The organism is Paenibacillus sp. J31R122, from assembly GCF_056269185.1.
Genome location: NZ_JBWDNM010000010.1, coordinates 1 through 230,686, shown reverse-complemented (window position 1 = coordinate 230,686; position 230,686 = coordinate 1). Strand labels below are relative to the sequence as shown.

Below are 230,686 nucleotides of genomic sequence, written 5' to 3'. Positions count from 1 at the left end.
TTGACATTACGTCAACAGGCTCTACAGAATGGATTGGCAACAGAAGAAGAGCTGAGGCTGAATCAGACACCAATCTTTTAAATCAGAAATTGACCGTACACCTGCCGTCATACATCATTTCTTTGATAATAATTATAGAGCAGGGGCTCGATTCCTAAGTGGAATCGAGCCCCTTTTTTAAATTATAAGAATGTATAAGTTTCACACTTATAATGATGCTTATAATTCACCGTAAACGATTGTCCGCCAGAGGACGGCGAATAGCCGTTTTTACTTGATCAAATATATGAGTTGTTGATTATTTAGCTACTGTTTCTAATGCGACTTCGATCATGTCATTGAAGGTGGTTTGTCTCTCTTGTGCAGTAGTTTGTTCTCCTGTGAGAATATGATCACTTACCGTTAGGAGACTGAGGCCTTTTACGCCGAATTTAATCGTTAAATAATAAAGTGCGGCTGTTTCCATTTCTACTGCCAATACGCCATGTCGGCCAAGCTTTGTAACTGCATCTTTATCTTCTGTGTAGAAAACATCAGAAGAAAGTACGTTCCCTACGCGAAGGTTAAGGCCTTTGCCCTCCCCAATTTCATAAGCAGTTTTAATTAAATCAAAGCTCCCAATCTGAGGAAAGTCATATCCAGGGAATTGGTTGCGAATGATAGCCGAATCCGTAGCCGCTGCTTGAGCAATAAGAACATCGCGGAGATTAACATCATGTTGAATGGCGCCGCATGTTCCGATCCGAACGAGATTTTTTGCACCATAATCGTTGATCAATTCATGAATATATATGGATGCAGAAGGCATACCCATTCCTGTACCTTGAATCGATACTCGGTTTCCTTTATAAGTTCCTGTAAAGCCTAACATGCCACGTACATTGTTGTAACAGACGACATCTTCGAGGAAGGTCTCCGCAATATACTTTGCACGCAGCGGATCACCGGGTAATAAGACGGATTCTGCAATTTCGCCAATCTTTGCTTCAATATGAAAACTCATGTGAATTCCCTCCAATGTTTCTTAACATGTATTAGAAAATGGTTTACCCGAGAATCATAGCACGATATATATCCTCATTATGTTAAAGGGATTACTTTGCTTTTGTGAACTGGTTCACAAAATAACTGTTAGCACAGTAACGGAAATAAAACGCTGTCATTTGTAATATTAGACGCACGGAACAGTTAAATGTTATGCCACTTACGAAGTGTAGGTAACTCTTCCGTTTCATTACAGATCGATTCTAACTTTTCCTTATCAAGGAGGTATAAGTACTTATCACGAATGTCGATCAGTCCTTCGGCTTGAAAATCACCTAACGTTTTGGAAATGGATTCTCGAGTGACTCCGAGCATGTTGGCGAATAACGATTGATTAACTTTTAAGTCGATTTTGTATGCGCTATCACCGTCGGTTCCAAAGTTGTAATAGAGATCCATAATAAGATTAACCACTTTTCCACGTACGTCATGAAAGGTCAGATAGCGAATCATGCGATTGAGCATTCGAGTTCGCTTCACAAGAATTTTGTAAGCGTTTCGCAGGATGGAAGGATATTTATCCACAAGCTGGAGGAAATCTCGTTTTGACATCAGCCAAACGTTAACGTCTTCTATGGCTTCAATGGATGAAATCCGATGATTGTCGCTGGACAAGGCTTCTACTTCTCCCATGATATCGCCGGCACTAGTAATACTTAAAACAACTTCTTTCCCTTCATACATGCGATAAACCTTGATCATACCTGAGCGAATAAGATAAACCTCGTCACTTTGGTCATTTTCAAACATCAGAACATGATTCTTTTTGAATCGTCGTTCCTTGAGTAATGGAGTTATATGTTGTAATTCATCCTTAGGAATGTCTGAGAAAATCGAGATGTCTGAGATGTTGTCAATCATAAGTATATGTCCTTTCAAATTTCAATATTTTTTACAGAAAATTTTTTGGTTACAAAACCAAATATCGGGGAAAGCTTTTTAGAATTGTTAGTGGGTCAAACAAGCGGCAAGGAACATAAAATTAGGGGGAATTGACAATGAAAAGATCAATGAAAGCATTATTGCCTTTAATACTGATTTTTACTCTAGTCCTAACAGCATGCGGTCAAAGTGGCAACAACACAACAACGAAACCGCCTAGTGGAACGGGCAACAATGGCACTTTTAAAAAGCTGAAAGTCGGAATGGTAACTGACCTTGGCAGTATAAATGATAAATCCTTTAACCAAAGTGCATGGGAAGCCTTGCAAAAATTGAAGAAAGACTATGGTTTTGAAGTGAAATACCTAGAACCAAAAACAGATGGAGACGTTGTTCCTAGCCTGAATCAATTTGTCAAAGCAAACTATGATTTAACGTGGGCAACTGCTTTTACATTAGCTGATGCAATAACACAGTTATCCAAAGAAAACCCAGATAAGATGTTTGGAATTGTTGATTCAGATCTCGTGTTGCCGAATGTTGCGGCGATATCATTCAAGGAGCAAGAAGGTGCATTCCTTGTAGGTGTTATCGCAGGTTTAACGACGAAAACGAATAAAATCGGCTTTGTAGGCGGCATGGAAATTCCAGTTATTAAACGTTTTGAGGCTGGCTTCCGTGAAGGGATAAAAGCTGTAAATCCAGATGCTAAATTAATTGTTAATTATACAGGGCTTTTCAACCGTGTTGATATGGGGAAATCTGCGGCCTCTACAATCTATAACGATGGTGCAGATATCATATTCCATGCTGCAGGTTTAACAGGTAATGGTGTATTTAATGAAGCGAAGGAACGTAACAGCAAGGGTGGAAAAGTGTGGGTCATTGGTGTGGATAAAGATCAATCATTAACCTTCGGTAATGATGTTACGTTAACATCCATGATTAAAAAAGTAGATGAAGCAGTTTACCAAGCGTCAAAAAAATTAGCTGAAGGTGATTTCCCAGCGGGCAAAGTGACGTTAATGGGTCTTAAAGAAAAAGGTGTCGATATTGCACCAAATTCAAATGTTAATGTAGCGCCTGAGGTTCTTGCCAAGGTTGAAGAATATCGCACGAAAATAATAAATGGTGACATTGTCGTGCCGGAAAAATAATGCGAGTTTGTCCCCTCTCCAGTCACTGAATTTGATAGGGGAGGGGACAGAAATTTTGGGAGGGTCTTATATGACTAAGGCAGATGTCGTGTTAGAGCTGAAAGGGATAACCAAAAGATTCCCCGGTGTAGTCGCCAACGATTCGATTAGCTTGCAATTAAAACGTGGAGAAATTCATGCTTTGCTCGGAGAGAATGGATCGGGAAAGTCCACCTTGATGAGTATCGTATTCGGGCTATATCAACCAGACGAAGGTGAAATTCATGTAAATGGAAAGCAAGAGCTGATGGATAGTCCTAACAAGGCGATTGAGCTTGGAATTGGGATGGTGCATCAGCATTTTAAATTGGTAGAGCCCTTTACTGTAACGGAAAATATCATTCTCGGCATGGAGCCCAAAAAGGGTATGAAGATTGATATCAAAGGAGCAAGTAAAAAAGTGAAGGAGCTATCTGAGCGTTATAAGCTGGATGTGGAGCCAATGGCAACAATCGAATCGATCAGTGTAGGGATGCAGCAGCGGGTAGAAATTATAAAAACACTTTATCGTGGAGCAGACATTCTAATCTTTGATGAACCGACTGCTGTTTTAACGCCACAAGAGATCAATGAATTGCTGGCCATTATGAAGCGTCTTGTTGCTGAAGGCAAGTCCATTATTATCATTACTCATAAGCTAAAGGAAATTATGGAAATAGCGGATACGTGCACCATTATTCGGCGCGGTAAGAGGATTGAAAGTGTGGAAGTGGCTAAGACCGATGCACAGCAATTAGCAGAAAAAATGGTAGGGAAAGCTGTTAACTTTAAAACTGAAAAAAGAGCGGCTAATCCGAAAGAAGCGTTGTTAGAAGTAAAAGAATTAGTGGTTGAAGGTGCAAATGGCAAGAATGCGGTCAATAAGCTCAACTTCTCTGTACGAGCGGGTGAGATTGTCGGTATCGCAGGTGTAGATGGTAATGGCCAGTCAGAGCTAATTGAAGCCTTAACTGGTATGCGAAACATTCGTTCAGGTGAAATTTTGTTGCAGGGTAAAAGTATAGCCAATCGTACACCGCGTACCATTTCTGAAGCTGGAATGTCACATATTCCACAGGATCGTCATAAATATGGACTCGTTCTGGACTTTACTGTCAGTGAAAATATAATTTTACAAACCTACTATCAACCTGAAATGAGCAAACATGGTTTCATCAATCGGAAGATGATGGATGATATGGCAACGCGTTTAGTGGAAGAATTTGATATACGTACACCGGGCATTGATACATTGGTTCGCTCAATGTCAGGAGGAAACCAACAAAAGATTATTATCGCGCGAGAAATCGATAAAAATCCACAGGTGATGATTGCCGCTCAACCTACACGAGGGCTGGACGTAGGTGCGATTGAATTTGTGCATCAGCAATTAATCGCAGAACGTGATCAAGGCAAGGCTGTCCTATTGGTTTCGTTTGAGTTGGATGAAATCCTCAATGTTGCTGACCGTATTCTGGTCCTATTTGGTGGACAAATTGTCGGTGAAACAACGCCTGAAACAACGAATGATCAGGAATTGGGAATGATGATGGCAGGTAAGCATGGAGGAGAAGGCACCCATGAATAAAATAATGAGTATTTTCAAACGCGAATCTGCACTTATCCCTCTTGTTGCCATTATTATGGGTCTGTTATTAGGCGCCATTATTATGTGGATCGGCGGATACGATCCAGTGCTGGCCTATAAATCGCTAATCACGAAAATATTCGGGAGTCGATACGATTTTGGAGAAGCATTACGTACTATTGTTCCGCTTATTATGAGCGGCTTGGCCGTAGCGATCGCTTTTCGAGCCGGGATGTTTAATATTGGCGTAGACGGCCAGATTATCATGGGATCATTGGGTGCATTACTAGTAGGCACACAGCTTAGTCTGCCTCCGTTGCTGCATGCGCTTTTCGCTATTATATTTGGTGCCCTGCTTGGCGGGATATGGGGAGCGCTTGTGGGTTATATTAAGGCGAAACGCGGTATTAATGAAGTTATTACTAGCATCATGCTTAATTTTATAGCGCTTTATTTAGCTAATTACATGATTAGGACGTTTATGCCGCAAGCGGGTACACAACGATCTGCTCTGATTCATGAATCTGCAAGTATTCAGATTAACTGGCTCTCTGAGCTGATGGACGGCGCACGTATACACTGGGGATTCCTGATTGCGATCCTTGCGGTTGTTTTTTACCACATCTATTTAACCAAGACCAAATGGGGTTATGAGCTACGTGCGGTTGGGCTTAATCCTAATGCTGCTCAATACGCAGGAATGAAGGTTGCGAATGTTATGGTTCGTACGATGTTTATTTCAGGCGTGTTTGGCGGTCTGATTGGTACCTTTGAAGTGTTAGGTGTGTTTAAGTATGTTGCTATCAACTCGGTTTCATCTGGTCTCGGTTTTGATGGAATAGCGGTAGCTTTGCTTGGCGGCAATAGCGCTATTGGCGTATTCCTCTCAGCAACCCTGATTGGGGGACTGACTTACGGTTCGCAAGGAATGAGCTTTGGTGCGAACGTGCCAGGCGAAATCATTCGGATGATTATTGCCTTTATTATCTTTTTTGTTGCTGCACCAGGCATTGTTAAGCTGATTTTCCGAACATTTAAACTAAAATCAAAGAAGAAGGTGTGACAGATGGAGGTAATTGGCAATTTACTTAATGGGACGCTCGTATTCTCTACTGCCCTTATCTTTGCTGCACTCGGTGGACTAATTTCAGAACGCTCGGGAGTCATTAATATTGGACTGGAAGGGTTTATGATATCGGGGGCTTTCTTCTCTGCAATAACGACTCATTATGCAGAAACAGCGGGCTTTGGCGGTTTCTCTCCATGGCTCGGCTTACTCGGAGCCTTCCTATTTACAGCTATTTTTTCTAGCATTCATGCGATCGCCTCTATTACGTTTAAAGCGAATCAGGTTGTGAGCGGGGTTGTCATCAATATTCTCGCAGCAAGCTCAACGTTCTTTTTCGTAAAATTACTTTTTGACGGCTCAGCAGAAACACCGCTTATAACAACGGTATTTCATAAGGTGACGATTCCGTATTTAAGCGATATTCCGTTTATCGGAAATGTGTTCTTTCATGCATATCCAACTACGTATATTGCCTTTGCGTTAGTCATCGTCCTATTTTTTTATTTATTTAAGACCTCAGGCGGACTCAGACTGCGCGCCGTTGGCGAACATCCAAGTGCCGCAGATACGGTGGGGATAAAAGTAAATCGCACGCGCTACATCGCCGTTATTCTGAGTGGATCGCTTGCAGCACTTGGCGGAGCAACGATTGTACTTACCTCAAACAGTAACTTTGCTTTTAATACCATTTCAGGACAAGGTTATATTGCGCTTGCAGCTGTTATTTTCGGGAAATGGAATCCAATAGGAGTGCTGCTTGCTTCATTATTCTTCGGCTTAGCCCAGGCAGTAAAGGATCAATTACAAATCTTTGAGTTTGCCGCAAGCATTCCAAATGAGTTCTTCTATATGTTACCATATGTATTAACATTATTCGTATTAATAGGAGCAGTAGGGAAAGCTCGTTCACCCAAAGCATTAGGAGAACCTTATGATGTTGGGAAACGATAAGAGGTGGTTATTAATTGGAAAGACGATTGCAGAAACTGTTCCATATTGAAAAAGAAAATTCGACGATACGTACAGAGCTAGTTGCGGGAACCACTTCTTTTATGACGGTTGCCTATATCATTGCGGTAAACGGAGCCATCTTACATCTAGCCGGCATGCCATATGAAGCAGCAACGATTGTCACGGTAATTTGCTCTTTTATCGGTTGTATGTTGATGGCACTTTGGGCGAATTCACCATTAATTCTCGTCCCCGGTATGGGGGACAATGCATTTTTTGTATTTACTTTGGTATTCTCGTTAGGACTTACGTGGCAGCAAGCACTTGCAGCCGTATTTTTAGCAGGTGTCGTATTTATGTTAACTGCGATAACCAAAGGGGCCGACTATTTATCACGATCGATCCCCAAGTCTATGATTAATGCAATGACCGCTGGAATTGGTCTATTTATTGCTTTTCTAGGTTTAAAGAATGGGGGGGTCATCGTTGCTAGCGAAGGCACCTTCGTTACTTTGGCGAAGCTTAGCGACCCTTATGCGTTAACAACTATACTGACTTTATTGATTGCGATACCGCTTTTCATGCGAAATGTAAAAGGGAGCTTCTTAATTGCAATTATCGCAGGAACAGGTATTGGTGCGCTGCTGGGTATTGTCGATTTTTCAACTTTAGGTGATTTTAGTATTTCTTTTAATGGGTACGGAGAGTTATTTTTTGCTTTGGATTTTAGCGGAATAGGTACGCTTAATTTTTGGACGGCTGTTTTTTCTTTATCAATGGTCATTATTTTTCAGAATATGGGGGCGCAGCTTGGGATGCTCCCGGACAAAGCGAAGTTTCGGAAGTCCTTTCAGGCTAACTCTGTTTCGGTTATAAGTGCTGGGCTTTTGGGCTGCAGTCCGATGACGACAGCAGCCGAGGCCGCAACAGGTATTGCTTCGGGAGGGAGAACGGGGCTAACCTCTTTTACAACGGGACTTCTGTTTATTCCCGCATTGTTTCTCATTCCCCTTTTCAAGATAATACCGAGTAGTGCGATTGCTCCTGTGCTCATCATTGTTGGCTGTCTCATGTTTCAAAGCATCAAGGACATTTCGCTCAATGATTTTACAGAAGCTTTTCCAGCTTACCTGATGATGGCGATTATGCCGCTATCCTTTAGTATCGCGAATGGGATTGCATTTGGTTTCATTGCTTACCCGATTCTGAAGCTGGTTACGGGCCGGAGGAAAGAAGTATCTATAACGATGTACGTCATCGCATTTTTCTTCTTGCTTTATTTTATATTGGGTTCGATTTAAGCGGAGGGAGGGGACCGAGCGAGTGCCTCCTATACGGACAAATAAAGGTCTGAGAGCCTCAAATGAGAAATCCCAGACCTTCAATTTACTAGCAGTTAGCCTCTGCTATACTCTTATCGCTGTAATCGTAACTTATTTCTTCAACACTGTATATCGCGATAAAGAGTTGGTTCGATTACTCCTGGGGACGAGTGCCAGGCTCCAAGCCTGTAGAAGTCGCTGTCTTGATCAGCCGGACCGTTACGTCACTATGTAGTCGAATTTGGCAAGATAGCCGGATAGCGGCGTCCTCGATTCCTTTGTTACGGAGGACTGTCGCTTCTGCCTCTTCCATCTCGCCCATATTCCCAGAAAGTACTTCTACGGCGCATGTCGTGCACCTGGCATTCCCACCGCATCGGTGCAGGATGTCGATCCCGCTATCCTCTAACGCAAGCACAAGTTTCGTACCTTCAACTGCCTGAAAGGCGTCTCTTCCTTCTACTTGAACCGTCGGCATTGGCCATTCCTCCTCGGATTGTTCATCCTCATATTTTCGTACCCATTTATATTAAACCATTACCTTAGTGAGTAAGTCCATGGTGTAGCTGCAAACCACAGAGTTGAAGAACGAACGGTCAGGATATCACTATGAAAGAACGGAACGATTAAATGTTTGCTTTTCAAATGAATTAGAGTTATTATAGACTCATATAGTCTTTAATGGAGGTTCATAATGAAATATTCTCAAGCGACCGACTATGCGCTTCATGCAATGCTTTATCTGGTAACGTCAGCGGCTGATAAGCCTGTTGGTGTGCATTTACTGGCTGAGAAGTTGGGCGTTTCGCAGACCTATCTGTCCAAGTTGATGACCAAGCTGGTCAAGGCTGGATTAATTCAATCCGCTTCAGGAGCAAACGGTGGATATCGCCTCAGACATAAGCAGGAAGACATCTCTATTCTCGATATCATCCATGCGATCGAAGGGACGGCCTCCTTGTTCGAATGCAGTCTTAATCACGGGGACGAATGTCTGATCCAGCAGGTTGTGCTAGAGGCCGAACGCCAGATGGAGCAGCATCTGGAGAGCAAGAAAATAGTGGATTTGGCGAAGCTATTTAAGACGGAGTAGGGATCCGTCGTTTTTTTTCAACTTAATTATAGATAAAAAGAGTCTATTATATCTATGATAAGATAATTGAATTGCGAAAGGGAGAATGAAGATGACTCACGATTGTATTATTATAGGCGGAGGACCGTCTGGTCTAAATGGTGCTCTTATGTTAGGCAGGGCAAGAAAAAGCGTGATCGTTATTGATGAAGGTCGTCCACGTAACGGGGTTACTCGCGAGACGCACGGTTTTCTTACGAGGGATGGTATCAGTCCAAGCGAGTTTCGGCGAATCGCGAAGGAACAGATTCACGCTTATCCATCCGTCGATTTTGCCTCGGATACAGTTGTATCGATTGCAGGAACCGATGGCCATTTTCAAATAACGACCGCTCAAGGTACGATCTATTGGAGCAAGAAGGTGCTCTTTGCAGTAGGAAAGAAAGACCTTCCGCTTGATATTAACGGTTTGGCGGATGCGTATGGTAAAAGCGCCTTTGTATGCCCTTATTGCGATGGCTGGGAATTGCGAGACCAGCCGATTGTCTTAATTGCCAAGGGAGCAAAGGCGATGCATTTGGCCAAGATGATATCCGGATGGACGAAACATTTTACAATCTGTACCGATGGACCTGATGAAATGACGCGTATTGAAAGAGAAGAGCTTCATCAACATAACGTTCCTGTATTTGACTCGCCGATCCGCTCTATCGAATCAACCGATGGAATGGTACGGCATGTTGAACTGGAGGACGGTACAACAATTCCATGTACGGGGATCTTCTTTGGACCGAAGCTTGTGACCGGATCAGACCTTCCTCGAGCATTAGGTTGTGAGATTACGGAAGCCGGAACGGTCATCGTTGATAATTATGGTAAAACGAGTGTTCCGGGTGTTTATTGTGCAGGAGATGCAGCAACGGAACAGTATCAAGCCATTACAGCCGCTTCTTTAGGCGCTTTGGCTGGTATGGGCATAAACAATGAACTACTGATGGAGGATTGGAATCAGCGCCGCGATAAATAGCCAGAAAGCAATTCAGTCCCAATTACTGGGACTGAATCGCTGTTATTTATCTACTCTTTGGAAAAAGCTGATTCGTCTTTAATTTCCTCTTGAAAACCTTGTATACTTTCTTTGCGGCGTACATTTTTTTCTTCAATTTGGTTACGTTCCGTGCTGCTGATTTCGGATGAAAATTCATTTAAATAATCTTCTGCTTCGTTCAGGTTTTCCTTTGTATTTTGGATGCTTTGCTGTAAATGCTCTACATTATCTGCCCGATTATCCGGTTTTGCCATTCGTTTATCGCCTCCTGGTAATTGAAGCGCTCATTGGAGCACTAACAATTAGTTTAGACGTTATCGGATAATTTTATGTATTAAAAAATGCTTTGAACATTATCCAGATGAAAGAAGGAAGGAGAATGAAAATGTGGAGCAGTGTTTTTGAACAGGAGTGGGTAAAGCAGCCTTTAGCAGATTAGGAGGAATTGAATACATGGCAAGCCTATTCGTAGAATTGTTTGGTTATGCTAACAAAGGTGACTGGCAGTCTTGATAAATCCCCAGGCCAAAGCTAATAAGATCATCGCAGAGATGATTAAATATGATGTGCTATCGTATACTGAAGCAAATGAAAGGTGGAGATGGGTTGAAGATTGTCGTATTGGATGGATATACATTAAATCCTGGAGATCTCAGCTGGGAACAGTTGAAGAAGTTAGGTGAACTAACCGTTTATGAGCGGACACCAAAAGATAAAATCTTAGAGCGAGCTCAAGGCGCGCAGGTTTTAATGACTAACAAAACACCCTTGAATGCAGAAACACTTAACCAACTGCCAGATTTGAATTATATTGGTGTACTTGCTACAGGACATGATGTGGTTGACACAAAATCAGCGGCTGAGAAAGGAATTATCGTTACGAACATTCCAGCCTATGGTACAGATTCTGTAGCACAGTTTACAATCGCGTTAATGATGGAGCTTTGTCACCACATTGGTCATCACGAGCAATCCGTTCGTCAGGGTGATTGGTCAAATAATAAAGATTGGTGTTATTGGAACAATCCTTTAATAGAGCTGTCGGGCAAAACATTTGGTGTGGTTGGAGCAGGACGAATTGGCCTGCAAGCGGCACGCATTGCGAGTGCACTCGGTATGAATGTATTGGCCTTGAGTCGTTCTGGTCATCATAAAACCGACATTCCCAATTTGAAATGGGTGGAGATGGATGAACTGCTTCAATACTCTGATGTGATCAGCCTCCACTGTCCGCTTACGACAGATAATGAAGGGTTTATCAATAAAGATACCTTGTCTAAAATGAAGCGAACCGCTTTTCTCATTAATACAGCGCGTGGAAAACTTGTGAATGAAGAGCATTTAGCTTATGCGCTCAATAATGATTGGATAGCCGGGGCAGCTTTAGATGTGTTGTCTTCAGAGCCGCCTTCTGAGGATAATCCTCTGCTTAAAGCCAAGCATTGCATCATTACACCGCATATAGCCTGGGCAACCAAAGAAGCCAGAGGGCGCTTGATGGATACGGCAGTAAATAATCTGGTTCAATTTATGGAAGGTAAGCCTATAAACGTGGTGCGTACCCGGTAATCCTTATTACACCAAAGTAATGACTACATTTCCCTTTTTATGGCCTTGATCGACATACCGGTGTGCTTCGACCATCTGATTCAGCGGATAGCAACGATCAATAACAGATTTCAACCGACCCGTCTCAATAAGCTCTTTGAGGAAAACTAGTTCTTCTGTGCGTGGGACTGCTGTTCCACCGATGACTTTCTTGTCTGTTGTCATCGAATACCACAGACTTTTAATTTCTGACCCCACCAAGCCCGTATGAAGATAATATCCTTTTTTCTTCAGCGAGCTTTTACATTGTGATAACGTAGTTTTGCCTACCGCGTCAAAAATAATATCGTAGATCTGTCCAGTATTGTTAAAATCCACTTTGGTGTAGTCTATCAACTTATCAGCTCCCAGAGATTTCACCATATCAAAATTCGTAGCACTGCATACCCCGGTCACTTCCGCCCCAAAGTACTTGGCAAGCTGTATCGCAAAAGTACCTACCGATCCAGAAGCGCCAATGATGAGCACTTTTTGTCCGGGCTGGGTGTTGCCCTTTTTGAGGAAAAACAGGGCGGTATTTGCTCCAATAGAAAGAGTGGCAGCTTCCTCATAGGTCATATTGTTCGGTTTTATTACTACTGCCCCGTCTTCGGGCAGACATTTATACTCGGCGTGAGCGCCAAAATTCTGCCCGAAGGTCGATGCAAAAACCTGGTCCCCTGCCTTGAACCTTTTTACATCTTTGCCGACTGCTTCAACTTCACCGGCTAGTTCCATTCCGAATATCGGATTTCGTGGTTTTCTGAAACCTAAAGCGATTCGACCAGGGAGCCAAAACATGGGCGGGACTGTAAAACTTCGCATTCTACAGTCCCCGACGTTTACGGTTGTCGCATACACTTTTACCAATATTTCATTGTCTTTGGGCTTAGGTTTCTCGAACTCTTTGAGCTGAAGAACCTCCGGAGATCCGTATTTTATTGCGGCAATTGCTCTCATTATAGGATCCTCCTTAATTTAGATGTGTTGCTATTCACTCTTTTTGATTATCCCCATAAGAGAATACCTCTTCCAATGGTAAGTTGAAGACGATAGCAATACGAAAAGCCAATTCCAGAGAAGGGGAGTATTTTTCTTTTTCAATAGCAACGATTGTTTGCCTTGTCACCCCCACTTTTTCAGCTAATTGTTGTTGGGTCATTTCATTATGGTTAAAACGTAAGTTTCGAATATTGTTGTTAATAAGAGATTTGCCCATTTTAAACTCCTTTCCGATAAAGATAGAGCTGTGTGACATTACCAGCCAACTCCGACACAAATCCTGAGACGAAAAGTATAATGAACATCACGGAGGGCTGCATATCAATAACCAGGGCTCCCATCGCTAGAACAAAGCCAAAAATAAATACATAATGAGAATTCCTTGTGGCTTTCAATTCAATTAACTTGTCTAGTTCATCAGAAAATGCAGGATCTTTTTCATTAGTTGCTATGGTATTGATGATACTGAAAACAATATGAATGATGATTTTTGCTACAATCGACACCGGGATTAAAATTAAGATGACGCTCCCCCAAAAGCTGAAGGTATCTGTCTGGTCCAGACTCGCTTCTTCATACCTTTGAAGCACATACAAACAATAGAAAGTAAAAATCAGTACGGTGCCAATTAAAGATACGATATTCTTTTTTTCTTGAAAGGACATATTTTTCTCCCCCTGTATGGTAATTTATACATCAAGTAAAGTATTATGAACATAATGTAACTTATACTATACATTAAGTCAATAATACTTTACACAATTGGGCGAAAAATTTCGAGCCTCCATGCATACTTTTCTGGATATTTTAAGAAACTATGGTGTAGTCAACATTATCTAATCGAGAGGGAGGTAAGAAACACACTTGGCTAAGCATACAGATACAAGTTGGAAGCAGGATCATCCAAGTACTTTGTTAAGCTACTCTGTCCAAAAGGCAAATCACGCGGTGAAGCAAGCGATGTCACACCCAGAGGAGCAAACGGTTGATCAAGCTTACGATTCAATTTCTCATGCAGAAAATGCGCTATCTAATGCAGAGCAACATCAAGAGCAAATGGTCGCCGTCCAGCAAAGTAAAGAGCAGTTAGAGCTGTCAAAACAGCAATTGCACGAAGCACAAGAAATTGTAGAAGATCGGTAATATAAGACAATAACCTCCTTACGTTTTACAAAACGAAGGAGGTTATTTTATTTCAGGGATTTTGCCATAATCAAGCATTAAGAATCGAACACGACGCAACAAAAACCACAGGACACGTCCGGCAAACCCAGACGTGTCCTGCGGCTACTGTCGTTTTTCTTTAGTTTTTGCTTGCTACCTTCGTGAAAAGGGAGAGAGCGTAAAGGGCGGCAACACCGACGACGATATATATGATTCGTGATCCAACTTCTTCCGTTCCCCCGAAAATTTCATTGACGACGTCGTACTTGAACAATCCCACTGATAGCCAGTTTAAGCCTCCGATGATGATAAGAATAAGACTGATAACGTTAAGTACTTTCATTTTGCAACAGCCTCCTTAAAGGGGTTTCCTGACTTTTTTGTGCAACTGTCAAATGGAGGTATGCTGATTCTTGGTTGTTTACTATAGGTGTATGAGTAGCGGTCGCAGGTTATGCCATACAAGCCGTATCTTTCGCGTACACGGATTGCGCAATTTTTACAGTTCTTTTAGACAAATAAAGCGTCAAAGATGGTGGCAACGAGATGGTTCAAATATAATATTTATAAAATCAGGAAATCCACGAGGACAAGCTATGGATCAATTAGTGAAAAATTTGATTCTAAACCTGTCGCGGATTAGAGGCAACTTAATTGTGCACAAATAGTTGCGATACAACGCTGCAGCTGCTTTATACTTCGATTGAGAGGAGGGAATCAGATGGATTGGCTTGCGAGGATGAATCGGGCAATGGATTATATCGAAATGAATTTATCTGGAGAGATCGAACTAGCTGAAGCTTCCCGTAAGGCTTGCTGTTCGTCTTACCAGTTCCAAAGAATGTTTTCATTCATTACGAATGTGTCGCTTGCGGAGTATATTCGGCGTAGACGGCTTACACTTGCCGCACTTGAATTGCAAAATAACGATGCTACAAAAGTTATCGATATTGCCCTTAAATACGGCTACGAATCGCCTGTTTCTTTCGCGAGAGCTTTTCAATTGCTGCATGGCGTCACTCCGGCTATGGCCCGACAAGATGGGACCGCACTCAAAGCTTATCCTCGTCTTTCCTTCCTTATCGCAATTAAAGGAGTGGAAGCGATGAATTACCGCATCGAAACAAAGGAAGCTTTCCAAGTATTCGGCATCGAAAGAGTGTTTCACATAAACGGAGACGGTGAAGCACCACCGCATACGCCGGCACAATTGTGGCAGCAATGCCACGCCAACGGCGAAGTTGAGAGACTTGCTGCCAATGCGGGCGACTTGCCTTCTTTTATGAGCCAGGATTTATTTAAAGTACATGCGGTTTGCAGCTATAGAAAAACCGGAGAGGAAACCTTTCCGTATATGCTGTGTGCATTTAAGAGTGAATCGAGTAAAACAAACGGATATTCTACTATAACGATTCCCGCTCATACTTGGGCAATATTCTCCTCAGACCTATTCACATGGGATAAATTTGATGATACCATCGAGACGTTATACCGGCGATTTTTCTCAGAATGGCTGCCAACGGCGGGATATGAGCAGGTCGATGGAATGGATTTTGAAATCTACGGCGGTACAGGCGAACTTAGCTACGTTGAACTATGGTTTGCCGTAAGGAAAATTTCTTAATTAGTTCCGATTGCTGGACCGATTGGAGTTCTGACAGCAGGAATCCAGTGACAATTAGGGAAGAGTAAGAGCCGAATAGGGCAACAGCATATAAGATTTGGATACATCACCACAAGAGTTATACATCTTGAGTGATGTATTTTTTATACTCCGAACCAACACGAGGTCAACACTCACTTTCATGAAGTATTGTGAATATATTCACAAAGTGTTCACCTTCTAGCGCGAACTTTGTGATTATAATCACAATGTCCGTTCGTTTTACGTTTTATAATAAAGACATCAAATACAACAAGTTTATCAGCAGCCAGAAACTAAACGAGGACGGTGATCCCGATGAATATATTACGATCTCAAATGTCGGCGAGGCTGCAGCTAATCTAACAACAGTCAATGTTTTATCATCCAAAGTATTCAAAACTAAAAATGAAGATTAGGAGTGAGTATCATGTTAAAATTTTGGAGAGAAAATAAAATCGCTGGTATATTAGTCACTATCGTCCGTATTGTAGCTGGGTATGCATGGTTAACCGCTGGATGGCATAAGCTTACGGGAGCAAAGGCTTTCGACGCAACGGGCTTCCTCACTGCAGCTGTTAACAACCCGATAATGGATAAAGCTACAGGCGAGGCGGTTTACCCAACCTACACTGCTTTTCTAGAAAACTTTGCACTGCCGAACATTAAGATCATCAACTTCGCCATTCCTTGGGGAGAATTTCTTGTAGGACTTGGACTCATCCTTGGTACATTGACTGTCACTGCCGCTTTCTTCGGAGTCTTAATGAACTTCATGTTTATGTTCGCTGGTACTGTAAGCACGAACCCTTGGCTTCTGCTTCTTGGAATGATTGTCATCTTAGCCGGTGCTAATGCAGGCCGCTTCGGACTAGACCGTTTCGTCCTTCCGCTTCTGCATAAAGGACTCGATCGTATCTTCCGCCGTAAGCCGAAAAATCCGACAACGGATGCGGGATTGTTAATTAAATAACCTTTTATTATGAATGCCCCTTAAATTGAACCCCAATAGAGCCAGCCCACATAGGGCTGGCTCTATTGCTAGCTAGGCAAAGTATAACGTGAGAAACTTCACCGTCGTTGCATTTACTAAGCGTACATGGACGTTGAAGCAGTTCTAAAAGCTAGAAAGATATGACGCCCCCGTCATTAGGAATAATAGCTGTATTCTCCAGTCCCTGACATGTTTATTTTTTTTATTACCGATTTGAATAACTAAAGTCTTCCAAGTAAGTATAACTGTATAATAGACATAGCAACATCTCGATCGTCCGTTTCTCTGTTATGCTCAATCTGGTAAATTATAGGTAGGGCCTATTAGAATATCTTAGAAGAAGATGAGTGGGAGAGGGATACTTCTTGGCAAATCATTCACCAAAATTCCAAATGAAAAAGAGCCATATAATATTATTACTAGGGTTGTTATTAGTCATCTTATCCGGTTCGCGCATTTTGTGGATGGAATTGTTTCATAACCAAAAACAGGTGTCGATTAAAAATGGGCAACTCGATTTACGCGATTGGAAAGCAGAAGATGGCGACGTTCTCTTACTTGATGGGGAATGGGAGTTTTATCCCTCCCAGTGGTTGATAGATGGTAGCAGGCAACAAGTATTAGGCCAGAGTAAGCCAGGGCTTATTCAGGTTCCGGGAAGATGGAATGAAACTTTGCATGCCGAAAAGTCAACTCCTTACGGATTTGCATCTTATCGTTTGCGTCTTTATGTAGATCCAGAAAAGGACTTTAATTATAGTATTCGTGTACCCAGCGTGCGCACTTCGTCAGAATTATATGTAAATGGCCGATTGTTTGCTAAATCCGGACGGGTGGCTAAAACAGAGGATGAATATATTGCGAAGAACCTGCCTTATTCTACCACCTTTACGGCAGATGAAAACGGCGTAATCGAACTAGTGATTCAGGCGGCAAATTATGTGGATAGTCGAAGCAGCGGTATTGTTCGATCCGTTAAATTTGGTTCAGAAGAAGCAATTGCAAAGGAAATGAAAGCCTCCGTTTCTATGCAGCTTCTGGCAGCCATTATATTTTTTATGCATTCTGTCTATGCACTTATTTTGTTTTTACTAGGAAATAAGGAAAAGAAGCTGCTTTATTTTTCTTTGCTGACATTAAGCATAACACTTACTAATGTATTAAGTAATGATGAGAAGCTATTCCATCAATTATTTTACATCGGCATTGATTGGGATTTTCGGCTATCTAATGTTGCTCTCGTTATTGGAGCCTATGCTTTGCTCAAGTGTACGAATCATCACGAACTCCCTTATTGGAGGAGAATTTATCCTGTATATACTGTAATGAATTTAGGGACTGTCGGCATCACGTTGTTTTTAGACCCCTATCAGGTAGTTATGCTCTTCCCGGTTTATATTCTATTGGTTGGTATTGCCGCAGTGATCACGTTGATTGCGATCTTTAAAAAAGTAACCAAGGATATAAAGAGCAATCTATTACTACTTTTTTCTTTTCTTGCGTTGATTCATCATTTTCTTTGGTTGTTGTTATGGCGGGAAAGCGGTTTGAGTCTTGTCTATTATCCGTTTGATCTGATTATTGCGATGGCTTGTTTAGCCTCTGTATGGTTTAAAGATTATTTTATCATGCATGCGAGCACGAAAGAGCTTGCGGCAACATTGCAAAGAATGAATGACCATAAAGATCAGTTTCTGGCAAACACTTCACATGAATTTAAAAATCCGCTTCATAGCATTCTTAACCTGTCACAATCCGTTTTAAAACGGGAAGGGCATTTGTTGCAGGAAAGAAGTATTAAGGAGATTGAAAATGTTTTATCTGTAGGACGACGAATGACATTGCTATTAAACGATTTAATTGATGTGATGAGCTTACGGGAAGGCAGTCCGCGTTTACAAAAAAGAGTCATATTTATTCAGCCGATTGTGACCGGAGTACTTGATATGCTGCAATTAAACGCAGATGTTAAGTCTGTAAAAATTGCTAATCAAATTCCTGAAGTTTTTCCTCCAGTAAATGCGGATGAGAACCGGGTTATTCAAATTGTTTTCAATTTACTTCATAATGCTGTGAAATATACGAATGATGGGGTCATTTCGATTCAAGCTTTTGTAAAGGATGGACGAGCCTATATCGTTATTGCTGATACCGGGATCGGAATGGATGAGAACATGCTTAAGCGCCTATTCCGTCCATACGAGCAAGCCAGCACGAGTGAGACCATGATTGAAGGTGGCTTTGGGTTAGGTTTGAGTATAAGCAAGCAGCTGGCTGAGCTTCATGGAGGTACGTTAGTTGTGTCCTCTATATTAGGAGAGGGCTCAAAATTCACATTTTCATTAAAGCTAGCAGGCTTGGAAGCGGAGGAAGAGAATGATGTGACGAACTCATTTGAACCATTACCATTACCATCCATGCCGATTCAAGAAATAGCCTCCTCAGTCTATATGGAAAAAGTGAAAATTCCGCCAGCTACGAATCAAACAACTTTAATAGAAATGAATCGTGAACGTCCGATTCTATTAGTTGTTGATGATGATCCTGTCAACCTTCAAGTACTTGAAGCCATATTACCACCAGACGAATATGATTTAACGATGGTAACGAGCGGTAAAGAGGCATTGGCTGTACTGGACACTAAGGAATGGGATCTGGTCATCTCTGATATTATGATGCCACAGATGTCCGGTTATGAGCTGACACGAATGATTCGTGAGCGATTTACACTCACCGATCTCCCTGTTCTGCTCCTTACCGCAAGAAGTCAACCGAAGGATATTCAGAGTGGTTTTTTGGCGGGAGCAAACGATTATGTGACGAAGCCGGTGGAAGCCATAGAAATAAAATCGCGGATCGAGGCACTAACAACAATCAAACAAGTCGTTCGTGAACAATTGCTATTAGAAGCTGCATGGCTCCAAGCGCAAATTCAGCCTCATTTTTTATTTAATGCATTAAATTCTGTAATAGCTTTAAGTGACATTAATTTGGATAAGATGGGTAATTTACTCCATGAGCTCAGCAATTTTTTGAGGAATAAATTTAAATTCCAAAATCCGGATGGATTTGTTCCCATTGAAGAGGAGCTAAGTCTAGTGCGCTCTTATCTATACATTGAGAAGGTTCGGTTTGAAGAAAGGCTACAGGTGATTTGGGAGATAGATGACTGCGAGGATATAAAAGTCCCATTTCTTACGATCCAGCCTCTCGTTGAAAATGCGATAAGACATGGCATAATGAAGCGCAATCGTGGCGGGAAGATTCTTATTCGGATTTCTGTCCATGAAACGCATGCAGAGATAACAGTTGAAGACGATGGGATTGGAATGGACAAAGTTCAATTACAAAGAATACTAGAAAGAAAAGCGGATAGCAGGTCAGGTGTCGGATTGATCAATACGGATCAGCGATTAAAACGGCACTTTGGAACAGGACTTCATATCGAAAGTACGTTAGGTACAGGGACAAAGGTCACTTTCCATGTACGTAAACAGGTTGAATAACAGGAATTTAGCTATGTAAAACTAGAATTCAAGAGGTCCCTGCCTGTGTCCATAGTGTATGGAAGGGAGTGACAACACTTGATGTATCTATACCGTATCATAAGTAGGGCGAAAATAGGTCACATAGTTGATGAAATCTTTAGACGAGGAAATTCTGATGTACTAAAGGTTATCAGGTTACCCTATCTGCACTGAAAATTATGAATAGAGCTGAGTTCATACCAAATATTTGACAGACCGGCCATCCTTTACAGAATGGCCTATATCTGCTGTTACAGACAGCGCGGGTACGATTAAGGCGCTGTTATCGAAAAGCGGTCGAGCGGCGTACTCGCAACTTCAGTCTTCTAAGAGACTGGGAGATTGTCGTCCCTTCTGTCGCTCCGGTAGCAGAAGCCCAATCAGCACTCCCGCGCAGGCAGGAATCAGCCAGCCCAATCCGATATTATACAAAGGTAAGTACTGGTTAAAGTAGTCGTGGAGCTGCTCTACAGCGAGCGGAGTATCTTCAAGGCCGTCGACCAGGCTGACGAGAAAAGTCAGCAGCAGGCTAACCCTGTATACGGCGCGTTTACCTTTAAACAAATTATGCAAGAATGTCAATAAGATGAGCACGATCGCCAGAGGGTATAATATCGTCAGAACAGGCACGGAAAAATGGATTAATTGATCTAGACCGATATTGGCCAGCAAGGCGCTGACAGCACTCAAGACGATGCAGATACTCTTATACGACATGCCTGGAATGATCTTGTGAAAATAACTGCTGCAAGCGGTGGTCAGGCCTATACTTGTGGTCAGACAGGCAAGCAGCACAGTGATGCCGAGTATAAATCCTCCGAACGTGCCGAAATAATGGCTGGTCACCAAGTTCAACACTTCACCGCCATTGGCCAGAATACCGAAGGCGGATACGCTGATTGCTCCGATATAAGTCAGGGATGTGTAAATAACAGCGAGCATTGCAGCTGCAATCAAGGCCGCCTGGAAGCAGATGATCAGAATGCTTTTACGTTCGGTGACCCCTTTCGCTCGAATAGCGTTTATGACGATAATGCCGAATACGAATGCCGCGAGCGCATCCATAGTCAAATACCCCTCTTGGAATCCGTTAAAGAAGGCTTGAGAGGCATAACCGGATTTCGGTTCTTGAGGCTCGCCTAGCGGATTAGTAACGGATGTTATGGCTAACAATGCGATGCAGGCGATTAATAGGGGTGTCAGTATTTTTCCTACAATATCAACCATTCTTGCCGGGTTAATGGAAAGGAGCAAGGTCACCCCGAAAAATAATACAGTGAAGATCACCAATCCTAACGGACCATGCTCCGTTCCGATATAGGGCTTAATGCCGATTTCGTACGAAACGCTGCCGGTTCTCGGCATGGCAAACAGCGGCCCGATCGTTAAGTAAAGCAATGTTGTGTAGCCGAAGGCAAACCAAGGATGCACGCGACTGGTCAATGCGAGCAAATTTTTAGAGCCGGAAAATCCGAGAGCCAACGTTCCAAGCAAGGGCAGGCCGACGCCCGTGATCAGGAAGCCCAGACTGGCTTGCCAATACTGATCACCTGCATTTTGACCCATCATCGCCGGGAATACCAGATTTCCCGCTCCGAAGAACAAGGCGAACAGCATGAAACCGATTGTCAAAGTGTTACTAAAAGGAATGCGTTGCATAAGATGTCTCTCCTGTATAGAAAAATATATTTTAATTTACATATTTTAACAACCAGACTGAAAGTTGATGTGTCGGAGGCATGCACCTCAATATTGTATTTGTTCCATATAAATCTACATGATTCGACATAGAATGACAACACCTAATGACATTGAAGTAATTGCCTTTGAAGCTTTTTGCTCTCGGTATCGTTTTGGCAGACATTGAGTAGATCGCCAAGCGTGACCATTTCTTTGCGAATCTGCATCTCCTCGGGAATCAGCCCGGCATTTTTGTGTAGCTTGAAGCCGACCCGAAGTTCCTCAGGGACATTCTCTAGATCATCAAGCCAACATTCTTGTCCTGAATTAAATCGCGCCGAAGCGGGAAGGGATGAAATTTTGTGCTTCCGGGCAAGTTAGAGAAAAACATTGAGGGGAGTGCTGTATGATGGCAAGAAGAAGGAGAAAATATGTGGTGCCAGGGGTCGAACAGGGGATGCAAGTTTTCAAAGCTGATGTAATGAAACGTGAAGGATATGCCGTGAATCCGAATCAACCAGACGACGTAAAATATGAAGTGGCGAAGGAGCTTGGTGTTCCTCTGCTCCCAGGAAACAATGGTCAACTGACAACGGAATCAGTAGGTCAAGTCGGTGGCAAAATTGGCGGTTCCATGATTAGGGAAATGATCCGTCTCGCTCAGGAGCAAATAGCGAACAGGGAATAATCCTGAAGTCTTCTGAGATTGTGGGTGAAAATCGTTGAGCATTGACTTAAAATGACATCCTGTAGTTTTAATGACGTTAACTTGGGGCTGTCCCAAAAGTCATAAAAACGACTAAGGGACAGTGGAAAAAAAAGAGCCTGGGATTGTACCAGGCAGATGGAAGTTGCAACAAAAGCGTCAGTTGCGCCCAAAGCGGCAAAGCGGTACTTTCGCTTTTTTCGCTATTCTTGGTCTGTGATGTTTCCCTGCCCTGTTGGGAGGAAGGGGTCATTGTACTGAGTGTAGAAAGGCTCCTCTAGCTTCCGCGTCCAAGTTAGTGCACTTTGGACTTCTCCTCCATGAGAGAGGGGGCATCTCCTAATGTCTCGTCTTCCCAAACAAACTCCGCTGTCTGTTGTTGTTCGTCGATGGCTAGAAAAAGGTCAGTTCCATCAACGTAGGGGTTCGGTCCTATTTGTGAGTCGGATGTCCGCAAGACGACTCTGATTTGATGTGTTGGAACATGTTCCTGGACAGCATACGGCAGGCTTTCTTCGGCAATTGGTTTTGCGGTTACGAGCATGATCCAAACATTCGTCCCAATGCGATTGGTAGTAATATTTTCGTTCTGCTCAAACGCCTCTCTCAGCTTCTGAAGAATCAATTCGTTTGCCATCAGTTTCTTTCCGTCTGTTCTGTCAGCCATTGTTCCACCTCCTCGTCGTGCGCTCCGGCCTGGGTGAAGAACGTTATAAGGTAGTCGTTATCGTACAGAATCGCAATTTTGAATGCTTTAACTCCTTCGCTCGCGTCGAGCAGTTCGACGTACTCGGGGAAGCTGCCTAGCAGTCCGCAACTTTCGCGGTTGAGCCCGATGTTTCCGAGGTCACGGACGTTGTCTCCCGATTCAAGAATGACGATGTAGCCGTGATGCTTCAAAGTGAATTCACTTTCTGTTTCGGTATTCAACTCATCTTTTAGCTGGTGGAAATACCCCTCAACCCGATCTAGAAGTGTAGAAAGGAGTACTCTAGCATGACGTAAAAGATCAATATCTTGCTGTGTGGTAATAATCCTCATTTAACATCCCTCCCAAAATGAAAATGCCCCCTTAGAGAAGGGGGCTAATGTTGAATCACAAATATGATATATGTCTGAAACGGCTTTTGAAGCGGTAGTTAGTTGTAATTTTGTTCTTTACAATCGACCTGCTCGTTAGGTAAAATATTTCCAATATTAAAAGGCGATGATGAGGGCAGTAAATACATGAATTCTTTTACAGAGAGCTCCAGTAGCTGAAAAGGAGCAAAGCGTTCAGTATTGAAAAAAGCCTCTGAGCCGCACATTGGAACCACATGTTTTGTGGGGATGTTGTGACAGGAGCTCCTGTTACAGAGCTAGAGTATAAGCATTCTAAGGAGTGCCGTACTTGAAGAGGCTGATTGGGTGACCTATCGGTGAACCTGGGTGGTACCACGAGGAATTCAAATCTCGTCCCTGAGACTAACAGTCTTGGGGGTGGGATTTTTTTATTGCTAGGTGAATGCATGGTTAAATTCAGACTGAGGAGAGGTTCTATGGACAGAATAGAAATCGTAAGAAAATTTTATGATGAAACTGTAAACTACGAGTGGAATCGCCTTGACCGACACCAAGTTGAATTTGAGATTAGCAAACGCTTTATTACTCGGTATGTCAAACCGCATAACAAGGTACTGGACCTCGGAGGGGGACCGGGAAAATACTCTCTTTATCTTTCGAAAATGGGCTGCCAAGTGACCTTAGCTGATCTCTCTCAGAACAACGTAGACTTTGCTCTTAATAAGGCAGAGGAACTTGGGTTACCACTGGAAGCTTTGCGTGCCGATTGTAGGGATTTATCGGCATTTGAGGATGAATTGTATGATCATATCCTTTGCATGGGCCCTATGTATCATCTACAAGATGAAAGAGACAGGGTAATCACAGTTAATGAATGTTTGAAGAAGTTGAAGCCAAATGGCACGCTGTTTGTATCCTTTGTTTCTTCATACTCCTTCGTATGGGATTACCTTATCAGAGATCCAAAGTTTATATTGAATGAGGAGATGCGTTCCCAGATCAATTCAATCGCAGACGATGTGAGCTATGTTGGTCAGGGATTCTCTGAGGATTTCTTCATTAGCCCCAAAGATGTGCTTCCTTTTTTCCAATTATTCAGCTTGGAAAAGCTGCATCTGCTTAATTGCGAGAGCTTCCTATATTTACGAGAGGCTGAGCTGCTTAACCAGGACCCAAATGTCGTGTCGGCCTGGCTTGACGTAGCCGAGCAAGTATGTGAGCGTGAGGATTTCCTAAGTTTTGCGGAGCATCTCATGTACATTGGGCGTAAAGGGAAATAGCGATTCTGTCAGCAAGAAAAGGCCATTTTTGTGAATGGCCTTAAAACTTGCCGTTACAGACAGCGCGGAGAACCGTACCATAAGTGACGGCGAAAAACTTCTGACCCCTAAATTAGTTTAGGGGTAATTTTTATGACTAGATACGTCATTGAGAAGTTTTCTGTTGGATAGTCCGATTAAATTCCCGTATATATCATGAATGTTTTATTTTACAATAAGGAGTGCCATGTTAAGACGATGCATAAGCCCTGGTTGCCGCGTTCGCCGCTAATACCGGTTTTGCTTGCGGAATTCGGATGGGCTTACGCCCATCGCCTTGCGGAACACTCGACTGAGATAGAAGCCGTTCTCGTAGCCACATTTTCCCGCTATGACATCGAGCGTCCACTCCGTAATCAGCAACAGCCTGCATGCTTGCTTTACCCGAATCGACGTTAAGTATTGCAGTGGGTTGACGCTGTAAGCGTTTTTAAATCTTCGAATTAGCTGCACAGGCGTCATTCCGAACCGATGCGCGACATCCCGAACTTCGATCGCTTCATGCAAGTGATGATGGAAGAAGAGTGCGACATCGCGAATGAATCTGTCATTTTCCAATAAAGGATCCGCATCGACGGATTCCAGCGCCTGTTGCGCGATCATCAGCCATAAGTCCGCCAAATAGTGCTGCTTTAGCTTTTGATTATCGGAGCTGAAGGGCAACTGCTGATCCGCATGCCTTAAGCAACTGTAGTTTTCGGACAAGCGCCGGATTTGCGGCAGCCGTATTTTCCGATGCGCCAGAAGGGGCAGAAGCTGCTGCGGGTCACCGTCGGGGAAGATGAACGTAATAGAGTGGAAGCTTAAGGGCTCCAGAACGTTCCGATAAAAAGCAACCTGGGGCGGACATACGACCACGTCTCCGAACTCGGCCACTCCATAATCCTCTCCTATCTGGTATTCGAATCTCCCTTGCTCTACCGCAAAAAGGACCCATGTTACATAAGTATCCGTCTCTAATAGAAATTGATCTTTTTTAATCCAGTACACATGATATACGATTTCGGGCAAGCTTGTGGACATTTCGCTTCACCTCGTTCAGAAATGTGTAATTTTAGATATGAAAAAGAAATTCTATGAATTCAAATGTATAAAGAAAGAACGTAGTATGTAATTAAAGATATCATAGAATGCAAAGGAGTCAATGGAGGATGAGGAAGTCCGATACGAAAATGTTGGATACGGACATATTGATTGCCGGTGGAGGGATGACGGGGGTGGCTGCTGCATTAGCCGCGGCTCGCAACGGAGCCCGGGTGATTTTATGCCAGGATCGTTCCGTTCTTGGCGGAAACGCATCGTCGGAGATTCGCATGAATATATCCGGCGCATCCACAATCGGGAAGGAATTGGAGACGGAGCGCAGAGAAAGCGGGATTATTGAAGAAATCATGCTTGAATGCTCGGTTAGAAATCCGCAGCGAAGCGCGAGTATGTTGGATTTGATTTTATACGAAAAATGCCGCGCCGAACCGAATTTAACGTTGCTGCTGAACACGACGGTTATCAGAGCCGATATCGAGGGCGCCCATATTCGTTCCACTTATGCGGTAAGAGAAAGCACGGAGGAAAGCTTTACGATAAGGGCTGACATTTTCGCGGATTGTACGGGCGACGGCAGGCTGGGATTTGAAGCGGGGGCCGCTTTTACGACCGGCCGGGAAGCGATTGAGGAATATAACGAGTCCGGCGCCAATCTGAACAGGGACGCTTATCGTCTCGGGTCCTCCCTTTTGTTCACATCGAAGGACATGGGACGCCCGATGCCATTTACCCCGCCGAAATGGGTCCGCAAGTTTACGGAGGAAGATTTGAAGTTTAGAAACCACGACGCTTGGGAGTTCGGATATTGGTGGGTGGAATTCGGCGGCACGCTGGATACGATCAAGGATAACGAGCATATCCGCGACGAGCTGCTTGCGATTATGCTAGGGGTGTGGGATCATATCAAAAATAGCGGCAATCACCCCGATTCCGAAAATTGGGCGCTGGATTGGTTCGGCTTTCTTCCGGGCAAAAGAGAGTCCAGAAGATTTATCGGCCGCCATGTGCTGACCCAAAACGATATTCAACAGGCCGTCGACTTTAATGATGTAATCGCTTACGGCGGTTGGTCGATGGATACCCATCCACCCCAAGGAATCGATGCGAAGGACGAGGAGCCGTGCAATCAGCCGTTTACGCCTTATCTTTACGGCATTCCGCTGCGCTCGACGATTAGCAGGAACATTTCGAATTTGATGTTCGCCGGCCGCAATTTATCGGCTACCCATATCGCTTTCTCCAGCACCAGAGTAATGGCGACATGCGCGGTAATGGGAGAAGGGCTCGGAACGTTTGCGGCAATGGCGGTGAAGCGCAAGCTTCCGCTGGAACAAGCGTGGCTCGAAAGTGATATCGTGAAGGAAGCTCAGCAGCAATTGCTTCGGCAGGGAGTTTTCTTGCCCGGCTTCATGCTGGAAGGAAATCTTGCGAAGTTAGCCCGGATTACAGCTTCGTCCGAACAAGAGCAAGGAAAATGCGTCAATGTTGTGGACGGACATACTCGCGCGGTCCATGGGGCGAAGGGGGTACGTCCCGACTTGACGACAGCCAGCACGCATCGTTGGATGTCGGAGCCGGGAGACGGCAGTCCTTGGCTGGAGCTTCATTGGGAGGAGCCGGTAAGTGTTGCCCGGATTACAATCGTTCTGGATACCGGGCTTCACCGTTTATTGATGCTATGCCATTTGGACGTGATTCAGAAACATATGCAGTGGGGGCGGCCGCAAGTCGAAACGCTGAAGGAGTTTAAGCTGATCTCGCATGACGAACGAGGAAGGACGGAAATCGCACATATCAAGGACAATTACCAACGCATGATCCATCTGCCGGTAACGCTGAAAAATCTAAAGACGCTCCGTCTGGAGGCAATCTCTACGAACGGTTTGGACCATGCGCGAGTGGTTGAAATTGTTTGCGAATAAGGCCGCTTGCGGAAGCGTTCTCGGGAGGAGAATGGGATGAATAACGGCAAAGCCAGTCCTGTCTGGCTGTATATGAGAAAAAATAAGTGGCTGTATTTTTTGCTGATACCGGGGTTTGCATATCTGTTTATTTTTAAGTATATTCCGATGTTCGGCATCGTCATTGCGTTCCAGGACTTCAATTTGATGAAAGGCATATGGGGAAGCGATTGGGTCGGCTTTGAAAATTTCCGGTATCTTTTCCAATCGGACGATTTCTTCACGATTTTAAAAAATTCGTTAATCATCAGCTTCTATCAAGTCATATTCGGATTTCCGGCGCCGATCATTTTGGCTATTCTGCTGAACGAAATCAGAAATCTTCTTTTCAAGAAAGTCGCCCAAACGGTGCTGTATTTGCCCCACTTCATATCGTGGGTAGTCATATCCGGCATCATTATCAACATGTTATCCCCGTCGTCAGGCTGGGTCAACCGGCTGATCGTCGATTTCGGGGGAGAGCCGATTCATTTTCTGCTTAAGCCCGAATATTTCCGGACGATACTGGTTTCCGCGGAAATATGGAAGGAGCTCGGATGGGGAACGATTATATACCTGGCCGCACTTGTGGCTGTAGACCCGTCCCTTTATGAATCGGCAACGATCGACGGGGCTAACCGGCTGCAAAAAATATGGTATATTTCGCTTCCCGGTATAGCGACCACGATCGTCATTATTTTGGTCTTGCGGGTCGGACATATTTTGGATATCGGCTTCGAGCAAATATTTTTGTTATACAATCCGGCTACCTACAAAGTTGCGGATGTCTTCGAAACTTATACGTACCGGGTCGGTTTATTGGAAGGGCGGCTCTCCTTTACGGCTGCGGTCGGATTGTTCAAATCGGTAGTCGGACTGGTCATGATCGTGTTCGCCAACCGGATTGCGCGCCTATTCGGAAAATCATTGTGGTAGGAGGTGAAGATGAATATGAACAAGCGAATCGAGCTTTTTGACATCGCCATCTATATATTCGTGTCTTTGATTTGTGTGGTCATGCTGTATCCTCTTCTGAACGTCGCAGCGGTTTCGATCAGCTCGCACAACGCTTATTTGGAAAATCCGATGCGCATATGGCCCAGCCAAATATCGTTCGCCGCCTATAAGGATATTCTTTCGCATCCTGTTCTTGCAAGAAGCTATCTAAATACGCTCATTGTCACCGTAAGCGGCGTAGCATTAGGTATCTTTCTGTACATCATTACGGCGTATCCGCTCTCCAAAACGCATCTGAAAGGCAGAGCGATCCTCATCAATTTGGTCATCTTCACGATGCTGTTTAACGGCGGACTCATTCCGAATTTTTATTTGATCCGTTCACTCGGCATGCTGGACACGCTGGCCGCTCTCGTGTTTCCAGGGCTGTTCACCGCGTTCAGCTTAATACTAATGGTCAATTTTATGCAGAACATTCCGGAGGAGCTGGAGGAAGCCGCAAAAATGGACGGAGCCTCCGAGCCCTACATTTTGTTCAAAGTCGTCGTTCCGCTCTCCATGCCGATTATTGCCACATTGACGCTATTCGCGGCGGTAGGCTATTGGAACAGCTTTTTCTCGGCGATCATTTATATCCGAAGCGTGGAAAACTGGCCATTGATGCTGTTCTTGAGGGAGATTATAGAAGGCGCCAAAATGCTGCAGATTTCTGCGGGGGGCAACAGTGCCGAGATCGGCAATATGAACGTCATGCCGGAGACACTGAAATACGCGACTATCATGATCGTCATGCTTCCGATTTTGTCGGTGTACCCGTTTCTTCAACGGTTTTTCGTCAAAGGAATTATGCTGGGGTCCATAAAAGGATGACCTAAGGGATCTCTGTCATAGATAATAATTAAAAGGGAGGCTGAAACAAATGTTTAAAAAAGTACTGGCTGGGGTGGCGGCCGCCGCGCTGCTCGTCGGGGTTACCGCATGCGGAAGCGAGCCGAAAGAAGCAGGAGAATTGCAGCCATCGGCTGGGGAAACGGCTAAAACAAGCATTAAGATCATGGGCAATTTTGCTTCATCCAATTTGTCGGAAACGGACAAAGTGCTCATTCAATCCTTCGAGAAGGAAACGAATACGGAGATCATGTTCGATATACCCCCGTCGACCGGCTACGATGAGCGGCTTCAATTATCGCTGACGACAGGCGATTTTCCCGACGTCGTGTATTTTCCGGGTCCAAATGACAACGCTTTCTTAAAGGCAGTAAAGGACGGCGTCATCATTCCGATCGATGACTATCTGCAGAGCGCCGAGAATATTAAAAAATATTCGTACGACATATCCTGGGACGCCTTGCGGGTAAACAACGACGGCAAAATTTACGGCATTCCACGGACGACGGTTATGCGTTCCGACGGCTACTGGCTCAGAAAAGACTGGCTCGACAAATTGAATATAACGATTCCGGATAATAATGAAATTACGTTAGATCAGATGATCGATATTATGCGTAAATTTTCGAAGGAAGATCCCGACAACAACGGAAGGCACGATACGTACGGGTTCGGAACGGCCGCATCCGCCGATAAATCGATGAGGCCGATTTTCACTGACGAGCTCGGTATTTATGGCTGGCAGGAGTCCAGCGGGGGCGAATATAAATACATGAATCCCCAATATGATTTGAATTCCGATCAATATACGAAGGCTTTGGAGTTAACGTCCAAGCTATTCAAAGAAGGGCTTATCGATCCGGATTCGCCTTCGATCGACGCCAATACGGCTCTCGAGCGGTTTCAAAGCGGCAAAACGGGCGTATTGAACAGCTTTGCGGGTCATTACGAAACACACCTGACTGCCGGCAAAAAGATCAATCCGAATTTCGAGCTTGCCTATGTATTCGTTAAGAACGAGCAAGGCGAGATGAAAGGACTTGGGCTTGGAACGGGGATGTGGGGCTTCTGGGCGGTAACGCGCAATGCGAAGGATCCACAAAGAGTTGTTGACGTATTCGACTATATGCTTTCCGATAAAGGCTGGGATTCCATATATAACGGTATGGAAGGGCATGATTTCAAGGAGGAAAACAACAAGCGCACTTATGCGGATCCACCGCTGGAAACATTCGTCCGCAAAAATATGGTTCGCCGCGCCAATGATTATATGTTCTTCATTAATCCGGCTATGTCGGAGGAGCTGAAGCAGAAGCTCGTGCCGAATATCGAGAAGGCCGTAAAAAGAATCGTGTTGTCCAAGGACCGCGATTTCACGCCGCCGATTGCGAAGACGCCGCCTTACCTGGATTTCAATAAAAAGTTCAGCGAGGTTACGACAAAAATCACTATCGGTGACGCGGATCCATCCGAGTATACAAAGGTGCTGCAGGAATGGTATGCGAAATTCGGCGAAACGTATCTGAAGGAAATGAATGATTATATCGGTCAAATGGAAAGCAAGAAGTAATGTGGAAAGATTGTTAACACCCCTTTCCGGGGGTGAAACAATAAAACACATCGGCCATCAGGCCGGAGCCTCTCGGAATGATCGTTCCGAGAGGCTTAAAAAAAGGAGGATTCGATTTTGAGCTTGATGAAAGGAAAAAGGTTCGTTTTGCTGTTGATTTTTGTTTTGGCCGTAACTCCGCTGTTAATGGCGGCTGGGCAGGCGAGCGCCAATGAACAGGGCTTGGCGCAAGAGGCAGGAAAGAAGCATGGGCAAGACGGCGTAGAACAAGGCGTTGTGCTTGTGAGCGACGGCAACCCTTCGGCATCCGTTGTGACGACGGTATATGCTTCGGCAGTGGAGAAGAAGGCGGCAACTGAGCTGGTGAATTACATAAAAAGCATATCCGGGGCGGAGCTTCCCATTGTAACGAATGAGGGAGAAGCAACCGGAACGAAAATCTATATTGGAGGGGCGACACCCGATATCGACTTGAACGCCATCCGTCAAGGGGGAGACGATCCCGCATCTTTTCGTTTAGCGGCAGCGGCGGATTCCATCCGGTTGTATGGGCTCTCGGATCAAGGAACGCTATTTGCGGCCTTCGAGCTTCTTGAGCAAATTGGCGTACGCTGGTTCATGCCGGGCGACATTGGCACGGTAATCCCGTCGAAGAAAACGATAGCGCTTCCAATCCAGGATACGATTCAGCACCCGGGCTTTTCGACCAGGGCGATGCAAGCAACCGAAATGTATCAAAAACCTCCCGGACTTCCAAACGGAGTCAATTTGAATGAAGGCAAGCCTTGGGTTGAGCATATGAGACTGAATCAAAAGTATTATGGCACGCACGGCATTCCATGCGGCATCAGCTCGAAGGATCGGCCCGATTTGTATCTGCCAAACGAGAATGGAACGCCGACGAATCAATTTGACGTCACGAAGCCTGACGTTTTGGCCTGTGTCGTACAGAGCTCGATACAGAAATTGCAGAAAGATCCCAACCTGAAAGTACTGAGTATGGGGCCGAACGACGGTCTTGTTAAGGTGCTTCAGCCTAACCCTGACTGGGATGGGAATGACTTGGATGCCACGCACGACACCTTGTCGTTAACGGATCGGTACGTGAAATTTATCAATCTTGTATTGGAACAGCTTGAGCAGGCCGGATATCCGGATGTCAGCATCGCCTTTTACGCTTATGACACTTACTACCAGCCGCCGGTTCGGTGGACACCGCATCCTAGGCTCATTCCTGTCATCGCTTCGATTACGGTAGACCGTTACCATGCCATAGACAATCCTCTTTCTTGGGAGCGCGGTCACCTGAAAGATATGATCGACGGCTGGCGGAACCTTGGGGTAAAACCTCAGATTTACCAATATCTTTACAACCTTGCCGATCCGGGCCTTCCCTATTCGTTGGTCGACCAGGTATCCAGCGAGTTCAAGTATTACAAGCAGAACGGCATCACTGGCATTCGTGCCGAAAACTTGCCGGCTTGGGCTTATCATGGCCCAGGACTTTATCTGGCAGCCAAGATGATGTGGAATCCGGATCTGGATGTGGAGGCATTGCTGGACGATTACTATACGAACTTTTACGGTCCTGCGGCCAAACCGATGCGGGAGCATTTTGAAGCGTTAGAACAGGCTTTTGCCAATGCCGATTACTTTGTCGGAAACATCTATGATTTCCCTCATATTTTGACGGACAAGGTTCGAAAAGAATTGGAGAAAACGTTGAGCAAAGCCGAGAAGGAGGCGGAAAAGTCGAGCGATCCGGTTTACGGCAAACGTGTTGCGATGATGCGGGTTGCTTATGACTTCGGTGACAATTTCCTAGCCATGATGGATAACATCAATCGTTTGGAGTTTGTTAAGGCCAAAGAGCAGTTTGATCGGATCTATGCGCTCCGGAATGAAGCCGTACTCCATTCTCCTGTCATTTTAAATCCATGGGCATCATTTCTGTATACCGATATATTTTGGAAAAAGATGGTTACGGAAGGAGAGCAGCGCGTTACCGGAGGAAATCGGGTTGTCGCCCAAATGCCCGATGAATGGAATGTCATGCTGTTCCCGCACGACAACGGAGATCTGTTAGGTTTGTGGAAACCCGGCTTGGGAACGAAGTCGTGGATGAAGCTGAAGACTTATTCGGAGACATGGTCCAGCCAAGGACTTCGCTATTACAAAGGGCACGCATGGTATCGAACGGAGGTAAAGGTAGACAAGAAGTTTGACAACGGCAATCCGATCCGTCTTTGGTTCAGCAGCATCGATGATACAGCCAGAGTTTGGATGAACGGACAAGAACTGCCGTTAGTGAAGAAAGGCAGCGGCTTAACGTCGCCTTGGGAGTTTGATGCAACAAACGCAATCAAATTCGGACAATCTAATTTAATCGTTGTTGATGTAGGCAATGCCGTATTGGATGAGTTGGGCACAGGCGGTATTACGGGGCCGGCGATGCTTTGGGAGGTTGCGTCCAACTAATCTGCCGTTAGCCAGCAATAAAACCTAATACGAAAAGCCCGTCAAGGTAATTTCGTGCCATGACGGGCTTTTCATTGTATACCGGATTGGCGCTTTTTCACCTTTTTTGCCTTTTTTGGGCGTCAGAAGCTCTGCGGTCAGCCCGTTCACGCAGGGGAATTTTTTCATTTGTTTATCATAAACCAATACCGGTTACCCAGCTTATTCAAGCTTTTGGGGGACATCCATTTCCGTTTGCAATTTACTCGGATGAGCAGCCGGTCGGTTTTGTTATGTTGGCTTATGGAATCACCGGATATGAAGAACCGTCAATCGCAGATGACAACTATTGCATCATGCGACTGATGATTGACAAGCAATACCAGAACGATCAGGCTGGCAAGCAGCCGTTGAGCTGTGCCAAAACAAAAAAATCGGAGAAAAGTATTATATAAATGCACTTACCCCCTTGACCCTATCTTGGAAGGTTGAGGAGGTAAAGCAACTGTTTCTGGACAATCCGCATCTGGATTCACCCAAGCATCATACGAAATTGATTATTGTGATCAAAGCCTATTGCAAGAATGCGGAGCAGCAACAAGACATAGAGCATTTCCAGGAAATGTTTAACATGGCAGCGCAAACCGACACCGCAATCAAATGGGGAGATTTTAGGCTGCGAGACGTACTGCTGGAGAATATCGGACAGGCCTGTAGGGAACTCCGTCTTGTGGAAAAATGCAAGAAAGCGATCAAAAATAATTTGCTTAAGGGAGAATTAACCCTGTGGATGAATCAGTTGAAAAAAGAATAGCTGCGAAAAATTGATGTGAGGGTTACCCCTGATTATCGCAAAGATAACAAATAGACCAGATAAGCTTTTGACTAATCTGGTCTACTGTCGTTTACTGAAAATTAATTTTACTATAGCTTGACCACTGCTCTCTACGACGACGCCGGACGACTTTGTGCGGTATATCATTTTGACTTATTGAGTGGGCGCGAGCACCAAAGCTTTAATGATTTCTTCCTGGTTTTTGTCTTTTTTGTCTAAGAAATAGAAGAGGACGGTATAATAAATATCGTTCTGCTTCGATAGGTAAGAGGCTTGACTTCGCGGATCCTTCTTGTTGGTACTACTTGTCCATAAGGAATTGAACTATGATCAACGCTCGATAAGGGTATGTTGTTTGCCGAGCAGTATGGTAGGTTTGAATACATCGCCAGAAGAGTGATACATCTTGGGCGATGTATTTTCTTTGTTCCGAAGAAGCGCTTGAGACATTAAAGCATGCTCGTAACCAACCGAATAGACCTATTGAAGTTTTTGCAACTGAAGAAGCAAAAGGAAAAGTATTGGCCAATCGACTTCAAGAATAACAGTTCTCGATGGAAGAGATGGCCAAAATGCTGCAGCTTTCAGTGAATACAGTGAATACAGTGAAAACCATAAATCATATAGTTTTAAGACTCCGTTGCAAACAACTATCTACAACCTGCAAAAAACTACATTGCAGCCTCTACACAATCCAATCCATCCCTTGGTAAAAGAGGGAGCCTAAATCGCATAATTCAATAGAATCCGAGACCTTTTGTTCCCTTTTTCGTAGAAAAATATGACATTATCATTTTGGAACGAATGGAGGAGCTGCAATTGCGTCTGATCTTAGAGAATATCGTCAAGCGATTTGAGGATAAAGAGGTGCTTCAAGGAGCCGGGTTCGCCTTTGAGAAAGGGAAGATCTATGGGCTGCTAGGCCGCAACGGAGCAGGCAAAACGACGCTGTTCGACTGCCTGAGCGGAGAGAAGGGGATGGATGGCGGACAGGTGCTGCTGGAGGAGAATGGCAGCACGCGGAAGCTAAGTGAGCTGGATGTTGGGTATGTTTATTCACTGCCGATACTACCCGAGTTTCTGACGGGCTATGAGTTTGTTAAGTTTTTTATGGATATTAACAAGGGCAAGCTGCAAATGGAGCAGACGATTGACGATTATTTTGACATGATGAGCATGACAATGGAGGATCGCCACCGGCTGATTAAAGGTTACTCGCACGGAATGAAGAATAAGCTGCAGATGCTTCTATTTCTCATAACGAAGCCACCGGTCATTTTGCTCGATGAGCCGCTCACCTCCTTTGATGTCATTGTTGCTCTGGAGATGAAGAATATGCTGAGGGAAATGAAGCGTGACCATATTCTGATTTTTTCCACGCATATTCTACAATTGGCCTCCGATCTGTGTGATGAGCTGGTTGTATTGAACAAAGGGAAATTGTCTGCCGTGCCGTCAGAGCTGCTGCACAGCGCGGAATTCGAGCAATCTGTCATTAACCTGCTGAAGGATGAATCCCATGCTGAGAACGCTTAATACGCTGTTGGCTATTCGTACATCTATTACAGCAAACCTGCTTATTTTTTATATCCAGAAGCTTCCGCTGATCGGCAAGCTAGTAAGGAACAGCTTCTACGCCAATTTGGATCTCAAAAAGGCCGTTTCTGTCATTGCGCTGCTGATCACTCAGCTATGGGGATTGATGCTCCGATTTATTTATCTGGGGATACTTGTATACTTTCCTGTGGTCGGTTTAGGCGAGGGGTTGCCAGAGGAGGATCGGCTAAGGCAGTTTGTACATATTTTTTTCATGATCAGCTTTGTAGTGGCAGCCGTCAGCAGTGCTACTGTGCTTGAACCGAAGCGGGAGAAATACGTAGCTGTTAAGCTAATGAGAATGTCTCCGACAAGATATATGCAGGCTTCGCTTGGATATCGTTATGTGACTTTTTTGGTGTATCTGCTGCCCGCCATGTTGTTGTTCGGAACACTCCTCGGAGCCTCCATCATAGAAGCGGTTCTGCTAACGTTATTGATCACGCTGTGGCGAGTTCTGGCGGAATATGCGCATCTCAAGCTTTTTGAGAAAACCGGCATTGTGCTCATTAAACATACTGCCCTCGTCTACAGCATCATTTTCCTTGGATATGGCGGTGCGTATTTGCCGCTTCTGCTGGACAAGGTATTGCCAACTGAATCGTTTCTTTTGAGCTTGCCTGCCTGTATCGTTATTATGGCTGGAGGTCTGTTCGCAGCTATTCAGCTGGCCCGATATTCCGGTTACAGAGAAGCTGTTGATGCCGCAACCAAAAGAGATGATCCACTGCTGGATTTAGGTCGTATGGTGACGGATGCGCAGAAGAAGAGTGTCAAGTCGAAGGATAGCGACTATACCGAAAGCCTGAACGGGCAGGACAAGATTAAGTCAAAGGAAGGCTATGCTTATCTGAGCGCACTCTTCTTCCTCAGACATCGGAGCCTAATCAGCAGCCCTGTTAATAAGCGGTTAGCCATCATCGGCGCTTTCGGAGTGATGGGCGTGATCCTCGTGGCCCTATTCCGCGGGCAGCTGCAGGACTTGAGATGGAGCTTGGGAACGATCTTCCCTTTCTTGCTTATAATTATGTACTACATGTCCATAGGAGAGAATATATGCAAAGCAATGTTTTACAACTGCGATCTTAGTTTAATACGGTACGGCTTCTATCGGAGTGCGGCCTATGGTCATTTTCTGATCCGACTTGGAAAAGTGATGAGCTTGAACCTGCTGATTGCCGCCGCTCTTGGGGGGGCGCTGACAGCTATGACCGCAGCAGCGGGAGGGCAATGGCTGAACGGGGAGCTGCTCATGCTTTGGATCTGTGTTATTTCATTGTCCATTTTTTTCACTGTGCATCATTTGTTTATGTATTATATTTTTCAACCATATTCTACGGAGCTGAATATGAAAAACCCGCTGTACTTTATCGTGAACATGAGCGTGTCGTCCATGTGCGGAGTTAGCATTATTATGAGAGTACCGGCCATACCATTCACTGTTACTATATTTACGATGACGCTGATTTATCTGGCTGTTGCGCTTGTTCTTGTGCGCAAGTATGGGGCGAGAACATTTCGGGTGAAATAGACGTTATTATTATATTTAAGGAAAACAACCAACTAGAAGGCGGAGAATGAACTTATGTTCATTTTTCGCCTTTTTTTTATGTGCAATTAAGTGGATTTTTGAACGAATCAAGTGGGCGTTAATTAATCTATACATAGGTCAAACAGCATGCTATAGTCATTTTGAATTATTTGGTAAAATACCGAAATAAGTAGGTGATTAGCTCATGAAGAAACTGATTAAGTTTTTATTTCTTTAACTAGCAAAGAAATCGAAAATGAAGTTCGTTTTTTTCAACAACATCTAGAATTACTAAACAGATATAAAAACAATTTTTCTAATTATAAAAAAGAAGATTTACCTAATTTATTGTATTTTTGTGGCGAGGTAAAGCTTGGATCAACCAGGTATTTAAGGCTTCAAGAAGAATTAACAAAAATAAATTTGTGAAAACAAAAAGGGGGGCATGTATGACGAGGTTTATGATCGGACAATACGGTGGTTTTGACTACAACAAGTATATAAGAGATTTTAAAGATGATTTTTATGGAATTGAAGCTTGTTTGTTTGCTACTGAATCTGATGCTATTAACTTATTTCGAGAATCAAAGAAAAAAGGTTTCAAAATCGGTGTTCACTTTCCTCTGCGTTCGGGTATTACAAAGCTAAGAGATGCACTTTTTTTATCTCCAGACAACCTGATTAGAAAAACTGCGTATGAAGCTATACAGGCGGAATTAGATTATCTAACGAATTTTCAGCCCGAATATGTACTATTCCATTATCCAAAGCCAGTACTGCTGGATGACCGTGTAAACTGGGAGAGATGGAAGTTTGATGATGAGAGTGAGTATATCTATGAGAGTCAAATGTCGATTGAAGAACTGAAGGGAAAAAGCGAGTACCTTTTTCAGTGGCTATCGGTTCAAGCTAAACAGTATAAGTTTATCCCCGTGCTGGAATTTGACGCTTTAAACAGATATGTATATGAAACGGATTTTCTGGAGGATTTACTAAACAAATATCCGTTAATAAAACTATGCTTAGATACAGCTAGGCTACATACTCAAGATAGGATAGACCCTTATTTCGATTCCAAAATAGTTCTGAGAAAGTATGCGAAATTTGCTGAAACGGTTCATTTATCAAGTGTTCAATTAAATGATACGATTCAAAATAAACATTATCCTGTACTACCGGAGTTAAATCCGGATGAGGGATGGGCACCGATTGAACAATATTTAAAAATAATCGTCGAAGAAAATCAAGATGTGAAAATAATGTTTGAGCATCGTTCTGATCTTGTTAGTGATGAGGCGCTTGAAAGATGTTATACATGGGTTAACAGCGTGATGACTCAGGGTAGACCAGAGGATTTAGTGGAAAACAAATAGAGAAATCAACAAGCGAATATTTGAACAAATGCACAGGTATTCGTCGGAGAGATATAGTTTTGATTTGAATGTATTACGTCCAACCAAACACCACATAGAAAACGACATGTTAACCCAAGGCTGTATTTCATCCAAGCTAATCGTCCATTCCACCCTCAAATGCTGCTTAGCGTCATGTTAGATTGTATATTTTCCATTCAAATACAAAGAAATCGAAATATCGAACCATTTGATTGGACAAAATCCATTCTAAACATGCTTCCACCTAATTTATTTTAAATATTCCTTTACAGGAATATTCCTTATGTGGTATATTCAATTCATCAAAAGGGAATACAAGGAGGGAGGCGCTTCGGAGTCGAGTCGATAAAGCAAAGCTCGCATCGATAGAAGGGTGAATTAATTAAATAAAGCGAATGGATGATATTCTTATGAATGCTAACGTCATGAGTGCCTTAGCTGAGCCTAACCGCCTGCAGATCGTTGAACTATTGCGCGAGAGTCCTCTAACGGTTGGGGAAATCGCCGAAAGGCTCCAGCTGCGTCAACCTCAAGCGTCAAAGCATTTGCGCGTCCTTAGTGAGGCCGGCATTGTTGAGGTGCAGGCAGCTGCTAACCGGCGCATTTACAAGCTGCGTCCCGATCCGTTTAAGGAAATGGACGCTTGGCTGGAATCGTACCTGCGTATGTGGGAGGAACGATATGATCGCCTGGATGATTATTTGCAGAAGCTGCAAAGCAAGGAAACGGGAAAGCAAGAGTAACACCAGGCCGCGAATGGCTTGATGATGTAAACAAAAATGAGGAGGATGTATAATATGACAAACCCTAACCTGACTAACCAATTGGTATCCAAAGTTGAAGGTAGCACACTTGTATTGGAGCGTATTTTCCAAGCGCCACCCGAGCTTGTATTCAAGGCTTTTTCGGAGGCGGAGCATTTGAAGCATTGGTGGGGGCCGAAAGGTTGGACCCTTCCTGTATGCAATATCGATTTCCGTCCGGGCGGTACATGGCATTATTGCATGAAGTGCGAGGATAAGAACCAGGGCGATTTCTACGGCATGGAGTCGTGGGGCAAGGCGCTCTACCAGGAAATTACGGCGCCGAAGCAAATCGTCTATACGGATGGGTTCTCGGATGCGGAAGGCAATCTTGCGGAAAATATGCCGGAAGCGCTGGTCACACTCGATTTCGTCGAGCTGGAAGGTAAGACTAAGCTAGTTAACACCGCGAAATACGCATCACCAGAGGCGTTGCAAGCAGTGATCGATATGGGGATGATTGAAGGTATAACGCAAACGTTTGATAACTTGGATAACCATCTGGAGAATATTCAGAAGAGCAGCTAAGGAAGGTGCGAGTCTAAGTTATAGCTATCTAAAATGCGTAAGGGACAAATAGGACGATGCAGGGTGCTGCCGCTGCTTCGTCCTATTTCTATGTTGATCCGAGCGTATGCTCGTATGCTTTGCGGTTTATCTTACAGCCCTCTTCTTTCGAGCGGCTTCTGGTCTATTTTACATAAAGTAGGATTGTTCTTTACAACGAATTTAATCTTGTATTATGTTTATCGCTTTATTTATAAAAAAGGTCTAAATTTCATGAATTACAAACGGATATCTAGTTACAAAAGAGAAAGGATATGCTACAATCTGATCATATTTACATGTTCTTATTAGAGAACGAATGATCATTATATAAAGCGGGGCGAAATGTTGAGTGCAATTGCCGGTATCCTTGACCTGAACGATGATTATTCATCTGGGGAAACTATAGTGCATATGATGAAAGCCCTGCAGAAATATCCTGCAGATGATGTGAATATTTGGCGCAGTGATTGTCTGTCAATGGGCTGTCATGCGCAATGGGTTACACCGGAATCCATTAACGAGGGACTTCCCCGCTATGATGCAAACAGAGAGCTTGCCATTACTGCTGATGCCATAATCGACAATAGGAAGCAGCTATGTGATCAGTTGGAAATTGAATATAGTACAAGGAAAAATATTACGGACTCGGAACTTATTCTCGCGGCCTATATGAAGTGGGGGAGGAGTGCTCCGAAGTATTTAATAGGCGATTATGCCTTTGTTATCTGGGATGAACGCCGTCGTCAGCTCTTTGGTGCACGTGACTTGTTAGGCAGACGAACGTTGTATTATCATCATGCGTCGAGCACGTTCGCTTTCTGTACTGTTATTAATCCTCTGTTTGCAATACCCGGCATACATAAAGTGCTTAATGAATCATGGTTTGCCGAATTTTTGGCCATTCCTATGATGTTTGATACGATCGACGTTCACTCCACGGCTTATGGTGAAATTAAGCAGCTGCCGCCCGCCCATTCCTTTACAGTGGCAAAGGGAATCGTCACTATTGAGCAATACGATGAATTGGCAGCATCGTCCCCCAAGCTTAAGCTGAAGACGAATGGCGATTACGAGGATGCCTTTCGAGAGGTCTTTCAGGAGGCTGTTCACTCGAAGCTGCGAACGCATCGCGAGGTCGGTGTAAGATTAAGCGGTGGGCTGGATTCTGGCGCCGTTGCAAGCTTCGCAGCGAAACCTCTTCTACAGGAAGGCAAGGTGCTGCACGCATACAGCTACATCCCATCAGCAAATTTTGAAGATTGGACGCCGAGAAGACTAATAGCGAATGAAACTCCCTATATCCAGGCATCGGCCCGCCACATTGGCAATATTGAAGAAAACTATTTAGCTTTTGAAGGTCGTAATGCGATCAGTGAGATGGATACCATGCTGGAGCTGATGGAGGGGCCCTACAAGTTTTTCGAAAACTCATTTTGGTTGACGGGTATGCTGGAGCGGTCCCAAGAACAGAATGTAGGCGTTATGTTGAATGGGAGCCGAGGCAATTACACCATTTCATGGGGGGATCCTATTGATCATTACGCGCGGCTATTGCGTACTCTTCGTTGGACGAATGTTTATCATGAGTTAAATCACTATACACGGGTGATGAGGACGGGCAAATCTGTCGTTATCCCGATTATTGCCAAGCAAGCTTATGCCTATTTGATTAGATCGGCACTTGCCAAGAGGAAGTCTAATATCCCGCTGGTTATCCATCCCGATTTTGCTGCTAGAACGAAGGTTATAGAAAAGCTGATGTCTCATCATGTCGGACTCACGGACTACGCTCCGGATGAGGTCGCCGCAAGAAACAATCAGTTTCAACGCTTTTCGGTATCTAACCACATTGGTACGTCAACGACAAAGCTGTCATTGCCGTATTCAGTCAGTGAGCGTGATCCGACCAGTGATCCAAGAGTTGTTCGTTTCTGCTTATCTTTGCCACACGAGCAATATATCCAGAATGGAATCGACCGCTCCCTTATACGAAGATCGACGGAAGGTTACTTGCCCGATATGGTGAGGATGAATATTCATGCAAGGGGCGTACAGGGAGCGGATTGGATATATCGGATGCTGCCGGATTGGGGAGCGTTCAGGGATCAATTGCTCAAGCTTTGCCAGGATTCTACCGCCTCACATTACTTAAATGTTCCTCAAATCAAGCAATCACTTGAAAAGCTGGGGACGAAGCCGAAGCTGGAATATGCTTTTGATCTTGATGCAAGGTTATTGATGCGCAGCTTGATCGCCTATCGCTTTATACAGCAATGGTCTTAAACCGTTTTCTGTGAAAGGAGGTGATTCTATATGACAAAGCTCATGAAGCAGGATTGGCAGCAGCCAACGTTGGAAGTGCTATCGGTAACGATGACGATGGGTGGACCGAATTGGTGTAATCCCGACGCGAACAATGACGGACATAATAACTCGATCAAGTGTGACGCTGGTCTTGATCCATCTTAATCCGTTGTATTCCCTACAGCTATTAGGAAGTTAAGCCCGTATACTTGTTCCGAGTATAAGGGCTTTTTCGCGGATTGAGGCTTAAAATGTCGAATGAGGGTGATGCAGATTAAACGTATGCTGATGTCCAAGTCTCTTGACACGATGTATACCGCATTTGGACTAACCATTCAAAGTGAAATTGAGCTTCGTGAGCTGCACCGTACATCGGTACGACCCGAGACTGCAGATGTGACTATCCGTCAGGGAGATTTAATCAACGCGTGGAAGGAGCATGGAGCTCCAGCAGGTCATTATGGGTTTAACGATAGTGAGTTTTATCTCCATGTTCCAGATGCGGCAATATTTTGCGTTAGGGAAGGTAAGGAAATCATTATAAGCCCGCATCCTGTAGCGAATGAGAAGCTTATCCGACTTTATTTGCTCGGAACGTGTATGGGAGCGCTCTTGATGCAGCGAAGGATATTGCCCTTGCACGGCAGCGCAGTTGCAATCGACGGAAGAGCCTATGCTTTTGTAGGTGATTCCGGAGCAGGGAAATCAACGACCGCAGCCGCGTTTCTTGAATGTGGTTATCCGCTTCTAAGCGATGATGTCATAGCCTTATCTGGCAGCTTGGATCCTATGAACACACCGTTCATACACCCTGCATATCCGCAGCAGAAGCTTTGGCAAGAGAGTATGGATATGCTAGGCAAAGATTCATCAAACAGCCAAATCTTATATGACCAAAAATATGCGATACCCGTCCACGCTCAATTCTGCAGCCATCCGCTGCCGCTTGGCGGAGTGTTTGAGCTGGTCAAAAGCGAGCAAGCTGAGACGGTCCAGATTTCCGCATATGGCGTTCTTGAGAGTCTTTCAATGCTGATGAATAACACCTATCGTTCCTTTCTCATTCCATACTTCGGACTGACGCAGTGGCATTTCAGAGCAGCTGTTGACTTGGCTTTGAAAACAAAGGTATATCGGATAATCAGGCCAGCAGCAGGCTGCAGCATGAAGTCACTTACAGCGCTCATTGTGGAAGCGATCCAAGAGGAGCTTAGCGCCTATGGCTAATATGTTGATTTATATAAGAAAATTACATCATTACGCAGGCCTGAAGTTGTATGTGCCTCTAGTCGGCATGATGATCATTAGTATGATTGAAGGCATCGGTTTTTTCCTGCTGGCAGCCATGCTCGGTCTGATCGGCCTGTTTGATACCTCTTCGGGAGCCATCCCATTCCTTTCTACGATGCTTGAACCGTTAAAAAAATTTCCTTCTGAACATGCTTTTTCGATTACATTAGTTATCTTCCTTGTAATGTGGACCGGACAAGCTCTGCTATATAGATATTTGTCGGTCATGAATGAAAAAATAAGTCATGGGTTTGTTAAGTATTTGAGACTGGAAATTTATGAATCCATTATGCGGGCAAATTGGTCATTCTTTTTAAAAAAAAGAAGATCCGATCTCATCCACAATATGACCTCTGAGCTTCATCGTGTGAATTATGGGGTGTATGTTTTTCTTGGCCTGCTGCTGTTGGGGCTGTTCACATTGGTTCAAATATTTATTGCGTTATGGCTGTCGGTTGAACTGACCATAACCATATTGCTTTGCGGTATTGCTCTTGCTCTGTATTCCCGCAGGTTCTTGAAACAATCCCGTGCTTATGGTGATCAAGCTTCAGCATTGACGCAAGCCTATATGGCAGGTATGACAGACCATTTTAACGGTATCAAAGAAATCAAGAGCAATTTGATGGAGCAACAGCATGTGAGTTGGTTTCGCATACTGTGCGAGAAGATGGAGCGCAATTCCATTCAATTTATGAGATTGCAAAATCGTTCAACGTTTTACCACAAAATAGTATCCGGATTTTTAATTTCATTTTTTATGTATCTGTCTGTCGTTTTCTATCAAGTACAGGCCGAAAAGTTTGTTTTTATTATTGTGATCTTCTCCCGTCTGTGGCCGAGATTTGCTTCCATACAGAATCGTTGGGAGCAGCTTGCGCAATCACTTCCAGCCTTTAACAGCTTAATAGAGCTGGAAAAAGACTATAAGGCGGCTAAAGTAACGGAAATCCAGCTTGCCCCCCAAACAGAAAACATTTGCGTAGAGCAGGCTATTGAATATCGGAACGTATATTATCGTTATGATTCAGATCAGAAAGCCTATGCGCTGCACGATATTAGCTTAAGAATGCCGGCCAACAACATGACGGCTATAGTAGGGAAATCAGGCGCGGGCAAAAGTACACTAGTAGACCTGTTGATCGGACTTATCGAACCAGAGAAGGGCCAAGTGTTGATTGACGGGATGGCGCTAAGCGCAGATTTGGCGATGAGATTAAGAAGCTCCGTAGGTTATGTGCCTCAGGATCCATTCTTATTTCACTCCACGATTAAAGAAAATTTTTATGCGGCTGCCCCTAATGCAACGGATGATGAAATGTGGCAGGCGCTGCGATTCGCGGCATCTGACGAACTGATACGGCAACTGCCCGGGGGACTGGAGACGGTGATTGGTGAACGCGGCGTACGCTTGTCGGGGGGAGAACGTCAACGAATCGTATTGGCAAGAGCGATACTTCGGAAGCCGGCTATTCTTATTCTTGACGAAGCTACAAGTGCGCTTGACAGTGAGAATGAAGCGATTATTCAAGAATCGATCGAGCGACTGAGAGGAAGTATGACGATTATTGTTATCGCTCACCGATTGTCCACACTTCGCCATGCTGACCAGGTTATCGTGCTGGATAAGGGCAGACTAATTCAGCAGGGAGGCTTTAAGCAGCTATCCGCAGAGTTGGGCGGCTTGTTCGGTCAGTTACTGGAAATCCAGGAAGCAAAATAAGGAAGGAGCGAGCCTGAGATAAATAACTAATATTCGGATTAAAAATATGACCCACAAGAGGAGTACTTTTTTCAAAGCATCCTTCTTATGGGTCATTAATATTTATGAAGAAACGGATTGATCGCGCTTATCGCGATTGCGGAAATTCCACGGCGTTCCGAGGAAAGGCAGCGCCCATCGGTCTAACCCGTACCATCCTGCCACCTTCCAAGCGAGCACGAGCCAGGTCGCAAGAATGAACAACAAAGGGTTAGTACTCAATGTTCCTGCGAAGAGGAAGCTCGCATTCATAAATGCACCGAAAAAGGCTGCTATGCCCGTCAATAAGCCAAGAATTAGGCCGAGTCCCACGAGTACCTCACCGAATGCAACGAAGTATGAAAATAATTTCGCGTTAGGAAGCACCATATTTTCCAAAAATGAGGCGTACCATCCTGTTACATCCTTTCCATCCGCCGCTTTGCCTAGTGCCCCTTTAACGAACCCCGTCAGCCCCACTCCGGCATCGCTTCCAACCCACTTGTCGCTTGTAACCTTATGCCAACCCGCATTTAGCCAAGCATAGCCAAGATACAGTCGAATAATTAACCACAATAGACCCGATCTCGTGTTATTAAACAAGAAATTTGATACCGGGTTCTCTGGAACCATAATATTTTTGCCTCTTAATTCCTCTTTAATACTCAATAACATCATCTCCATTCGTTTTAGGTTATTTTTATTTTATCATATATCAAATATGGAAAATGTAAAGGTATTGTTTAGGTAAGTGTATATAAAAAAATGTAATTATATAAATAAAATAATTTAGTAATTAAATATTAATCGAAAATATACTATTGTTGTACATGCAAAGGAATAAAGATGCGTATATAATGCATATTTATAGTTTATTGTACAAATTGTTATGTGTGTGAAGATATTGGATTTCGTGTTGTTTTTTGAATATGAATGATAATTATTAAGACAGTCGTCAGACTGGCGAAGCCGTTGATAGAATGGTTATAGGTAAATATTATCGATGAAACGCATGCATAAATAGTAAAATCAAGGAAAATGGGATTTTTAATGGGGGGAAGAGGAATGTGCGATAACCTGACTTCATTGTTTGATAAGTATTACGAGGAGCATAATTTCGCTGGAGCGGGATTGATCAAAAGAAGTGATGAAATCCTATTCGCACGGGCGTATGGCTTGGCGCATAGAGGATTCAAAGTACCTAATCATATTAATACTATGTTTGATACAGCGTCTGTTACGAAGCTGTTTACAGCAGTAGCCATTTTACAGCTTGTTGATGAGGGTAAGATTAGGCTTGATGATCAGATAACAGATATCGTTGACTTATTTGGCACGAAGATTCCGACTGATGTTACAATAAGTCACTTGTTAACTCATACGTCTGGAATAGCTGATGATGCGGATGAGGAACTGGGTGAGAGTTACGAAGAGTTGTTTATAAGTAAGCCGAATTATTCCATAAGAAATTGTGGAGATTTTATTCCGCAATTTGCATATAAGGAACCGAAATTCAAGGCGGGAACAAATGTTAGCTACAATAACTGTGCATTTGTGCTGCTTGGACTTGCAATCGAAAAAGTAACGAATAAAAGCTATCGAGAATATGTGGTTGAAAACATATTTCGTCCTTGCGGGATGCTGAACACGTCATTTATCTCAAAAGATGAGGGAGACGCTCCAATAGCAGAAGGATATGCCGCCATTAATAACGAGAACAATAATAAAGTTGTATGGAAGAAGAATATTTATTCTTTTCCTCCAATAGGTACTTCTGATGGAGGAGCCTTTACAACGGTTGGTGATCTTGATTTATTTATGCGATCGCTGGTTAACGGTAGTCTGTTGTCCCGAGACATGACAAATGAAATGATGAAGCCTCATGCCACAATTGAACAGAATTTCGAATGGGGAAAAATTATAAACGGGTATGGATTTCATTTTATCTACAATAATGAGGGCAAACTTATTCGAATGTACAAAGAGGGTTCAAACCCAGGTGTAGCGGCAATGTTTGCCTACTATCCGGAGATAGATGCAACCAGTATCATATTGGCAAATCAAACATGTAATGTATGGGAGCTGCACTGGAAAGCTGAACAGCTGCTATTTTCTTCTAAATAGAGATCTTATGTGACCTGCGAACAACAGTTAACGGGTTACAACCAGCGAAGCTGCTGGATGACGTGATTGACGTCCTTGCTGACTACATTGATGCGGAGAATATAGGGGTACCATAGCTCCTCATCTCTTCAGATGAGGAGCTATTTGTTTTTTCATGATTCTTGTTCATGGATTCATTTTACTCATACTCCTCATTACTTAAGCAATGTAAGGGTCACCTCGATCGTATTATTTACAAATGACCGTTCTGGGCGGGATTTTAATATGACAGTCAATCCGATTAACGATACGATTAGCGCTTGCGATAAGGCCCTCGAGTTTGTGTCGCTCTCCAGCTCACCCGATTGTATGCCTCGTTCAATGGTTTCCTGAAAGATGACTGCTAGATACATTTGATGTTCCCTTGTCAAAATTTCGAATTTCTCATCATGCGGCGCAAGCTCGACCATGGTATTGATGCAGAAGCATCCCCGGCTACGACTTTCGGAATATTCCTCAGCAACCACATTTTCAAAGAAAGCGCGAAACGCTTCCCTTACAGATGAATTATTTTGAAGCTTGGTTCTTGTTTCAGAAGCACGGGACATCGTGTATTTGCGTAGTGCAGCTTCGAACAATTCTTTTTTGTCTCCAAAGGCTGAGTATATACTCGGTCGTTGAATGCCCATTCTGGAAGTTAAATCGCTTAATGAGGTAGCTTCATACCCCTTCTCCCAAAATAGCTGCATCGCTGCATCCAACACTTTTTCTTCGTCAAATTCGCGAATTCTTCCCATCCTTTATCCCTCTCATTCCTTCTGTTTCTTTCGTTGCTCTATAATTGCAACCGTCTGTAGTTGCCTTATTTTACGTACCAATCAGTATACTATAATTCTATAATGAGCCGTACACTTTGTCAATTTTGGGTTATCTTATCCTTGCAAGAAAAGTTTCGGAATGGAGTCATATCCAAATTTAATCATAAAATACCCGTTGACATCGTTCATTGCTATGGGATATATTAACGGGGTCATATAACGTACTGATCGGTACAATAAAATGCGGCGTATTTAAAATGATTGGAGGTAGGGTACGGGGAAATGGAAGAGGTTAAAGGAAAAGCAGCAGTCAAAGCCGATTTAAAGGCAAATTTGTCACGGGGGAAGCCTTACACATCACAGACCGTTCATAGTTCTTCCATGTCTCGCTATGTGACACTGTTGTTTGCGGCTGCTTGCGGGTTGTCTGTTGCCAACATCTACTTTGCGCAGCCGATACTGGATAATCTGTCGAGCGAGTTCACTATTGAGCATTCAACCATTGGTATTCTCATTACGATCACCCAGATCTTTTATGCAGTCGGGCTGTTGCTTCTGGTGCCGCTTGGAGATTTATTGAACCAGCGCCGACTGATTATCGGCCAAATGATAATGTCCATGACTGCTCTGGTTGTCGTTGGCACTGCCTCATCCACCACGATACTATTCGCAGGAATGGCTTTGGTGGGATTGCTTGCCGTTGTGACGCAAACTCTGGTGGCGTTCGCTGCAACAATGGCTGCCCCGGCTGAACGAGGACGTGTCGTTGGCATAGTAACAAGCGGCATTGTGATTGGCATCCTTCTTGCGCGAACCATTTCAGGAACTTTGACAGATCTTGCGGGATGGCGTTCTGTTTATCTGGTTTCTGCTGCGTTAATGCTTCTTATGGTATTTGCATTATATAGGGTGTTGCCAAATGTTGAGCGTGAGGTAAAGTCGCTATCCTATCCCGGGCTGCTTAGGTCGGTGCTTATGTTGCTCGTACAAGAACGGATATTACGCGTCCGCGCTATTTTGGCTATGCTGATTTTTACGGCTTTCAGCATTTTGTGGACACCATTAGTACTGCCGCTTAGCGCGCCGCCATTATCTCTTTCTCATACTGCAATTGGGGCGTTTGGTCTCGTGGGAGTTGTCGGAGCGTTGGCAGCAGCAAGGGCCGGCAAGCTAGCCGATCGAGGTTATGGACAGAGAACAACAGGCGTAGCTTTATTTTTATTATTGTTATCATGGCTGCCAATCAGCTATACAGAACGGTCGCTGATCGCATTGATCATTGGCGTTGTTCTTCTGGACTTGGCGGTGCAGGCTGTGCATGTCACGAATCAAAGTATGATCTTTGCATTGCGCCCGGAGGCGCGGAGCCGGATAGTCGCCGGGTACATGGTTTTTTATTCCATTGGAAGTGCGACCGGTTCTATTGCTTCAACCAACATCTATGCACACTACGGCTGGAACGGAGTATGCTTGCTCGGGGCCGCTGTGAGTGCTTTAGCTCTTTTGTTTTGGGGCATGACCAGACGCGCTGCGCCTGCTTCTTTAAAGTAAATCCGGAGTCCTGCGATAGATAAATTTTGCAGATTCCGCTCCTTGAATCTAAGCAGCGTTCAGGTGGATTGAGAAGAAATGAATAATCGTTCGAAATAAAAAATGATCCTATTAAGATAAAAAAAAGGGGAGATGGCCCGTGGAGATTGGAATTACTTCGTTTGTAGATACAAAGCCGGATGTTCACACTGGTGAAGTGATAAGTCACGCACAGCGATTGCGTGAGGTTGTGGAGGAAATTATATTAGCCGATCAGGTGGGGCTGGATGTGTTCGGCGTAGGCGAGCATCATCGGGAGGATTATGCGGCATCATCACCGGCAGTCGTGCTGTCTGCGGCTGCGACAGAGACGAAGCGCATACGGCTGACCAGCGCAGTAACCGTCCTTTCTTCAGTTGATCCAGTGCGCGTTTTTCAAGACTTTTCTACGCTGGATGGCCTCTCCAATGGACGTGCGGAGATTATGGCGGGTCGGGGTTCTTTTATCGAATCTTTCCCATTGTTCGGCTATGACTTGAATGATTATGATGAGCTGTTTGAAGAACATCTGGAATTGCTCCTTAAAATACGGGGGTCCGAAAAAGTCACCTGGAAGGGCGGGCATCGGCCGGCAATTAACGGCTTGGGCGTTTATCCACGCCCCGTACAGAATCCTCTGCCGGTATGGATTGGCAGCGGGGGCAATCAGAATTCAGCTATCCGTGCAGGTCTGCTCGGACTGCCGCTGATGCTGGCGATCATCGGCGGCAACCCGATGAATTTTGAACCGCTCGTCCAGCTTTATAAGAAAGCGGCGGCACATGCTGGCCATGATGAATCGACGCTCAAGGTTGGGTCGCATTCGATCGGATTTGTTGGAGAGAATACGGAGCTGGCGGCAGATACCTTCTTCCCGTCTACCCAAGCAGGCATGAATAAACTGGGCAAGGAGCGTGGCTGGGCGCATTATGACCGTGCCAGCTTCGATGCCGCACGCAGCTTTGAAGGCGCATTGTATGTTGGCGATCCGGATACGGTAGCCCAAAAGATCATTCATCTTCGCAAAAATGTAGGCGTTACGCGCTTTATGATGTATGTACCGTTAAGTACGATGCCGCATGACCAAGTGATGCGAGCTATTGAACTTCTGGGAACTGAGGTAGCTCCCCGCGTTAGGGAGGAAATAACGAAGTGGGAAGCTGAGACGGGTAGTGAATCATAAGCCAGCATGCGAGCCAAAGTTATGTGAATGCCATGGCGAGAGCGCTTAATCCATAAGGCGGGTTTAGAACGCAATGAAGATGACAATATGCCGAACGGCTAATCCGTTAATCGATGACAAAGTGTTACAAGTGTGGGTGATCCGCATGAACAGTACTTTTTTAACCAGTATACATGGGTGGGATATTGAATGGATATTGAATGGATAGGGGATCCATTCATCAGAGGGAGAAGAAGAACGTTGACTGTATTACGTACAATCAACATTGCATTCGAAATGGCGTGTTAATGCTTGGCTGTATTTCATCCAAGCTAATCGACCATTCCACGCTTAAATGCTACTTAGCGTCGTGTTAGATTGTATCTTTTCCAATTAAATGCCAAAGGAATGATAGAAGTAAGCTTTTGATTGTATGAACTACATTCTAAACAAGCTCTCGCCTAACTGACCGCCTTCATACGCAGATCTATTATGGGAAGAACTGTTGTAGATTTTTCATTGAGCAGCCACTTTCGGCCAGTTTGTTTGTAGGGGTACAAACAAACTGGCCGAAAGTGGCTGTTTTTATACCATTTAGTGGATATTCAACAGGAGTTTACTAATATACGAAGAATAAATAAAGTGAAATAAATAAAGTGAATGCAAAGCGTTCGGATAACATAAATACGATCGGTTACCGTGACGAATCTAACAAATATTTTTTTTACTCGTTATGTCGATTCAACAGTTTGCTATTCGTCGTCCATGTAGGGGCGAGATTACTGGCTGAGTAAAATGGGGAATTGAGTTTTCATAAAGAATCGAGGAGGAAAATTTATATGCGATTTATGATGATTGTCAAAGGTACTAAGGATTCCGAGGCGGGTATTATGCCCAGTCAGGAGCTTCTCGAAGCAATGTTGAGGTACAACGAAGAATTGGCTAAGGCTGGAGTGCTGCTCGCTGCTGATGGCCTGCACGCAAGCTCGAATGGAATTCGGATATCCTATCCGGAACCTGGTGGCAAACCAAAAGTAATCGATGGTCCATTCACTGAATCAAAAGAAATCATAGCTGGATATACGCTTATTGAGGTCAAATCCAAGGAAGAAGCAATCGAATGGGCGATGCGAATGCCGGATCCCCATGGTTATGGCGAAGGGCAAATCGAGCTACGCCAAGTGATGGACGCGTTAGATTTGACACAGAATCCGGAGACGTTAGCGATGGAAGCCGCGATTCGTGAGCAGATGGAGGGGTTTAAGAGGTCGTGAGCGATTCCACAGTTCAGCGGACAATCGATGCCATCTGGCGTATTGAATCGGCCAAGTTAATCGCCGGACTAGCACGGATGGTACGCGATGTCGGTCTTGCGGAAGATCTTGCACAGGATGCGCTTGTCATTGCATTGGAAAGGTGGCCGGATATCGGAATTCCGGATAACCCTGGCGCCTGGCTGATGACTGTGGCAAAACGCCGCGCGATCGATCTGATGCGCAGGAGCAAACTGCGCGACCAGAAGCATGAAGAGCTTGGACATGGCGGTGATTTGTACATCGAGCACGACATGGACATACCGATGGATGGTGAGGTCGGAGACGATCTCCTTCGATTAATCTTTACGACTTGCCATCCGGTCTTATCCCAAGAAGCGCGAGTAGCGTTGACACTGCGTCTGCTCGGGGGGCTCACGACCGATGAAATCGCACACGCTTTCCTCATCGCAGAATCGACCATCGCACAGCGTATCGTTCGGGCGAAGCGGACGCTAAGCGTCTCTAGGGCTGGCTTTGAGATTCCCGTAGGTGAAGAGCTTAAGGAGCGTATGGCAACGGTGCTCGAAGTTATCTATCTGATGTTCAATGAAGGGTATACGGCGACCTCCGGCGGCAATTGGATACGTCCGTTACTTTGTCAGGAAGCGCTTAGACTGGGGCGTGTTCTTGCAGAAATCGCGCCATTGGATTCAGAGGTTCATGGATTGGTTGCATTGATGGAAATCCAATCGTCACGGTTCAGAGCACGGGTAAATGCTGCGGGGGAACCGATACTTCTTATGGACCAAAACCGTGCGTTATGGGATCAACTTCTGGTCCGCCGGGGCTTGTCTGCTCTCGAGCGCGCCCGGAAGCTCGGACGCCCACTAGGTCCATATGCTCTTCAAGCCGCGATAACCGCATGCCATGCACAGGCTCGTATCGCAGCTGAGACCGACTGGGCACGTATTGCTGCTTTATATGAAGCTTTGTCGCGGGTAATGCCATCTCCTGTTGTGGAATTGAACCGCGCGGTGGCAATCGCTATGGCATTCGGTCCTGCTTTTGGTCTTCAAATTGTCGACGAGCTTGCCTCCGATCAGTCATTGAAGGAGTATCACCTGCTTCCAAGCGTACGAGGCGATCTTTTGGTTAAATTGGGCCGTATCGATGAAGCTCGTGGTGAGTTTGAACGCGCCGCGTCACTGACGCGCAATGAGCGGGAGCGCGAGCTTCTGTTAAAGCGCGCCGCTGAATGTGATTCAAGCGAGTCGGCTAATCATAAGGGCAAAAGGTAATGTGGAAACATTGGAAGAAGCAAATGGTTACGAGTTCATTCGCTTTTGTTTATGAAATTAATCGCTATGTCGATTATGATGTCTCCCGTTCGTTGTTTAAGCAGAGACGGACTCTGAAGGCCGATCTGCTCGACCAAATTGAAAAGCTGAAAAAAATTTAAATTTTTTTTTTGAATCTGTCGATTTTATCATTACCCGTTCGTCGTATTAGTAGAGACGGAAATTATTAAAAAACAAATGGAGAGGTTGATGAAAATGGGAGCACAGCTTACCCCTTATGTGATGTCGGAGGATGCAAGAGCGCAAGCGGAATTTTATAAGCAGGCATTGGGAGGAGAAATCCAATTCGTCACAACGTTCGGTCAGACACCAGGAACACCTGAGGCGGTCAAGGATAAAGTGATGCATATGGTACTGACAGTAGCCGGGGCCAATACGTTGTTTCTGTCCGATTCCTTCGAGCCGATATCTGGCAGCAGAAACATTAGTCTATCATTGACGTTCGACAGCGAGCCCGAAGCTCGAGAGGCCTACGCTAAACTCGGAGAGGGAGGGCAGAATAAATTTCCGTTCGCTCTTCAATCATGGGGAGCCTATTACGGTGAAATCGTGGATAAATTCGGCGTTACATGGCTGATAGTCAAACAATAAAAATGGCGCTTTATTTATATAAAAAGGAGAAATAAAACATGAGCCAAGAAGTAACGGATTTTATTGAAGCGATAAAAGAGCCTTGGCAAGGTGAGTTGTGCACTCGCCTTCGTGAGGTTGTCTACGGAGCAATTCCCGATGCTCAGGAGCGTATCCAATACAAGAAACCTCATTTTTTGAAAAAAGGAAAATATGCAGCCGTTATTTCGACGTCAAAAGACGCGGTAAGCTTTACGATTTTTAATGCGAGTGAGCTATCTCTTCCAGAGGGATTGTTTGACGGTCCTCCTGAAAGAAAGACACTCAAGCTGCGAAAAGATTATACCGTTGATTACGATCAATTATCGTCCCTAGTAAGCCAAGCAGCTTCGACATTATAATTGCATACTTAACTCGGGTGGCGACGATTAAGACAAAAATGTCCATTGTCTTCTGCACAGCGTTAGTTATAAAGGGAAGTCTTCATTGTTGGAGGCTTCTCTTTTTTTGTAATTATCATGAAACAGCCATAGAATGGTCACTTATTAACGTAGTTCATAAGACTATAGGAGCATTGACTCATTAAAAAGGAACGTGCTAACCTCTTATTATATGGAAATTTTGGAGGGATATCCTTGATCGAAATCTGCTTATCAGTTGGTTATGATGAATATGAAGATGGCGTAAGAATGTCTGATTTAATTGAGAAATTGGCGACGGGTCCAGATGCCGCGACGCTGTCTATTCTAACCATCGGTGAATGGGGTCAGGCCTATGAGAATTCGCCAGACAGTTTTTTAGAAACGCTGAACAGTCATAAGGATCATTTTCCTCAATTGACGAAGCTTTTTATCGGAGACATGAGCTCTGAAGAGTGCGAGGTTTCTTGGATTAATCAGACGAACCTTTCGTCTATACTAACCGCTTTTCCCAATTTAACATCGTTAACTATTAAAGGAAGTCAAGAATTAAGCTTGCAGCCGCTTGTGCATGAGAAGCTGCAGGAACTGGTTATTATTTGCGGAGGACTTCCTACTTCAGTGCTTGAGGAGATAAAAGAAGCCAAGCTGCCGGAGCTGCGTAGACTGGAGCTTTTTCTCGGAGTCGAAGATTACGGGTTTGATGGCGGCTTGGAAGATGTGCTCCCGCTGATTGAGCCTACTCTGTTCCCTAAGCTTACTTATTTGGGCCTAAAGGACAGTGAAATACAAGATGAGATTGCAGCTGCGATTGCAAATGCACCTATCATTGATCAATTAGAAGTACTCGATTTATCCTACGGTACGCTAACCGATGAGGGAGCTGAAGCTTTACTAGCTAGTGATCGTATCAAAAAGCTAAAGCATCTTAATTTAAGCTATCACTATATGTCTGATGAAATGGTAGGACGCTGGAAGAAGTCAGGCATCTCGGTTGATGTAACAGATCAACAGGAGACGGATGAGGATGATTGGCGTTATCCGTTCTTAACCGAGTAGTGCAGCAATGTCGAGAGGATAACGCAGCTGAGAGCCCATTTCTGCTGATTGGGAACCCAGGGAATAAGCGAACGAATGGTTTGCAGGCTGCCAGAAGTAAGCTAGGGCTTACTCCGGCAGCTTTTATTTCCTATGAGAGCTTGCTTTCAGGCTCCGTACTTTTCGTTGACGTACTGAAGTCGTTAGCAGGCCGCGGAACGATTATTATTCGTTTGGATGCACCTGGCGAGGATCCCATTGTTGAACGGGAGTTAATTGCTTGGGGAGCAGCTAACCGAGAGGGCAACGATGCTTATTGGTATGAAGGCACAGCAGCAGCTGATAGAGCCATTTTATCATCCATACCAGCAGAGGAAGCGCTCAAGCTTCCTTTGGAGCTGGGCAGAATCTACTACCCGGCGCAATGGTACCGTGGATATTGCAGATTTCTTGCCGCTCTTCAACATGCTGCTGATTTTTCGAATATTGAATTTCAGTGGGTGAACGAGCCTGCAGCGATTGCTGCGATGTTCGATAAACGAAGCTGTTGGCAGTTGATGTCGCGCCTAGGTGTCAGTCTGCCTGCGCTGCCAGCTCCGGCAGGTACTATAACCGATTATGATACGCTTCAAGCTGCAATTGCTTCCAGCGGTATGACGCGATTGTTCATTAAACTAGCCTGCGGCTCGGGAGCCTCAGGTGTAATTGCCTATCAGATTAACCCGAAAACGGGAGCCGAGCTCGCGATTACGACAATCGGCATAGAGGAAAGGGCGGGCGAGCTGATCTTCTACAATGCAGGACGAATGCGCCGCTACCGTGATTCAGCGGTTATAAGGCGCATAGTTGACTGGCTTTGCCAGGAAGGCGTACATATTGAACGCTGGATTGAGAAGGAAAACGTAGGCGGCAAGTCGTTTGACGTACGTCAGCTTATGGTAAACGGAAAGCCCTGCCACACGGTCCTGCGATTAAGCAGCACACCTATTACGAATTTGCATTTACGTAATGAACGTAAAATGAATGTTGATGAGCTGCTTGCAAGCGAGCTGAAGCAGTCGATAAACGTGACTGCGGCCGCAGCAATGTCGGCTTTCCCAGGAGCTTCAATAGCAGGGGTGGACGTACTCGTGCAGCGCGGGAGTGGAGCTACCTACGCGATTGATATTAATCCGTTTGGCGATCTGCTTTATGGCGTTGAGTTTGAAGGGATGAATACTTATGAATGGCAAATGGATCAGCTGCTGAGAAGGGAATAACCTATGCTAGATATGAATCAAATCGTTGGCTCGCATGACATTGTGATGATCACTTTGGATACGCTGCGGTACGATGTAGCGAAGCTGGAGGAAGAGAACTGTCCAAACCTTTGCGGAAGCGGGCCGTGGGAGAAGCGTCATACGCCAGGCAGCTTTACCTATGCGGCGCATCATGCTTTTTTTGGAGGCTTTCTGCCGACTCCTGCGGATACGGATAAAGCCTCTCACATAAGGCTGTTCCATACCAAGGATACAGGTCTCCGAACAAATCCAAATACATGGTTGTTCGATGCTCCTGATCTTGTGTCTGGGCTGCAGGGCGCTGGTTACCGGACGATCTGCATCGGCGGTGTTATTTTTTTTACGAAAAAAAATAAGCTCGCTAAGGTGCTTCCAGGTTTTTTTCAAGAAAGCTATTGGCGGATGACCTTTGGTGTGACCAATCCACGCTCAACTGAACATCAGGTTAATCATGCGTTGAAACTTCTGGAGAAGGCTGATCCTTCCGAGAGGTTATTTTTATTTATGAACGTTTCGGCCATTCACGGGCCAAATCACTATTTCATTCCTGGAGCAAGACAGGATTCTATAGAGACACAACGCGCGGCGCTTCGGTATGTGGATGAGCAGCTGGGTATTTTGTTCGATGCGCTGCGCAAGCGCGGCAAGACGCTTTGCCTCGTGTTCTCCGATCATGGCACGGCGTATGGCGAGGATGGGTATGAGGGACATCGATTGGCTCATGAAGTCGTATGGAATGTGCCATATCGTCAATTTATATTGTGAGTAGGAAGGGGTGAAGTATGCTTAAACCGACTTCGCAAATAGCTTCTCCTGAGGTTGAAGAACGGGAGCTGAGATGGATGCAAGCTCCGTATCGTTCGTACTTGTATTCCTATCCGCATAAGACCGCCTATCGGGATATCCAGCCCGCACAGTCGCTGAAGCAGCTGTGGGAGCAGGATCAAACGGATTATCATTTTTTGTACATGCACATTCCCTTTTGCGGTGCCCGCTGCGGCTTCTGTAATTTATTTACGCTGCCTGATCGAAGGACGGACGCTCATGAGCAATATGTCGATGCGCTTGAACGGCAGGCTAAGCAATGGGCGCCTTGGTTTAAAGACAAAACCTTCTCTCGCTTTGCAATAGGTGGGGGCACACCCACCCTGCTTGAAGCCAGTCAATTAAATCGTTTGTTTGATATTGCAGAAGGAGTTATGGGTTTAAACCCATCTCAGGCGTCTATATCGGTAGAAACCTCACCGGAAACGGTAACAGAGGCTCGCATGCGTATTCTTAAGGATCGCCAAGTAGACCGTGTAAGCATGGGTATTCAGAGTTTTATTGATGAAGAGGCTGCTGCAATATACCGACCACAAAATCCGCGAATAGCGGAAGAAGCGTTAGCAATCTTAAAGGAGTATTCGTTTCCTCTCTTGAACCTCGATTTAATCTATGGTTTGCCGGGACAAACCGAAGATACCTGGCTGTATTCCTTGGAGAGAGCGATCAGCTACGAGCCGGGTGAGATTTTCATTTACCCTTTATATACGCGTGAAAATACGATTTTGAAGCCGGAGCAGATGCGTCAGCAAGGAACAGATATTCGTTTGACGCTGTACCATATCGCGCGTGAACGGCTAGAAGCTGCAGGCTATGTACAATATTCAATGCGCAGGTTCGCGAAGGCGACTTCGGAAACGCATAAGCAAATACTGCCATTTAGCTGTCAAGAGGAAGGAATGGCAGGACTTGGCTGCGGTGCCCGTTCCTATACAAGAAGTTTTCATTATGCTTCGCGTTATGGAGTAAGCGTTGCTGCAACAAGAAGCATAATTGCGGACTACGTGGCAGCCGAGCGATATGATCAGGCGGATTATGGCTTTATTTTAAAAGAGGAAGAGCAGAAGCGCAGGTTTATATTAAAGGCTCTGCTGCATCGAGAAGGCTTGGAGCTTGCTGCTTATAAGCAGCGATTCGGAACCGATGCGATGCAGGAGTACTCGGATATTTACGAGCTGATCAGTATTGGCCTTGCAGTTGAGCAGAAGGGCATTTTACAGCTTACAACACTAGGTGTGGCCTATTCTGATGCAATCGGAGACGAGTTTATTTCGGATGAGGTACGGGAATTGATGGAAGGATATGTAATACGATGAATGCGGTGCTGTATTATCGTGGAAAACTGTCTTCTTGTAATTATGATTGCCCGTATTGCCCGTTCAGCAAAACTAAAGATAGCAAAGCAACACTTGAGAAGGACAAGGAGCAGCTCAGCACCTTTATGGAATGGATTCGCAGTCAGGAACAGGCTGGGCATCGGCTGTCCGTTTTTTTTAATCCATATGGTGAAGCACTCGTTCACCGCTGGTATCGGGAAGCAATGATTGAGCTGTCTCAGTTGTCGTTTATCGAGAAGGTAGCTGTTCAGACAAACCTGTCTTGCAAGCTTGACTGGACTGCGCAGTTGAATAAAGAGAAAGCGGCCTTCTGGGTCACCTATCATCCTGGTCAGACGAGTGATTCCAAATTTCTAAGTCAATGCATGAGCTTATATGAGCAGCGTATTCCGTTCAGCGTAGGCACAGTTGGTATAAGAAGTGCTTTCGCCGCAATCGAGCAAATGCGCAGCTTGCTTCCCGAGGACGTTTATTTATGGATTAATGCGTTTAAGGATCGAAGCTCATATTACACGACAGATGAAATAGAACATTTAACTTGTATTGATCCTCACTTTAAGCTGAATACCGTAGATTATGACAGTTTCGGAAGACGATGCTCTGCTGGCTCGAATGTTTTTTACGTACAGGGATCAGGTGTCGTCAAAAAGTGTTATAGCGATAGACGAGTCATCGGACACCTGTACCGGGATGGGTTGGAAGGCATATCCGCCGAACGTCCTTGTGGAATGAAGAAATGTGGCTGTTATATCGGGTATATTCATATGCCTGAGCTAGAAATGAAGAATATATATGGGGATGGACTATTGGAGCGGATACCTGAGCCCGTAAGGTTATCGATACATGAAATGAAATGATTAGGGAGCAACGAATAAGAATATAAATACAGAGCTCGGGAGGTTTTTAAACTCCGGTGCTCTGTATTTTTTATTTGCGGTCATAACTCTAAATGGAGAATTCACAAATATGTGTTTCTGTATCATCTGCCTTATGCGATAAGGAGCCGTAGTTTCAATTTTTGCAATTAAGTGAGTGCGAGAAAGGGTTAGCGGCGATTTAGTGTCAGGATTTGAACTTAATTGCTGGATTAGCTCGACCTGTGTCCTCTTTACGGGGAATTAGCTGCAAACTCTGAAACTAATTTGTCTCTATTTCCATAACGGCGCTCATTAGTTTCACAATGTGAATCTAATTTCACTTTGCCTCCTAGGCTGCCGGAGGAGTAGGTGATTTGAATGGATTTTGTACATTCTAACACCTGATATTCCATCGATTTATCCGTTTGAGTGGAAAAGGTCCAATCTAATGGGGAGTTAGAGGCTCTTTTTCTGCGGAAAGGATGATTTGGTTGGATGAAATACAGTCTGAATCAAAATATGTCGTTTTTAAAGTAAATTTGAATGGATGAAATACAGTCAAATGCGACTAATGAGTACGAGCTCTGCACTTTTATTTAAAAATATAAAAACAAATTTATTTAAATGACCACTTGAACCTGGAGTTACTCCATAGTTTATAATGAAGAACAATATGAAATAAACGCATAAAGAGCCAAGGATTAGAAGCTGCTTAAGAGAAGGGAATGATATTCTTGAGAAAAGTAGTAAGCTCCATTAGGGGACTCTTTCGGTTTACTGGCACGGGGCTGACTTTAGGGCAAAAATGGCGCTTGGCTCTTCCCGGACCGGTCCTCTCGGTTGGCGGCGTTCTAATCCACAATGTGTTTATCAAATATTACACGGACATGATTGGGCTCAGTCCGCAGTATGTTGGCTGGGTGTACATCATCTACAATATCTGGAATGCCATTAACGATCCGATGATCGGCGTTTGGATCGATAAAATGAGACATCGCCCAGCACGTGGAAAATATGTTTACATCATGCGCGTGACGGTACCTTTTATGATCATATCCTCCTTTCTTATGATGCTGTCTAGTCCGTCTTGGGATCAGTGGCAAATATTCCTTCTCTATACGATAGAGTTATTCATCTATGACACGGCAGCGACTGCTTATAGTGTTGCCTATACTTCCTATACATTGATCGCAGCACCCACCAAAGAAGAACGCATTGATGTCGGCATCATACAAAACTACGTTTCTCAAGCGATGTCTTTTCTAATCACCATGATTCCGACTTTGCTGTTAGTTGGCGATGGAAAGCGTGAAGTCATCATTCCAGTCTTCACAGGGGTCATTTTGTTGGAATCGATATTTTTCACCTTAGCTCTGAGGGGACTGAGGGATGATGAGAAAATGTATGAATCCCTCAATAACCAGCACATGGAAACGAAAGAAATTTGGAAGGAATCCTGGCAGATCATAAAATCTCGCCCTTTCATCACTTATATTTTATACTCCATCATCACGTTAGGTCCTATAGGGCTTTACTTTACACCTTACCTTTACTATATGGATGATGTGGTAAATGCAAAAGGTCTGACAGCTACGATTGTAGATGTGAGCACTCATGTAATCGCTCTCATGTTTTTGCCAGTCATGGGATATGTCGTTAAAAAATACGGTACGAAAACAAGTGTCTATTGGGGTACAATCCCTGCAGTTCTCGGTTTCGGGGGGATTTTCTTTGCCACTAATATTTGGACTGTAGCGGCTTCCTATATCATGATCGTCTTTACAGTGAACTATATTCGAACGGCGGCCTCGCCGATGGGCGCACTCATTATTGATGAGAACGAACGGACTACTGGTGTGCGAAAAACAGGACTTTTCAACGGTCTATTTTCATTATTTATCGTTGCCTTTTCCAGCTTGCAGACGGTCATCTTCATCAATGTTATAGGAGCATTTGGCTATGACGGTCTTGCAGAAGCTCAGTCTGAATCCGCTGTATTTGGAATTCGATTAGCCACAGGGCTAATCCCGCTGGCTGCTGTGTTTATCGGCATTATTCCAATGGCTTTCTATCCGTTCGACAAAAAGAAAGAAGCAGAAATCTCTGCATTCAGTAATCAAGCTAGAAGAGGAGGTGCGGAATAGGCAATATGACCATGTTAAAGCTGAGATTTACGATTGGCGAGGTATCAAATATTTTAGGTATCCCTATCGACACGCTACGTTACTACGACAAGATTGGCTTACTTTCTTCACATGAGCGGGACACAAACAAGTATCGCTATTATTTTCTAGAACAGTTCGACTCACTAATAACGATTAGAATGCTTAGAGCAATGGATGTTCCGATTGAGCGTATCCAAGCACTGCTCACTGATGACAGTCTGGATGATATGCGTGAGCTGCTCTCTAATAAGCAGAAGGATATTGACCGGCAGTTGACCTTTTTGAAGCACCTGTCACAGAAGGTGGATTTTCTAAAAAATCAGTTTCAACGTTTCGAGGATACGGATGTCATCGAGCTTGTGAAAAGCAATCCAAGCTGGGTGTTTCTTACCGATTCTATTATGGAAAGTGACGATAAGAAGCTCGGAAACAAGGTACAGCAGCAGGTAAGCCAAATTAGCGCTCATCAGGAATGGCTTGCTTTCTGCCATATTATCTCCATCGTGTCGATGGAGAACCTTATCACAGGCAATTACCACACCTATCTAAACAATGGTATTTTGTCCACCTTCCCAATGGATGAGAATCCAGGCGTATTCCAGAAACTAGGGCCAAGCTTTTGTGCGAGAAAATGTGCGGTCATTCGCAGGGAGGGTTATACCGAATTAGATGATCATTACGAACAGATGAAGGCATTCATTCATAAGCGGGGCTTGAAGATCGCAGGAAATTCTCTTGAGATCAATCTATATAATCAGTACAACAATCACTACATCGAAATCTATATTCCGGTATCCGAAAATTAGAAGGGTGGTATACAAATGAAAAAGTTATTAACGGATGGTCAGCGTATTATCAATGAAGACGGAGCTCAGGTTATTTTGAACGGCGTTAACTTAGTCTGCAAAGAAAAGGGGAAGGGCTATGTGGACCCATGTGACGAAGGCTTGTTTAAATGGTTTCACGATCAGGGCTACAATGTCGTCCGCTTGGGCTTGATATGGGATGGCGTGGAGCCGGAACCGGGTGTCTATGATAACGAATATCTTAGTAAAATCAAACAGCAAATCATCTGGGCTGAGCAAAATGAGATGTACGTTTTTCTAGATATGCATCAGGATTTGTATAGCTCACTTTATAGTAATGGCGCTCCTGAGTGGGCAACCTTCACGGATGGTCTCCCCCATGTGATCGGTCAAATTTGGAGTGACGCGTACCTAGAGAGTCCAGCACTGAATCGTGCGTTAGATCATTTCTGGGAAAACGCGCTAGCTGCTGATGGTATAGGCTTACAGGATCACTATGCGGCAATGTGGAAGCATGTAGCACAGTTTTTAAGCGGCTGTACCAATATTATTGGCTATGACATGATGAATGAACCGTACCCTGGATCAAGAGGGCAGGAGGTATTTGGCGCTATTATTGCAGCCTACGCTCAAACGGTCATGGGTACGACTGAAGTAGACATGGAACAGCTATCCGCACTCTGGTTTGATGATGAGAAAAAACAAGAGGTACTCGCTGGTATGGCGGATATGGCTATCTATCGCGAGTTGGTCGAAAGCGCGAAGGAGGCTTCACAAGTATTCGAGCGTGAGGTGCTTGCTCCCTTTTTCAATAAAATATCTTCAGCGATTCGTTCTGTTGACCCTGATGGTTTTCTTATGCTGGAAACAAGCTATTTCTCTAATATGGCGGTGGAGTCTGGCTTGGAGCTTGTAACGAACGATGAAGGGCAAGTTGTCCATCATCAGGTTTTTGCCCCTCATGGTTATGATTTGGTGGTCGATACGGATCATTATGAAATTTATAATCAGGATCGTGTAGATTTGATATTTGCTACTCACCGCAAAGTACAGGAGCGTTTGAACATTCCTGTTCTGGTTGGGGAGTGGGGAGCATTTACAAACAATCCTGCAACCCTTAAGCTGTCAAAAGCTATTATTTCTATTTTTGAACAGTATCTTTGGAGTAACACCTATTGGTGCTGGTACGAAGGCTATAAGGATATGCCATTTGTAAAAGCGCTGAATCGAGCCTACCCTCAAGTAACAGGGGGTGTGCTTTCCGGATATCGTTATGACTATGATACGGACATATTAAAAGTGGACTTCATTCCGTCCGGTGAAGAGACGTTGATCTACCATCCCCGCGCTGCCTTGCTCACCAAGGAGCACGTAGTTGTTTCTGGAGTGGATTTAAGTCAGGTCGAGCTTCGGCCTTACTCTAATTCGGAGGGTGGGATCGTAGCGATCATCTCCCCGAAAGGCGAGAATAGAATAACAGTTACGGTAGGAAAAACTTCCTTCGTGTAGAAGTTGGCAGTTAATAGCTCCGCGTTCAATATTCTCGCCAAAACAGTAAAAACCCGACCTCTCGAGGTCGGGTTTTTGATTGGAAGACCGTTGATTTATTTGCGCGAGCAAAAATGCCCTGCGTCAGCCTCTGGCGAAAAAAGACGCTTCATGTCCTATATTGTTTATAAGGGCTCCTCCTTTCCTGAGAAATCGACAAATTGTTCAGAAATTGTCTAGTTCTGTCCAATATCATTATCAAGATGCACAAATTTCCAATTTGATAGAAAAGTGATGCATTCATGCTTCATCTTTATCAATGAAATATGAAAAAAAGTTCTTCAAATGATGGAATCGAATGAATGGAGGTAATTATAAGATGAAGAAAAAAACAATCGCAATGCTTGTCGCTTTCCTGCTAATCTTTCAGTATGTGAACTATGCGGGGGTGCTTACGCAGGCTGATGCTAAGGGCACTAATGTAGACAAAGTTATTTTTACAGACATGATTCTCAAGACGGGAGAGGATGTTTCTGATACTGTCATTGCATCCGTATATGAAGGGGTAAGGAACAGCGTTCCAAATGGCCAGCCCCCCGTTGATGCAAATTATCGGGTAACCGCTGACAAAAACAGTCTTCTCTATCTTGAATACAAATGGAATTTGCCAGTAGACCATAAATTTAAGGCTGGGGATACATACGAGTTTCAACTCCCAAGCCAGTTGAAGTTAATTGAAACACTAACAGGGCCATTGGGTTCATTAGGCTCATTCACTGCCGCCCCTGATGGGAAGGTAGTCATGAAGTTTAACGAAGAGGTTGTTGATAACGTTGGTAACGGGATCGCTATCGCCGACGAAAAAATATATTTCTGGACCTATATCGATAACAGCTCAGGCAATCTCGGCTCAACAGTTGACATTGACTTTAATGTGAATGAATCATTCAACATCAAGCTTCAACCAAAGGTCGATAAAGCAATGACCAAGAAGGGTACGGCACAACCGCAAGAGCTTGATGCCAAAACGATCGATTGGGTTATCGATGTGAACAAAAAGCTGGAAACCATGACAGATGCAATAGTTACAGATGCCATCCCTGATGGGCTGGAGTATGTGACTGGCACTTTGGAAGTGAATAAGCTTGATATTAATGCAAGTGGCACTAGTATCACTGAAAAAGATCCGATTGCACTTGATGCTTCCAACCACACACTCCCTAGTGCTGGAAATAACAACACACTTGAAGTTAAGCTAGGCAGCATCGATTCGGCATATCGCATTAAATTTACAACAAAGATCAGCACTTCTACCGACCTGAATCTCAGTTTCCCGAATACAGCTGAATTAAAAGGCGCGGGGGTTGTCCTGCCAATTGCTCAATCTGCTTCCGACACGGTGCCGATTACTCAAAGCCCGATTTTGGGGAAAACGAGCTTCTATGATTCTAATACACAAGTAATTACTTGGACTATAAAATATAATTTCGGCAAAAAAGATATTGCCAGCCCTGCCCAAATCGTAGACCTTTTTGACAACAAACATATGCTAGTAGACCCTAATGCAATTAAGGTTTATTCAGTTGTTAATGGAAACAAAGGGCCTTTGTTAGCTGCATCCGAATACACGGTGTCTACAACTTTGCCTGGCGGGTTGCCTACAACCGATAAAAATGGATTCTCTTTATCATTCACAAATCCCGCTGGTATTAGTGAGCCTTATATTATCGAATACGATACAAAGCCTTCTCCTGGCTTCAATATCTACAACAATAATCACAGTATTACAAATGACGTTTATATTGGTAGTAAAAAAGAGGCTTCTGATTCCAAAACACTTAGTCAGCGCTTCTTCAGCAAAGGTCACGGTAACGTTAATTACGATAAGCGTACGGTTGATTGGACAATTGAATTAAACAGAGATAAATATGATATTAAAAATGCTTCCTTTGAAGATGTCTTTCCTGCGGGCTTGAAATTGAAAGTGGGTACTCTGCAAATTAAGCAAAACAATGTTTTAGTTACCAATCCAGCTTCATTACCTTATAGTCTGACTCATACGAATACTCCATCTTCAGAAGAAGACAATACCAAAGGATTTAAACTAAATCTTCCTGATGGACCTAATTCCTACACGGTTACCTATAGCACTTATTATGATTATCAGGATGGATCCTACACCACGAACAAAGGAAGCTATGAAAATAGAGGGATAATTAATTGGGATGATACTGTGGGGAACCCTACCCAAGATGAAGAATTTATCAGCGTATTCACACCTAATGATGAAACAGTGAATAATGGATTTAAAGATGGCAAATATGACCCTGTAACAAAGAAAATTACTTGGGGTATGGGTATCAATTACAATAGCAAAACAATTACAGGAGCTAAAGTAGTCGATGAGTTGACATCGGTGCAAAAACTGGTGCCTGGATCCGTCAAAGTGTACGAAATGACCGTTCAAGCTGGCGGTACGATATCAAAAGGCAATACCCCCGTTGACACGGCGGCGGGAATCTATACTGCCGTGGAAAGTGATGCTGGCAAGACTTTGACTGTTGAATTTAGTAAGGAAATTAAGCGTCCTTATTACATCGAGTTCGAAACAACGCTTGACGACGAGCTAATCAACGCATCAGAGCAAACGATTACCAATAATGCAGTGTTCACCGGAGTTGGTTACATGCCCGGTAAGACACTTACTGAAACCGTTACTATTCCCTCTGCCGGAAAATATGTGTCTAAGAGCGGCGTACAAGACGGAAGTGATCCATACAAGCTTCACTGGACCATTAATATTAATGAAGCCCAGTCAACGGTAAAAAAGGCCAAAATTATCGATACGCCGAGCAATACTCAAGTGCTGCTCGAAGATTCATTCAAGCTATATTCAACAAAGTTCTCTAATGGAACCATAGTAGAGGATGAGTTGTTGAGAAAGGGAGAACATTACACGTTAGTTTTCAACAAAAATGCGAGTCCTTCGACTTTTGAATTAGAATTTACGGATACGATTTCTAGACAGTACATTTTGAAATACGATTCTGTTATTGATGGCGAGCCCAACGACTCCGTACCGATTACCAACGAGGTAAAATTTCAAGGTGAGGGCGGTGTATCCGGATCGCTGAGTTCTCCGGTTAGTTTTAGCATTAAGCTGTCAGGCGGCGGTGGAAGCGGAAGTCCTTACAGAGGAAAGCTGAAGGTTATTAAGCAAGATGCAGACAATATTGCTGAGAAATTAGCAGGCGCTGTATTCAAATTAACAAGATTAGATGGTGTACAAGTTGGAAACGTGGAAACCACTACAGCAGGTGGTATAGCTGAGTTTAGCGACTTGCGTTATGGTAAATATATTTTAGTAGAAGAAACTGCTCCAACTGGTTACCACAAAGTGGGGGATGGGAAATATCCAGTAACCATTAACTCTAATGGAGAACTAATATATCCAGTTGGGAACACGAAGAAACTAATCGGAAGTCTGCAAGTGACTAAAATCGATTCAGTCGACCAGGCCATCAAACTTGTTGGAGCTGAGTTTGAACTACGCGACAGCTCGGGCACTTTGGTAGCTACTAAGAAAACCGGTGCGGATGGTATAGTCGTATTCGACAATTTGTTTCAGGGCGATGTTTATGAATTGAAAGAAGTGAAAGCTCCTTATGGTTACACCATCAATTCTGTTGCGATACCCGTTACAATCAATCCAAGTGCTGGAACGGTGAAAACAATTGATGTTGCAAATACGAAATCAACAGCAGCAGCAAAATTAGAGGTTATGAAGGTCGATGCAAACAACAATAACCTCAAACTTGAAAAGGCTGAATTTGAACTGTTCAACAGTTTAGGTAAATCAGTTGGCACGGCGACAACTAACTCAGATGGCGTAGCCACATTCGTTAATCTATTCGTAGGCGAAAGCTATACGTTGAAAGAAATAACAGCTCCGTATGGTTACAAGGTCATTGGCAATGGCGAGACTCCTATTACAATCAGTTCAAGTTCACACAAGCTGCAAATTGGCAACACTAAATTACCTGCAGCAGAATTGGTTGTTACGAAGGTTGATGCAATCAACGCTAATCTCAAGCTTGCAGGTGCCGTATTTGAACTGCGCAACCGCTTTGGTGAGTTAATTGATACTCAGACAACTGCTGGCGCCGAAGGCTTAGCCACCTTCAAAAATCTTTTCGAGGGTGAAAGCTATACTTTGAAAGAAGTGACACCCCCAGCTGGATATAAGCTGAGCGGTATTAGTGAGATAACTGTTGCAATTGATTCAAGCAGCAAATCAATATCTGTCACGAACAGCAAGCTATTGGGTGACCTAGAGATTACCAAGGTTGATGCGCGAGACTTTAACATCAAGTTGGCAGGTGCCGTATTTGAACTGTATAACAGTGCAAAAGTGAAAGTTGGCACTGAGACAACGGGTGCGGATGGTAAGGCTGTATTCCAAGGACTGCCTTATGATGATTACGTGTTGAAGGAAGTTAAGGCTCCTAATGGTTACTCGATCATTGGTAATGGTGAGAAGTCGGTTACCATTAATTCAAGCACAGCGACGGAACAAGTCGAGAATGTTCGAAATCCTGTAGGACCGTTCCCGACACCAACACCAACACCAACGCCGACTCCGACTCCGACACCGGATGTGGGTGAGCCGTCACCAACTGTTACACCAAATCCATCTACAAAGCCCGAACCGTCTTTAAAACCAACACCAACACCAGTCGTTACTCCTAAGCCAACACCTACGCCTGGCACAGCGTTGCCTGCAGAGAAGGAGAAAACACCGGAGGATACGCCTATCAAAGGTAAGGTTGATGTGCCTGAGAACGGTTCAGCTAAGCCTGGAGAACTTCCGAAAAACGGTGGAATTAAAGTTACAACTGATGGTAAATGGATATACTCACCTAAGCCGGGCTTTGTAGGCAAAGATAAGTTCTCCATTATCGTCAAAGACAAGGCTGGTAACGAAGAAGAGATTTACTTCGAAATCGATGTTGAGGAAATTCCGTTAGGAGGTGTCGAATCGACACCAGATGTAAATCAATTGCCGAAAACAGGAGAAAGCAGCTATCTTCCATTACAACTGCTTGGTGTTTTCCTGCTAATGAGCGGAATTGTTTTAAGGAAACAACGTACGTTATTCCGTAGAAAACAAAAATAAGCACCAAACGGAGCGCCAAAAAAGACGCCTATCCATTCGCTTTTTAAATGGAAGGGCGTCTTTTTCCTTAGGTATTGATAATCGACTTCCGATAGCTAGGCAATTAATTCAGCCTTCCGACCTCGTCTTGCCCTCACGGACAAACCGTAGCATAACAATAATATTATGGCAGCAGATACATACGGATAGTTAATATCAATATCAAATAATAAGCCTGCAACGATAGGTCCAGCTATATTGCCTAGACTTGTGAAAGCTGAGTTCAGGCCCGCGACATATCCTTGTTGATCTGGGGCCACTTTAGACATCTGAGTGCTAAGTGCCGGACGTAACACATCCATCGCTAAAAACACAATAAAAGTAACAACAACGATCAACCAATATTTGTGTACAAAAAGAGTTAAAAGTATAAATACAGCTGAAATAATCAAACTAAGTGAGATGACCTTCTTCTCTCCAAGACGGTTCAATATCCATCCGAATATAGTGGCTTGCACAACGGCACCGGATATGGATCCAAACGTGATAATATATGCAATATCCTTCGGTGTAAAACCGAATTTTTGATCGACAAACAAACCAAAAACGGTCTCGTAGTTCGCCAAACCGAAAGAAGAAACAAATACAATAATCAAGCTTAAAAAGTAAGGCTCCCGGTATGAATGAAGGAGCTGTACAGTAAGGCTCTGTCTCGCAACAGTCTTTGAAGCTGTACGCTTTTCTGCTGGCAGCGATTCAGGCAGTATCAATCCGGTGACTACAGCCGCTAACCCTCCGGCTATTGCAGCTGCGAAGAATGGAACGCGAATACCATATTCGGCTAATAATCCTCCGATTCCTGGACCAATTATGAATCCCGTTGTTATTGCTGCAGTAATGAACCCCATGCCTTTTGCTCTTTCTTCACTGGAGGTTATATCTGCTGTATAGGCCATAACAGCAGGCATGATGAGGGCAGCACCGATTCCCCCGAGAAATCTAGCTAAGAAAAGAAGATAAGTGGAGCTGGCAGCTCCAAAGAGTCCCTCTGAGAGTGCAAATATGATCATCCCTAAAACAATAATCTTTTTCCGTCCCAATGAATCAGACAGTCTTCCGGCTAAAGGTGAAAACATAAGCTGTGTTAATGAGAAAGCCGCAACAAGCATACCGACAGTACTTCCGCTAATATGAAGTTCCGCCATGTAAGTAGGCATAATTGGAATGACGAGACCTATTCCTGTAAAGACCAGAAATATGTTAAACATTAGGAGCAGCAGGGCGCCTCTATTTCTTAAAAGCAATGTCATAAAATAATCCTCCGAGTATTTCATTCTTTTTGATGTAATTGCTTTGGTTAGAGGAGAGCTTAAATCTTCAAAAACCTTATCAATTAATGTTCCCAGTAGTTGATTACCAACACATACTGAACGTTCATTCAGTATTCTAACACAGACAATAAATTCATTCAACAATCCGATGAGCTAGCTATTGTACAAAAAGATAAAGACTAATTAATTTTGTCCATTGATATGAAGAGGAAAATTATTTACTATTCTAGATGATAATGATAAGCATTATCATAAAAAGGGGAGCGAATGGGAGGAAGAATTAAATGGTACAAGTAAGGAAGCCAGTCATGCTTTTGGTAATTATCTTTATTATGGGGGCTTTATTGTTAGCATGCGGGAACAATACGAATATTTCGGATAATAAAACACAAGGAAATAGCGGTCAATCAACGGAGACACCGGCAACGTCTTCGCCTGAACCGGAGCAAACTGAAAAAAAGACGCGCTTATTTACAGACTGGACAGGACATGAGGTAGAGGTGCCAGTTCAACCACAACGGGTAATCTATCATGGTGAAGTAACAGGAGATGTGCTAGCTCTTGGTGTTACACCGGTTGGCGTCCTTAAGAATGAAAATGGAGGAACCTCCTATGATGATAAGCTAGTTAATTCAGAAGATGTCGGCTTTCCAATAAGCCTGGAGAAATCGTTGGCTCTTCAACCAGACCTTATTATTTTCTCTAATAATGATGCTGCTCAATACGAGCAACTTTCTAAAGTTGCACCGACGGTAACGTTCGACTCTTTTGCTACTATTGATGAGAGAATGCGCATCTTAGGGGATCTTTTAGGTAAGAAAAATGAGGCAGATGCTTGGTTAACCAAGCATAAATCTGAAGTGAAAGAAATGTGGACGATGCTGCACCAGAATGGGATGAAAGACAATGAGACAGCAACTGTGTTCACTGTATATCCTGGTAATCGATTATTTGTTATGGCAGGCGCAGGGCTCCCTCAATTCCTATACGATGAAAATGGCTTCAAGCCATTGGACAAAGTACAAGAGATGATTGACCAACAGATGGGGTTTGTAGAAATATCCGCTGAAGTGATGTCTGAATATGCGGGAGACCGTATATTTATCTTAAACCCGACAGATCCTGAGGCGCAGAAATCCTCGAATGAACTGATGGAAAGCAATGCATGGAAAAGCATCCCAGCTGTTAAAAATGGCTACGTATATAATTTTGATATTTTGAAGGCTGGAAGCGATGCCCTTGCTAGAGAATGGCTACTTAAGGAGCTTCCAAAAGCTCTGATTAAATAAACTTGTCGCAGTATATATTCTGCATCGAAAAAGAAGCTTTTCAACTACGGTTGATAAGCTTCTTTTTTTCGAATATACTAACGTAAATGATAATTGTTATCAATCGAGGAAAAGGGGGTTCGGCATGCACTTTCAATCCTTAAAATCGGTGCATCTGCGGTTTCTGTCCTTTCATTTAATAGATATAGAGTTAGTAACTTGTCTTACAGGAACTGTGCTGACGGAGGATATAACCGAAGCGTATACGCTGCTAATATGCAAAAGTGGTTCAGGCAAAATATATGATGATAATCAAACCTCGTTATTTTCCAGACATAGCGCTTTTCTTTTTAATCCTGGCGCTTTCTATCAATTCAAGAGTAGCGATGAGCAAACCTTTCAATTCTTCAAGATAAGATTCATCATTACTCATATCGGTGAATCAACGGCTCCAAGATCGTATAAGGAAAATTTATTTCCAGGTAGGAGTGAGCTGCGCGTCTATCCGTTGTCTCAATTAATAGATATGGCTGAGCAGCTCTACGAGAGCAGACAAGACCAAGAGGAAATGGAGTCATTTCAGCAAAATCTTCGGTTTTTGAAGATGATGGGTTTCGTGCTAGAGCAAAATATGTTATCCGAAAGCAAGCCGAGTTCGGTTCAATCTGTAGAACGTACGATTCAATATTTGCAGGATCACTATACAGATAAAATAACAGTTAAACTGCTATCGCAAATGGCAGGCCTCCCTAACGTGCAATACTCCGCCATTTTTAAGGAAGTAACAGGAAAGAAACCGCTTGATTACTTGACTGAGCTCCGAATTAAGCAATCCAAGGACTGGTTGCTTCAATCAAATGAATCTTTGCGACATATTGCAGAGAGGGTGGGCTTTACGGATGAATATTACTTCAACCGCAGGTTTCGGAAAACAACGGGCATGTCTCCAAGACAGTACGCCATAACGATGAGACGCCGAGTCAGTGTAAGGGACTGGGCTGGACATGAGGTTTCGATTCCAGCCAAACCTACACGAATTATCTTTTATGGAAATACGATAGAAGACCTACTGACGCTGGGCATCCAACCTATTGGAGGCGGCACCATATGGGGACAAGGACATCCGTTCAACACGGAACAAGCTACATCACTAAAGCCAGATTTGATTATCTTCGACAGGGAAGATGAACGGGAATATGAGCAAATTTCACAGATCGCTCCGACGCTTACCTATAACTCATTCGGATCGATCGAGCAAAGGCTGCTGACTCTGGGTGAATGGTTCGGCAAGGAGCTGGAAGCTAAGCACTGGCTTAACCACTACGCCAGCAACGCTGAATTAATGTGGAAACAGCTTGAGCCTCATATTAGACCAGGCGAGACTGCATCCGTATTCGTACATCATCGTGGAAAACGATTATTTGTTATGGGTAATATTGGATTAACGACTGTTCTCTATCACCCATACGGCTTTCGCCCAACGCCAAAAGTGGAGGAAGTGCTGAATGAGGAGCGGGCATACAAAGAAATTACGGTAGACACCCTTCAGGATTACGCTGGAGATCGCATATTTATGCTGCTTCCTAGCAGCTCTGAATCGAGAAAAGCGATGGAGGAGACCATTAGCAGCCCGTTGTGGCAATGCCTTCCCGCTGTGCGGAATGGGCTAGTCTATCTGGTAGATGAGGAAACATGGAACTGTTGCGACGCAAATACGATCAGTAAGCTATTGAGTATGCTGCCGAGACTGTTAAGACATACTTCTTAATTAAACATTGAAATAGTTTTGAGAAAAGCGACAGATGAACCTGTTGCTTTTTTTTGTACAAAATTATCTTATTTTTTGTCCATTGTGCTTTCAAGAGGCGCAAGACTACAATTGTATTGATAATTATTCTCATACATATAAGCGGTTTGGGAAATCAACGTGAGGAGGACAAAAATTGGCGGAAAAACTCGAACTATACGATGTGACGATTATTGGCGGAGGGCCTGCGGGGATGTATACCGCTTTCTATAGTGGAATGCGTGATTTGAAGACGAAGCTCATTGAAGCGAAAGATGAACTTGGCGGGCGCATGCTGATTTATCCAGAGAAAATGATCTGGGATGTCGGTGGTGTCCCTCCGATTTTGTGTGAAAAGCTGATCACTCAATTGGTGCAGCAGGCAAAAACGTTTGACCCGACCCTTGTATTCGGGCAGCATATTATCGGGCTTGAGAAGCAGGAGGATTCAACTTATATTCTGGAGGCGGCTAGTGGAGAGAAGCACTGGACGCGTACGGTAGTGCTGGCAATCGGGCGTGGCATTATGAAGATGGCAAAGCTGGAGCTGGAAGGGGCTGAGCGCTACGAGGTGTCCAACCTGCACTATACGGTACAAGAGCTGGAGCCTTTCAGAGGGAAGCGAGTGTTGATTTCTGGAGGCGGCAATTCCGCGGTGGACTGGGCAAATGAGCTGGAGCCCATTGCAAGCCAAGTCACCGTAGTGCACCGACGCAGCCAATTTGGCGGACATGAGAAAAATATAGCTCGAATGATGAACTCGTCCGTTAATGTTCTTACTCCTTATGAGGTAAGTCAGCTGCATAGCAGTAATGGAAAGACGATTGAGCGAGTAACACTCAGTCATATAGAGACAGGGGAATCCAGTCAAATTGAGTTTGACGAGGTATTTGTTAACCATGGTCTTATAGCGGATTTCAGTGGGATCAAGGATTGGGGATTAAATATGGATGACTGGAATATGTACGTTAGTCCCAAGCTTGAAACGAACCTGCCAGGCATATTTGGTGCAGGAGATTTTGTGTATTATGATAGCAAGGTGAATCTGATTGCTGGGGCGTTTACGGATGCATCGTTAGCTCTTAACAGTGCCAAGCTCTATTTAGACCCTGAGGCTCCTAAAGTGGCGTATGTCTCCTCCCATAATGATCGATTTAAGGAGAAGAACAGGGCGTTAGGTATTACGGAAGAATAAGAAGCACCAGCAAGTATGCCAATAAAATAATGATCTTGAAACAATATGATCATTATGTTCCAAATGAATGCTTAGAAGGAGAGGACTCTATGGTTCGTCATTTTTTCAGCTATTATCGTCCATATAAAGGATTGTTTCTGCTTGACTTTGGCTGTGCAATTATTGCCGGCTTGCTGGAACTGGCATTTCCGATGGCCATCAATGTGTTTATCGATGACCTGCTGCCAGGAAGTAAATGGGATCTTATCATCTGGGCCTCTATTGGTTTGATCGCTCTATATATGTTGAATACAGGACTGATGTATGTCGTCAATTACTGGGGGCATATGCTCGGCATTAATATTGAGACGGATATGAGACGTAAGCTGTTTGCGCATATTCAGAAGCTGTCATTCCGCTTCTTCGACAATACGAAGACCGGCCATCTAATCGGGCGGCTGACTAACGACATGAATATGATTGGGGAAATGGCACATCATGGCCCTGAGGATTTAATTATTGCTGTAATGACGCTGGCTGGTTCTTTCACACTTATGTTGTTTATTAACTGGAAACTCGCTGTTTTGACCTTTATCGTGGTACCAGTAATTATTTGGGTTGTTGTGCATTTCAACAAGAAGATGACGACAGCTATTCACCAATTGTACGACGACATCGGTGATTTTAATGCACGAATCGAAGACAATGTAGGTGGAATTCGCGTCGTCAAGGCGTTCTCCAACGAGGATCATGAGGAAGCACAATTTGCTGTTCATAACGGGCGTTTCCGTCAAACGAAACTTCGCTCGTACAAGCTGATTGCCGGAAATGGCTCAATCAGCTATATGATGATGCGATTTGTGACATTGTTTGTGATGGTGTGCGGGACATGGTATGTCATTCAAGACGAGCTTTCTTATGGACAGTTCGTTGGCTTCTTGCTGCTTACCAATGTGTTCTTCCGCCCAATCGAAAAAATCAACGCCATTGTGGAAAGTTACCCACAAGGGTTTGCAGGATTTAAGCGTTACGTGGAATTAATGGAAACGGAGCCAGATGTGGCTGATGCACCAAATGCAGGGGAGCTCAAAGCTTTTCAGAGAGAAATTCAATTTGACAATGTGTCTTTTAGCTATGAAACGGATCGGCAGGTGCTGCAGCAGGTAGATCTAATCATTCGCAAAGGAGAGACAGTTGCGTTTGTTGGACCATCTGGCGCAGGCAAGACGACGCTATGCAGTCTAGTGCCGCGCTTCTACGAAGTAGAGAGCGGTGCGATTCGAATCGATGGGGTAGATATTCGTGAGGTTACGCAAGAATCACTTCGCAGGCAGCTTGGTATTGTGCAGCAAGATGTGTTCTTGTTCGCTGGAACGATTCGAGAAAACATTCTGTACGGCAAGTTGGATGCAAATGAGGATGAAATATGGGAATCCGCACGGCGAGCGCGCCTAGATGAATATATCCGATCGCAAGAGAATGGGATGGATACTGTTATTGGGGAGAGAGGAGTGAAGCTCTCAGGCGGGCAGAAGCAGCGGCTCGCGATTGCGCGTATGTTCCTAAAAAACCCGCCCATCCTTATTCTCGATGAAGCAACATCGGCGCTGGATACGGAGACAGAGCTGGCTATCCAGCAATCACTGGCGGAGCTGTCGAAAGGACGGACGACGTTAGTCATCGCCCATCGTCTAGCTACAATTAAAGATGCGGATCGCATCGTGGTTGTAACCGAGCAAGGTATTTCGGAGCAGGGACATCATGAAGAATTGGTAACCGCAGGCGGTGCATACAGCCGTTTGTATCAAGCGCAATTTGGAACATAATGAACTTTTTTTGAATCGAGGGCAGTGCCTGTGATGCTACTAGTTTCTGATGATGTAACGCCAAAGCCGGCAGAAGAAACATTTGGCAAGATCAAATTAACGCTAACGAAAGTTGGTCGCCACACAAGTGTGCTGTGAGCCACCATCAACTGTTGAAAGTTGACCAATGTGCAGGGCGAGTGAGTGACTGTGGCAGCTTGGTATCCTCATCGCCCTTCGCTGAGTTGAGCTGGACTTGGGTGAGGAAAATACTTTCGGTGAGGTTGGCTCCCCTGAGGTCTGCGTCTCGGAAATCAGCCCCGATGAGATCAGCCACTCTCATGTCTGCTCCTCTGAGATCTGCGGCAATAAGGTAGGCTCCTCTTAAGTTGGCGTACCTGAGATCGGCTCCATGGAGATTGGCGCCGATAAGGTCAGCTCCTCGGCCAATTTTCTTCGGACGCTTCAGAGGGCCCTTATGCTTGCGCTGGGCTTCATCTCGCACGAGCTCACTAGTCTGTAAGAGCAGAGCATTGACCTCAGCACGATGTGCTGCCACATTCAGTTCCATTAGAGAGTCGGGACTGAGATCAGTTAGACGTTTCGTCTCATCGAGCGCAGAGTGGAGTGCGCCGTGAATCGAATGAGCCGATTGTAACGTTAGCGCTTCGGTTAGATACCAGAGCAGCTCTTGCAGCTGCCACATAATCGGGAATACCTCGTACATTTGCTTGGCGGAGTCTGGTGCTTGCCGCCAGTCACGTCCACCGAAGGTAACTTGGGAAACCTTTTGCCCTGCACCAAAGCAGTCATAGACTGTGCAGCCGCGAAAGCCCCGCTGCCTGAGGCTGGTGTGAACGCCGCAGCGGAAGTCCGGTTGCAGATTTTGGCAGGGCTGCCCGGCAGCTTTATCAATCGCGAAGTCTACTGAAGCTGCGAAGGGCAGCGCAACACAGCACAAACCGAAGCAGTTCTCACAGTCAGCTTGCAAGCTGAGGCGACTCTTATTGGAAATGGTTCCTGAATATTCGTGATTCTCAGACATGTCGAAATCTCCTTCTACTTCAATGTGTTCCTATAATTGTATGATCTAATTTTAATGCAAAGCTATGGCAGATAATAGATGTTTTTATTTTAATAATGATATTTGGGTTCAAAACTGAAATCAGCGGGGGACACTATCCAATTCAATTGCTGGTAAGAGAAAGTATAATAGCTGTAGTTGTATATCAACTATTACCAGCTGTATAATTGTGTGAAAACTAAAGGGGTTTGGATATGATTAAAGTTGCTTATTTAGGTCCCAAGGGAACATTTTCAGAAGAGGCGGCCCATCAATATTTTTCTGATCAAACCGAATGGCTTATGCATGAATCAATATTAGATGTATTGGAAGCTGTTCATAACGAAGATGTAGATAAATGTATCGTCCCCATTGAGAATTCGATTGCTGGGAACATTCATATGACTATTGACGGTTTATTGATGTACAATCTGCATATTGAAGCGGATCTAATCTTTACGGTGTCCCTTCATTTGATTGGAGATCCCGAAGCCGATATTAGCCAGATAACTACGGTTAGATCCATAAGTCCTGCAATCAATCAATGCAGAGAGTTTATCAAACGAAATCACTTTAAGACGGAATATGCAGATAGTACAGCGAAGGCCGCTCAATCCATTAAAGCTTCACATACGGTGGCTGCAATTGCTTCAAAAACGGTAGCAGAGCAATACAACCTGAAAGTGCTTGATAGTGAGATTCAAGACAATTCAGCTAATCACACCCGATTTATTGTTGTCAGCAAAAAAAATCCGTCGGGTAAAGAGCAAAAGAAGACAATGATGTTGATAACACCAAACAATGAATATCCTGGCGTGCTGTCGTCCATTCTAAATGTTTTTTCCGCGTTGGGCATCAACCTGACATGGATTGAATCACGACCGACTGGCAAGCAGCTAGGAACATATCGTTTTTTAATAGAAACAGAAATTGCGCAGGATGACCAACGCATGAATAAGGCTATGAAAATATTTGAAACGTTCGGACATCAGGTACATATTATTGGAAGTTATTCGACCACTATTCTTTAAATGGCGACTGAAACCAATTTAATAGGCAATCGTATTAGTCAGAGTATTGAATTGTTTATTTTATCATTTGGAGGCTGGTTACATGTTTAATCGTCTATTTGCTAGTATTGGAATTGGTTCGGCTAAGATTGATACCCTGCTTGAAAAAAATCGCTATATGCCAGGTGAAATAGTAAAAGGTATAGTTAAGGTGAAGGGTGGAAATGTTGAACAACGTATTGAGACGATAACATTGTCGGTCATGACCGAATATATTAGGGAAACTAATGATCACAAAGTGAAAAACCATAGTGAGATCGTCCGCTACCGGGTATCCGATCCATTTAGCTTGTCAGCTGGCGAGCTGAGAGAAGTACCCTTCTTGTTTCAGTTGCCCTATAAAACTCCTGTGACCGTTGGGCAAACTCCGGTGTGGGTGAAGACCGGTCTGGATATTAGTGGGGGAGTGGACTCAGGCGATAATGATCGTATTGAGATTGGCTTGACTCCGGGGATGGAAACGATATTTAATGCCATGAAAGTGTTAGGCTTCTTATTCCGCAAGGCAGAATGCGAGTACGCATCGCGACTCGGAGGTAACTTACCGTTCGTGCAGGAGTTCGAATTCGTACCTACTACACAATTCCGCGGGCATCTGGATGAGGTTGAAGTTATGTTCTTCCCTGCGGAGAATGAGCTGGAGATCGTTCTTCAAATTGACCGTAAGGCGCGGGGATTTAGCAGCATGTTTGCGGAAGCGATGAATTTGGATGAATCCTTCATCCGTGTCCGGTTCACTAATCAACAGCTCTCAGCGGGTTATAATGCCATAGCTAAGCAGTTATCCGATATCATCTCCCGACATATTTAGGTTAGAGAAGCTTTAGAAGCAGTCTATTCAATTGGAAAACAGAGCATGGGGTAAAATCTCCATTGCTCTGTTTTTTTATGTAAGCCAAAGTAGATGGTATGGGCAGGTTATCGCTCGGCCAGCTTCAGCAGCTCATCGACGACCAGGTCTGGTTGATAGCTGTGAATGTAATGAGAGCTGTCAGGTACGATGATTTGCTTTCCTGATACAGACCAAGAGGGAAAGGCTGCTTCGCTGTCCATCCATGCTTTATCATCACTAAGCTTGCCGAAATAGTCTGCAGTTAAGACGGTAAGCGGGATGTCGAGTGTCTTCTTGCTGTTGAGAATGACTTTGGCATTAGTCTGGCTTTGGCGGATTTCATCTGTCATATCTTTATTGCCCGTTTTTTGCAACACCGCTTTACGGTACAGATCCTTCAAATTATTGGGCAGTAGTTTCTGGCCGTTGCTTTGATCAGACATCCATTCGTCAAAACCGTTTATATGATATAGTGCCCTTACAACGCCCGTCGTCTTAAGCACTCGGTGAATAATCGGTATGAACGTAATAGGTTTATTCGATGCGTAATATTCAGGACTTCCGCCATCTATGAGCAGAATGCCCTTCACCTCATCGGGAAAACGCTGGGCATAACGAATCGTTTCCAGTGACCCGAGTGAATGGCCAACGAAGATATAAGGGGGGTTCTGCCCGGAGACACGTAACAGCTCGTGAATCTCATCTGTAATAGTGTCGATACTTCGATTCCTGCCGATCGTATCACTGTGCCCGTAACCAAATCGGTCATAAACTGCAACTTTCACATGCGGCTTTAACCCCTCATACAACGGATAAAAGTCAGCGTAGGGACTTGCGGTTCCCCAACCGGAAGCAAACACAACGGTCGTATCCCCCTCACCTTCGGTGTATAGATGCATTTTATGACCTGCTACATCAAACATGCTTCCAACTGGTAAATAAGATTTCGCATCCTGTTTAGAAGCATACCATTGATATATGATGCCAATGCTGATCAGCGGAATAAGAAAAGCTAGCAAATAAATGAAGATTCTGCGAATCGTTCTCCACATGTTCCTTAGTCTCCTTTTGTTGAACTGCTACCATTGAATTGAAGGCACTCTCTCCACTTTACAAAAATTGGTTTTAATTAAAAACAGACCAAAGACAGAGGAACTCCCCCGACTTTGGTCTAAAGTCAATCTGGTATATGATGGTGCAACGAACCTAAGTCCAAAGGCCATATGATATAGTTATAATATGGAACGAATATGTTTGATCGTGCAATTTTACATAGAATGGATGGGTGGAAATCTTGAAACAGAGCATATGCATATTGCTGGTCGAGGATGACCGATCGATTAGCGAGATGGTGGAAGCATATTTAACGGTTGAAGGCTTTCAAGTCGTGCATGCGGCAGATGGAGAAGAGGCATTGCGTTTATTTGGTTTGGATACATATGATTTGATATTGTTGGATGTCATCTAGCAGTATAATGTAATGCCACTATCGACAAAGCTAACGTCTTATTGATAGTGGTTTTTTTGATGCGTTCTTCATTTGAATGGATATTGTACATTCAAACAATCTATATTCCTTGTCTCAATGTGTTTGAATGGAAATTATACAATTAAAGAGGTAGTAAGAAGCTCTTTTTCTTCATAACAGGCGATTAGCCTGTATGAAATACACTCTAGGACGAATATAACGGTTTTGAAGTAGAGTTGATTGTATAAAATACAGTCAAATACGCCAAGTGAGAAGTAGAGAAGAATGCATTGGAGTAGAGTTGACTGTTCTTAGTATCTGTAAAGAAATAACAGCTTTAAAGGAGCTTAGTGAAGACTGAGGTCTGTTTAAAATCTTTCTATATTAAAATTAGTAATTGTGACATTTTTATACAGTTTATGCTATACTTTTTTTGGCCAGTAAATGGTAGAAAAAGATTTCTATTAAGCTGCTATTTCACTATGCTGGGTTATGATGATAATCGGTTTAAACCTAATGCAAAGATAACTCGTACTGAAAGTGCCGCGGCACTATTACGTTTGTGGAAAGTTCTGAATCCTTAGGGGTGAGAAAAGAACAATCGTTTCTCAATGGGATTATTTCGAAAACTAAGTTCGAAAGCGCCGTACAACTAGTGCGGCGCTTTTTTTTTCGAACGCCTAACATGGGCGCCGTAGAAGTATAAAAACAATGTGAAATGATAGGCCTGTAAACGATGATGACGGTGGGTATTGGCATTTAAAATAGAAAGTGGGATGGTGATGGTGTGAATCAATTAGATCAAGAAGTCCAAGAAATAAGGGTGCCCGTAAGTTCGGTACATTTGGTTGTCTGTTCACGAACTTACCGTGAAATTGGCTATTCACCAGATGCTGTATCGAATGGATGATTCCACTCTCTCTTCAGAGAAGTTGGCAAACATAACTTCTTACAGTCCTTTTCATTTTGATCGGATCTTTCGCTCAATTACTGGTATCCCCCCTCGCCTCTATTTATCAGCTCTTCGATTCCAATGGAGCAAAAGGCTGTTATTGAAGTCTACTTTATCTGCTACTGAAGTCGGTCAAACGGTTGGGTATAGCAGTTTTGGTACTTTTTCTTCTAAGTTTTCTACTTTTATAGGTCTATCGCCTCAACAGTTTAGAAATTTTATTGAGAGAAGGATGGTAGGTTTAAGTGAACTCAAGACCATCGGATTACCAGAGGTTAACAGGAGCCGCTCGAAAATTGTAATTAAAGGTTCAATCGAGGCTCCAAAAGAATTTCATGGGGTAATTTGTATAGGTTTGTTTACTAAGCCAATCCCTATGGGTAAGCCCGTTTCATGCACCATGGTCTTCGATCCAGGAAAGTACGCCATATCGAATGTTCCTGATGGCACCTATTACATAATGTCCATTGCATTTTCTTGGGATGATCCCCTTGATGAGTACTTACATCCGGAAAATTCATTGCGTGGCAAGGCAAGCGGCAAGATCATAGTGGCTGGAGGAAAAGCAAAAGGTGAATCCAATATAACCCTTCGTCCTCCAAAATTTTATGATCCGCCCATGTTAGTCTCCTTCCCCATTCTCGTCCAAGCCTTTCTTAATAAGCAGGAGGAATAAAAAAGAGCAAACTAGAAGAAGCAGCGTCTTCGGGTTTCAGCTATTCTTTTTGTAGAGTCATATCAGACTACTGTACTAATAGGAGTGAATATCATGTCACGTGTAATTCATTTTGAAATTGAGACTAGAGACCCTGAGAAGAAAATCTTATTTTACCAAGAAGTATTCGGATGGAGATTTGAAGAGATGATGGAAGGGTATTGGATGATTGTTACCGGATCAGATGAGGAGCAGGGTATTGACGGAGGGTTGATGAGAAGCTCAACAGAGGATGCGTTACGAACAGTTAATACAATCACCGTAGTGGATCTAGATGAATATTTGGGTAAAGTCGAACGGGCAGGTGGTAAAGTAACCTCTCCTAAAATGCAAATTCCCGAGGTTGGCGATTTTGCTTATTGTGAGGACTTCGAGGGCCTTGCTATCGGTGTGATTCAATTTTTTGATAAAATAGTTGAGTAGTCGGTGTATATACATGCAACGTGATTACAAGATCGCAACAAAGACGGCAGAGATGCTGTCTTTTTATTTTGATCCAAAAAAAGTAAATTCGTCCTTAGACGATCAGAAGGAATTTCACTATAAAAGGCGAATGTATATTCCCATGAAATTTGATTAGGGGAGGATGTTGAATTGACTAAAGTGTCTGGTATCATTCAAACGCGAATCGTCTGGAAAGAGGCCATGCAGGTGGTGGGGGAGAAAATACAATACACCTATTCTGCTGAAGTTCCCCCATCAGAGAATGAAATTTCTCTTCTTTGGTCACGTTTTACCAAAAGGTTCGGGGAGATCGACCACAATGTCGGCGGCGTATATGGACTAATGCTGGTCGGGGACGACTGCAAGCCGGGAGGTTCATTCGATTACATGGCGGCGGTCGGTGTTTCTCATGCGGAACAGGTGCCTGAAGGTATGACATCGGAAAGGTTTTCTAGTGGGCTGTACTGTGTTGTTACTCGTCAAGGTGTCATCGATGAGATCGGGGCAGCGTTCAATTATTATTTTCAAGAATGGCTCCCGCAATCCGATTATGAACATCGCAGCAGCGGCGTGGAGTTCGAATATTACGATGAACGTTATCACGGAAATGGCAATCCGGAATCGATAATGGAGCTTTGGTTTCCTATTCAACCTGCTCAAGCGATACCATTGGAAAATCGGGTAGGAAGCGTGTTTGTTCATGTGACGGATCTGCGCAGGGCTGCTGAATGGTACAGCCGTCTGCTGGGGCTTCCTGTGATTGAGGAACGTCTAAACGGTGGACCTGTGTATTGGTTCGAATTTCAAGGGACACATCTTATACTTGACTCTAACGAGGCAAACCAACAGAATCCTGAATGGCGCGAGTCGATGATGCCACGTATCATGTTTCCTGCACGCGATATCGATGAGGCATACCGTTATTTGAAAGAGAAGGCAGAACCATTTTCGGAGCCGGAGCGCCACGGTTCGATGGCCTATTTCAACTTCCGCGACATAGAAGACAACGCGCATATGGTTTGCTGGAGTGTTCAGCAGGATGTGGACTCTGAGCTTCATGGGCAAAGCCCCATCCATCCTCGAATCGGTGGCGTTTTCGTGGACGTAAAGGACATGCGGACGACTGTCGGCTGGTATACCAAGCTGCTAGGACTGCCACTTGATGAGGGGAATGCGGTGCGATCTGTCTATTCTGTTCCCGTAACCTATGGAGCAGCACTGCTGCTGGATCAAAACCGTTATTTAAACCAGGATCCGTTTACACAGCTGTTTTATTTCGAGACGGATGATTTCGAAGCAGCGCTTGCGTATGTTCGGAGCAACGGCTTTGAGCTCATGGACGAGCCGAATCACTTTCATGATTTATCCGAATTCGTACTGCTTGATCCGGACGGCAATCGAATTGTAGTTGCACAGATGAAGCGGCCATAAAGAAGGTGAATGGCAATGGGCGACGGAAGTGACAACGCTGTGGGTTGGGATGGAAGTGAGTTCATTTGAATCGCTGCCGGACGGACTTGAAACGATCATGATACCTCAGAAGAGATTCGCCAAAATATCGGTTAAAGGCAATCGCGATCTTATGAATGAAACGTATGGTTTTTTGTTTGATTGGTTTCGTACTGGATCATACGAGAGAGACGTGACTGAAGGTTCCTTTGGGTATGAAATGAATCGTCTCCATCCGATTAACCCTTTTGAAATTGCAGCGGATGAGATTGACTTCTTCGATTTTGATATTTTCGCGCCTATTAAAGAAGGGGATGGAATGTAGGGTAATCGATAATTATCGATTGATTCTATAACAATGAACGTATCCAATTAAAGCTAAACAAGCTGACGCCGTTAGAATACCGGCGTCAGCTTGCATATCATCATGCGATACGGGACTGCCCTTAAGTCGTAAATAATTAAATGATCCTTTCAGGCCCGAAAGATCAAGCTCTATTGCTTCGAGATACCCGTACATCATGAATGCAGCGCTTCTCAAACAGTTAAAAGAAGTAAGAGTCTTCTCAAGATGCTCAGAAACGTAGTATCTGAGCGCCGTCTGCCTAATGACTTTCCCTGTATTGGGTCGGATTCATCCCTTCATGAGCCATAAACTTTTTGTTGAAATAATTCGCATTGATATAACCCGACTCGATCGCGATACGTTTGATCGACCAATCTTTTTTCTCGATCAGCAATTGCTTCGCCAATTGTAATCTGCATAAGGTAACGAATTCCACCGGACTAAGCTGGGTCAATTTGCGAAACAGTCTGCAGAAGTAAAATTGGCTAATCTCCGCTTTCTCTGCCCATTCCTCAAGTATAAAAGGAAGATGCGCTTGTTTCTGAATTTGCGGAAGCAGCTTGAGCAGCCTGTCTGCTGCCTCTGTTCCTTTATTTATTGTTAACGGGATTGCATTGCTTACAAACTCAGCAATAATTCCATAGGTTAAACAAGACAATCGGCTGTAATGAAGAGCTTCATCTTTCTCAGCTTCCGTAAGCAGAACATGATAGAGCTGTTCAAATGAGCTCATATCTTTTAGCGTCCATATAGACGAGCGGTGAAAACCCCGATCAATCAGAAATTGCGTTAACTCAGGTCCTCCGTAAAAATGCACCCACCTCAATTCCCACGGTTCATCTTTGCTGCTATAGTACAATTGGCGTTGGTTCGGGAAATAAAGATAACAATCTCCTTTGACCAGCGTGTACTGACGGTCGCCAACATCCACGTATCCTTTCCCGTCAACAATGACATGAATGCTAAATGTATTCCACGATCCCTTGTCGCGTCCCACAAAATGATCCGGCCACTGACCATACCATCCTACAGACTCAGGTAAACAAAAAAAGGGGTGCTCAGAGAGAATCGGAACAAATACATTTCTAAACAACATCGGCGACACTCCTTTGTAGGCAATATAGTTCTATGATGAACAAGATAATACAATTTAACTTTATCTATTCTTCGAATATACTGACAATATAGTTCCAAGCCAATTCGAAAAGGAGGTAAATGATCCTTAGTTTGATGAGGATAACGTTGTTTTGACAGCGTTATCATTAATCTGCATGATATCACTTTTTGAGCATCTTGTCTTATGAATGACCAATTTAAATTAGGGGTGTTCCTATGAAAAAGTCAATATCCATTCTTCTGATCATGATGTTCTTAATCCTAACTGCTTGTTCCAATACAGATGACTCAAAGCAATCGTCCAGCAATACAAATGATAAATCGCAAACAGCTGAACCGGCGGCAGAAGCGAAAGCGGTTACACTTACAGTTATGCCAGTTTCGGTAGGAATTAACGAAGAAGATTTCAAACTGTTGTTCACAGACCCAGTCAAAGCGAAGTATCCGAACATTACCGTAGAATTGTTCAAAGGCCCGGAAGGAGCGACAATGGAAGAGCTGATCGCTGCGAAAAATACGCCAGACATGATGTTGATCTGGAACGGCGCCATGCCTTCTGTGAAGCGACATGAACTGTTCCAGGACATTACTCCTTATATTGAAAAAGAAGGCGTGGATATTAATCGTTTCGAACCGGTCGTTCTGGAAACGATTCGAAACGTAGCGGATAACGGCGAGTTATACGGACTGCCTTTTGCTATGCAGTTAAATGCGCTTTATTATAACAAAGAAATTTTCGATCAATTTGGCGTTCCTTATCCGACAGACGGTATGACGTGGGATCAAGTAACGGAGCTTGCCAAAAAAGTTACAGGGAAAATTGACGGTACGCAATATAGCGGTCTAAGTCCAGAGCATCTGGAGCGGTTATCATTTCCTCTCGGCATCGTTACGATTGATGAGAAGACGAATAAAGCCAGCATCAATAACGATCAATGGAAGCAAGTATTCCAAGCAGCGTACAATATTTACAAAATTCCGGGAAATGAGAAAGGTAATGAATGGGCATTCTTGAACAAAACAGGCGCGATGTTTGCTGGCTTTAATATATTCCCTAATTTAATGCAAATGTCAGCAGAAGGGTTTACGAACTGGGATGTTGTCCAATATCCAAGCTTTCCGGGGTATGAGAATACATACGGCATGGTTGACGCACACATTCTGACGATCAATAGTACGTCTAAGCATCCGGATGAAGCGATGAAAGCGATCAACGTTATCACATCTGATGAAGTTCAGAAGCTCAGCACATCGAAGACAATGCGCGTGACGACTCTGACAAGTCCGGAGGTCCAAAATGCTTTTGGCGCCGACAACCCTTATTTGGAAGGGAAAAATATCGCCGGCATCTTCAAAAGTAAACCTGCCCCAGCGCCTGTATTTTCTCCATTCAACGGAGACGGCATGGGAATAGCGAATAAAAAATTCGACGAATATTTGGCTGGAAAAGATCTGAACACGGCTTTGCGAGAAGCGGAAGAGGAAATTAATAAGGTGCTCTCTGAGAAGCAGCAATAAGGATAAGGGCTGTCCGGTAGGGCAGCCCTTGAAGTCCAAAAAATCACAAAAGACGTTCGCATTAAAAACCGAACGGGCGGCATACAACATGCAATCCAAAGCTGTGTCGGAGGTTATCATCATGCTGAATCAATTACTTGGCTTGCTATTCAGAAATCCGCTGTTGTTAATATACCCGATCGTATTGGATGGTCTTTCATTTATCGTGGGACTAATGATCGTGGGTTTTATCGGCACACCGTCATTATCCTATCGTCTTATTCTTGAGATGGGGCTTCCATCGATTAGTTATGTCAGCAATATCCCACAATTCGTTAACCAGCTGCAGTTTATGGGGGAGGCGGTTCCGATAAGTGCATGGATTGCTGTGTTGCTCATGCTGCTTGTCACGGTCTTTACTCAAGGTGGATATATTGCCTCCTTGCGAAATGCCGTCGAAGGGCAACCGATTTCATTACGACAATTTATAAGAGACGGGAAAAGTCACTGGGTCCGCTTCATCTTCATGTTTCTGATTTTCACGGCAGCAAAAACTGCTTTGACCACACTTCTGGTTGCGTTATTTAACGCCATTGGTTTATTCCTTTCCCTCGTTATAATTGTAATTCTTCGGATTAGGTATATTTATGTGGAATATTGTATCGTTATCGATCGATTGAATGTCGATGCAGCATTTCGACAAAGCCGTCGCTATGTTCAAGCTTCAAATTTCAAGACGTTTGGTCTCGTAGTTGTATTGTTCATTGCATCGGGTACGATTAGCCTATTGCTGCACTGGGTATGGAGTCCGGTTGCTGTCATGGCTGCTATACCGGTATGTGCAGTTGTCATTGGTGCAATACAACTGGCCTTCATGCAGCAGCTATGTCAAACCAAACAAACATTTTGATCATGACTATATAGGGGTATACAAAAAAGCGAGGGAGGAACATTCATTGTCGAGAATTTCTTTTAATCATGTTCATAAACGTTACGGGAAATTTAAAGAATATGCGGTAAAAGATTTTAACCTGGAAGTACAGGACCAGGAATTTCTCGTCTTTGTTGGTTCTTCAGGCTGTGGGAAGTCGACAACCTTGAGAATGCTTGCGGGATTAGAGGATATTTCGGAAGGCGAAATATATATCGGCGATACGATTGTAAACGATATGCCGCCCAAAGATCGCGACATTTCGATGGTTTTTCAGAACTATGCGCTTTATCCGAATATGTCTGTCTACGAGAATATTGCTTTTGGCTTACAGATGAGAAAGCTTCCTAAGCATGAAATTGATCTATCTGTAAAACGTGCTGCACGTGTGCTCGAAATTGAGAATTACCTGGATCGCAAGCCTCGAGAGTTGTCCGGCGGTCAGCGCCAGCGAGTTGCGCTTGGCAGGGCAATCGTCCGCACACCTCAGGCGTTTCTGATGGACGAGCCCCTCTCCAACCTGGATGCGAAGCTGCGCGTGCAGATGCGTTCGGAAATTATTAGACTTCATAAAAAAATCGGCGTAACGACGATTTATGTTACGCACGATCAGATTGAAGCGATGACGATGGGAGATCGTATTGTCGTGATGGAGAAAGGGATCGTACAGCAATTGGATACGCCCGAGAAAATATATAATCAACCAGCAAATCTGTTCGTTGCGAGTTTTATCGGCAACCCTCCGATGAACTTTGTTCATGGAAAATTGGAAGAGCACGACGGAGGACTAGAATTCCATACGAAGCGTTTCGCATTGAAGATAACTGAGAAACATGCTTATACATTAAGACGCCATAATTTGATCGATAGAGGGATCATATTGGGTGTCCGTCCGGAAAATATCAGCTTTGAAGAGATCATGTTGGAAGCGTCCCCCCATTCCATCATTATCGGGACGATGGAATTGAGTGAATTTGTAGGATCGGACCGCTATTATCACATGAATATTGGAATGGAGAAACATCTAATTGCCAGGGCACACCCCCGTTATCACTTTGATGACGGAATGAAAGCTTCCGTGTCCGTGGACATGAACAAGGCGTTGTTTTTCCATAAAGATACAGGGATTTTACTAACAGAGTAATGGAGGGGCTCGAGTGATGAAGATGGGATTTCGTACGTTTCAACGATTGTTACTCCTTATCTTAGCTGTTGCCCTAACAGGTGTTCCAGTGTTATCGGGTCAAGTGCAAGGTGAGCAAAATGCAGCCGATCAGGGCAGTGAAAATCGGGGCATTCAAGATGTTTCGACTCGCGAGCCCTATTACTATTCGATGGCGAACAAATGGGAGAATGACAATGCTCCGGCTGGAGCCCACGAAATCCAAATTGAAGCTAGATATTTCAGTGCGAAGTCGGATGATGCTGAAGTCTCTGTCGGCTCCTATCAAGGTGAAGATAACGTTCTTTTATGGTCTAAGCCAAAAGGTTGGGTGGAGTACGAAGTAAATGCAGAGAAAGAGGGTATTTATGAACTGGAAATCGACTATTTTCCATATATTTCAGCCGACGGGGGACACCGACAGTCGGTTATGATGAGTGTCCGGATCAATGGAGACTTCCCGTTCCGTGAAGCTCGTTCCATTGCTCTAGAAAGGCAGTTTGCTGAAGCGGGAGTGGAGAAATACGATGATACCGGCAATCAGCTACGCTCCTTGATCCGTGAGGAGACAAGCTGGAAAACGACTTCTTTTCGTGATTCGGAAGGAGCGTACAGCCAGCCATTGCTATGGCATTTGAATAAAGGGATGAATACGATTCGTATCGAAGCGGTTCGTGAGCCGGTCGCCGTGAAATCATTCCGTCTACAAGCTCCGAAAGCCTTGGATAGCTACGAAGATGTGAAAAAATTGTATCCTAACGTTTCTGCAAACGGAAACAAAAAAGTCGTTGCAATCGAGGGCGAGCAGTTCAGTTATAAAAACTCATCTTCCATTCAAACGCAATACGATCGCAGTCCGCTTACGAAGCCGGCATCGCTCGATCTGGTTCGTTACAACACGATTGGCGGCACGGGTTGGAATAAGGGCGGTCAAGCGATAACTTGGGAATTTGAAGCGCCGAAAGACGGCGTTTATCATTTGACTTTGCGTGCAAGACAAAACTTGCGAAAAAATATGTCCGTATTCCGTAATATTTATATCGATGGAAAAATTCCTTTTCAAGAAATGAAAAACGTTCAGTTTCCCTACAGCAGCGAATGGAAAGGAATGACACTGGAAAATCCGGAAGGGGAGCCTTATGAATTTTATTTCACGAAAGGAAAGCATTCGATCAAGTTGGAATCAACATATGAGCCTTACGTGCCGATTATCCTTCAAATCGACCAAACCTCCAAAGAGCTGCGCGATGTTGCCAGAGAGCTTCGCATAGCTACAGGAAACAGCAATGACCCATATCGGGTGTGGAACATCGATAAAGATATACCTGGAATGAAGGAAAGGCTAGACACACTGAAGACGCAATTTACTCAATTGACGGATCAAATGCTGGCTATTAATAAGGTAACCGACAATGTGTCGCAAGCATTTAAAACGAGCGCAAAGGATTTGGAAGAATTACTAAGAGACCCAAACGAAATTCCATATAGCCAATTGACGATTGGGACACTGCGAGAGAAGATCGAGACGCAGCGTAAAGATTTGATGGATACGCCGTTTCAGATCGATCGAATCTTTGTTTCGGAGCCGGAAGCGAAATTACCTAGAATGAAAGCTAACTTCTTCGAGAAATCGTGGAATATGACTAAATCGACATTGTATTCGTTTACAAATAAAAACCAGCTCAATAAGAATGCTGACGATGAGCTGAACATCTGGATGTTCAAAGGCCGAGACTACGTTGACGAGCTGCAGCAGTTGGCCAATGAGCGATTTACGCCGGAGCACGGCATTAAAGTTCGGATCAACTTGATTCAGTCTGCCGATTTGATTGTTCTTGGCAAGGCGGCGGGCATTTTGCCCGATATCGCGATTGGGGTTTCCAGCGGATCGATTTTTGATTATGCATTGCGGGACGCGATATACGATTTTAAGAAGTTCCCGGATTCAGAGCATCTCATCAATAAATTCCATCCGGGCATCATGCAGCCTTATCGCTATGACGGAGGAATTTACGGTATTCCGGAAACCAACAACTTTAATATCATGTTCTATCGAAAAGACATTTTGCAGCAGCTTGGTTTGACCGTTCCACAAACTTGGGATGATGTGTATAAGATGCTGCCAACACTGCTCCAGAACGAAGCCAACTTCTATGCGCCGCCGGACAACTACTCATTCTTATTCTTCCAGAAGGGTGTAGAGCTGTATACGAAGGATGGACTTTCGAGCGCATTAAACGAACCGCAAGCATTTGAAGCGTTCAAACAATGGACGGACTTGTACAATGTCTTCGGACTAGAGCGTCAAGTTAATAGTTTCTATCAACAATTCAGAGACGGTACGTTACCGATCGGGATCAGCGATTTCAACACCTATATGCAATTGCTTGTTGCGGCGCCAGAAATTATGAACGAGTGGGGAATTGCACCGATTCCCGGAACGAAACAATCGGACGGCACGATTGCCAAGTGGGCAGCAGGCGGAGCTCCAACGGCAAACGTTTTGTTTAACGACACACCCGAAGAAAAGCGTGAGCTCGCTTGGGAATTCATGAAATGGTATATGTCCGATGATATACAAACGGAATTTGGTTTAAACCTGGAGCAATATCGCGGGGAGTCGTTCCGTTGGAACTCGGCCAATGTTCAAGCATTCGCTAATATGCCGTGGAAGCAGGAAGATCTCGATGTCATTCTTGAACAATGGCAATGGATCAAAGAATATCCGAACGTTCTCGGCGGATATATGACCAATCGTGAGCTTGGATTTGCCTGGAACAAAGTAGCCATTGATCAGAAAAATCCTCGGATCGCTCTGGAACAGGCGATTAAAGAAATCAATCGTGAGATGAAACGCAAGCAGCAAGAATTTAATTATATCGATTCGCAAGGGAATGTGTTGAAAAAACTGGATATAGAAACAATTTCAGAACCTTGGAAAGGAGCAAAACTGAATGACAGATAATGCAACGATCCTTTCCGAGAAGTTGAGCGGTACTTCGGCAGTTGGAACGAAGCTGAGCATTTCGCGGCGAATCCAAGGTTTGATGAAAGAAATGTGGAAATACCGTCTCTCTTATGCGTTTATATTACCTTTTATGGCGATGTTCATCATCTTTATTATGATCCCAGTCGTGGCCGGTGTTCTGATTAGTTTCACCTATTTTAATGCTTTCGACTTCCCGACTTGGCGCGGCTGGCTTAACTATCAGAACCTATTCTCGCAAGATGTCGTATTTTTGCAGCATGTGCTGCCGAACTCGTTCAAATTTGCGGTTTTCGTAGGCCCTGTCGGCTACATACTTGCCTTCTTGCTTGCATGGCTAATATCGCAGTTGCCCAGTACGTTACGTACTTGGTATGCGCTTGCGATGTATGCTCCATCGTTGTCTGCCGGTGTTGCGATGACCGTCATATGGACGGTCATGTTTACAGGAGATCGCTCCGGTTATATTAACAGCTTTCTGATCAAGTGGGGCATTATCGATAATCCGGTCTATTTTTTGCTTGATAAAGAGTATTTGCTGAACATTATGATCGTCATCTCGATATGGTCTTCGATGGGGATTGGATTCCTGGCTATTTTAGCCGGTATTCTCAATGTCGACAAACAATTGTACGAAGCGGGTAAAATTGACGGGATATCAAGCCGTCTGCAGGAGGTATGGTATATCACGGTGCCGATGATGAAACCGCAGATGATGTTCGCGGCGATCATGGCGATCGTCCATACGATAAAGTCCGGCGGTATTGGAGTTCAATTGTCAGGCAGCAACCCGACACCGAATTATGCTGGCCAATTACTACTCGATCATATCGGCGACTATGGATTTATCCGGTTCGAGCTCGGTTATGCCAGTGCGATATCCATGTTCGTTCTTCTGTTGTGTTACGTGCTCAGTAAATTTTTTGGCTTTTTATTTGCGCCGAAGGAGGATGAATAATGCAGGAAAATCGCTTAATTGTGATGAAGCGAAGATTAACCATCAAGTGGGATGATTTCGTGCTAGCGATAAGATTGCTTGAGCGAGCACAGATCTGGATCGCCATTGTACTCTTGCCTCTTGCAGTATTCATGCTTCTTCCGCTCGTATACCTTTTCAACCATGCGTTCAAGCCGTTGCATGAGCTGTTTCTATTTCCGCCGACTTTTCTTGTCAGGGAGCCTACCAGCAGCAATTTTTCGGAATTGCTTGCCTTGTCTGAATCCACCATTGTCCCGGTATCCCGGTATATATTTAACAGCATTGTGGTAACATTTCTTTCTACCATAGCAATGGTTGTTACAGGTGCGATGTGCGCTTACCCGCTGTCCAAGCATCCGTTTCCAGGATCGAAAATCGTATTGGGTCTTATTATGCTGGCTTTGCTTTTTGCAACAGAGGCGGTTGCGATTCCTCGTTTTATCGTAATCCAAGGCCTGGGTATCATGAATACATACCTTGGCCACGTGCTGCCATTAGTTGCTTTGCCAGTCGGTGTGTTCCTGTTGAAACAGTTCATGGACCAGATTCCGAGCGATTTAATGGAAGCAGCCAAAATTGACGGCGCGCGAGAATTTACCATTTTTATACGTATCGTGATCCCGCTCGTCAATCCAGCAATTGCAACGATTTCCATTCTCGCTTTTCAATCCGCGTGGGGAAATACGGAGACATCAGCCTTGTTCATGCAGGAAGACGCAATGAAAACGCTACCTTTCTATATGGGCACATTAACATCCGGTCTTGCGAATTCTGTAGCCAGACAGGGAGCCGCTGCAGCTGGGGCATTGATCATGTTTATCCCACCTCTGGTAGTATTTATCATCTCTCAACGAAAAGTCATCGCGACGATGGCGCATTCGGGGATTAAATAAGCAGAAGAGAACGGAGGTAATGCCATGCTCAAGCATCTTGGAAAAGGGAAATATTCGCTTTTGCTCGTCTTTCTAATTTCTTTGATGGTATTCCCGATGGAAGCGATCGCCGATGTACCTTATCGGACGTTTACTAAAAACAGTTACGGACGTACGATATCGACACAACCCGCCTATACTCCGGCAGGTGTTCTGGCGCGTGAGATTCCAATCGTAAATGATAAGGGCGAGGTCGAGTATACAACGCTACAGCGGCCGCAGGATCTGTTTATTGCGCCTGGCGATGATATGTATATTGCCGATACGGACAACAATCGGATTGTTCATCTCAATGAGCAAGGTGAGCTCATTAAGATCATCACCGTGCCTGAAAGTCCACTGAAGCAGCCGCATGGCGTATTTGTTGCCGAGAACGGAGATATTTATATCGCCGATACGGGAAACAAGCGGGTTGTCCAATTGAACAGCCATGGCGAATGGATAAGAGAAATAGGCCGTCCGGAATCGCGGTATGTGAATGAAGCGTTTGTTTATGAGCCGACGAATATGGTTATCGACCAACGCGGATTTATATACGTCGTATCAAAAGGAAGCTTTAACGGCGTCATCCAGTTCAATCCAGAAGGCAAATTCGATAAGTTTTTCGGAACGAATAAAACGGAAGTCACTGCAATGGATATCATTCGCAGACAGTTTTATTCGAAGGAACAGTTAAGCCGGCAAGTTCGATTGCTGCCCGTTTCGATCCGCAACATCGATATCGATGCGCGAGGCTTCATTTATACGGTTTCCGGTTCCAAAACAGAGCAAATCAAAAAAATGAACATTCGCGGCGAAAATGTATGGAAAGATATCGAGTTCAACAAGAGAATGATATCCTTCGCCGACATGGAAAAAACGGATGACAAACTAGTTGCGGATATTACGGACGCTTCAGTAGACAGCAACGGCAACTTGACAATGCTTGATAAATCGCGAAACATCATTTCCCAATATGATATAAATGGAACGTTGCTGTTCTATTGGAGTGGACGGTCCGTCGTTGGAAAATCGCTTGTCGGATTAACGAGTGCTCCGGTTGCGGTAGAAAGCAATTCGAAAAGTCGTCTGTATATTTTGGACGAAGCGCTTAATCTCATCCAGGTGTATGAACCAACCGAGTTTGGTGCAGCAGTTCATGAAGCTTACAGGCTGATGCAGGAAGGGAAATATCCGGAAGCGGAGAAACATTGGGACAATGTGCTGAAGTTGAACGCGCACTTTTCCCCAGCCTATGAAGGACTCGCCCAGGCAGCATTTTTCCGCGGCGAATATGAGAGTTCGAGAGATGTGTTTAAGCTTGCAGGCAATGGTGGAGGATATTCCGATTCATTCTGGCAAATTCGTTTGCAGTGGTTCCAATCGAACTTCTCCACATTGGCTAACAGCGTGATTATCGCAGTTATCTTGTTATGGTTTTTCACTTACTTGAAGAAAAAATTCAAGTTCCGCGTCATCCCGGAAATGAGCAGGCTGAAAAGCCAGACATGGTACCAGCAGGCGAAGCATGTGTTTTATATTATGAAGCATCCGCTGGATGGCTTTAGCGATTTGCGTTTTTTGAATAAAGGCGGCTATATGAGCGCGTTCATTATTTTATTGTTAACAATCGGAACGATTCTTGTGAAGTCGTACTATACGAGCTTTACATTCAATCCGGTTCCGGTTTATGCCAAAAGTTCGACGTCTACGCTGACGATCTTCTTGGCATCATGGTTTTCTTGGGTCGTCTGCAATTATTTGATTGGTTCCATCCGGCAAGGAGAAGCAAGGTTTAAGGATGTATTCGTTGGAAGCTCATATTCGTTAGTCCCATTCGTATTGCTGGGGCTACCGCTGGCAGCTCTCTCGAATATATTTACGCTTAGCGAAGTGTCGATTTACAGCTCAGTCGGGACAGGAATGATGCTGTGGTGCGGACTATTATTTTTCTGGAATATCCAGGCGCTGCAAAACTATGGTGTCGGAGAAACGGTAGTCAACATTTTGCTTACGTTCTTAACGATGATTATCTTATGGGTCGTCATATTCATCTTGTTCGGATTGTTGTCTGAATTTTTCAGCTTTCTTTATACCATTTATCAGGAGGTGTCGATGTGATGCGCTTGTACCGCTCCGGTAAACTGCTAATAATCGCTGTGATTTGCATCATATCGGTGTCGATGCTCAGCAGCTTCATCTATGCAATGTCCGATTCTACGGATCGAACCGCAAAGGAAAAGTCTAGTGTTCGTATAGCCTCGGCTTCTAAGCCGAACGGAAGCTTACCGGACGAGACTCGGTTCCAGCCCATTGCCGAGAATAAAAAGTTGCAGCTTAAAGCTGACCCAGTCTCAGGGCACTTTACGGTAACAAGCAAACAAACAGGGGAAATATGGCGTTCCTTTCCGAATTCGAAAAATTGGCAGGATGAGCTGAATACCGATGCGTGGAAAGTTCATCTTGGCTCTCCTTTTATGTTCCGTTATTTGGAGTTCAATACACGCAAAGATTTGCTTATCGAATCGAACTTTAATGCGCAAGGAGGGACGGTCACAAGTTTTGAAAAAACGGATGGCGGTTTCAAAATCAGTTATGAGATGTCAGATATCGGCTTCATTATCCCGGTAGAAGTGAAGCTCGGCGAAGATTTCGTCGAAACGAAAATATTGGCGGAAGGTTTGGTCGATGAAAAGGTTTACCCGAAAGATATGAAGGATCCGAAGGCCAGACTGGCGTCCATTCGTTTATTCCCGTTTTTGGGCGCGCAGACGTCCGATGATGAGGACGGCTTCCTGTTCGTTCCGGACGGTCCGGGTGTGCTGCTCGACTTCAAAAAACATCGTATGGGTACGCAGAATCTATATTCGGAACGCATATACGGCGATGACTGGGCATACAGCAACCGCAACACGATGTCCGACCGCAATCCGGTATCATTGCCGGTTTTCGGGATGAAATCGAATAAACAAGCGGTACTCGGCGTCGTTGCAGAAGGCGAAGAGTATGCAAACATTGTTGCGGCGCCTTCAGGCTCTTTTAGCCAATACAACTGGGTGACACCCGAATACCAATATCGGTTTAAGTTTTTCCAGCCGACGGATACGAAAAGGCTTAACGGTTATTTGACTTATAGTCCGGATATTACGAAGTCGGATCGGGCGACTCGTTATTATTTCATCGATGAACAAAATAACCAAGAGATCAGTTACGTTACGCTCGCGGAACGCTATCGTACACATTTAATAGAGGAAATTGGGATGAAACCGCTAACGAATGCCAATTTGAAGCTCCAGCTCCATCTGCTTGGCGGCGATACGGAAGACGGATTTTTATGGGACTCTTACTTGCCGCTGACAACAACGGAAGAGGCCACCAAGATCGTAGAGGATTTACTCGCGGTTGGCGTGAAGGATATGGACATCTCTTATCTAGGGTGGCAAAACGACGGTTATAGCGAATACGGCGGCGCTTTCCCAGTTCCGAAAAAACTTGGCGGCAACGATGGGATGAAGAGGTTTGCCGAATATGCACAATCAAAAGGCCTATCGCTGTACCTTGACGCATCTTCCTATACCTTTAATAGCGGAAGCAAGGATGGATTCCGAAAAAAAAGGGACGGTCTTCGAGATCTGGGCTCCTCTATTATAGAGAGGAGAGGGACGGTTGTCAGTCCTCGATTTATGGAGAAAGTTTTTGTGGACGATTTGAAGGATGCGAAGTCGCTTGGGATCGATGGCTACCTCCTCGGTCAAGGAATCGGTAGTGTCTTAAATACGGATTATAACGAAAAATATTTGTCGACCAGAGAGCAATCCAAGCAAATTCAGGTCCGGTTGTTTGAGCAAACGAAAGAGGTGCTCGGCGATGTGCAAGTTGCAAGAGGCAACGCGTATACCATGCAATATACAAGTCATTTTCACAACCTGCCATCCACTTATTCTTATGATTTGTTTGTCGATCGAGTAGTCCCTTTTGCACAAATCGCGCTTCATGGCCTCACGACTTATTCGTTCGATTACGCGAACCTGAGCGATGACTACAGGGAGACATTCTTGAAAGGAATAGAATACGGCGCTGTCCCATCTTTCATCGTAACCCATGCTCAGTCCGAGCAATTGCTAAAATCGTTAAATTTACAACGATTTTACAGCACATATTATCGAGACTGGATTCAAGAGATTGAATCGCAATACAAGAAATTCGAAGAAGCGCTCGGCGATGTACAGGACAAGTTCATTACGGGGCATCGTGAATTGATGAGCGGGGTTTATGAAACGACATACAGCAACGGCAAACAAATTATTGTGAATTATAACAATAAGAAGGTTACTGTCGGCAGCCATGTTGTCGAGGCGAAAAATTACATTGTCAGCCAAGGAGGTTCGTAACATGGCAGGAAAACGGATAATTTCCGCCAGGACGTCCCGCAAGCTGGAAGGAACGCTCTTTATGGCGCCGTGGTTGATCGGATTTATTGCTTTTTTAGGATTTCCACTTTTCTTTTCGCTTTATATGAGCTTTCATCAAGTTAAAATTTTACCGAATAGATTCGTTTACGATTTTGTTGGCTTGAAATATTATCAGGAAATCTTATTCAACAGCTCGGCTTTATACGACCAATTGATTCCTTATTTCCAAGAAGTCGTTCTCATGGTGCCGGTTATCGTTATTTTTGCCTTAATGATCGCGATCATGCTGAATCAGAAGCTTCCAGGACGTTTTATATTCCGTGCGATTTTTTTCTTGCCGGTTATATTCTCTACGGGCGCCGTCTTAATGTCGTTTATGAATCAAGGCGAAGGCAGCCTCGGTTTCCTCGAACGATTTAATGTTGGTGGTTATATCGATATGTTCCTTGGGGATAATTCATGGGCAAAACCGGTGAAGCAAGTCATGAATCATTTTGTTCTGGTCTTATGGTATTCCGGGGTACAAATTTTATTGTTTATTGCCGGACTTCAGACGATTTCGACCTCTGCCTATGAATCTGCGCGCATTGATGGTGCAACGCCGTGGGAAGTCTTCTGGAAAATAACGCTTCCGGCGATGTCGCCATTTATTTTGCTGAATCTGATTTATACAGTAGTGGACATGTTTACATTCCCGTCCAACCCTGTTATTTCGCTAATCAGTACGGGCAATTACGGCTATAACAGTGCAATGGCATGGATTTATTTCTTGATTATTGTTGCATTCCTTGGATTCGTCATTTTGCTCTATGGCAGAATAAATCGGAAACATGCAAAAGCAGATCGAGGATAGGGGGGAGGAAGCGGATGATGAAGGCGAATTTATCGGCGCGAGTCAAACAAAATTGGACGACGAAACGCGGTCTGAGCAAGATTCGGTATACGCTGCTTGGCAGAGAATTCAATCAAGGTCTTATTTTTAAATTGGGATTGTGTGCCGTATTAATCATAACTTCTTACATTTATATGAACCCGATGATAAAAATGCTAGTGAAGATGGTTATGAGCATCAAAGATTTGATCGATCCGACTGTGACGTGGATTCCATCATCCATCTATTTAGGCCATGTTGTTGAAGCATGGAAGCTGCTTGATTATCCGAGATCGCTTGCCATCAGTTTATTTATCGCGGTAACGGCGGCAGTGCTGCATTGCATCGCGTGCGGGCTTGCGGGTTATGCACTTGCAAGACTTGACGTTCCGTTCAAAAAAACAGCTTTTTTCCTTGTCATATCAGCATTCATCATTCCACCGCAAGTCATCATTTTGCCGACAATTATGGTGTATACGGAGCTTGGATTGAACGGGCATCTGCTTACGTTGATCTTGCCTGCAGTGTTTGGTTTCGGGGTGAAGGGTGCATTATTTGTCATCATTTTCCGCCAGTTTTTCTTGACGCAGCCGAAGGCATTGGAAGAAGCGGCGCGTATTGACGGCGCTAATGCATTGAAGTTTTATGTAAGGGTTATGTTTCCTTTGGCCAAGCCGGCTATACTTGTCGTGTTTTTGTTTTCATTCGTATGGACGTGGAATGATACGTATTATCCGAGAATGTTCCTTGGAGCAAGCGATAATATGCCGCTGTCACTGAAAATCTCCCATATCGATCAAAACTTGACGGCGTTTATTGAAGCAGGAGGGTTTCCAGCATTTTTGGCTGAACCGATCAAGATGGGCGCAAGCTTCCTTGTTATTTTGCCGCCGCTGCTAATCTACTTGTTTGCGCAGCGTTATTTTGTTGAGAGTGTCGAGCGTACTGGTTTGGTTGAATAGGAACATATGAAACCGAGGCTTTCAAGAAGCCTCGGATCGGTTCACGCTTATGGTTTGTGCAATTGTCATCCGAGTATTTTGCGGTTAAGGGGGTGATTCGATATGTGAAAATAATTCGGTGTCGAGTGAAAAGGATCTGCAGGAGCTTTTTGCAGCCCAAAAAACTGACTGAATTATACTTTGCGCATAAGAGCTATAAAACTACATTTCACACCATTACAATAAGGCCAGAGCGTTATCAAGGAATTAGGAAATAAGTAAGTGGACCGAAACATTTGAATAGTGAGGGGATACATACTATGAAATCGGTAAAAATGCTTTCATTAATCCTAATCTTAATGTTACTTGTAGCAACGTTTTCGGCATGTTCAAGCAAAAGCTCCGATGGGGAACAATCAACTAATAAAGAGGGAAATTCTGCTGCTGCGACTGATACTCCGAAACAGGACGATCAAGACAAACCAGCGGTGACAGAACCGGAACCCAAGAAAAAAGATATTACTTTAAAATTTATGGCGCCTTGGGGCGGGGAGTTTGAAGCGCGGGTGAAGCCGTTTGTCGAAGAGAAGTTCCCTCACATCAAGATCGAACTCATCAGCAAATGGGTCGGCAAGCCAGAGTTAGAAGAAACGTTCGCCGCGAAGGAAAATCCGGATATTTTATTGACCACCGGCGGCTTTGAAGTTCTGAAGGAGATGGAATTGCTATATCCGCTGGATGATCTGGCGATTCAACATAACGTTGACTTATCGGCATTCCGGCCAGGAGTGCTCGAATCGATGCGGGTGCGAGATCCTGATGGCCAAAACCGTTTATTGGGATTCCCGATGGAAGATGTTCATGTAGCGCTCTTTTATAACAAATCGATTTTCGATCAATTTGGTGTTCCTTATCCTAAGGACGGAATTACCTGGGAAGAAGTTATTGATCTAACCAAGAAACTGACAGGAGAAAAAGATGGAGTCAAGTACCACGGATTAGCGAAAAATGGCTTATCGATGCCATTTATGGAGCTTTCGGTACTCGGCACGGATCCGCAGTCGGGTGAAGTGCTGTTCTCCAAAGAACCGAAGTTCAAGAAATATTTCGACCTGCTTGATAAGTTGCGTAGTATCCCCGGCAACTGGGATGTAGAGAAGGATGAAGACTTGTATTTCCAGAACCAAACAACCGCAATGGCAATTTTGTCCATTACGGGTTTATCCGGATTTCATGGTACCAAAGGGCTCAGCTTCGATATGGTAAAAGTTCCGGGTTGGGCCGACCAGCCGGATATTAATCCAAACTACGCGCCTCTTGCAGTGAGCGTTAATCCGAACAGCGAGCATCTGAATGAGGCGTTTGAAGTGATCGCATTCCTCGCCTCCAAAGAGCATCAAACAATGCTGCATCGTAATGGCTCGCCTTCTCCGCTTGGCGATCCGGACCTTGCTGTTCAGTTCGGCGAAATTCAAATGTCAGGCAGCAATAAGCAATACAATTTACAAGGCGTTTATTCAGGTACAAAAGCTGACCCAGTGTACTCCACGTTCGGTCCGGATGCCCTATACTACGGCGAGAACTATGTAGCCGAAAAGGCTGCCGAATTCATAACGTCCAAAGAAGATGTTGTTACGTTCTTAAGAAAAATGGACGAAGACTATACGATTAAAGTGAAAGAGAAGATGAATAAAAAATAACGTTGCAGAGCTCCTGGAACACCAGGAGCTCGCCTTTTGTCTGGCGATATAATGTTCGGCTCAGGCACAATAGTACAGGATCCAAAGAAGGTAACTACCTTACAATTTACAAAGAGAATTCAGAGATAAAGGAGAATACACACCATGAATACAGAGATAAAACAGTCGCATCGGGAGCGGCTTCTGATGGATTCCGGTTGGAAATTCGCATTGGGACACGCTTCGGACATCAAGCTCGACTTCGATTATTGGAAAGGCAAGCCGTTCGCCAAACAAGCCGAAGGGAGAGGTGCGATTCACTTCAAATTTGACGACAGCGATTGGAGAGAAATTTCTCTGCCGCATGATTGGGCGGTTGAGCTAGATTTTGAATATTCCACCGATAACGACATAGATTATCATGGTTACAAGCCGATCGGAAGACCGAACCCGGCGACATCGATCGGGTGGTACCGCAAGCGGTTTGAGGTAGCGAAGGAAGATGCGGGGAAAAGGTTATCCATTGAGTTCGACGGTATATTTCGCGACAGCATGATATGGTTGAACGGCTATTATTTGGGACGCCATGAAAGCGGATATACCGGCTTCCGTCGTGATATTACCGACTGCGTTAGGTTCGACGGGCCGAATGTGCTTGTGGTGCGGGCTGACGCAAGCCAAGTGGAGGGATGGTTTTACGAAGGGGCCGGCATTTACCGGCATGTCTGGCTGGTCAAAACCAACCCGATGCATGTAGCGCATTGGGGAACGTACATAGTTTCGGAAATTGGTGACGGATTTGCGGAGCTTTCGATTCAAACGACGGTTGTCAATGAAGAAGATCTTGCGAAAGCAGTCACGATCGAATCGGCAATTTATGATGCTGACGGCCGCCGGGTTGCGACCGTTCAGTCGGATCCAACTAAGGTAGGCTCATGGAAAGAGCACGAGTTCAATCAGTGTATTCGTTTGGAGCAGCCGCGGCTTTGGGATTTGGAGTCGCCCCATCTCTATCGTCTCGTTACGACCGTCAAGGACGGCGAAGCTGAAACGGACGTTTATGAAACATCATTTGGCATTCGCAGTATTCACTTCGATCCGGATCAAGGCTTTTTCCTGAACGGGCGGCATGTCCCGATCCGAGGTGTTTGCTGCCATCAGGATCATGCCGGAGTCGGAACGGCGCTGCCCGACCGTTTGCAATATTACAGGATCGAGAAGCTGAAGGAGCTCGGCGTTAATGCTTACCGGACATCACATCATCCGCCGACGCCGGAGCTGCTCGAAGCTTGCGACCGTCTTGGGATGCTGGTCATGGATGAACATCGGCAAGTAGGCTGCAGCGATGAAATTCTAGGTCAATTGCGCAGCTTGGTCAAACGTGACCGCAACCATCCTAGCATCATTCTTTGGTCGATTGGAAACGAAGAGGGCGGGATTCAGGATACGGAAGCTGGTGCCCGCACTGCAAGAACGATGAAACGGATCGTAAACGAGCTTGATCCGACACGTCTTGTCAGCTATGGCGGGAATAATGGCGGACAAAGTGCGGGGATTAACGGCGTTGTTGATGTTCGCGGCTGGAACTATTATAAAATCGGCGCCAATTTGGATGAATACCACAACGATCATCCACAGACGCCCATGATCGGCAGTGAAGAAGCGAGCACGCTGTGCACACGAGGCATCTACGAAAATGATGAAGAACGAGGATATGTCTCGTCTTATGACGAAAACTTCCCCGGCTGGGGATCCGGTGCCGAGGAATGGATGAAATATTATGCGGAGAGGCCGTATTTGGCCGGCGCTTTCGTATGGACAGGATTTGATTACAGGGGTGAGCCGCTTCCTTACCGTTGGCCGGCTATCAGCTCGCAATTCGGCATAATGGATACATGCGGTTTTCCGAAAGACAACTACTATTATTACCAGTCTTTGTGGACGGATCGGACGGTATTGCATTTATTCCCGCACTGGAACTGGCCGGGTAAGGAAGGGCAGGACATCGACGTGCGCTGCTTCAGCAATTGCGAGGAAGTTGAGCTGTTTCTAGGCGGCCGCAGCCTTGGAATGAAACAAATGCAACATCTCGGACATCTGAGCTGGAAGGTTCCCTATGAGCCTGGCGCTCTTGTTGCCAAAGGATACAAGAATGGACAAGAGATCGCGTGCGTTGCCAGAGAAACAACAGGCGTTCCCGCAGAGCTGCGGTTATTGCCAGATCGTTCTGCCATCGATGCCGACGGCGAAGATGTATCGAGCATTGCCGTACAAATTGTAGATTCTTTAGGCCGGGTCATCCCAACGGCTGACAATGAAGTTGTGTTCACCGTAACCGGGCCGGGTGTATTAATCGGTGTCGGCAATGGAAACCCGAGCAGCCATGAGCCGGATAAGTATATCGGTAGCGGCACGGTTTGGAAACGGAGAGCTTTTAACGGACTTTGCATGGTCATCGTCCAATCGACGAAACAAGCTGGAGAACTGTGCATTACGGCTGAGTCACCCGGATTAACTGCTGCCAAAGTTACGATTCGAACAGAGCCCAGCGTATTGCGCCCATCAGTGTAAGCATAGAAACAAAAAATGAAATGTTGCTGATGTTAAGGAGATGAAATGGCGATGTTGAGCATTACTGCAGGGAATTCCCTATTCCAATTAGATAATAAAGGTAAAATAATCAGTCTGACCGATACCGGTACCGGTAATCGATATGAATCTGCAAAATATATGATATCGCTGCTTCGGGTCGTTGTTGGCGGTCGAATTGAGATGCCGGAACAGGCCGATTATGAAGCGGGATCCGGCATAGTGACATTGAAATTTCCCCAAAGCGGGGCGACGGTGGAGATTTTGGCCGAAGAAAAAGGGCTTTATGCAACATTAGAGGTGAAATCCATCGATGGTGATGTAGATACCGTTATCTGGGGGCCTTACGTTACCACCGTAGCCGGTTCGATCGGGGAGTCGGTTGGAGTTGTTCATGATGGTTCATTTGCCCTCGGCTTGCAAGCGTTGAATATAAAAACCATTGGAGGATGGCCTCTCGAACTCGATAGGTTGGAATATGTTCAGCAAACGTTTTCGAATAGCGGGATGCCGGACCCTGACGGCACACAGCCTTCGGACAACAAATTCGAGTATGATGTTTGCGCGGCGTGGCCGACAAGTGAAGGAAGCATGCTGCAGGCGTATGCAAGGAATCGGTCAAATACGACCCGGCGCCCTGCGTGGAATTTACCGGAAGTTGATATTGCGCCGATCGCCGGCGATGACGCTCGAATTGTCGGGACAAAGATCGCCTTGTTCGGCTGCGCGGTTGATCAAGTTCTCCAAACGATAGAAGCGATCGAACTTGGTGAAGGGCTGCCGCATCCGATGATCGAAGGAGTTTGGGGGAAAACATCACCGGCGGCGAATCAATCTTATTTAATAACCGACTTTTCCGAAGCGACGATGGCGGATGCGGTGCGGTATACGACCATGGCTGGTTTGAACTATGTGTATCATCCCGATCCATTCGTACAATGGGGGCATTTTAAGTTAAAACCGAGCAGCTTCCCGAGTGGTGACAACGGATTGAAAGCATGCGTGGAGCTGGCAGAACGCGAAGGCGTGAAGGTCGGCGTACATACGCTCTCCAACTTTACTACGCTTAATGATCCCTATGTGACGCCATTGCCGGACGAGCGGCTGCAGTTCTCAGGATCGGCGCGAGCTGTCGGTACTGTCGGAACGGATGCGCAGGAGATCGAAGTAAGTGATCCACAACCGTTTATGGCCAATTTGTTCCGACGTTCGGCGAAAATGGGCAGTGAGTTGATCGAATACGACGCTGTGACCGAGAGCGCGCCTTGGAAGTTGCTGGGCGTACGGCGAGGTGTGAATGGTACGGCTGTCACTGAACATGAGGCTGGCGTGGAAATCGGCCGACTTTGGGATCACCCATACGACGTCTTTTTCCCGAATATCGAACTGCAGGATGAATATAGTATGCGGATCGCCGATTTGTTCAAGACGACTGGCTTGAAGCAGATTTCATTCGATGGCTTAGAGGGCTTATATGCAACTGGGCATGACGGATACGGCGTCAACCGTTTCGTCAAGAAGTGCTTCGATGGTTGGGGCGAGGAAGTAATTAACGATGCGAGCATCGTCGTTCCGAACTATTTGTGGCATGTGTTCACGCGCTTTAATTGGGGCGAACCTTGGGGCGCGGCAACGCGCGAAGGCCAGCTTGAATGGAGGCTAAGCAATCAGCGATATTTTGCTCGAAACTTTATACCACCGATGCTCGGATGGTTTCTGGTTCGATCCGCTTCCGATCGGTTCGAAGCGACGGCACCGGACGAAATCGAATGGGTTCTGTCGAAAGCGGCCGGATTCGGTGCTGGTTTCGCGCTGTCAGCCGATACGGCGGTGCTTCAGCGAAACGGAAATATCGACACGTTGTTTGCGTTGGTACGCGAATGGGAGAAGGGTCGACGGGCCGGGGCGTTTACGCCTGAGCAACGTAAGCGACTGCGCGAACCGAAGGGAGACTGGCACTTGGAACCGGTCGACGAAGGCCGTTGGAATCTGTACCCGGTACACTTCTCGAAGCCGCTTATCTGCAACCCTGCCGAGCTGCAGCCGGGCCAACCAGGGGGCGCCGACTGGGTTTATTTTAACCCGTATGGCGATCAGCCGTTAAAGTTTACTTTGCGCGTGATACCATCGTATGGAAACGAAGATGCATCAGTGAAACGGCCTACTTTGTACACCAGCGGGGTTTACATGACATTCGAAACGGAACTTAAACCGAATCAATATCTCGTGTGCGAAGGTGGAAGAACCGGTAAAATATACGATCAAAACTGGAATTTGCTGCAGACGGTGCAAGCGTCAGCGGATGCGCCGATCATTCGAAGCGGGGGGCAGCCCGTATCGTTCAGCTGTAAATTCGAAGGGGACCCGAAACCGTCTGTCAGCGTGAAAGTATACACGTGGGGCGAACCGGAGACGGTGGAAAAGATTAAGGGCGATTCGGTGGACGTTTGTTTGGTTGGAGAAGGTCTGTAAGAGAAGCTTCCAGTGGAGCTTAAACTTTTTTTCAAAGAGAGTGAGGTTGTTGACATAAAAAAAATATTGTATGTGTACGGAGGTCCTGAGTTTCACCCGACAAAAGCGGCTGGGGAACTACTCGGCAATTTGCTAGGTTCTAGGGAAGGTTTTTGTCTTGAGACCACTTCCGACCTCGACATGCTGGCTCGTCTGTCCGAAGGGGAATACGCCGCCGTTGTCGTTTACACGACCGGGTTTGCTGACGAGCTGACGCCGGAACGCGAGCGTGGGCTGCTTGATTTCATCGAGTGCGGCGGCGGATTTGTCGGCGTTCATTCCGCAGCGGACAGCTTCAGAGGCAGTCGCAGGTATATCGATATGCTGGGTTGCGAGTTTTTGACGCATCCTGACCATCACAGCTTTAAAGTAGAAATCGTGAACAGTGATTATACCATCACGACAAGGATGGAGTCGTTTACGATCACAGACGAAATGTATCATCTGCAAAGCTACGATCCATCCAAAGTAACGGTGCTTGCAGAAACGAACTGGCAGGGCAGGAAGCTGCCGCTCGCGTATACCAAATCATATGGTGAAGGCCGGGTCGCCTATTTGGCGAATGGCCATGATTTAAGAGCTTGGGGCCATCCTGAGTTTCAGAAAATGCTGCTGCGCGCAATCCGTTGGAGCGCCGGGGAAGAGAAACGGTCCGGAAAGGTCCGCTGCGGTTTGCTCGGGTTCGGTCCGTCGTTTAATATGGGCGCCGGGCATGCGAGCTGGATCAGTCAAACCGAAGGAATGGAAGTGGTTGCGGTTTGCGACGCTTCACCGGACCGAATAGCAGCAGCCAAGGAGCAGCTTCCTGGCTTGAAGGGGTATTTTACCGATCTCGATGATATGCTGGCTATGGATGAAGTAGATCTTGTCGTCAATATTTTGCCGCATTATCTGCACGCACCGCTGGCAATGAAATGTCTTGAAGCAGGTAAACATGTCGTATTGGAAAAGCCGTTTTGCCTGACGGTTGCCGAAGGAAAAGATTTGATTCAGAAGGCGCGGGAGCGTGGGGTCATGCTGTCCGTCTTTCATTGTCGGCGCTGGGACGATGACTATATGACGATTCGCGAGCTTCTGAACAAAAGATTAATCGGTGACGTGTTCCACATCGACTACTCGTCCGTTGGCTACCATCAGCCGGGCTTTAACTGGCGCTCTGACAAAGCCGTTAGCGGTGGTGTTATGTACGATTGGGGCGCGCATATTATTGACTGGATTCTGAATTTGATCCCATCCGAAATGACTCAGCTGATGGGGGATTTCCAGAAAAGAGTGTGGCATGCAGTAACTAACGAGGATCACGGTAAAATCAATGTCAAGTTCAAAAACGGAGTGACGGTCGACATCATGATGTCATCTATCGCAGCGGTCAAGCGTCCGAAATGGCAAATTCTCGGTACCCAAGGCAGCATCGAGATGAACTCGCAGGATGAGATTTATTTGACCAGTATGGTGAATGGCGTTCGCCAGTCCAGCAAGATTGAACGGATGTTCGGAACGGATTGGAAAAAATATTATTGGAATGTCGCTGACCATTTGTTGATGGGCGAGGAACTGATCGTAAAACCCGAACAAGCGCTGCGTGTCATCAGCATCTTGGAAGCCGCGTCGCAGAGCTCGGAGTTAGGCCGAAGCGTAACCCCTGAGGTGCTGTGATTGAGCTTACATGAGGCCACTGAAAAACTTAGGCTTTTAATTTTATGAAATACAGATAAACAGATAAAGGCGAATTTCCATTCTGATTTGAATGAGAATTCGCCTTTTTTTTTAGATTTTGGACTTATTCAGTGGCCTCCATCCTACACGGCCTCTTTGATATATCGTAAATTCAGTTAAGCATCTTCCCACTTCTGTTTGAAGAATAGTTGATATAGCTTTACAACTACGATTTTGATCATCATATACACGGGAATTATGATGATCACACCGATGATTCCAAACGCGTCATTACCGACCAAGACCAAAATAATGGTAGTAAGAGGGTGGATATCCAGCTGTTTTCCGAAAATATAAGGCGAGATAATATTATCTTGAATCTGTTGTGCCGCTAATATCACGACTAACGACCAAATGGCAACAGAAGGAGACACGATCAAGCCAATAATAACAATAGGTATGGCAGACAAAAAGGCACCAATAAAGGGGATGAAGTTCATAATTACGGCGAGCACTGTCAGTAAAAGAGCATAAGGAAGCCCTATAATAAGGAATCCGATATACATTAATACACCGAGTACAAGATTGACAACAACTCTCCCCACAATGAATCCACTGAGGGATACATCAATATCTTGCATGACCTTATTACCTTCTTCGCGGAATCTCTTAGGCATAAAACTAACAATTTTATTACCGAATTTGTCACCCTCTTTTAGCATGTAGAAAAGAAGGATTGGGAAGGTAAACAATATGAGCGCAAAATCCGAAACGAAAGAAAACACCCCTGTTAAATAAGAAGTCACAATTGAAAAGCCTTTGTTTAGATATTCAGTTATATGAGATAACGGATTCACATCCTCCGGGAGAATGCCTGACAGAAATCCGCTCTGCTCTAAATCCTGCAACTGCTTGTTCAACGTATTAAATAAACTAGGCGCATTATCTATTAAATTGAAGAACTGAGTACGTAAAGAAGGATAAACCCCAATTATAAAAAGGCTAAAGAGCAGAGCTATAACTAAATAAATAATTAGAATAGCTAAAGTTCGGTGTAATTTCAGCTTCACCATCCAGTTCACCAAAGGGCGTAATAGGTAATAGAAAAAAGAAGCTAGCATTAATGGAATCAAAATAATACTCAGCAGCGATAGGAATGGCTTAAAAATAAAATCAACAAGCGACCCCAAATAAATAATGCCCAATACTAAGACCACAGCGATACATAATTTGATAACTTTGTTTAATGAAATCAAGCAATTCACTCCAATTCAGATAAAAGATTGTTTCCTTACCTAAGCTATTGTCAGCAACCAGAAAGACATTAACAACCTCTCATAATAGTAGTTCCATACGTAAGCAGGCCCAACTTGTTGCATTTAAATTCATATGTACAGCATCGACATATTTATAGGGATTATTCGTTAGATAGGAGGATTAATGAGAAGATTCAACCTTACATGAAAGAGCAAAGGTCCGTCCCTTCATGAGCTCCTTAATTTTCTGAGCAGAGGCTGCCGATAGTGTTTCAAAACATACCGAACCAAATAATAGCTTGCAATAGAAGATAGAATGCTGTTCACCAAAGACCCTACCAAAAAGTGGGTACCGATATGGCCGAGGCGGCTAAAATGGTCTACCGTTTCAGAATAATCAAAGGCTGGAATAGGTACGTCAATCACTTCTTCCAGCTGGAAAGCAGGGGTTGTATATAAGCTGCTTAATATGAAACCAACCTTATAATTTAAAAAGAATAGAACGGGCCACATAAAAGATCCTATAGACCCCGAAATAATGGCTGCTGCAAGATTGCCGCGCAGTAATCTTGCAATACCTACGGATAGGAGTATCCCAATTCCGAATGTGGGAAACCAACAATGGAAAAAACCAGACATAAAGCCGACAGCGATACGGTGATCCGAATTTTTTATTCGCAATAGTCTTAGACAGTAGTACTTCATCCTTCTTATGAGTTTTATTTTCATTGTAGATTCCTCTGCTTGCAAGAGTTATTTATACTATAATATCAAATTTACACAGGTATATGTATGAAGTGCCGTCAATATTTCACAATTACACGCTCAGACTCGAACATTGTGAAGCCATCCTGCTATACATTTTATTATTTCTACTTTATAATAAAACCGTCCAGACGGTTTTTTAACGGGAGGTAGAAATGATGATAAAAAAAACGGATCTTCTTGCAGCTGCAGCAAGAGTTGTACAAAAAAAAGGTCTTAACAGTTTAACGCTCGAGGCAGTAGCTGCTGAGGCGGGAGTTAGCAAAGGCGGATTGCTGTATCATTTCAGCAATAAAGAAAATTTGATTAAAGGACTTAATGAACAAAATGTAAGTGAGTTTCAGAGCCTGGTTGATGAGGAATTTGAAAAGAACGGCAGTTATGTTCAGTCCTATGTAAGAGCGTCATTTAACCCAATTAACTATGCGGATGATATGAGTACAGATTTAAGCTTGTTGGCAGCAGTTGCTAACAACAAAGAGCTGTTACATATGTGGGAGCCAGAATATGTAAAGTTCAGACAGAAGACGAGTGAAGAAGCGATACCCTTTGAAAAGGGGATGATATTGCGTCTTGTATGTGATGGTCTATTATTTTCGAAAATGTTTAACTTAGACCCGTTAAGCAACGAGGAGCAAGCACGTGTTTTAACAGCTCTTTTGGAGTTGATTGAGGGGGAAAAGTGATGTTAATTGCGTATTCATTATTACTTTGTGCCATTATTTTAGAGGTATTCGGTTCTACAATGATGAAGCTATCTGATGGGTTTACGAAGATGCTCCCTACTACAGGAGTGATTGTAGGATATGGCGCGGCGTTCTATTTATTTTCTCTGGCGTTGAACGATCTGCCCTTAGGACTTTCTTATGCCACTTGGAGTGGGCTCGGCACTATATTTACAGTCTTGGTTGGTATGTATATTTTCAAAGAAAAAATAAATAAACAATTCATTATAGGCTTAGTGATATTAATTATAGGGATAGTTATGCTCAATCTTGAGAAATAGGCAGGGGATGAAGCTATGAAACGAGCCATGTTATATTTAAGCATAGCCATAATATTTGAATCATTTGGTACCACTATGCTGAAGTTATCTGAGGGATTTACAGTCGTTTGGGCAACTATTGGTGTTGTTCTTGGATTTCTAATCTCATTCACATGTTTAAGCTTTGCATTGAAGAAGATTGCGCTCTCAACTGCTTACGCTATTTGGTCGGGTGTCGGTACAGCTTTTACTGCATTAATTGGCGTTTTCATTTTTCAAGAGCATATGAGTTTAATGAAAGCCATTGCCCTCGTATTGATTATATTAGGGATTGTTATTATGAATAAATCCAAAAGTGAAGAAGGGTCAGCTGCTGCAGCAGCTAAGGGGTAAGTCTTAAAAAAAGCCGCCCATGACAGGGTAGCTTATATATATGATTTAAATCTACGAAAATACTAGTTCCCGTATTACTTCCGTGTTTTCAGTGCAGTGAATGGTTTGAATTCAGTTCGAATTTGGTCACATCCGTTGAGCAATTTTTGTTTGAGAGGATTGACCCATTCAGGAAGATGAGGTAAATCCATATTTTCCATACAGCGAAGCAGTCGAGCGAATGAATAAAGGTCGGCAAATCTCTGGAATCTAGGCATCATCTCCTTGAAGCTGCTATCCAGAGGTTTTACGGATGTATACCCGCTAATAAAATGATCGATATTACGTTTGGATTCTTTATCATTTTGTTTGATCAAATCAGCTAATGTCGATGTAATATCCATCATGAACCAGTGATACATAGAGTCATCAAAGTCGATGGCGCTAAACCGTGACTCCTCTTTTATATAAAAGACATTGTCTGTCTCAAAGTCATAATGTATAAGTCCGTAATTACCTTCATCTGCCGGGAGATGGGATAGCCAAATATTAATTCGTTCGTACTCTTTAATAGCCTCGTGCTCTTGCGGATGGTTTTTCAATACGGACAGAATAAAATCCAGCGCGTCAGCCCAGCTTTTTCGGGAGGTTGCATTAGGTGTATACGATTCGGATAAAAGATGTAGGTTTGCGAGCGATTGGCCCCATTCTACAAAATGATGGCTCGACATCTGCTCAAGGGAAATAGGCACGCCCTTCGCTTGTTCAAACACAACCCCGTAGTAACGTCCATTCTCAGTTGAAATCGTTTCAATCCAATTACCGTGAATAGAACGAACAGGTGCTACAGTAGCAAAACCTTTATCTGATAGGTACAGCATAAAATCAAGCTCAGACTGAATGTTCGCAATGGAGTTGTCTTCTTCGTGAATAAATCGCAAATAATGTGGTTTATTATTAACGTGAAAAACATAAATAAAATTATTGCTGGCTCTCCAAAAGGCTAACGTCTCGGCATCGTGATCCCAATACTTAATTAGCTTTTTGGCAGCAGAATTATTTTCCGTCCCCAAAACCATATTCCTCAAATACATCATTTCCTGTTTGCCTCCCGTAACCTAATGAGAGGTGTCTTTTTAATTACAAATAACGACCTCTCACAGGCTTCTTAGTGTTATTGTTCGTTTTCAAACATCATCACTCCTTTTGAAAGTATTGGGGATAAGCATATATATAAATGTTCTCATGGTATGCCTCATCCCGTTTAACATTATCTGAAATATATCCAATATTATCAAGATGCCAGTTCGGTTATAATTGTTTTATACATGGAATTTGAATTGGGGGATGAAATGAGTACATCTTTCGAAGTGTATCCTTCGTTATCGAGAGTCCCGACTTTGGTTGAAGTGCTAAAGGTTGCAAACGAGAAGCTAAATACATTTCTACAATCATTTGAAGTACAAGATATGCCATTAATCTCTGTTAGACTTGGCGAGAAGATTATTTCTCCAAGCGATTTAACAACTGAAAATATGATGTGGGATACCGATTATGCTTGGTTTTACATAGAAAAGAGTAATGGTGGAGGATCGGATGCCTATTTCCATAAAGTGGATGAATTTTCTTTAGATATTTGGGATGAGTATGTGGAAGATGGAGATACCTATGCCGAAGTGAGAGAATCTTTGTATGTTGGACACTATTGGTCTTTTCGAAGATCTTCGGGGCAACCGGCTATTATTAATTTAGCCTATGGTCTAATTGCTTCAGCGGTTGCAGAGCTTACGGAGGGTTATTTATTCTCGGACGATGGTGCTTGGCCTGGCAAGCCTATTCAATCAACTGATTTTGATGCTCAATACTTTAATCCGAGTCCTGCCCAATCGTATGCTGATGCGGTATGGTATGAGAGCTGTCTTGTTCAAATTATTAGTCTGTATAAGGGCAAAACATTTGAACCGAAGTACCAGCTTTTTGAGTCGAATGAATTAACTTGGAAGCAGCGTTTAGTGTTTTTTCCTTCTAATCGATTACTTAATGAAGGTCCAGAAGAAAACGATCGACTATTTATTATGTTTAGTATGTATGATAAGCTTCCTTATTTGTATATAGATCGTACTTTAATTTCGGCAAGTGAAGAGTCACTGGATAGATTGTTGAAGCTGATCGATATTAAACATAGTCCGAGTTTCTTTAGACATTCATTCGATAGAATTTTAGAGGTATATAGAGAAATAGATTTTGATCGTCGAGATATTTTATTTTGGGTCAACCCTTTGTTTATTGAAGACGGGGAGGGAATAAGGCAGAAGATTACGTAAAAGTATAATTTGTGAATGTGTTGCTGACAAGGTGCCTTTAACTGGACCAGTGGGGAACGGCGTTACGGCACCTTCTTTCTTTCAGATTTAATGATGAAAAGAATAAATGATCTAATTTCCAATTAGTTTCGATTCGACATCATTGACATCATTTATACAAATCTATCAATTGACAGTATATGATAATGATCATACAATAATTTTAAAACATAGTAATTAACTTGGTTTTATCAAAAACATACGCATTAACCCAGAGGAGAGTATACTATGGCAGTTCAAACGTTCAAAGCATCAGCACATTTACAAGATGGAGTTAAAGTTAAAGCTACTTCAAGACATTTTGAGCTAACTATTGACGAACCAAAGAGCTTAGGTGGAACGGACACGGGTATGAATCCAGTCGAAGCTCTGCTTGTCTCTTTAGGAGCTTGCCAGTCAATCGTTGCTAGAGTTTATGCCCCAAAGTTTAATGTTAAATTGGATGATTTCCAAGTCGATGTGGAAGGCGATCTTGACCTTGATGGGTTTTTCAACAAATCAGACGTTCGCCCAGGTTACTCCGAAATCCGCTATACGTTCCGAATTAAGACTGATTCGCCAAAAGAAAAGGTTGAGGAGCTTGTAAAGTTTTTGGAGAGCAAGTGCCCAGTTGGAGACTCACTCGCAAACGGAGTTAATCTTAAATTAGACAGTATCATTATCGAGAATTAAGCTAAGGCTCGAATACACACACAAATATTATTCAGACCATTGTGTTCAGCTAGAATTGCATAAGCACAGTTTTGGTGCTTACAGCTATTTATTGGACTAGTTTGAGGACTGTAAGCACGATTTTTGGCCCTACAGCTTGAATTTCGCCGGATTTGTGACGGGAATGGAGGTTTTAAGCACGTTTTTGGCGCTTAAAGCCTCTTTTTTGTTTAGTTTGAAGGCTGTAAACTCGATTTTCGGGTTTACAACCTTTTTTGCCTCACGGACAACCTCATGTTTATTAGAATGATTGTTCTTGCGAATAACGTCCCCAGTGGGGGCGGCTGCCATCGACATCGGATATGTCATAGTCCTCCGATAAGCCCCAAGAGGTGAAGCTCCGTCCTGACTTTGACATTATATCCGGATCAGCGGCAAGCGCGGCTAAACCGCGCCCAAGGAAGAACGGAGTCTCCGATTGAAGAAAATGGGGGTCCTTCTGGGCCGCATCTCGCCAATTATTTTCGGTGACACCGAAGTGATCCAGCATTTCTTCCGAACGCAGAAACCCAGGCGTTACGGATACTGCGGCTACGCCATGCGGACGAAGCTCTGCCGCCTGCGCCTCGGCTAGATGGATGACCGACACTTTTGCTAAGCTGTATGGGAGGTTGCCGCGATAGCGATAATCGTAACCGTCCGTGACCTCAATAATTAATCCCTTACCCCTTGCAACTAATAACGGTGCTCCATAGTAACTCGTAACCAAATGAGAATGAACAGCGCGCTGCTGCATGAGAAGCGCTTTTTCAAGAGAGCCCTCCCAGAAAGGAGTTCCCCACTCGGACAGTGATTCACCGCCCCACACGTCATTGACGAGAATATCCAATGCGCCATTCTGCTCTTCTTGAATTCTCTCGAATAATGCCTTTACTTCCTCTGGAATCGTATGGTCAACCCGCACAGCAATACCACGGCCTCCTTGTGCGGTAATGAGTTCAGCTGTCTCCTCAATCGTTTCCTTTCGTCCGATGTCCGATGGGTTGCCTCGTATGCTTCTTCCTGTGGCATATACCGTTGCTCCTGCCGCTCCCAGCGTCATTGCAATCGCTCGTCCTGCTCCACGAGTTGCCCCGGCTACTACTGCTACTTTTCCATCTAAGGGTTTCATATATACAATTCCTCCTCAGTTTCTACGTGTTCTTATATCATCAGTATAAACAGAATATGTGCCAAGTACTGTCACCTATCAAAAGGTATCGTTGGATTATTTTTTATTTTATGTAAAAACCGGGGCGTTAGCCAAATGCGCAAAAGCACTGCTATACGAGGATAACTAAGTCGATACACGTGAACTTGAATTGCGAAGCGCTATGTAATTTAGTGTATAGGATGTTTAAAAAAGCATTAGCAAACAAGCTGGTACCGGTGTTCATCCGGTATCAGCTTGTTTACTTTTTGTTATAGTCGAGGCTAATGACTCAAATCTTCGCCATAACCGTTCGCAAATATTCAGACGGAGACATGTCCGTGAACGATTTGAAGTGTCTAGAAAAGCTATGTACACTGCTGTAATGAAGCAGCTCTGCGATTTCTGTGAAGGTATGCCGCTGCTCTCGGATGTAGCGTTTAGCGAGCTGTATTTTTAAGTTGCGATAATATTTCATAATGCTGATGTCCTTGCTTTTTTTGAAAATGGTGAGCGCATGGCTTTTGCTTAAATTGAAAGATTTATATATTTGCTCGAGGCTAATATCTTCATAAATATGTTCTTCCATATAAGCGCACATGCGGCTAACTAGATCCTCTTCACTTCGCTGCTTGATGGAAGGTGACAATCGCTGCTCTCGTCTTAGCAGCTTGTCGCCGGCATTTCTTAAGTGAATCAACAGCATCTCCAAATATATTTTAATAAGCTGCTCGGAACCGATAGGGGCAGCTGGATTTCTATGAATGGCATGATTACGAGGATCGTCAAAGGGAGGATTAAAGGCGGCAAAGCCATTTTTCATAATTTGCGCCAATATTTCCTGCTGCTCAGCATCCAAGGTGAAAATTTTATTTTCGAAAAAGGACATTTCCCTCGAGTGACAAATGAACGACAAAATGATCACGTTCGGCGCGATTTTCTTATTGGCCCAGACGCCATGAAATTCGTTCGGTTTGTGAAAGATCATATCCCCTTGCTTAAGATGATAGCCTTCCGTATCTGCAAAAACCTCCAGCTCCCCTTTATCTACATAAACGAATTCCCAGAAGTCATGCTTCTCCCCTTCAAATGCGAAGTCTTTAGAAAATTCGAAATAATGGAAGGAGATCAGCTGCTTGATAGATAACGGTTCGTTAAGCCTCGTAGGGGCAAAGTAAGTATCCTTCATCGGCTATTGCCTCCTTTGAATCGATGTTCATGATGTTTGTTTCGGACTTATTGCTATTATTCAAGTTCTTTTTGCTAAAGATCAACAGAGAGTGAACGCTTACACTTATAGTAGCAGATTAGCAATAAAAAGGAATGGGTGAATTGTGATGAATGTACTAGCTGTAGGCTGTCATCCGGATGATCTAGAGATTGGCTGTGGAGGAACGTTGGCAAAGCTGGCTGCGCAAGGGCATCAGGTAACGATGGTTCATGTGGCCAATGGAGATAAAGGGCATAAGGTGATTCAGTCGGAACAATTGATACAAATTAGAAGACTTGAGGCTAAAAAAGCTGGACAACTGATTGGTGCGGAAGTTATTAGCTTGGACGTCCCCGATTTGACAGTGAAGTCGGATCAAGATGAGCTAATCAGTAAGCTTGTGAAAGTGATTCGCAGGGTCAAACCAGATTATATCATCACGCACCCGCCTGAGGATTATATGAAGGATCATATGGAAGTATCCCGTGCAGTATTTGATGCAAGCTTCGCGGCTACTGTACCCCATTATAACCATATTGAGGGTGAGGATGCTCACCATAAAGTGGCTCCTCTTTATTATATGGATACGTTGGCGGGAGTCAATTTTCTACCAACTGAGTATGTAGATATTAGTGATTATATCGAGACGAAAATTCAAATGAATGATTGTCATGAAAGCCAGATCAAATGGCTGTACGAGCATGATGGCATCGACTTTCTGGATTTTGTCAGAACGGTTTCCAAATTCCGCGGGCTGCAATGCGGCAAGGCCTATGCGGAAGGCTTTAAGCAAAGCCAAGCATGGCCGCGGTTAACGACGGAAAGATTACTGCCTTAGTTGCGTTGCTGGATTCGATAAATAGGTCAATTAAGAGTGAAGCAATCAATAGAATGGGAGAGTGGCAAGCGTGAATTTTGTGCAAACGGTGCAAGGATCCTTGTTGGAAAATTTCTACCCGGCCGGTTGGAATATGGAAGCGATCGATAAATGCTGCTCTAATCCTCCTGAGACGATCGGAGAGCGTCAGTCTTTCTGGAACGAGGAGTTTCAGCTGATTTCTTGTAATGAGGTTCAAGAGCTTGATGTGAAAATGGGACATGAGATTGCATGGCAAATTCGTCAGAGTAAGCTTGACGGACGTAAAGTGGCTTTTATACTGCCAGTTGGCCCAATGGGCATGTATAAGTGGGCAGTTTATTTTCTAAAGGAATGGAATATCGATTGCTCGCATGTATATGGCTTTAATATGGATGAATGGAGCGATGCAGAGGGACGTACTTTACCTTCTGACAATAAGGGCTCCTTCCAATACGCAATGGAGCAGGCTTTCTATGGTCCGCTTGGAGAGCTCACTGTACCTGTGAATCAGCGTCACTTTGCAACATTAGATTCATTGCCTACCTATGCGGATAAGATTGCGAATTTAAAAGCGGAAGGCGCGGAACTAATTACTGTATTCGGAATCGGTCGTATGATGCATATCGCGTTTTGGGAGCCGCATTTTGGAGCTGAGTTTAATAGTGATGAGGAATGGAGCAAGCAGACGCATCGAATCGGGGCGCAGCTTCATCCGTTAACGATTGAACAGAATGCAATTACGAGCTTCAAAAGCCGGACAACGCTGGTGCCATGTCGCGCGAATACGATAGGTCCGGGCTTGTTCCTGCAATCCGATAAAATCATTGGCGGTTGTGACGGAGCTTTAGGCCGTGGTATGCAGTGGCAAGGGCTTTCACTCTGGACAACTTTGCGTCATGGGCCGGATAGATGGCTCCCTTCAACCTATATGCCGACACTGCCAGGCAGGTTATTTTTCCTTGATGAATTGGCAGGCCCGCTGGAGGCGGATGTTAACTAAGGATTAAATTAGCCTAGTTAACTATTAATGATGGAATTTTAGTCAAAATAAAAGTTGTGAAATCTTAGAATAAAGTAAATTTTAAAGAAGCCTACTGAGCTAAGCAAAGCTGAGGGAAGGCTTCTTTCTTTTGTTCAATTTTTATAGTTAATTAAAGGCAAATTGTCGTATACTGTGGAAAAAAAGGAGGAGTGGTAGTCTTTGATGTGGATAAAACAGAGAATCAACAATATTCCTATTTTTCCAAAGCTGATTATTACTTTTTTAATCATAACTACACCATTGTTTACGTTAAGTATTGCATTGAATGAGCTGGGCAAGCAGGAGGTGAAAAGCCAAATATCCAACTCAATTACAACAAATAACCACTATTATTTCTTGTTGCTTGAGAAGGAATTAGAACGAATCATTCGAACGCAGCAGGAATTTATCAATGATGAGGATCTCAACCAATTGAGTAACGCAATTTCGATTATGTCCGATTACCAACGAGTGAAAGCATTAAATGATTTAAAAACTAAATTAACAACGTTGAAGGATTCTAGTATTTATATCAAAGACATTACTATTTATATTGATGCAATTGACGGAACCGTTTCAACCTCTAGTACAGAAGAAACCTCGAATACTAGAGAAGAGGCAGAGAAAATAGCCATGGCGACACTTGCGAGTGGAGTTCCGATAACATCCTGGCAAGATCGTCTCTATTTGAATTTAACGTATCCAAACAACTCTATGATTACCTCGAAATCACCACAGTTTATACAAAATATCGAATTATCTATGGATGCGCTTACAAGCGCTTTGAATGCATTCCCTCAAGAGGGAGGGGCCATATTGTTTAATGATAATTGGGTTATTTCCAATCATAAATATCCGGAGCCACTAGAGGCGATCAAACAAAAATTAAAGCAAGCCATGCAACAATCGACAGCGTTTACGAAGCAAATAGTCGTGGATAACGAGAAGTATATGGCCGTGTATGAAAAATCATCCTTTTTGGAAGTTTCACTCCTCTTCTATTTCCCTGAAAACGTTATTGTTGGTCAGTTGAAAACGTATGGAACCTGGTTCTGGCTAATCGTAGGCAGCTCTTTAATTATAGTTACCCTGTTTTCCTATGGCATTTATTTATTAATTCACCGGCCTCTGCAGCTCTTGATTAGAAGGTTCAGGAATGTGGAGGGGGGGAATTTTCAAACGACGACTCCTACGGCTCGGCAGGATGAATTCGGCAATATATTTAATCAGTTTGATCGAACGGTACAAAGCTTGCGGACATTAATAGATGAGCTATATGTGCAGAAAATCAGGCTGCAGCAATCGGAATTGAAACAGCTGCAAATGCAGATTACTCCTCATTTCCTGTATAACAGTTTTTTTATACTCCATCGGTTAATCAAAAATGATGAGAACGAAACGGCAGAGCTAGTATCCAAAAACCTGGGTGACTATTTTCACTATATTACTAGAAATGGCCTCGAGGAGGTTTCATTCGAGGATGAAGTGAATCATGCCCGATCTTATGTAGAAATTCAAAATATAAGGTTCTCGAATCGCATTGTAGTGACTTTCGATCCGCTTCCTGACTCCTTTCGGGGAGTTATGATTCCGCGCTTAATTTTACAGCCGCTGGTGGAGAATGCTTACGAGCATGGACTCGGTGATATGGTTACTGGAGGAACCTTGGCTATTACATTTGAAACTTCAGAAGATAGGCTGTATTTTTCGGTTGAGGATAACGGTATGGGATTGGATGAAGAGCAAATGTCTAGCATAATTCGAAAGATTACCTTCGAAGAAGAAGGAGAGACAACGGGACTTATTAATATTCATCGCCGCTTAAAGCTAAGATATGGCGAGCATGGCGGGCTTGAGGTAATGCCCGGCGGCAATGGGGGTTTACTGGTAAGGATTTATATTCCACATGACAAAGGAGAATGAATATGTATCGGGTACTTATCGTCGATGATGAGCCTATTATTGTGAATAGTATGTATCGATTGCTACAGGAGGCCGTTCACTTAGAACTTGAGGCCCATCGGGCTTATAACGTTTATGAAGCGCTGGATTGTATGCAGCAGGTTCGGATAGATGTAGTCATTTCAGATATTCGGATGCCTGGAATGAGCGGGATTGAGCTGCATAAGAAAATCGTTCAAAGCTGGCCGCGATGCAAGGTGATTTTCCTAACGGGATATAACGAAGCGGAATATGCACGACATGCTATTCGGACAGGCGGTGTAGTGGATTATGTGCTGAAAAACGAAGATGATCACGTTATTTTGGCGGCTGTAGAAAAAGCATTCGCAGAGCTCGATGAGGTTGAATACGGTGTGGATTATATGATGAATGCAAAGAAAAAGCTGCAATTGGCCATTCCTGCCTTGCAAAAAAATACACTGTTTGATTTGATGCGTAACCCCTCTTTATCAATGCAGGAAATAGAAGCTAGATTTGCCAAGTCTGAAATTCCATTAGCGGCGGGCGAGGGGGTATTTCTCGTTCTTGGCAGAGTTGATATATGGCCGATAGTTTTAAGTGATCTTGATCGTACACTGCTTATTTATGCCTGTCAGAATATTGCGGAGGAATATTTGGATCTTTCGGTTGAGCATGTATTCGTCGTATTTGATTCTAATAAATTTCTCTGGTTCATGCAGCCTAAAGAGCTTATGGCAGCAGATCCCTTGAATGAGGAACAGAAACAGAAGGCTTGGCAAAATTTGAAAACAAGAGTATATGGCATCATAGAGGCTGTTCAACAGACTTGCAGACAGCTGTTGAAGCTGCCGCTATCCTTTGTCATTGGGCGCGATGCTTATGAGTGGGAGAACGTAGGCGCACAATTTCACTATTTAAAGGCGTTGCTTGGAGATGGTTCACATAACAGACAGGAGCTGCTCATCCAGGACTCTGATCAGTTTGGACTTCATATGGATTCTAGTCGCAGTAATCCGTTCTCTGACTCCATGAATAATAAGAAGCAATTTGAATTACTGGAACAATACCTATCGAGCGGACAAGCAGAGCAGTTTAATAAGCTATACCATGAAATTATGAATGTGGATGATTTGCCCGGCTACAAGTACCAGCTGGAGCTATTTTATTCCGTTTCATTGAGCTTAATGTCTTACGCAATTCGAGCAGGACTATTCAATGAGCTGTCAGTAAAAATGGATCTTGGAAAAATGACACAGTATGATGCACACGAGTCATGGCCTGATGCGGTTACTTACTTAGCTAAGGTTGCTGATTACGTACTTGAGCAATATGAACCTGCTGCTGATGAGCAAGGTGAACGTTTGATTTTAGCCATACATCAATACACGCAAGCTCATCTCGGAGGAGATCTCTCACTGACGAAACTATCGACAGTAGTGCATCACAGTCCAACCTATTTATCCCGTCTATACAAACGAATGACAGGCACAATGCTCTCCGACTATATAACCAAAGAACGCATGAAAAAAGCGCAGCAGCAGCTAGCGGAGACTTCTATGAAAATAGGGGAGATTGCTACACATGTAGGGTATGAGGCTGCTCCACAGTTCAACCGTTCTTTTAAAAAAATGTTTAAATTGACGCCCCAAGAATACCGAGACCGGTTTCAAACCATGCAGGAGTAGAAGAAAGCAAGAGAAGTCAAGGAAAGCAAGATTGGCAAATAGCTTCGGCTTTTCAGTTCTTTTATGATAATACTGCAAGCACTAATTGATATAGGGGGACGAAATATGAAGGGGAAGGCCGTTAAAAGTATCCTGTTATCCGCATTGGTTTTTACGATGGTTTTTGTATCCGCCTGCAGCACTAAAAGTAATGAGGGGAAAGATCCGGAAGTATCCAGTACGCCAACGAGTGGTACGGAAACAAGCTCACCTGAGGAAACTGCTGTTAGCTATGACCCGCTCGGGAAGATTGATCCTCCAATTGAGGTGACAGCAGTGAGAACGCTGGACTCAACGACTAAATTTGCAGAAGGCGACTCGATTGATAAAAATGCCTGGAATCAACTCTACTTGGATGAGTTCGGCATTAAACTAAAGTATTTATGGGTTGCTGATCCAACTCAATATAATCAAAAATTCAATGTCACAATGGCTTCTGGAAAGCTTCCTGACATTATGCCGGTCGACGGTACTCAGTTTAACCAATTGGTTGAAGCGGATTCATTAGCTGATTTAACAGATGCATTGGAGAATTACGGCACACCTATAACGAAAGAACTATTGAAAAAAGATGGCGGTTTTGGTCTTGATTCTGCGACATTTGGCGGCAAGCTGCTTGGCATCCCTGTAAATCCTGGTGCGAATGATAATGCTCCGCTGCTCTGGGTACGTACGGATTGGTTAAAGAAGCTCAATTTGCCCGAACCAAAGACGATGGACGATGTATTTAAGATTGCGGAAGCGTTCGCAAAACAGGATCCAGACGGAAATAAGAAGGACGATACGTACGGTCTAGGTTTAGACAAACTTTTGTATGATGCCGTATTTGGACTATATGGCTTCTTTAATGGCTATCATGCTAATCCGCAAATATGGGTTGAGAATGAAGCGGGAGAATATGTATACGGAAGTATTCAACCGGAAATGAAAGTGGCGTTAGCCAAACTTCAGGAAATGTACAAAGCAGGTTGGATTGACCGTGAATTTGGCGTCAAAGATATAGAAAAATTAATTCAAGCAGGCAACGCCGGCAAACTCGGCATGTTTTATGGCGTTATGTATGCCAATAGTTACTTTACTGAGGGCAAGAAATTGGATACCGGGATGGACTGGATACCATTTGCGCTGCCGTCAATAGACGATCAACAGGCAAAACCACAATTGGTGTTCCCTATTGGTAAATATTATGCTGTGAGAAAAGGGATGGAGCATCCAGAAGCACTAATTAAGATGCTTAATGCATTCGGTAATGAATGGGATCGGACCAAATATCCGCTTACTGCGATCAATCAAGATGGTGACATCGCAAAGTGGGTTTATGCACTAGTTACAGGATCTGATCCAACTCAAAACCTGGATATGTATACAAGGGTTTCGAGTGCGATAGAGAAGAATGACGAAACCCTGTTGAACCCTAAAGCACCAGGACAGAAGATCTTCTGGGACAGCCTTAGAAAATGGGAAAAAGGCGATGCCGAAGGGTGGCTTTATGCCAGAATCTTTGATGCCCAAAAACTGTTACATGATTACCACACAAGCGATGGGTTTCTTATGACGAAATATATTGCTGGACCAACAGCTACGATGGTGGAAAAAGATGCGACGCTTAAAAAAATGGAATTGGAAACATTCACGAAAATTATTATGGGTGAATCATCCATTGATGCCTTTGACGAGTTCGTAACGAATTGGAAAAAGCTTGGCGGCGATGCCATTACTGCAGAAGTAGCCAAATGGAAGGCTAGTAAATAAAAACAAAAGCTGACCGGGGAAGCAGGTGCTCTGGTATTGCCAAGTGTGACCTGGTAACACCTTCTTTCCTGGAAGGTTATTAAGATGAGGAAGTGATTGGAATGTCCGTTATGACAGTTACAGGGAAGGTACGGGCGGACAGTTTAGGACTGGTGCTACCCCATGAGCACGCCTTTATTGATCTAAGAGATCTAGTGCCCGCTCCGCATACGATATCTGGCAAGGTGCTATCACAAGAGAAAGTAAGCTTGACCAATCTGGGTAAGCTCAATAGAAATCCTTATGCGGTTCTGGATAATGCGGTTTTGGATGATGAGAAAATAATGGAGTGGGAGCTTCATGAGTTTAAGAAAGCCGGCGGGAGGACATTTGTCGATCTCACCCTTCGTGATATTGGCAGGGACCCTGTCTTATTGGCTAGGTTATCAAGGGCGCTTGATATCAACATCATCGCGGGCTGCGGCTACTATATTAATGCCTCTCACCCACCCGATATGGACGATAAAACCATTGATGCCATTACGGAAGAGATACTCGGAGAAATTAAATACGGCATTGATGGTACCGAGATTAAAGCTGGTGTAATTGGTGAAATAGGGACAAGTGAAATCATTTATCCAAATGAAAGAAAGACGTTGATTGCAGCAGCAACAGCCCAGCAGGAAACGGGATTTGGTCTCCATGTGCATACTGATCTATGGGCAACTAATGGATACGAAGTCGTGAAGATACTGACAGAACACGGTGCCTCTGCAGAGAAAATATGTATCAACCACATTGATGTAGATTTGAAAATGGATTATATGAAGGATCTGCTGAATAAAGGTGTTTATATTGAATTCGACAACTTCGGAAAGGAGTTTTATGCAGACAGAAGGCACAAAAGCGTTCTGAAAGGACTTTTTGCCAGAGATATAGAGCGGGTTAGAGCAATCAAGGAATTGATTGATTGCGGCTTCCTCTCCAAAATATTGCTGTCCAATGATGTATGTCTGAAAACATGCATCCACCACTATGGAGGATGGGGATACGATCATGTTATTACAAATATTATCCCTATGATGCAAGACGAAGGCATAACAGATGAACAAATCCAAACCTTAATGATAGGTAATCCTGCAGTTTTCTTGGATGATGGAAGGGACTAACAGGGAGAGGTATGTTATGAAAATTATCGATTGCAGCTGTGCTGTAGGATATAAGACGGTCAATTATGAGGTCGTCAACCATGAGAATTTTATTGTGAGGGAGAAAGTAAAGCAGGCTCGTGACGCCGAGGAATTGCTTCAAGAGCTTGATTTCTGTGGAATTGATAGTGCGGTAGTTAGCCATAACACAATGGCCGATGTGGATCCCGATTACGGGAACCGTGCGGTTCTCGTTGAGACTAATAAAGCGCCAGAAAGGCTGCTGCCAACATGGACGATACTACCACCAATTACTGAAAGCCAGTATGCCCCTGAGTATTTATTTCCTGCGATGAAGGCGAATGGGGTGCAGATGTTAAGAGCCTATCCAGAACGCAACCGTTACTTGCTTAATGGTGTAGTCATGGGTGATCTAATTGGGGAAATTGCTGCAGCAAAAATCCCGCTGTATCTGACTCCGAGCGAGGGTTGGCAAAGTATCTACAGTATTATGCAGGAGTTTCCAACCTTAACAGTCATTCTTCATAACTATGGATTGTGGAGCCATTCTAGGCTTACGTATCCCTTATTCCGAACCTATAAAAACCTGTACATCGAGACCGGTGATATGCAAACGGCCGGAGAGATCAAGGATATTTGCAATAAATTTGGTTCAGAACGTCTCCTTTTCGGCTCGAATTTCCCAAGCAACGCTATAGGCGGTCCGCTGGCTGCATTGCTTGGTTCCGGCATAACTAAGGAACATATGGAGAACATCGCATACAAAAACCTCGAGAGATTACTAGGTGAGGTGTCACGATGAGTATACAGAAAATGACTAATCAATCGCAGTTAGCTAGAGAGTTTATTGATACAGGAAGGCTGTCTAGCATCCCATTCATAGATATGCACACACATATGGGTCCTTTCTATGGTACCTATTTACCGGAAGCTAACTTGGATTCGATGATTCAGACGATGGATAGGGAAAATATAGAATGGATTATTTCAGCTCCGCATAGCGCGCTATTCGATCCTATTGGGGGAAACTCGGAGATAAAGCCTGCGATGAAGCAGTATCCGGACAGGATCTACGGTTATTATGTGGTAAACCCGCATTATGATCATAACTTGGATCAGGATCTCGCTGAGTTCGATAGTGTGAAAGGTTATGTGGGAATTAAACTTCTTCCTGACTATCACAAATATCCGCTTACGGGTGAGAAGTTCCGTAAAATTTATGAATTCGCCAACGATCGTGGACTGCTCCTATTATCCCATACATGGGGACACAGCCCTTACAATCCTCCGCAAATGATAGGAGAGCTTGCGCGTAAATATGAGAATATTACTTTCCTGCTGGGTCATTCAGCTCCCGGTGAAACCGATTATGCGATCGAGCTTGCGCGGACACAGCCGAATGTTTATTTGGAGCTATGCGATACAGGGCGACTTAATGGGATAATCGGCAAAATGGTCCATGAGGCTACTTCGGAGAAGGTAGTATTCGGAACAGATTTCCCATGGTATGACCCTAACTACATGCTGGGAAGTGTACTGTTTTCAGGTATTAGTGATGAGGAAATAACTAATATTATTCACCATAACGCAGTGCGATTGCTTCATAAAGTACGAAATCGAAAATGATAGTCAACGGAGAGGACAGGGTAGGCAATGACTGAAATAATAGAATCGTTTGAAACAGCGAAGGGCAACTTATTCGGAGATTTGTTAACAACGAGAGTCGCTAGTAAAAAACTGAAAGTCGGTTTGATAACATTAGGGTTTTTCGAGTATTGGAGGATGTTCCCGGACACATTGAAAGCAAATGTTACGGCGGATATGACCTGCGTCTATAACAATCTTCGTAACTATCTTGGTCAAGATGAAGTTATCTGGGCGGGACTTACAGACACATTAGATGCCGCAGAGGCTGCTGGTCAAGAGCTGGCAAGCCAGCAAGTCGATCTAATTGTCTATGTGGCAGGCACCTATTGTCCTGATTATATGGCAATCCAAGCTTTAGAGCATGTTCGTCATGTGCCAGTTGTTTTATTTAACACGCAGCATAATAACAAGATTAATCTCGATACGAATTATGAGAATATTCTGAGAAATAGTGCCTTAATTGCGAATTTGCAGTTGGCCGCAACGTTTAGAAAAATGGGTTGGTACCCTGATTTAAAGGTTGTTGTGGGATCAATCCAAGATAGTGCTGCTTTCGAAGAAATGACCAAATATATTCGTGCATACAAAGCCTATTTAAGCCTCAAAACGACTAACATTGGCGTCATCGGTCATGTTTTCAGAGGGATGTATGATTTTGAATTCGACAAGACGATGATAAAAGGCACACTTGGGCCAAACATTATTTCGATACAGGTTGATCATTTGCTCGATCAGTTCAGCAAGGCTACCGATGTGGAAATTGAGGATATAGTTGAACAGACTAAACATAGATTTAACATCGTTGGATTGAGCGAGGATGACATTTATAAATCTTCAAAATTTTACGTCGCTCTTAAGAATACATTGGATCGCTTCAGGCTTGATGCCCTAACGCTGCTCGGCCAGCATTACGTGGAGCAGAAGACGGGAACGACCTCGTACCTAGCCAACACCATGATGCATGAAGAAGGCAAATTAGTCGTTAACACAGAGGGAGATGTTCACGGACTCATTATTATGACGTTAATGAACATGCTTAGCGGCAAAGTGCCTGCCTATGCGGAGTGGGGCGAATATGACGAGGAACTCAATGCCCTGCTTATGGTGCACCATGGATATGCGAACACGGAATATGCAACAGACAGAAGTACGGTAAAGGTCAACCGCTCACCTGAACAATGGGGGTTGCAGGGTGCAGGCTTTGGGTTTGAGTATACGTTGAAGCCAGGTGATGTGACGATCAGCCATCTAATTATTGATGCTGAAGGCTATAAGATGCTCATTGTTAAGGGCCAAGCCTTGCATATTCCGAAGAACATTCCTTGTGAGGAGATTACAGCTGTCATTCAATTTGATACGCCAATTAAGCAATTTCTAGCAGCTCTGATTAAAGAGGGATTCGCTCATCATTGCATTATCGGCTATGGGGATTTGACGGAAGAGCTGTCTTATGTTGCTGATTTTATGGGGATTAGGAAAGTTATTTATTAAGCCAGTTTACTCGGAAAATAGAATGTGATGGGAGAGTTGAAAGCATGATGCAAATTCAGTCTTCAGAGTTTATTGCTAGAGTAGAGAAGCTTAAAGTGTTGATGGCGGAGCAAGGAATGGGTGCGTGCCTTGTCTACGGTGATGAATATAGAAAAGAAAATTTGCGCTATTTGAGTAATTATTGGCCATTGTTCGAGAGAGGGGCGGTCATTGTTCCTCTCAACGGGCAGCCTGTAGTGCTGGCTGCACCGGAAGGGGAACTGTTGTGCCGAGAAATGACCTCGTGGCCTGACGTGCGTCTACTCTCCCAATTCAATTGTGTAACCGTGCCGGATGAGATTGAATACCCGCAAGCCAATTACACGAGCTTGAAAGAGATATTCGCAGAAGTGAACACGAATAATTCGTTAAAGCGTATAGGTATTTCTGGAATAGATGCAATGCCTGAACCGCTGCTAAATGCGATTAAGGGAAGTCTAGAAGACGTGGAATGGACCGATGCTGGCGGCATGCTTTTTCAATTAAGAATGACAAAGTCAGCAGACGAAATCGCTTGTTTGAAGGAAGCGGCGAGAATCGCGGACGAAGGCTACAAGCTGATGATTGAGAATGTTAAACCTGGAATGACTGAGCTTGAACTGTCAGCCTATGCTTATGGCGAATGTATGAAGGCGGGTGCGGAGTTTGTGCCATTCATCGTTCTGACCAGCGGGGAACGGGTGAATACCATTATCGGAAGGCCGACTCGTAAGGTGATTCAGGACGGAGATATGATTATGGCTGCGATTGCTGTTCAATATGAAGGCTATGTAGCAACGGTAGGTTTTCCTTTCGTGGCAGGTCAAATGAGCAATGAACAGCAGCAGTTCATAACGCTGCTTGTGGAGGCTGAGGATATTGCATTATCCAAACTGGTGCCAGGAGCCAAGCAAAGTGATCTGGTCAAATCAGTGAAAGACTATTTTGAATCCAAACAGGTCACCGAATATGACCTTTATCCACCGCTGCATGGCTGCGGACTAGCAGAAGCAGAGTCTCCTTACCCAGACGATAAATCTACAGCACTCTTCGAAATCGGAATGACGGTGAATACGGATGTTAGTTTGTTCGGACATCCATATGGTTCTAACCGAGTCGAGGAAAGCTTGATTGTGACGGAAAATGGCTATGAATCGATGTCGAAGCTAGTCAGACATTTGAGCAAGACTTGGATAGAAACAGCGACGATTTCGGTTAATTAAGGAGGAGCGTATGGGCAAAGAAGGCGCAAAAAATTGGTATGTAATCGATGGGTATTTACCCTACAAAGGTAAAATAGATAATGATTCGCTTGAAGGGCATGAAGCCATCATGATTCTGAATTGTCAGGATACAGAAGCGGAAATTTTCATGGATATATTTTATGAAGATCGAGAACCGGATCGTGATATTCGGCTTGTTGCAGCGGCAAGAAGAGTAAAGTGTATTCGAATGGACCATCCGGATGAAATCGGAGGAATCGTGCTAGACAGACAATTACAGTATTCCTTGCGGTTTAAAAGTGATGTGGATGTCATCATTCAGTACGGAAGAATGGATATTGCTCAGCCCAATCTTGCTTATATAGGCATGATAGGATATTCAGAGTGATGAAGAACTCCAAACTTAAACGTGAAATCCCATTGCATCTTATGCTGATCCCTGGCGTTATTCTTATATTAATTTATAGCTATTTTCCAATGGCTGGTATCGCTTTTGCATTCCAAAAATTTATTCCGATACAGGGTTTGTTTGGTTCGAAATGGGTGGGCTTCGATAATTTCCGTTATGTGCTGCAGATGCCTGATTTCTGGCAGGTACTGAAGAATACCTTTTTTATTGCAACCATGAAAATCATCGCCGGGCAAATTGTTCCTATCGTTGTAGCCTTGTTATTAAACGAGATGAAACGAGCATTCGTTAAACGAGGTGTTCAGACACTCATTTATTTGCCCCACTTCTTATCTTGGGTCATTCTCGGAGCCATTCTGGTTGATATATTGTCTCCTTCAGAAGGTATTGTAAATCAAATCCTTCAAGCTTTCGGTTTGGACCCTATATTTTTCCTTGGCAGCAATCAATGGTTCCAAACGGTGTTAATTGTATCCGATGTTTGGAAAGAGTTTGGGTTTAGTACGATTGTATATTTAGCAGCTATTACAGGCATTAATCCTTCCCTTTATGAAGCTGCAATTGTTGATGGTGCGAATCATATGAGGCAAACCTGGCATATTACGCTGCCAGGTATGGTTCCAATCATTATATTGCTTGCAACCTTAAGCTTGGGCAGTGTTTTAAATGCCGGTTTTGATCAGGTGTTTAATTTATATGGCCCATCGGTCTATCAGAGTGGAGATATATTGGATACGTTAATTTATCGGATTGGTCTTATTGATGCTCAGTTCGGTGTGGCGACAGCTATTGGTTTATTTAAATCGGTCGTTTCGCTGGTGCTTATATCGATTTCTTATGTTTTGGCTTATCGTTTGGCTAATTATCGTATTTTCTAAAATAATTAAGCAGATTAAAGTGTTGAGTTTTGAAGAAAGGAGTGTAGCCCATGCGTCATGCGTCCTTGAGCAGAAAAATATTCGTTGTTTTCAATTACATTTTTTTGGTATCACTTTCCCTGCTCTGCTTGCTTCCTTTGATTCAAGTGCTGTCTATTTCCTTTAGCTCTAGTCCAGCAGCATCCGCCGGTTTGGTAAAGCTGCTGCCCGTAGATTTCAGCTTGGATTCGTATCAATATATTTTGCAGAAAAAAGAGTTTATTAGCTCTTTCAGCATTACTTTGAAGCGGGTTGCAATAGGATACACCTTTAATATTTTACTTGCGCTTCTGTGCGCGTATCCTTTGTCCAAGGAAGTGAAGGAGTTTCGGGCTCGCACCTATTATGCTTGGTTCTTTGTATTCACTATCCTGTTTGGCGGAGGTCTTATTCCTACCTACATCATAGTTAGTGAAACAGGGCTGCTTGATACGATCTGGGCCTTGATCATTCCGGGTGCAGTAGGTGTATTTAATATTATTTTGCTCCTAAACTTTTTCCGAGGATTGCCTAAAGAAATTGAGGAATCCGCTTTTATAGATGGAGCGGGACATTGGACGGTGTTAACGAAGATGTATGTGCCGATGTCGATGCCTGTGCTTGCCACGATTTCGTTATTTACATTGGTCGGTCACTGGAATGCCTGGTTTGATGGGTTGATTTACATGAACTTCCCAGAGAAGTACCCTTTATCTACTTACTTGCAATTAATGGTCATCAATAGCAATCCGATGAAAATGGATATTAACAATTTAAATGGTGCTTTGGAAATATCAGAGCGTACGACCCGGGCAGCACAAATTTTCTTGGGTGCGTTACCGATTCTTATTGTTTACCCATTCTTGCAGAAGTATTTTGTGAAAGGGATCGTCGTTGGAAGTGTGAAGGGATAATAGCTGTTTATTGGGGGAGAAAAGGATGAATGCTGTAAATTATGACAGATGGATCTGGATTGAATTAATTGGTTTTGATAATAGAGAAAGTGATTACGGCGTAAGCGCGTATTTGAAAAACGCTAAGTTTAAACCGGATGGCATTTCATTGCTTTTGTTCACCCCTGATTTTGTTCATGCACATAAAGGGATGGAGAAAGAGCATATGTTGCCCATTGAAATATGCTCCTATGCGGCACGTCCTTATGGCAAGCATCACAACAGGCAGGAATGGACGAACTATCAGCTTCGCGGATTGGTTGCAGAGCTGCAAAAGCATGGGATTGATATGTACTGCAGCTTTTTCAACTTGTTTCTATATCATGATAATGGAAAGGAAGCAGCGAGTGAATGGTGTTCCTCGCACCCTGAGCTTTATGAAATGAGGAAGACGGGTGAAGCGTTCCCTGTCATTAACCCGCTGAAGCGTTTAAAAGACGGCACCTACTATGAGGATCTATTTATTACTGACTTGATGACCGTTATGCGTGATTATAACTTTGATGGGTATCACGGAGCGGACGGTTACACGAGTCCTCGTCTTACGATTGCCGAGGCAGATTACTCCGACGATATGGTAGAGCAGTTTACAAGATTCAGCGGGGTGGAATTGGCAGAGAACCTTAAGCTTACTTGTGACGGCGAACCGTTAGAAATGGAGAAACGAGGCAATTGGATATGGATCCATAAGCGAATGGAATGGATTAACTTCTATGCACATCGCTGGGGAGAACTTTGGCAGAAGATTATGCCGGCACTACGCAAGGAAGGGAAAAAAGCCGTTCTTAATTCGGTCTGGACCAGAGATCCGTTCGAAGCTTTACATCGTTATGGCGTGGATTACAAGCTGCTCGCAGCATCTGGTGTTGATGCATTTGTAATAGAATCCGTAGCTGCCTCCTGTTCTGCTGGTGCAGGAGAGATCGAGTACGAACCGGGTACAGAATTTATGTCCATGATCATGACAATCAAAGCTTATGTGCCGGATATGAAAATGATTTGTTTGAATGCAATACAGGATACGAACGAGCAGTGGGATGCAATTAGCCATGTGCCGACACTCTTGGAGCGGGATATATACTCCTTTTCGAATATATTTTTGAAGGATCAACAAGGGGTAAAGCGCTGTACTTCAGGGTTTGTAGCTTGTCTTGGTGATGGAATCAGCGAGAGTGATTGGGAATGGTTATTAAGAAGGTGGAATCTGGGTTATGAAGGGCAGCCTGAACGGATAATCGGATCCAGCTTTGTATGGTCGGATGAAGCACTGAACCATTCTTTAGAAGACTATCCTGCAACCAGGAACTGGCCCGCTTATAAGTTTTTGAAGGAATTAATAGACCGAGGCGCTCCGCTGCACACGATGGTGAATGTGAAGGATTTGGAGCAAACAAGCGGCGCGATTTGTATAACTAGTCTACATTTGTTGCCGGATATGGAATTACAGCAGGTTCTTGCCTATCGTAGTGGTTCATCCACTCTAATTGGCAATATGACGGAGCGAATAGCACAGATTTTTGCAAGTATCGGCTTAAATGTGAGTGCAGCTCCAGGTCAGCTATTCTGTATCGCGCGTGAGACTAATGGGACAGTTATTAACACAATCGTAATGACGAAGGATAGCAATTCCTTTCACAATGAATCTGATGATTTAACCCATTTGATTGATCCGAAGTCATGGGTAGACCCTCTTTATTTTAGTCCTGTGTCAGATGACTTCTTAAGCGGGTGTGTTCAAGCACTGATAAGCTGCTCTGATGCGCCTTTAGTTGTTAGAAATGAACAACATATTCGGACTACAACGATGGAAATTAACCCGAGCAAATGGCGCATTCTGATTCAAAATTTGCATCTGAACTATAAATCGGCATATATCGATGTAGGTCATCCCATTGCGAAGGTGAACGTGTTGACTGATTTCCCGGGCATACCGGTATTTCCAGATGGTTCGAAATTTCGTTTATATGTGCCGGGAAGAGGAATGGTGTTAGTGGAAGTTGACTTATGATGCAAAAAATATTTACGTTCAATGATGCATGGACGGCTTGGCTGCAGGGCAGCAAGTTTCCGATTGCATTCTTCGGAGATAGTACGGTCGACGGTGCGAATACGACAAATTGGGTTGGTAATACCATTGGAGTAGACAGCGCCTCGCCAAACACGTTCTCGAAGAAACTGGAGGAACTGCTTCGCCAAGCTACCAAAAACGAGACATTACGCATTTACAACGCAGGATTTAGCGGAACCATTGCAAGCTGGGCGGTAACCGTTTTAGAAGAGCAGTTCGGTAAAACATCCGCTTATCATGATGTGCAAATGATTGGGATCGGATTCGGTATTAATGACCGCAACGATCAGCTTTACTATGCGAACGAGAAGGCTTACAGAGATGGATTCAAAAGGTATATCAAACAAATCATTGACTGGTGCTACTCGAATAATATCCAACCGTTTCTGTTGACTACCCAAGCGATCGTTGAGCCTGGGGTACTGACTGAGTATACGGAAGCCTATCCGATGAGAACAAGTGATCATATCGAGTGTATAGCGAACGAAGTGAAAAGGGAGCTGGCGGAAGAGTGCCGTCTCCAGATCATTGACATGAACAAATACACGGAAATGTTCTTATTGTATTCTTCTATCAGCACACAACAGATTATTTCTGATCGGCTGCACTTTGGGGACATCGGCCATTTTTACGAGGCGGGAGTACTCTTTTCCCACTTGTCCCCAAGAACAATCTTCGTAGATGACTTCACTAAAATCGATTATTCCAGTCAAAAAATCAAGGACAGTGTGCCCGAAGACTGGCTGACCATGCCAGAGGCACCAACGGGCCGTTTTAAGGTTTACGTCGACTACACGAAGACCGATTCGAACGACATCATTATGATGTCTGCATGGGTTTTTGTTAGAGCAAAGCAGAGGCTTACGTTGAAGGCTTATAAAGGAAATTCCTCTGAAACTTATGTCAAAATAAATGGCGTTATCAAAGGTTTAACCAGTGCGGAAACTATCATCGGTGAATTAGAAATAGGCTTGTATTTCCTAGAAGTTTTTACTGGCGCATCAACAAAGGCAGACTTTAAAGGGTTTATTTTCGAATAGTCGAACGTAATCGAGGAGGTAGAACAAAATTGAGTACGCAAACAAAAACAGGTAATCAAGCAAAAAGATCATCTCTAACGGTTTCCGGGGAATTTCCGATTGGTATCTTCGTGAACCCTGTTCCGTCCGATACGTCCGATGCTTCCTACGCAGATATCAGGGCTATGAATGCCAACTTTATTGTAGCAACTAATCGGTTGACTACGCCTGCGACTACGGACTGGGCATTGGAGAAAGCGGCAGCTAATGATCTGAAAATACTAGTGACTGACACGGGAATCCGCTGGATTCAGTCAGAATGGCTATCGCAAAATGATGATAAGGGACAGGGGCTGTATCTTCGAAACGACAGCTCTATCGGTCAAACTTTTACAACACCTGATGTTGATGACTTGAGTATTATGATCCTTTCCTTTAAGAAACAAGGGGTATGGCCGGAAGGGGCAGCTTTAACACTAAGCCTCTATAATTCTCCTAGTAAGGATACTCTTATTGTGAAATCAGAGCTTAAAGGGCCGTTCGAAAGCGATTATCCTGAGTTTGTACTAAGTGAGTTTCCTCCTGAGGCCCATACGAGCTATTATTCCGTTGCTGCTAACACGACCTATTATATGGAACTGACAACGGACAGTGAGGTAGAGCTCGGTCCTTTTCTAACTAGTGAAATAGATGCCTACGATGGTGGGAAAGCGTATGTGAATGGTGCGCCTCTACCGTATGATCTCTATTTTCAAATTACACTGAGAACGCCACATGGTGGAACTATATCGGCTTTTTCACCGACAGGCAGGCCATCGGATGACTATATTGATAAGCTGGTCAATCATTACAAGGATCACCCAGCTGTACTTGGCTATAACTTAATTGATGAGCCTTTTGCTGAATTGTATCCTGCGATGAAAGAGACATCAGATCGAATAAAGGAGCAAGATCCGACTCGACTCATTTACACCAATCATTATGCACTAAACGATACGGGTCTTCATTATTTTGCCCTAGAGAATGGTCGTCCAATGGGGTATGAGGACTATATTAATGACTGGCTAGCTACCAACCCAGATATGCTCTCCTATGACTATTATCCGTATTTGTCGAGCGGTGTTGACGAGAAGGTCCACTATCAAACATTAGAATTTTTGCGTAAACAGTGTCTATTATATAACAAGGATTTGTGGGTTTATATTCAATCGGTGGCTTATGATACTTTCTTTATAGTAAAGCCTAATGAGAATCAAATGAGATTTCAGGTGTATTCTTCCTTGGCTTACGGAGTCAAGGGATATGTCTACTTTACCTACGCGACGGAAGCCGGACCGGAACTTGAGGGTATTATGCATGATGGGCTTATCTTGCCGGATGGATCGAAAAACGATACTTATAAATATGCCAAAAAGATAAACGGAGAAGTATTAAATTTGGGGTCTACGCTTCTGTCACTTACCTCATTAGCTGTGTATCATACTGGAGATTTACCGCCATCAACACAGGCTTTGCCTTCTACATTTTTCTTTAAGCCCTCAAGCGCTGATGCTGAATCGTCTATGATCATTTCATATTTCGAGAATGAGGCCGGCAGAAAGTTTGTTATGGTCGTCAATAAGGATTTGGAAAATGAACGCAGCTGTTCGTTTTCACTTGCGCATAGGCCACAAACTATTAATGAGGTAAACAAAATGTCGGGTGAAGAAGTAACGGCAGCGTATGAGCCTTCGGACGGAACATTAACCGTCAGCTTTCTACCGGGAGAAGGTAAGCTTTTTGGTCTGGAGAGCTGAAGATGGAAATGAACAAACCAAATGATAGCTTGTACACGGAAGACCCTACTGTCGGCAATAGCTACCGCGAGAAACAAAAAAGAGAATTTGATGATTTGATTATAAATAGGCGTCAAGCTTCGGAGGAGAAAAGAAAGTCTTTCCTCCGGCTAGATACGACGAGTTTAGCCGCATTCGAGAGGGATGCTTCTTCAATGCGGGATGAGGTAAGAAGTATGCTAGGATGGCCGCTGGCAATGGATAGTGAAATGGGATCACGGTCTGATTCCACATCGGCACCGGCAGCGAAGGTTATTTACGTCTCTGAGGATAAGCTTGGCAGTATTTTTAGGGTGGAAGTAGAGGCTGGATTTGGATTAACGACATATGGTGTCTTGTTCATTCCCAATAAGGAAGGACCGCATCCTCTTGTTATTTCGCAGCATGGGGGATGGGGAACACCTGAGCTATGCTCAGGCTTCTATGGAGACACCAATTATAACGATATGACACGAAGAGTATTGAAGCGTGGTATAGCCGTATTTGCACCTCAATTATTGCTTTGGAATCCAGATGCTTATGGTCCTGAATTCCATCGGCACCAGTACGATAAGCAATTAAAGCATGTTGGAAGTTCCATAGCTGCAGTTGAAATTTATAAGATACAGAGGGCCATCGATTATTTAATTGCAAGGCCGGACATCGATCATTTCAAGGTTGGAATGATCGGTTTGTCGTATGGCGGGTTTTATACGATGTTTACAGCCGCTCTTGATACTAGAATTAAAGCGGCTTATTCCTCTTGCTTCATAAATAATCGGTATGTAGTGGATTGGCCGGACTTTACTTGGTTTAACGCGGGCAATAGGTTTTTGGATGCGGAGATCTGTGCGATTATCGCACCTCGTTTTCTGCATCTAGAAGTAGGCACACGGGATGAAACTTTCCTTTATGAGCATGCTCAGCCAGAAATCGATAAAGTGGCGGCCCTTTATGCACAATTAAACATAAGTGATCGGTTTTCTTCCAAAGCCTTTGACGGTGGGCACGAGTTGGACCCATCAGATGATGGAATTGATTTTTTCTGCAAATCGCTCTTTACCTTTTAAGAACGCAATAGATGTAAATAAAAGCAAGATTAGCAAATAGTAACGTTTGTAGGAGATTCGAGCAGAACGACCATTATTAAGATTGCGACCCCGCTAGTTAGAAAAGGAGGTGAAATGCATGCCTGAATCAGTGGATGGTGTGGATTTCTTGAAATTGGACCCTAATATGAGGTTATCTGAACATAACGAGGCCGATCTACAGTGGCTATCGCCATGTGTTTCACCATTCAGGATTAGCGGATTTGCTTGGCTTTTAGAAGAAGGGAAATATCGGAGGTTGCCCGTTTCTCCCCTATTTCCCATTCGCGACGCCGTGGATGAATTGGCGAATTGTACGGCGGGAGGTCAAATTCATTTTCAGACGAATTCGTCCAAATTGTCTCTTGGTATCAAGCTCTCTGGTCCGGCGAATTTTTATCATATGCCGGCTACCGGACAATGCGGGTTTGACTGCTATATCGGACAGTTCGGGCAGCAAGTGTATTTCTCAACAACACATTTTGACCATACACAAAGCTACTACGAATGCATCCTATTTGAATCATTGGATCGTCAAATGCGGAATATCGTATTGAATTTCCCCTTATATCAGGGGGTAAAAGAAATATCGATCGGATTGGATCAAGATGCAGAAGTGATCGCATCCCCACCGTATCATAGCGACAAGAGAATTATTGTGTATGGAACATCCATTACTCAAGGAGGCTGCGCATCAAGGCCGGGAATGAGCTATACGAACATCCTGAGTCGTAGATTTCCTTATGAGTTTATTAATCTTGGATTTCCGGAAATGGTAAAGGAGAACCGGAATTAGCGCATATCATGGCAAGCATTGATAATCCGGGATTATTGGTTCTCGATTATGAAGCCAATGTTACGATTGAAGAATATACGACAACACTGGCTGAGTTTATTCGAATATTCCGGGAGCTCCATTCTGATGTACCGATCCTAGTTGTTTCTAAAATACAATACAGCGTGGAACATATAAACAAGGAAGCCATGCGTAATCGTTTGGAACTTAAATCACTGGCGGAGAAGACGGTTAAGCAATTCAGAGAAAACGGAGATATGAATATCACTTTTATGGAAGGGGATAAACTGCTGGGCGAACATGATTTGTTCGAATGCACGGTCGACGGTGTACACCCGACTGACTTGGGCTTTCTTAGGATGGCCGATGGATTGACTCCGATATTAACTCAACTCATCCGTAACTAGTGATGAAATAGTAAAGAGGGGTGCTAAACCCTCTTTTTTTGTTTGCAATAACGGAACGAATTGAACTTTTTTAATTCTTCTTCGGTTGAATTCTTCAAATATATCTGGCAGTCTGGAGGCGAGGTTAAATTAGTTTCACATTCTGAAACTAGCGAGTTGCATGATGACACGGGATGAAGTTTTCCTTTATGAGCATGCTCAGCCAGAAATCGATAAAGTGGCGGCTTTTTTTACACAATTGAACAGAAGTGATCGCTTTTCTACCAAGGCCTTTGACGGTGGGCACGAGCTGGACCCATCAGATGATGGGATTGAATTTTTCTGTAAATCACTCTTTACCTTTTAAGAACGCAACAGATGTCAATAAAAGCAAAATTAGCAAATAGTAACGAATAAATAGACGATTTATAATCTTTTTGTAACCGCTTACCAGTTAAGGTGTCGAATTAAAGAAGGGGAGGGATTTGAGGGGGAAGAGTCTGATAGGCAGTGCCGGCAGGTAAGAGATGAATACAAATATGTAGGATGAGGTGAAAAGTAATGTTAAGAAAAACAATGCTTGGATTGCTCGTGTCTATGATGATGATTGGGTTATTATTTAATTCCTCTGCGTACGCCAATCCGAATCCGACGCCAACGGTGTCGGGGGAGTTTCCGATCGGTATTTTCGTTGAACCACCTCCACCAGATGTCACCGATGCTAATTTTGCAGATATACGTGCGATGAACGCCAATTTTATTGTAGCTAGCAACTTAAATACGACACCTGCCACAACCGATTGGGCTTTGGAGAAGGCTGCGGCAAACAAATTAAAATATTTAGTTACGGATACGGGAATCCGTTGGTATCGGTCGGAATGGGTATCCCAAAACAATGATGACGGTGACGCATTGTTTATCCGTAATAATAAGTCCATCGGACAATCCTTTAAAACACCGGCACAAGACGAAATGGGCATCTGGAAGCTCTCATTTAAGAAAAGCGGGGTATGGCCAGCAGGTAAAACCGCTACGGTGAGTATTTATAACGGTCCTGATAAAACAACACTCATTGGCAGCTCAACGCTTACAGGACCGATCGTAACGAATTATCCTGAGTTTGTTATTAATGGCGCCATGGTTGCAGCAAATACGACCTACTATTTGGAGCTGACTACAGATAGCACGACAAATTTAGGTCCCTTCTTAACTAGCGATACGGATACGTATGCAGGAGGACAAGCCTACTCGAATGGATCCGCTCTAACGAACGATCTTTATTTCCAAATGACGCTCCCTAGATCCGGCGGGGGAAATTGGAACGCATTCTCGCCTACAAACGACTTAAGCGATGAATATATTGAGACATTTGTGAATCATTATAAAAATAATCCTGCTTTGCTAGGTTATAACTTGGTTGATGAACCGTTTGGCGATGTTTTTCCTAAGCTGAAGTCGGTATCAGATAAAATAAAGGCTATCGATCCGGATCATATGGTGTATACAAATTTATATGGAATATGTGACGATTGTCAGCATTACTTCAGCGGCACCAACGACCCCGTAAACGGCGGTTATGAAAACTATGTTAACGGTTGGTTAGCAACTGATCCCGACATGATCTCGTTTGACTCCTATCCTTATTTATCAACAAGGTTTGATGAGAAGCCTTATTACCAATCTTTAGAATATTTCCGCAAGCAGTCATTACTAAAGGGCACCGATCTTTGGGCTTATATTCAATCTATGTCTTATGACTACTTTAATATGGTAGAACCAAGCGAGAGTCAATTGAGATTTCAGGTTTATTCAACATTGGCTTATGGGGCAAAAGGGTATGTTTACTTTACCTACCATACACCAGCGGGCATGGATAATGGATTAATAATGCCTGATGGCACGAAGAACGATACGTATGATTACGCGAAAAATGTGAATGGAGAAGTATTGAAGCTCGGATCAACTCTTCTTTCGCTGACATCCAAAGATGTGTATCACACGGGTGGTGTACCTCCATTTGCAACTGCTCTCCCATCGACCTATTTCTGGCAGCCATCAACTACTGAACCGGTCATGCCGATGATTGTATCACGCTTTGAGAATGAAGACGGAAGAGAATTCGTTATGATCGTTAATAAGGATCTGGAAAACGCCCATACCCAATCCTTCTCATTAAGCACTCTTCCGGATGCTGTCAAAGAAGTGTCTAAGACAACGGGACTGGAAGTTGCAACAACCTATAATGCTGGAACAGGTACATTATCTGCCAGCTTTGCGCCGGGAGAGGGCAGACTTTATGCACTGGATGCATCAGAAAGCGAACTAGTAGCCAATGATCTTACAGTTGCTGCTCTAACTAATACAGCTGTAAATGGGGTTTTAACTGGAAGTAGTCAAGCAGGAGATACACTGACTTACAGTATTGTGGCGAATGGCACCAAGGGAGCTGCAGTAATCACTAACGCAGCTACTGGAGCTTTCACCTATACCCCAAGTCAAGGAGCAAGTGGAACGGATACATTTACATTCAAAATTAATAATGGCGTAAAGGATTCTAATATTGCAACGGTGACAGTTAATATTGCTTCAACGCTTCAGACTACTTTAACAGGAGGAGGTTCGGCCCAGCCGGGCAAGAAGTTTACCGTTAAATACGGTCTCAGCGGCGCTGCTGAAAGCATTTATGCGCAGGATATTAAGCTGTCTTATGATTCTTCTGTTATGGAGTTTGTATCAGCTAAGTCCATAAAGACAGGAGTAAATCTTATCCGTACAGTTAAAGCTCCAACAGGACAGCTTCATTTCATCATCGCTAGTGAGGGTAGCGGGAATGCAGTGACAGGTAGTGCGGAAATCCTTGAGCTGACTTTCAAAGCAAAAAACATTACACAAACGACCACAGGCGTGATATCGGTTACAAGCGCTGTCCTTGGTAATGCTCAGGGTAACGAAAGTCAAGCGGCATCTTCATCCATAAACGTATTTATAGCTAATGAGGGCGACTTGAATCAGGATGGAGTAGTTACCGTCGGAGACTTGGCTATTATGTCCTATCATTTTGGTAAAAGTGCGGGCAGTCCGGACTGGGAGCAGGCCAGAAGAGCAGATCTTAATAATGATGGGATAGTCGACCTACAGGATATGCTCGCACTCTCAAAGAAAATAGTGGAGTAACCAATCCGTATTTTTAAAAGGACGATTCATGAGTTTTGGAGCGATATTGAAGTGGAGTCTGTCCCGTCTTCTTGCGGAATAACTCGTGAAAAAACTTCTGATCACGATAACCGACCAATTCCATGATCTCCTTAATGGATAAGGAAGTTTGTGTAAGCAGCTCTGTACTTTTCTTAATCCTTAGGTTTTGCACAAATTCGGTAAAGGATTGTCCGGTTATGCGTTTGAATATTTTCTGTGTGTAACTTGGACTCGCTGGAATGAGCTTTGCGATGTCAGACAAAATCAAGGGACGGTTATAATTTTCCTCGATGTAGGCAAATGCAGAACCGAACTGAGCATATGCGGGAAGTGTAGCAGCGAGATTTAACTCTAGACGGTACAAATAAATGAGCAGTCTGGTCAGAAGGGCATACAAGGCGGCCTCATGACCAGGCTGCTTCGTTTTGTATTCCCGATGCATGGCCTCCATGTGCAAGCGGCCTTCGTGGAAGATATCTTTGTATCGGCTATAGGTACGCGTTTCACCGTTTAGCAGATCTTCGATTTCTATTGGTAGTGGATACGACCTATTAAGCAGCTCCAAAACCCCCGATGCAAATAGGCAATTATAGACGATCAATTCATCCTTAGACGCTTCAGAAGAAGGGCGATAGACATGTCGAGTTCCGATCGGGATGATGAAGAGATCTCCCTTCATAACAAGAATTCTCTCTTCACCGATATAATGATAGCCTTTTCCTTCTGCAACGTAATGAATTTCCACAAAGTCATGAATATGTATAGGCAATGTGAATTTCTCGCGTTCTCTTTTGACATACATTTGAAAACTGGAATCCCAAAAGGTACTTCCTTCTAAGGTGAAAGGTGTGGAATTCATCCCTATCGACTCCTTCAAATTAGGATGTGATTGCCCTATAAATAACATAAATACCTCCCTATAGCAAGAAAAATAGTTATGTTATGCTTCAAGCGTAAACGGCTTTCGCAGTCCTTGGAGGCAAAGCAAAGTTTCGCGGTGAATTATAAGCCTATTATAAGTGTGAAACTTATAAAGTCTTATAATTTGGAAAAATACTAGGAGCTGATTGATATGGAGTGGACCTCAGAATGGATTTGGCGCTCGCAGCGCGTTCGAGTGAATGACTTTTCATATTTTCGCAAAGAGTTTGATGTGAATGAGAAATGGGACTCCGTTCGTCTATACGTATCAGGGCATCACTATGTTCAGGTCTATTTAAATGGAGACAAAATAGGTGGTTATGGTACCCCTGCACCTACTGATCCGTGGAAGAGGAAGTTTTATACGGAATATGAAGTCAGCGATCGATTAATGAAGGGTTTGAATTGCATCACGGCAGACGCACATTATATGGGGGGCGCGGGACAAAATGTTGTCGATGGTCTGCCAGGTTTTCGATTGGAGCTGCATCTATCCAGCATAGATGGAAAGAAAGTGGTCATAAAAACCGATACAAGCTGGGACACACTGGTTGATATGCCGCATCGGATAGGCACAGCTTATCAACAAAACCGCAGGATTTCGGCTATAGAAGACTATGATGCTAGACGCTGGGACGAGAAGTGGCGTTACGCCAACTGGAATCATAGCATGAAGACGGTAAAAGCCAAAAAATCAAAGATTGGTCGTGAAGATTGGTCGATGGTTTTGCAGACGATTCCTGAGGGCGCAATTGAAGAGGCGATTACGTTAACGAAGCTCAGCCTTCCTGTTGGGAGCGAAGCTGAGGGTGAATTTCCTCAAGTATTTGATGCAGGCAGAATCATCTCTGGTTGGCCTAAGCTAAAGCTAAGAGGTATAGAAGGTGTGACGATACGTCTCCGGTATTCCGAGAATCTGGATGCTGAGGGAAGAGTGGGTCATAACGTTACTAACGAGAAATCAGAAAACTACTATGACCAATATACGATGAGAGGTGATAAGGAAGAGAAATGGCAGCCTGATTTTTCTTACAAGGCATTTCGATATGTTGAAATAACGGGGTATCCTATACCGATCGAGTCTGCAGATGAGCTCACGGTATGCTTAGCCTATACAGCTATGGAATATACGGGAGGCTTCCGCTGCTCTGATGAGCATTTGAATGAACTTTACGATGCTTGCATCCGAACGCAAAAGAACAATACGCTGGGGCAAACGGTAGATTGTCCTCACCGCGAACAAGCGCAATATACCGCGGACACGGATTTGCAGGCAGAGACATTGCTCTATAACTTCAATGCACTCACTGTACTTGAGAAGACGCTAAGTGATTTCGCCGATGCACAGCTGGAGGATGGCACATTCCCTTTTAATGCACCGTCCACCTATGAGCACCCAGACTTTAATATACAAATTCCGGAATGGGATTTGCACTATGCGACATTGCTTTGGAAGCTATATGATGCTTCGGGTGACTTCGAACTGCTCAAAACCTACTACAAACCGTTGTGTCGTATGGTTGACTACTTTATAAGCAAGCTTGATCAGGCTACAGGTCTCGTTCCACTCGATAAAGGCTGGCATATCAGCGATTGGCCGTATCCTTCGGTGGAGCATAACGGAGACTTTCTGACCGTACAACAAATCAAACTGCTGCAAGCGATCCGAATTGCTGGAGACATTGCCGATTTATTAGGCGAAGGTGAGGACCGTGCCAAATATCTGGAACAAGCCCAGTCATTAAACGAAAACATGTATACGCACCTGTTTAATAGCGAACGGGGGGTATTTAGAGACAGCTCCAATTCAGACAAAACTCATCAAGGAGTTACTGCAATTGCCTTGTTTGCGAATGCGCTTCGTGAAGAAGATCGCGAGAAAGCAATTGCTTATGTGGCAGAAAAGGAATGGGAATGCCGTACCGTGCTGTCGCTGCCGCTGCTGCGAATGCTGTTTGAGAATAAACGTGAGACGGAAGCCTTTGCTTTGTTGGATCGCAGGGAATATCCGGGCTGGGGTTATATGATCGCTCAGGGTGCGAAGACCATGTGGGAAGGCTGGGAGGATATCGAAAGCCATTCCCATGCATGGAACGGATATCCGGCAAGGCTATTACAGCAATATGTAGTGGGTATTCATTCGGATGCTCCAGGCTTTAAGAAAGCTGTCATACGCCCCTATTTCCCCGATACGCTGTCCTTTGCAGAAGCGACGGTATGGACTGCTCAGGGTAATTTGTTCGTAAGATGGGAAAAGGGTCAGGATGGCATTATTCACCTTAAGACAGCCATACCTGCTGGGATAGAGGCTCAGCTGGAAGTCCGTCTTCAAGGACGCGAGATTCTTATGCAGCTGGAGTCAGGAGAGCATGATTTCGTCTTGTAAATAAATAGACTTGAACGTTTGTTTGGGATGAATTAACTATGAAAAAGGGGTTGTACACGCTATGTCTACGGAAAATGACTGGCAAAATAAACAACAAACAGAAGCTTTTGTTCTCGTGAAGGATGAGGAGTTTCCTTTAAGAAGAAGGCCAATGCAGGGAGCTCGTGTACGAGTATTCAGTGATGCTGATAAGAATAAGGCAGATTTGATCGAATATGTCGAAGGTGCTGATTACACAGTAGATTATATAAATGCTTCTATTCGTAGAACAGCAGGCAGCCGCATAGCGGATTGGTCGCAGCATCCTATGTATGGCGTTAGCAACTTCGACCACACTGAATTTGGTGATTACAGTAATAGTGCTTATACGGTGTATGCAGAATATATTTATGAGCAAGAGGAAGCTAAAGCTGATTCAAGCACTCATAGTATGGCTGGCCGTCTAGCGGCACTACTCCCAAGAGTAGCCGCAAAACTGCAGACAGGTGAAGAAATTGTCTATGTCGTCTACGGCGACAGCATCAGTACGGGGGGAGAAGCAAGCCAGGAATGCTTCGCCTATTATCGACGTTTCGCTGACTATATTGGAGAAATATATCCAGGCAGCAGCATCCGCATCGTAAATAAAGCTATAGGAGGCGAAACGAGTAAGGGCGGGGCGACAAGAGTAGATAGCGATGTAGTTCCTCTACAGCCGGATCTTGTTTCTATCGGGTATGGGATGAATGACCAGAACCTGTATGATCACGGAGTTGGCGTTCCACCTGAGGATTATGAGCGCAATCTTCGTTATATTATCGAAGCGATCAGGTCGAATGGAGATACGGATATCGTGTTAGTTACACCTTGTGAACCCAATCCGTTGTGGCGCCATACTAGTGGTGCAATGGATGAGTATTCGGATGTGATCCACCGGTTAAGTAAACAATATGGTCTCGGTGTGGCAGATGTTCAAACGTTATGGAAACAGGAGCTAGCAGCAGGTAAAACGCCGGAAAGCTTGCTTCTAAATAATATTAACCACCCAAATGATTATGGACATTATATCTACTTTACGGCATTTTTAAATATGATAAGTTAAGATAGCAAAATAAAAATGGTGCCCATTCACTCTATCATAGAGTGGACGGCACCATTTTTTTCATGTATTTATAGTTATTTTACAATAAGGACAGGAATTTTTGCATGCTGCACTACGTTATGGCTAACGCTTCCTAGCATAAATTCTTTCATAGCACTAAGGCCTCTGCTTCCGATAACAATTAGGTCGCAGTCTTCACTTTCAGCGAAGCTTACGATTTTAGCAGCTGGAGAGCCAGTTAAAAGTACAACATTTGTGTTCGGGATGCCTTCAAGCTTTTCCTTAGCATGATCGAGAATTGCGTTGGCGTTCTCCTGCAGCTGTTCTTGGTAAGCTTGAGATGGGAAGAAAGTCATATCTGCTGCAACTATTGGCTGAAGTGAGATGACATGAGCAACAGTCAGTCGTGCATCAGATGAACTTTTTGCTAGCCAGATTGCTTGATTCAAAGCATCAACGGAAGGTGCTGATCCGTCATAAGGTACGAGAATATGATTAAATCCCATGGTAACCCTCCTCATAGTTGTTATATAAATAGTATAAGCCTTTATGATAGAAAGTTAAACACTAGGGCTCAGATCTAGCAAGATATATCGAAATAAAGAAAATTTTTGTGAAGTTAAAATTGCTAATTATTAACTTGACGCTTATAGGAGAAAAAGCTTATAAATGAGATTGTGTTCTATATGGGAACTATATAAACCAATTCGCAAACTGAATAGCCAACTCGCATATATACGACTGAAAGCGATTACAGTATAGTGGGGGTTCGTTTAATAGACTTTTCGCATATTCGCATAAGACAAATGGCATAATCACATCCGTCAATTAAATGCAGATGCGTAATTACTATAGATAAGCTAATAAAGTAGTCAACATAGAGAATGAATAGGCAATTGGGGGAAGAAAAGTTGAAGAAGATGCCAATGTTCTATAAATATTTAATTTCATATCTTGCACTGCTTATCATACCGCTGCTGCTGATTGGGCTGCTTGTTTATCAGCATTACGTAACGATTCTGCAGGATGAAGTAACATCCAACCATCAACGGATGCTTGAGCAGATTCAGAATTCTTTTGACTTGGAAATAAAGGAATTGCACAAGATGTCTGTTGAAATTGCCGCAAATCCAGAGCTGACACCCTATCAATTGAATCAAAATATGTACAATGCAGTAAAAGCAAAAAGATTATTTCTTACCTATACTTCTGCTAATAATTTCATTAAAGATGTTTTCTTATATATGAAGGATCAGCCTTACATTTTCTCCGGCTCGAGCAGCTACCCGACGTCATTGTTTTTCGACACGTTCTACCGGTATGGAAACTGGACCTTCGAGCAATTCACGAAGGATATGAATACGCTCACCCGTCCTGTACTACGTCATTCGGAACCTATCTCTACGACCAGATTAACGGACGACCGCGTGATGACTTATTTGGTGCCTCTGCCATTGAACAGTGTTTCACCGTATGGCGGCGTCATGTTTATGATTGAGGAGAATACAGCTCGCAACATGCTGCAAGGACTATTGGAGAACAGCGATGGAAATACGATGATCTTAGACGAAAATGGGGAACTGATCGTTTCTTTGCGTGATGCTGCTTATTTGGATGATCCAGCCTTTTATAAACAAGCTTCACGACTGCCTATTGGGACGAGCGTAGGTAAACTAGATGGCAAGGAGTTTGCTTTTTCCACCGTGAAGTCCGGAGATTTTAATTGGACCTATGTAACGATGCTTCCTATTGAGCAATTCATGCAGCGTGTTGATGAGGTGAAGTTTAGAGCGCTAATATCGCTCTTTATGGTTCTTGTTATCGGCGGCGGACTTATTTATGTCATGCTGCATTTTAATTATCACCCGCTGAGACGTTTCTTGTTGTTCACGAGCAAGCAATGGGGAGAACCCTACCGCAATTTAAATGATGTTATTCATGCTGTCCACAAAATAACAGAGGAAAAACAGATCATGGGACGAGCTTTGATTGACAGTCGATTAGCTGTCCATGAGCATATGTTAGTGACGTTAATTACAGGCAGGGTTACGAATCCGGAAGCATTTATGATTAAAGCCAATGAAGCGGGTATCCGATTTACAAAATCCTCGTTGTTTGTCGTTCGATTTGCTATTCGGGATATGGAAGGCCTTCCTAGGCAGCAGCAATCTGACATGCTTGAGGGAATGGAAAGCATGATGCTGAGCAAATTTGATTGCTATAGAGTAGAAGGTTTGGAAGGGCCAATCGTCAACTTTATTTGCGCGGTAGATTCTGAGGATGAGAATTGGGCTATTGTAATGAAAGAAGTACACGGTGACTTTCGGGAACGATACGAGGTGGATGTCACCGCGGGTATCGGCAATCGCCATCAAGATATCCGTCAGCTCGGGAAGTCGTTCATCGAGGCTTCAACAGCGCTTGATTTCAGACTGCTGAAGGGCTACAACGAAGTAATCCTCTATCTCGATATTGCGGATCAGACGAACCTTGGCTACAACTATCCGAGACAAGATATTGAAACGATGGAGGTGCTGATCCGACAAGCGGATACGGAGTCGCTGAAGAAGGTTGTTAGGGGCATTCTCTCTTGTATAGAGTCTAGTGCCATGCCGCTTCATATGGTGAGGTGCATCTGTTACGACATGATTAATTGCATAGTCAAAGAAATGTACCGATTAAAAGGGACACTCGATACAACGAACGGGCAGTATCCTGATGTGTTCAGCCTGACGAGATTTGATACGATTCAGGAGCTGGCAGATGTCATCGAGGTTATGTGTGACCGTTTATGTGCGGATATCGTTCATGTACAGTCGGAATCGAAGGCAGTCGGACAGAGGCAGGAGATGCTGGACTATATACAAGGCAATTATCATGATCAACAATTTTCTGTTCAAAATATGGCGGATCACTTCTCCATCTCCGCATCGTATTTGAAGCGTCAATTTAAGGAACAGACGGGCAAGACCATCACTGATTTTCTCAATCACTATCGAATGGAACAGGCGAAGCATCTGCTTCGAACGACGGATATGAAACAGAAGGACATCGTGCAGCAGATTGGTTATTATGATGTACCGAGTTTTATACGCAAGTTTAAGCAGGCTTTTCAAGTTACACCTGGTGATTACAGGAAGCTCTACGAAACGAAGGAGCATGGAAGCGAATAGCTTGTGAGAGTGGACCTCCGTCAGCTTATTAAGCTTGCGAGAGGTCTTTTTTACATGCTGGAAAGGGCTTAATCTGTTTTGACAACCGAGAATACGTTCCACATATTTACGATTATAGGTCTGATCCCCTATCGTTAGAGAGGCCGCGGCGTTAACGATGTCGACTTCAAGGGGGTTATGAAAACGAATCCATTACAATCAACTACGCTACTGTCCCAATGGAAGCGGATACGTAAACAATATCAATTATATTTGTTTCTGTTTCCAACCATCCTGTTTTTTCTTGTTTTTCACTACATACCTATGTATGGCGTCACTATTGCATTTAAAGAATTTATGGCCAGTAAGGGGATTATGGGAAGTCCGTGGGTAGGCTTTGAGCATTTCGAACGCTTCTTCTCTTCCTATAAATTCTCTACGGTCATGTGGAATACATTGATCATCAACCTGTATGAGCTGGTCATTGCATTCCCGATACCGATTATTTTGGCGCTCTTATTAAATCAGGTGGGGAACGCAAGATTCAAGAAGCTGGTACAGACCATTACCTATGCGCCTCACTTTATATCGGTTGTCGTCATTGTAGGGATGCTTTATTTGTTTCTATCTCCGAGAAATGGATTGTTTAATCAACTAATTGTCTGGCTCGGCGGTGAGTCGATCTTTTTTATGGCCAGCGCAGAGTGGTTTAAGACGATTTTCGTATTTTCCGGTGTATGGCAAAATGCAGGCTGGTCGATGATTATTTACTTGGCCGCATTGACAGCAGTCAGTCAGGATTTGCATGAAGCGGCCGTTGTCGATGGGGCAAGCAAGTTTCAACGCATTCTGCATATTGACCTGCCTTCACTTATGCCTACCATTATGATTCTTCTCATATTAAATATTGGGAGTTTTATGGCAGTAGGCTTCGAGAAAATTTACCTGATGCAGAATCCGGTCAATCTCGGGTCGTCGGAGGTGATACAAACCTACGTCTACCAAACCGGTTTGCTAAGCGCGCAATACAGCTATTCGGCGGCTGTCGGTTTGTTCAACTCCGTCATCAACTTTATTTTGCTCATTGGATTTAATCAATTGGCGAAATCAATGAAACAAGCAAGCTTATGGTAGAGGAGTTGAATAAAGATTGACAGTAAAACCGAATGCCACAGATCGATGGTTCGACTTTATTAACTACAGCTTTCTGACGCTGTTAATGTTGGCCGTCCTGTATCCTTTATATGTGATCATTATTTCATCCGTCAGTGATCCGAACTATGTGAATGCCGGCCAAGTTTGGCTGATTCCCAAAGGGTTTACGTTCGAGGGCTATGAGCGTATCTTTCAAGATGAGCGGATCTGGAGAGGCTATCGCAATTCATTGATGTATACCGTGCTTGGAACAACGATTAATGTCGTGTTGACGATCACGGGTGGTTACGCCTTATCTCGGAATCTAGTCGGTAAAAATTTCTTTATGTTTCTCATTGTGTTTACGATGTTCTTCGGTGGGGGTCTCATCCCGTCCTATCTGTTAATCAAAGAGCTTGGTATGTATAATACCATTTGGTCACAGGTTATTCCGACAGCTGTAGGCGCATGGAATATTATCATTACACGAACGTTTTTTGCTCAGACGATTCCAAAAGAATTGCATGAAGCAGCTGAGATGGATGGATGTTCGGATGCCGTGTTTTTCTGGAAAATGGTCCTGCCTCTATCCACACCAATTATTGCAGTTATGGTGCTGTTCAGCGCGGTAGGTCACTGGAATTCCTATTTCCAAGCGTTGATTTATTTGAGAGAGGAAGCACTCTATCCGCTCCAAATCGTGCTGAGGGAAATATTGATTGTGAATGAAACGCAAGAGAATGCAATGACGGTCGGGCAATCCGATTCCGAAATGCTGCGAATCGTTGATGTCATGAAGTATGGGATCATTATCGTTGCTTGCTTGCCGGTGCTTGTGCTGTATCCGTTCTTGCAGCGCTATTTTGTCAAAGGTGTAATGATCGGTTCTATTAAAGGTTAATCAAGGACATTCATTGGATTTGAACAAATGATATTAAAAAAGGGGATCAATAGCCATGAAGACAAAACAATGGACGAAAATCGGACTAATCACTATGTTAACCTGCTCGCTTTTCTTGTCAGCCTGTGCATCGGAAAAGAACAATACTGGCGATGCCAAAAAGAAGGATAGTGAAGCGGTCGCTGACGTGAATTTGACAAGCTTGCCGATTGTTAAGGACAAGATCACATTGAAATTTATGACGACGAAGGCTGCTCAGCAGAAGAAGCCGCATGAAGAAATGAAGGTTGTCAAAGACTTTGAGGCAGAAACGAACATTCATATAGAATGGAATGCGACTGTTGAAGGATATGGAGAGAAGAAAAACCTGATGTTCGCAGGCGGCGAGCTGCCAGATGTTTTCTTCGGTGCGGAAAGTCTGGGAGACGATGATCTCATGAAATACGGTCCTCAAGGGATGCTGATCGCGTTGGAGGATTTGATTCCTACTTATGCGCCGCATATTCAACAAATTTTAGAGGCGAATCCAGAGATCAAGAAAATGATTACAGCGCCAGATGGTCATATTTATTCCATTCCACAAATTCAGGAAGGTCCTGAGCAAGCATTGGGCGAAGTTATGTTTATTAATAAAACTTGGCTAGATAAGCTAGGCTTGCCGATACCTACTACAACAGATGAGTTCGAGCAAACCTTGAAAGCGTTTAAGGAAAAGGATCCGAACGGTAACAACAAAGCGGATGAAATTCCTTTCAGCTTCCTATATGAGAACTCATTGAACGGGATATCCTCCTTTAACGGTGCATTCGGCATGCTGGACTCGCCTGCACATGTTTCAATGAAAGACGATAAGGTCATCTATAATCCAGCGCAAACAGAATATAAAGATGCAACAGCTTATCTTGGCAAGCTGTATACGCAAGGGCTGATCGATAAGGAAGTATTCACACACGACCGCAATGTTTATTTCGCTAAAGGGAAAAACGAAGGTGTTCCTCTTTACGGCGTATTTAGTGGGTTCCGTGCGGTCAACGTGGTAGGTGCCGAGCATATGGCACAGTATGTACCGCTTCCTCCGCTGAAAGGAGCAGACGGTACGCAGCTGTGGAATGAATTCAATCCACATTACTTTACACGTGCAGGCTTTGCAATTACATCTGAGAATAAATATCCGGAAGCATCGCTTCGTTGGATTGATGAGCTATACAAGGAAAAGAATGCACTTCAATGGGCATATGGTCCGATAGGTACTACATTGCAGGAAAATCCGGACGGCAAGTTTACGTTCTTGCCAACGCCGGAAGGAATGAATTTTGACGAATTTAGACATAGCGAGGCTCCAGGCAATACGACCGCAACAGCAATCCTAATGGACACGGCAATCAAATTGGAGAGCAATGAAGCCAAGTTAGAACGTATGGAATATTTGGAAGTATATAAGCCATTTATGAAAAATACGAGTTATCCTAACATGCTTTTCTCTGAGGAAGACACGAACCGCATGGCGATTCTGAAAGCTGACATTATGAGCTACGTCAAGCAGATGCAGCCGAACTGGATCATGAACGGAACAGTGGAAAAAGAGTGGGACGGATACATTAAGAAGCTGAATGATATGGGAATGGAAGAAATGGTGAAAATTTTACAAGCCAACTATGATCGTTACCAAACCTTAGAATAATAGCAGTAAATCGTCCCCGGTATTGGTTTTCCGATATCGGGGCGAGCTATATCGTGGGGTGCTTCTGAAGCGCCAGCGCCAGACTCACAAAACACTTAGGGGGTAAGTTCATGAAGTCCAAAAAACCAAATATTTTATTGATTACGAGCGATCAACAGCATTGGAATACGATCGGTGCGTTCAACGATGAAATCTCGACGCCGAGTCTTGATCGGCTGGTGCGGGAGGGTACTACATTTACGCGTGCCTATTGTCCAAATCCGACCTGCACACCTAGCCGTTCATCGATCATAACAGGGATGCATCCGAGCCAGCACGGCGCTTGGGCGCTCGGAACGAAGCTGTCAGAGGATGTCCGCACAATAGGGGATGAGCTGCAAGCGGAGGGATATCGGACCGCATTGGTTGGTAAAGCTCATTTTCAGCCGCTTGCTTCAACAGAGGAGTATCCGTCTGTTGAGGCCATGCCGCTGCTGCAGGACCTCGATTATTGGCGCGATTTTACCGGACCGTTCTACGGCTTCGAGCATGCAGAGATGCTGCGCAATCATGCACACGAGCAGTTAGTGGGACAGCATTATGCAATCTGGATGGAGGAGAAAGGGTTCGACTGGAAAGCGCATTACGCTGAGCCGACAGGGACGCTTCCTCTATCGGCGGAGCATCGCTGGTCACTTCCTGAAGAATATCACTACAATACTTGGATAGCAGAACGCACAAATGCTTTAATGGAGGACTATGTGGCAGATGAAGAGCCCTTCTTCCTATGGGCAAGCTTCCCTGATCCGCATCCGCCCTATCTGGTATCTGAGCCTTGGGATACGATGTATGATCCTGAGAAGCTGGCACTGCCTAAAATGACGCCAGGGGAGCATGAAACAAATCCGCCGCACTTTGGTATGACTCAGCTAGAGCGTCCCGACTTCTCGGCTTATCAGGAAACGGGGAAGGGTGTGCATGGTCTATATACGCATCAGATTCCGTTGGAGAAACAGAAGAAAAACATGGCGGTCTATTACGGCATGATGAGCTTTATGGACAAGTATGTCGGGCAGATTCTAGATAAGCTTGATGAGCTCGGTATTGCTGAAGATACGCTTGTCGTCTATACGACGGATCATGGCCACTTCTTCGGACAACATGGCCTGCAGTTTAAAGGAGCTTTTCATTATGAGGACTTGTTAAAGCTTCCGTTTATCGTCCGGTACCCTGGCAGTGTTCCAGCCGGGCGAGTTGAACCGGCGATGCAATCACTGGTTGATTTGGCGCCCACGTTTCTTGGCTTCTCTGGGAGAGTGGTACCGGGAGCGATGACGGGTGTTGATCAAAGTTTGGTATGGCGAGGAGAGCAAATCGCTGCTAGGGACCATGTTATTTGCGAGAATCGGAATGAACCGACCTTGATGCATGTTAAGACCTATGTAAGTGAGCGGTACAAACTAACTGTTTACTATGAACGTCCATATGGAGAATTATTTGATCTTCAGGAGGATCCAGGCGAGATTCGCAACCTATGGGACGATCCTGCTTATCGTGAATTGAAAGGGCAGCTGCTGCTCGATTTTCTATGGGCGGAGATGGGTAAGGAGCCGATGCCGATGCCGCGGCTTCATCATGCGTAAAGAAAGGGGGAAATCTAATGAAATCATCCCCCATGAATCAAACCAAGCGGCCGAATGTATTGATTATTCATACGGATCAACAGAGATATGATAGCCTAGGCTGTACCGGCAACCAACATGCCGTAACACCAAATATTGACCAGCTTGCGGCTGAGGGGACACTGTTTCATCGGCATATTACGGCCCATCCAGTTTGTATGCCTTCCCGTGCCTCGTTTTTTACTGGACGCTACCCGAACGCAAGCGGGGTTTATGCGAACGGTGTAGCGCTGCCAAGAAGGAAACATGTAACGGACCATCCAATGAATGGCGGATCGCATGTTCAAGCGGAAGCCATTAGCCATGTACCTACGATGCCGGATGCATTCTCAGATGCGGGATATAGGACCGCAGCTATCGGTAAGCTGCACTTCACTTGTACAAATGGACCGCGGAGCAGCCTTTATGAGGAATCGCGTATTCGCTGGTCCGAAGAAGATATGTCCGCTTGGAACGGACCTTATTATGGCTTTGATCAAGTTGAGCTGACAATCGGTCATGGCGAGGATTACACGGGGCATTATGGGTGCTGGCTGCGGAAAATGTATCCGGAGGTAGCAGAGAAGGTGCAGTCGGGAAACTTCCGAGGGAGCGGCCCGACGAAATGGACGCTGTACCCAAGCGTTATTCCGGTGGAAGCACACAGCTCCACATGGATTGCCGACCGTGCGATCGATTATTTAAAACAGGTAGAAGAAGAGAACGAACCTTTTTTCCTCTTTCTCGGTTTTCCTGATCCGCATTTTCCATTTACGCCGCCGGCGGAGCTGGTTGAATGGTTTGAAGAGCGTGAAACAATGGCGTGTCAGAAACGGACGGGCGACACTGGCGGAAGCAAGGATAGTAAGGATAGTAACGTCAGCAAGGTCAGCAACGGATGCGACAACAAAGAAGATCGAATCGGCAGCGGGGTTCCGTCCCCCGTGCGTAAGCTGTACGAGGAAGACAAGCTTCAGAATGCAGCACGATATGGCGCTGGTTTTGTTCATAAGGCCAGGCAGTACACGGATGCAATGATTCATCTAATCGATGTTTCGGTTGGGAGAATAAGAGAAACGTTGCAGCAATCGGGCTTGGATAAGGATACGATAATTATTTATACAAGCGACCACGGTGATTATTTAGGCGACTATGGGCTTATGTTTAAAGCAAATTACGGCTGCAAAGCGCTTAATCACGTACCGTTCATTATGAAGGTGCCGCAGAAGATAGCAAACCTGCCAAAAGAATGCCATGCCGCGATGAGCAATGCGGATGTCATGTCGACGCTTGGAGATTTGACCGATGTTCCGATGCCAAACGGTGTACAGGGACGAAGCATCATTCCGCTGCTGCTTGGGGATGCGGAATCACTGCCGGTGCAGGTGACCTGCTACGATGATGACCCCTCGGGACATAACTTCAGTTTATGGAACGATCGCTATCGCTATACGTGGTACCCGGCAACGAGGGAAAGCGAGTTGTTTGACCATAAAGAGGACCCCTGTGAAACGAATAACCTTGCAGGCATGCAGGGGGCTACGGACATCGAGCGGCAGATGCACTTTAGCCTTTTGGAGCTGCACTGCCAAACGGACCGCCCTTCACTTGGCAAGTCTGCCCACTGGTAACAGCAGTTTGAATAAGAGGAGGTATCGGCGTGGCATTAAAGCAACCGAACATCATCATCATTATGACCGATCAACAGCGATGGGATACTATGGGCAGCTATGGGAATGAAATAATTGAAACGGTGAACTTGGATGCGCTGGCAGCCGAAGGAACTGTATTCGAGCACGCATATACGCCGTCGCCGTCATGTGTTCCCGCCAGGGCAAGCCTGCTGACGGGCATGGATCCATGGCATACTGGCATATTGGGGATGGGTGCCGGTCAAGGTCCGATGGAAACAGGCTTCGCCCACACGCTTCCTGGCGTTTTGGCTGATGTAGGCTATCATACCCAGGGCATCGGCAAAATGCATTTTTATCCCCAACGGTCGTTGAACGGCTTTCACCATACTTTGCTGGATGAATCTGGACGAGTGGAAGACCGCCAGTTCGTCTCCGATTATCGAGAATGGTTTGATAGCAACAAGACGGGGCCGTACGATTTCGTCGATCATGGCATCCATTGGAACTCATGGATGGCAAGGCCTTATCACGCGCCTGAATATTTGCATCCAACAAACTGGACGGTAAATGAATCCATTTCGTTCATCAAACGAAGAGATCCGCGCAAACCATTCTTTCTGAAAACATCCTTTGCTAGGCCGCATTCTCCATACGATGCGCCTCCGGTGTACTTTGATATATACGATAGAAAGCAGATTCCTGATCCGTTTGTTGGCGATTGGGCACATATTCATGACAAACCAGAGGAAGCGGCAAGTCCTGTCGCTTGGCGAGGCGTACGTAAGCCAGAGGAAGTCCGAAGAGCACGTGCGGGTTACTACGGACTTATCCATCATATTGATCATCAAGTGGGGCGGTTGATCCAATGTCTGCAGCGGGAAGGGTTATACGAGAACACGATGATTGTATTTTTATCCGATCACGGAGATATGATGGGGGATCACAACCTATGGCGTAAAACCTATGCCTATGAAGGATCTGCGCATATTCCAATGATCGTAAAGCTGCCGTGCTCTCACGGTAGAACAAAAGCAAGAGTAGCAGAGCCCGTAACCATTCAGGATATTATGCCAACGATCTTGGACATCGCAGGCTTGGATGTTCCAAATTCAGTGGATGGAAAAAGCATGATCGGGCTGATGCAGGGGACCGATGCAGGAGACTGGCGAGAATATGTACATGGCGAGCATTGTGCCTGTTATTCGGATGAGCAGGAGATGCACTACTTAACGGATGGCAGAATCAAGTATATCTGGTTTCCGCGCTTAAATAGCGAGCAGCTATTTGATCTGGACACAGATCCAGGAGAATGCCGAGATTTAGCAAGCGAGCAGAGTCAGAAGCAGCGATTGCTGAAGTGGAGAGGGCGGCTGGTTCACATTCTCGCTCAGCGGAATGCTGGTCTTACAGACGGTGCTGATCTGGTTAATCAAGCTGGCAAGCCGCCTATCGAATCGCCATATTATAAAGCTAGAGTAGAGGCAAGTAGATGACTTATTACTAGAGCTCACATAGAGGCTGTCGGGATAATTCCGACAGCCTTTTTATATATGCCCGTGAACAGAAGTCATATTTTACAATAGATTTACTCAGCTATAATATTGCGATGATGTTGGTGCCTAATAATGGGATAAGTATCAAAATCATGTTTATATAAGACAGGGGAGATTTTTTTGAAGAAGAAAGTTATGAAATCCATGCTGGCTGGCTGCCTCACATTATCTGTTTTATCCACGAGTGCGGTATTTGCTGCTGACACGACTGACACGACTAGTGAAGCAACAGCTCCTTCTGAAAATCTGATTGTATTGATTGGTGATGGTATGGGGCCTGCACAAGTAAGCGCGGCACGCAACTATCTGATGTACAACAAAGGTGTTGATCATTTGACACTCGACAGCATTTATGTCGGCCAAGCAACAACCTATGCAGATCGCGGCGAGGATGGCGGTACAGTAGTTTCAGGTGTGGTTACGGACTCCGCATCAGCAGGAACAGCATTTGCAACAGGACATAAAACTTACAACGCGGGTATTAGCGTTTCTAATGAAGACATATCGAAGCCTTACGCATCGGTTATTGAAGCGGCGGAAGTTGCTGGCAAAGCAACTGGCCTCGTAACGACTGCTCGTATTACTCATGCAACGCCTGCTGTGTACGCTTCGCATGTACGCAGTCGTGACAATGAGAATGCCATTGCATCCCAATACTTAGAAAGTGATGTTGATGTTTTGTTCGGAGGGGGCAGCTCTTTTTTCCTAAGCAAGGATGATAAAGGCAAGCGCACAGATAAAAGCATCATTTCAGATTTCGAGGCAAAAGGCTACAAATACGTTGATGACAGCAAAGCGTTAGATGCTCTGTCTGCTGATAGCGGTAAAGCGCTTGGTTTGTTCGGCGGCTCGCATGTTGCCTATGTGCCTGATCGTACGAATGAAACGCCATCACTTGCACAAATGACGAAGAAGGCTCTCGATATTTTGGATAAGGATGAAAAAGGCTTTGCGATCATGATTGAAGGCGGTCGTATTGACCACGCCTCTCATGCCAATGATTTTCCTACCGCTGTCCAGGAAGTACTAGACTTTGATGCTGCTGTGAAGGTGGCTCTTGATTTCGCTAAGAAGGATGGAAACACATCGATCGTTATTACTGCTGACCATGAGACAGGCGGCTTGTCGCTGTCCCGTGACAACATCTATGAGCTGAATCTTGATCTATGGGATAAGCAAAACAATTCATCCGAAGCGATTTCCGGAAAACTAAAAGCCGCGACAACGATTGCAGAAGTGAAAGAAATTGTTGCAGCTAACACATGGATTACCGATCTATCTGACGAGGAAGCGAAGCAAATTCTTGCTGGCGATGGCTCTTCCTATGCTCAAGAAGGCGCTTATAATGCAGTTGTTAGCAAAAGATTGCTTGTAGGCTGGAGCGGTCACGGTCACTCTGCAGTTGATGTCGGCGTATGGGCTTACGGTCCGATTGCTGATAAAGTTAAAGGCCAAATCGATAACACGCAAGTGGCTACAGCTTCTGCTGAAGTAATTGGTGTCGATCTTGCTGCCGCGACTGCGGAGCTTCAAGCTAAGCATTTATACCCTAAATTTAAAGTGACGCGCACTAATGAAGTGTTATACCCTGCCAAAGCTCTTTCTGAAGCGCTGGGTGCAATGGTTGATTGGAATAGCGGTACCCGTACAGTTACGATAACAAGCGGCAGCTCGGTTATAACGGTTCAATTGGACAATCTGAATGTAATGTTGAATGGCAAGGATTCAGGTCTGAAAGGCAATGTGGACAATGGCAAGTTGTACTTGCCGCTTGAAGCATTTAATAAGCTGACAGGCAAAAGCATGACATGGGATGCGTTGTCTGAAAGAATCGTTAAGTAACATAGATGTGTGAAAAGCTATCTAAAAGACAGGAGAGCATGGCTCTCCTGTTTATTTTTTCTAATAAGGAGCTGCATGAGGTGACTGACATGATTCGTATACAGCAGTTGGAGAAGTCGTTCAAGTTGCAGCAGCAGTCGGTTCCGATTATTCGAATAACAGATTGGTCGGTGGCGCAAGGTGAACGAATGGCATTGCTCGGCCCAAGCGGGAGCGGGAAGAGTACGCTGCTGCATCTGGTTGGCGGAGTTCTTCCTAGTGATCAAGGGCAATTGGAAGTAGCGGGCCAAGTCGTTAGCGCTATGAGCGAGTCTGAACGCGACCGATTCCGTGCTGAGACGATCGGGTATGTTTTTCAGGACTTCCATTTGATCTCATCATTGACAGCGATTCAAAATGTTGAGCTTGTATGCTCAAAAAGTATGGCAAAAACCGACAGAAAGCAGCTACTCTCCAAATGGTTCGAGCGAGTTGGGCTCGCTGATCGGATGCACCAGCTGCCTTCCCAGCTGTCTCGTGGACAGCAGCAAAGAGTGGCTATAATCCGCGCGCTTATTAATAGACCGAGGCTAATTCTGGCCGATGAACCGACGGGCAGTTTGGATTGGGAATCAGCCGCTTCAGTTATGCAGCTGCTGCTGGACATGTGTGCCGAGAATGGCTCTACTTTGTTGACTGTCACACATGATTTGCATTTGGCGAAGCTTTATCCGGTGAGCGTTCAAATGGAAAGCATCAATGAAATACTGCAAAGACCGCGAGCTGTAGTAAGCGATGCAATTGGAGCAGGAGGGACAGCATCGTGAGCGGATGGTTATATATATGGAGAAATATGCGGCATCGTTCTTTTTTATCAGCGTTAACTGTTTTTGCGGTAATGATTACCGTGGCATTATTCACATTGCTCCTTATGAGTAAGGACGGTGTTGAGCAAGGCGCACAAAAAGGGTACGGTCCCTTCGAGCTTGTCATAGGCGCTGACGGGAGCGAATCGCAGCTTGTTCTTAACACTTTTTATCGTGTGGGTGCACCGACAGGCAATATTCCGCTTCAGGTACTAGATACCATCAAACAAAATAAGCATGCAGAGTCTGTATTCGGTATGACAACGGGAGATAGTCACAATGGCTATCCCATTGTAGGGATTGACCCTGCTTATTTTCAAATCCGTTATGAGGATCGTAGTTTGGCGGAAGGTAAACTATATTCTGAGCTTGGCGGAGTGACGTTAGGGTATACGGCTGCCCGCGCACTTGGTTTGCATATCGGTGATCAATTCAGCGGAGCTCACGGCTTAGTGGAGCATCACGACCTTGCTGATCTGGACGAAGATCACGAGGAAGAAGTCCATGAGGAGGATGAGCACGCGAGCTTTAAATATACGGTAGTTGGGATTTTGCCAAAGCTGAATACCGCCGATGACCGCACGATTTTCACAACGATGGATTATGCTTGGGCGGTGCATGGGAACGAGCAGGTTCATCAGGAGATTACCGCAATTATCGTAAAACCAAGTTCATTACTCGGCGTTCAAACCTTGAAGCTGGACTATGACGCAATTGACAACGTGCAGGCCGTCTATTCAAGCAAAGCGGTCGCAGATGTACTAAATATGGTTGACACCGGCTCACAGCTGCTCATGATTGTCATGTTCATTTGCGTACTGCTTGCAGCCGTTTCTCTTCTGCTTGCGTTAACGGCATCGATTCAAGAGCGGAAGCGAGATGTTGGACTACTGCGTCTAATCGGAAAGTCTAAAGCGTATATTTTGTGCAGCCTAGTCGGTGAAGGTCTCGCTCTTACCTGCATTGGGCTCGTCCTTGGGCTCGCATTGGGGCATATCGTTGGCGCTATTATAAGTGACTTACTGTTTGAACAAACAGGTATTTCGCTGCAAGCGCTGAGATTGGCGTCGAACGAAGGGCTGCTCATCATAGGCACTCTCGTTATTGGGATTTGCGCATCACTCGGACCCGCTATGAAGGTGTATCGAACGAACGCGCTATCCTTATTCAGAAACTAAGGGGTGGGAACTCATATGACATCTAACAAGATAAGAATACTGATGTGGGCTTGGCTTGTAACTGTATTGCTTGTAATAAGCGGGTGTGGAACCCCAAAGACCAGCGTCGATGTTGGTTCATTTAGCGATGCGGCGAATGTAAAGCAACCAGTGACTGAGTCTGAACCTGACAAAGATAAGCTTGATAATGGTGAAAATACAGCTTCTGAACCTCCAACAACTGCTGGAGTTTCTAGCAGTGAAGAAAAGACAATTCCGGTTAATAGTGACGAAGTCACGATAACGGATAAGCCTTCTGGTGCTAGTGATAAAGAGGCTGTGATTACGGATAAGCCTGCTGATGTGAGTGGCAAAGAAGGTGGCAAAGCGGAAACGCCCGCTAAGACGGAGAGTACTCCTGTAGTTAACAAACCAGATAAAAAGCCTATTAGTGATCCAGAACGTGTGAAGGAAGCGGAGCAGCCTAAGAAGACTCCGGCTCCAACTCCAACCGCGAAAGCCTCAAATAAAGCGCCATCAATCTCTTGGTCGAAGTTTTTTGATAATGAAGAACAAACAACGCCATCCGAGAAATTTTGGGATTTATCCGAGGCTAAGTCGACTGTGCAAATAAAGGGCTTTATGGGCGAGGTGCTGTCTCTGGACAAAAACTGGTTTCTACTTATCCCTGAGCCGGGCGCGGAATGCCCCTTTGACAATGGAGACGAAACCTACTGGAACAAAATTATGATCGTATTTGTCAAGGATGGCTCTAAGCTCCGATATACCTCGAAGCCGCTTAATATAACAGGGCGGTTAGATGTAGGCATCAAAGTAGACGAATCCGGCTACAAAACGATGTTCCGGCTTTATGATGCTAAGATCGAGGAAATAAAGGAGTGACGTCGACCATTGAGAATAGTAAAATGGCTTTCGATGTGCCCATAATATTAGCAAAGCATTGATGTTGTCATAGAAAATATATTACAATAATAATAATTCATTGATATTGGGGGCCGCCAAATGGACTCCAATATTTTTTTCGAATAATAAGGGATACGTTAGGAATCGATGACATATGACAATCGGTTTTTTTGATTCGGGGCTTGGGGGCCTGTCAGTTCTGGAAGAATCACTTCGGCGTCTGCCAACGAAGGATTATGTCTACATGGCCGACACGCTGCATGTTCCCTACGGGACTAAAACGAAGGAAGAAGTTCGAGCTTATATCCTTCAGTCAGTGGCTATGATGGTTGAAGAGGATATCGATGCGCTAGTTGTGGCCTGCAATACAGCAACAAGCATTGCTATTGCGGAGCTTAGAGAGATGTATTCTTTTCCTATTATAGGTATGGAGCCTGCGGTTAAGCCAGCTGTAGAAATGAATCAAGCGACTGGAAAAAGAGTATTGGTATTCGCCACGCCGCTGACACTTCAGCAGCCGAAATATTACGCGCTTGTTTCTCGTGTTGATGAGGATGGGATTGTCGACTCGCTGCCTTTGCCGGAGCTTGTTCATTATTGTGAAAATTTACAGTTCGACATCCGCTTGATGACTGATTACTTTTATTCTAAGCTTGCAAATTATAATTTAAACAACTACGGCATTATCGTATTAGGTTGTACGCACTTTCCATTCTACAGAAATATTCTTCGCGAAATTTTGCCATCTCATATTGAGATCGTTGATGGAAACGTCGGCACTATTAAGCGTCTATCCGCGATGCTGAATCGATACGGAATCGCTGATGGAAGCGGCAGCGGCAGCGGCAAAGTGAAATTTATGTGTTCTGACAATGATCCTGGTTATATAGAGAAAATGCGTACTGCGCTTGCCTTTGTTCAGAATATGAATAAGGTTAATTATTAGCGAGATTGTCGAAAATACAATGTGGCATGCAGAGATACGGAGTACAGAAAAACGGGACCTTACTGAGGTCCCGTTTTTCATTGCAAGACGCCTATTTATGCTCGCATCTGATCCATATTATCCGCAATATCAAGTATAACAGGGCAATGATCACTGCCCATAATTTCACAATCAATTTGTGCGTCTATTAAGGCTGCTGCTAGTCTCGAAGAGGTTAGGAAATAATCAATTCTCCAGCCGACATTCCGCTCTCTCACTTTAGACATGTAGGACCACCAAGAATAAACTTCTGTTCGATCAGGATAAAAATGTCTGAATGTATCTACAAAACCGGAGGCTAACAACTCCGTCATCTTGCCGCGTTCTTCTAATGTAAATCCAGAGTTTCCGAGATTCGGCTTAGGATGCTTAAGATCAATCTCTTGATGAGCAACGTTCAAATCCCCGCAAATGATGACGGGCTTACTGCTGTCCAATTGCAGCAGATAGGCTCGAAACCGATCCTCCCATTCCATTCTGTAATCCAATCTAGTTAGGTCGCGCTTAGCATTCGGCGTATAAACATTAACGAGATAAAATGAATCAAATTCAAGCGTGATGACTCTTCCCTCGGGCTCGTTGTCTTCCTCCAAACCATAGCGCACTGAAAGAGGTTTAATTCTTGTAAAAATAGCTGTACCGGAATATCCCTTCTTGATCGCGTAATTCCAATACTGATAATACTCATCGCCTATTTCCAAGCTGATTTGGCCTTCTTGGAGCTTAGACTCTTGAATGCAAAATATATCCGCGTCGATTTTGTTGAAATAATCAATAAATCCTTTAGTTACACAGGCTCGCAGCCCGTTAACATTCCAAGAAACTAGCTTCATTAGCAGCAATCTCCTTACCGTACACCTATTATTTATTTTCCTAGTGTATCATAAATTGATTTTATGATCGGCAACACTTTATAAATAATATGTTAATATAAACGGCAGGCTGGTTTAATTTAGCAGGTCGATTTCTACGGAACGGTTGAAGCAACCGAATATTATAGATTTGAAACAGATATTTGCGAATTGTTTACATTTCCCTATTTATTAATGATGCTAAATGCGTTACTATTAACTTAACATTCACGATTACATTAGCCGTCTATTTATGACGGCTATTTTCTTTTTTTTGATCGTATTAAGAGGAGTGAAACAGCTTGGAACTAAAAATGAACGAATTTCGAAGGTCGCCTTTTATACTCACATTTATTTTAGTTATGTTGAAAATGATCCTTTTTCGTCAATTTATTTTTCAAGGTATTCAGATCGATAGATTGCTGACGGATGCTGCGGCTGTATTGACTTTGCTGTGTGTGGCAGATTTATTAACTACGGCGAGATGGAAGGGCCTTGTTTTTGGATCGTTAAATGCGGTATTGTCTTTACTGCTCTTCGCTTCAACCTTATATTTCAGCTATTATGGAACCGTCCCTACTTATACAGCATTGCATGGTCTTGATCAGGTGCTGCAAATTAAGGACAGCGTCGGTGCAACGTTACAGCCTAGAAATTATTTGTTCTTTCTGGATATCGTTATAATTGCTATTCTTTATTTCGTTAATCTTAAAAGAGGCGTAAGAGCTACAAAGCGCAAGCGAGTAGCAAAACCGCTTTACGTAATTATTGCTACCTTAGTATGTGTAGTTATATCTGGTGCATACATTCGAAGCGGAAGCACAATTCCTAATGAACTTGTTCAAGCGGAAAGCCTTGGCTTTCTGGATTATCAAGTAGCGGCAGCGATAAAGGTAAGCAAAGAAGAGAACGCGGCGCAGAACGGAAGTGTTGAAGAAACGGCCGCTGCAGCAGCAGATTTAATGGACTCTTATAACTATCAAGATAAGGGTGCGGAAGTTGCAGGAACGCCTAATTACTTTGGAGCAGCTAAGGGCAAAAACGTCATAGTTATCCAAATGGAGGCATTTCAAAATTTCCCGATCAACTTATCAGTCGGAGGACAAGAAGTAACTCCAGTGCTCAATCAGCTTGCCAAAGAGAGCTTCTACTTCCCGCATTTTTATCAACAAATCGGTCAAGGCAACACGTCTGATGCTGAATTCATGTCTAATACATCCATCTATCCGACAGGTTCTATTGCTATGTCTACCGGATTCGGAGACAGAGTCCTGCCTAGCTTGTCGAGGGTGCTTGAGAAACACAGCTACGTGTCTAACACGTTTCATGTTAATGATGTAACTTTCTGGGATCGGAATCAGATGTATCCTGCGCTAGGCTTTACGAAATATTATGACAAGCCTGCTTTCGAAAATGACAATTTTAACGGCTTCGGCGCTTCAGATATGGAGATGTACCGTGTTGGACTTGAAAAGCTGACGGAGCTCCATGAGCAGGACAAGCCGTTTTATGCGCAGTTCGTCACTACTTCTAGTCATCATCCTTTTAATGTGCCTGCAGAGCTTCAGAGAATTAAAGTACCTGAATCCTTGCAAGGAAAACAGCTAGGCAATTATATTCAAGCTGTTAATTATACTGATTATGCAATTGGAGAATTAATTAAGGGCCTTAAAGCAAATGGCATGTGGGAAGATACTGTGCTTGTACTGTACGGTGACCACTTCGGGCTTCAAACGAAAGACAATGACGCTTCATGGGTAAGTTCGGAGCTTGGCATTAAATATGATGAACGAATTAGTCGTTTTAATATTCCATTTTTCGTGCATGTGCCTGGAACAGAAGGTAAAGTAATGGATCAGGTAGGCGGGCAGGTCGATATTATGCCAACGATCTCCAACTTGCTTGGTGTCTCACTAGAAGAAGAGGGCTTCACCGCATTTGGTCATGATTTGCTCAACATTGATCATAATGTGCTAGGAATGAGATATTATTTGCCAACAGGCTCATTTTTCAATAACGACATATTGTTCGTGCCTGGTAAAGGCTTTGAGGATGGAACTGCCGTTGATCTCCGAACACTAGAGCCGGTAACCGACTTTAGCATGTACCGCAAGGATTACGATTACATTATGGATCTGATGAAGGTCTCCGATGAATATGTGAAGCAGCTTCCCAAAAGATAGACCTATAAGTGAATAAGATCGAGCGCTTCTTGTCCAATTGGGATAGGGGCGCTCTTTTTTGTACATACTTTTTCAAAAATAGTAACAAAATGGATTTATGTTCGTCTATATCATTATGAAAATGAATATGGAGGAAGAACGACATGTCGAGTGAGAAGAGAAGCCTTGTCATTATTTCTTTGGTAGTTATTGTGATCCTCGTGCTGCTAATAAATCCATCTCCCGATGCATTAAAACAAGGTGTGCAAAACACAACGAAGCCCATACAAAATGCAGCCGCCTCAACACCGACTTCTGTAAATATAGACCCGCCTGAAGCAGAAGAAAAGAAGCATTTTCCGTCATTAATAGTGAGTACCGTCGATGCGGAACGCGGGTTTCAGTTAACCTTTGACGAACAGCAGCATCCCGATTTTTATGCGACAGTAAGCTCGCCATCTCTCATTGTTCATGCCGTTTCTCGGTATGATTATGACGAGTCAGCTAGCCGTGATAGTGTAACGATGGGGTATGACGCAGTCGTTGTTAATCCGAAAACGCGTGAGATTAAAGTATATCCGATGTATGAAGCAAGCTCAGATAGCTATTTGAATTACCCGGGCATTTTTACTTTACTAGATGATCAGCATGTCATGTTCGTTATGCCAGCTACGAAAGGTGATCAGCTTACCTATCATTTAGTGCGATTAAATATCGAGAATGGCGAGATTTCGACGATAGCAGAGCGTTTTTGGGAAGTTGATAAAAATGACGAGCAAGCAGTAAACGATTATATACTTAGCACTCACTACACAGAGCAGGCGAATGGTACGTATGGCAAGCTTATGATAACGAGCTATAAAGGGCGAATGTGGGTTATTGATTTAGCCACACAAAAAGTGGGATCCAGCGGGAAAAATTTGTACCCGGCATATGGTGAGTTGGGCAGTACACCGCCGCGAGAGCTGGTGTTTCCTTCTCCGAATTTAAAAAGGTTCGTTTATCAAGAAAAGAATGGGCGCAGCTTTAAGGTTATAGATACCGATTCATGGGAGGCAGTTGGTGAATTCAGCTTTGATGACCATACATCGTTAATGGAGCCGGGAATCAAATGGAGTCCAGATAGCAGTTCTTTTTTTATCGAGTATGGTTCATCGGATAAGGCCGTTGGCATTCAAGGGGACAATGGTATGTTTCTATTTGCGGAAGGTGTACGATTTTATGATCGTAACGGTACACTGCTTCAAACGGATGAATTGGCTCAAGACTCGGATGGAAGAATGAACGTGTATGGCTGGAAAGATGCTAGTAAGATTTGGATCGAGTATTTTCAGCCAGTCTTGCAAGAACGTGGAGATCCGCTAAAGAAGAACAGCAGTTACAAGCTGTACGACTTAGCGACGGGCAAACAAACAGCTTACAAGACAACGGATGATCTCAGTAAAATGAAGGATATAACTGTAAGTAGAAGTCATGCGGGGTATCATTTTCATTCACCTCCCTATCTGTTCGTTGATCGGAACAAGCATCTGATATGGCAGTCACCGGTTGAAGAGGAGAGCTTAGTCACAGGTAGCGCATATGGTACGGATGATAGGGATCATCAACTCTACACACAAACCGTCACGGATGGACATAGTTATATTCGTCGATGGAACGGGGAGCAGCACAAATTCAAACGGATTATGACAGATGAGGGTGAAGTATTCAATAATGAGATGTTATACGACTTGCCGACCATTCATCATGATGAATGGCTGCTCTATGAGCGACGTTCACAGAGGCGCATAGATTACGTAAGGTTTGTTAATAAAGTGGAGAGGGATTCCGAAGGGCTTCCAATCATACCGGTTGATTTTCAAGAACAGAGGGATATTGACTCAAAATGGTGGGAGACAGCTAATGATAGCTATATCCAGAAAAACGATTCTACCGATCTCAGAGCAAGAGGTAACTCTCGATTTGGAAAGCTTGAGTTATTTTCTGAGCCAGGAGAGCTGTCTATGCTGCCAGGAAGCGGTCTCAACTACTACGGATCTTATCATGTAACGTTCACTGATCAAAATGGCAGTCAAAAAGAACTGCCTAGCCTATCGGATTTGGCTCTACATCAGCAAAAAACGATAGCGGAAATGAGCAAATATGAATTTGATGATTTCGATCTGTTATTATTTCAGCCTCGCGGCTATCCATTTAGTAAAGGGTTTGATGGTGGGATAAGGTCAGTGATGGCTTACGCTGTATCAAAGGCTGGGGATACCTTCCCGCTTACTTTTGAATATAACCAATATGGAGAAGGGAAGCAAAGTGCGCTAACCTTACCGTTGGACGATAATGTTTCTATTAAACGGAAGGGCGATCAGCTTATCGCTGGCGCTTGGATAGGCGGCAGAATGGAGCTTGCATTAACGCCGAATTTGGAGGAAAGAACGTTAACGATCACTGATCTCGTTGACCGAACAGAGGAATATGACGAACTGATGGATATCGTAAATTGTTACTCGAAACGGCTGGAGCAAGCGTTAGGCATCGAAGAAACGGACTATCCTGAAGGGAAGCTGGATGAGAAGAAGCTGCGGGGACTATTTTCCAATAAGGCTTGGCGCAATCCGGGCTTTCAACATTTGTATCAGCAGTTTGCAAGCGATGCGAAAAAAGGTAGTGCCACAAGGGCTTTCGCATGGCAGCCGATTGATGCAAGGTTCCTGTCGGAGGATACGATCCGCTTTACGTTTACGCTTAATTTGTGGTATGCGATTGGTCTTGCCGCTCATTTGGAGGTCGGACTTAAGCAGGTTGACGGGGAATGGACATTCCATGATCTCGGTACTCTGGAAACGGAGAAGATAGGTTTACAACCTAATGAAGGAATGCTTGCTTATGAGGGGTTACTTATCAAAGATAAGCTTGAGTTAGATTAAATGGGCCAGAGGTTAGTCATGCTGGGAGTCTCCCTCATGGAAGGCTCCTTCTGTACGAGCATGTCTTTTTGAAATGAGATCGTTTATTATTGATGTTGAGAAAACAATTTCGAGGTGGAAAATTATATCTTACAAAAAAGGTAACGGAGCGAAGGCCAAGGAGCTAGTTGCGATCAGGAAGCAATATGAAAAGCTTGGCGTGGATGACTATTACTTATTGCATGGAAGTCAATACAGGAATCCACATGAGAAGGTAATACATCGATTAATGAATATGGCGTTGGACAAAGGCTTCGTCGGAGCCAAAGTGTTGGATTTATGCTGTGGATCCGGCGAGGTAACGCTGGCGCTCGGTGACCGTGATGTTACGGGAATTGATCCCTACACAGAGGGAGCTTACTTTGAACGAACAGGCAAGCCGCTCATGCAGCTTACTTTTAACGATATAATTAATGGTGAATTGGAAGGGCAATACGATACGATTATTTGCAGCTTTGCGCTCCATCTTTGTCCAAAATCATTGCTCCCATCGCTTTTATGGCAGCTTGGTCAAACGGCTAGTACTTTGATTGTTATTACACCTAATAAAAAACCGGATTGCGATCAAGTGTCGAATTGGTTTTTGGTTGAGGAAATACTTGAAAATCGCGTGAGGATGAGAATATATTTGAGGTAAGCAGCAGCGTTAAGGAGGAACGGACAGTGGATGCGGACAAGAAGGAAATTTGGAAGTTGTACCTCGCAAGTTTGCAAATAAATGTGTTCGTGGCTGATTATACGAAGGTGTCCAGTACGTGGGTTGATAACGATTATACAACGGATTATAACAAGATTTATTATATAGTAGAAGGTGAAGGCTACATCAAGGTTGGCAACCGTACCTATTACCCAAAGCCTGGTGACCTTTGTCTGCTGCCTGCCGGCACTGTTCAATCTTACGGGACGATTAGCGCTGATACTTTTGGAAAATATTGGTGTCACTTCGCGGTGAAGCTAAGCAACGTTCACCTATTTGATATGCTAGAAACACCCATCGTTGTTTCGTTATCTGACCATTCGGTGCTAAAGGAGAAATTCGAACGTCTAGTAGCTTCGTACCAAAGCGAGGAATGGACTTCAGGTATGCATATGCAAGCGGCATTACTCGAGATTATTGCGATTTATATTGAACAATCTGATCCGGTAACAATCAGCGCGGCGGCGTCGGGGTCTTTTGAGAAATTGAATGTTGTACTTACTTATATCGACGAGCATCTATCGGAGAATCTAACAGTCGACAAGCTAGCGCAAATGGTCCACTTTCATCCTAATTATTTCATTCGTATGTTTAAAAATACGACGGGTCTTTCTCCTATTCAATATGTAAATCGGAAGCGTGTGGATAAAGCTAGAGAGCTTCTAGCTTTTAGTTCTAAAAGTATGTCTGCTATAGCGGAAATGCTTGGCATGGACGCTACCTACTTTTCACGGTTGTTTAAGGACTATACAGGTATATCACCGACTGAATATCGAGAATTTTCTCTAAAATAAAGATGATTCTACATAATCATGCCTAATCGTTAAAGAGCACTCCTTAAGCAGCAATTGCTGCTTAAGGAGTGCTCTTTTGTGTTAGTTAGAAAAATGAAGTGCTTAAGGATAGAAGGAATTGCTTGGTGTTGTCGTTGCACACCATCTGGAGTTGAATAGCTGTTTGATGAGAATTTCATTCGCTTCAGGAGTACCGATATATCTTAGTGCTTCGAGTGCATGTGCGTGAACATAACGATTCTCATCGTTCAAGGCAAGCTCCAAAGCAGGGACGGCCGCTGCAGCAGCAGCTCCAAGTCTTGAGAGGGAAAGTCCTGCTGTAAAGCGAACCTGGACATCCTCATCTTTCAAGCATAATAGTAGTCCCTCAACAGCATCTTTGGCGTGAGCCCCGATCATTCCGAGCGCTTCTGTAACTGCTACTCGAATGCTAACGGAAGAATGAGAGAGCAGTCCGATAAGCTCAGGAGTTGTTCCTTGAGCCAAGTGACGCAGCTCGCCTAAGGCGAATATAGCACGCTGAACGGTCTCTTCACGAGAGTCTTTCAGTGCCGCACTTAGACCAGCAACTGCATCTGCCCCAACTGCGGAGAGTCCGTATGCAGAGACTCGAGATACATCTGTTCTTTCGTGATGAAGCCCTTTCAGAAGTGCATTTACTCCCTGCTTGCCGTAACGGGCAAGATCATAAGCGGCATTTAATTGAGTAGGCTCGAAACTGTCCTCTAATTGGGCGGTGAGCTCACTAATTTTTTGAGCATCCTCTGGTAATGAATTAGCGATGCTGCCAATACTTCCTGATAGCCAATTCCAAGTATCCTCCCAAAGTGAGTCATGACGAAGTACTGTGCTATTGTGTGGTGCAATCCAATTAGGTTCTTGGTTATCCCATGAAGGCTTAGTTGGAGCAGCAGTTCTCATAAACTCGAATTTCAACATGTATCGAGCGGTGCCAAGCACATTTGGTGTAGAGCGATGCCAGATATCATAGTGGATGAGTGCAAAGGTCCCAGCTTGACCGCTTGCGCATGCTTCCCCTGGTGTCTCATCTGAAACGAAGGTTCTTGTAGCATAATTTTGCGTGCCGGGCATAACTGAAGTTGGGCCAAGCTCAATAGGTGTGTCCTGCGGGAAATACATAATCATTGCCCACCAAGGGTGATGATTTCTCATTTTCGAATAGCCCCAGTAGCTATCCTTGTGCCAACCGCCAGCCTCAGGTGAAGCATTGTAATGGCCATGTCTGTGCGCATGGAGCATGTAGTCTGGACCGAGAACACTAGTCAAGCCCCCAGTAATAATTGGGTGATCAAATACTTGTTGAATCTCCTTAATACGTGGAAGCAGATTGTTACCAGGGTTTCCTTCTTCTGCATATACCTGGTCTAATTGAGCGGTTAATGTCTGGTGGAACGATGCAGGGAAGTCAGTCTTCAAAATAAGGTACCCGTCTGTAATAAATGATCTCATCTGTTCATCAGAAAGTAAAATAGGCGAGTTGCTCATGAATGTTACCTCCAGTTTGGTGTTTGAATTTGGGATTTAATGAATATACCGATTATATGAGAAGATTAGTAATTGCTACATACACGGAACTAACCGATGCTTGCATAAAACTAACTCTATATCAGATAAATGGAATTCAAAAATTTAATGGATTTCAGTAAATGTACTACATTTTACATTTCAGAATTACGATAATATATCAGGTGCAAAGTAGTTTATACTGAAGGTTCCTTGCTGGCTGAAATGAGTTCAAATTAGAAAGGATGTTGTCGTTAATGAGTAAAAGGCCGTCTAATAATGAATACAATGCTTACTATGAACAGTATGTTCGGTTAGTTCCTGAAGGACAAATTAGTGATATTTTAGCGGAGTCGCTCAAAAGAACAACGGAGCTTCTGTCCGACATTCCGCAGGATAAATGGAATAGTCGATATGCGGAAGGAAAATGGAGCTTAAAACAGGTACTCGGACATGTCAATGATGGCGAGCGTATAATGAGCTATCGGCTGCTGCGAATTGCGAGAGGGGACAAGACGCCTCTTACCGGTTTTGATCAGAATGAGCTGATGAAGGGTATTTCTTTTGATGATTATGCTCTATCTGAATTAATTGAAGATTATATGCACATAAGACGATCGACTTTAAGCTTGATTCGTGGACTGAATGAGGAAGCGTGGGAGAGAATCGGCCTTGTAAGTGAGAATGAGATGTCTGTAAGAGCGTTGGCTTATATTATTGCAGGCCATGAAATTCATCATATTAATATCATTAAGGAAAGATACTTAGCTTAGCGAAAAAGCTGTAAGCATCGTTTTATATGCTTACAGCTCTTTTTTTGGCTGGTTTGTAGCTTGTAAGCTCGATTTTCGGGCTTACAGGCTAAGAAACGCGAGATAATTCATGGAAATGGAGGCTGTAAGCATCGTTTGTATGCTTACAGCTTATTTTTTTGGCTAGTTTGTAGTTTGTAAGCTCGATTTTCGAGTTTACAGGTCGATAGACGCGAGGCAATTTGTTGCCGCGGTAGCGGCGGAAGCCAACATTAAGTTGAAGCAGACAGCAGCTCCATAAAGCGGCTCGCAATAAGGGACAACGACGCATTGCGCCTAGTGGCAACTCCGATGCTACGCTCTGGAATAGGCTCGACCGTTCGCAATTCAAATAGCTTTCCCGATTGCAGCTCCTGCTGAACGAACGAGCGTGTCACGAAGGCTGCGCCGTAGCCGCGTTGAGCCAGCTCGATTAACATTTCGGAGCTTCCGAGTTCAACATCGGCCTCCATCGTAAAGCCTTGGGCAGTAAACCAATGCTCAATGAATTGCCCCGTACTGCTTCCTTGTGAGAGAAGCAACAATGGTATTTTTACAAGATCCGCGGTGGAAATAGGCTGCTCGGCAAGCTTTCTGTATGCAGGACCTACTACAAAACAATCCTGCAGCGCAGTTAGCTGCTGTACTTGAAGCTCAGCATCTACCAGCGGCAGATGGACAAAACCTAAATCAATTTGACCGTCTGTTAACTTAGTTTTAATATCTGATGTTTTGCCTTGGGATAGGCGAATTCTAATATCCGGGTACTGCGAGCGAAGCTTGTCTAACGGAGCAAGCAGCAGATGCTTGATGATCGGCCCGCTTGCGCCAATTCGCAGTTCCCCTGCGACCAAGTGTTTGAGTGATTCTATTTTTCTTTCACCTGATTCGAGTAAAGAAAATGATTGTTCCACATACTCCAATAAGGCTGATCCTTCTGGAGTTAATGCAACCCCTTTGGACAATCGGTCGAAAAGCTTAATTCCAAGCCCTTCTTCCAGCTGCTTAATTGCATAGCTGACAGAAGGCTGGGTAATATGGAGTTGTTGCGCGGCTTTGGTCAGATTGCCCTCCTTAGCAGTATGAAGGAAAATACGATACCATTCCAAATGCAGTATGCCTTTGATATAGAACACCTCTATGTCACGGGATGGAAATGATGATTTCATTTATCTCAATGATGACATTATAATCAAGATAATAATAGGCGTCAAAGAAAACGACAGTGGAGGTTTTAAGCTATGGCTGGTAACACATATGGTGATCTATTCAAAATAACTACTTTTGGAGAATCTCATGGGGAAGCGGTGGGCGTAATCGTCGACGGCGTTACTCCAGGAGTGGAAATAGATGAGCGATACATTCAAGTTCAGATGGATCGCAGGCGGCCTGGGCAGTCCTCAGTAACGACACCGAGGAAAGAATATGATATCGTTCATATTTTATCCGGCGTATATGAAGGCAAAACAACCGGAACTCCTTTATTTATCATCTTGTATAACAACGACATGCAGCCTTCTGCATACGATGATATTGCAAAATCTTTTAGGCCCGGACATGCGGATTACACGTACTTGCAAAAATACGGCATCCGCGATCATCGGGGCAGCGGCAGAGCATCGGGAAGAGAAACGGCTGGCCGGGTAGCGGCTGGGGCTGTCGCTCGCAAGCTGCTTGAGAACAGAGGGGTAAGTATAGTTGCTTACTCCAAGGAAATTGGCGGAATTAAGTGCGAGACCTATAATGAGGATGAAATTGAGAAAAATAGCGTGCGAGCATGCGATCCTATAGCGGCCGCTAAAATGATTAAGAAGATCGAAGAGTTGGCAGCCGCAGGCGATAGCTGCGGCGGCATAGTTGAATGCCGAATTAAAGGGGTACGTCCGGGTCTCGGTGAGCCGGTATTCGATAAGTTGGATGCTGAGCTGGCAAAAGCGATGTTATCCATCGGCGCAATTAAAGGTATTGAATTTGGTGCCGGATTTGCAGCTGCCGATATGCTTGGCAGCGAGCATAATGATCAAATGAGCACGGATGGATTTCTGAGCAATAATGCTGGCGGCATTGTAGGCGGGATAAGCAATGGTGAGGATATTGTTTTTAGAGTGGTCGTTAAACCAACTTCATCTATTTCTAAACCTCAACAGACGATTAATACAGCAGGCGAGAATCAAACAATTGTCACCGAGGGGCGGCATGATCCATCTATCTGTCCGCGAGTCGTACCGGTTATTGAAGCGATGGCGTCCGTTGTATTAGAAGATCATTATAAGCGCCAGGCCGCTATGCACGACAAATAATAGGGAGTAGGCGATTGGATGATTACTCATTTTGCAGAGCTGCAGTTAAATACGTTGTCAATTACAAGCGTTAGGCAGTTTTACTATGAACAATTACAATTTCCAATTGCTTATGAGTCAGAACAACAAATTAGTTTCCAAGTGACGGAGCATGCAGTATTGTCTTTTGTGGAAGTTTATGAGGCAATCGCACCAGCACACATCGCTTTTGAAGTGCCGTACTCGAAGTTCGATCAAGCGGTATCTACTATGAAGGCCAACCATATAACAATTCAGAAATGGAGCGATGGCAGAGAGATTGATCATTTCGGAACGGGTAAAAATGTCTACTTTCGAGATGGTGACGGCAACTTGCTGGAGTTCATCACACATGATTATATTGATGAAAGTGTGCTAGCATCTTGCGGACCTTATCATGTGATGTATCTTCGCGAAGTAGGCTTCCCGGTCGAAAGTGTTATTCTTTTCCGAGAATGGCTGCAGCAAGTATTAGGGATGAAGCTGGACAAGGTGTATGATAACTTCACGTTTTCTATTGGTGGAACTGCACATGCAGTCATTAGCTCAAAGAGCAGGAAGTGGATCCCGATTTCCATGTACGCTTTGCCAGCTAAGATGGTTGTTACCTTTGGCGTATCATCATCTAGTTTTATTGAACAAGTCAGCGCTATGATACCGGAACAGAATGGCTATTGGGATGATAACAACCATTTTTGTGTAGAACGGGATGGCTATAAGTTGCGGCTGCGTCTAACAACGTTTAATGAGGAGTGGCCTTCGTTATTGAATTTGCCATTGTCCAGGGACGTATAAAGAGGCTGAAAACGTATCTATTCTTTGTACTAAGGAAAGGTATTGGAACGACTTCCGGAGAATATATTAATCGATTGGACAGGCAAGTACTCAAATCGAGGAGGTAATGTTCTGGAGAGCATAAAAGCAGATCTAACAATGCCGCGAAGTCAACCGGAGGAGCAAGGTATAGCAACCTCAGCTATAACAGCATTTCTTGATGATATACAAACGAAGGGCTTGGAGCTGCATAGTTTAATGCTTGTTAGGCACGGACATGTGGTGGCTGAAGGCTGGTGGGCTCCTTTTGAAGCTTCTCTCCCGCATATGATGTTCTCACTAAGCAAGAGCTTCACTTCAACGGCAATAGGTATGGCGATTTCAGAAGGTCTTATGACATTGGATGATACGGTCATATCTTATTTCCCTGATGAGTCGCCTGAAGAGGTCGTGCCAAATTTGGCTGCGATGCGAATTCGACATTTGTTAATGATGGGAACTGGGCATGCTGAGGATACGATGAATGTGATTGGCAAAAGGGTAGACGGTGATTGGGTTAGCGCATTCCTTAGCTGCCCGGTTGAGCATGAGCCAGGTACACATTTCGTATACAATTCTGGAGCTACATACATGCTGTCAGCGATACTTCAAAAGGTTGCAGGACAAACATTGCTTGCTTATTTGGAGCCTCGTCTATTTGTACCGCTCGGTATTGCGGGAGCAAGGTGGGAATCTTGTCCACGAGGCATTAATACGGGCGGCTGGGGTTTAAGTATTAAGACGGAAGATATCGCGAGATTCGGACAGCTCTACCTGCAAAAAGGAGTCTGGAACAATCAGCGCATTCTATCGGAAGAGTGGATTAATGAAGCAACCTCCATACAAATTTCGAATGGAGATGGCGGCGAGAGCGATTGGACGCAGGGATATGGCTACCAATTTTGGATATGCCGGCATGGCGTATACCGTGGTGATGGTGCTTTTGGACAATATTGTATCGTAATGCCGGAGCAAGATGCAGTATTGGCGATCACAAGCGGAGTCAAGGATATGCAGGCCGTTCTGAACGTTGTTTGGGATCATCTGTTGCCCGCAATGAAACCAGAACAGCTAGCACCAGCAGATGACTTGGCAGAAAATCTTGTCGTTCGCTTAAGTGAGTTATCCATTGACGAGCCGCTATTACCGACTCATTCTTTATTAGAAGATAGCATTACCGCTAAATCCTATCATATGGATGAAAATGAACAGGCTGTAGATACGTTCTCCGTACAGTTTAATCATCATGATGCCTTTTTAACGTATAACAGCAAATTTGGTGAACAATACATTAGAATGGGCAGGGGAACATGGCATGAAGGCACTGTTCGAATGTCGCCTGAACAGGAAGCAAAGGCCTTATCCCACTTCACTTGGGTCAATGAGCATACACTCGAACTGACTGTTCGTTTAATAGATACACCTTTTGGCATAAAATTTGAGTGTATATTTATGGATGATGAAAAGATTTCATTGAAGCAAACAACGAACGTTTCTTTCGGCCCTGTAGAATTGCTGGAGCTAAGAGGGAGTGCGGTTCAGTAAGTCACTATTATTTTAAAAGGAAGGGCTGTCATCATGGTGACAGTCCTTTTTTTCGAAAATATAGAAAAGTACAAGTTTCCACCTAATACTCTGCCAATATTTTCACCGCGAAACGAGCTGACGCCGCCAAGGGACGGTGTCAGCCGTTTAACGCTTGTTTGGATTCATTATTTGACGCGATTTAAACGAATGAGAAATGAAATATAGGTCATCAGAATCGGTCCACTTACAATAAGGCTGAGTGCCCCGGCTGCCATGAATACATTTTTTAGAACGGTGATATCGTCTAGGTATTGTGAAAGCAGCAGTAGGATGAACATGACTGCTGTAAAGATGGGGATAACTAATAGCGGCTTTATCATCTGAATGGATTTTTTGTGTTTTACTAGCTTCGACTCGGTATCCGTATATATGGGCATAGTTCCTTTTGCAGCTGAGAAAATATAAATGTTGTTATTAGAGCATACCTTCGTCCAGCCGCTCGCTTCAAATAATTCTAGATAGCTGGATAGCTCATTCGGCTTCACATCGTTATAATCGACGCAGTAGGTTAATTGCTGAGGCTCGCCTTTGCGCAAATGAAACCCAAAAAAAGCGAATGAATCGAGCAGCCAGCCTTTTGCAGCCAAACGGCTTAGTTTGTTCATATCCATTTGCTCTGTGAATGCAAGGCCTCCGGACATGATATAACGTCTCTTTTTAGTCATTGTTTAGTTCCTCCTCTGTGTATTTTAATGCTTGTTTTCCATGCTCGGCCATTCTCGTTCTCCGCGCTATTTCACTAGTTACCAGATTCTTGCCTTTCTCTGTAATGAGGTAAGTTTTCCACCGATCATTGTCTTCTTCATCTGATAAAACGAATTTGAACACAATAGGATATGTGATTTGAAAGTGAACAATGAGCTATAATGGGGATAAATGGATTAAATGAGGAGGACATAGTTATGGATTGGAACTATTATAATACGTTTATTACGATTTCACCGGACTGTCCTGTGGAGTCTGGAACCGTACCACCTGACAAGAAGGACGGCAGAACGAAGCCGAGCTTAGAATATGAACTGATTGCTAATCATCCCTACGGTTACACACAAGAAGAGCTGTTGTTCGAAGTATATGTTAAGCATAAGAGAATTCGGGCAGAGGAATTGGCTGAACGGGGAGCAGAAATGAAAGATGAGTTTTTTGGAAAGTCACAAGCATGCCTGCGGGCATCTATGCTGCCCAAGAAATATGGCTGGGGTATTCATTTTAATGAGCAGGGCAAAATGGCGCTCGTCCCCATGGAGTCGGAGGATTACCTCCGATTTGTAGAGGGGGATAACGGCAGCCTGAAGGTGTTGGCGGGAATGCGTAATAGCAAGAAAAAGTAGAAATGAGGTGGATTTATAGCTGAATAACCGCAGTATTATTCCTAGTAGTACGGTAGAGAGCATCCAGCTCGCATTAGACATAGACATAGACATAGACATAGACATAGACATAGACATAGACATCTAGATTGTTAAACCAATGCGTGCCGTCTGTAAAAGTAAATATAGTGCACTGCTCTGACTTTGTGCGTACCATGTGAGGTAGATGGATGTGATTTGATTGCATATCATCCAATCAAATCGAGTTCTAGAGTAGTAATTATGCTTTGGATGGATTTTGTACAGTCAAAAGGACCAAAATTGAAGCAAAGTGACGATTATAGCTCATTTGGCTGTATGATTTCCAATCAAATGGCGTTTGATTGGTTATTTTGTGTATTTGATTGTATGAAATCCAACCTGAGGTTGAAAGGTAGATATTTACCTGGCTATATCCGACTATATCCGACTATATCCGTAATCGTCATGTCTACAATGACTGATCGACTGATCTAGCGCCATACTCAGATAGATGTATTTTGAGAATAATGATGTAGATAGCCATGTTAAATTACTGCTATAATCAACATAGACGAAGAACGTCCTTGTGCCATCCGGCAATAGGGGCGTTCTTTTTTTATATTTCAATAAGAAAAGAGGTTAGTAAATGATTTTTGAACAGGCACATTGTAGGTGGTCAAGGGAGTAAGGGATAGTAGGAAGAAGTAGTTGTAAGGTCGTAATGGGAATGAGGAATAGTAAGAAAAGTAGTAGTTGTAAGGTGGTAGTGGGAATAAGGAATAGTAAGAAAAGTAGTAGTTGAGGTGGTAGTGGGAATGAGGAATAGTAAGAACAGTAGTTGTAGGCGGGTAAATGTGATTAGAATGGAAATTGTACAATCAAATCGAGTTCCTGAGTAGGATTTATGCTTTGGATGGATTTTGTACAGGCAAAAGGACCAAAATTGAAGCAAAGTGACGATTATAGCTCATTTGGCTGTATGATTTCCAGACAAATGGCGTTTGATTGGTTATTTTGTATATTTGATTGTATGAAATCCACCCTGTAGTCTGAAAATGTAGATATTTACCTGGCTATATCCGACTATATCCGTATTCGTCATGTCTGCATTGACTGATCTAGTGCCTTACTATTTTAGATGAATTCTGAGAATAATGATGTAGATAGCCATGTTAAATTACTGTTATAATCAACAAAGACGAAGAACGTCCTTGTGCCATCTGGCAATAGGGGCGTTCTTTTTTTATATTTCAATAAGAAAAGAGGTTAGTAAATGAATTTTGAACAGGCACATGATGCTTTTATTGCACGGCACTTGGAAGGTAGAAGCGGTGAACGAAAAGGAAGACTGCTAAGAGGCCACAACTATGGGGAGAAACTGTTATTGGAAAACGTATGGTGGCCGTTGGTTGGCAGCTTTGACGATTTGCATCCGGAATATGAGGTTTACGATTGGAATCGAAAGTCACAGTTTTTGGATTTTTCTTTTTTGCCGCCCTATGGAAAGTTTGGTTTGGAATGCGATGGATTTCAAAAGCATGTGAAGGATATGGACCGCGAAAAATTCAGTTACTCCTTAAATCGTGATACATTTTTAACGGGAATGGGTTGGAAGATGATTCATTTCTCCTTCGACGATGTGCAGAATCGGCCAGAAGTTTGTCGTATGTTGTTGCAGTTGGTAATTGGACCCTATTTAATTCGAAAAGATTTAGTTAGACCAGCTGTAATGGCGGAGAAGGAGGTTTTGCGATTAGCCTGGCATTTAGGACGACCTATTCGACCGATTGATGTTACTCAGCAGTTAAATGTGGATTTTAGAACCGCTCGCAAGTGGTTGCATGCCTTGGTAGATAAAAACTGGATACAGCCTATTAACAGTAGACGAGGCATCCTTTATTACGAGCTCAAGGAGAGTGCGATCAAGCAGCTGCTATAGGAGAAGATGTGATGTGGGTTGTTGATAAATGTTGAATGTTACTTTAATGTTCGAGCAGATGTGATAAGCATGGTGTTCATTGTGGAAATGTTACTTTGATGTTCGAGCAGATGTGATAAGGGTGATGTATATTGCGGAAATGTTACTGTGATGATCGAGAAGGTGTGATTAGGGTTGTTGATAAAAGTGGAATGTTACTTTAATGTTCGAGCAGATGTGATAAGGGTGGTGTCTATTGTGGAAATGTTACTGTGATGATTGAGAGGGTGTGATAAGGGTGATGTTTATTGTGGAAATGTTACTGTGATGATCGAGAAGGTGTGATAAGGGTGGTGTCTATTGTGGAAATGTTACTGTGATGATTGAGAAGGTGTGATAAGGGTGATGTTTATTGTGGAAATGTTACTGTGATGATCGAGAAGGTATGATTAGGGTTGTTGATAAAAGTGGAATGTTACTTTAATGTTCGAGCAGATGAGGTAATGTTGGTGTTTGTTGTGAATATGCGGCTAGATAGATACGTTTACGGTATTTGAGTGTATTTAGTCCAATCAAATAGGGGTAAAGTGTGCGATATGATCATTTGAATGTATTTAGTCCAATCAAAACAGCGTGTTTTTCTTAAAGTTTGGGAATACGAACGTTTTGCATGGATAGAATACAATCAAAGAGTAAAAAGTCCGTTCTTGTTGGAGTTGACTGTATGTTATCCAGTCAAAGTCGTGCAGGTAGCTGCTACGTGCAGCTGAATCCGGATCGGCACCCGCACCGGCACCCGCGTCGGCACCCGTGCCGGCACCCGGATTTGCACCCGCGCCGGCACCCGGATCGGCACCCGCACCCTGCTGGCGAAGTAACGAATCCCGTAATGATTCCTTGAGTCTGAATAAACAAAGGAAAGATGCCGATGCCCAATTGTGAACTGTGACCCACAAGAGGGGCACTTTTTTCAAAGTGTCCTTCTTGTGGGTCACAGTTCATTGTGGTAAGTAATAATCACTTCTACTCTAAAGTATCCACAATGAAAAGAACGCTCTTTAGCCGTTCGGCTTAAGAACGTTCTATCTATAACGATTATTCCTTGCCGTGCCTCATGAACAGCCATACGCCGCACAGAATCAAAGCTCCGGCAGCTAGCTGATACGCGGATAACGCTTCATCCAAAAGCATCCAAGCCAGCAGGGATGCAATGACAGGCTCGCCAAGCACAGCCATTGATACGGTTGCAGCTTTCATATATTTTAGCAGCCAGTTGAAAAGATAATGACCAAACAGCGTTGAAACGATGGCGAGCAGCAGGAAATTACCCCATTCGTTCGAGCTATAGCCGACAAAGTCATTGCCGCATATCACATTGTAAATCGCAAGTGAGGTAGCGGCCAGGGCGAATACCCAAAAGTTATAGGGAAAAGCGTCCATGTCCTTTCGAAGCTGTTTGCCGATCAGCATGTGAATGGCTACTGCAATCGTTCCTAACAGTGACAATAAGTCGCCAATCAGCGCATCATTTGAAAGCTTAAGATCGCCCGATCCAATAATAAAAGACCCAGTTAAAGCTATTCCCATACCCAATAGCATCATACGATTCGCTTTTGTGCGAAATATTAAATAGGAGCCTAACATAACGAAAGCTGGCTCCAAAGTTAATATAACGGTAGAGCTTGCAACAGTCGTTAATCGCAAAGAGGCCATCCATAGTAGAAAGTGAAGGCCTAGCATAACGCCTGAAGCAGTCAGCAAGCGCCATTGCCGAGCAGTTAAAGCAAAAAGTGTCTTGCGATACTTCCAAACGAATGGCAGCATGAGCAGATTAGTGAAATATAAACGGTACATGGCAATGACAGCCGCGTCAGCCTCTGACCAGCGAACGAATATGGAAGAGAACGATATAGCAACAATGCCGATGATGTAGAGCAGCTCATAGGTTGCAGCAGGTTTGGTAGTACGGTTCATAGCTGTGATTACTCCGATGCTTAAATATAGGTAATTGTTTCATTTATTAACTCGGCAAGTTTAATACGATTAAAAGGTTATTAACCTACTTTGCCTGCTGCGGTATTTCCTAGCTTCTCTAGCTCCGCATTAAAATATTGCTGCATCTCAGCAGCCTTCCTGACATCGTCAAGCGACACTTTGCCAGTCAAATAGCGCTCTACGAGCAGCTCCCATTGCGGGACAACCTTTTGTGCGGACATGGAACGAATCGCATTTTTGACAAGTCTACGTTCTTTGGCATTGGTGTACAGGTCTTTGAACTGCTGCTTCAATTCGAAGTCGAGTTCTCCGAAAATCTTCCGAAATACTTCAGCTGTCATGCGTGCATCGTCCAGTGCGCGGTGCGCTGAGCCTTCTGCCGTAATTTCAAGGTCAGCCAAGGCGGCCTCGACGCTGACGTCGTTCGTAACCTTTTTGTAGCGAATATAGCCTTTCAACAAATCAAAATAATGGACACCCATCCAATAAGCATCATCTAGTTTGTGCATCCGAGTATCGTATACGATTCGCTTTAAGTCCTCGCCGCCCCAAGTGAATAACAGGAATTCATCACTTTTATTCAGCCAAGCAGTGAAATCTGCATTAACCGAAGGAAAACCTTCAGCTTGATCTATATCCTCCTGCGGAATTCCTGTTTTTTTCTTAATAAAGCTGTTTAGCTTAGAAAAATAAACCGGCTTGACCAACGCTGAAAATTCATCTATTTGCTGCAAGGAGGAGTCTAATCGCACGGCTCCAATCTCGATAACTTCCATCGGAAGCTCACTAGCAAACTTACGTCCATTAAATTCAATATCTAATATAATGTAATCCAAAATAGTAACCTCCGATTAATAGCTTGTGTTTTCCATTCTATCAGAAAATAAGTATCAATAGGAGGGGACAATGCTGGAACATATAAGGAAATGTAATATGAAGTCAAATATTTAGTAGTCGCTGTAATAGATACATGACGCATGTACGACGGCATTGGTAGAGCAAAAAAGGGCTCAGCCTCTTTGCGAACGAGATTGAGCCTAGGGCTTCATTGCCTATTAGTTTTGTAGCGAGGAATTAAGGCTAGCGGGGGGAACAAATAAAATTTACCTTTTTGTAAGGCGAGCGTTGAGCCAAAGGGGAATACGGAACACCAAGTTAATGAGCAGCACGACAAATACAAGAACTGCCGAAGCTTTCTGGGCAATTTCCTGCGCGTCGCCAACGATAGCCTCGGATTGCACGTACCACAGATGCACGGCGAGCGTCTCTCCAGGGGAGAAGAGGCTGAAATCCCACATTTCACCTGAGGTCGTTACGCCTGCGGTCAATATAATTACGGCGCTTTCTCCGAACGCCCTGCCCGCAACTAGGCAGATGCCCGTAATGATACCGGAGAGCGCAGCAGGGATGAGTGCTCTTGTGATGGTTTGTAGGTGAGTAGCGCCAAGAGCGAAGGAGGCACTCTTTAGCTCACGCGGCACGGCACGAATTGATTCTTCCGTTACTCTCGTAAGGACGGGCAAGTTAAGGAAGGCGAGACTGACCGCTCCACCGAGAATCGTAAGGCCGATTTGGAAAAACTCGACGAACAGGGCGATACCAAACAAGCCGAAAATAATGGACGGTACGGATGCAAGCCCCTCCACACATATGCGTACGAACCCAATAAATTTGTTGTCAGGTGCAAACTCGGCCAAATAAATGCCGGCTGCCATGCCGAGCGGAATCGATATTAATAAGGATAGAAATAAAATATAGAAGGAATTGAGCAGAGTAGGGCCGATACCGCCGCCTTCATCAATTTCACTTGGCAAACCAAATAGAAAATCCCATGTCAGCTTAGGAAGCCCATCCTGCAGGATCAGATATAGAAGTGTAAATATAAAGGAAATGATGAGAATACCGACGACCCATACCGAGATTGTGAATATCCGATCATTCAATCGATTCAAGCCTTTTTTGCCGCTAAAAGGGTTTAGTGGCGTTTGTGCATTAGCTGCGTTCTTCATAGCTGTGTCCCCTTCCGTTGTAGCCAGCGAATAGCAACAATCATAAGCAACGAGATGACGAGGAGCAGGAAGCCCATCAAATAAAGAGCGTAATTCCACGTCGAATCAAAAGGGACGCTCGAAATCTGCATGACGATATTGCTCGTCAGTACGGAGGTTGGTTTTAATAAGCTGTCAGCCAGCTGCGGTGTGTTTCCGATAACCATAACGACAGCCATCGTTTCTCCGACTGCGCGAGCCATACCGAGAATAACCGCATACATAATTCCGCTCTTCGCTGAAGGCAGCAATACCTTCCATACCGTTTGGAATCTGGTCGCGCCGAGCGCGTAGGAAGCGTCGCTATACTTTGCAGGAACAGCGCTAATTGCATCGTCACTAATTCGGCTGACGGTTGGAATGACCATAATGGTTAGCACTAATGCCGCAGCTAAAATACCATCGCCCATCCCAGTACCGGTTACAGTGCGGATCATTGGAATTAATACCGTTAATCCAAGGTAACCATAGACGACGGATGGAATGCCGACGAGCAGGTCGAGAATCGGACGAAGCATATTTTTGAGCCAAGGCGGAACAAATACGGATAGGAAGACCGCAATGAACAGAGATAGAGGTACACAGATCAGAAGAGTCAATGCGGTCAGAGCAAAGGTGCCGAAAATAAAGACAAGCGCTCCATATTGATCGTTCTCGGGGTTCCACTCGGTGGATAGGAAAAAATCTGCGAACGAAATATGGGAGAAGGTTAAGATCCCCGTTCGGAACATGAGAAGCAAAATGAGAAATAAAATGATGCAAACCAAGCAAATGCAGGCTATGCAAATATAGCGAAACATACGATTCATCGCAAACAAGCGGGATTTTCGATCAAACCGCTTACCGCTGCCCGCCAAAATAGTGCTGCCTATATCAGCACTAAGCTTTGCCTTTACGGCAGGAGATGCTTCTAACATAAATGATCGGCTCCTTAAGGTAGAAAGCGGCCGGCTTTAGCGCCTATTCGCGCAAACCGGCCGCTCCTTATCATTTCATTATTATTTCATTGCCGAAATCGGAATGAATTTCAGCTTTTTAAGTGAACCATTCTGGAATTTCGTACTTTGAACATATGCGATAAACTCTTTGGTTGCGCCAGTTGGCTCACCTTTAGTCATATAATAGCCGTAGCCCCACACTTTATATTTTCCGTTGATTACATTAGCTTCGGTAGGTGCGATATCATTGATTTTAAGAGCTGTCATTTTGCTGGTTACGTATGCAAGGTCCATATATCCGATGGAGTTAGGAGTAGTCTCAATGGCAGACTTCATGTCTCCGCTTGATTTAACCTCTTTGTAATTGTCACCCTTCGACATGAAGGATTCCCCAAGCAACGCTTTATCCTGGAAGTTGACGCGTGTACCAGAGCCGAATGTACGGTTAACAACGATGATTTCTGCATCCTTGCCGCCAACTTCTTTCCAGTTTTTAATTTTTCCGGAGAAAATACCTTGCAGTTCCTTATTCGTAAGGTTTGTTACGGTTACGTTTTTGTTCACGACTGTAGCGAAAGGAATGACAGCTACTTTATGAGCGACTTGACCCTCGAATTTTTTGAAGCCAGGTACGTCTGTAGAAGCATCCCAGTCAACTGCGCCGATGTTGGCGATGCCTTTGCGAACCGCTTGAGGACCAGTGATGGAGCCTGCTGCGGAAGCGGAGATTTTAACTTTAGGGTGCAGCTTTTTGAATTCATTTGCTGCTTGAAGCGTGAGCGGCAATAGTGCGGACGAACCATTGATGACGATTTTTCCACTCAGCTTGCTTGCCGCTTCAACACCTGTAGAAACTGTACTGAAGCCAATTACTGCGATGAGGGCAGCTATAGTAATATTTTTAAACCATTTCATTGATAATTCCTCCATTCATTATTGTGTAATGTTTTTCCAAACGTTATTGGTAGAAACGGCAAGTTTGCCATCGATTAGTGCTGCGATTTGTTGCGAATGATTCGATACAATGATTTCCGATACGTCCTCTGACACGGTTTGAACAAGCGTGCTTGCACCGGTTGCCGTATCTATAGAATAGATTGCGTTAGTGCCTTCGCTGTATGCAGTCAGAATATAGATCGCAGTTCCGCTTTGGGCCAATTGGTAAACGTCTTTATTTACGAATACGTTGCTGCTAGTTTTGCCTGTGTTATCTACGGAAACGAGCTTGCCGATGCTTGCGTCATCATTGCTTACGCTAATGTAGTAGGCTTTGGAGCCATCAGCAGTTAGCTTTAGGAATACTTTATCGTCTGTACTTGTTGTTAGTTGTACCGGCTTAGCATCTTTAACGGATGAATCGAAGTAGTAGAGCTGCGGTTCAGTACCGGTTGCATCAATAACTACATCATCCAGTTCAACCTCTTTGCTGCTGTCTGCTGTTACTTTAGGCTGCTTGAATACGTTGTAAGCGAATTTCGAGCCGTCAGCAGATACGTCCAAATTAGCTTTGTAGTCGACTTTGTCGTCCAATACTTTAGAAACGGAGCCGTCTAGCAGCTTTATTTTCGCAATAACAGAACTTTTGTCACCTTGCAGGAAGAAGAGGGAGGAACCATCCTTCGCCCATTGAAGCTCGTTTTTAATGGAGTTGTCTGTGCTAATCTTTGAAGATATTTTTGTGCTCAGATCAATGACATAAACGGCACCATCAGCGTCGGAGTATGCTGCTTTGGTTGCGTCAGGTGACACGGCAAGCTCGGAAGTGTTAGAGGATATAAGCAAAATTCGGTGATCACCAGTTGCTGAATCAACTAAATATTCAACACGTCCCTCTGCGATGGAATGGGATACGATTAGCTGTGAAGAACTAATCCACACGGCTTGCTCAGCTGAATGAAGCAGATCAAGAGTTGTGAACGATGGGTTGCTCTCATCCTCGTCATATGTACCGCCAAGCGCTTGTACCAATGAGGATGGATCAATAAAGTTGGTGTAGTTAACATTTCTTAGAGGGTGTTCCAGAGTTTGATTCGCACCATTTACTGTGAGAGTGTTGGAGTTGAAGTTTACTTTTACCGTATTTTCATCCAGTTTTACAATAGCGGCTCCCTTAACAAGCTCGATTGTAGCTCCGATTGAATTCGCGATATCACGAACGGATGCTAGTGTAACGCCGTCATCGGAGATCGTACGAATAGCTACCGGATTGGCGTTGACGATAAATATGGTTTCGCCGATCTGAAATGTTTGTTGAACGGATACGGTTTCTGCTGCTAATACTGGAGTGATTGCTGTTGTCCCTAGAGCTGCTGCAAGCATTGAAATAACCACTACTTTTTTCATTTGCATGGAATAGGTCACCTTTCTCAAATGGATTCGTTTTGTTAGCGGTATTTAGGGTAGCTCCTATCAGTATGTATGTAAGCTGTATCCCTCCCTGGGTGCTTTGGCTCAGCGTGTCGTCTATTTGTTATTAGGTAAATAGTAGCAACTGATTGTTATCCCATTATTTAGAAATTATTGTGATTTTGTAAATGTATATATATGTATCTTTCTTTCCTGTCTCCTTATGGTACTAAGCACAAACAGGTCGAAATCCTCGCTAGAGAGGATCTCGGCCTGTTTAATTTATTTACATTGACAGCAAACTTATTGGATGTACTCGAACCAAGAATACAGCCCTGACTAACTTTTCTTTTTCAATAGAGGGCCAAATAATGAGAAGAGAATGATGACGAGACTGATCGCTGCAATGATATAAGCTGCGCTTCCGTGAAGGACGAGTTGTGGTTCAGAAGGCATGATACGATCAGAAACAAGAAAGAATCCAACATAGACGAGTAATATGAACATACTTAGTCCACACATCATCCAAAATGAAGTTCGTTTGGACGAGAAAGCTCCAGCACGAAAGATAGTGAATATAACATAAATTAGAGCAATGGAGAGTATCAGATATACTATATTTTCATATAGCTGAATAGTCAGATCTCCACTAAAACCATCCAGAAAGCGCCAAAGGAGAAGCAATGGAGGTACAGTTGCAAATGTTTTTATTTGCTCCCGTTTTGATGCTTTGGGCAATTCTTGAATGAGCTCTTCACAATAGGACTTAGGGTCACTGCCGAATATTTGCTCAAATGATTTACCCTCCTGCTGAGCTAATAACAAATGGTCTTCGAGTTCCGTAAGGATCTGATTTGCTTTTGTTTCCGATACAGAACTACTTTGAACATAGAACCTCATCTCATTTAGAAGGGCTTTATTTTTTGCATTCAGCATTTATACATCGTCCTTTCCCGTAATTCGGTCTACTGCTTGACTTAGTTCTTGCCAGTTGTTGCGGAACAATTTCAATTGCTCTATTCCTTCAGAAGTCAGATGATAGTATTTGCGGTTAGGTCCGGAAGCTGAGGGGCGCATTGTTCCTGCTATAATTTTCTCTTTCTCCAAGCGTAGTAAAAGCGGGTAGATGCTTCCTTCCTTGGCAAAGACGAAGCCATTACTGGCGAGCTTTTCTATGATTTCATATCCGTAAGTTTCCTCTTCCTCAATTACGGCAAGAAGACACCCCTCAAGCACTCCTCTTACCATTTGACTGAACACAAGCATTCCTCCATTAAAAGCAATTCGCTAACTTGCTAAACAAGGTAGTGTGATAAAAATTAACTAACTTGCATAACAAGCTAGTGAATCCATCATATCCTACTGTTCCTTTTGATGCAAGCTAAAAAGTTATCATTCAGAATTATTGTTTTACCGGACATTGAAAATGAATCACGAATCAAGAGGGCAAGAGCTTTTCTGTGCTACAAAGACGGCAAACTCATTGTACTTGTATACGCAGTCGGCAGTTTCAAAACCGGCTGAGTGAAGCCAAGCTAACTGGTCATCGACGGGAGCGTTATGATCTTGTTTTCGCCGTTCTATGGATGCTTCAATGGCGTGAGTGGACAGTCCTGTGTTCCGTACGCTCTGTTCCCACTGTTCATTAAAAGCAGAGTTGAAATAAGGCGAACTTCCAGCTGCCTGATCAGCATTAACGAAAATACCAACGTCTGATAATTGTTCAAACACATGATGAAACAGCTTCTTTTTATCAGAATGGGTTAGATGATGGATAGATAGGGAGGAGATGATCGCATCATAACGCTCTGAAAACGGGTAATTTACATAGTCGGCTGTAATGTAGCTTACATTTGGATCATCACCAAATCGGTTTTGAGCTTTCTTCAGCATTTCTTCGCTAAAATCGATCAAAGTCAGGGAGGCCTTCGGATATTTGCTGCGAATGAATGAAGCAAAAAGCCCTGTTCCTGAGCCGAGATCCAATATGCGCGGAGCATCATTGCTGCATTGAACCCATGTCATTGCCGTACCGTAAAAATCATCGAAGCAAGGAATTAATTGTTGACGTTCAAGATCATAGTTTTGTGCAGCAGCATTAAATTGTTTTTTCACTATTTCCCTCATAATAATACCCCCTTGGTAAATAGAAATTGTTCTTCCTTGACGAAGTATTTTCTGTAATAAATTGTATAATACAGACTTTCTTTTATAAATGGAAATATATAAAACTTATATACTTTATAGATTAAAACTATTAAGATGGCATTTCTATGTGGGTGAATATGTAAGGGAATTCAGATGTTCAACACTAAATTTGCAATGGTTTTCTGTGTTTCATTGTGCAGCAAAGGAATCTAAGTCTATTGCTTAACATTGCATTAATGTTCAATTTTTGTCTTAAACATTCCTTGTCTTAAACATTCCTGTCATGGCGGATAATTTGTTCTAAAAAAGTATTGTGCATCTATTTATTTAATGTTAATATAGGTAAAATTTATGAGGCGATTTTGCCTTGGAGGGATTACTAATCGGACATTCCATCGAGAGCAGATTAGAGCAATTGAGTATTGTGCTTCCAGTGGCGAGCGATCCTGCGGCAAAATACGCGAACTACGTCATTTCCAATGGTTTATTGTTCGTTTCGGGAAAAGGGCCAGCCGGTAATCCAAAGGGAAAGCTTGGTCAGGACTTCACAACCGAGGAAGGCTACCATTATGCAAGGCTGACAGGCATTGAGGTTCTAGCTGTTCTAAAGGATGCGCTAGGTTCACTTGATCTTGTGAAAAGGGTAGTAAAGGTGCAGGGCTTCGTTAATGCGGTACCATCCTTCGAGGAACATCATAAAGTATTAAATGGATTTTCGGATTTGATGATGGAGGTTTTTGGCGAGAAGGGTACTCATGCTAGGTCCGTACTAGGCGCCAATTCATTACGGGAGAATCTTCCCATCATTGTTGATTCAATATTTGAAGTTGAATAGCTTTACATTCGATGACGAGAAAGAGTACGTTATGCGCTTGATCAAACAGAGAGTTGGGCTTGCTGAAAACCAACGTTCGAGTGCTAGCGGAAAGCCATCTCCGAGAAGCGGGCTGAACATAAGTAAGCTCTGCCGCATTTCCAGCGTTAACGGGAGCATGTATGGATAGATACATGAGCGGAGTGTCACGTTTTATTGCGTGAAACTAGGGTGGTAACACGGGTGAAGACTCGTCCCTTTATAGGGACGGGTCTTTTTTTGTTTCAGAAAAACTGAGGAGGAACGACCATGAAACCTTTTTCAATGGATGAGCTATTAACGCAAGCGGTTAAGGATATCCCGCCTTCGGGCATACGTAAACTGTTTAGTTTTGCTGAGGGTAATAAGAACATCATTTCGCTTGGAGTAGGAGAGCCGGATTTCGTCACTCCAGAGCATGTTAGAGCGGCATGTTCCAAAGCGCTGGATCTTGGTAGAACAACCTATACACCAAATGCAGGCTTGGTCGAGCTTAGAGAAGAAATCGCGAATTATCTATTTACGAGCTTTCAAGTAAAATACGAGCCGTCGAATGAAATGATCGTTACGGTTGGAGGCAGTGAAGCAATCGATCTTGCTCTGAGGACATTAATTGCGTCAGGTGATGAGATTATCGTCCCCGTGCCGAGTTATATTGCTTACTCGCCGCTCGCACAGCTTAGCGGTGGAAAGGTTGTTGAAGTCGAGACCTTTGCAGAGGATCATTTTAAGCTGACCGCTGAAGCGCTGAGAAAGCATATAACACCTAGATCGAAAGTACTGCTCGTCAACTATCCGAATAATCCTACAGGTGCGATTATGACCGCGGAGGACTGGCTGCCGATTGTTCAGGTTGCCCAGGAGCATAATCTGGTCGTCATCGCGGATGAAATATATGCGGAGCTAACCTACGGTCAGAAGCATGTAAGCGTTGCTTCACTGCCAGGCATGAAGGAACGGACGCTTCTTATTAGCGGCTTCTCAAAAGCTTTTGCTATGACGGGGTGGCGGATTGGTTATGCGTGCGGCAATCGGGAGCTTATCGCGGCTATGTTGAAAATTCATCAGTACACCGTTATGTGTGCCCCCATTTTAGGACAGATTGCAGCTATCGAATCGCTTAGAAACGGCTTGGGAGAAAAGGATCATATGGTTGAATCGTATAGTCAGCGCAGACGTATGTTTGTTCATGGATTACGAGAGATCGGACTGCCATGTCATGATCCGCAGGGTGCATTTTATGCATTCCCGTCCATTGCTGCTACAGGATTGGATTCAAATACGTTTGCGGAAAGGCTGATGCAAGATGTTGGCGTAGCAGCTGTACCGGGCAATGTTTTTGGGCTTGGTGGAGAAGGCTTTATCCGTTGCTGTTACGCATCCTCTGTTCCTAAGCTTACAGAAGCGCTAGATAGAATCGACAGCTGGCTTAGGAAGGAGAGGCGAATGAGCTGATTAATCAATTGGAGCAAATAAACCGCGTTCGAATGATCGATGTCATTCGGGGCTTCTGCTTACTGGGGATACTTATTGCAAATATGCTCGTTTTCCAGTATGGCATCTATGGGCAAGATGAGCTTCAGCTATTTAATACGTCGGCACTGGATGAAGGATTGCATAAAGCGTTGAAAATAGGGGTTGTGGGGAGCTTCGTGCCCATCTTTATGTTCCTATTTGGATACAGCTTGTACAAGCTGAGGGAAAGCTTAGTGTTTAAAGGGGTAGAACCTGACCTCGTTTTAGTTCGACGTTTTTTGATGCTGCTTGCTCTAGGCTTACTGCACATTATTTTGCTGTGGGAGGGCGATATTTTGCTCTCTTATGGAGCGGGCGGCTTTTGCTTGCTTTTATTCATTAAGAGGAAGCCGAAGACGTTGATTATATGGGCTATTATAATGAGTGTAGTTTACTTAGGCATAAACTATGGTACGGACAAGGTGACGCCAGGGGAGGAAGCTCGGATGCATCAATATGTGAAACATTCGATATCCGTATATGGTGAAGGTACCTATAAAGAAATTTCAAACTTTCGATTTAACGAGGATCCGCTAGGCATGCCAGCAGGTCTATCCATCATAGCTATGCTTTTCGTGCCATTGATCTTTCTCCCAATGTTCTTGTTAGGCATAGCGGCGGCCAATAAAAGATGGTTCCATGAGCCAAGGAAAGAGCGCCGAAGGTATGCTTGGTTAACGGCGGTTTTGTTGCCGCTGGGCTTGCTGCTCAAAGGAATTGCCGTACTGCAATCGGATTGGGCATGGAGTAGTGTCATGCTGGCGGCGGGGGCTCATGTTCTAGCTATCGGTTATATATTCGGGGCAGCGCTTGTACTGTCTTTCCGATCCAAACGTTCCGTTATCATATCAGCATTTGAATCGGTAGGACGGATGTCTATGACTAACTATTTAATGCAAACCGTTATTTGCACAACAATATTTTATGGTTACGGGCTTGGGTGGTTCGGGAAAATAGGTGTTTGGTATGGCTTGCTGCTGGCGTTGTTCATTTATATCATTCAGGCCATTGCCTCTAGCTATTTGCTGACGAGATATAGTCATGGGCCAATTGAAAGGCTGCTGCGGATGTGGACCTATTGGTCATCTGATGGAAAAGTGCGGTCAGTGGTTAAGTCTACGGACGATTAATTAAATATTTGGAGCTGAAAAAGCAGACCGCCGAAGTAGTCTGCTTTTTCACATTTGCAGCAAATCGTATTACTTATAATGATCGGACAATTGGAAGGTATTCGAAATTAATTTCACATTGTGAAACTAACGAGAGTCATTATGGAATTAGAGACGATTTAGTTTCAGAATATAGAGCTAATTCACCGGAAGAGAGCACAGTTTGAGCTGACCCAGCAATTAAGTTCATCTCCTGAAACTAAATCGTACTTGCCCCTCTTCCAGCTTCATTTAATTGCAAAATGTGAAACTACGGGAGCTTAGTACGTAAGGAAGTGGACACAGAAGTGTTTATTTATGGACATTCACACATATAGGAGATGCGTGCGGACATCAGTTCAGTTATTTGTACTGAAAGGTCCAAATATGCCCCAAATGTAGAGGAACAGCGGAACCAAATAAAACTTCAACTAGTAAATCCCGATCGCATTATTGAAGATTTTAGGTGAAACGACTATAATGATTGATATTACTGAACAAATTCGAACCAAAATGAACATAATAGGAAGAGGGACTTGTAGATGGAAAAGCTTAGAGTGTTACAGCAGCTATCAGATGCGGGTGTAGTGGCCGTATTACGCGCGGATTCAGCTGAAGAAGTAGCGGAGATGGCCCGCCATGCGATTAAGGGCGGCATTAAAGCGATTGAGATCACGATGACAGTACCATTCGCCTTGCGTGCTATCGAGCAATTGTCGAAGGAGTATTCGAGCTCAGCAGCTCCCGATGCAGATAATTACGCGATTATAGGCGTAGGAACAGTACTTGATCCGGAAACGGCACGCGCCGCTATATTGGCAGGCTCTGAGTATGTGGTATCTCCTGCTCTAAATGCTGAGACCATTAAGCTTTGCAACCGTTATGCGATTCCGATTTTGCCGGGTACGATGACGATTCAAGAAATACAAACCGCTCTAGAGCTTGGCGTTGATATTGTGAAGCTGTTCCCTGGCAACCTCTATTCACCGAGCGTTATTCCATCCATTAAAGGACCGCTTCCGCAAGCTAACATTATGCCTACCGGCGGCGTTTCTCTCGACAATTTGAAGGAATGGATCAAAGCAGGCGCGGTCGCGGTCGGCATAGGTTCAGATTTAACGAAGGACGCTGTGAAGACTGGCGATTTCTCGCTTATTGAGAAGAAGGCTGCTGCCTATATCGCTGCTTATCGTGAAGCAAAGGGTCTATAATAATTTCATCATTGTATATTTTTATTTCAGCAGCGCCTTTGGAGTATTTTCACCCAAAGGCGCTTTTTAGGTGGAGAAGGGTGTAATAAGGTCAACCCTTCGCACAGCGCACAATAGTCCTTTGGTTATCCGAAAGACTCTTCCTGGCAGGAAGAAAATTGCTTTTTAATAAGGCCTTTGTTCAACTTACCGTCATTTTTCTAGCCATCATCTTATACTTTTACAAGCTATGCGCTTGATTCTAAGCGGGATTAGCGTTATAACAGAAACAGGATTACTAAGAGACATACTAATCGGTTAAAGGAGTCGTTAAACGAATGGATTATCGGATTGAGAAGGATACGATGGGTGAAATTCAAGTTCCAGCAGACAAGCTATGGGGAGCACAAACACAGCGCAGCCTGCAAAACTTTAAAATAAGCGGAGAGCGGATGCCGATTGAAGTCGTTTATGCAATGGCTTATATCAAAAAAGCAGCAGCTCAAGCAAACGAAAAGCTTGGCGTATTGGATGCTGCCAAATCAGCTATTATTGGCGAAGCTGTTGATGAAATCGTGGCAGGCAAATGGGATGAGCATTTTCCACTCGTAGTATGGCAAACGGGAAGCGGCACGCAAACGAATATGAACGTTAATGAAGTAATTGCTAATCGTTCGAACGCTTTGCTAGCTGAACGCGGCAGCGATGTACGCATTCACCCTAACGATGACGTCAACCGTTCGCAAAGCTCGAATGATACATTCCCTGCAGCTATGCATATTGCGGGAGTTATAGCGCTAGAGGACCGTTTGCTTCCTTCGCTCGACCTGCTTAATGGCACGCTTCGCGCGAAAGCAGAGAAGTTCAATGATATCGTGAAAATTGGTCGTACACATCTTCAAGATGCAACGCCAATTACATTGGGCCAAGAAATTAGCGGCTGGTATTCTATGCTGGACAGAACGCGTGCAATGCTTGTACAAAGCGTAGAAACAATGCGTGACCTTGCACTTGGCGGTACTGCAGTAGGAACAGGCTTGAACGCTCACCCTGACTTTGCAGTAAAGGTAGCAGAGGAAGTATCAGCATTGACAGGGAAAAGTTTTGTAACAGCAGAGAACAAATTCCACTCGCTTACAAGCCACGATCAAATCGTATACACACATGGTGCTGTAAAAGCACTAGCAGCTGATCTTATGAAAATTGCTAACGATGTGAGATGGCTGGCAAGTGGCCCTCGCTGCGGCATTGGCGAAATTTCAATTCCAGAAAACGAGCCGGGCAGCTCAATCATGCCAGGTAAAGTTAATCCTACGCAAAGCGAAGCATTAACGATGGCTGTTTGCCAAGTAATCGGAAATGATACGGCTATTTCGATGGCTGCAAGCCAAGGGAATTTTGAGCTTAACGTATTCAAGCCTGTCATTATTTATAACTTCCTTCAATCGGTAGCATTGATGGCTGACGGTATGGTTTCCTTCAATGACAATTGCGCAATCGGAATTGAGCCGAACGAAGCAGTCATTAAACGGAACCTTGACCAATCGCTTATGCTCGTAACGGCACTTAACCCGCACATCGGTTATGAGAACGCGGCTGCTATTGCGAAAAACGCTCACAAAAAAGGACTGACGTTAAAAGAGTCGGCAATAGCTAGTGGCCTGCTGACGTCTGAGCAGTTCGACGAATATGTTCGTCCGGAGAACATGATCGGTAAACGCTAATAGAAATTTGCATCAACTAAAAAGGCTGGCGCCAAGTCGTATGAATGATGACGAAGCGCCGCCTTTTTTTGTTTATTTGAGTAATTCAAATACTCGTTTGATCAATTGAGGGCGTAAGATACACATTCTCGATGACACTATATAATGGTGGCTGCGAATCTATTGGTTCTCGAAACTGTACTCGGTTTATTTTGTGAAAAACGGATGGCGCGTGGAAGTGAAGATACTAGCCTTTTATGGTATGATACGAGTGGTTGCGAATACAACAAAATTAAGCGAAAAAGTAGGTTTGTCCCATGCATTTATTATCTGTTGAACATATAACGAAAAGCTACGGCGAGAAGATGTTGTTTGAGGATGTCACCTTCGGTTTGGAGGATGGCGATAAAATCGGGATAATAGGCGTGAATGGAACCGGTAAATCAACGTTTCTGAAAGTCATCGCCGGTTTAGAGCCAGCCGATTCCGGCACGATATCAATCGGCAATCGGGTTACTATAAGAATGCTGGCACAAGATCCCGTGTTTGCGCCAAACGAGACAGCACTTGAGCATGTGCTCGGCGGTGATTCACCGCAGCTGCGCGCAGTTCGCGCGTATACGAACGCGATGGAAGCGATCGAGCTAAATCCGGATGATTCAGCCATTCAGGAGCAGCTAATGAAGGCAAGTGAGCTGATAGGCGAATTGGATGCTTGGGAGCTGGAGAGTGATGCTAAGACTGCACTCTCAAAGCTTGGCATAAACGACTATGATGCGAAGGTAGAAACGATGTCAGGCGGTCAACGAAAGCGGGTCGCGATGGCTGCCGCTCTTCTGCTGCCGTCAGATGTTCTTATTCTTGATGAGCCGACCAACCATATCGATAACGATTCGGTTACTTGGCTGGAAGGAATGCTGCAGAAGCGCAGAGGCGCCCTGCTTATGATTACGCATGATCGCTACTTCCTTGACCGTGTCAGTAACCGTGTTATTGAGTTGGATAAAGGCAAAGCTCATTTCTATCAAGCGAATTACAGTCGTTTTCTTGAGCTGAAGCTGGACCGAGAAGAGCGGGAAGCGTCGACAGAATCAAAACGTCAAAATTTGCTGCGCAATGAATTAGCTTGGATTCGTCGCGGGGCGAAAGCTCGTACGACGAAGCAGAAAGCAAGGATTGATCGATTCGAGGAGTTGAAGGCAGATGCTCCAAAGCAAGCGAGCGGCAAAATGGACGTCTCAGTAGCCTCCACTAGATTGGGTAAGAAGATCATTGAAATGGAAGAGGTTACGAAGCGGTTCGGCGATCGGACAGTCATCCGTAATTTTAGCTATATTGGAATACCAGGGGACCGCGTCGGCATAGTCGGACGAAATGGCAGCGGCAAGTCAACGCTGCTCAAGCTAATCACAGGACAGCTTGAGCCGGACGAAGGGACTGTCGTGTTAGGTTCAACGGTTAACCTTGGTTGGTTCTCGCAGGAGCATGAAGAGATGGATCAATCGTTGCGAGTTATCGAGTATATTCGCGAGGGTGCCGAGCAGGTGAAAACTGCGGACGGCTCGACGATTTCGGCGGGGCAGATGCTGGAGCGCTTCTTATTTTCGCCAACGATGCAGTGGACGCCAATCTCGAAGCTGTCGGGCGGAGAGAAACGGCGCTTGCAGCTGCTTCGGGTATTGATGAACGCTCCGAACGTCCTGCTGCTCGATGAGCCGACGAATGATCTCGATATATCAACACTTACAGTTTTGGAAGATTATTTGGATGAGTTTCCAGGCGTTGTATTCGTGGTCTCACATGATCGATATTTCTTGGATCGCACGGTTGAGAAGATCGTTGCTTTTGAAGGCAATGGAGTCATTACCCATCATACAGGCGGGTATTCGGATTATCAGGCTTTCAAGGAAAAGTATCCAACGAGTTCAATTCCGGTAGCTCAGGCTAAGGCGCCATCAACGCCTGCACCAGCGCGTGTGGAGACCTCAGCCGCAAAACCTGTGGTTAAAGATCAGAAGCTAAAAATGTCCTTCAAGGAACAGAAGGATTACGAGCAAATAGATGGCTGGATCACAGCAGCGGAAGCAGAGCTAAACGCTATTGTAATCCGCATGGAGGAAGCCAGCAGTGATTCCATAAGACTGCAGGAGCTGGCAACAGAGCAGCAGCAGGTTGAAGAGAAGCTTGAGCAGCTTATGGAGCGCTGGACAGAGCTGAATGAATTGGCGGAGCAAATAGCTGCGCAAAAGTAAAATTATTATAAATGTGCCTTTGAATAGATGATGTCCAAAAGTTGAAGGAGTTGTAAGCTCAGATATCGAGCTTACAGCTCTCAGACTAACCCGAAAAAGTAACTGTAAGCACCCAAATCAAGCTTAAAGTGCCCAAACCAATGAAAAACCAAGCACAATCAGAGCTGTAAGCTCTAATATCGAACTTACAGCTCCAAAACTAACCCAGAAAAGTAACTGTAAGCACCCAAATTAAGCTTACAGAGTTCGAGCCTATTAAAGACTTAGCACAAACTGATCTGTAAGCTCGAATATGGCATTTACAATCTACAATGACTATGGGACATCCCCATTAAGGAGGCTTTGCTGATAATGAATAGGAATGATATTCGAAATATATATTGCATTGGACGAAACTATAAGCTTCACGCTTTGGAACTGGGTAACGAAGTGCCTGATGAGCCGCTTGTGTTTACTAAGCCTTCTCATGCGGTTGTACCTATGACTGGTAATGTTGTTGAGCTGCCAGGCAACGTTGGGGAAGTGCACTTCGAGCTTGAAATTGTGCTGCATATTGGTCGAGATTACGAGCAGGGGATCGATACTGATCTCCTCATCGACAGCATGGCGCTAGGGCTCGACCTCACGCTTCGAGATGTGCAATCGAAGTTGAAAGCAAAGGGGCAGCCATGGCTGGCTGCCAAAGGCTTCAAAGGATCAGCTCCGATTAGTAATTGGTTTGATTATCCAGGAGAAGCGGCGCTTGCTCAAAGCGAATTCGCGCTCTTAAGAAGCGGAAAAGAAGCACAACGCGGCAATTCTGGTGATATGCTGTTTCCTATATCCCAGCTTATCCACCACGTGGGTACAAACTTCGGCCTAAGCGCAGGTGATATCATTTACACAGGTACGCCTGCTGGTGTTGCCGCAGTTCGTGATGGAGATGCGATAGAGGTGTTCTGGGCGGATGAGAAAGTGGGAAGCTGTACGATAAAGTTGATTTAAACTAAACTAAGCCAATCTAAGCCAATCCACATGCATGTATCGTTACTTATTGAAAATTTCGAAATCCATTAAAACCTAATTAGGAAACGAAATAAAGGAGGCGTAGAGCTGAAAATGAGCTCTGCTCCTCCTTTTTTAAATGACTTGTGGTAGTTGTATACCATTAATTATTAATGTTATTTCCCGTTAAACGCACTCAGCATCCATACATGCTTCTCAAGTGTTGTGTGAATAGCGAGCAGCATATCGGCTGTTGTCTCATCTCCAGCTTTCTGTGCAACTTCCATACCTTCCTTGAGCTCATTGATGACGGTGGTGAAATCCTCGATCAGCTGATCGACCATTTGTACCGCATCTTCTTTGCCGGATGCTTCTTGAATGCTGGAAGTTGTTAAATATTCTTTCATTGTGGCGATGGGTTTGCCCTTCAATGCGAGGAGACGTTCTGCGATCTCATCCACATGTAGTGCGGCTTCCTCATAGAACTCTTGAAATTTCACATGTAAGGTGAAAAATTGAGAGCCTTTTACATACCAATGGTAATTATGAAGCTTAATGTATAGTAAGCTCCAGTTTGCTATTTGTCTGTTTAAATGTTGAGGTACAGTTGTCATATATATCATCCTTTCTAGTGGGGTTTCTTTAGCGACGACCAGTTAATTATACTAATTCCTTATTTATAATTATTACAAATAAGAGATGTGTTGTCAAGCCGTGTTCCTTCAACCTCGTCTGCATTGATCATTGTATAAGCACTTGAACACCGACTCCGTATTTTTACCCAAATAGGGAGGAATTCAAACATCCATGAACAAAAAAACCGGTAAACCAAAAATACATCCTTGGTTTACTGGTTTTCGAAGTAATATTTCTATTTCAAGATTTGATATTCAAAATGTGATAAGCGTAATCTAATTATGCTTTTGAAGCAGCAGCTGCTATTTTTACTTCAGCCTCTGCAAGCATGAAGATCGTAAGGATGAACATAGCATGCGACCATGTGAGCGGTACGACCCAAGCTGTTTCACCTGTATTTTTGTCGATCTGTTCTGGAAGTAGGCCCGTTTCCGTACGATGATCAAGCGCCCAGTTAAGCAGCCGTTTCGCATCATCAAGACTGCCGGTTTGGATGCGATATTGAGCAAGCCATAGTGTAGTAAGAATCCAAGGGTTGCCTCCAATATAGATATCATCCTCATAGCGCTTGATGCCGCCGACGCCAGGGACGGTTAGCGCAGCTTCTATTGTATCGGCAGTACGGCGCATATAGTCGTGATCAGCAGGTACAGCAGCGAACGGAACTGCAATACCGATTAAGCTAATATCAATAATAGGATCGTGTTTAAGTGTGTAGCCGGTGTAGCCTTTATCTAGAGCTGTTACGAAACCTTCTTTTCCTGCGGCTACAGCTTGCTCATATTTCCCTTCAGTTACAGTTAAATTAACTCCGCGATAGAAGCTGTTCCCTTCCTCGTTCCAGCATTGCTCAGTAATGGAGTCAGCGATCCGAGAGGCGGCAGCAGTCCACTCAGCCGAAAGCGTGTCATGTCCAGCTAGCTCAGCGAAGCTTGCAGCAGCGCTTAATCCGCCATATACGGCTGCAGAGGAGTACGTATGCGATGCAGTCCGCTCTTCCCACAGGTCAATGCTTGGCTTCGGAAGTCCGCTCTCAGCGTCGATGTAGCTCATTAGGAAGGAAGCGCCTTTCTGAACCGCAGGCCATACTTGCTCTGCGAAACGGCTGTCCTTTTTCTCCAAGTAATGCTGCCACATCCCCCATATGATGGAGGAGCCTTCATCAATTTGAAGTCCCCATGACGGTGCTAAGCTGCCGTCATGATAATGGCGCTGCTGCCAGGAGCCGTCAGGCGATTGTGCGGTAAGAGTCCAAGCGTAAAAGCTGTCGGACAAAGAGCTGAGTCCGGCTTTATCAAGCGCGGTAGTAATAAACGCAGCATCGCGTCCCCAACAATAAGCATAGCCTCCGCAGCGTACAAAGTTTTCGTCAAACTCAGGAGCGGCAATAATACTGCCTGTTTGCTCATCCGACATAAGCTTAAACATAAGGAGCGAACGATCGTATAAATCAGCAATTCTATCATCGGAAATGGGACAAGGTGCTGCTGCAGCTAAGTAATCGCTCCAATATTTCGTTGTATCTGAGATCCATTGATCACTGCTTTTCTCTTTTGCAGTCCGCATTTCTTGCAATGCACTTACTTCATCTGAGCCGGCAGTTATATAGACAGGAATGGTAACTGATTGGCCGGCAGCAAGCTGCTCAATGTTCCATTTTAAAGCACCGTCACCTTTCATATCTATCTTGTTGCCGTTCAAATTACCGCTATGAGCGGAATCCAAAGGCATACCTGCTTGATAACCAGTGCATACGTTTGCACTTGAAAGCGCAAAATAGTACTTATGACGGAAGTGAACCAAAGAATCATTAGCGACGTTAAAGGTTGTCGTATTATAGAGATTATTTTCACTGATAAGAAATGAGGAATGAACGATAAAAGAAAATGCTGCAGGTTGATCACTTGTATTAGTGAATGTATATTCACGAACGATGAGATCACGATCTGGCACAGCGTAATGCAAGCTTTCAACCTGTATAGGCTTCTGCTCATTGCGTGCGCTCACACGGAATATGTTTGTTTTCGCAATATATGCGGCATCATGAACCCAACCATCTGCTTCACCATCGAACCATGAAACAGCAGAATTGTTCAATTGAATTCCCATACGCATAGCATCGACATGCTGTGGCAAATCAATATTTGGCCACCACATGCGATACATTTTGCCAGTCCGGCCGAGTGATGCTAGAAATTTGGAATTACCAATAATGGCATCCACTAAATATGGTTTTTTGTTTGGCATTCTGTCAACTCCTTATATTAACTGTGTGAGTGGATGATTCGCGTACAATTAGGCGATGCGGTATAATCATCCGATTTTGATGAATAGTTTCTTCTTGAATAAGTCTGATGAGCATTTGTGACGCAGTGTAACCTAATTGATAGGTACCAATATCAATGGAGCTGATCGGCGGTGTTGCCAGCTCAGATAATGCAATATTATTGAAGCTGACGATGCTTAGATCCTCTGGTACTTTGTAGCCAAGCTCAGTTAGTCCACGCAGTACACCGAATGCAACTACATCGTCGATGACGACAAGACCGGTAGGACTTTCAGGCAAGCTCATCAAAATTGACATCGCACGATAGCCGCTTTCCTGCAAAAATTCACCTTCTACGCTCCATTCGGAAAGTATAGGCAAATCAGCTTCACGCATTGCTCTTCTATAGCCTTCTATACGATCATAAGCAACTGTTAAGTTAGGCGGTCCGCTTACAAATCCAATTCGTTTATGCCCCTGCATAATGAGATGTTGGGTTGCGTCATAAGCAGCTTGTTCATTGTTATTGTCAACGGAAAGAATATTATGATGTCCTTCTGTACGTCCAATTAATACCGTTGGAAATTTATGCTCATTCAATAGGTTGATCAAAGGGTCATTAACACGTGATGATAACAAAATGATACCATCAACTCGTCGTCCAAAAACAAGACGTGAAACCGTTTCTGTTTCATCATGCGGGGAGGTTGCTGCAGTAAGCAGCATATCATAGCCAGCCCGTGTAGATTGAGCAAGTATTCCACGCAGCAACTCTCCAAAGAAAAAGTCTTGGAAAAGCTCTTCCGCGGGACGGGGCAGCATAATTGCTAGTGTCTGTGTTGTTTTGGAAACAAGACTCTTCGCCATTACATTAGGGTGATAGCCCATTTCTTCCATTAGCCTTTTTACCTTCGTTGTAGTTGCCTTACTAATTCTAGGATGATTAGAAACGACCCTAGACACAGTAGAAGGGGAAACCCCAGCAGCTTTAGCAATATCTTTAATGGTAATCATAAAATTGAGCCCCCGTCATGCAATCATTTATGCTTCATCCTAATGCAACTACTGCATATAAGTAAATATATATCTTTGGAAAGAGATTCACAAATGATGAAAAACTGGTTTATATAGAGTAAAACGGAGGAAAGTTGAGCTAATCAATTATTATCCCTGAATTATGGCCTGTGCAAACGTTTTAACAAACTAGGCAACCTGTTATATGATGTCCTTACAAAGATAGCGTTTACATGTTGTTTTTTCTCTCATGAATAGGTGTAAAACGGCTAATAAGCCGAGTGCGCTTCATTTTCTATGGAATGTTGTACAAACGTTTGCGTAACATTTGAGCAGTTTTTCACACAATGCATTTACTCAAAAGAGCAGCGTAGATTTTGTTTGTACAAAAATCTGATTTTATGAAAATGATCTTTAGTCATGGGATGGTCAAGGCAAGAATACGTAAAGGTATACAACAAACATTTTGGAAGGGGATCACCAATCATGAAAAAATGGTTTGTAATGTCATTAATTATTTCTTTGTTTATCGTATCTGCATGCGGCGGTACGAAAAGCGGAGGAAACAAAGGAACTGAAGGAAACGCAACAAATACTCCGAAAACTGAAGCAACAAACAACACAACTGAGCCTCCCGCTGAAGAGTCAGAAGATATCACTCCTGAGGAAGGAGCGACATTGCTTGTATGGGAAAGTAAAGAAGAGCGTATATTTGTTGAGGCAATCGCAAAAGAATTTACTGAAAAATACGGAATTGAAGTGAAATTCGAAGAGCTGGCTGGACCAGACCAAGTGCAGAAGCTATTGACTGACGGTCCTGCGGGACTTGGAGCTGACGTTGTACTCTTCCCTCATGATAATTTAGGTAAAGCAGTAACAGCAGGACTTATTTTGCCGAATGACTTCTATGAAGAACAATCGAAAAGTGAAAATGCTGAAACCGCTGTAAACGCTGTTACTTTTGCTGGTACGTTATATGGCTACCCGCGTTCGGTTGAGACTTATGCTTTGTTCTATAACAAGGCGCTTGTAACTAAAGTTCCTCAGACGTTTGAAGAGGTAGAGGAGTTCGCAAAAACATTTAACGATGTACCTAACAACAAGTTTGCTATCATGTGGGAGCTTGGAAACTTCTACTTCAACTATCCATTCGTTGCGGCTGGCGGATACGTTTATGGCGACAGCGGTCAAAACAAAGACGATATCGGTCTTAACAATGATGGCGCGATAAAAGGGATGCAATATTTCGGATCATTGAAAAAGAGCATCCTCCCATTGAATACAGGCGACGTATCGTACGATATCAAGAAAGGCCTGTTCACTGCTGGTACGCTTGCAATGGATATTAACGGACCTTGGACAATTGCGGACTACAAAAACGCTAACATTGATTTCGGCGTAGCTCCAATTCCTAGCATTAACGGAATGCCTGCATCATCGTTCTCGGGTGTAAAAGCTTGGTACGTAAACCGCTTCTCCAAATACCCGAATGCCGGAAGATTGTTCGCACGCTTCGCATCAACGAAAGAAGCACAATTGAAGGATTTCGAACTTACAGGCGCTATTCCAGCTAACACGGAAGCTGCCAGCAGTGATGCTATCCAAAGCAATGAAATCGTAAAAGGGTTCCTTGCCCAATTTAATCAATCGACACCAATGCCATCTATTCCAGAAATGAGTAACGTATGGAGTCCAATCGGAGCTGCTTTCTCCGACGTATGGAATGAAGGCAAAGACGCAAAAGGAGCTTTAGATAATGCCGTTCAACAAATTAAAGATGCTAACTCCGGTGCAGCGGCTCAAAAATAAGATATAAGGTATACCCGTCGAATCCTTTCGATTCGACGGGTTAACCGATTTTATTGAATAGAATGGAAGGGAGACGGGCGGTATATGAATCGTCATCGCAGCATTGCGGCTGTATTGTCAGTACTTTTTATGGGACTTGGCCAATGGTATAACCGCCAGATTGTTAAAGGATTTATATTGCTTGGAGTCGAAATACTAGCGTTATTTTATTTAATCCCTAATCTAGGTAAAGCGATCTGGGGTATTACAACACTTGGTGAGAAGACGCAAGGCTTTGAAAAGGTTGGGAAAATTAATGTCCCTGTCGAAGGGGATCACTCAATTTTTCTACTGATTAGTGGATTAATTACGGTATTTATCTTTTTAATTTTCCTAGTTGTTTACATTATGAATATTCGTGACGCGTATCGGGTTGGCAAGTTGCGAGATGATGGGAATCCTCCAGCAAACTTCAAGAAGACGTGGAGTTATATTAAGGATCGGAACTTTCCACTTTTAATGCTGACTGTGCCCGCAATTGGCGTATTGTTCTTAACGATAATGCCCATTGTATTCATGATCATGCTTGCTTTCACCAATTACTCGTCTCCTAATCATATCCCTCCCGCAAAGCTTGTTGATTGGGTTGGGTTTCAGACATTCACAAATTTAGTAACCCTCAAAACATGGAGTGATACGTTTGTCGGCGTATTCACATGGACAATTGTATGGGCGGTTATTGCGACAGTTACGACCTATTTCGGCGGTTTGTTTGTAGCGCTGCTAATTGAATCGAAGGGCATTCGTTTCAAAAAGTTGTGGCGTACCATTTTCATTGTGCCCTATGCAATTCCGCAGCTTATCTCATTGCTCGTTATGCGTAACTTATTTAATGGTCAATTTGGTCCAATCAATCAATATTTAGGCTACTTCGGATTAGGGAAGCTTCCGTGGCTAACCGATCCATGGATGGCGAAGTTAACCGTTATTTTAGTTAATATGTGGGTTGGCATCCCCGTGTCTATGGTTCTGATACTTGGTATTTTGACAGCTATTCCTAAGGATTTGTATGAAGCGGCCGATGTTGACGGAGCGACAGGCTATCAGAAGTTTCGTATTATAACCCTTCCATTCGTACTATTTGCAACGGTTCCTATTCTAATTATGCAGTTTGCGGGTAATATCAATAATTTCAACGTTATTTTCCTTCTGACCAATGGAGACCCGGTTAAAGGGGATTACCAATTTGCAGGAAGCACGGATCTCCTCGTGACGTGGTTGTATAAGCTCACGCTGAATAACAGTCAATTCAATATGGCCTCTGCAATCGGTATTATCATCTTCTTAATTGTGGCATCCTTCTCGATCTGGAACTATCGCCGTTCGAACTCATTTAAAGAGGAGGATATGATCCAATGAAAATGGGAATCAAAACAGCCAGCTTTATTCGTCTGACGTTAAGCTACATCATTTTAATTGTGATAGCGGTCTGTGCTATTTATCCTGCTCTGTGGGTCGTACTGTCATCGCTCCGCCCAGGCACATCTTTATTCAGTCCAACTCTCATTCCTGATAAGTTTACGTTATCCCACTATGTGGAATTGTTCACGAATAAGAGCTATCGTTATGGAGTTTGGTATCTAAACACGTTAAAAATAGCGACGTTAACGATGATATTTTCGACTATACTGATCACGTTAAGCATGTACTCCTTGTCGCGTTTTCGCTTTCGCGGTCGGAAAACAACGCTGACGGTTTTGCTTGTACTGGGCATGTTCCCAGGTTTTATGAGTATGATCGCGATCTTTATCTTTTTGCTGCAGCTCAATTTACTTGATACGCATTTTGCACTCATTCTCGTTTATTCAAGCGGTTCGGTACTGGGTGGTTTTGTTGTAAAAGGGTTCTACGATACGATTCCGCGGAGCTTGGATGAAGCAGCACGTATAGATGGCGCGTCTCATATGCAAGTATTCGTAAAAATCATGCTCCCTTTATCCAAACCAATATTGACGTATGTTGCACTAACGTCGTTTACAGGAGCATGGGTTGACTTTATTTTCGCAAGACTTGTGCTTCGCAGTAAAGATAATTGGACGCTTGCTGTTGGGATGTGGGATCTGGTCAATACGGCTCAGAACAGTAACTTTACACTATTTGCGGCTGGTGCTGTACTAATTGCGATTCCAATTACATTGCTGTTTGTCTTCCTTCAACGCTTCCTAGTGCAAGGGCTTATGTCTGGTGCTTCGAAAGGGTGATACTTTGAAGGACAATCGTATTCGTTATGTAGGAATGTTGCTTCTGCTCGCAATGATCATTGTTGCTGCTGCAGCTTGCTCGTCTAACGATGCTGAGAGTGACAAGAATAAACAGGTCGCTAATGAGGAGGACGTTGTTGAAAAAGGGTCTGACAGTGAACCAACGGCCGCGTCCTATTCGGTAGACGAGCAGCCGGGAGCTGTCTATTATGAAATATTTGTCCGTTCCTTCTACGATACGAATGGAGACGGGATTGGAGATTTGAACGGCGTTACTGCTAAGCTGGATTATTTGAAGGAGCTTGGGATCGGAGGCATTTGGCTGATGCCAATTAACGCTTCGCCCAGCTATCATGGCTACGATACGACCGATTATTACACGGTGAATCCAGAATATGGCACGCTGGATGATTTGAAGAAGCTGATGGATGAAGCGCATAAGCGTGATATTAAAGTCATCATGGACCTTGTTGTGAATCATTCGAGCAACGAGCATCCATGGTTTAAAGAAGCGCTATCTGATCCGAACAGTTCTTATCGCAGCTGGTATATGTTCGCGTCTGAGGATAAAAACATGCAGGCTGATGGTGCCGTAGGCAGCAATCCTTGGCATAGCTATGGAAGCCAGAAGTATCTAGGTATCTTCTGGGAAGGCATGCCAGATCTTAACTTCGATGAGCCGAAGGTCCGTGAGGAAATGATTAAGATCGGTCAATATTGGCTGGAGCAAGGTCTAGATGGATTCCGTCTTGATGCGGCAAAACATATTTATGGCGACTATGCATCCACGGCAAGCACGCCGGAGATTCAAGCAAAGAATAAAGCATGGTGGCAAGAGTTCCGTGCAGGCATGACGAAGGTGAAGCCAGATGCTTATTTAATCGGCGAGGTTTGGGATTCACTCACCGTAATTGCGCCTTACTTTGATCAAGCGCTTAATTCTGCTTTTCATTTTGATTTGGCAGGTCGTTTGCTTAGTGCTGCTGACAGTGAGACGGATGCAGATTTGGCCTTTTCACTTGGCAGGGCTTACGGTGTCTATGAGAAATCATCTAATGGTACTTTCGTCGATGCTCCTTTCCTCAGCAACCATGATCAAAATCGGGCCATGACGGTGCTTAATGGTAACGCCGAGCATGCCAAGATGGCTGCGGCGATGCTGCTCACGCTTCCGGGAACGCCTTATCTTTATTACGGCGAGGAGCTTGGGATGCAAGGTGCCAAGCCAGACGAGTATATTCGCGAGCCTATGTTATGGTACAGCGATCCTAAGGGTGGCGAGGGTCAGACGACTTGGGAAACCTCACGCCATAATGCCAAGGTGGGCTCCGTTTCCGTTGAAGCGCAAACTAATGATGAGCAGTCGATGCTCAATCATTATCGCGAGCTTATCAAATGGCGCAATGAAGAGACGGCACTGCGAGACGGTGGCATAGGTGAATATAAGCTGAAGCCTGCTAATGCAAAGTTAAGCGTCTACGTTCGCGTAACAGCAAAAGAGCGAGTGCTCGTTGTACACAACTTATCGGGAGAATCCCAAACGGCAAACCTACAGGCTTCCGAAGCTTATGGATTGTTCAAGGAGATTGTACATTCTAACGATAAAGCAGCAAAGCTGAACGAAGGTAAGCTGATTGTGGCAGCTTATAGTACGGTTGTGCTGAAGTAGATTTTTGTGTGATTAATATTTAATAGCATGAATAAGATTAATAAATAATAGGATGAATAAGATTAATAATTTGGAGTTTTAAAAGGGAAATGCCAATCTAGATGAGGCGTTTCCCTTATTTTGTGTCCGCTGAAGCTGGAGGCATTTCATGGTTTAGTTGAAATTTCGCATTGAGCTCATATAGATGTATGCAAAGATACCTATAACAAGCAGCGCAGATCCGCTTATTGCAATCATAATGGCCGGTCCATAAATGTCTGACAGGGTGGAGAAAAGGGCGAGCCCGATAGGTGGCGCTACACTCGTGATTGAACCGAGTAGGCCGAATACGCGCCCTTGAAGCGATGGATCGATAGCGATGCGCAGCACGATAAAGATAACGGTCGTACTGAATGAGAAAAGGAAGCCTACGAGCAGGATAAGCGGCAGTGCAACAGCTGCATTCGGTGCTAGTGTGATCGCAATGAATAGGGGGCCCATTAGGATCATACTTCCGATAATCCATTTTCCTCTGTTTTTGAACCGCTTGTCAAACTTCATTATGAGAATCGAGCCAGCGACATAACCTAATGGGATACATGCTTCCATTAACCCGAATTGGAAGGGCTTCGCGTGCCATACTTGAACAGCCATGACTTGAATAAGCATGAAGGTGGATAAGAAGAAGAACATAACAACCGGCAGTAGAATGATCGCATTTTTTGCGAAAGAATCGTTCCAGACATAGCGAAAGCCTTCTAATAAATCTTGTTTAAAAGATAACTGAGGTTTTGCGGTATCTTTTGCTGAGGTGTAGTGGAATTTGCCTGCGAACAGTAGAAGGATGGCAGATAGTAGGAAGGTGGCTGCATCGATTGCTATTGCAAATGCACCGCCGAAAGCAGCAACCGCAACACCCCCGAGTGCAAATCCCGATATTCGGACGATATTATCTGATAGGCTAATGGCTCCCGCTGCTTGTGTCAGCTGCTCCTTGCCGACAATATCCACGAGCGAGGCTTGAAAGGCGGGTGATCGAAAAACGCCAGCAAAAGCAACCGCACCAGTGAGTAGGACGATAATGATAAACGGTACATTGGGAATAGAGATGAGGACAGCGATTGCAGCTACCAGAACAAAGCGAATGATATCTGTTATCCACATTAGCCTGCGGCGATCTGTGCGATCAGTAATCGTACCGGCAAAGGACCCGAACAGCATACTAACGACAAGATGAGTAATAAGTATGGCTGACATAAGCTTAGCGCTTCCAGTCGTTTGCAGTACCCATAGGTTTAGCGCGATGCTGTGAAACGTATTGCCAAGCAGAGACAAACTATAGCTGGAGAAAACGAACACAAAGGCGCGATTGCGCCAAATGGAAGCCGATGCAGCGGAGATATCCTGATGGAGCTTTTTGGATTCAGCACCCTTCGATGGTTTAGCGAGTTCAAGCATTTTACTGGCCTCCTTAAGTAAAGTTGATTCGTAATTTGGGTGACAGGGGTTTGCATGTTCCACCGACCAACCAATCAATTAATCAACCGCCCAATTACACTAACGTCGTCTAGTAATGCCCCCAAGAGATCCCAATTAGACATATCGTCATTTAGTGCCCCGGTTGACGCCCATATAGACTAATTTCGTCATTTAGTGCCCCCAAGAGATCCGAATTAGACATATCGTCATTTAGTGCCCCCAGTTGACGCCCATATAGACTAATTTCGTCTTTTAGTGAGGTTAATCTCAATAAATCTGAGGAAAGGCTCACTAATTTCAAAGCATTAATAACTCCTTAAATTAATTAGAGAGGTAAACCTCACTAGCGATGAAGCTAACCTCATGGGATATGAGGTTTACCTCACAATACCGAACAATGTACTGTGAACTTTCTATATTAATGAGATGTTCCTCACTAAATAATGAGTTTCATTCATTAATAAGGGGAAGTGACAGGTTGAGCGTAAAAGTAAAAGTTAGCGTTAGTAAGAGAGAAAGCAAGGGCAAGAGTAAGAGTAAGAGTAAGAGTAAGAGTAAGAGTAAGAGTAAGAGTAAGAGTAAGAGTAAGAGTAAGAGTAAGAGTAAGAGTAAAAGTAAGAGTATGTGAGTATAGGTGAGGAAGCATCAGCCTTTGCAACAGAGTATTCGCAGACTGCGGTGCTCACAGGATCTATGCCTGCAGCCTTTAGGTTTTTCTAACGGAAAACAGAAAACTTAAACGTTTAAGTCGCTAAAAGTAAAGGCAGAGATTACTCTGCATTTTTTTGCAATCAATTTGCAATTACTCTGCATTTTTTGCACTTACTCTGCACTCACTTTGATATATTTATCTGCTGGTCCATCGTACTGATTGTAGAGCAGTTGCAGCATAAGCTCTAATGCTTCCTCGGGCATACGATCGCCAAACGATATACGAGTCGCCTCACGCGGAGCGATCGAGGGGTATCCTGCTGTACAAATGACGGTCATATCAGCTGGATCGATGTATTTTGCTGCAGTGGTGCTGATAAACTCATTGAATATGATCCCTCTTTTACCGTGCTGCCGTTTAAGAAACTGTTCAAGCTGTAGTTCATCTTCCATCACATGGATCGAATCAGCAGAGAGGCCAGATAAGCTTTGGATCGAACGAGTAAGTGCTTCATTATTGAAATCGTCTATAATCAGGTAGTAGGAATCGTTCATACCAGAGCTTAATCCCATAGCTCTAGCAAAGGCATCTTGATAATCGTAAATCACCTTGTAAAAGAGTGGATCATCGATGAGACTATCAACAACAATGAGTGGAACCCCAGCTGAAAACTGCTTGGAAATAAGGTGGAACGTCTCCTGCTTCACATCTATAACAAATACGCCGTCAAGTTTTCTCTCCGCTATAATAGAAAGCTTCGGATCGGATGCAGCAAGACTGGATAACACGACATGAAAACCTTTCTCTGTGAGCCGGCGCTCAAGCCGATTGATGAAATGTGAGTAACGCAGCTGCCGCCAAAAGCCTTCATTGTCCGGCCGATTTATGAGAATACCGATCAAACCTGTCTTCTGCATAACGAGTGATCTTGCGGCTAGGTTTGGAACGTAATTCAATAGCTTTGCGGCTTCTAACACTCGGTATTTCGTTTCCTCTGGAATGGTCTGGCCCGGTGCATTGTTGAGCACGTAGCTGACCGTTGCAATTGAAACCTCTGTCATTTTCGCAATATCTTTGAGCGTAGCTTTTTTCATAGCATGTTGTACTCCTAGAAAGGATTAGTTTAGGTAATCGGGAGCGAATATGTAGTTTCTTAGAGCAGCTCATTAGAAGAATTCTTGATTAAACTCAGATGTAACTTAATCGTTTAAGTTATTATGGCACGATCAGCAGTCTGCTGTCTAGTGGGGCTGCGCTAATATTTTGTGGACCGGTCGCAAGAAGGCAGCTAAGCAGGTCGAATTGGCCTAACTAAGCTGCCTTTGTTGCAGTTAAAATATATATTAGCGTAATACTTGCTTAAAAATTTGGTAGCCGTAGGCTGAAAGCTTCAACCGCAATAATCCATCGTTGCTGCTCGTAAGGGTGCCATCCACGTTTGTGTCTTTGCTTTTGAGCAGAGTCGTCCATGTGGATAATTTGCATACTGGAGCTGTAGTCGTGTTTGATGGTTTGCTAGGCGAGGTGTCACCTGTAACCGAAGCGACATCCCCTGTAGCACTAGTCGTAGCGTCTTCCGAAACTTTCTCGTCTTCCAAAGCTGGAGCTTCACTTGCCGCTAAGCTGGTGAAACCAGTGAACGCGATTTCGTGCGGCGCTGCTGTATCACTTGCTACCGTCGGATCGACGTAGAAGCTCAGATCAGCTGCTTCTCCGCGAGCATTCAACGCGATGAGCAGACGCTGGTCGCCATCGCGGCGCTCGTATACCAAGGTGCCGTTCATTGCTCCGACGTTTACAAAGCGAAAATCGGCGCTGCGTAGCGCGTTATAATCTCGGCGAAGTCTTATTGCCGTTGTATAAAATTCCAACAGCTCGCTATTTTGCTCGGCCGGCTCCCATACCATGCATTTGCGGCAGCCTGGATCCCCTCCGCCATTTAGCCCAACCTCATCACCGTAATAAATACACGGTGTACCAGGGTAGGTAAGCTGGAACAAGGCTGCAAGCTTCATTGCATCGATATTGTCATCGCAAATCGTAAGCAACCGCGGCGTATCGTGACTGTCGAGCAGGTTGAAGGCAGTCTCCGTAACCTGCTGAGGGTACATGGCAAGCTGAGTACCGATAGCGTTTGTGAACGTTTCGGCATCCATCGTCTGGTAGGCGAAAAAGTCGAGTACGGCGTTAGTGAATGGATAATTCATGACAGCATCGAATTGATCGCCCTGCAGCCAAGCGATGGAGTCATGCCAAATTTCTCCTAAAATATATGCGTCAGGATTTACATCCTTAACTGTCTTCCGAAACTCCCGCCAAAATTGATGGTCAACTTCATTAGCGACATCTAGTCTCCAGCCGTCAATGCCGATTTCTTCTATCCAATAGCGAGCCACTCCGAACAAATATTGCTTCACTTCAGGATGCTCTGTATTCAGCTTTGGCATTAAAGGCTCAAACGCAAATGTTTCGTAGGTAGGCACGCCGTCAATGACCTGAAGTGGCCACTCCCGAACGTAGAACCAATCGGCATACTTGGACTTCTCACCGTTTATTTGCGCGTCGACGAACGGAGGAAATGTTTTGCCAGAATGATTAAATACCGCATCAAGCAGTACGTGTATGCCTCGCGCATGACAAGCATCGACAAGCTCTTTCAGCTTCTCATTGGTTCCAAAATGCGGATCGATCTTCATATAATCCCGCGTGTCATATTTGTGATTGGTGGTCGCTTCGAATACAGGTGTGAAGTAGACTGCATTAACACCGAGCTGCTCGATATGATCCAAGTGATCGATTACACCCTGCAGGTCTCCACCAAAAAAGTTGCGAGGTGTCGGCTCACCGCCCCACGGCTGAACGGACTCGGGGCTGATTGAAGGATCACCGTTAGCGAATCTTTCCGGAAATATTTGATAGAAGACAGCGTCCTTCACCCATGCCGGCGGCTCGAACACATCGATCGGATTGATATAAGGAAAGTCGAAAAAAGAATTAGAGTTGTCAGGCAAGACTAATTCGAAGCCTTTATCTGTAAATAGGATTGATTCTTTACCGCTTATTAACCGAAAGGCGTAGCGAAGGCGGCGGAAAGGGGGAATAACTGCTGTTTCCCAGTAGTCAAACAACGCGTCCGAGGATAAAATGCGCATGTCAATTGAAGTAATCGTTTGATCCCACGCATATTTGTCACCGACGATCGCTTCAACCGAGGCAACATCGTTTTTCTTCGTACGAATCCGAAGATGCAGCGTCTTGCCATCGTAGGCATAAGCCCAATTTTGTTTCGGTCTGTGATAAACGGCTTCTAGTAACATGATATTCATCTCTCCTTAAAGGTTAGGGTAGCAGATAGGGCTGAAAACACGAAAAAGGTACAACCTCTGCTTATAAATAAAGCCGAGGTTGTACCTTTTCCTTTAAATGTTCAGATGACGCACTCGCACGTCATGCTGGACAAGGTATACGGTAGCATTGCCTTTTTATTGTAACTTTCATTGCAAATCTCAATAAACCGATTATACATAATTTGCACAATTTGTACTAGTTAATTTTTAGTGAAAAATTACGCGAGAACCGATTCGTGAGCTTGTGATTCCAAGAAGCGTTCGCAATCTAGAGCAGCCATACAGCCGCTTCCCGCTGCTGTAATAGCCTGACGATAAGTGCGATCCTGGACGTCACCGCAGGCGTAAACGCCTGGAATATTTGTCTCAGATGTACCTGGCTTAACAATGATATACCCTTGCTCATCCGTGTCGATTTGTCCGCCAAGGAAGCTGGTGTTAGGCGTATGGCCGATCGTTATAAATACGCCGTCAGTTTCAAGAAGCTCCTCTTCTCCGGTCACGTTATTGCGGACCTTAAGTCCTTGCAAGCCCATGCCATTAGCGGCTACCTCAAGTGGAGTATTGTTTAGGCTCCATACGATTTTATCATTTGCGCGTGCGCGATCTTGCATGATTTTGGACGCGCGCAGCTCATCGCGACGGTGAACGAGACGAACCTCTGAAGCGAAGCGAGTCAGGAACACCGCTTCTTCCATAGCGGAGTCGCCGCCGCCGACTACAATAATTTTTTTGCCGCGGAAGAAGAAGCCGTCGCAGGTTGCGCAAGTGCTTACGCCGCGTCCGATATTTTCTTGCTCACCTGGAATACCGAGGTATTTGGCTGAAGCGCCAGTTGAAATAATGATCGACTCCGCTTGCAGCTCGCCAAGACCTTCTACATCGAGCGTATACGGACGCTTGCTGAAATCTACACTTTTGACTGAGCCAGTCTTGAACTTAGCGCCAAAGCGTTGTGCTTGCTTGCGCATGTTGGACATTAGCTCGCTGCCCAAAATTCCTTCAGGGAAGCCTGGGAAATTCTCAACCTCAGTTGTTGTTGTCAGTTGGCCACCTGGCTGCCACCCTTCAATAACTAGAGGTTCCATGTTCGCGCGGGCTAAGTAAATTGCTGCCGTTAATCCGGCAGGACCTGTACCAATAATAATCGTTTTGTGCATCATCTATGTCCTCCAATGTGAATGAATATAAAATAATAAATCCTAGATTAAAATTATTATAAACTAGCTATTTTGTCAATATCGTTCATGTAACGTTCATCTTGGGCCGCGGTCGTTCGAATATCGGATATCGGGATTGGTATTAGCGAAGAGGATAGTGAGCGCGTATTTGAGCGTTTCTATAAAGCGGATGCATCACGGGAAAGAAGCCATGGCGGAAGTGGACTAGGATTGTCGATTGCACATAAGGCTGTGATAATCCACTTGCGACGAGGAGACGGTTGTGTAGCGAGATTTGACAAAAAAGGGTATGATGTAGGCAACTAATAAGATTTTCGTTATGAAGGGGGAAGCTTTGCGGATGAATAACCGAATACGTAAAGCCATTATTCCTGCAGGGGGATTAGGCACACGATTTTTACCAGCTACGAAAGCGCAGCCGAAGGAAATGCTTCCGCTCATAGACAAACCGGCTATTCAATATATTGTAGAAGAGGCTGTTCAGTCCGGCATTGAAAGCATCATTATTGTAAGCGGGCGCAACAAGAGGGCGATCGAGGATCATTTTGACAAATCGGCTGAGCTGGAATCGGAGCTTGAGGCGCGGGGCAATGAGGAAATGCTGGATATCGTTCGTGATATATCGAATCTAGCGGATATTTATTATGTTCGCCAGAAAGAGCCGCTCGGTCTTGGGCATGCAGTGTTATGCGCGCGTCGCTTCATTGCGGATGAGCCCTTTGCTGTATTGCTCGGTGATGATATTTTGAAATCGGATCCACCATGTCTGCGCCAAATGATGGACATTTATGAGCAGCAGCAGTCATCTGTTGTTTCTGTGATGGAGGTCCCTTGGGATCAAACTCACAAGTATGGCATCGTTGATATCGAAGCGAATAAGCAAGTCGCACGAGTGCGGGATATTATTGAGAAGCCGGCGCAGGGACTGGCGCCTTCCAATTATGCAGTTGTTGGCCGCTATGTGCTGGATCCCTTAATTTTTCAACTGCTAGAGCAGGCGAAGCCGGGCAAGGCTGGCGAAATCCAGTTGACCGATAGCTTGCAAGAGCTGAATCGAATCGCATCTTTAATGGCATATCGTTTTGACGGAAAGAGACATGATGTTGGCGACAAGCTTGGTTTCGTTCAAGCGACTATTGATTTTGCATTAGAGCGTGAAGATTTAGCGGATGATGTTCGGCGCTATTTAATAGAGCGATTGAAAGAATCGAATTAATAAGGAATATTTCTGATGCCACGTAGTTTCATTTTTTGCAATTAACTAAGAACGCAAAAGGCTCAGCCGCGATTTAGTTTCAGGAGATGAACGTAATTGCTAGGTTTGCACGATCTGCGCCTTCTTTCCGGCGATGCAGCTTCATATTCTGAAACTAAGGCATCTCTAATTACATAATGTCGCTCATTAGCTTCACAATGTGGAACTAATTTAGTATAGCCACCTCCTAGCCGCAGGATGTATTTGTAATTTATAAAGATTCCACATCAACAAATAAAGGGATTGTTGAGCACAATCGGAACGAATGATGTAATGGAGCGTCTGAAGGCGATCAAGGAAGAGCTTGCCTAATAATAATTCAAATATTAGGAAACCAGAGTACAGTCACGTTGGCTGTGCTTTTTTTATGTATATTTGCCCAGACAACTCGGAGTCATAAATTATTTGAAATAGGTGGTTATGATATACTGGTAATAAATATGAAATGTGGACAAGTTGTAAGAGCGTTATCCTAATTTTCGGCAGTCTCTTTAAGAAAAAGTTAAACAATTCATAAGTAATTTGATTCTTGGCTGTTAAACTGTTTCCTTAATAATGAGATGAGTGGTTAATCGTGATTAATAAAAGCCTTCCAGAACATGAAATACAGCCTATGTGGAGAAAGGGAGACTAGTGTGTCCAGTGAAACGATTTTAATGGTTGACGATGAGAAAGAAATTTTGAAGCTAATCGAAATCTATTTGCACAACGAAGGATATAATCTGCTGCAGGCATCGAACGGCCTTGAGGCACTGGAGCTGCTTACTAAAAACCACGTCGATCTTATAATTCTTGACGTTATGATGCCGAAAATGGACGGGTTGGAAGCATGCATGAAAATACGAGAGGATCACAACATTCCAATCATTATGCTGTCAGCTAAGTCACAGGATATTGACAAGATTACAGGCCTTAGCATAGGCGCTGACGAATACGTGGCCAAACCGTTCAGTCCTCTTGTGCTTGTCGCTCGAATTAAATCTCATCTGCGAAGATACAAGAGGCTCGGTGTCCAGAAAACGGAGTTCAACAACGATCAAGAGATCGTTATCGATGATCTTATTATCAATAACGCAACCCATACGATTACTGTCGACCAGCAGGAGGTAAAGCTGACGCCGCGTGAATTCGCGATTTTAGAGCTGTTGGCCATAAACCGAGGTATCGTCCTCAGTACGGAACGTATCTACGAAGCCGCATGGAATGAGCCCTACATGGAATCGAAAAATACGGTCATGGTTCATATCCGGAAAATCCGCGAGAAGATCGAGAAGGATCCGCAGCACCCGAAGTTTATTAAAACGGTATGGGGCATCGGATACAAAATGGACTCCTTATGAATAATAACCGTAAATGGGGGCTCGTTAGTTCAGCAGTTATAAGCTTCGTGATTGCCGTAATCGGGCTCATGTTCGCTTATTGGTTCACTTCCGTTTTTTTGTTGGATCACCGGCCCTACAGGCAAATCATATATTGGTTTTATGATTTATTAGGAGTAGCTCCGCTTATGTTTATTGCAGGGCTGCTGCTATTTGTAGTTAGCTATATCTATTTTATTAGCCGTGGCAGGAAAACGACAAACACCATTAATGGCCAAAGCTTCGGAACAAACCGTTCAGGCAGCTGGCTATTTCGAACGATACGATGGAAGCTGATGTTTGCTTTTTTTGCGAGCATCATCATAACCATTGTCTTACTCATATTGTTTCACTTAGCTGTCCTTATCTTTGAACAGACTCCTCTGCTGGGTGATATGATTAACAACATCATAAGCGTTATTGGGATGATGCCGATATCGATTATTATGGGCTTCTTACTATTTTTGGCTGTATTTTTCCTGATGAGCAATCAGACTATTCGTTACTTGAGGGAGATTACATTCGGTCTTCAGCAAATTGCTAATGGGCAGTTAAAATATGAGATCGCGGTTAAATCTTCGGATGAGCTGGGAGAAGTGGCTTATAACATCAATCTGATGAGTCACAAGCTGGGCACATTAATTGAAGATGAGCGTCAAGCGGAGAAGACGAAAAACGACCTAATCACAGGGGTATCTCACGATCTTCGTACGCCTCTGACTTCGATTCTTGGATTTCTAGAGCTGATCGATAACGATCGATATAAGGATGAAGTAGAGCTTCGCTATTACGTCGGAATTGCTTACGAGAAGTCGATAAGCCTCAAGAAATTGATCGATGATTTATTCGAATTCACTCGCATTAATAACGGTATGCCATTGGAAAAGATTGAATTGGATCTAAACGGGTTCATCCGTCAACTGCTGGAAGAGTTCGTTCCGAACCTGGAAGCGGCGGGAATGAAGGGACGCGTTTATTCAGACAATAACTCACTCAAGATTATTGCGGATGGAGACCGACTGGTCAGAGCGTATGAGAATCTAATTATGAACGCGATCCAGTATGGACAAGAGGGACGATTTGTAGATGTTCGTTTGCGCCAGGAAAATGGATATGCAGTAGTAGAAGTCGTCAATTATGGTGAACAGATACCAGAGAAGTATTTGCCTTATCTGTTTGAACGATTCTACCGCGTCGATCAATCCAGGTCGCAGACTGGAGGGACGGGTCTAGGGCTATCTATTACGAAAAGTATCGTTGAGCTGCATAACGGAACGATTACGGTTAGGAGCAGGAGCGGCGAGACGGTGTTCGAAACTCGGTTTCCATTATACAAATAACTAAAGCACAACTTCCTTAAACTTGGGGAGTTGTGTTTTTTTTAGCTTATTTTGCTAAACAAATCTTAAGAATTGATGAGCGAATCTTTCAATTATGCTAAGCATGTATTTATAAGTTGATAAGGGAAGCCCTTTAGGATGAATTCATACACATGACAGGGGGCTTTATAAAATGATGAACAAGAAAACAATAGGAGTACTGTTCGGCGGCTGTTCAACAGAGTATGAGGTATCCTTATCTTCAGCGTCTGCTGTCATTGAGCATTTGGATAGAGGGAAATATGATGTCGTCATGATTGGTATTACGAGAGACGGTTGCTGGTATAGATATAATGGTGATATAGAGGGCATTCGCGAGGATCGTTGGAGCAAGCACGCTAGCTGCGTTCCGGCTGTCTTATCTCCCAGTAGAGAAACGAAAGGGATCATTGAGCTTGTTCAAACTGAATTCCGCATCACGGCGCTTGATATTGTATTCCCAGTGCTGCACGGCAAAAACGGGGAAGACGGTACAATGCAGGGGCTCATTGAGTTGTCAGGCTTGCCGTTCGTAGGCTGCGGCACTTTATCGTCTGCAATCTGCATGGATAAAGCGATTGCCAAGACTTTAGTACAAGCTGCGGGAATCGAAGCGCCGTCTTCTATTACCGTCATAGCTGGCGACTCTGTTGCAGAAGCTGTTGATTTGGCGGACAAGCTGGGCTTTCCGCTCTACGTTAAGCCTGCTAAATCCGGTTCTTCGATCGGCATTACTAAAGCTTATACGAAGCAAGAGCTTTTGATTGGCATAGAAGAGGCTTTTGCTCATGATGACAAAGTCGTAATCGAGCAGCATATTGATGGTTTCGAGGTAGGCTGCGCCATTCTCGGACATGCGCAGCCTATGATAGGGGAAATTGATGAGATTGCGCTGACGGGTGAATTTTTCGACCATGATGAGAAATACACTTTAGGCACAGCAGCCATTCATCTACCTGCCCGGATCGATAAGGATATGGCAAACAAAGTGAAGGATATGGCGCTTCGCATTTATAAGGTGCTCGGCTGCAGTGGATTTGCAAGAGTCGACTTGTTTCATACAAGCGATGGGAGGCTTTTATTTAATGAGGTCAACACGATCCCCGGCTTCACGGCACACAGCAGATATCCAAATATGATGAAGCATGCGGGAATAGATTTTCCAAAGCTTTTGGATCGCCTTATTGAGTCGGCTGGTGTTGAGGTTCATACATGATGGATCAGAAGATGATAAGCCGTCAACCTAGTCAAAGTAAGCATGAAAATATACAGCTTAGCAGAGCGGATATCCACAAGGGGTATTTGATCCTCGTAAATCAGGACAATCCGGTAAGAAATCCCGCGAGAGATATAGAGGCTTTACCGGCAGACATTGTGCAGTCCAGTCATGCCGAGGAGCAGCGAATATCATTGGAGAAAACATGCATAAAACAGCTATCCGCGCTTCTAGATGCATGTCAAGCTAAGGAGAATATCGCTGCCGTCAGTGGTTATCGTTCAAGAGAAGCGCAGGAACGTATTTACGCGGATTCTTTGAAGGAGCACGGGGCCGCTTTTACAGCGAGCTATGTGGCGCTTCCGGGGGCAAGTGAGCATCAGACGGGTCTTGCTGTAGATGTAGGGCTTAACAAGAGGGACGTCGATTATATTCGTCCAGCCTTCCCGGATGAAGGAGTCAGCGGTGCGTTTAAAAAACTCGCAGCCGAGTATGGATTCATTCAAAGATATCAGGAAGACAAGCAGAAGATTACGGGCATTGCTTGCGAACCGTGGCATTACCGCTATGTCGGGTTTCCACATTCGCTGATCATGGAGCGTCAACATTTGTGCCTTGAAGAATACACGGAATATGTAAAGCAATATAACTATAACGACACTCATCTTTATATCGAAAATCGTTCCTCTGTCATTGAGATCTATTATGTTAGGGCAGAGGCAAACATTACAATCGTACCAATCGTGAATGGCGAGAGCTATCAGTTGTCTGGCAATAATAAAGATGGTTATATCGTAACTGTATTTCACCGGAGAGGTGGCGTAAGCTGTGGCTAAGCCTAGTTATGGAGGTGTGGACCAATTCAAGCTTATAGCAGCGATACTAGTCATTGCCATTCACACAGGTCCATTAACTTCTTACAGTCCATACGCCGATTTCATTTTGAACAGCATCGTAGCCCGTATTGCGGTACCATTTTTCTTTATCGCATCGGGCTATTTTTTCTTCAGTAAGCTAACAGGTGAGAAGAGGCATGACTTGGCGGCTCTGCGCCGCTTTTCGTACAACATAGCGACGTTATATGGGATTGCTATTTTGTTGTATCTTCCTCTAAATGTCTACGCGAACTATTTTTCAGAACCGATTAGCGTTATATCTGTCGTCAAGGATGTAGTATTTAACGGCACATTTTATCATTTGTGGTATTTGCCGGCGCTGCTCCTTGGCATGTTGATCGTCTATTGGCTTCATGCCAAGCTGACGGCTCGGTATATGTTAATAGTAGCAGCTTTCTTATACACGATAGCTTTGCTGGGTGACAGTTACTACGGGCTAACAGAGCAAAGCAGCTCCTTGACGTTCATCTATACTCAAATGTTCGAGCTTTTTGATTATACGAGAAACGGAATTGGCTTTGCTCCTATATATATTGCGCTCGGAGCATGGTCTGCCAAGCACACCGTCAAGAAGCCGTCAAGGAAATGGTATGTCGCAGGCTTTCTTGTTTCTATGGGTTTGCTGTTGGTAGAAGGGATCACTCTGAATAACGTTAATTTTCCGCGCCACGACAGCATGTATATAGCTCTAGTTCCTACTGTATACTTTCTATTTCAATTCATGTTATTGCAAAATTGGAGTGGAAGTCTGTTTGTTAGAAAAATAAGCACTTGGATCTATATTCTACATCCGATTGCGATTGTATTCGTGCGCGGCGGGGCGAAGGCTGCAGTACTGACTGAAGTATTAATAAAGGACAGTCTCATTCATTTCACCGCTGTAACGTTATTGTCTATCCTGCTGGCAGCTGCGGTTGTGCTTATTTCGGGAGCAACCGGGCCCAAGAAGCCAGCTATGCATAGGGCATGGACAGAAATCAATCTGGATCATGTGGAGCATAATCTAAAAGAAATAAGAGGTATTGTTCCAGCAGACACCCGTATCATGGCAGTTGTAAAAGCGGATGCATACGGGCACGGCAGTGTCCGTGTCGCAAAAAGGCTTTACCAAGCAGGCGTTCGCTCCTTCGCGGTTGCGGAGATCGACGAAGGAATAACACTGCGCAGAAAAGGCATTAAAGGTGAAATTCTCATTCTGGGTTATACGCCGTCCTCCCGTTTAAAAGAGCTCTACCGCTACAAGCTCACTCAGACAGTTATTAATGCGGATGATGGAGACAGGCTTCAAGCATTCGGGAAAAAATTAAAAGTTTACATTAAAATAAATACCGGCATGAACCGGCTTGGCGAGTCCTATCTTAATGAGGAACGGATATGGTCAATGTACCGACATAAGAACCTTCAAGTGATAGGTACCTTTAGTCATCTGACCTCCGCAGATAGTCAAAGGCAGGAAGATGTGGACTATACCCATCTTCAGTTAGAGCGATTTGACAGAGTTATCAATCAGGTGGAAGCGAGCGGCTGTGATCCGGGACTGCTGCATATTCAGGGCAGCTACGGTATTTTGAATTACCCTGAACGAAGTTATGGAATGATACGTCCCGGTATTTCACTCTACGGCTTGCTGAGTGACGAGAGCGATCGGGTGCGCTCGGACATTGAGCTTCGCCCCGTCCTATCACTTAAGGCGACCGTGACACTGGTGAAAAACGTTCGTGCGGGCGATCCTATCGGCTATGGCTCCTGCTATTCACCACTAAATAACAGTAAGATTGCAACCGTATCGATCGGCTATGCAGACGGTATACCGAGGGAGCTATCAAACAATGGCGGTTGCGTCCTTATTCGCGGTCACCGTGCAAGAATAGTCGGAAAAATATGTATGGATCAGTTGATGGTAGATGTTACATTAATAGATAACGTATGTCAGGGTGACACGGCAACGCTAATCGGACAAGACGGTAAAGAGAGTATTACAGCTGGGGAGATCGCGAAACGGGTAGGAACAATTACAAATGAAATAGTTAGCGCGCTCGGCAGCAGATTGGAGAAAGTTTATTTTTAAATATTTTCTCTGGAATCGATCAATGGGGAAATCGAATTATATGTTATGCTAGTGAGTACAACTAATCGTTGTGCTTTTTTTTCGCGGATTTCAGATTTCCCACTATTTTAAAATGGAGATTATTTACTGTTTCATATAGAATAGATTGATATGTAGAGAGAGAAATTAATGCTAGGAGTTGAACGGAAGTGTATTGCCATCATTGCGATAAAAAACGAACAGACGATGCTGTTTATTGCAGCCAATGCGGCAGGCAGCTTCTTTTTGAAGAAGCTCATTCGGAAGCTATGGCAAAAGCCGATGAGACGGAAGGCTTAAAGGAGACGGCTGCTGGTATAGATAACGAATCTGTAAACACGGTAAAAGAGGAAGCTCTTTTACTAAGCATGAAGAAAAGGAAACGCGGCAAGCATTCGTTATGGCTGTGGCTGACACCCATTATTATTGCGCTTGCTATGGCTGCTCTAGTCTATGCTTACTATGAGTATGAGACAGGAATTAATGATAGAGTTATAGAGCTGCAAACCCAAGGGAAAGCAGACGCAATCGCTGGTAAATATGAGGAAGCACTCGCGTCACTTAAGCAAGCAAGCGAAGCTAGGCCGGATTACATTGCGGTACAGTTAGATATTGCGATTGTTTCCCATGCTTTGGAGCTTGAGCAATCCATTAAAGCGGCTGCTAAGCAATTGGAAGAGCAGAATTACAGTGAAGCGGAGCATACGCTGGGTAAAATAAAGGATGAACTAAAGGGACATGTTGAGCCCGTTTATTCGAAAGTCAAGGAATTGCTTGAAGCACAAAATATAAAGCTCGCAGTTATTAAGTTATCAGAAGACTATACTCAAGTAACGACTGTCGATGCGCTGATAGGAAAGCTTAACATTGCAAATGGTTTAGAAGGTGAAGAAGCGAAAGCGGTTCGCGAACAAATCATCTCTCGAATCGTTGAGGTCAGCTTGGAAGAAGCAGAGAGTCTGCTGCAGAGAAAGGATTTTAGCGAGGCCTTGACGGTGATAGAAAGAGCTTTTGAATTCTCGAAGGAGGATGAGCAGCTGCTTTCAATTAAGAAGCGCATTGAGAAAGCTCAATTGCAGTACGAGAAGACGGAACAAATACGACTTGAGCAAGCGATGCAAAAAGCTGCGGCAGAGGATTTGAAAAATCAGACAGCTGCCATTGAGGTAGTGAAAATAGAAAGGACACTCGATGAGTTCGGCGATCTGACTGTCGAAGCTCAATTTAAAAATGTAGCTACGCGACCGATCTATGGGGTTTCGATTAAGTTCATTGTCTATGATGCAAAAGGGGAAGAGATAGGTTCAGGTAAGGCTGAAGCAGCTCCTAACTACATAGAACCCGGTGAGAATATGAATGTTACGACTACCATTAACGGCATACATGATGAAAATACGACCATTGTTGCTGAACCTGTAAAATGGTATTTGGATTAAGGAGGCGATGAGATGAGTAAGCGAATATGGTTTAGTGTCATCACATCTGCCTTGGTTGTATGTGGAGGAATAGGGGCTGCTTTGGCTATCCATGCTGAAGTTCCGGCAAAGCTGACGGGTAAGCCAATGCTTGCGGTTACTGATAAGGAGCAAGCAAGATCATTAAGGGATATTATTTTTGAGACGCAAAAGCTAGTTGTTATGATTGAAACTGACGATGGTTCCCAAGGCTCTGGTTTTCTGTACAACTTAGAAGGTGATTTAATTACCAATGCGCATGTCGTAGCAGGCTCAAAAAATGTGAAAATTAAAACCGCAGACGCCCGCGAGCTAGATGGCGAGGTAATTGGGATTAGCTCTGAGCCTGATATAGCTGTCGTCCGTGTGCCGGATCTCGCTGGTACTGAGCCTCTACAGGTTGTGCGTGAAGAGAAAGCGGAAGTAGGGGATGAGGTGCTGGCTGTTGGAAGTCCGCTGGGCTTCCAGAATACAGTCACAACCGGTATCATTAGCGGAGTAGGCAGAAGCTTTGAAATTGAGCAGTATAAATATTCCGATTTGTATCAAATCTCAGCGCCCATTGCGCCCGGTAATAGCGGTGGACCTCTAGTTGATCGTAAAACCGGAGAGGTGCTGGGAATTAACTCCGCAGGTATGGATCAAGGGTCAATAGGCTTCAGTATTCCGATAGCAAACGTGCTCGCAATCGTGGAAGGATGGTCTAAAGTACCGATGGAAACCTTGCCGGATTTAGTACAGCAGGGTGAATCAGACGATAATCAAGGTAAAACCCCCGTAGAAGAGTTTGCGGATTATCTCGTAACCCATTTTTATGATAGCTTGAATAACGCCGATTACGTTTACGCCTATTCTCTGCTTGGAGGTAATTGGAAGGAAGGTACAAGCTATGAAAAGTTTCGAGAAGGCTATAAGGGTACGCGGAACGTTGTAATCGATAATATGCATGTCAATAAAAGCGGAGATAACAAAGCTATTGTCATCGCGGTGATATCTGTAGATGAACGGACCGCTGGTAAATATGTGCTAAGTAAATATCAGGTTACTTACGAGGTTGGGTATGAGAATGATCAGTTGAAGCTGTTAAGCGGCAAGGGAAAAGCTATTAAATAATATGGATACTTAGGAGTAAACAGGTTTAAAAAACAGAGAGCTCGAGAGAGCCGTCCAAGGGGACGGGTCATCGAGCTCTCTGTTTTTTTATAGGATACTTTAAAAAATGTGGGTAAGCTTAAGATTCGTAATCCTCTTCTCTCCATAACGGTGAAAAGATGAGCTGTAGGGCAATAGAATCATTTCGTTGAACGGGAAAGTTGAGAAGGGTTGAAGGGATGACGCGTCCATTGTATAGAAGCTGATAACTGTTTCTACCCCCAATTGGAATACCGCCAACAGATACGATCTCACCATTAAAGGAGAAGCGTACGGCACCTGTTTCAGCTAGAGCTTGATAAATCGTTAAGCCTGGTCGGAAAGGGATGAAGTAGGACTGCGTCACATTCGGATAAGCATTTCCCCCATTAATGATTACTGACACAAAATTTTGCTGTCCAGGCGGGAACGGAAGCGGGAAAGGAATTGGTATTGGAATAGGGAACGGAAAAGGCGGTCTAGGCGGTGGAAAAGGTCCGGGTCCGGGCGGGAAGGGGCCATGGCCTGATCCAGGTGGGAAGGGGCCATGGCCTGGTCCAGGTGGGAAGGGGCCATGGCCGGGAGGCGGTGGGGGCGGGAACATCCCGCCTGGCCCACCGGGTCCCATGCCGCCGGGCCCCATGCCACCGGGCCCCATGCCACCACCGGGCCCCATGCCACCACCGGGCCCCATACCGCCGGGCCCCATGCCACCGGGCCCCATACCGCCGGGCCCCATGCCACCGGGCCCCATGCCACCGGGCCCCATGCCACCGGGCCCCATGCCACCGGGCCCCATGCCACCGGGCCCCATGCCACCGGGCCCCATGCCACCGGGCCCCATGCCACCGGGC

Annotated in this window: 187 protein-coding genes, 3 pseudogenes and 2 other annotated features (1 of these 192 cut by a window edge); of the genes and pseudogenes, 142 read left to right on the top strand and 48 right to left on the bottom strand. The window is 44.2% G+C overall.

What is annotated here, in order from left to right:
- Positions 1-81, top strand: partial view of a DUF975 family protein gene (locus AC0YN7_RS18020; RefSeq protein ID WP_475811385.1) — the 3' portion only. 678 nt of this gene lie to the left of the window's left edge; 81 of the gene's 759 nt are visible here — the last part of the coding sequence; its start codon lies beyond the left edge, outside the window; it ends in the stop codon at positions 79-81.
- 217 nt (positions 82-298) lie between these two features.
- On the opposite strand, the gene deoD is transcribed toward AC0YN7_RS18020, so the two are convergent.
- Positions 299-1,003, bottom strand: a complete 705-nt coding sequence (gene deoD / locus AC0YN7_RS18015) for a purine-nucleoside phosphorylase (protein WP_475811384.1) — start codon at positions 1,001-1,003, stop codon at positions 299-301.
- 185 nt (positions 1,004-1,188) lie between these two features.
- On the bottom strand, positions 1,189-1,905 hold the full coding sequence (locus AC0YN7_RS18010; RefSeq protein WP_475811383.1) for a Crp/Fnr family transcriptional regulator: 717 nt from the start codon (positions 1,903-1,905) through the stop codon (positions 1,189-1,191).
- A 137-nt stretch (positions 1,906-2,042) separates the two neighbouring features.
- Here AC0YN7_RS18010 and AC0YN7_RS18005 point away from each other — a divergent pair, with 137 nt between their 5' ends.
- The 5 genes from AC0YN7_RS18005 (at position 2,043) to AC0YN7_RS17985 (ending at position 8,010) form a co-directional block, all read left to right on the top strand.
- Complete coding sequence (locus AC0YN7_RS18005; RefSeq protein ID WP_475811382.1) at positions 2,043-3,083, top strand: BMP family lipoprotein; 1,041 nt, start codon at positions 2,043-2,045, stop codon at positions 3,081-3,083.
- A 70-nt stretch (positions 3,084-3,153) separates the two neighbouring features.
- Positions 3,154-4,689: an ABC transporter ATP-binding protein gene (locus AC0YN7_RS18000; RefSeq protein ID WP_475811381.1), complete on the top strand. Its 1,536-nt coding sequence runs from the start codon at positions 3,154-3,156 to the stop codon at positions 4,687-4,689.
- Complete coding sequence (locus tag AC0YN7_RS17995; protein ID WP_475811380.1) at positions 4,682-5,752, top strand: ABC transporter permease; 1,071 nt, start codon at positions 4,682-4,684, stop codon at positions 5,750-5,752. The genes AC0YN7_RS18000 and AC0YN7_RS17995 overlap by 8 nt, the downstream gene beginning before the upstream one ends.
- Before the next feature lie 3 nt (positions 5,753-5,755).
- Positions 5,756-6,709: an ABC transporter permease gene (locus tag AC0YN7_RS17990; protein ID WP_475811379.1), complete on the top strand. Its 954-nt coding sequence runs from the start codon at positions 5,756-5,758 to the stop codon at positions 6,707-6,709.
- Positions 6,710-6,723: 14 nt separating this feature from the next.
- Positions 6,724-8,010: an NCS2 family permease gene (locus AC0YN7_RS17985; protein ID WP_475811378.1), complete on the top strand. Its 1,287-nt coding sequence runs from the start codon at positions 6,724-6,726 to the stop codon at positions 8,008-8,010.
- Between the two features lie 175 nt (positions 8,011-8,185).
- Here the strand turns inward: AC0YN7_RS17985 and AC0YN7_RS17980 are convergent, their stop codons facing one another.
- Positions 8,186-8,509: a 2Fe-2S iron-sulfur cluster-binding protein gene (locus AC0YN7_RS17980; protein ID WP_475811377.1), complete on the bottom strand. Its 324-nt coding sequence runs from the start codon at positions 8,507-8,509 to the stop codon at positions 8,186-8,188.
- A 216-nt stretch (positions 8,510-8,725) separates the two neighbouring features.
- Here AC0YN7_RS17980 and AC0YN7_RS17975 point away from each other — a divergent pair, with 216 nt between their 5' ends.
- Positions 8,726-9,124: an RrF2 family transcriptional regulator gene (locus tag AC0YN7_RS17975; RefSeq protein WP_475811376.1), complete on the top strand. Its 399-nt coding sequence runs from the start codon at positions 8,726-8,728 to the stop codon at positions 9,122-9,124.
- Positions 9,125-9,215: 91 nt separating this feature from the next.
- Positions 9,216-10,130, top strand: a complete 915-nt coding sequence (locus AC0YN7_RS17970) for an NAD(P)/FAD-dependent oxidoreductase (RefSeq protein ID WP_475811375.1) — start codon at positions 9,216-9,218, stop codon at positions 10,128-10,130.
- 50 nt (positions 10,131-10,180) lie between these two features.
- On the opposite strand, the gene tlp is transcribed toward AC0YN7_RS17970, so the two are convergent.
- Positions 10,181-10,405: a small acid-soluble spore protein Tlp gene (gene tlp, locus AC0YN7_RS17965; RefSeq protein ID WP_475811374.1), complete on the bottom strand. Its 225-nt coding sequence runs from the start codon at positions 10,403-10,405 to the stop codon at positions 10,181-10,183.
- A gap of 352 nt (positions 10,406-10,757) precedes the next feature.
- On the opposite strand from tlp, the gene AC0YN7_RS17960 reads away from it, so the two are divergent.
- Positions 10,758-11,720: a D-2-hydroxyacid dehydrogenase gene (locus AC0YN7_RS17960; protein ID WP_475811373.1), complete on the top strand. Its 963-nt coding sequence runs from the start codon at positions 10,758-10,760 to the stop codon at positions 11,718-11,720.
- 6 nt (positions 11,721-11,726) lie between these two features.
- Here AC0YN7_RS17960 and AC0YN7_RS17955 read toward each other — a convergent pair whose 3' ends face one another.
- From AC0YN7_RS17955 to AC0YN7_RS17945, 3 genes are read right to left on the bottom strand one after another with little or no spacing between them, the layout of a single operon-like run.
- Positions 11,727-12,698 (bottom strand): NAD(P)-dependent alcohol dehydrogenase, encoded by a 972-nt coding sequence (locus AC0YN7_RS17955; RefSeq protein WP_475811372.1) that lies wholly within the window; start codon positions 12,696-12,698, stop codon positions 11,727-11,729.
- 34 nt (positions 12,699-12,732) lie between these two features.
- Entirely contained in the window at positions 12,733-12,957 is a 225-nt protein-coding gene (locus AC0YN7_RS17950) for a helix-turn-helix transcriptional regulator (protein WP_475811371.1), read from the bottom strand.
- 1 nt (position 12,958) lies between these two features.
- Positions 12,959-13,405 carry a hypothetical protein gene (locus tag AC0YN7_RS17945; RefSeq protein ID WP_475811370.1) on the bottom strand — a complete coding sequence of 149 codons (447 nt, stop codon included), beginning with the start codon at positions 13,403-13,405 and terminating at the stop codon, positions 12,959-12,961.
- A gap of 199 nt (positions 13,406-13,604) precedes the next feature.
- Between AC0YN7_RS17945 and AC0YN7_RS17940 the strand changes: the two genes are divergently transcribed.
- Complete coding sequence (locus AC0YN7_RS17940) at positions 13,605-13,883, top strand: DUF2564 family protein (RefSeq protein WP_475811369.1); 279 nt, start codon at positions 13,605-13,607, stop codon at positions 13,881-13,883.
- 160 nt (positions 13,884-14,043) lie between these two features.
- Here AC0YN7_RS17940 and AC0YN7_RS17935 read toward each other — a convergent pair whose 3' ends face one another.
- Complete coding sequence (locus AC0YN7_RS17935) at positions 14,044-14,247, bottom strand: DUF378 domain-containing protein (protein ID WP_475811368.1); 204 nt, start codon at positions 14,245-14,247, stop codon at positions 14,044-14,046.
- A 378-nt stretch (positions 14,248-14,625) separates the two neighbouring features.
- Here AC0YN7_RS17935 and AC0YN7_RS17930 point away from each other — a divergent pair, with 378 nt between their 5' ends.
- The 4 genes from AC0YN7_RS17930 to AC0YN7_RS17915 all read left to right on the top strand — a co-directional run bounded on the left by AC0YN7_RS17930 (position 14,626) and on the right by AC0YN7_RS17915 (position 20,046).
- A complete protein-coding gene (locus AC0YN7_RS17930; RefSeq protein ID WP_475811367.1) occupies positions 14,626-15,528 on the top strand; it encodes an AraC family transcriptional regulator in 903 nt (300 codons plus the stop codon).
- 248 nt (positions 15,529-15,776) lie between these two features.
- The gene (locus AC0YN7_RS17925; RefSeq protein ID WP_475811366.1) at positions 15,777-15,965 is read left to right on the top strand and encodes a hypothetical protein; all 189 of its coding nucleotides are present in this window, start codon (positions 15,777-15,779) and stop codon (positions 15,963-15,965) included.
- An 11-nt stretch (positions 15,966-15,976) separates the two neighbouring features.
- On the top strand, positions 15,977-16,519 hold the full coding sequence (locus AC0YN7_RS17920) for a DoxX family protein (RefSeq protein WP_475811365.1): 543 nt from the start codon (positions 15,977-15,979) through the stop codon (positions 16,517-16,519).
- A gap of 413 nt (positions 16,520-16,932) precedes the next feature.
- Positions 16,933-20,046, top strand: a complete 3,114-nt coding sequence (locus tag AC0YN7_RS17915) for a hybrid sensor histidine kinase/response regulator (protein ID WP_475811449.1) — start codon at positions 16,933-16,935, stop codon at positions 20,044-20,046.
- A gap of 339 nt (positions 20,047-20,385) precedes the next feature.
- Here AC0YN7_RS17915 and brnQ read toward each other — a convergent pair whose 3' ends face one another.
- Positions 20,386-21,726 carry a branched-chain amino acid transport system II carrier protein gene (gene brnQ, locus AC0YN7_RS17910; RefSeq protein ID WP_475811364.1) on the bottom strand — a complete coding sequence of 447 codons (1,341 nt, stop codon included), beginning with the start codon at positions 21,724-21,726 and terminating at the stop codon, positions 20,386-20,388.
- A gap of 143 nt (positions 21,727-21,869) precedes the next feature.
- On the bottom strand, positions 21,870-22,106 hold the full coding sequence (locus AC0YN7_RS17905; RefSeq protein ID WP_475811448.1) for a DnaJ family domain-containing protein: 237 nt from the start codon (positions 22,104-22,106) through the stop codon (positions 21,870-21,872).
- A gap of 50 nt (positions 22,107-22,156) precedes the next feature.
- On the opposite strand from AC0YN7_RS17905, the gene AC0YN7_RS17900 reads away from it, so the two are divergent.
- Complete coding sequence (locus AC0YN7_RS17900; RefSeq protein WP_475811447.1) at positions 22,157-22,435, top strand: alpha/beta-type small acid-soluble spore protein; 279 nt, start codon at positions 22,157-22,159, stop codon at positions 22,433-22,435.
- A 313-nt stretch (positions 22,436-22,748) separates the two neighbouring features.
- On the opposite strand, the gene AC0YN7_RS17895 is transcribed toward AC0YN7_RS17900, so the two are convergent.
- Entirely contained in the window at positions 22,749-23,120 is a 372-nt protein-coding gene (locus AC0YN7_RS17895; RefSeq protein WP_475811363.1) for a hypothetical protein, read from the bottom strand.
- Positions 23,090-23,494, bottom strand: coding sequence for a hypothetical protein (locus tag AC0YN7_RS17890; protein WP_475811362.1), 405 nt, complete (start codon positions 23,492-23,494; stop codon positions 23,090-23,092). Before AC0YN7_RS17890 ends, AC0YN7_RS17895 begins: the two co-directional genes overlap by 31 nt.
- Positions 23,495-23,651: 157 nt before the next feature.
- Positions 23,652-23,916 (top strand) — a binding site (T-box leader).
- 75 nt (positions 23,917-23,991) lie between these two features.
- On the opposite strand from AC0YN7_RS17890, the gene AC0YN7_RS17885 reads away from it, so the two are divergent.
- Positions 23,992-24,795, top strand: a complete 804-nt coding sequence (locus AC0YN7_RS17885) for a methyltransferase domain-containing protein (RefSeq protein ID WP_475811361.1) — start codon at positions 23,992-23,994, stop codon at positions 24,793-24,795.
- Positions 24,796-25,062: 267 nt separating this feature from the next.
- Here the strand turns inward: AC0YN7_RS17885 and AC0YN7_RS17880 are convergent, their stop codons facing one another.
- The gene (locus tag AC0YN7_RS17880; RefSeq protein ID WP_475811360.1) at positions 25,063-25,857 is read right to left on the bottom strand and encodes a helix-turn-helix domain-containing protein; all 795 of its coding nucleotides are present in this window, start codon (positions 25,855-25,857) and stop codon (positions 25,063-25,065) included.
- A gap of 128 nt (positions 25,858-25,985) precedes the next feature.
- Between AC0YN7_RS17880 and AC0YN7_RS17875 the strand changes: the two genes are divergently transcribed.
- The 16 genes from AC0YN7_RS17875 to AC0YN7_RS17800 all read left to right on the top strand — a co-directional run bounded on the left by AC0YN7_RS17875 (position 25,986) and on the right by AC0YN7_RS17800 (position 45,715).
- Positions 25,986-27,800, top strand: a complete 1,815-nt coding sequence (locus AC0YN7_RS17875) for an FAD-dependent oxidoreductase (RefSeq protein ID WP_475811359.1) — start codon at positions 25,986-25,988, stop codon at positions 27,798-27,800.
- 36 nt (positions 27,801-27,836) lie between these two features.
- Positions 27,837-28,754 (top strand): ABC transporter permease, encoded by a 918-nt coding sequence (locus AC0YN7_RS17870; RefSeq protein ID WP_475811358.1) that lies wholly within the window; start codon positions 27,837-27,839, stop codon positions 28,752-28,754.
- Positions 28,755-28,763: 9 nt separating this feature from the next.
- Positions 28,764-29,645: a carbohydrate ABC transporter permease gene (locus AC0YN7_RS17865; protein WP_475811357.1), complete on the top strand. Its 882-nt coding sequence runs from the start codon at positions 28,764-28,766 to the stop codon at positions 29,643-29,645.
- A gap of 49 nt (positions 29,646-29,694) precedes the next feature.
- Positions 29,695-31,233 (top strand): extracellular solute-binding protein, encoded by a 1,539-nt coding sequence (locus AC0YN7_RS17860; protein WP_475811356.1) that lies wholly within the window; start codon positions 29,695-29,697, stop codon positions 31,231-31,233.
- Positions 31,234-31,359: 126 nt separating this feature from the next.
- Complete coding sequence (locus AC0YN7_RS17855) at positions 31,360-33,711, top strand: DUF4838 domain-containing protein (RefSeq protein ID WP_475811446.1); 2,352 nt, start codon at positions 31,360-31,362, stop codon at positions 33,709-33,711.
- 59 nt (positions 33,712-33,770) lie between these two features.
- Positions 33,771-34,145 carry a hypothetical protein gene (locus AC0YN7_RS17850; protein ID WP_475811355.1) on the top strand — a complete coding sequence of 125 codons (375 nt, stop codon included), beginning with the start codon at positions 33,771-33,773 and terminating at the stop codon, positions 34,143-34,145.
- Between the two features lie 14 nt (positions 34,146-34,159).
- A complete protein-coding gene (locus AC0YN7_RS17845) occupies positions 34,160-34,504 on the top strand; it encodes a hypothetical protein (protein WP_475811354.1) in 345 nt (114 codons plus the stop codon).
- Positions 34,505-35,344: 840 nt separating this feature from the next.
- Positions 35,345-36,061 (top strand): ABC transporter ATP-binding protein, encoded by a 717-nt coding sequence (locus AC0YN7_RS17840; RefSeq protein WP_475811353.1) that lies wholly within the window; start codon positions 35,345-35,347, stop codon positions 36,059-36,061.
- The gene (locus AC0YN7_RS17835) at positions 36,045-37,652 is read left to right on the top strand and encodes an ABC transporter permease (protein ID WP_475811352.1); all 1,608 of its coding nucleotides are present in this window, start codon (positions 36,045-36,047) and stop codon (positions 37,650-37,652) included. Before AC0YN7_RS17840 ends, AC0YN7_RS17835 begins: the two co-directional genes overlap by 17 nt.
- A 449-nt stretch (positions 37,653-38,101) precedes the next feature.
- Positions 38,102-39,025 carry a sugar phosphate isomerase/epimerase gene (locus AC0YN7_RS17830; protein WP_475811351.1) on the top strand — a complete coding sequence of 308 codons (924 nt, stop codon included), beginning with the start codon at positions 38,102-38,104 and terminating at the stop codon, positions 39,023-39,025.
- Positions 39,026-39,456: 431 nt separating this feature from the next.
- Positions 39,457-39,789 (top strand): ArsR/SmtB family transcription factor, encoded by a 333-nt coding sequence (locus AC0YN7_RS17825; RefSeq protein ID WP_475811350.1) that lies wholly within the window; start codon positions 39,457-39,459, stop codon positions 39,787-39,789.
- A 54-nt stretch (positions 39,790-39,843) separates the two neighbouring features.
- On the top strand, positions 39,844-40,377 hold the full coding sequence (locus AC0YN7_RS17820; RefSeq protein ID WP_475811349.1) for an SRPBCC domain-containing protein: 534 nt from the start codon (positions 39,844-39,846) through the stop codon (positions 40,375-40,377).
- A gap of 432 nt (positions 40,378-40,809) precedes the next feature.
- Entirely contained in the window at positions 40,810-42,681 is a 1,872-nt protein-coding gene (locus AC0YN7_RS17815; RefSeq protein WP_475811445.1) for an asparagine synthase-related protein, read from the top strand.
- 30 nt (positions 42,682-42,711) lie between these two features.
- Positions 42,712-42,867, top strand: a complete 156-nt coding sequence (locus AC0YN7_RS17810) for a paeninodin family lasso peptide (protein WP_475811348.1) — start codon at positions 42,712-42,714, stop codon at positions 42,865-42,867.
- Positions 42,868-42,969: 102 nt separating this feature from the next.
- A complete protein-coding gene (locus tag AC0YN7_RS17805; RefSeq protein WP_475811347.1) occupies positions 42,970-43,929 on the top strand; it encodes an aldolase in 960 nt (319 codons plus the stop codon).
- A complete protein-coding gene (locus AC0YN7_RS17800; protein WP_475811346.1) occupies positions 43,922-45,715 on the top strand; it encodes an ABC transporter ATP-binding protein in 1,794 nt (597 codons plus the stop codon). The genes AC0YN7_RS17805 and AC0YN7_RS17800 overlap by 8 nt, the downstream gene beginning before the upstream one ends.
- A 102-nt stretch (positions 45,716-45,817) precedes the next feature.
- Here AC0YN7_RS17800 and AC0YN7_RS17795 read toward each other — a convergent pair whose 3' ends face one another.
- Positions 45,818-46,408: a DoxX family membrane protein gene (locus AC0YN7_RS17795; RefSeq protein ID WP_475811444.1), complete on the bottom strand. Its 591-nt coding sequence runs from the start codon at positions 46,406-46,408 to the stop codon at positions 45,818-45,820.
- A 390-nt stretch (positions 46,409-46,798) separates the two neighbouring features.
- On the opposite strand from AC0YN7_RS17795, the gene AC0YN7_RS17790 reads away from it, so the two are divergent.
- The gene (locus tag AC0YN7_RS17790) at positions 46,799-47,857 is read left to right on the top strand and encodes a serine hydrolase domain-containing protein (protein ID WP_475811345.1); all 1,059 of its coding nucleotides are present in this window, start codon (positions 46,799-46,801) and stop codon (positions 47,855-47,857) included.
- Positions 47,858-48,051: 194 nt separating this feature from the next.
- Here AC0YN7_RS17790 and AC0YN7_RS17785 read toward each other — a convergent pair whose 3' ends face one another.
- A complete protein-coding gene (locus tag AC0YN7_RS17785; protein WP_475811344.1) occupies positions 48,052-48,633 on the bottom strand; it encodes a TetR/AcrR family transcriptional regulator in 582 nt (193 codons plus the stop codon).
- Positions 48,634-49,035: 402 nt separating this feature from the next.
- On the opposite strand from AC0YN7_RS17785, the gene AC0YN7_RS17780 reads away from it, so the two are divergent.
- The 16 genes from AC0YN7_RS17780 (at position 49,036) to AC0YN7_RS17705 (ending at position 69,960) form a co-directional block, all read left to right on the top strand.
- On the top strand, positions 49,036-50,205 hold the full coding sequence (locus AC0YN7_RS17780) for an MFS transporter (protein WP_475811443.1): 1,170 nt from the start codon (positions 49,036-49,038) through the stop codon (positions 50,203-50,205).
- 139 nt (positions 50,206-50,344) lie between these two features.
- A complete protein-coding gene (locus tag AC0YN7_RS17775) occupies positions 50,345-51,406 on the top strand; it encodes an LLM class flavin-dependent oxidoreductase (protein ID WP_475811343.1) in 1,062 nt (353 codons plus the stop codon).
- Positions 51,407-52,224: 818 nt separating this feature from the next.
- A complete protein-coding gene (locus AC0YN7_RS17770) occupies positions 52,225-52,659 on the top strand; it encodes a YciI family protein (RefSeq protein WP_475811342.1) in 435 nt (144 codons plus the stop codon).
- Positions 52,656-53,939: an RNA polymerase sigma factor gene (locus AC0YN7_RS17765; RefSeq protein ID WP_475811341.1), complete on the top strand. Its 1,284-nt coding sequence runs from the start codon at positions 52,656-52,658 to the stop codon at positions 53,937-53,939. The genes AC0YN7_RS17770 and AC0YN7_RS17765 overlap by 4 nt, the downstream gene beginning before the upstream one ends.
- On the top strand, positions 53,939-54,100 hold the full coding sequence (locus AC0YN7_RS17760) for a hypothetical protein (protein ID WP_475811340.1): 162 nt from the start codon (positions 53,939-53,941) through the stop codon (positions 54,098-54,100). Before AC0YN7_RS17765 ends, AC0YN7_RS17760 begins: the two co-directional genes overlap by 1 nt.
- A gap of 94 nt (positions 54,101-54,194) precedes the next feature.
- Positions 54,195-54,590 (top strand): VOC family protein, encoded by a 396-nt coding sequence (locus AC0YN7_RS17755; RefSeq protein ID WP_475811442.1) that lies wholly within the window; start codon positions 54,195-54,197, stop codon positions 54,588-54,590.
- Positions 54,591-54,628: 38 nt separating this feature from the next.
- Positions 54,629-54,970 carry a DUF1801 domain-containing protein gene (locus tag AC0YN7_RS17750; RefSeq protein ID WP_475811339.1) on the top strand — a complete coding sequence of 114 codons (342 nt, stop codon included), beginning with the start codon at positions 54,629-54,631 and terminating at the stop codon, positions 54,968-54,970.
- A gap of 237 nt (positions 54,971-55,207) precedes the next feature.
- Complete coding sequence (locus tag AC0YN7_RS17745; protein WP_475811441.1) at positions 55,208-56,047, top strand: STM4015 family protein; 840 nt, start codon at positions 55,208-55,210, stop codon at positions 56,045-56,047.
- The gene (locus tag AC0YN7_RS17740; protein ID WP_475811338.1) at positions 56,020-57,285 is read left to right on the top strand and encodes an STM4014 family protein; all 1,266 of its coding nucleotides are present in this window, start codon (positions 56,020-56,022) and stop codon (positions 57,283-57,285) included. Before AC0YN7_RS17745 ends, AC0YN7_RS17740 begins: the two co-directional genes overlap by 28 nt.
- A 3-nt stretch (positions 57,286-57,288) precedes the next feature.
- Complete coding sequence (locus AC0YN7_RS17735; protein WP_475811337.1) at positions 57,289-58,071, top strand: STM4013/SEN3800 family hydrolase; 783 nt, start codon at positions 57,289-57,291, stop codon at positions 58,069-58,071.
- A gap of 77 nt (positions 58,072-58,148) precedes the next feature.
- A complete protein-coding gene (locus tag AC0YN7_RS17730) occupies positions 58,149-59,447 on the top strand; it encodes an STM4012 family radical SAM protein (RefSeq protein WP_475811440.1) in 1,299 nt (432 codons plus the stop codon).
- Complete coding sequence (locus AC0YN7_RS17725; RefSeq protein WP_475811336.1) at positions 59,444-60,325, top strand: STM4011 family radical SAM protein; 882 nt, start codon at positions 59,444-59,446, stop codon at positions 60,323-60,325. The genes AC0YN7_RS17730 and AC0YN7_RS17725 overlap by 4 nt, the downstream gene beginning before the upstream one ends.
- A gap of 725 nt (positions 60,326-61,050) precedes the next feature.
- Positions 61,051-62,469 (top strand): MFS transporter, encoded by a 1,419-nt coding sequence (locus AC0YN7_RS17720; protein ID WP_475811335.1) that lies wholly within the window; start codon positions 61,051-61,053, stop codon positions 62,467-62,469.
- A gap of 5 nt (positions 62,470-62,474) precedes the next feature.
- Complete coding sequence (locus AC0YN7_RS17715; protein WP_475811334.1) at positions 62,475-63,296, top strand: MerR family DNA-binding transcriptional regulator; 822 nt, start codon at positions 62,475-62,477, stop codon at positions 63,294-63,296.
- 15 nt (positions 63,297-63,311) lie between these two features.
- The gene (locus tag AC0YN7_RS17710; RefSeq protein ID WP_475811333.1) at positions 63,312-64,805 is read left to right on the top strand and encodes a glycoside hydrolase family 5 protein; all 1,494 of its coding nucleotides are present in this window, start codon (positions 63,312-63,314) and stop codon (positions 64,803-64,805) included.
- Between the two features lie 358 nt (positions 64,806-65,163).
- Entirely contained in the window at positions 65,164-69,960 is a 4,797-nt protein-coding gene (locus tag AC0YN7_RS17705) for a SpaA isopeptide-forming pilin-related protein (RefSeq protein ID WP_475811332.1), read from the top strand.
- 95 nt (positions 69,961-70,055) lie between these two features.
- Here the strand turns inward: AC0YN7_RS17705 and AC0YN7_RS17700 are convergent, their stop codons facing one another.
- Complete coding sequence (locus AC0YN7_RS17700) at positions 70,056-71,273, bottom strand: MFS transporter (protein ID WP_475811439.1); 1,218 nt, start codon at positions 71,271-71,273, stop codon at positions 70,056-70,058.
- A gap of 281 nt (positions 71,274-71,554) precedes the next feature.
- On the opposite strand from AC0YN7_RS17700, the gene AC0YN7_RS17695 reads away from it, so the two are divergent.
- From AC0YN7_RS17695 to AC0YN7_RS17680, 4 genes are all read left to right on the top strand, one after another.
- Positions 71,555-72,559 carry an ABC transporter substrate-binding protein gene (locus AC0YN7_RS17695; RefSeq protein ID WP_475811331.1) on the top strand — a complete coding sequence of 335 codons (1,005 nt, stop codon included), beginning with the start codon at positions 71,555-71,557 and terminating at the stop codon, positions 72,557-72,559.
- Between the two features lie 124 nt (positions 72,560-72,683).
- Complete coding sequence (locus AC0YN7_RS17690) at positions 72,684-74,306, top strand: ABC transporter substrate-binding protein (protein WP_475811330.1); 1,623 nt, start codon at positions 72,684-72,686, stop codon at positions 74,304-74,306.
- A gap of 175 nt (positions 74,307-74,481) precedes the next feature.
- Positions 74,482-75,519 (top strand): NAD(P)/FAD-dependent oxidoreductase, encoded by a 1,038-nt coding sequence (locus tag AC0YN7_RS17685; RefSeq protein ID WP_475811329.1) that lies wholly within the window; start codon positions 74,482-74,484, stop codon positions 75,517-75,519.
- An 89-nt stretch (positions 75,520-75,608) separates the two neighbouring features.
- Positions 75,609-77,324 (top strand): ABC transporter ATP-binding protein, encoded by a 1,716-nt coding sequence (locus AC0YN7_RS17680; RefSeq protein ID WP_475811328.1) that lies wholly within the window; start codon positions 75,609-75,611, stop codon positions 77,322-77,324.
- A gap of 145 nt (positions 77,325-77,469) precedes the next feature.
- Here the strand turns inward: AC0YN7_RS17680 and AC0YN7_RS17675 are convergent, their stop codons facing one another.
- Positions 77,470-78,348, bottom strand: a complete 879-nt coding sequence (locus AC0YN7_RS17675) for a pentapeptide repeat-containing protein (protein ID WP_475811327.1) — start codon at positions 78,346-78,348, stop codon at positions 77,470-77,472.
- 233 nt (positions 78,349-78,581) lie between these two features.
- On the opposite strand from AC0YN7_RS17675, the gene pheA reads away from it, so the two are divergent.
- Both pheA and AC0YN7_RS17665 read left to right on the top strand, forming a co-directional pair.
- Positions 78,582-79,397, top strand: coding sequence for a prephenate dehydratase (pheA, locus tag AC0YN7_RS17670; RefSeq protein WP_475811326.1), 816 nt, complete (start codon positions 78,582-78,584; stop codon positions 79,395-79,397).
- 82 nt (positions 79,398-79,479) lie between these two features.
- A complete protein-coding gene (locus AC0YN7_RS17665) occupies positions 79,480-80,247 on the top strand; it encodes a sporulation protein (RefSeq protein WP_475811325.1) in 768 nt (255 codons plus the stop codon).
- 107 nt (positions 80,248-80,354) lie between these two features.
- On the opposite strand, the gene AC0YN7_RS17660 is transcribed toward AC0YN7_RS17665, so the two are convergent.
- The gene (locus AC0YN7_RS17660) at positions 80,355-81,320 is read right to left on the bottom strand and encodes an alpha/beta fold hydrolase (protein WP_475811324.1); all 966 of its coding nucleotides are present in this window, start codon (positions 81,318-81,320) and stop codon (positions 80,355-80,357) included.
- A 254-nt stretch (positions 81,321-81,574) separates the two neighbouring features.
- Here AC0YN7_RS17660 and AC0YN7_RS17655 point away from each other — a divergent pair.
- From AC0YN7_RS17655 to AC0YN7_RS17635, 5 genes and pseudogenes are all read left to right on the top strand, one after another.
- Positions 81,575-81,733, top strand: a pseudogene (locus AC0YN7_RS17655) (response regulator); the annotation flags it as partial.
- Between the two features lie 905 nt (positions 81,734-82,638).
- A complete protein-coding gene (locus AC0YN7_RS17650; RefSeq protein WP_475811323.1) occupies positions 82,639-83,364 on the top strand; it encodes a helix-turn-helix domain-containing protein in 726 nt (241 codons plus the stop codon).
- A 93-nt stretch (positions 83,365-83,457) separates the two neighbouring features.
- Positions 83,458-83,826, top strand: a complete 369-nt coding sequence (locus tag AC0YN7_RS17645; protein ID WP_475811322.1) for a VOC family protein — start codon at positions 83,458-83,460, stop codon at positions 83,824-83,826.
- Between the two features lie 180 nt (positions 83,827-84,006).
- Positions 84,007-85,278 carry a GyrI-like domain-containing protein gene (locus AC0YN7_RS17640; RefSeq protein ID WP_475811438.1) on the top strand — a complete coding sequence of 424 codons (1,272 nt, stop codon included), beginning with the start codon at positions 84,007-84,009 and terminating at the stop codon, positions 85,276-85,278.
- A 28-nt stretch (positions 85,279-85,306) separates the two neighbouring features.
- Entirely contained in the window at positions 85,307-85,621 is a 315-nt protein-coding gene (locus AC0YN7_RS17635; protein WP_475811321.1) for an effector binding domain-containing protein, read from the top strand.
- Positions 85,622-85,901: 280 nt separating this feature from the next.
- On the opposite strand, the gene AC0YN7_RS17630 is transcribed toward AC0YN7_RS17635, so the two are convergent.
- The gene (locus AC0YN7_RS17630; RefSeq protein WP_475811320.1) at positions 85,902-86,738 is read right to left on the bottom strand and encodes an AraC family transcriptional regulator; all 837 of its coding nucleotides are present in this window, start codon (positions 86,736-86,738) and stop codon (positions 85,902-85,904) included.
- 236 nt (positions 86,739-86,974) lie between these two features.
- Here AC0YN7_RS17630 and AC0YN7_RS17625 point away from each other — a divergent pair, with 236 nt between their 5' ends.
- The 14 genes from AC0YN7_RS17625 (at position 86,975) to AC0YN7_RS17560 (ending at position 109,883) form a co-directional block, all read left to right on the top strand.
- The gene (locus tag AC0YN7_RS17625) at positions 86,975-88,276 is read left to right on the top strand and encodes an ABC transporter substrate-binding protein (protein ID WP_475811319.1); all 1,302 of its coding nucleotides are present in this window, start codon (positions 86,975-86,977) and stop codon (positions 88,274-88,276) included.
- Positions 88,277-88,304: 28 nt separating this feature from the next.
- Entirely contained in the window at positions 88,305-89,165 is an 861-nt protein-coding gene (locus tag AC0YN7_RS17620) for a hypothetical protein (protein WP_475811318.1), read from the top strand.
- A gap of 46 nt (positions 89,166-89,211) precedes the next feature.
- Positions 89,212-90,330 carry an ABC transporter ATP-binding protein gene (locus tag AC0YN7_RS17615; RefSeq protein ID WP_475811317.1) on the top strand — a complete coding sequence of 373 codons (1,119 nt, stop codon included), beginning with the start codon at positions 89,212-89,214 and terminating at the stop codon, positions 90,328-90,330.
- Positions 90,331-90,346: 16 nt separating this feature from the next.
- A complete protein-coding gene (locus AC0YN7_RS17610) occupies positions 90,347-93,313 on the top strand; it encodes an extracellular solute-binding protein (RefSeq protein ID WP_475811316.1) in 2,967 nt (988 codons plus the stop codon).
- A complete protein-coding gene (locus AC0YN7_RS17605) occupies positions 93,303-94,292 on the top strand; it encodes a carbohydrate ABC transporter permease (protein ID WP_475811315.1) in 990 nt (329 codons plus the stop codon). Before AC0YN7_RS17610 ends, AC0YN7_RS17605 begins: the two co-directional genes overlap by 11 nt.
- Positions 94,292-95,206, top strand: coding sequence for a carbohydrate ABC transporter permease (locus AC0YN7_RS17600; protein ID WP_475811314.1), 915 nt, complete (start codon positions 94,292-94,294; stop codon positions 95,204-95,206). Before AC0YN7_RS17605 ends, AC0YN7_RS17600 begins: the two co-directional genes overlap by 1 nt.
- A gap of 24 nt (positions 95,207-95,230) precedes the next feature.
- Positions 95,231-97,345: a YIP1 family protein gene (locus AC0YN7_RS17595; RefSeq protein ID WP_475811313.1), complete on the top strand. Its 2,115-nt coding sequence runs from the start codon at positions 95,231-95,233 to the stop codon at positions 97,343-97,345.
- Entirely contained in the window at positions 97,345-99,615 is a 2,271-nt protein-coding gene (locus AC0YN7_RS17590) for a DUF5696 domain-containing protein (protein WP_475811437.1), read from the top strand. The genes AC0YN7_RS17595 and AC0YN7_RS17590 overlap by 1 nt, the downstream gene beginning before the upstream one ends.
- A gap of 1 nt (position 99,616) precedes the next feature.
- Positions 99,617-100,489: a carbohydrate ABC transporter permease gene (locus AC0YN7_RS17585; protein ID WP_475811312.1), complete on the top strand. Its 873-nt coding sequence runs from the start codon at positions 99,617-99,619 to the stop codon at positions 100,487-100,489.
- 14 nt (positions 100,490-100,503) lie between these two features.
- The gene (locus AC0YN7_RS17580) at positions 100,504-101,469 is read left to right on the top strand and encodes a carbohydrate ABC transporter permease (protein ID WP_475811311.1); all 966 of its coding nucleotides are present in this window, start codon (positions 100,504-100,506) and stop codon (positions 101,467-101,469) included.
- Between the two features lie 299 nt (positions 101,470-101,768).
- Positions 101,769-103,148, top strand: coding sequence for an ABC transporter substrate-binding protein (locus AC0YN7_RS17575; RefSeq protein ID WP_475811310.1), 1,380 nt, complete (start codon positions 101,769-101,771; stop codon positions 103,146-103,148).
- Between the two features lie 144 nt (positions 103,149-103,292).
- Positions 103,293-105,698 carry a beta-galactosidase GalA gene (gene galA / locus AC0YN7_RS17570; protein ID WP_475811309.1) on the top strand — a complete coding sequence of 802 codons (2,406 nt, stop codon included), beginning with the start codon at positions 103,293-103,295 and terminating at the stop codon, positions 105,696-105,698.
- A 51-nt stretch (positions 105,699-105,749) separates the two neighbouring features.
- A complete protein-coding gene (locus AC0YN7_RS17565) occupies positions 105,750-108,188 on the top strand; it encodes a hypothetical protein (RefSeq protein ID WP_475811308.1) in 2,439 nt (812 codons plus the stop codon).
- Positions 108,189-108,200: 12 nt separating this feature from the next.
- Positions 108,201-109,883, top strand: a complete 1,683-nt coding sequence (locus AC0YN7_RS17560) for a ThuA domain-containing protein (RefSeq protein ID WP_475811307.1) — start codon at positions 108,201-108,203, stop codon at positions 109,881-109,883.
- A 176-nt stretch (positions 109,884-110,059) separates the two neighbouring features.
- On the opposite strand, the gene AC0YN7_RS17555 is transcribed toward AC0YN7_RS17560, so the two are convergent.
- Together AC0YN7_RS17555 and AC0YN7_RS17550 are read right to left on the bottom strand one after the other, a co-directional pair.
- Positions 110,060-111,139, bottom strand: a complete 1,080-nt coding sequence (locus AC0YN7_RS17555) for an AI-2E family transporter (RefSeq protein ID WP_475811306.1) — start codon at positions 111,137-111,139, stop codon at positions 110,060-110,062.
- Positions 111,140-111,367: 228 nt separating this feature from the next.
- Positions 111,368-111,868: a DUF2062 domain-containing protein gene (locus AC0YN7_RS17550; RefSeq protein ID WP_475811305.1), complete on the bottom strand. Its 501-nt coding sequence runs from the start codon at positions 111,866-111,868 to the stop codon at positions 111,368-111,370.
- Between the two features lie 191 nt (positions 111,869-112,059).
- Between AC0YN7_RS17550 and AC0YN7_RS17545 the strand changes: the two genes are divergently transcribed.
- Genes AC0YN7_RS17545 through AC0YN7_RS17535 form a run of 3 tightly spaced genes read left to right on the top strand, consistent with a single transcriptional unit; the run spans position 112,060 to position 113,282 of the window.
- Entirely contained in the window at positions 112,060-112,590 is a 531-nt protein-coding gene (locus AC0YN7_RS17545; protein WP_475811304.1) for a TetR/AcrR family transcriptional regulator, read from the top strand.
- Positions 112,590-112,910, top strand: coding sequence for a DMT family transporter (locus tag AC0YN7_RS17540; RefSeq protein WP_475811303.1), 321 nt, complete (start codon positions 112,590-112,592; stop codon positions 112,908-112,910). The genes AC0YN7_RS17545 and AC0YN7_RS17540 overlap by 1 nt, the downstream gene beginning before the upstream one ends.
- 15 nt (positions 112,911-112,925) lie before the next feature.
- Positions 112,926-113,282, top strand: coding sequence for a DMT family transporter (locus tag AC0YN7_RS17535; protein ID WP_475811302.1), 357 nt, complete (start codon positions 112,926-112,928; stop codon positions 113,280-113,282).
- Between the two features lie 74 nt (positions 113,283-113,356).
- On the opposite strand, the gene AC0YN7_RS17530 is transcribed toward AC0YN7_RS17535, so the two are convergent.
- Complete coding sequence (locus AC0YN7_RS17530) at positions 113,357-114,358, bottom strand: phosphotransferase enzyme family protein (RefSeq protein WP_475811301.1); 1,002 nt, start codon at positions 114,356-114,358, stop codon at positions 113,357-113,359.
- A 255-nt stretch (positions 114,359-114,613) separates the two neighbouring features.
- Between AC0YN7_RS17530 and AC0YN7_RS17525 the strand changes: the two genes are divergently transcribed.
- Entirely contained in the window at positions 114,614-115,585 is a 972-nt protein-coding gene (locus tag AC0YN7_RS17525) for a hypothetical protein (RefSeq protein WP_475811300.1), read from the top strand.
- A gap of 267 nt (positions 115,586-115,852) precedes the next feature.
- Positions 115,853-116,296 carry an OsmC family protein gene (locus AC0YN7_RS17520; RefSeq protein ID WP_475811299.1) on the top strand — a complete coding sequence of 148 codons (444 nt, stop codon included), beginning with the start codon at positions 115,853-115,855 and terminating at the stop codon, positions 116,294-116,296.
- Positions 116,297-116,576: 280 nt separating this feature from the next.
- On the opposite strand, the gene AC0YN7_RS17515 is transcribed toward AC0YN7_RS17520, so the two are convergent.
- Entirely contained in the window at positions 116,577-117,446 is an 870-nt protein-coding gene (locus AC0YN7_RS17515) for an SDR family oxidoreductase (RefSeq protein ID WP_475811298.1), read from the bottom strand.
- Between the two features lie 310 nt (positions 117,447-117,756).
- A complete protein-coding gene (locus AC0YN7_RS17510; RefSeq protein WP_475811297.1) occupies positions 117,757-118,653 on the bottom strand; it encodes an AraC family transcriptional regulator in 897 nt (298 codons plus the stop codon).
- 148 nt (positions 118,654-118,801) lie between these two features.
- Between AC0YN7_RS17510 and AC0YN7_RS17505 the strand changes: the two genes are divergently transcribed.
- From AC0YN7_RS17505 to AC0YN7_RS17415, 19 genes and pseudogenes are all read left to right on the top strand, one after another.
- Positions 118,802-119,512, top strand: a complete 711-nt coding sequence (locus tag AC0YN7_RS17505) for a PIG-L deacetylase family protein (protein ID WP_475811296.1) — start codon at positions 118,802-118,804, stop codon at positions 119,510-119,512.
- A gap of 70 nt (positions 119,513-119,582) precedes the next feature.
- Entirely contained in the window at positions 119,583-120,533 is a 951-nt protein-coding gene (locus AC0YN7_RS17500; RefSeq protein ID WP_475811295.1) for a sugar phosphate isomerase family, read from the top strand.
- A gap of 204 nt (positions 120,534-120,737) precedes the next feature.
- Positions 120,738-122,477: a sensor histidine kinase gene (locus tag AC0YN7_RS17495; protein ID WP_475811436.1), complete on the top strand. Its 1,740-nt coding sequence runs from the start codon at positions 120,738-120,740 to the stop codon at positions 122,475-122,477.
- A 2-nt stretch (positions 122,478-122,479) separates the two neighbouring features.
- The gene (locus tag AC0YN7_RS17490) at positions 122,480-124,162 is read left to right on the top strand and encodes a response regulator transcription factor (RefSeq protein WP_475811294.1); all 1,683 of its coding nucleotides are present in this window, start codon (positions 122,480-122,482) and stop codon (positions 124,160-124,162) included.
- A gap of 105 nt (positions 124,163-124,267) precedes the next feature.
- Positions 124,268-125,953 carry an extracellular solute-binding protein gene (locus tag AC0YN7_RS17485; protein WP_475811293.1) on the top strand — a complete coding sequence of 562 codons (1,686 nt, stop codon included), beginning with the start codon at positions 124,268-124,270 and terminating at the stop codon, positions 125,951-125,953.
- A gap of 101 nt (positions 125,954-126,054) precedes the next feature.
- On the top strand, positions 126,055-127,101 hold the full coding sequence (locus AC0YN7_RS17480; RefSeq protein ID WP_475811292.1) for a phosphotriesterase family protein: 1,047 nt from the start codon (positions 126,055-126,057) through the stop codon (positions 127,099-127,101).
- Positions 127,102-127,117: 16 nt separating this feature from the next.
- The gene (locus tag AC0YN7_RS17475) at positions 127,118-127,903 is read left to right on the top strand and encodes an amidohydrolase family protein (protein WP_475811291.1); all 786 of its coding nucleotides are present in this window, start codon (positions 127,118-127,120) and stop codon (positions 127,901-127,903) included.
- Positions 127,900-128,727 (top strand): amidohydrolase family protein, encoded by an 828-nt coding sequence (locus tag AC0YN7_RS17470; protein ID WP_475811290.1) that lies wholly within the window; start codon positions 127,900-127,902, stop codon positions 128,725-128,727. Before AC0YN7_RS17475 ends, AC0YN7_RS17470 begins: the two co-directional genes overlap by 4 nt.
- 27 nt (positions 128,728-128,754) lie before the next feature.
- The gene (locus AC0YN7_RS17465) at positions 128,755-130,239 is read left to right on the top strand and encodes a hypothetical protein (RefSeq protein WP_475811289.1); all 1,485 of its coding nucleotides are present in this window, start codon (positions 128,755-128,757) and stop codon (positions 130,237-130,239) included.
- Between the two features lie 44 nt (positions 130,240-130,283).
- On the top strand, positions 130,284-131,480 hold the full coding sequence (locus AC0YN7_RS17460; RefSeq protein ID WP_475811288.1) for a M24 family metallopeptidase: 1,197 nt from the start codon (positions 130,284-130,286) through the stop codon (positions 131,478-131,480).
- Between the two features lie 10 nt (positions 131,481-131,490).
- Complete coding sequence (locus AC0YN7_RS17455) at positions 131,491-131,868, top strand: sensory rhodopsin transducer (protein ID WP_475811287.1); 378 nt, start codon at positions 131,491-131,493, stop codon at positions 131,866-131,868.
- On the top strand, positions 131,868-132,767 hold the full coding sequence (locus AC0YN7_RS17450) for an ABC transporter permease (RefSeq protein WP_475811286.1): 900 nt from the start codon (positions 131,868-131,870) through the stop codon (positions 132,765-132,767). Before AC0YN7_RS17455 ends, AC0YN7_RS17450 begins: the two co-directional genes overlap by 1 nt.
- 50 nt (positions 132,768-132,817) lie before the next feature.
- Complete coding sequence (locus AC0YN7_RS17445; RefSeq protein WP_475811285.1) at positions 132,818-133,699, top strand: carbohydrate ABC transporter permease; 882 nt, start codon at positions 132,818-132,820, stop codon at positions 133,697-133,699.
- 25 nt (positions 133,700-133,724) lie between these two features.
- Positions 133,725-135,746: a hypothetical protein gene (locus AC0YN7_RS17440; protein ID WP_475811284.1), complete on the top strand. Its 2,022-nt coding sequence runs from the start codon at positions 133,725-133,727 to the stop codon at positions 135,744-135,746.
- Complete coding sequence (locus tag AC0YN7_RS17435; protein WP_475811283.1) at positions 135,743-136,846, top strand: SGNH/GDSL hydrolase family protein; 1,104 nt, start codon at positions 135,743-135,745, stop codon at positions 136,844-136,846. Before AC0YN7_RS17440 ends, AC0YN7_RS17435 begins: the two co-directional genes overlap by 4 nt.
- 29 nt (positions 136,847-136,875) lie before the next feature.
- Positions 136,876-138,621, top strand: a complete 1,746-nt coding sequence (locus AC0YN7_RS17430; RefSeq protein ID WP_475811282.1) for a hypothetical protein — start codon at positions 136,876-136,878, stop codon at positions 138,619-138,621.
- Between the two features lie 2 nt (positions 138,622-138,623).
- On the top strand, positions 138,624-139,709 hold the full coding sequence (locus AC0YN7_RS17425; RefSeq protein WP_475811281.1) for a dienelactone hydrolase family protein: 1,086 nt from the start codon (positions 138,624-138,626) through the stop codon (positions 139,707-139,709).
- Between the two features lie 118 nt (positions 139,710-139,827).
- Positions 139,828-140,930 (top strand): annotated as a pseudogene (locus AC0YN7_RS17420) (SGNH/GDSL hydrolase family protein).
- A gap of 540 nt (positions 140,931-141,470) precedes the next feature.
- Positions 141,471-144,083, top strand: a complete 2,613-nt coding sequence (locus tag AC0YN7_RS17415) for a cohesin domain-containing protein (protein ID WP_475811280.1) — start codon at positions 141,471-141,473, stop codon at positions 144,081-144,083.
- A gap of 13 nt (positions 144,084-144,096) precedes the next feature.
- On the opposite strand, the gene AC0YN7_RS17410 is transcribed toward AC0YN7_RS17415, so the two are convergent.
- Positions 144,097-144,963 carry a helix-turn-helix domain-containing protein gene (locus AC0YN7_RS17410; RefSeq protein ID WP_475811279.1) on the bottom strand — a complete coding sequence of 289 codons (867 nt, stop codon included), beginning with the start codon at positions 144,961-144,963 and terminating at the stop codon, positions 144,097-144,099.
- Positions 144,964-145,176: 213 nt separating this feature from the next.
- On the opposite strand from AC0YN7_RS17410, the gene AC0YN7_RS17405 reads away from it, so the two are divergent.
- Together AC0YN7_RS17405 and AC0YN7_RS17400 are read left to right on the top strand one after the other, a co-directional pair.
- Positions 145,177-147,411, top strand: coding sequence for a family 78 glycoside hydrolase catalytic domain (locus AC0YN7_RS17405; protein WP_475811278.1), 2,235 nt, complete (start codon positions 145,177-145,179; stop codon positions 147,409-147,411).
- A 61-nt stretch (positions 147,412-147,472) separates the two neighbouring features.
- Entirely contained in the window at positions 147,473-148,492 is a 1,020-nt protein-coding gene (locus AC0YN7_RS17400; RefSeq protein ID WP_475811277.1) for an SGNH/GDSL hydrolase family protein, read from the top strand.
- A gap of 74 nt (positions 148,493-148,566) precedes the next feature.
- Here the strand turns inward: AC0YN7_RS17400 and AC0YN7_RS17395 are convergent, their stop codons facing one another.
- A complete protein-coding gene (locus tag AC0YN7_RS17395; protein ID WP_475811276.1) occupies positions 148,567-148,998 on the bottom strand; it encodes a universal stress protein in 432 nt (143 codons plus the stop codon).
- 414 nt (positions 148,999-149,412) lie between these two features.
- Between AC0YN7_RS17395 and AC0YN7_RS17390 the strand changes: the two genes are divergently transcribed.
- From AC0YN7_RS17390 to murI, 12 genes are all read left to right on the top strand, one after another.
- Positions 149,413-151,665, top strand: coding sequence for an AraC family transcriptional regulator (locus AC0YN7_RS17390; RefSeq protein WP_475811435.1), 2,253 nt, complete (start codon positions 149,413-149,415; stop codon positions 151,663-151,665).
- Positions 151,666-151,842: 177 nt separating this feature from the next.
- Positions 151,843-152,778, top strand: coding sequence for an ABC transporter permease (locus AC0YN7_RS17385; RefSeq protein ID WP_475811275.1), 936 nt, complete (start codon positions 151,843-151,845; stop codon positions 152,776-152,778).
- 16 nt (positions 152,779-152,794) lie between these two features.
- Entirely contained in the window at positions 152,795-153,679 is an 885-nt protein-coding gene (locus AC0YN7_RS17380) for a carbohydrate ABC transporter permease (RefSeq protein ID WP_475811274.1), read from the top strand.
- A 55-nt stretch (positions 153,680-153,734) separates the two neighbouring features.
- Positions 153,735-155,360 (top strand): type 2 periplasmic-binding domain-containing protein, encoded by a 1,626-nt coding sequence (locus AC0YN7_RS17375; RefSeq protein WP_475811273.1) that lies wholly within the window; start codon positions 153,735-153,737, stop codon positions 155,358-155,360.
- 110 nt (positions 155,361-155,470) lie between these two features.
- Positions 155,471-156,982: a sulfatase family protein gene (locus AC0YN7_RS17370; protein WP_475811272.1), complete on the top strand. Its 1,512-nt coding sequence runs from the start codon at positions 155,471-155,473 to the stop codon at positions 156,980-156,982.
- Positions 156,983-156,999: 17 nt separating this feature from the next.
- The gene (locus AC0YN7_RS17365; protein ID WP_475811271.1) at positions 157,000-158,631 is read left to right on the top strand and encodes a sulfatase family protein; all 1,632 of its coding nucleotides are present in this window, start codon (positions 157,000-157,002) and stop codon (positions 158,629-158,631) included.
- A gap of 29 nt (positions 158,632-158,660) precedes the next feature.
- Positions 158,661-160,127, top strand: coding sequence for an arylsulfatase (locus AC0YN7_RS17360; RefSeq protein ID WP_475811270.1), 1,467 nt, complete (start codon positions 158,661-158,663; stop codon positions 160,125-160,127).
- 195 nt (positions 160,128-160,322) lie between these two features.
- Positions 160,323-162,029 (top strand): alkaline phosphatase, encoded by a 1,707-nt coding sequence (locus tag AC0YN7_RS17355; RefSeq protein ID WP_475811434.1) that lies wholly within the window; start codon positions 160,323-160,325, stop codon positions 162,027-162,029.
- 89 nt (positions 162,030-162,118) lie between these two features.
- On the top strand, positions 162,119-162,835 hold the full coding sequence (locus tag AC0YN7_RS17350) for an ABC transporter ATP-binding protein (protein ID WP_475811433.1): 717 nt from the start codon (positions 162,119-162,121) through the stop codon (positions 162,833-162,835).
- Positions 162,832-164,052, top strand: a complete 1,221-nt coding sequence (locus tag AC0YN7_RS17345) for an ABC transporter permease (RefSeq protein WP_475811269.1) — start codon at positions 162,832-162,834, stop codon at positions 164,050-164,052. The genes AC0YN7_RS17350 and AC0YN7_RS17345 overlap by 4 nt, the downstream gene beginning before the upstream one ends.
- Before the next feature lie 15 nt (positions 164,053-164,067).
- On the top strand, positions 164,068-164,934 hold the full coding sequence (locus tag AC0YN7_RS17340; protein ID WP_475811268.1) for a hypothetical protein: 867 nt from the start codon (positions 164,068-164,070) through the stop codon (positions 164,932-164,934).
- Between the two features lie 175 nt (positions 164,935-165,109).
- Positions 165,110-165,901, top strand: coding sequence for a glutamate racemase (gene murI / locus AC0YN7_RS17335; protein WP_475811267.1), 792 nt, complete (start codon positions 165,110-165,112; stop codon positions 165,899-165,901).
- A gap of 95 nt (positions 165,902-165,996) precedes the next feature.
- Here the strand turns inward: murI and AC0YN7_RS17330 are convergent, their stop codons facing one another.
- Entirely contained in the window at positions 165,997-166,773 is a 777-nt protein-coding gene (locus tag AC0YN7_RS17330; protein WP_475811266.1) for an exodeoxyribonuclease III, read from the bottom strand.
- Positions 166,774-167,093: 320 nt separating this feature from the next.
- On the opposite strand from AC0YN7_RS17330, the gene AC0YN7_RS17325 reads away from it, so the two are divergent.
- From AC0YN7_RS17325 to AC0YN7_RS17310, 4 genes are all read left to right on the top strand, one after another.
- The gene (locus tag AC0YN7_RS17325) at positions 167,094-168,974 is read left to right on the top strand and encodes an LTA synthase family protein (protein WP_475811265.1); all 1,881 of its coding nucleotides are present in this window, start codon (positions 167,094-167,096) and stop codon (positions 168,972-168,974) included.
- 143 nt (positions 168,975-169,117) lie between these two features.
- A complete protein-coding gene (locus AC0YN7_RS17320) occupies positions 169,118-171,874 on the top strand; it encodes a hypothetical protein (RefSeq protein ID WP_475811264.1) in 2,757 nt (918 codons plus the stop codon).
- Positions 171,875-171,947: 73 nt separating this feature from the next.
- Complete coding sequence (locus AC0YN7_RS17315) at positions 171,948-172,550, top strand: class I SAM-dependent methyltransferase (RefSeq protein WP_475811263.1); 603 nt, start codon at positions 171,948-171,950, stop codon at positions 172,548-172,550.
- 26 nt (positions 172,551-172,576) lie between these two features.
- Positions 172,577-173,404 (top strand): AraC family transcriptional regulator, encoded by an 828-nt coding sequence (locus AC0YN7_RS17310; RefSeq protein ID WP_475811262.1) that lies wholly within the window; start codon positions 172,577-172,579, stop codon positions 173,402-173,404.
- 102 nt (positions 173,405-173,506) lie between these two features.
- On the opposite strand, the gene AC0YN7_RS17305 is transcribed toward AC0YN7_RS17310, so the two are convergent.
- Positions 173,507-174,910, bottom strand: coding sequence for a HEAT repeat domain-containing protein (locus AC0YN7_RS17305; protein WP_475811261.1), 1,404 nt, complete (start codon positions 174,908-174,910; stop codon positions 173,507-173,509).
- A 275-nt stretch (positions 174,911-175,185) separates the two neighbouring features.
- Between AC0YN7_RS17305 and AC0YN7_RS17300 the strand changes: the two genes are divergently transcribed.
- Positions 175,186-175,701 carry a DinB family protein gene (locus AC0YN7_RS17300; RefSeq protein ID WP_475811260.1) on the top strand — a complete coding sequence of 172 codons (516 nt, stop codon included), beginning with the start codon at positions 175,186-175,188 and terminating at the stop codon, positions 175,699-175,701.
- Positions 175,702-175,952: 251 nt separating this feature from the next.
- Here the strand turns inward: AC0YN7_RS17300 and AC0YN7_RS17295 are convergent, their stop codons facing one another.
- Complete coding sequence (locus AC0YN7_RS17295) at positions 175,953-176,888, bottom strand: LysR family transcriptional regulator (protein WP_475811259.1); 936 nt, start codon at positions 176,886-176,888, stop codon at positions 175,953-175,955.
- A 72-nt stretch (positions 176,889-176,960) separates the two neighbouring features.
- Here AC0YN7_RS17295 and aroC point away from each other — a divergent pair, with 72 nt between their 5' ends.
- From aroC to AC0YN7_RS17280, 3 genes are all read left to right on the top strand, one after another.
- Positions 176,961-178,019, top strand: coding sequence for a chorismate synthase (aroC, locus tag AC0YN7_RS17290; protein ID WP_475811258.1), 1,059 nt, complete (start codon positions 176,961-176,963; stop codon positions 178,017-178,019).
- Positions 178,020-178,037: 18 nt separating this feature from the next.
- Positions 178,038-178,832, top strand: coding sequence for a VOC family protein (locus AC0YN7_RS17285; protein ID WP_475811257.1), 795 nt, complete (start codon positions 178,038-178,040; stop codon positions 178,830-178,832).
- A gap of 138 nt (positions 178,833-178,970) precedes the next feature.
- Complete coding sequence (locus AC0YN7_RS17280; protein ID WP_475811256.1) at positions 178,971-180,395, top strand: serine hydrolase domain-containing protein; 1,425 nt, start codon at positions 178,971-178,973, stop codon at positions 180,393-180,395.
- A gap of 167 nt (positions 180,396-180,562) precedes the next feature.
- Here the strand turns inward: AC0YN7_RS17280 and AC0YN7_RS17275 are convergent, their stop codons facing one another.
- The gene (locus AC0YN7_RS17275; protein WP_475811255.1) at positions 180,563-181,102 is read right to left on the bottom strand and encodes a DUF2812 domain-containing protein; all 540 of its coding nucleotides are present in this window, start codon (positions 181,100-181,102) and stop codon (positions 180,563-180,565) included.
- A gap of 237 nt (positions 181,103-181,339) precedes the next feature.
- Between AC0YN7_RS17275 and AC0YN7_RS17270 the strand changes: the two genes are divergently transcribed.
- Together AC0YN7_RS17270 and AC0YN7_RS17265 are read left to right on the top strand one after the other, a co-directional pair.
- Positions 181,340-181,768 (top strand): DUF6157 family protein, encoded by a 429-nt coding sequence (locus tag AC0YN7_RS17270; protein ID WP_475811254.1) that lies wholly within the window; start codon positions 181,340-181,342, stop codon positions 181,766-181,768.
- A gap of 1,273 nt (positions 181,769-183,041) precedes the next feature.
- Positions 183,042-183,707 (top strand): PDDEXK family nuclease, encoded by a 666-nt coding sequence (locus AC0YN7_RS17265; RefSeq protein WP_475811253.1) that lies wholly within the window; start codon positions 183,042-183,044, stop codon positions 183,705-183,707.
- A 602-nt stretch (positions 183,708-184,309) separates the two neighbouring features.
- Here the strand turns inward: AC0YN7_RS17265 and AC0YN7_RS17260 are convergent.
- The 10 genes from AC0YN7_RS17260 to AC0YN7_RS17215 form a co-directional block, all read right to left on the bottom strand.
- The gene (locus AC0YN7_RS17260) at positions 184,310-184,660 is read right to left on the bottom strand and encodes a hypothetical protein (protein ID WP_475811252.1); all 351 of its coding nucleotides are present in this window, start codon (positions 184,658-184,660) and stop codon (positions 184,310-184,312) included.
- A 121-nt stretch (positions 184,661-184,781) separates the two neighbouring features.
- Complete coding sequence (locus AC0YN7_RS17255; RefSeq protein WP_475811251.1) at positions 184,782-185,660, bottom strand: DMT family transporter; 879 nt, start codon at positions 185,658-185,660, stop codon at positions 184,782-184,784.
- Positions 185,661-185,740: 80 nt separating this feature from the next.
- Positions 185,741-186,517 (bottom strand): 3'-5' exonuclease, encoded by a 777-nt coding sequence (locus AC0YN7_RS17250; RefSeq protein WP_475811250.1) that lies wholly within the window; start codon positions 186,515-186,517, stop codon positions 185,741-185,743.
- 267 nt (positions 186,518-186,784) lie between these two features.
- Positions 186,785-187,690, bottom strand: a complete 906-nt coding sequence (pstA, locus tag AC0YN7_RS17245) for a phosphate ABC transporter permease PstA (protein ID WP_475811249.1) — start codon at positions 187,688-187,690, stop codon at positions 186,785-186,787.
- A complete protein-coding gene (gene pstC / locus AC0YN7_RS17240; protein WP_475811248.1) occupies positions 187,687-188,646 on the bottom strand; it encodes a phosphate ABC transporter permease subunit PstC in 960 nt (319 codons plus the stop codon). Before pstC ends, pstA begins: the two co-directional genes overlap by 4 nt.
- Positions 188,647-188,727: 81 nt before the next feature.
- Positions 188,728-189,582, bottom strand: a complete 855-nt coding sequence (locus tag AC0YN7_RS17235) for a phosphate ABC transporter substrate-binding protein (protein WP_475811247.1) — start codon at positions 189,580-189,582, stop codon at positions 188,728-188,730.
- Between the two features lie 18 nt (positions 189,583-189,600).
- Positions 189,601-191,016 carry a stalk domain-containing protein gene (locus AC0YN7_RS17230; RefSeq protein ID WP_475811246.1) on the bottom strand — a complete coding sequence of 472 codons (1,416 nt, stop codon included), beginning with the start codon at positions 191,014-191,016 and terminating at the stop codon, positions 189,601-189,603.
- A gap of 336 nt (positions 191,017-191,352) precedes the next feature.
- Positions 191,353-191,949 (bottom strand): DUF1129 family protein, encoded by a 597-nt coding sequence (locus AC0YN7_RS17225; RefSeq protein WP_475811245.1) that lies wholly within the window; start codon positions 191,947-191,949, stop codon positions 191,353-191,355.
- The gene (locus AC0YN7_RS17220) at positions 191,950-192,273 is read right to left on the bottom strand and encodes a PadR family transcriptional regulator (RefSeq protein ID WP_475811244.1); all 324 of its coding nucleotides are present in this window, start codon (positions 192,271-192,273) and stop codon (positions 191,950-191,952) included. It lies immediately after the preceding gene.
- Positions 192,274-192,444: 171 nt separating this feature from the next.
- Positions 192,445-193,140: a class I SAM-dependent methyltransferase gene (locus AC0YN7_RS17215; protein ID WP_475811243.1), complete on the bottom strand. Its 696-nt coding sequence runs from the start codon at positions 193,138-193,140 to the stop codon at positions 192,445-192,447.
- Between the two features lie 388 nt (positions 193,141-193,528).
- On the opposite strand from AC0YN7_RS17215, the gene AC0YN7_RS17210 reads away from it, so the two are divergent.
- The 7 genes from AC0YN7_RS17210 (at position 193,529) to AC0YN7_RS17180 (ending at position 202,806) form a co-directional block, all read left to right on the top strand.
- The gene (locus AC0YN7_RS17210; RefSeq protein ID WP_475811242.1) at positions 193,529-193,996 is read left to right on the top strand and encodes a RidA family protein; all 468 of its coding nucleotides are present in this window, start codon (positions 193,529-193,531) and stop codon (positions 193,994-193,996) included.
- Between the two features lie 2 nt (positions 193,997-193,998).
- Positions 193,999-194,237: a binding site (T-box leader), on the top strand.
- A 47-nt stretch (positions 194,238-194,284) separates the two neighbouring features.
- Complete coding sequence (locus tag AC0YN7_RS17205; protein ID WP_475811241.1) at positions 194,285-195,469, top strand: aminotransferase class I/II-fold pyridoxal phosphate-dependent enzyme; 1,185 nt, start codon at positions 194,285-194,287, stop codon at positions 195,467-195,469.
- A gap of 8 nt (positions 195,470-195,477) precedes the next feature.
- Positions 195,478-196,659 carry a DUF418 domain-containing protein gene (locus AC0YN7_RS17200; protein ID WP_475811240.1) on the top strand — a complete coding sequence of 394 codons (1,182 nt, stop codon included), beginning with the start codon at positions 195,478-195,480 and terminating at the stop codon, positions 196,657-196,659.
- 560 nt (positions 196,660-197,219) lie between these two features.
- Positions 197,220-197,888: a bifunctional 2-keto-4-hydroxyglutarate aldolase/2-keto-3-deoxy-6-phosphogluconate aldolase gene (locus AC0YN7_RS17195; RefSeq protein ID WP_475811239.1), complete on the top strand. Its 669-nt coding sequence runs from the start codon at positions 197,220-197,222 to the stop codon at positions 197,886-197,888.
- Between the two features lie 317 nt (positions 197,889-198,205).
- Complete coding sequence (gene fumC / locus AC0YN7_RS17190) at positions 198,206-199,591, top strand: class II fumarate hydratase (RefSeq protein WP_475811238.1); 1,386 nt, start codon at positions 198,206-198,208, stop codon at positions 199,589-199,591.
- Between the two features lie 296 nt (positions 199,592-199,887).
- Positions 199,888-201,822, top strand: a complete 1,935-nt coding sequence (locus AC0YN7_RS17185; protein WP_475811237.1) for an ABC-F family ATP-binding cassette domain-containing protein — start codon at positions 199,888-199,890, stop codon at positions 201,820-201,822.
- A gap of 351 nt (positions 201,823-202,173) precedes the next feature.
- Positions 202,174-202,806 carry a fumarylacetoacetate hydrolase family protein gene (locus AC0YN7_RS17180; RefSeq protein WP_475811236.1) on the top strand — a complete coding sequence of 211 codons (633 nt, stop codon included), beginning with the start codon at positions 202,174-202,176 and terminating at the stop codon, positions 202,804-202,806.
- A gap of 176 nt (positions 202,807-202,982) precedes the next feature.
- Here AC0YN7_RS17180 and AC0YN7_RS17175 read toward each other — a convergent pair whose 3' ends face one another.
- From AC0YN7_RS17175 to AC0YN7_RS17165, 3 genes are all read right to left on the bottom strand, one after another.
- Complete coding sequence (locus AC0YN7_RS17175) at positions 202,983-203,429, bottom strand: Dps family protein (protein WP_475811235.1); 447 nt, start codon at positions 203,427-203,429, stop codon at positions 202,983-202,985.
- Positions 203,430-203,721: 292 nt separating this feature from the next.
- A complete protein-coding gene (locus AC0YN7_RS17170; protein WP_475811234.1) occupies positions 203,722-205,689 on the bottom strand; it encodes a glycoside hydrolase family 15 protein in 1,968 nt (655 codons plus the stop codon).
- A 4-nt stretch (positions 205,690-205,693) separates the two neighbouring features.
- Complete coding sequence (locus AC0YN7_RS17165; RefSeq protein WP_475811233.1) at positions 205,694-206,722, bottom strand: LacI family DNA-binding transcriptional regulator; 1,029 nt, start codon at positions 206,720-206,722, stop codon at positions 205,694-205,696.
- Positions 206,723-207,208: 486 nt separating this feature from the next.
- Here AC0YN7_RS17165 and AC0YN7_RS17160 point away from each other — a divergent pair, with 486 nt between their 5' ends.
- From AC0YN7_RS17160 to AC0YN7_RS17145, 4 genes are all read left to right on the top strand, one after another.
- Positions 207,209-208,531 (top strand): sugar ABC transporter substrate-binding protein, encoded by a 1,323-nt coding sequence (locus tag AC0YN7_RS17160; RefSeq protein WP_475811232.1) that lies wholly within the window; start codon positions 207,209-207,211, stop codon positions 208,529-208,531.
- Positions 208,532-208,615: 84 nt separating this feature from the next.
- On the top strand, positions 208,616-209,929 hold the full coding sequence (locus AC0YN7_RS17155) for a carbohydrate ABC transporter permease (protein ID WP_475811231.1): 1,314 nt from the start codon (positions 208,616-208,618) through the stop codon (positions 209,927-209,929).
- A 2-nt stretch (positions 209,930-209,931) separates the two neighbouring features.
- Positions 209,932-210,771: a sugar ABC transporter permease gene (locus AC0YN7_RS17150; protein WP_475811432.1), complete on the top strand. Its 840-nt coding sequence runs from the start codon at positions 209,932-209,934 to the stop codon at positions 210,769-210,771.
- 4 nt (positions 210,772-210,775) lie between these two features.
- On the top strand, positions 210,776-212,440 hold the full coding sequence (locus AC0YN7_RS17145) for an alpha-amylase family glycosyl hydrolase (protein WP_475811230.1): 1,665 nt from the start codon (positions 210,776-210,778) through the stop codon (positions 212,438-212,440).
- Positions 212,441-212,593: 153 nt separating this feature from the next.
- On the opposite strand, the gene AC0YN7_RS17140 is transcribed toward AC0YN7_RS17145, so the two are convergent.
- From AC0YN7_RS17140 to trxB, 4 genes are all read right to left on the bottom strand, one after another.
- Positions 212,594-213,877, bottom strand: coding sequence for an MFS transporter (locus AC0YN7_RS17140; protein WP_475811229.1), 1,284 nt, complete (start codon positions 213,875-213,877; stop codon positions 212,594-212,596).
- A gap of 843 nt (positions 213,878-214,720) precedes the next feature.
- The gene (locus tag AC0YN7_RS17135; RefSeq protein ID WP_475811228.1) at positions 214,721-215,644 is read right to left on the bottom strand and encodes a LacI family DNA-binding transcriptional regulator; all 924 of its coding nucleotides are present in this window, start codon (positions 215,642-215,644) and stop codon (positions 214,721-214,723) included.
- Positions 215,645-215,893: 249 nt separating this feature from the next.
- Positions 215,894-217,867, bottom strand: a complete 1,974-nt coding sequence (locus tag AC0YN7_RS17130) for a glycoside hydrolase family 13 protein (RefSeq protein ID WP_475811431.1) — start codon at positions 217,865-217,867, stop codon at positions 215,894-215,896.
- Between the two features lie 248 nt (positions 217,868-218,115).
- A complete protein-coding gene (gene trxB, locus AC0YN7_RS17125; RefSeq protein WP_475811430.1) occupies positions 218,116-219,057 on the bottom strand; it encodes a thioredoxin-disulfide reductase in 942 nt (313 codons plus the stop codon).
- A 114-nt stretch (positions 219,058-219,171) separates the two neighbouring features.
- Between trxB and AC0YN7_RS17120 the strand changes: the two are divergent.
- The 9 genes and pseudogenes from AC0YN7_RS17120 to AC0YN7_RS17080 all read left to right on the top strand — a co-directional run.
- Positions 219,172-219,301: pseudogene (locus tag AC0YN7_RS17120) on the top strand (ATP-binding protein); the annotation flags it as partial.
- A gap of 117 nt (positions 219,302-219,418) precedes the next feature.
- The gene (gene galU / locus AC0YN7_RS17115; protein ID WP_475811227.1) at positions 219,419-220,294 is read left to right on the top strand and encodes a UTP--glucose-1-phosphate uridylyltransferase GalU; all 876 of its coding nucleotides are present in this window, start codon (positions 219,419-219,421) and stop codon (positions 220,292-220,294) included.
- Positions 220,295-220,989: 695 nt separating this feature from the next.
- Positions 220,990-221,673, top strand: a complete 684-nt coding sequence (locus tag AC0YN7_RS17110) for a response regulator transcription factor (RefSeq protein WP_475811429.1) — start codon at positions 220,990-220,992, stop codon at positions 221,671-221,673.
- Positions 221,670-223,031, top strand: coding sequence for a sensor histidine kinase (locus AC0YN7_RS17105; RefSeq protein WP_475811226.1), 1,362 nt, complete (start codon positions 221,670-221,672; stop codon positions 223,029-223,031). The genes AC0YN7_RS17110 and AC0YN7_RS17105 overlap by 4 nt, the downstream gene beginning before the upstream one ends.
- A 175-nt stretch (positions 223,032-223,206) precedes the next feature.
- Complete coding sequence (vanG, locus tag AC0YN7_RS17100; RefSeq protein ID WP_475811428.1) at positions 223,207-224,265, top strand: D-alanine--D-serine ligase VanG; 1,059 nt, start codon at positions 223,207-223,209, stop codon at positions 224,263-224,265.
- A complete protein-coding gene (locus tag AC0YN7_RS17095; protein ID WP_475811225.1) occupies positions 224,262-225,101 on the top strand; it encodes a D-alanyl-D-alanine carboxypeptidase family protein in 840 nt (279 codons plus the stop codon). The genes vanG and AC0YN7_RS17095 overlap by 4 nt, the downstream gene beginning before the upstream one ends.
- Positions 225,094-227,229, top strand: a complete 2,136-nt coding sequence (gene vanT / locus AC0YN7_RS17090; RefSeq protein ID WP_475811224.1) for a serine racemase VanT catalytic subunit — start codon at positions 225,094-225,096, stop codon at positions 227,227-227,229. Before AC0YN7_RS17095 ends, vanT begins: the two co-directional genes overlap by 8 nt.
- A gap of 188 nt (positions 227,230-227,417) precedes the next feature.
- Positions 227,418-228,683 (top strand): FxLYD domain-containing protein, encoded by a 1,266-nt coding sequence (locus AC0YN7_RS17085; protein WP_475811223.1) that lies wholly within the window; start codon positions 227,418-227,420, stop codon positions 228,681-228,683.
- Positions 228,684-228,695: 12 nt separating this feature from the next.
- Positions 228,696-229,814 (top strand): S1C family serine protease, encoded by a 1,119-nt coding sequence (locus AC0YN7_RS17080; protein ID WP_475811222.1) that lies wholly within the window; start codon positions 228,696-228,698, stop codon positions 229,812-229,814.
- 118 nt (positions 229,815-229,932) lie between these two features.
- On the opposite strand, the gene AC0YN7_RS17075 is transcribed toward AC0YN7_RS17080, so the two are convergent.
- A partial coding sequence (locus AC0YN7_RS17075; protein WP_475811221.1) for a hypothetical protein occupies positions 229,933-230,686 on the bottom strand: 754 nt, incomplete at its 5' end.

What these genes read in the sequence shown, in the direction of transcription:
- AC0YN7_RS17680 (WP_475811328.1), top strand. Translation starts at nt 75,609, where the DNA reads ATGGTTCGTCATTTTTTCAGCTATTATCGTCCATATAAAGGATTGTTT.
- AC0YN7_RS17580 (WP_475811311.1), top strand. Translation starts at nt 100,504, where the DNA reads ATGATGAAGGCGAATTTATCGGCGCGAGTCAAACAAAATTGGACGACG.
- AC0YN7_RS17815 (WP_475811445.1), top strand. Translation starts at nt 40,810, where the DNA reads ATGATGAAAGCCCTGCAGAAATATCCTGCAGATGATGTGAATATTTGG.
- AC0YN7_RS17230 (WP_475811246.1), bottom strand. Translation starts at nt 191,016, where the DNA reads ATGCAAATGAAAAAAGTAGTGGTTATTTCAATGCTTGCAGCAGCTCTA.
- AC0YN7_RS17275 (WP_475811255.1), bottom strand. Translation starts at nt 181,102, where the DNA reads ATGACTAAAAAGAGACGTTATATCATGTCCGGAGGCCTTGCATTCACA.
- AC0YN7_RS17870 (WP_475811358.1), top strand. Translation starts at nt 27,837, where the DNA reads ATGAATAACGGCAAAGCCAGTCCTGTCTGGCTGTATATGAGAAAAAAT.
- AC0YN7_RS17105 (WP_475811226.1), top strand. Translation starts at nt 221,670, where the DNA reads ATGAATAATAACCGTAAATGGGGGCTCGTTAGTTCAGCAGTTATAAGC.
- AC0YN7_RS17305 (WP_475811261.1), bottom strand. Translation starts at nt 174,910, where the DNA reads ATGAGCAACTCGCCTATTTTACTTTCTGATGAACAGATGAGATCATTT.
- AC0YN7_RS17225 (WP_475811245.1), bottom strand. Translation starts at nt 191,949, where the DNA reads ATGCTGAATGCAAAAAATAAAGCCCTTCTAAATGAGATGAGGTTCTAT.
- galA (WP_475811309.1), top strand. Translation starts at nt 103,293, where the DNA reads ATGAATACAGAGATAAAACAGTCGCATCGGGAGCGGCTTCTGATGGAT.
- AC0YN7_RS17445 (WP_475811285.1), top strand. Translation starts at nt 132,818, where the DNA reads ATGCGTCATGCGTCCTTGAGCAGAAAAATATTCGTTGTTTTCAATTAC.
- AC0YN7_RS17830 (WP_475811351.1), top strand. Translation starts at nt 38,102, where the DNA reads ATGACGAGGTTTATGATCGGACAATACGGTGGTTTTGACTACAACAAG.
- AC0YN7_RS17585 (WP_475811312.1), top strand. Translation starts at nt 99,617, where the DNA reads ATGGCAGGAAAACGGATAATTTCCGCCAGGACGTCCCGCAAGCTGGAA.
- AC0YN7_RS17110 (WP_475811429.1), top strand. Translation starts at nt 220,990, where the DNA reads ATGGTTGACGATGAGAAAGAAATTTTGAAGCTAATCGAAATCTATTTG.
- AC0YN7_RS17330 (WP_475811266.1), bottom strand. Translation starts at nt 166,773, where the DNA reads ATGAAGCTAGTTTCTTGGAATGTTAACGGGCTGCGAGCCTGTGTAACT.
- galU (WP_475811227.1), top strand. Translation starts at nt 219,419, where the DNA reads ATGAATAACCGAATACGTAAAGCCATTATTCCTGCAGGGGGATTAGGC.
- AC0YN7_RS17505 (WP_475811296.1), top strand. Translation starts at nt 118,802, where the DNA reads ATGAATGTACTAGCTGTAGGCTGTCATCCGGATGATCTAGAGATTGGC.
- AC0YN7_RS17895 (WP_475811363.1), bottom strand. Translation starts at nt 23,120, where the DNA reads ATGGCTGACAGAACAGACGGAAAGAAACTGATGGCAAACGAATTGATT.
- AC0YN7_RS17650 (WP_475811323.1), top strand. Translation starts at nt 82,639, where the DNA reads ATGGATGATTCCACTCTCTCTTCAGAGAAGTTGGCAAACATAACTTCT.
- AC0YN7_RS17935 (WP_475811368.1), bottom strand. Translation starts at nt 14,247, where the DNA reads ATGAAAGTACTTAACGTTATCAGTCTTATTCTTATCATCATCGGAGGC.
- AC0YN7_RS17705 (WP_475811332.1), top strand. Translation starts at nt 65,164, where the DNA reads ATGAAGAAAAAAACAATCGCAATGCTTGTCGCTTTCCTGCTAATCTTT.
- AC0YN7_RS17900 (WP_475811447.1), top strand. Translation starts at nt 22,157, where the DNA reads ATGGCAAGAAGAAGGAGAAAATATGTGGTGCCAGGGGTCGAACAGGGG.
- AC0YN7_RS17525 (WP_475811300.1), top strand. Translation starts at nt 114,614, where the DNA reads ATGAGTACATCTTTCGAAGTGTATCCTTCGTTATCGAGAGTCCCGACT.
- AC0YN7_RS17185 (WP_475811237.1), top strand. Translation starts at nt 199,888, where the DNA reads ATGCATTTATTATCTGTTGAACATATAACGAAAAGCTACGGCGAGAAG.
- AC0YN7_RS17340 (WP_475811268.1), top strand. Translation starts at nt 164,068, where the DNA reads ATGACATCTAACAAGATAAGAATACTGATGTGGGCTTGGCTTGTAACT.
- AC0YN7_RS17955 (WP_475811372.1), bottom strand. Translation starts at nt 12,698, where the DNA reads ATGAGAGCAATTGCCGCAATAAAATACGGATCTCCGGAGGTTCTTCAG.
- AC0YN7_RS17720 (WP_475811335.1), top strand. Translation starts at nt 61,051, where the DNA reads ATGATATTCTTGAGAAAAGTAGTAAGCTCCATTAGGGGACTCTTTCGG.
- AC0YN7_RS17285 (WP_475811257.1), top strand. Translation starts at nt 178,038, where the DNA reads ATGATTACTCATTTTGCAGAGCTGCAGTTAAATACGTTGTCAATTACA.
- AC0YN7_RS17860 (WP_475811356.1), top strand. Translation starts at nt 29,695, where the DNA reads ATGTTTAAAAAAGTACTGGCTGGGGTGGCGGCCGCCGCGCTGCTCGTC.
- AC0YN7_RS17950 (WP_475811371.1), bottom strand. Translation starts at nt 12,957, where the DNA reads ATGGGCAAATCTCTTATTAACAACAATATTCGAAACTTACGTTTTAAC.
- AC0YN7_RS17595 (WP_475811313.1), top strand. Translation starts at nt 95,231, where the DNA reads ATGCTCAAGCATCTTGGAAAAGGGAAATATTCGCTTTTGCTCGTCTTT.
- AC0YN7_RS17880 (WP_475811360.1), bottom strand. Translation starts at nt 25,857, where the DNA reads ATGTCCACAAGCTTGCCCGAAATCGTATATCATGTGTACTGGATTAAA.
- AC0YN7_RS17450 (WP_475811286.1), top strand. Translation starts at nt 131,868, where the DNA reads ATGAAGAACTCCAAACTTAAACGTGAAATCCCATTGCATCTTATGCTG.
- AC0YN7_RS17645 (WP_475811322.1), top strand. Translation starts at nt 83,458, where the DNA reads ATGTCACGTGTAATTCATTTTGAAATTGAGACTAGAGACCCTGAGAAG.
- murI (WP_475811267.1), top strand. Translation starts at nt 165,110, where the DNA reads ATGACAATCGGTTTTTTTGATTCGGGGCTTGGGGGCCTGTCAGTTCTG.
- AC0YN7_RS17565 (WP_475811308.1), top strand. Translation starts at nt 105,750, where the DNA reads ATGTTGAGCATTACTGCAGGGAATTCCCTATTCCAATTAGATAATAAA.
- AC0YN7_RS17970 (WP_475811375.1), top strand. Translation starts at nt 9,216, where the DNA reads ATGACTCACGATTGTATTATTATAGGCGGAGGACCGTCTGGTCTAAAT.
- AC0YN7_RS17350 (WP_475811433.1), top strand. Translation starts at nt 162,119, where the DNA reads ATGATTCGTATACAGCAGTTGGAGAAGTCGTTCAAGTTGCAGCAGCAG.
- AC0YN7_RS17460 (WP_475811288.1), top strand. Translation starts at nt 130,284, where the DNA reads ATGATGCAAATTCAGTCTTCAGAGTTTATTGCTAGAGTAGAGAAGCTT.
- AC0YN7_RS17495 (WP_475811436.1), top strand. Translation starts at nt 120,738, where the DNA reads ATGTGGATAAAACAGAGAATCAACAATATTCCTATTTTTCCAAAGCTG.
- AC0YN7_RS17945 (WP_475811370.1), bottom strand. Translation starts at nt 13,405, where the DNA reads ATGTCCTTTCAAGAAAAAAAGAATATCGTATCTTTAATTGGCACCGTA.
- AC0YN7_RS17490 (WP_475811294.1), top strand. Translation starts at nt 122,480, where the DNA reads ATGTATCGGGTACTTATCGTCGATGATGAGCCTATTATTGTGAATAGT.
- AC0YN7_RS17710 (WP_475811333.1), top strand. Translation starts at nt 63,312, where the DNA reads ATGAAAAAGTTATTAACGGATGGTCAGCGTATTATCAATGAAGACGGA.
- AC0YN7_RS17385 (WP_475811275.1), top strand. Translation starts at nt 151,843, where the DNA reads ATGAAAACGAATCCATTACAATCAACTACGCTACTGTCCCAATGGAAG.
- AC0YN7_RS17370 (WP_475811272.1), top strand. Translation starts at nt 155,471, where the DNA reads ATGAAGTCCAAAAAACCAAATATTTTATTGATTACGAGCGATCAACAG.
- AC0YN7_RS17800 (WP_475811346.1), top strand. Translation starts at nt 43,922, where the DNA reads ATGGCTAATATGTTGATTTATATAAGAAAATTACATCATTACGCAGGC.
- AC0YN7_RS17175 (WP_475811235.1), bottom strand. Translation starts at nt 203,429, where the DNA reads ATGATATATATGACAACTGTACCTCAACATTTAAACAGACAAATAGCA.
- AC0YN7_RS17365 (WP_475811271.1), top strand. Translation starts at nt 157,000, where the DNA reads ATGAAATCATCCCCCATGAATCAAACCAAGCGGCCGAATGTATTGATT.
- AC0YN7_RS17605 (WP_475811315.1), top strand. Translation starts at nt 93,303, where the DNA reads ATGACAGATAATGCAACGATCCTTTCCGAGAAGTTGAGCGGTACTTCG.
- AC0YN7_RS17515 (WP_475811298.1), bottom strand. Translation starts at nt 117,446, where the DNA reads ATGAAACCCTTAGATGGAAAAGTAGCAGTAGTAGCCGGGGCAACTCGT.
- AC0YN7_RS17400 (WP_475811277.1), top strand. Translation starts at nt 147,473, where the DNA reads ATGTCTACGGAAAATGACTGGCAAAATAAACAACAAACAGAAGCTTTT.
- AC0YN7_RS17155 (WP_475811231.1), top strand. Translation starts at nt 208,616, where the DNA reads ATGAATCGTCATCGCAGCATTGCGGCTGTATTGTCAGTACTTTTTATG.
- AC0YN7_RS17715 (WP_475811334.1), top strand. Translation starts at nt 62,475, where the DNA reads ATGACCATGTTAAAGCTGAGATTTACGATTGGCGAGGTATCAAATATT.
- AC0YN7_RS17510 (WP_475811297.1), bottom strand. Translation starts at nt 118,653, where the DNA reads ATGAAGGATACTTACTTTGCCCCTACGAGGCTTAACGAACCGTTATCT.
- AC0YN7_RS17695 (WP_475811331.1), top strand. Translation starts at nt 71,555, where the DNA reads ATGGTACAAGTAAGGAAGCCAGTCATGCTTTTGGTAATTATCTTTATT.
- AC0YN7_RS17295 (WP_475811259.1), bottom strand. Translation starts at nt 176,888, where the DNA reads ATGAAATCATCATTTCCATCCCGTGACATAGAGGTGTTCTATATCAAA.
- AC0YN7_RS17855 (WP_475811446.1), top strand. Translation starts at nt 31,360, where the DNA reads ATGAAAGGAAAAAGGTTCGTTTTGCTGTTGATTTTTGTTTTGGCCGTA.
- AC0YN7_RS17865 (WP_475811357.1), top strand. Translation starts at nt 28,764, where the DNA reads ATGAATATGAACAAGCGAATCGAGCTTTTTGACATCGCCATCTATATA.
- AC0YN7_RS17475 (WP_475811291.1), top strand. Translation starts at nt 127,118, where the DNA reads ATGAAAATTATCGATTGCAGCTGTGCTGTAGGATATAAGACGGTCAAT.
- AC0YN7_RS17535 (WP_475811302.1), top strand. Translation starts at nt 112,926, where the DNA reads ATGAAACGAGCCATGTTATATTTAAGCATAGCCATAATATTTGAATCA.
- AC0YN7_RS17750 (WP_475811339.1), top strand. Translation starts at nt 54,629, where the DNA reads ATGAGCCAAGAAGTAACGGATTTTATTGAAGCGATAAAAGAGCCTTGG.
- AC0YN7_RS17915 (WP_475811449.1), top strand. Translation starts at nt 16,933, where the DNA reads ATGAAAAAGAGCCATATAATATTATTACTAGGGTTGTTATTAGTCATC.
- AC0YN7_RS17785 (WP_475811344.1), bottom strand. Translation starts at nt 48,633, where the DNA reads ATGGGAAGAATTCGCGAATTTGACGAAGAAAAAGTGTTGGATGCAGCG.
- AC0YN7_RS17080 (WP_475811222.1), top strand. Translation starts at nt 228,696, where the DNA reads ATGAGTAAGCGAATATGGTTTAGTGTCATCACATCTGCCTTGGTTGTA.
- AC0YN7_RS17095 (WP_475811225.1), top strand. Translation starts at nt 224,262, where the DNA reads ATGATGGATCAGAAGATGATAAGCCGTCAACCTAGTCAAAGTAAGCAT.
- brnQ (WP_475811364.1), bottom strand. Translation starts at nt 21,726, where the DNA reads ATGCAACGCATTCCTTTTAGTAACACTTTGACAATCGGTTTCATGCTG.
- AC0YN7_RS17265 (WP_475811253.1), top strand. Translation starts at nt 183,042, where the DNA reads ATGAATTTTGAACAGGCACATGATGCTTTTATTGCACGGCACTTGGAA.
- AC0YN7_RS18010 (WP_475811383.1), bottom strand. Translation starts at nt 1,905, where the DNA reads ATGATTGACAACATCTCAGACATCTCGATTTTCTCAGACATTCCTAAG.
- AC0YN7_RS17990 (WP_475811379.1), top strand. Translation starts at nt 5,756, where the DNA reads ATGGAGGTAATTGGCAATTTACTTAATGGGACGCTCGTATTCTCTACT.
- pheA (WP_475811326.1), top strand. Translation starts at nt 78,582, where the DNA reads ATGATTAAAGTTGCTTATTTAGGTCCCAAGGGAACATTTTCAGAAGAG.
- AC0YN7_RS17610 (WP_475811316.1), top strand. Translation starts at nt 90,347, where the DNA reads ATGAAGATGGGATTTCGTACGTTTCAACGATTGTTACTCCTTATCTTA.
- AC0YN7_RS17805 (WP_475811347.1), top strand. Translation starts at nt 42,970, where the DNA reads ATGCAGATTAAACGTATGCTGATGTCCAAGTCTCTTGACACGATGTAT.
- AC0YN7_RS17885 (WP_475811361.1), top strand. Translation starts at nt 23,992, where the DNA reads ATGGACAGAATAGAAATCGTAAGAAAATTTTATGATGAAACTGTAAAC.
- AC0YN7_RS17790 (WP_475811345.1), top strand. Translation starts at nt 46,799, where the DNA reads ATGTGCGATAACCTGACTTCATTGTTTGATAAGTATTACGAGGAGCAT.
- deoD (WP_475811384.1), bottom strand. Translation starts at nt 1,003, where the DNA reads ATGAGTTTTCATATTGAAGCAAAGATTGGCGAAATTGCAGAATCCGTC.
- AC0YN7_RS17440 (WP_475811284.1), top strand. Translation starts at nt 133,725, where the DNA reads ATGAATGCTGTAAATTATGACAGATGGATCTGGATTGAATTAATTGGT.
- AC0YN7_RS17625 (WP_475811319.1), top strand. Translation starts at nt 86,975, where the DNA reads ATGAAAAAGTCAATATCCATTCTTCTGATCATGATGTTCTTAATCCTA.
- AC0YN7_RS17435 (WP_475811283.1), top strand. Translation starts at nt 135,743, where the DNA reads ATGATGCAAAAAATATTTACGTTCAATGATGCATGGACGGCTTGGCTG.
- AC0YN7_RS17730 (WP_475811440.1), top strand. Translation starts at nt 58,149, where the DNA reads ATGCAAGCTCCGTATCGTTCGTACTTGTATTCCTATCCGCATAAGACC.
- AC0YN7_RS17375 (WP_475811273.1), top strand. Translation starts at nt 153,735, where the DNA reads ATGAAGACAAAACAATGGACGAAAATCGGACTAATCACTATGTTAACC.
- AC0YN7_RS17485 (WP_475811293.1), top strand. Translation starts at nt 124,268, where the DNA reads ATGAAGGGGAAGGCCGTTAAAAGTATCCTGTTATCCGCATTGGTTTTT.
- AC0YN7_RS17550 (WP_475811305.1), bottom strand. Translation starts at nt 111,868, where the DNA reads ATGAAAATAAAACTCATAAGAAGGATGAAGTACTACTGTCTAAGACTA.
- AC0YN7_RS17480 (WP_475811292.1), top strand. Translation starts at nt 126,055, where the DNA reads ATGTCCGTTATGACAGTTACAGGGAAGGTACGGGCGGACAGTTTAGGA.
- AC0YN7_RS18005 (WP_475811382.1), top strand. Translation starts at nt 2,043, where the DNA reads ATGAAAAGATCAATGAAAGCATTATTGCCTTTAATACTGATTTTTACT.
- AC0YN7_RS17925 (WP_475811366.1), top strand. Translation starts at nt 15,777, where the DNA reads ATGTCCGTTCGTTTTACGTTTTATAATAAAGACATCAAATACAACAAG.
- AC0YN7_RS17825 (WP_475811350.1), top strand. Translation starts at nt 39,457, where the DNA reads ATGAATGCTAACGTCATGAGTGCCTTAGCTGAGCCTAACCGCCTGCAG.
- aroC (WP_475811258.1), top strand. Translation starts at nt 176,961, where the DNA reads ATGGCTGGTAACACATATGGTGATCTATTCAAAATAACTACTTTTGGA.
- AC0YN7_RS17760 (WP_475811340.1), top strand. Translation starts at nt 53,939, where the DNA reads ATGTGGAAACATTGGAAGAAGCAAATGGTTACGAGTTCATTCGCTTTT.
- AC0YN7_RS17820 (WP_475811349.1), top strand. Translation starts at nt 39,844, where the DNA reads ATGACAAACCCTAACCTGACTAACCAATTGGTATCCAAAGTTGAAGGT.
- AC0YN7_RS17355 (WP_475811434.1), top strand. Translation starts at nt 160,323, where the DNA reads ATGAAATCCATGCTGGCTGGCTGCCTCACATTATCTGTTTTATCCACG.
- AC0YN7_RS17920 (WP_475811365.1), top strand. Translation starts at nt 15,977, where the DNA reads ATGTTAAAATTTTGGAGAGAAAATAAAATCGCTGGTATATTAGTCACT.
- AC0YN7_RS17455 (WP_475811287.1), top strand. Translation starts at nt 131,491, where the DNA reads ATGGGCAAAGAAGGCGCAAAAAATTGGTATGTAATCGATGGGTATTTA.
- fumC (WP_475811238.1), top strand. Translation starts at nt 198,206, where the DNA reads ATGGATTATCGGATTGAGAAGGATACGATGGGTGAAATTCAAGTTCCA.
- AC0YN7_RS17160 (WP_475811232.1), top strand. Translation starts at nt 207,209, where the DNA reads ATGAAAAAATGGTTTGTAATGTCATTAATTATTTCTTTGTTTATCGTA.
- AC0YN7_RS17150 (WP_475811432.1), top strand. Translation starts at nt 209,932, where the DNA reads ATGGGAATCAAAACAGCCAGCTTTATTCGTCTGACGTTAAGCTACATC.
- AC0YN7_RS17180 (WP_475811236.1), top strand. Translation starts at nt 202,174, where the DNA reads ATGAATAGGAATGATATTCGAAATATATATTGCATTGGACGAAACTAT.
- AC0YN7_RS17930 (WP_475811367.1), top strand. Translation starts at nt 14,626, where the DNA reads ATGGATTGGCTTGCGAGGATGAATCGGGCAATGGATTATATCGAAATG.
- AC0YN7_RS17810 (WP_475811348.1), top strand. Translation starts at nt 42,712, where the DNA reads ATGACAAAGCTCATGAAGCAGGATTGGCAGCAGCCAACGTTGGAAGTG.
- AC0YN7_RS17795 (WP_475811444.1), bottom strand. Translation starts at nt 46,408, where the DNA reads ATGTTATTGAGTATTAAAGAGGAATTAAGAGGCAAAAATATTATGGTT.
- AC0YN7_RS17590 (WP_475811437.1), top strand. Translation starts at nt 97,345, where the DNA reads ATGCGCTTGTACCGCTCCGGTAAACTGCTAATAATCGCTGTGATTTGC.
- AC0YN7_RS17700 (WP_475811439.1), bottom strand. Translation starts at nt 71,273, where the DNA reads ATGAAATACTCGGAGGATTATTTTATGACATTGCTTTTAAGAAATAGA.
- AC0YN7_RS17470 (WP_475811290.1), top strand. Translation starts at nt 127,900, where the DNA reads ATGAGTATACAGAAAATGACTAATCAATCGCAGTTAGCTAGAGAGTTT.
- AC0YN7_RS17575 (WP_475811310.1), top strand. Translation starts at nt 101,769, where the DNA reads ATGAAATCGGTAAAAATGCTTTCATTAATCCTAATCTTAATGTTACTT.
- vanG (WP_475811428.1), top strand. Translation starts at nt 223,207, where the DNA reads ATGAACAAGAAAACAATAGGAGTACTGTTCGGCGGCTGTTCAACAGAG.
- AC0YN7_RS17170 (WP_475811234.1), bottom strand. Translation starts at nt 205,689, where the DNA reads ATGCCAAACAAAAAACCATATTTAGTGGATGCCATTATTGGTAATTCC.
- AC0YN7_RS17770 (WP_475811342.1), top strand. Translation starts at nt 52,225, where the DNA reads ATGCGATTTATGATGATTGTCAAAGGTACTAAGGATTCCGAGGCGGGT.
- AC0YN7_RS17665 (WP_475811325.1), top strand. Translation starts at nt 79,480, where the DNA reads ATGTTTAATCGTCTATTTGCTAGTATTGGAATTGGTTCGGCTAAGATT.
- pstA (WP_475811249.1), bottom strand. Translation starts at nt 187,690, where the DNA reads ATGAAGAACGCAGCTAATGCACAAACGCCACTAAACCCTTTTAGCGGC.
- AC0YN7_RS17835 (WP_475811352.1), top strand. Translation starts at nt 36,045, where the DNA reads ATGCTGAGAACGCTTAATACGCTGTTGGCTATTCGTACATCTATTACA.
- AC0YN7_RS17675 (WP_475811327.1), bottom strand. Translation starts at nt 78,348, where the DNA reads ATGTCTGAGAATCACGAATATTCAGGAACCATTTCCAATAAGAGTCGC.
- AC0YN7_RS17465 (WP_475811289.1), top strand. Translation starts at nt 128,755, where the DNA reads ATGACTGAAATAATAGAATCGTTTGAAACAGCGAAGGGCAACTTATTC.
- AC0YN7_RS17215 (WP_475811243.1), bottom strand. Translation starts at nt 193,140, where the DNA reads ATGAGGGAAATAGTGAAAAAACAATTTAATGCTGCTGCACAAAACTAT.
- AC0YN7_RS17390 (WP_475811435.1), top strand. Translation starts at nt 149,413, where the DNA reads ATGCCAATGTTCTATAAATATTTAATTTCATATCTTGCACTGCTTATC.
- AC0YN7_RS17545 (WP_475811304.1), top strand. Translation starts at nt 112,060, where the DNA reads ATGATGATAAAAAAAACGGATCTTCTTGCAGCTGCAGCAAGAGTTGTA.
- AC0YN7_RS17630 (WP_475811320.1), bottom strand. Translation starts at nt 86,738, where the DNA reads ATGTTGTTTAGAAATGTATTTGTTCCGATTCTCTCTGAGCACCCCTTT.
- AC0YN7_RS17195 (WP_475811239.1), top strand. Translation starts at nt 197,220, where the DNA reads ATGGAAAAGCTTAGAGTGTTACAGCAGCTATCAGATGCGGGTGTAGTG.
- AC0YN7_RS17875 (WP_475811359.1), top strand. Translation starts at nt 25,986, where the DNA reads ATGAGGAAGTCCGATACGAAAATGTTGGATACGGACATATTGATTGCC.
- AC0YN7_RS17725 (WP_475811336.1), top strand. Translation starts at nt 59,444, where the DNA reads ATGAATGCGGTGCTGTATTATCGTGGAAAACTGTCTTCTTGTAATTAT.
- AC0YN7_RS17980 (WP_475811377.1), bottom strand. Translation starts at nt 8,509, where the DNA reads ATGCCGACGGTTCAAGTAGAAGGAAGAGACGCCTTTCAGGCAGTTGAA.
- AC0YN7_RS17320 (WP_475811264.1), top strand. Translation starts at nt 169,118, where the DNA reads ATGTCGAGTGAGAAGAGAAGCCTTGTCATTATTTCTTTGGTAGTTATT.
- AC0YN7_RS17540 (WP_475811303.1), top strand. Translation starts at nt 112,590, where the DNA reads ATGTTAATTGCGTATTCATTATTACTTTGTGCCATTATTTTAGAGGTA.
- AC0YN7_RS17780 (WP_475811443.1), top strand. Translation starts at nt 49,036, where the DNA reads ATGTCTCGCTATGTGACACTGTTGTTTGCGGCTGCTTGCGGGTTGTCT.
- AC0YN7_RS17520 (WP_475811299.1), top strand. Translation starts at nt 115,853, where the DNA reads ATGGCAGTTCAAACGTTCAAAGCATCAGCACATTTACAAGATGGAGTT.
- AC0YN7_RS18000 (WP_475811381.1), top strand. Translation starts at nt 3,154, where the DNA reads ATGACTAAGGCAGATGTCGTGTTAGAGCTGAAAGGGATAACCAAAAGA.
- AC0YN7_RS17270 (WP_475811254.1), top strand. Translation starts at nt 181,340, where the DNA reads ATGGATTGGAACTATTATAATACGTTTATTACGATTTCACCGGACTGT.
- AC0YN7_RS17315 (WP_475811263.1), top strand. Translation starts at nt 171,948, where the DNA reads ATGAGATCGTTTATTATTGATGTTGAGAAAACAATTTCGAGGTGGAAA.
- AC0YN7_RS17140 (WP_475811229.1), bottom strand. Translation starts at nt 213,877, where the DNA reads ATGCTTGAACTCGCTAAACCATCGAAGGGTGCTGAATCCAAAAAGCTC.
- AC0YN7_RS17600 (WP_475811314.1), top strand. Translation starts at nt 94,292, where the DNA reads ATGCAGGAAAATCGCTTAATTGTGATGAAGCGAAGATTAACCATCAAG.
- AC0YN7_RS17890 (WP_475811362.1), bottom strand. Translation starts at nt 23,494, where the DNA reads ATGAGGATTATTACCACACAGCAAGATATTGATCTTTTACGTCATGCT.
- AC0YN7_RS17690 (WP_475811330.1), top strand. Translation starts at nt 72,684, where the DNA reads ATGCACTTTCAATCCTTAAAATCGGTGCATCTGCGGTTTCTGTCCTTT.
- AC0YN7_RS17530 (WP_475811301.1), bottom strand. Translation starts at nt 114,358, where the DNA reads ATGATGTATTTGAGGAATATGGTTTTGGGGACGGAAAATAATTCTGCT.
- tlp (WP_475811374.1), bottom strand. Translation starts at nt 10,405, where the DNA reads ATGGCAAAACCGGATAATCGGGCAGATAATGTAGAGCATTTACAGCAA.
- AC0YN7_RS17410 (WP_475811279.1), bottom strand. Translation starts at nt 144,963, where the DNA reads ATGAATTCCACACCTTTCACCTTAGAAGGAAGTACCTTTTGGGATTCC.
- AC0YN7_RS17135 (WP_475811228.1), bottom strand. Translation starts at nt 215,644, where the DNA reads ATGAAAAAAGCTACGCTCAAAGATATTGCGAAAATGACAGAGGTTTCA.
- AC0YN7_RS17405 (WP_475811278.1), top strand. Translation starts at nt 145,177, where the DNA reads ATGGAGTGGACCTCAGAATGGATTTGGCGCTCGCAGCGCGTTCGAGTG.
- AC0YN7_RS17975 (WP_475811376.1), top strand. Translation starts at nt 8,726, where the DNA reads ATGAAATATTCTCAAGCGACCGACTATGCGCTTCATGCAATGCTTTAT.
- AC0YN7_RS17165 (WP_475811233.1), bottom strand. Translation starts at nt 206,722, where the DNA reads ATGATTACCATTAAAGATATTGCTAAAGCTGCTGGGGTTTCCCCTTCT.
- AC0YN7_RS17995 (WP_475811380.1), top strand. Translation starts at nt 4,682, where the DNA reads ATGAATAAAATAATGAGTATTTTCAAACGCGAATCTGCACTTATCCCT.
- AC0YN7_RS17300 (WP_475811260.1), top strand. Translation starts at nt 175,186, where the DNA reads ATGAGTAAAAGGCCGTCTAATAATGAATACAATGCTTACTATGAACAG.
- AC0YN7_RS17130 (WP_475811431.1), bottom strand. Translation starts at nt 217,867, where the DNA reads ATGTTACTAGAAGCCGTTTATCACAGACCGAAACAAAATTGGGCTTAT.
- AC0YN7_RS17660 (WP_475811324.1), bottom strand. Translation starts at nt 81,320, where the DNA reads ATGTGGAGAACGATTCGCAGAATCTTCATTTATTTGCTAGCTTTTCTT.
- pstC (WP_475811248.1), bottom strand. Translation starts at nt 188,646, where the DNA reads ATGTTAGAAGCATCTCCTGCCGTAAAGGCAAAGCTTAGTGCTGATATA.
- AC0YN7_RS17415 (WP_475811280.1), top strand. Translation starts at nt 141,471, where the DNA reads ATGTTAAGAAAAACAATGCTTGGATTGCTCGTGTCTATGATGATGATT.
- AC0YN7_RS17425 (WP_475811281.1), top strand. Translation starts at nt 138,624, where the DNA reads ATGGAAATGAACAAACCAAATGATAGCTTGTACACGGAAGACCCTACT.
- AC0YN7_RS17735 (WP_475811337.1), top strand. Translation starts at nt 57,289, where the DNA reads ATGCTAGATATGAATCAAATCGTTGGCTCGCATGACATTGTGATGATC.
- AC0YN7_RS17205 (WP_475811241.1), top strand. Translation starts at nt 194,285, where the DNA reads ATGAAACCTTTTTCAATGGATGAGCTATTAACGCAAGCGGTTAAGGAT.
- AC0YN7_RS17755 (WP_475811442.1), top strand. Translation starts at nt 54,195, where the DNA reads ATGGGAGCACAGCTTACCCCTTATGTGATGTCGGAGGATGCAAGAGCG.
- AC0YN7_RS17395 (WP_475811276.1), bottom strand. Translation starts at nt 148,998, where the DNA reads ATGGGATTTAATCATATTCTCGTACCTTATGACGGATCAGCACCTTCC.
- AC0YN7_RS17255 (WP_475811251.1), bottom strand. Translation starts at nt 185,660, where the DNA reads ATGAACCGTACTACCAAACCTGCTGCAACCTATGAGCTGCTCTACATC.
- trxB (WP_475811430.1), bottom strand. Translation starts at nt 219,057, where the DNA reads ATGCACAAAACGATTATTATTGGTACAGGTCCTGCCGGATTAACGGCA.
- AC0YN7_RS17850 (WP_475811355.1), top strand. Translation starts at nt 33,771, where the DNA reads ATGACGGGCTTTTCATTGTATACCGGATTGGCGCTTTTTCACCTTTTT.
- AC0YN7_RS17235 (WP_475811247.1), bottom strand. Translation starts at nt 189,582, where the DNA reads ATGAAATGGTTTAAAAATATTACTATAGCTGCCCTCATCGCAGTAATT.
- AC0YN7_RS17280 (WP_475811256.1), top strand. Translation starts at nt 178,971, where the DNA reads ATGCCGCGAAGTCAACCGGAGGAGCAAGGTATAGCAACCTCAGCTATA.